The sequence below is a fragment of the Ruegeria sp. C9 genome, from assembly GCF_056537585.1.
In genome coordinates, this window is the sequence record NZ_JBQFRU010000002.1 from 1 (window position 1) to 224,724 (window position 224,724).

Sequence of the window (224,724 nt, forward strand, 5' to 3'; positions counted from 1 at the left end):
TTCCCCTTCACCTGGCTAAAAATATCTCGGGGGTCCGGGGGCAGAGCCCCCGGCCTCGATCACAATCAGTCCTTCAGACTTTCTTCGCGCAGACCATCCGCTAGCAGGTTCAAGCCAAGAACCAGCGACAGCAATGCCAGCGCGGGCGGCAGTGCGGGATGTAGATAGATCGACAGAAGCTTGCGCCCCTCGTTGATCGTCGAGCCCCAGTCCGGGCTTTCCGGTGGCAGCCCCAGCCCGAAGAAACCCAAGGTTCCAAGCAGGATGGTCGTGTAGCCGATGCGCAGGCAGAAATCGACGATCAGCGGGCCACGCGCGTTGGGCAGGATTTCCCACAGCATGATGTACCATGGACCCTCGCCGCGCGTTTGGGCCGCAGCCACATAGTCGCGAGTTTTGATGTCCAGCGCCAGTCCGCGTACGATGCGGAACACGGTCGGAGAGTTCACGAAGACCACCGAGACGAACACCACCAGAATACCGCCTGGAATATCGAACAGATCAAGGTAGGTCGGCAGACCCCAGATGCGGTAGCTGTCGGTGTTGATGATGTAGCCACCGGTCGAAATCAGCGACAGGTAGAGCCAGAGCGCAACACCCAGAACGCCGATCAACAAAGGCGTTCGAAAACTGGGACGCGTATAGAAACGCGAATTCAGCAGAACGCCGAGGAAGATGATCGGGAACACGAATAGGATCGCCGCCATATAGTTCGGCACGCCGGTCGCTACGATCTCGGGCGTGACCAAAAGGTAGAACAGCAAGATAACGGGAAAAGCCAGGATCAGGTTCGCGAGGAATGACAGGAGCGTATCCAGACGCCCGCCATAGTAGCCTGCGGGTAAACCCAGAGTGATACCGACCATGAAGGCAAACATCGTCGCCAGCGGCGCGATCTGCACGACGATCCAAGCACCTTTAACCATACGGCTAAAGACGTCGCGCGCGAGGTTATCTCCACCCAGCAAATACCAAGCGTATTGTCCATCCTCCAGATTGGGAAGCGGGGTGCCCGGCACTTTGTTCTTCATACCCGAGACCTGCGACAGGGGATCGTGGGTTACGATCAGATCGAGTGCGCCAAATATGCCGGTGAACACCCAGAACATCACAAGGCCAAAGCCGATCATACCAATGGGGCTGTCGAACAGCTTGCCATATAGGCCCAGCTTGCGCTTGAACGCAATCGACATCGCATAAAGGATGATCAGCGACAGCCAGACGGGCAGAAACTGCTGAGAGATTGCGCCGATGATGCCAGCACTGGTCCCCATCAGGATGCCAAGGACAATGTACGCCACCGCAATTCCCACACTTGCCAGAAAGCTATATCGCAGCGCCGATTGTATCAGGATTCTCAGGCCAGAGCTCGAACTGAGCGTCCCATCGGCATTCACAATCATCTGATCTTCGGGCAGCACGATACTTGCCAGCATCCAGACAACGATGGACAAAAGCATCAGTCCCAACGCAAGCATCAACAGCGGGTTCAGGAAGGCGATAGAGCCGGTCCAGGTAAGTGGTTCCATGATCTATCCCTCCTTACGAAATGCGGATGCGCGGGTTGAGGTAGACATAGCCGATATCCGAGATCAGCTGCGTCACCAGCACCACAAAGACCGACACGACCGAGATCGCCAGCAGCAGCTGTATGTCATTGTTGCCCGCCGCCTGTACAAGCGCCCAGCCAAAACCCTTGTAGTTGAACAGGGTCTCGACGATCACGACACCATTCAGCAGCCATGGGAACTGCAGCATGATGACTGTAAATGGTGCGATAAGCGCGTTGCGCAGCGCGTGTTTCATGACGATATTCGGGAATGACACGCCTTTCAGACGCGCCGTCCTGATGTATTGCGCCGTCATCACCTCGGTCATTGAGGCGCGGGTCATCCGGGCGATATAGCCCATCCCGTAAAGCGCGATGGTCAGAACTGGTAGGAAGAAGTTCTCGAACGTCGGGTTCTCCATCGCTTGCGTGGCGGTGCCTTTGAACCATTTCAACCCGACGGCGGAGGATGTGAAGATCGCTATGAAGATAACGCCCGAGACGTATTCTGGCGTCGCCGTCGTCGTGATGGCAAAGGTTGAAAGCGTCCGGTCAGTGGCCGAACCTTCCTTCATCCCGGCCAGGATGCCCAGAATGAGTGCCGAAGGGACCATCAGCAGCATCACCCAGAACATCAGCCGTCCGGTCAGTGCCAGCCGGTTGCCAACAACGGTAGAGACCTCTTCCTTGAAGACAGTTGAATATCCCCAGTACCCCTGCAGGATACCGCAGAAATTCGGAGATTCCTCGGCAGTTTTGCCTGGCAGGATACATCTACCCTGAACGGTTCCGTCCTCATTTGTGTGTCGGAACGAGGGCAGGACACCCAGCCATTCACCGTATTTGATCGGCGTGGACTGGAGGTAGCCGTTTTTCTCTAGATAGCTTTCGACCTGTTCATCAGACATCCGGAAATTGCCCTGCGTCTTCGCAAGCTTTTCCAGGTTCGGGTAGAGATTGGTAAGGAAGAAGACCAGGAATGTCAGGCACAACGCTGTCAGCAGCATAATCCCCACACGCCTTAGAATGAAAAGTCCCATGTTAGCCCCTGTTGATCGGCTGGCGTGACAGGCATTTCGCCCCACGCGTTGCTATTATTCTGGTCGCCGTATTGAGGACGAAGGGCCGCGCCAGTTCGGCGCGGCCCTTGTAGGTTTCGGCTTAGGAAGTCAGGCCGAACTTATAGAGCTGCGGCAGGTCCGCAATGTGCTTTTCGACACCGACCATATTATCGCGGTGGTGACGCATCGCGGTCCGCCAATAGGGCTGGATGACCACGCCTTCGTCGATCATGATCGCCTGCAGTTTCGCCATCACCTCGCGGCGCATATCGACATCCGCGATCGAGTTCGCCTCGGCCAGCAGCTTGTCGAACTCTTCGTTGGCAAAACCAGATTCATTCCAAGCGACACCCGACTTATACGCCAGTGCCAGAACCTGCGTGCCCAGCGGGCGGTGGTTCCAGTTGGTCGAGGAATACGGGTACTTGGTCCAGTCGTTCCAGAATGTCGAACCAGGCAGAACCGTGTGCTTTGCCTTGATGCCCGCATCGTTCAACTGAGCCACTACCGCAGCCGTGGTATTGCGACGCCAGTCATCGTCGATCGACTGCACTTCGTGTTCGAAATCGCCCATACCCGCTTCGTCCATCAGCGCCTTTGCGCCTGCCGGATCGTAAGGGATACGCGTCACAGCCGAGTCGTACTCGGGGTGCATCGGGCCGACATGACAGTTGTCGGCGGTGATGCCGTAGCCGGACATGCCAAGTTCAAGGCAGACGGCGTTGTCAACTGCCATGGCAAGGGCCTGACGGACCCTCTTGTCGCCATAGATTTTGTTGCCATCGGCGTCTTCAGCCAGCTGGTTGGGGCGAATGACAATGGTAAAGCCCGATGGGATTTCCGAGCGGACAAGGCCAATACTGTCAAAGATGTCGACAAACTCGCCAACCGATTCCCAGTTCATATCGATCTCTTCGGCCTCATAGGCGGCCAGGAAAGCAGCAGGGTCAGTGCCATAATCGATGAATTCGATCCGGTCGATATAGCCGCCTTTACCAGCTTCGTAGCCCCACCAGTCAAAGCCTTCGTTGCGGACCAGTACGCCCTTCACGCCGACCTCATGGCTTTCGGGCATCATGAAGCCCGTACCAACTGGGTTGGACAGCATATCATTTGCATCAAAGCTGCTGTGTACGATTGCACCCGGATAATCTGCCATGCCGGGGATGATCGTGATATCCGGCGCGTTGCACTTCAGCTTGACTGTATGCGAGTCGACAACGGTGATGGCGCCATCTGCGGCTTTCTGAGTGCTCTCATCCATCAGTGAGGCCATGCGCGAGGCCATCGAGTTCCCTTCCAGAGACCCGTCGCACCAACCTTCGATATTGCGAGCTACGTCTTCGGCAGTGAAATCGTCACCATTGTTCCACTTCACACCTTTGCGGACGTTCAGCGTGTATTCGGTGGCGTCATCATTGGCTTCCCAGCTTTCCAGCAGCATGGGTTTGAACGAGCCGTCATTATTGTATTCGACAAGATATTCCAGCCAGCCAGCCGTGAAGGTTGCGATCTGCGTCCAGTCATATGTGCGCGGGTCTTTCAGTGCGCGCACTTCCATTTGATAGCGGATGGTGCCGCCACGCTGAGGTTCGGCAGCGGCTGCCGGTGACTGCAGGCCAATCATGCCATATGCCGTCGGTACGGCAACGCCCAGCGCGGTTACACGGGCCAGAAATTCACGACGGCTCAGATTGCCCTCACGATATTCCTTGGCGTGCATCTCAGCCGCCCAATGCATCGGCTTTCCGTTGATTGTCTGGTTTTCCATAGATGTCTCCCTGTGACACATAATTTTTTTAGATTTCGTGTTTCTGATTGATAGAGCCGGGCACTACAGGGACCGTTTGGTCTCGGTTGGTAGGGCCACGGGCTTGGATTTACGATTTATCAACATCCCCATAGCCGCATTCGGCACCAGTTTTTTCCCTGCGTCAATGTTGGAAATCGTCATAGATGGTACAAAAACGACATCCGAGCAGAAAGTGAGGTTCGGAAAGTTTCAATGTGAAAGGAAACGAGACACGTTGTGACGGATAGATGGATACATATCTATCTCTCACCATAGTGCTGATTAAAGCGTTGTTATATTAGGCTTTATCGTCTCCGGCGACTGCAGCCTTCAACACGCAGCGTCAAGGTGATGCCAGAACTTCATGCGCGCACGGAACCATGTGCGTTGGCGCTTGGCAAACTGCCGTGTCGCGATCGTCGCTTTTTCGCGCGCCTCATCCAGTGTCATGCGGCCGTCCAGGTAGCCCATTAGCTCCGGAACGCCGATCGCTTTACAGGAGGGAAAAGAGGGGTCATAGCGATCGCGCATGGCCTCCACTTCCACTATAGCTCCTTGGTCCAACATCAGGTCGAACCGTCGGTTTATGCGATCCAGCAGCCAGTCTTTTCTGGCGTCGAAAACAATCGGCACCGTGTTTTGAATATCCAGTATCGGGGCGGGGGTGTCAGCCTGCCAATCCGAAAGGGATCGCCCGGTTGCGTTCTGAACCTCCCAGGCGCGCTGAACACGCGCGCGGTTTTGGGTGTCGATCCTCTGCAGGGTCAGACCGTCCAAACCCGCGATTAGTTCTTGCAACGGCAACTTATCCGCGTGTTCCCGGATTTCCGGCGGGGTTGCGGGGATATCGGCCATCCCCTCGGTCAGAGCTGTGAAATACAGACCGGTCCCTCCGACGATTATCGGACGAGGGCGTTGCGACAGCATCGGCGTGACCTCTCGCAGCCAATGACCAGTCGAATAGGTCTGGTCATAGGCAACATGCCCATACAGACGGTGCGGTGCGCGGGCCTCATCCTCGGGCGAGGGGCGGGCCGAGATAATACGCCAGCAGTCATAGACCTGACTGGCATCGGCGTTGACAATCACGCCTCCGAAACGCTCGGCGATCAACAGCGCCAGCGCCGATTTACCCGAGGCAGTGGGCCCGGCGATCAATACAGCTTTGTCATCGGGAATCGACGGCAATTGCGCCAAAAGCCGGTTCTCAGAGTTGTCGGCCATGACTGGTTGCCCCGTTCCTGACTATCCGCATTGAACCTGCGGAGGTTTTGCTTCATTTTGCGCCGGAAAATAACCCCGTGCCAGCCCGGAGCGCAATATGAGCCTTTCCCCTTCCGTCGAGACCACCGAGACCCCAAAAACAACATATGACCGTGTCATGTTGAAGATTTCCGGCGAGGCGCTGATGGGAGATCAGGGATTCGGACTGCATCCGCCCACCGTTCAGCGCATCGCGCAAGAGGTCAAATCGGTTCATGATCTTGGTGTTGAGATTTGCATGGTCATCGGGGGTGGCAATATCTTCCGTGGTCTGTCTGGTTCAGCGCAGGGGATGGAGCGTACGACAGCCGACTACATGGGTATGCTGGCGACTGTCATGAACGCGCTGGCGATGCAATCCGCTCTGGAGGGGGTAGGGGTCTTTACACGTGTAATTTCGGCCATTCGGATGGATGAGGTGTGCGAGCCCTACATTCGCCGCCGTGCTGTTCGTCACCTTGAGAAAAAGCGGGTTTGCATCTTTGCCGCAGGAACCGGGAACCCCTATTTCACCACCGATACCGCTGCGACTCTGCGTGCTAACGAAATGGCGTGTCAGGCGATCTTCATGGGCAAGAACGGTGTGGATGGCGTTTATGACAAAGACCCCAAGGTGCACGCGGATGCAGTGCGCTATGATCAGGTTTCTTATGACGATGTTTTGGCCAAGCGGCTGCGCGTGATGGACGCATCGGCCATTGCATTGGCGCGCGACAACAATCTGCCACTGATCGTTTTCGGTCTGGATGAACCCGGCGGGTTCCGCGGCATCCTGGCGGGTGAGGGGACTTATACCAAAGTTCAGGGCTAATGCTGATTTGAGCAACACTGAGCCGGGCATCTCTGCCCGGCATTTTCCTACCTAAAAGAAACTAAGCCCCGCGTGGGCCAATGACTTCGTCAGTGCACGCATTGCGTGGCGGCAAAAAATACCATTAACGCAATCACTTGACCCAACCTTCTACCTCTGGCTATCTGGCCGGGTCTGCTGGTGGTGATGGGGCCATCATGGGGGCTGCCGTCGATCCTTACCCGTTCCAAGGGCCTGCGGCTGGGCTGGAAGACCTGCCTTGTTTTCGGGGATGTCCGGACTTTGCGCGGGCAACAACCCGGACTGTAGTGCATGATAAGGGAGAGAGATGCGATGGGCGCTCTTGATATTGAATTCGTTCGGGCACAGTTCCCGGCCTTTTCGGAACCCAGCCTTCAGGGACAGGCCTTTTTTGAGAATGCAGGTGGATCCTATACCTGCAAACCTGTGCTTGATCGGTTGAGCCGGTTCTACACCCAGCGAAAGGTTCAGCCCTACGCGCCCTATGAGGCGAGCCGTGCGGGTGGCGTGGAAATGGACGAAGCACGAGCGCGACTTGCCGCGATATTAGGGGTGGAAACAGATGAGCTGAGCTTTGGCCCTTCGACGACGCAGAACACCTATGTACTGGCTCAGGCATTCCGGCAGTGGATGCAGCCGGGCGAAGCGATTGTCGTGACCAATCAGGACCACGAAGCAAACTCGGGGCCCTGGCGGCGATTGGCCGATGAGGGGATCGAAATTCGGGAATGGAAGATTGATCCGGAGAGTGGGTCTTTGAACCCGCAAGATTTGGAGAATTTGCTGGACGAGAAAGTGCGGCTGGTGTGCTTTCCACATTGCTCGAATGTCGTTGGGGAAATCAACCCGGTCACCGAAATCACCGCGATCGCCCATGCTGCGGGTGCTTTTGCCTGTGTCGACGGGGTTTCTTACGCACCGCACGGGTTCCCCAATGTCGGTGATCTGGGCCCTGATATCTATCTGTTTTCTGCCTACAAAACCTATGGCCCGCATCAGGGTTGCATGGTTATTCGACGAGCTCTGGGTGAATTGCTGCCCAACCAAGCGCATTATTTTAACGGCGACACTCTTTTCAAGCGGTTCACACCAGCCGGGCCTGACCATGCTCAGATCGCGGCCAGCGCAGGCATGGCGGACTATGTGGACCTGCTTTGTGCCCATCATGGAGGACCGGAAACAGGAGCTTCGGCAAGGGGGTCCTTTGTGCATGATCTGATGCGGGAACACGAGGTCGCTTTATTGCAACCTCTGCTGGACGCGGTCAAAGACCGGAACGCTCTGCGCCTGATCGGACCGTCTGATGCCAGTCGGCGCGCACCGACGGTAGCGTTAAGTCTGAATAAGAAGGCCGAGCCTGTTGCTGCCGAGCTTTCCAAACACGGTATCATGGCGGGTGGCGGTGATTTCTACGCACATCGCCCGTTGCAAGCGATGGGCGTTGACGCAGAACAAGGGGTCTTGCGCCTTAGCTTTACACACTACACCAGTCGACAGGAAATTGATCAGCTTTTGGAGGCGCTTGACTGCGTTTTGTGATCCAGTTTCTGCGGCGCTTCGTAGTTCGAAGAAAACATGGGGCGGACATGGATTTTGATCATTCTCCGATCATTTTGTGGTTCAGGCGCGATCTTCGGTTAGGAGATCATCTGGCGCTGAGCACGGCGGTGCAATCAGGTCGTCCCATCGTGCCCGTATTTGTTCTCGATCATCAGGTTCAGACTTTGGGTGCCGCGCCGAAATGGCGCCTTGGTCTGGGCCTTGACGCTTTTGCCGGCAGGCTTGAGCAGCTTGGCAGCAAGTTGATACTGCGCCAGGGTCAAGCACTGGATGTTCTTTGTGAACTGGTCAGAGAAACTGGGGCAGGCTCCGTATTCTGGACGCGGGCTTATGATCCAGAGGCGATCAACAGGGATACCCAGATCAAGGCTGCTTTGAACGAACAGGGTATCCAGGCACAGTCATTTGCTGGCCAACTTCTGTTTGAGCCTTGGACGATCGCTACCAAAACCGGCCAGCCGTTTCGGGTCTTCACTCCGATGTGGCGTTCAGTGCAGGGGCGCGAAGTCTCTTTGCCCGAGCCCGCGCCCACGCGGCTTATGACGCCGAAAACCTGGCCTGCGTCCGATCAATTGTCTGATTGGCGACTGGATCGGGATATGCAGCGCGGGGCCGCAGTGGTCCGCCCGTTTGTCCACCCGGGCGAAAATGCGGCGCTGGACCAGTTGGATGTGTTTCTAGAACGTATTGATCAGTATCGCGAACAGCGGGATCAACTGGATCAATCTGGAACCTCTGATCTTTCAGAATACCTTGCACTGGGCGAGATCGGGCCGCGTACAATCTGGCATCGGGTGCAAATCGCCGACCAAACCGGGGCGCATGGTGGTGAAGGCTATCTGCGTCAGCTTGTGTGGCGTGAGTTCGCATATCACTTAATGTACCACTGGCCGCATCTTCTGAGTGCTAATTGGAAGCCTGAATGGGACGCATTCCCTTGGAATACTGATCCCGACACGCCCGAAGTGCGCGCGTGGCGCCAGGCAAGAACCGGAATTCCGCTTGTCGATGCAGGTCTAAGACAAATGTATGTCACCGGACGCATGCACAATCGGGCTCGGATGATTGTCGCGAGTTATCTGACAAAGCATCTGATGACGCATTGGAAAATCGGCGCAGACTGGTTCGGGGATTGCCTGATCGACTGGGACCCAGCTGCAAATGCGATGGGATGGCAATGGGTGGCCGGTTGCGGCCCTGATGCCGCACCGTATTTCCGTATCTTCAATCCCGACACACAGCGCGAGCGGTTTGATCCAAACTCAGGTTTTGTGCGTCGCTGGATTGCCGAGGGCCAATCCGAGCCGCCATCGACCGCGCTAGCCTATTTTGATGCCGTGCCGCGATCATGGGGGCTTTCTCCTGACCAGATGTATTCCGCACCGGTGGTGGCGCTGAAGGAAGGCCGCGCCCGTGCGTTGGGCGCGTATAATGCCGGAAAAGACCAGTAAGGAACTGAAAACTTGCCAGAAACCGAATCCCGTCCTAGCTTTGACCCGCAACCGCAGAGGGGAGAGCGGATGTTCCTGACGAGCACCGAAGGGCAGGAAAACCTGCCGAGATATTTTACACAAGTCTTCAAGATGCTGAAGAGGATGGAGCGCGGCCGACTTGACATCGCGCTGCCCGACGGACGCATTTTCCGCGCGGATGCGCCACAACCAGGCCCCGTGGCACATGTGGACATCCACGACCCGGACGTCTTTTCCCGGCTGGTGCGCGAGGGAGAGCTGGGCTTCTCGGACGGCTACCTTGAAGGCGATTGGAGCACACCGGACCTACGCAGTTTCATGGACCTCGTGCATCTGGGAACTGAGACGGTCTACGATGATTTTACCGGACAGTTTCTTGTGCGAGCCTATGAAAGACTGCGGTTCTGGTTGCATCGTAACAACCGGTCGCAGGCGAAAAAGAACATCTCGTATCACTATGATCTCGGCAATGACTTCTATGGCCTGTGGCTAGATGACACGATGACCTATTCCAGCGCCATATTTGAAACGGGTCAGGAAAGCCTCGAAAAGGCGCAAACTGCGAAATATGCCAGCCTGGTGGATGAAATGGGGGCCAAACCGGGGGATCATATCCTTGAGATCGGGTGCGGCTGGGGTGGGTTCGCCGAATATGCCGCGAAAGAGCGTGGGTTGCGCGTCACCGGGCTGACCATTAGCCAAGAGCAGTTGAAGTTTGCTAGAGAGCGAATTGAAAAAGCAGGGCTTTCTGATCTCGTGGAGTTCAAGCTACAGGACTACCGCGATGAGCAGGGTCAATATGATGGAATTGCCTCGATCGAGATGTTCGAAGCAGTCGGTCAAAAATACTGGCCCGCATATTTCAACACGGTCCGTGATCGGTTGAAGCCGGGTGCCCATGCCACTTTGCAGATCATCACAGTCGCGGATCATCGCTGGGACATTTACAAGAACGGCGTTGATTTCATTCAGAAATACATCTTTCCCGGCGGGATGCTGCCCGCACCGTCAATCCTTAGAGATCAGATCGATCAGGCGGGGTTGACCGTTGTGCGCTCAAAAGAGTTTGGCAAAAGCTACGATCTGACCCTGCGACGCTGGTACGAGACATTCAATGCCAAGTGGGATCAGATATCGGAGATGGGGTTTGATGAGCGTTTTCGCCGCATGTGGAATTATTATTTGACCGCATGTGGCGCAGCCTTTGACACCGGTAATTGTGATGTGACACAGATCACGATAGCCAAACCCAGTTGAAGAACGGAAAAATCGAATGCCTACAGCCTCACGTCTCGTCGCCGCGTTGTGTCTGCTGGTGATCGCATTCCTTGTTTCAGGCATGATTATCGACAACGGGGAAGAGGGTAAGGACTATGGTTATTTCACTTACGTGAACATAATCCTGGGTTGGATCTGCGGCTGGGTTGTCATGGGTAAACGTGCTGGCCGTGGCTGGACCGCGGCCGTCAACAACGGTTTGACCGGTGTTGCGGCGCTGGTCTTCTGGGGGCTGTTCGTTCAGGGCACCTACGAGATGTTCAGTCAGGCGATGCGCCATCGGTTTGGTGGTCCGTTTGAGGCTCTGCTTGCCATCTTTCAGATCGGGATTGGCTATGGTGAACAGCTTCTGGCACCGGAAATCCTGCTTACGCTGGGTTTTGGTGCTGTTCTCAGCGGGATACTTACCGAAATTGCCTTTCGCCGCTGGCGTTAAATCTGATCTGCCAATTCGGGGCCTCTGCTTTGTCCAATCTGTTTTTCTATGGCACTTTGCGCCATGTCTCTTTGCTGGAACTCGTCATGGGTCGCAGCGCAGACGATTTATCGGCGATGCAGGCTGTTTTGCCCGATCACGCCGTATATGCGGTTCAAGATCAACCCTTTCCAATGATTGTCACCGAAAAGGGCAGTAAGGCCAGTGGTGTTCTGGTGCAGGGCCTAGGTGACGTCGAGCGTAGTCGATTGGCCTTCTATGAAGGCGGGTTCGAATATGAACTGCGCCCGGAGACAATTGTGACTGAGGATGGAAAAGAACATCAGGCCAAGGTGTTCTTTCCGGATACTGACATTTGGAAAAAAGGCGCACCGTGGGATCTTGAAACCTGGATCAGGGATTGGGGTGCGCTTTCGGTGTTCGCGGCAGACGAGGTGATGGCCCATTTTGGAAGAGTCGATGCCTCGGACATCGTGCGCAACTTTCCAGCTATAAGAACACGCGCCTGGGCCAGATTAGCGGCAAGACAACGTGGAACGGGGGATGAGCGGAGCGTTGCGGATGACGTGATCGTTCATGACCGCAAGCACGCTTATGTCAACTATTTTGGGATGGATGAAATTGAACTGCAGCATCGTCAGTATGACGGCGCCCTGAGCCCGGTGCTGCATCGCAGCGGGTTGATGCAAGGGTCTGCAGTGATCGTCCTGCCTTATGATCCGGTGCGCGACACGGTGTTGCTGGTAGAGCAATTTCGCGCGCCCGTGTTCTTGATCGACGACCCCGAGCCGTGGATGTGGGAGCCTGTGGCTGGCATGATCGACCCGGGCGAAACACCTCAGCAGGCGGCCACCCGCGAGGCCATGGAAGAAGCGCAGATTTCACTATACCAACTGGAATATGCAGGTGGTGCCTATTCATCCAGCGGATCGTCAACAGAATATGTTTATCTCTATGTCGGTCTTGGGGATCTGACTAGTACGGTTGAAAGCGGTGGCCTCGCTTCGGAAGGTGAGGATATCCGCAGCAGAATTCTGCCGTTTGATGAATTCATGAGCATGGTAGATGCTCATGTTTTCAAGGATCTGCCGCTTCTAACTCTTGCTTATTGGTTGGCGCGGAACCGCGATCGACTGCGCGCTAAGTGATCCCTGCTTGTGATCGCGTCAGGGCACCTGTAAATCTGCTGCAATACCATATGACAAGAGGATGCCATGCGCATTGCACGAGACCTTGCCGACGCCGTCGGTAAAACACCTTTGATCCGGCTGCGTCGCGTCAGCGAAGAAACGGGATGCGAGATCCTCGGCAAGGCCGAATTCATGAACCCGGGTCAGTCCGTCAAAGACCGTGCTGCGTTGTTTATCATCCGCGATGCGATAGCGCGCGGTGATCTGAAACCCGGCGGCACGATTGTTGAGGGCACGGCCGGGAATACCGGCATCGGTCTGGCGCTGGTTGGTGCCTCGATGGGGTTCAAGACGGTGATCGTCATTCCTGAAACCCAATCTGAAGAGAAAAAGGATATGCTCCGCCTGGCGGGGGCTCAGCTTGTGCAGGTGCCTGCGGCGCCGTACCGTAATCCCAACAACTTTGTGCACTATTCGCGCCGACTGGCCGAACAATTGGCTCAAACCGAACCAAATGGCGCGATTTGGGCCAATCAGTTCGACAATGTCGCCAACCGTCAGGCACATGTGGAAACCACTGGTCCCGAAATCTGGGAGCAGACCGGCGGTAAAGTCGATGGCTTCATCTGTGCCGTTGGATCGGGTGGTACTCTGGCCGGGGTGGCCGAAGCGTTGCAGCCCAAGGGTGTCAAGATCGGTTTGGCTGATCCGATGGGGGCGGGGCTCTATTCCTTCTACACCACTGGTGAGATCGCGATGGAGGGAGGTTCTATCGCCGAAGGTATCGGACAGGTGCGGATTACCAAGAACCTAGAAGGGTTCACACCTGACCATTCTTGGCAGATTACCGATAGCGAAGCGCTGCCCTATATCTTCGATCTGCTGCGCGAAGAGGGTCTGGTGATGGGCGGGTCAACCGCGATCAACATTGCCGGTGCTGTCCGTTTGGCGAAAGAACTGGGGCCAGGGCACACCATAGTTACGATTCTGTGTGACTACGGCACCCGCTATCAATCCAAACTGTTCAATCCTGAATTCCTGCGTGAAAAGGAACTTCCCGTGCCCGATTGGATGACCGATGCGCCGCGCAGTATTCCTGGCGTGTTTGAGGACGTGTGATGCTGCAACAGGTCCGCCTGTGTCTGGTTCTGGTGCTATTCTGCCTGATTGGGTTGGGCGGGACCGCCTCTGCCCAACTTACTGACCGGCAGAGCGAGTATTATCAGGGCTGGGTCAGCACGGCGGACCGGGCGGAATCTGTTATTCGCGCGAACCGTGCATCCAACGCAGCATTAGAGAATTTGCGTTCGGAAATAAATGAGTATCGCGAAGACTTTAACAAAGCCCGAGGTGCCAACACCGATCGTATTCAGACGCTGGAAAGCCAACTCAAGGCGCTTGGCCCAAAGCCGGCTGAAGGGGAAAGCGAGGCCGAAGACATTGCCAAGCTGCGTGCGCAACTCGAAACACAACTGAACAGTTTGCGTGTTCCCCGCATCATCTCGGAAGAGGCTTTCAGTCGCGCGAATGGGCTGATCAGCGAAATTGATCGGATCGTCCGAGACCGACAAAAGAAAGAGATGCTGAAACGCGGGCCGTCGCCGCTCAACCCCGTCTATTGGGGACCAGCTTGGGTCGACATCAAAGAGGCGACGCACAGCCTTATTAACGAAACCATCGAAAACTTGCGCTCTGATGTGGTGCGCGAACAAATCCGCGAGCGCGGTCTTGGCATTCTCGTGCTGTTGGTTGTTTCAGCAGTTCTATTGCTGTTTGGGCGCAAATGGTCCGAGAAAGGCGGCGAATATCTCCGCTCGCTAGGAGGTAGCGGCAGCGGGGTCTGGACCTTTATTGTCTCGCTGTTGCGCATTCTATTGCCTTGGTTGGGCGTGTTGGCGTTGGTCACCGCCGTCGTGCTAACTGGCGTGCTGGGCCTGCGCGGTACACTTTTGTTCCAGCAAATCCCCTATTGGGCCGCGATTATCTTCTATTTTGATTGGATCGGCCGGCAGGTCTATCTGATGGGAGCGGCGCAGAACTTCCAAAGACTGTCCGCAGGCAAAATCAGAGAATTGCGGGTTTATATAGACCTGTTGGCGGTCATGCTTATTTTGCACGAGCTGGCGCAATTGTTCGAGCAGATCGAGAATATCTCTGACGCGACCCGCGCCGTTGTTGGCTTCCCGATCGTTGTGGTGTCTGCTCTTCTTCTGCTGCGTGTGCGTCAGGTCCGCCAATCAGAGCCTCAGCAAGAACAGACGGACCAGGAAGCTACCCGCCGTGGCGCAGGGTTCAGCCAATTGGTCGAGTTCTTGCGGCGCGCCTTGTTCATGCTTGGGATTGCGACTCCGATCTTGGGGGCCTTCGGATACATTAACGCTGCCGAAGCTATCGTATTTCCTGCCATCAAAACGCTGGTTCTGATTGCAGCACTGGTGATCGTGCAGCGATTTATTGGTACGGTATATGGCTGGCTTTCAGGGCAGGGCGACGCCGCGCGCGATTCACTGTTTTCGGTTCTGGTCGGGTTCGCGCTTGCCATTCTGGCGTTGCCGATATTGGCGCTTTACTGGGGCGCGCGCCAGACGGATCTGCTTGAAGCTTGGTCGCGATTGTTGCTGGGGTTCGATATTGGCGGGGTTACGATTTCACCCAGTAACTTCCTGACGTTCGTTGCCATTTTCGCCATTGGATATACGCTGACCCGTTTGCTGCAAAGCGGGCTGCGCAATTCACTGCTGCCGAAGACCAGCATTGATCCCGGCGGGCAGAATGCCATCGTGTCGGGTACCGGATATGTCGGAATTTTTCTAGCGGCACTGATCGCTATCATGGTTGCCGGTTTTGACCTGTCCTCGCTTGCGATCGTGGCGGGTGCTTTGTCGGTCGGCATCGGTTTCGGTCTTCAGACCATTGTATCGAACTTTGTCTCAGGGATCATCCTGCTGGTTGAGCGTCCTATCTCCAAAGGTGACTGGATCGATGTGAACGGCATGATGGGATATGTGCGCGATATCTCAGTCCGGTCGACGCGGATCGAGACGTTCGACCGGACGGATGTGATCGTTCCCAACTCGGACCTGATCAGTGGGGTGGTTACGAATTACACCCGGGGCAATACGATTGGCCGAGTGATCGTGCCTGTAGGCGTCGCCTATGGTACCGATACCCGCAAGGTCGAAACTATTCTGGGCGAGATCGCAAACGGGCACCCGATGGTTCTGGCCAATCCCGCGCCCAGCGTAGTGTTCCAGGGCTTCGGTGCAGACTCGTTGGATTTCGAAATCCGCGCGATCCTGCGGGATGTGAATTGGGTGCTGTCTGTCAAATCCGACATGAACCACGAGATCAATCGCCGGTTCGTTGAGGAAGGCATCGAGATCCCGTTCGCGCAGCGTGACCTGTGGCTCCGTAACCCTGAGGTGCTGACGGGTCAGTCCGATCCGTCCAATGATGCTTCTGCCGTGGATGACGACCTATCACCCCAAGCGCCATCGACAAAACCAGTGGACATGACAGCAGACGATCTGGACGCGGCAGGGGATCAGGACGGCGAGGGCGACAACCACTGAGCGTGATGCGATCGGCATTTTCCCGCAAATGGTTATCGGACTGTTTCATTTTGATGTAGTCTGAAGTCATTTGAAGGAGGAATTTTGATGGTTACATTTTCACACAGCCTCGCGCGTATTGCCGTCTGGAATCTGGCCGGCTTCAATCCAGTAAACACAAGTATAGGCATTCCAGCCAGCAGTGACCGGGTCACCCATCAAATCGAAGGGCTGGCCCTGCTGGACGCCGAACTGATCACTCTGGTCGAGGTCAGCCCCATCGAACATATCGATCGGCTTGCCTTGGGTCTGGCCGATAAGGGGCTGGACTATCAGGTCAAGATCCTGCCGCAGCCCAACGGCAATATCCATATCGGGTTTCTGCACAAACCGGGGGTCTCGGTGACAGGTTTGCAGCTGATCGACGGCTCGGAAGGTGACGATCCCGGCGGACGTCAGGCCCTGATCGCCGATGTCGAGGTCGGCAAATTCAAGGCCAAGCTGATCGCTGTGCATCTTAAATCCGGACGAGACCGGCCCGAGCAGCAGATACGTGACAGCCAATGCAAGATCATCGGTGATAAGATCGCTGAAATCCGCTCGACCCCCGGTCTGACACAACGCACGATTCTGCTGATGGGCGACTTCAACATGATCCCCGGTCAGGACGTCAGCAATTTCCACCATCTTGGTGGGGATGACATGATGGACTTTGTTTCGTGCTGGGATCTGCAAGACCGATTCTCGCATATTCTGGATAGGGGTCGCGCCAATTTACTGGACGGTTTTGCCGTATCACGCACTTATTCCACCGATTATGTCCGCGGCAGCTTGCGACTGTTTCCAATGCACTGGACCATGAATATGGGGCGCGAGGCGTTCAAGGATGAGGTGTCGGATCATCTGCCATTTGTCGCCAGCTTTCGTATTTTCTGACCCGTCCATTTTTGCGAAAGGGGCCTTGCGCTCGGTTCAGAAATTCGCATAAGTCACCTCTACCGGAGAGGTGGCCGAGTGGTCGAAGGCGCACGCCTGGAAAGTGTGTAGGCGGGAAACCGTCTCCAGGGTTCGAATCCCTGTCTCTCCGCCATATGCCCTATTTAATCTGAGTTGCCTTGCGGTCTATGCGAGACTGTTTTGTGCACGGCTTTCAATGTGAAGTGACGTGCACAATGCACCGGATTGATGAGATTTGACTCAATCTGACAACAAGGCGATGACTTGATCGGTTTCGGGTCTTCGTCGCGATGCCACTGGCACTTGAACCGCTAGAGCACGCCCTGTCGGGCAGGATTGCGCGTGGGCCGTTACGAGTGCACCAGATTTCAATGGCTCTTCGAGTAAGCATAGGTGCCCCATTAGCACGCCAGCTGCGGCCTTGGCCTCTTCCACGGCAAGGCTGTAAAGCGAAAACTGCGGACCAGTTTTGACATCTGGGACCTCACAACCTGTGCTTCGCGACCATGTGGACCAATCGCTGCTCCACGTCTGATCGTGCAACAAGGGAGTGCCTTGAAACCCGTTGTTGCCGGTCACCGGATCCAGCAGAGCAGGCGCGCAAACCGGTTGGGTTTCATCCTCGCACAGCACAATTTGGTCAAGTGCTTCGTCCAAGGTCGCGAAGAAGATCGCCAAATCGAACATCTCACGCGACAGGCTGGGTGGTGTTTCCAGCGCCGTGACCGAAAAATTGATATGCGGAAAACACTCTCTGATCCGGCGCAATCGTTTGGGCAACCAGAGTTGGGCAACAGCAGGCAAAGCGGCGATGTGAAAATCGGCATTTGGTTTAAGGTTTCGCAAGGCCCGAGCGGCATCGCCCATCTGATCAAAGGCTGTGGTGAAGACAGCGACAAGTGATTGACCTTGGGGCGTCAGTTCAACCCCTTGCGCGTTGCGGCGAAACAGCGGCGCACCTGCCCAACCCTCCAACGCCTTTACATGCTGTGAGATCGCACCCGGAGAAACGTTCAGCTCTTCCGCCGCCGCGACAAAGCTGACATGCCGCGCCGCGGCCTCGAACGCCCTCATTGCATTCAGCGGAGGTCCCTTGGGGCGTTTGGGGGCGACACTCATCGATCTAGCCTTAGTTTTTCTACGCCAAGAAATAACAATTCTGCTTTGCGGTGTCACGCGAAAGCCGCCAAACTGCGAAAAACAGGAGGATGTCAGATGACACTTGTACAAAGAGACTGGGTGCCTGCCGCAAGCGAAACCCTGATTCAGGATATCGCGACCAAGGCCGCATCGTTGTCGTCTGGCGATTTACTGGCCCGGATCGAGAATCTGGCAGAGGAAAACCGGCGCATTCACGAAAAAGAGTGCTTCAACCTCAACCCGGCGACAAATGTCATGAACCCAAAGGCCGAGGCACTTTTGTCGTCAGGCATCGGGTCCAGACCATCGCTGGGATATCCTGGTGACAAATATGAAATGGGGTTGGAGGCGATCGAAGAGATCGAAGTCATCGCAGCAGAGTTGTGTGCCGATGTCTTCGATGCGCAATTCGCCGAGGTTCGCGTGCCTTCGGGCGCAATTGCCAACCTCTATGGTTTTATGGCGACCTGCAAACCCGGTGATGCAATAATTGCTCCGCCAGCATCGATTGGTGGCCATGTGACTCATCATTTGGCGGGGTGTGCGGGGCTGTTTGGTCTGCGCACTATTGAGGCCCCCGTCAATGCGGATGGGTATACCGTTGATCTGGACCGGTTGAGGGCATTGGCGAAGACCGAATGCCCCAAGCTAATCACGATAGGCGGCAGTCTGAACCTGTTTGAGCATCCCGTGGCCGAAGTGCGTGCCATAGCGGATGAAATCGGCGCAAAGGTCATGTTCGACGCCGCCCACCAGTGCGGCATCATCGCCGGGCGTGCGTGGTGCAACCCGCTGAAGGAGGGTGCGCATTTCATGACCATGAGTACCTACAAAAGCCTGGGCGGACCGGCCGGGGGTCTGATTGTGTCGAACGATGCAGAAATCGCCCGGTCGTTGGATGCAATTGCTTTCCCCGGTATGACAGCCAACTTTGATGCCGCAAAAACGGCTGCACTTGCCGTCACCATGCTGGATTGGAAAGAGTTCGGCTCAGCCTATGCAGATGAGATGATTGCGATGTCCAAAGCACTTGCTGCCGCGTTGGATGCGCAAGGTGTTCCGGTCTTCGCGGGTGGAGAGGGTTTCACCAATTCTCATCAATTCGCGGTACTGGCAGCGCCGTATGGTGGCGGTCAGACTGCCTCCAAACTGCTTCGTAAATCCGGGTTTCTGGCAAGTGGCATCGGATTGCCAGTTGAGCCGGTGGAAGGCGACATGAATGGCCTACGGATCGGCACGCCCGAGCTGGTCCGGTGGGGTATGACAGCAGGAGATGCAGAGCGTCTGGCAGAACTGATCCGACGTGGCTTGAGCGGTGAATCCGTTCCATCCGAGGTATCTGGATGGCGCGCTGAGTTCGACAGGCTGCATTTCGTGATTTGAACAAGCTGCGGCCAATCAGGCAAAGGCCCTGATTGGCCGCTCGTTCTGAAACGCGGTTTAACCGTTATCCGCTTCTTTCAGACCTTCGATCTGAAGGTCGAAACCTTCCTGAATGTGGCTGGTGAAAGTTTCCAGCGCTTCGGTGACATCACCCGTCGTTATCGCGTCAACGAGCGTCAGGTGGTTTCCGAGCGATTTGGAGATATCAACATTCTCAATCGCTGAAAACAGATGGAACGCCATCGCTTTGCCCCAGATCATATCGAACATATCGATCAGAAATTTGTTGCCCGCCTCAACCATGAAGGCACGGTGAATGCGCCGGTTCGCGATAAAGTAGTCTCGGGTCGTCGGCTGGCTCAGATCTTCTTCGCGACGAATGAGTTCGCGCAATCGATCCAGCACCTCTGGTTCAGCGTGTACCGCAAGTATGCGCGCGGCTTGTCCTTCGATGGCTGCACGTGCCTGGTATAGTTGCCGCACCTCGGTCTGGTCCATGCGCGCCAGTCGAAATCCGCCGCTGGCGGCCACTTCCAACACGCCTTCAGTCTCCAACCGCATGAGCGCTTCACGTACAGGCGTCCTGCTGATGTTCAACTCGGCGGCCAGCTTTTCCTGCACCAGCCGATCTTCACCGGTGATCTCGCGACTCATGATGGCTTCGACCAGTTGATCATAGACCTCGTCCGCCAGGCGTCTGCGTTGTGTTTTGATTTGTTTCAGAGCCACTCGGCGCCTCTCTTTCTGTCCTTCATGAATTCTGTATTCAATAAAACAACTGCTGCCAAGGCGAATGGGGTTGCTATTGTTCGTGTACTGTATACAGTATACAGGAAAGAATGAACAGGGAGCTCTTCATGTGTGGAATTGCTGGTAGAATACTGGCCGCGCCCGGGAAGGTTGGGGCGGATCTTGTTGACCTGATGGATGCGCAGGAACATCGAGGCGCCGACAGCACTGGCTTCGCCGTTTATGGTTTGCCACGAGAAACGGGATACGTTTTACGCGGAATGGGATTCGACAAGTCTCAACAGGATGCGGATCTCTCCGCGTTTGAAACGATATTGCGTGAACACGGAAGCAGCTTTCTGTCTGACCCCCAAATCGTAACGGACCAAAGTCGTCACTATTGCTTTCGGATGGAAATTTCAGACCCAAGGAATCTTCAAGCCTGGGTCGCGGACGCGGATGAGCTGACAGACCGCATTGAAGTTCAATCCTGCGGCCGCAGTCTTGAGATCATCAAGGATATTGGTGGCGCCGAAGCCGTGGCAGAAAAGCACGGCGTTCGCGAGATGATAGGAACACATGGGCTGGGGCATGCGCGGCTTGCGACGGAAAGTTCGGTATTGCCTAACGCATCGCATCCGTTCTGGGCGCGCCCATTTTCGGATGTCGCGATCGTACATAACGGGCAGATCACCGATTACTTTACTTGGCGCGATAAGCTGACCCGAATGGGTTATCGGTTCTTGACTGAGAATGACAGCGAGTTGATTGCCGTGTGGGTCAGCGACCAGATGAAGGCGGGCCTGACCATGGAGCAGGCGCTAAAGAAGTCCATTACCTCTATCGATGGTGTGTTTACCTACATGATCGCAACGCCAAACGGGATTGGGTTTGCCAAAGACCGATTTGCAATGAAGCCTCTGGTCGTCGTCAACCGCAATGGCGATCTGGCGGCTGCGACCGAAGAACAAGCGGTCCGCCGGGTGATGACCGAGGAATGCGATGTGATCAACTACGACGGCCCGTCGCTGACCGGTATCTGGGGCGTCGGAAACCGGAGTTTGGCGGCATGAATGAGGTGGCTGCAAAGATGGATGAGATCGTCATCGAAGTCGGCAAGCGACATATCCGCGAGGTCAATCGTGAGATAATGGAAGCCTGCACAATGGGTCGGCCGATCCGCGTGGTAGATACGCTGTCTCGTCATAATTTGGGCGTGGGTCTGCCAGACAATGTGGATATCACTTTCGAGGGGTCGGTTGGTTATTACTGCGGCGGTCTCAATACCGGGGCGAAAATCACTATCGAACGCAACTGCGGCTGGGCCGTTGGCGAAGGTATGGCCAAAGGGCACATCACTGTCGGTGGCTATGCCGGTATGTCCTGTGGTGCTGCGATGATCGGCGGCACGATCCATGTCAAAGGCGATGCGGGGCCAAGGGTGGGCGTTGCGATGAAAGGTGGAAACATCGTCGTCGAAGGAAAGATTGGCTATCAGTCCGGCTTCATGGCGCATTCCGGTCGGATCATAGCGCTTGGCGGTGCGGGTGAATCCTGTGCTGATGCGCTTTGGGAAGGCGAAGTCTGGGTAGCTGGCGAGGTCGACAGCCTGGGTGTGGATGTCGACGTGATCGAACCGACTGCTGAAGAAGTGGCCGAGGTCGATGCGATCCTCGACCCGCTCGGGCTTGTCGACAGTTCGCGAAATTGGCGCAAAATGGTTTCGGGCCAGCGTCTTTGGTATTTTGAAAGCAGGGACGCAAGCGCATGGCTCATGATCTGAGTAAACCTTACGAATATCCGTTCGACGTTGCCTCGGAAGAGGAAATCAGGTTCCGCGATGCGGGAGCGATCGACGGCCGCCCGGCTGGCGTTCCTTCGTCGTATGATGAAGGAGGTTCGACCCGCTGGACACCCGAGGCGATCTCGGAAGTTCACGCGCTGGCGCAGCTTGGGCGCTATCAGGTACGTGGATACAACACGTTCAACAAGCAATTGCCGACCTTTGATGATCTGACATTCGTTCCTGCAACGATGACCCGCCTGCCGCTGGAAGGCTATCGCGAGAATTGCGATACGACGACCGTACTGGGTGGAGGACGCGGCCTTGTGGAGCGCCCGCTTGAATTGAAGATCCCGATCTACATCGCTTCAATGTCCTTTGGTGCTTTGTCGGCATCGGCCAAGGCATCGCTGGGTTATGGGGCCTCGAAAGTAGGAACCATGACTTGCACGGGTGAGGGTGGCATGCTGGAAGAGGAGCGCGAAGCCTCCCAACGCCTGCTCTATCAGATGTCACCCGCGCGGTATGGTGTGGATCTGGATCATCTGCGCCGCGCGGATGCCTTGGAACTTGTCGTGGGGCAGGGTGCGAAACCCGGAACCGGGGGTCTGCTGCTGGGCATGAAGGTCAGCCCGCGCGTCAGCCAGATGCGAACTTTGCCCGAAGGTGTGGATCAGCGATCTACGATCCGCCATCCCGATTTTCTCGGCGCTGATGATTTGGCAGTGAAGATTGAAGAATTGCGCATCGCCACCAACTATCAGGTGCCAATCTTCATCAAGATGGGTGCGACACGTCCCCGGTTTGACGTGGCAGTTGCTGCCAAAGCGGGTGCAGATGTTGTAGTAGTTGATGGTGCCGAAGGTGGCACCGGCGCGTCTCCGGAGCTATTGCTAAACCATACCGGAATCCCAACGATGAGCGCTATTCGTGCCGCGCGTGAAGCATTGGACGAATGCGGCATGACCGGCAAAGTCTCTCTGGTCGCTGCCGGTGGCATTCGGTCCGGTGTGGACGCCGCGAAGTGTCTGGCCCTCGGTGCTGACGCTGTGATGATCGGCAACGCGGCCATGGTTGCGCTAGGATGCAACAGTCCGCGCTATCTCGAAGATTACGCGGCGTTGGGAACCTCGCCGGGCGCCTGCCACCATTGCCACACTGGTCGTTGCCCGGTTGGCATTGCGACGCAGGATGAAAGTCTCGAAGCTCGTATGAACCCTAATGCAGGGGCAGAGCGCATTGCGCGCTATCTGACGGCCATGACCATGGAGATTACAGCGCTTGCGAAAGCCTGCGGAAAGTCCTCGGTACACAATCTGGAAACCGAAGACTTGCGTGCGCTTAGCTTTCAAGCGTCAGCTTTCACTGGGGTGAAAATGGCTGGAATTGACAGGGCTTTTGACTGGTGAAAATCGCAGTTCTTGAGTTGACTAGCCACCCGCTGCCATTGTTGGAGGGAATGCCGCGGACTTCACAGCAGATTCAGGAGTGGATCGCCCCACACCTACCGGAAGCCGAGTTCGTAGTAGTCGGGGTCGTTGATGGAGAACCGCTCCCGGACGAGAGCGATTTCGACGGCGCTATAGTCGGCGGATCTGAATTTGGCGTTTATGATGACACGGATTGGATGCAGCCGCTACGTGCCTTCCTGGACCGTTGTCGAGAAATCCGAAAACCAGTCTTTGGTATCTGTTTCGGACATCAGATCATGGCTGACGTCTATGGTGGTCGGGCCGAGAAAGTCGAGGTAGGCAATGTCGTTGGCGCACGGCCCTTCAACTATGGCGGAGATAGCGTGGATGCATATGTCTGGCATCAGGATCAGGTAACAAGCATTCCGGACTCGGCTCGGGTGACCGGATCAGCGGGCCACTGTCCAGTTGGTGCACTGGATTATGATTTTCCTGCCCGCTCTGTTCAGTTTCATCCCGAATACAAGGCGCATCACTTGCGCGATCTGTTCACCAGAGGTCGAGAGGTGCTTTTGTCAGCTACGGAAGCGGATGATGGGATGTCCTCGGTCAGCGCGGCAAATGTGCCCGACGATATTGCAGCGCTTCAAGCAGTAGAGCTTTTTCGCGGTACATACGTCCCTGAGCAATAAGCCTTTGAGCGAGCGGCTCTTGATCCTAATCAAGTCCAGCCAAGCCGCACTATGTATACTGTATACGCAATCGGTTGGGAGATTTGGCAATGACGGGATACAAGGATTTCTTTGAGAGGATTGCGCGGATTGTGAATGCTCCACGCGAGGGAAGTATCAGCGATCTGGAGCTATCGGATCTCGGCCTGTCCCGCACTGATTTGGCCATGTTGCGTTCTGGCGCGCCCAACGCGCGAGAGCGTATACTCTCGATGGCTAGTCAGTTTGGCCTGAGTGAAGATGATCTTAAGGCCCATCCTGAGCTTGGCCTTGAGTTGGCGGAAAAATGTGGACATTGTCGCCAAGCAAAGACCTGCCGAGATGCAATTCGATCAGGTGTTCGCCTGCCTCAGGAAAAGTGCCCGAATTCAGGGCTCTATGCGGCGCTTTCAGAAGGTTAACGCCCGCTTGGACTTTCTTTTGGGCTCAGTTTTCTTCGACCAGTGATCTTGAAACGATCAGCCGTTCCGAAATCCTTCATTCCAACACCTGCCGCAAACTCTGCAAAAACCGGCGCGTGTTTGAACAGATGTCCCGAGCAGCCTCCGGCGAACAGCACGTATTCATGCTCGGGGTGCCAGTCGACAATAAAGTGCGTGTCAGGTGTCAGGATGATCTGGTTGAATTTGGAATCCACTATCCGCTCACCTTCAAGGCCCGGAAGACGATGACGGATGTAGCTGCGAGTGCGTCCTAGCGTTTCCTGTCGGATTAGCCTTTCGTCATTGTCCAGATCGATCTTGTCCGGGATGACGACCGCGGCTTTCACGCCTGAACCTTCGGATGAGGGTAGCCCGAATGAGCCCTGACCATGATCGATCCAGCAGGGCATCCGGCTCATATCGAACTCCTCGGACCCATCTGGCGTCGAGGTATAGAGGACATTCACACCAACCACCGTCGATATCGGCTTGATCGTCCTGGGGAACATGTCCGCCATCCAGGGGCCGGTTGAGACAATGATAAGATCAGCCTCAAGCGGCTTTCCATCCAGCATTGGGCGCTCTGATCCATCGGTGGTCACGCGACCGCGCTGTACGATCCCGCCCGCTCGACGAAACAGCTCAAGCCCGGTCAGGACGCAGCGATGCGCCATCAGCATTCCGGCTTCGGGTTCGAACAGGGCGTATTCGATGTCAGGAACGCGAAACTGCGGAAATCGCGATTCGATGTCCTGCCGCCCGAACTTGTAGTAGGGCACACCAACGCGGTCGAAGGTTTCGGCTGTGGCGTTCTCCCAGTCGCAATGACCGCCTGTTGCAAGAATCAGCGCACCGCATTCATACATCAGGTTCTGGCCGCTCTCGGCTTGCAGTTCCAGCCAGCGCAGGCGGCTTTCGCGGGCCCAACGTGTATAGAACTCATCCCGCCCGGAAATCGCACGGATGACACGGTTGTAATCCGTTGAAGATGCACGGGAATGTCCCGGTTCCCAGCGATCTATCAAAGTCACTGCCTCACCACGTCGTTGCAGTGTAAGCGCCGTCATGACGCCGACGATGCCGCCTCCGACAACGATGACCGAGTTCTTGGACATGATGCAGATTTTCCTTGTTTATCGATTGTCTTTGTGAATACTGTATACAGAATACAACAATTATAAAGCCAAAAAACAGGGAGAGCGCATCAATGAGTTCGGGATTTGATCTGCCCGAAGGCACGCACACCGTCATACTCGGTGTGGGTGACCTCAACGGCATCATGCGCGGCAAGCGCATTCCGGCCAGCCACTGGGACCACGTCTGCAAAAGCGGCAATGCGCTGTCGATTGCATTGATGGCGATCGATATGACGTGCGACGTCTGGGATACGCCTTATGTCAATTTCGACAACGGCTACCCCGATATGCACGTCTTCCCAATGACCCAGCCCGTCGCTGTGCCGTGGGAGCCAGGCGTCGCTGTTTGCTTTGGTCGGGCGGAAGGTATGGATCACAAGCCGGTTCCGATCGATCCGCGTCAGGCGTTGGTGCGTCAAGTTGAACGGGCCCGCGAAATGGGGTTCGAGGTCAATGTCGGTACTGAACTTGAATTCTATCTACTGGATCCGGAGACCGGACAGCCGCGCGATAGCGGGATCCAGGTCTACGGTCTGGGCCGTGCTGCGCGGATGGAGCACATCGTTGGGCCGATCCGCCAACAGATCAACGAGTGCGGTATTCCAATCGAGCAATCGAACCCCGAATACGCTGCGGGTCAGATTGAGGTGAATATCCGTTACGGCGAAGCGCTCGCAGCGGCAGATCGTGTCGTCTTGTTTAAGTCGCTGATCCGCCAGCTGGGCATCGCCCACGGCTATCTGGCAACCTTCATGCCAAAACCGTTCTTCGATCAGTCCGGCAACGGCTTCCACACACACTACTCTCTTTGGAAAGACGGCAAGAATGTCTTTGCCGATAACGGCAAGATAAACGATACTGGCAAATCCTTCATCGCCGGGCTGCAACAACGCATGTGCGAAACGGCAATCTGTGGCAGTGGCACCGTCAATGGTTATCGACGCCGTCAGCCTTATACTTTCTGCCCGATCAACACGAGCTGGGGTTATGACAACCGGACCGTTGGTATTCGGGTCATTGAAGGATCCGACAGCGCGGTGCGCGTAGAAAAACGTGACGCTGGTGCAGATGCCAATCCCTACCTTCTGCTGGCGGCCGAGATTGCAGCGGGGCTGGACGGGATCGAGCAGGGCCTGGCTCCGTCAGAGCCGACAACCGGCAACGGTTACGAAGAAGGGATCGGCGATCCGATCCCGACCGACTTGCCAACGGCGATCGAACTGGCGCGAGGATCCGAATGGCTTCGCGATCTCATGGGCGAAATGCTGTGGGAGCTGGTTCTGCAGCAGGCTGAGCGCGAGCTTGAATTCTTCAATCAACAGGTCACTCCGGTTGAGTTGGACCGTTACCTGAGGACCTTCTGATGCATTTGGGCAAGGTCGCCGGGACCGTCACAGCCACGGCCAAAGACGCAAAACTGGTCGGTACGAAACTGCTGGTGACGGATTTGGTCGATAGCAAAGGCAAGGTGATCGAACCGGCGCGGGTCGCCGTCGACACCTGCGGTGCCGGGGTGGGGGATACGGTTCTGCTGGTCAACGGCTCGGCGGCGCGTATGGCCGCCGGTCTGTCCACCGCGCCCGTCGATCTGGCGATCATCGCGATTGTGGATCGCGTGTCCACGACCTGAACCAAGAACACCAAACATCTAAATTTCTTTGGAGGAACTAAAAATGGCGAAACCAGTGGCGGGGCAAATGGCCCTGGGCATGATCGAAACGCGCGGACTGGTCGGCGCGATCGAAGCGGCAGATGCGATGGTCAAGGCGGCCAGCGTTTCGATTGTCGGCCAAACCAAGGCTGGCGGAGGCCTGGTCACCACCCTTGTGCGTGGTGAAGTCGGCGCAGTCAAAGCCGCCGCGGATGCAGGTGCGACAGCGGCAAATAAAGTTGGTGAAGTCGTATCCGTCCACGTGATCGCGCGCCCACATGATGAACTTGAGGCCATAATCGACAGCCTTGGTGCTGGCTCTGCGGCTTAATCCGTCTGTCTTGAGGAGACGCTATGTCAGCCGGTTTCGAGGAATTCACGCGTGCAGCGACACGTGGCTCAACCCGGGGTGCACCTGAACATCCCAAGCTCGACCGGATATCGGTGTTGGGCGGCGGGGCTGATGCACGCCTGTTGGCAGCTCTTTGCCTTGCCGAAGGGGCTGAGGTCACACTGTTTTCGGCCTATGGGGCCGAACTGTCGCTGTTGGCCCAGTCCTCGGGCATCTCGCTTCGGGGTGAGGGTCCGGTCGGGACCTATCAAGTCGATCGGGATGGGCCGTCGGTGCGCACAACTGCTGAGCTGGATGCAGCGGTGCGCGATGCACAGGTGATATTCCTGACCGGACCGCTTCACAAACAGCGCACGTATGCGATGGTGCTGGCCGATCACCTCAGCGACGGGCAAATCTTGGTCCTTGCGCCAGGACGATCTCTGGGGGCTGTGGAAACAGCCTGGTTGTTGCGTATCGGAGGCTGCGCGGCGGACGTCACGCTGGTCGAGGTTCAGGGTCTGCCATACTGGTTCCGTTCCGAGTGCGCAGCTTTGACGCTTTCGCAGGCGGCACCGATGGCTGCGGCAACCTTGCCGTGCGGTCGGGAAGAGGTTCTGGACGCCGTGTCCGCCTATTTGTCCAACGTTCAGGCGGTCGACTCGGTTTTGTCGTGCGGCTTCAACGATCTGTCGGCCGCAGTCGAGATACCTGCGCTGATCCTCGGCGGTGCCGCAATGGGGACAGGTGGTCCTGGCATTCCAATGGGTGGTGTTCCGCTTGAGGATAACCAGACCTTTGCGTCTCTGATTGGTCCGGACCAGACAGAGGTCATTCAGGGGCTTGCAGACGAACGGCGACGCATTGCTGCTGCGTTTGGAGTTCGCAACCTGCCGGAGACAGGGCAGTGGATAGCCACCTTTGCCGGCGCCGAACGTGGCTCGGGCGCGCGTCCGATCCCGGATCAGCAAACGTCGCGCAGTATGATGCGGGATGGCGTGTTGGGCTCGCTTGTACCTTTGGTCTCAGCGGGTGAGCTTGCGGGTATCCCGAGCCCGTTGACGAACAGCCTGATCGCGATGTCCGACCGAATTTTGGGGGCGGATGTGGCTGCCGCCGGACGGCGCCTCGAAGCCATAGGGGTTTCAGCGGGCGACGTTGATCAAGCGCGCCGTATCTTTGACACCATCGTCACCGGAGCTTCTTGATGGATGCAGATCTGAAATCAATCGCCGCCGCACGGCGTGCCGCAGATAGCGCTTTCGAGGCTTATCGCGCCTTTTTGGGCACTGACCCGGCGCAGGTAGACGCAATAGTCGACGCCATGGCGCGCGCCATCGAGCCCGAAGCCGAACGGCTGGGGCAAATGGCCGTCGAGGAAACCGGATATGGGAATGTGCCGGACAAGCGCGTCAAGAACCTGTTCAACGCGCTTTCAGTCGCGGATTATCTAAGAGATGTGACAACGCTGGGATTGCTTTGGCGCGATGATGCAACAAAGATCGCAGCCTTCGGTGAACCGATGGGCGTTGTGGCAGCTCTGATCCCGGTGACGAACCCCACTTCAACGATCATCTACAAAGTGCTTTCTGCGGTGAAGGCAGGCAATGCGATCGTGTGTGCGCCGCATCCGCGTGGTGTGAGTTGTGGCATCGAAACGGTGCGAATTATGGCGCGCGTGGCTGAACAAATGGGTGCGCCCAAGGGTCTAATCCAATGTCTGGATTCCGTGACAATTCAGGGCACAGCCGAGTTGATGAAACATCGCCGTACCTCGGTTGTGATGGCAACCGGTGGTCCGGCCATGGTCAAAGCGGCGTATTCCAGCGGCAAACCCACGCTCGCGGTCGGTGCGGGCAACGTGCCGTGTTACGTACACAAGTCGAAAGCACGCGATCTGGCGGAAGTCGCCGAGATGATCGTGACGTCGAAGAGCTTTGACTACGGGACCGCCTGCGTCAGTGAGCAGGCCGTCGTCGCTGATCCCGAGATCGCACGTGATTTGCGCCACGAGCTTAAATTGAAAGGTGCCTATTTCTGCACACCGGCCGAAGCGGATCGTCTTGCCGGGGTGATCTTCAAAGGCGTGCAGGCCATGGACCCTGAGAAGGTGGGGCAAAGCCCGCAGGCGCTGGCGGATGCTGCCGGTTTTTCCATCCCACCACGCACCCGGTGCCTTGTTTCGGAAGAGACAGAAGTAGGTTGGCAGCGCCCGCTGTCTGCAGAAAAGCTGAACCCCGTTCTGGCGTTCTACGCGGCGAAATCCACAGACCATGGGATCGAGCTGGCGCAATCCATCGCCAAGTTCGAAGGCTGGGGTCATTCCTCAGTCATCCATTCGGACGACCCTGAGATCGTGGCCCGTTTTGCCACCGTGCCGACGGGTCGGGTACTGGTGAATACACCGGGCATCATGGGCGGTATGGGATATTCGACTGATCTGGAACCATCCTTCATGCTGGGCACCGGGACGTGGTCAGGTTCGATCACTTCGGACAATGTGACGGCCCTGCATCTCATCAACATCAAACGGGTAGCCTATGAAAGCAGACCCTGGCGCGACATTTACGAGGAGTATGGCGCATGAGCGAGATTACCATCCGGGCGCTGATGCAGATCGACAACCTGCAACCAAAATTCGCCGCGTACAATGGCGCGACGGTGCAAGGGTCGGTGCCCTTGTCCGGGGATACGGTTTTGATCGGAGAGTTTGCGCCGGGTAACGGAGTATTCTCGCTGATCGACCGGGCGCTCAAGGCATCTTCGGTTGAGGCGACAACACAGATGGTCGAGCGCGAGTTCGGGTTCTTTATCCTGCGGTCTCCGTCGAATGCGGAGGTGTCCGCCGCGCGCGATGCGATGCTGGCCGAGCTCGGCGCAACAATGTCTGACCGGTTGAAACCGGCGATCAGTTCCACGCAGATTATCACCAGCGTCGAACCCTATCAGGCGCAACTGCTGAACAAATGGCGCAAGGGGGCTCTGATCGTTCCAGGGCAGACGCTGGGCATCGTCGAATGTGCCCCGGCTGCTTATATCTCGATTGCCGCGAATGAAGCGGAGAAGGCGGCAGAGATCGATATTGTCGAAGTGCGCGCCGTGGGGCGGTTTGGCCGCCTGTTCATCTCGGGGTCTGAAAACTCGGTCAAGACCGCCGTCGAGGCCGCAACCCGCGCGATAGAGGCGGTGGACGGGCAAGCCAACTGATGGCAGCGCCGCGCGTCATAGGTTCAGAGGCGGTCGAAGATGCCCGCCGTCGCGGTCGGATCGTGTTTGAAGTCCTGCCTGACGATATCGTGACGGCCTTGGCACGCGAAACTGCCGAGCGTGTTGGCATAAAGCTTGTCGACGGACCGCTGGAAAAGCCACAACCAACGCGTACAGACGCTGCTATTTCAATGCAGCGGGTGTTGTATCGCCGCTCGCCAAAATGGGTTGCTCCGGTGCGTGCGAAACACAAGGCTCGAAGGCTTGGCAAACTTGCCATGATCGGGGCAGGGGGCGTCGGGGGCAATGTGGCGCATCTGGCGGCGATGCAGGATATCGCGGATGAGATCGCGCTGATCGATATTGCGCCCGGAATGGCCGCTGCTACGGCGTTGGATCTGAACCACACGTCAGGCATCACCGGAGCGCGCGCCCGGTGCGTCGGCGGCGAGTCGTTAGATCTTGTAGCCGGGGCCGAAGTGATTGTGGTGACCGCAGGCCGTGCCCGGCGTCCGGGTATGAGCCGCGCGGATCTGATCGACGTGAATGCGCGCGTGATCCGCCAGGCCGCTGAGGCCCTACGCTCCGCTGCGCCTGATGCCATCGTCATCGTGGTGACCAATCCGCTTGACGAAATGACCGTAGAAATGCTGCGCGCAACCGGGTTCCCTCGTGAACGGGTGCTGGGAATGGCCGGTACGCTGGACAGCAGCCGGTTTCGCAACGCCCTTGCTATGGCTGCGGGAGTAGCGCCCGCTGATGTCGAGGCCTTCACGCTCGGAAGTCACGGGGACGAGATGGCCCCAATCCCAAGCCGGGCCAAAATTAAGGGCAGGGCATTGGATGTGTTATTATCGCCTGATCAGATTGAGGCTTGCGTTCAGGACGCCGTGACCGGCGGTGGGCAGGTAGTTGCCCTGAAGAAATCCGGTTCCGCAACCATAGCACCGGCGCACGCGTCGATCGAGTTGATCGACCATATCCGGGGCGCACGCACCGGCCCGGTTCCGGTCTCGGTCATGTTGCAGGGGGAATATGGCATCGATGGGGTTGTGCTTGGTGTTCCTGCCCATCTGGGGTCTTCCGGGTTGGTCGAAGTCGAGGAGTTGCGGCTGACCGATCAAGAACAAGCAGCCTTGCAGAAAGCGGCGGATGCCATCCGATCGAGGTTAGGCCTGTGACCCTCCGCATCTGGAAGTCAGGCGGGCGGTTCGAAGAAGTTGCGTCTTATTCCCGCGCAAAGCGCATCGGTCCCTTCGTTTGGGTCGCAGGGACCACAGCGATCGAACCCAGCGGGCGTATTCATGCGCCAGGAGATGTGGGAGCCCAGACAAAATACATTCTGTCCCGTATAGAAGAGGCGCTTAAGGCCGTCGGTGCCGAGATGCGCCATGTTGGCCGGGTCCGCGCATATCTGACCGATCTGTCGTGCGCGGGTGAATTCGCGAGCGTTCACGGAGAGGTATTTAAGGATATTGATCCTGTTCTGACAGCCGTTCAAGCGGGGCTGACGCAACCCGGATTGACGGTGGAAATAGATGTGGATGCGGTAATTCACGACGAAAACGGCGAAATCAGCGGAATCTGAACATGAGTCACCAAGAAAGGATTTGATCGAACTATCGTCTTGTGTACTGTATACAGAATACAAGAAGGGCACAATAAGACACAGGGAGCTAATGTGATGATCAAGACAGCGCTACTCAGCGGAACATGTATCGCGCTTGTGGCCTCGGCGGCCGCAGCTGAAATCAAGGTGGGCTTTATTGGATCTCTTTCCTCAGACACCGGTCTGTCGACGCTGCGTGGTGCAGAGATCGCGATTGAAGAGCTTAATGCGAATGGCGGCGTTATGGGGGAACAGATCACGCTGGTGTCCGCCGACACTGGGCAGGACCCGACCGAAGGGGTGCGGGCCTATGAATACTTGGCGGAAACCGAAGAAGTGGATTTCATCATCTCAGGCTCTATCGATGATGTTTCGCTGGGCTGGCTGCCGCGAATGCAGGAATACCGAATTCCGACGCTGGACACGTGGACGTCATATATCGGCATCATCGACATGGTGGTCGAAGATCCCGAAAGCATGGCACCATATTTCATGAACATCGCTTCAGACGAGGCTCTTGCCACGCTTTATATCAATTTCGGCGCGGATGTTCTGAAGGAAAAGATGGGTTGGGACTCCGTTGTCATTCTGGCTGAGGATACGGCATTTGGCGAAGCGATCACCGGATTGGTGACCGAGGCGCTTGCGCCGGTTGCGGGGATCGAGGTCAAGGACATCATCACCTATGACGTAGCCACCGTTGATTTCGCGCCGATTTTCAGCCGGGCGCAGGATACCGGGGCTGACTTTATCTATCAGGTCTCATCCGTAAATTCGCAGGTGGTTTCGTCGCAATATGTCAAACTGCAGGTGCCCATGGCGATGACAGGGGTGAACGTAGCCGCATTAGGTATGGAATATTGGGAAGACACCGGCGGAGCCGGTGGCGGCATCTCGACCCTGTCACCGATCCCTTCCGTGGGATTCAAGCTGGATCCGGCCAGTCAGGCCTTTGTTGATACCTATCAGGCCAAGTATGACAGCCGCCCACTGCTGCCGCATTTCAATGGTTTCAACGCCTACCACGGTCTGAAACAGGCTATGGCTGCCGCGGAAGAGGCGGGTGGCTTCGACAATGTCGAAGGCTGGGCCGACGCAATGAAGAAGCAGGATCTGGTTCTTGAGATGGATGGTCAGCTTTGGCTGCGCTACGCCTTCTGGGGCGATGATGAGGTCGAGCCTGTGACAGGCCGCACCTATCCTCACAACATTCGCTTTGATCTGTCCGAGCCGTTTGATGATGCGGCCCCGTCGATGGTCGTTGTTCAGTGGTATGAAGACGGCACTGCCGCAGTTGTGTACCCCGAGAAATACGCGACGGGCGAGTTCACGCTGCCCAGCTGGGTAAAGCCATAAACCTGCCCAAACCATAGCTCGAAACGGGTGCGCGGCAACGCGCACCCGCAGCCAAGGATCCATTTATGTTGCAGATACTGATTCAGGGGCTTTTGCTCAGCGGTCTCTACGCGCTTATAGCAATGGGGTTTACGCTGATCTTCAGCATAGGCCGCGTTCTGAATCTCGCCTATGGCGCCTATCTGATGGTCGGCGGCTACATTTACTTCTGGATATCGCAATCACTTGGAATGCCTAAGCTTATGGGGGTTGCCGTGGCCGCCGCGCTGGGTGTGCTGATGGGAGTTCTGAAGTACCGTTTGATTGTCAAAACGCTCAAAGGGGATCACGTGGCTGTCGAGATTTCGACGCTGATCCTTGCGGTCGTCATTCAGGCCGGGATCGTTTTGGTCTTTGGCGACAGCAGCAAAATCCTTTTGCCGATTGTTCCCGGGGTGATCAATGTGGCCGGGGCCTCGGTCACGTATAACATCCTGATCGCAACCCTTATTAGCTGGGCAATTCTGCTTGGGCTCTATGCCTTTGTGCGGCTCACACATACCGGACGGGCGATGCAGGCGGTGTCGATGGATGCTAAAGGCGCTGCAATTTCCGGGATCGATCCGGATCGCATCAATCTGATCACCTGGGGTATCTCTGGCGCATTGGGCGCAATCGGAGGCGTCTTCTTTGCCAGCTACACTCAGCTATCGCCATCCATGTGGGTGGCTCCGCTAATCATTTCGGTGGCTGTGGTTATCGTTGGCGGGATCGGCTCGATTCTGGGCACTTTGGTGGTGGCGCATATTGTGGGCTTCCTCGAAGTCATCGTTGTGGCGACGCTTGCACCTGAGTTGCGCGGTGTTTTCACGATGCTGTTGATCATCGGGGTGCTGGTCACGCGACCGCAGGGCCTGTTCGGCCGAGAGGAGCTGTGACGATGGGGCTACGCTGGTTTCACTTTGCACTCTGGGGTGGCTTGATCGTCGGAATGTTCCTGCTTCCGCAATTCGTCTCGAACGGGACGATGCGCACGATGATATTTGCCAACTATTTGGCCATCTTTGCCATCAGTTGGGACGTGCTGTCTGGCCGAACAGGGTATGTGAGCTTTGGTCATCCGTTCCTGATCGGTATCGGGGCCTATACCACGGCAATCCTGACCAAGCGCTTTGACGTCGCTGTCGAAATCTCGATCCCGATCGCCGTGCTTGTCACCATGATCGCGGGCCTATTGGTGCTGCTACCAGCGCTGCGTATCCGTGGAAGTTATTTTGCGCTCGTCACGCTGGCGTTCATGGAGTTGCTCTACCAACTGGTCCAGGTCATTCGCCCGGATCTGACTGGCGGAACGCGCGGCATGTCGGGCATTCAAACGCTGACACGCGGCGCGGCCAACGGGTATTACCTGTCCACGACGCTGATGCTGGCGATCGCCGTCAGCATGTGGTTGCTGATGAAGACGCGGCTTGGAACGGCCTTGTCTGCCATCGGTATGAACGAAGAAAGTGTGCGCGGTTCGGGTCTCAGTACCACACGCCTCAAGGCTTTTGCCTTTCTGACAAGTGCGATGATCGCGGGCTTGGGTGGTGCCTTCTACGTTCACTATTTGGGATCGCTCGCGCCGCGTGCGTTGTTTGATATTAACTTCCTGTTCACAATTATCGTTGCGGCACTTCTGGGCGGAACCTCGACCATCATCGGCCCCATGATCGGCGCGTTCTTCATGACATTCCTGTTGGAGTATCTGCGACCGGTCCTTCCTGGCGCCGAACGGTATTTCGTCTACGGAGCCATAGCGCTGCTCCTCTACATGTATCAGCCGAAAGGCATTGTTGAGCTGGTTCGGCGTGGTTTCAAAGGCCTGGGCAAGGGGCGGACGACATGAGCGTGGCGTTACAGGTTTCAGGTCTGGTAAAACGTTTCGGCGGATTAGTCGCGACGAATGATCTTTCGTTCTCTCTCAAAGAGGGCGAGTCGCTTGGCTTGATCGGTCCCAACGGGGCAGGCAAGACGACCGTGTTCAGCCAGATCATGGGTGAGCTGCGGCAAAACGGCGGAACGATCGAACTGTTCGGGCAGGAGATTTCGACACTGTCGACGCCACAACGCATTCGGGCCGGGGTCAGCCGAACCTATCAGATCCCGCGCCCGTTTGGTGATATGAGCGTTGCCGAAAATATCCGGGTTGGCCTAATGCCCGACAATATCTGGCAGATGATCGTTTCACCCCCGGATAAAGAACGTGAGCGAGAGCTTGCGCTCAGCGTCGGGTTTACAGAAGCGGACTTGAAACGCGCGCCGACAGAACTTGCCATGGGTGATCTGCGTAAACTTGAGATGGCGCGCACAATGGCAACTGCGCCCAAGGTGATGCTGCTGGATGAGGTGTTTGCGGGTCTCACCACAGGAGAGATCGCCCAAATCTCTGATCTCATTCAGTCGATGCGCAAAGATGGGATGACTTTTCTGATCGTCAGCCATGATTTGCCTGCGCTTGAGCCATTGGTCGACCGTGCGATCGCCATTGAACGGGGCACCATGATTGCCGAGGGCTCGTTCAGCGAAGTCATGAACGACAAGGCTGTTCAGGCCTCGTATCTGGGGGGCGCGTAATGTCGTATCTGGAAATCGAAAACCTGTCGGCATTCTATGGCAAGGCGCAAGCGCTGACCGACATCTCGATCACCGTCCAACCCGGTGAGATTGTCGCTGTGGTGGGTCCAAATGGGGCTGGAAAATCGACCTTGCTGGACAGCATCATGGGGCTAGTCAAAATCGAGGGCGATATCCGGCTCAGGGGGCACAGCCTTGCCGCTCGGACGCCTTCCGAAATTGTACGACATGGCGTGGGTTATGCTCCCGAACGCTTTAACCTGTTTCCCTATATGTCGGTGCGTGACAACCTAATGGTCGGTGCCTTCACGGCCCGCGAAGACATCCAGAGCAATCTGGCAATGGTACACAGTCTGTTCCCGCGTCTCGAAGAGAGGGAAGGGCAGGAGACCTCGACCCAGTCGGGCGGGGAACGTCAGATGGTCTCGTTCGGACGCGCGCTGATGACCAGCCCCGAGCTGTTGCTCGTCGACGAACCGACGATTGGTCTGGCCCCAAAAATCTGTCACGAAATCGCCGAGGTGGTGCGCAAGCTCAACAAGGAATACGGGCTGACGGTTGTGATCACCGAGCAAAACGCCAACTTCGCGCTTTCGCTGGCGAGCCGGATTTACGTGCTCGAGTCAGGACGCATGCAGACATCAGGCACCGTAGACGAGTTGCGGAATGATAAGCGATTGCTCGAGGCTTACTTTGGCGGTCACTAAGAGCCGCTCAAAAGCGGTAAGTCGCGCCAATCAGTGGACCGGATTGGTCGAACTTGAAATCGTTTCCGTCGATGTCGTGGTCGAATGAGATATAGCGGTATCCACCGCGGATCAGCCAACGATCATTAATCGCGTAGTCGGCTGTCAGCAGAACCTGCCATGTCTCGCTGCCACTGCGGAAGCCGCCATAGTCTACAAACCCAGTTCCTGACCATTTGTCCGAGAACTTGACGCGTGCGCGGGCCCCGATCACGGGATCGGTCCAGCTTGAATCAACCGTTGTTCGACGGCCGGGGGCCGCGCCTGGTTGCAATTCAAAGTCGGTTTCCGTGCTGAACCACCTGAATCCACCGACAATATCCACATTCGCGGTTTGATCCTCGTAGACCCTATAGCCGACATAGCCGCTGAGAAATTGCGTGGTAAAGGATGTGTCCAAGCCTGAGCTGGCAGGGCCGGGAGTGTCACTGCTGAAAGACAGATTGGTATAGTTATAGTCGGCCAACAGGGACCACCGGCCATTTGTGGCGGCAAACGCGGCCATGAAGGCAAAATCGAGATTGTCCAACGCATCGGAAAAACTCAGGGTGCCATCCAGTGTACCCATCGGTGTGCTGAGTGAGGTCTCAGTTTCCGGCATGAAAAGATAGATTGAGGCCTCATATGACCAGTCCGACTGTTGGGCCAAGGCCATTGGTGCCATCGAACCTGCCATTGCGAGGCCAAGCGCCAATCCTGTCCACTTTACTGTCACATCCATTTTCCGTCTCCCGCCAAGAACCTTGAATTGATTTCTATTGTCGCCTCATGCCAACCTAGCCAGGTGCATTGTTCGTTCTTTCATGCTGCCACGTCTTCGGATTTGCCTGCGCCGTCACCGACACGATTGATATCGGTGCTGGGAAAAAACTCGGACCAGACATGCCAGAACACGCCTGCGCGCAGGGTTTCGACCCGTTGTAGTTGGCCCTGATCAGACATTCCCCAAAAGTCACATTGGGTCACGGGGTGACCGCTGTCATTGTACCAAACGCCCAAGCTTTCAAATTTTGGATCGAGGCTGACGACGATATCCCGCCCGCCGACACGCGCGTTGACGATCCAATCGTTGTCGACAACGAAATCGTCGGTCCAGCAGGTGGCATCCTGTCCGATTGTGATCCCCCAGACATAGGTCTTGTTGGGTAATCGGTCATCCGATCGATCCATGTTGTCCATAACAGGAGCGTCCTCCTGATGCTGGCGGCCAATGCCCCAGCCGAACGTGATCTCGGTCATCATGTCCAGCAGCCGCAGCAAGGGGTTTGGGGAGGGTTTGTTCAAAAACACCTCTCCATCCGGGAAAGCCTTTTGAAATCCACGGAAAGTCATCCGATAGGTTGGCCAGGGTGTCATCTGCGCTTCGGGCCGTAGAGGGCAGGCGAGGCCGTTTGCATTTGTGTCACGATCCGCTTCGCGAAAGCCGTATATGTGCTGGATGGGCTCACCGGTGTCATTATCACGCAAGATCAGGTTGTTGCCGTGCTGGGCAAGAACCTCAAGGTTCAGTCGTTTGCCTTCGATGCTTGGCGCATAGCCCTGACCGAGATTGGCCATGGCGCAATAGGTCATCACGACGTCTTCGCCGCCCAGCCCTTTGTCGTCGCCCGCCAAATGTGGGCGCATGATTTGTGCATCAGGATGGGCGCGGGCATGGCCTTCATTTTCAATCACCATCACGGGGGCAGTCGGCCCGACATATTTGCGGGCCTCGTCGATGGGAAAATACTGCGCGTCATTTAGCTGATTCCTCAGACCTAGATGAACCCAGACATAGGGAAAGCCATAGAGAAGTAGAACAAGTAAAGCGGCAATGAGCCACAGCCAGAACGGCCCGGCTCCCAAGGCGAAATGCGCGAGCGTTGCGAGAGCAAATGCGCCCAACCCGATGGCAATCAAGCGGTATTCATTGCGGATGAAACGCACCATATTCTCGCGCTTTACCTTCAACAGCATCTGGGACACGTCGCCCAAATCACGGAAGTAGATGAACCCGATCCCAAGTGATCCGATTAAACCCAGTGCGAATAGGAGTAATCCAAGCATGTGATGATCCTAGAAACTTGAGTGAATGACGACGGCGACACCGTGCTATTGCTGCGGGGATTGGCTTTTGATCAGGAAAGCCTCGACCGCTTGTTGGGTTTCGGGGCGCAGGTTCTCGATCCCTTCATAGGGCACGCCATACGCGGGTGGCGTGTCGGGGAATTTCTCTTTGCGGGCCATGTGTCGGCCAAGGATGCGTGCGAATTCCTGCCCGCCCCAGGCGCCAACCTCGGTCGAGACTGAATATTCCTCGCGCGTGTCCCGGTAGAGATCAAAGAACTTTGCCAGAATAGCGCTTTCCCCGGCTCCCGGCAGTTTGAGCTTAAGCTGGTCCTTCACGATCGCCTCGGGTTTGTTCACCGAATAGATGATCACGTGATCTCTGCGCGCTTTGGCTTCGTCCGCAAACAATAGCGCTGCGGATTGATCGACGCCATCCACCAGACGATCTCGCGGGATGTATTGCTCGGCCCCCGCAAAACGTGAAAGCGTTGTATAAAGGTCCGAAACGTGAATGATGCTGTTCAGCAAACCATCTGCCTGAATCATCCCCGGCCAGCGAATAAAGGCGTCTACCCGAACGCCGCCCTCAGTCGTATCCCCTTTGCCACCAGCATATATCATCGGAGTATAGCCCGATTGCGGGGCGTATTTGGTAAAGTGGCCGTTGTCCCCCATAACGATGACGATGGTATTCTCGCTGACCCCCAACTCTGCCATGCTGGCGAACAAATCACCCAGCCATTGATCCAAAAGTTGCATCTTGTCGACATAGAGACCGCCATTCGCGCTTTCGGGACCAGAACGTCCGGCGCGGGTATTATCCAGAGGGATCATCGGCCAATACTGCAGGAAAAAGGGGGTATCGTCGCTGGCAAGACGTTCAAGCTCTGACAAGGTTTTGTCCTGAAAGGCCTGGTTCATCTCATCGTATTTGGCCGCATTCCAGCGCTCACCTGACTCCATCCGAATTTCGCGAATTGGACCGCCCGTTTCGCCTTCGATGACGGTCATCATCGCTGAGGCGTCCGGCCTGAACCAACCGTCCAGCGTGTATTTGTCATCATAATCTCTGATCGCGACCGAGACCTGCTCTTTGATTGCATCATCATTGAAAATCGTCAGCTGACCCTGCTGGTGAATGGCGTGTTGCGCATAGTCAAAGCCTTGGTTCATCGCCCAACTTTCCGCGATATCTCCCATGTGCCACTTGCCAACATGGCTGGTTGCGTAACCAACCTGTTTCAGCACTTCGGCCAACGTCACTTCTGCCCCCGGCAGGCCAAAGCCGGCAATATCAACGGTGGTATCACCCATTCCCATGCGTACAGGCAGCCGCCCTGTCATTTGGGCGACGCGAGTAGGGGTGCAAGAGGGTTCGGTATACATCCGAACCATGCGCATCGCGTCGTCGGAGAAATCGTTGATATTCGGCGTCGAATAACCCCGAACGGCGTTCAACTCGGGTATCCCCATGTCGCCGAATCCCAGATCATCGATCAGAACGCTGATGATGTTCGGTGGCTTACCGTTGTTGCCTTCGCGAAATGCAGCCAGGGCTTCATCCACAGCCATATCATCCTGGGCCCATTGCTCTGCGCGCTGTGCTTGCAAGATATAGAATTCGGCATCGTGTTGGATTGGGTTTTCTTGCGCGAACGTGCTGCGCGCGGCAAGGCCGACGAATAAAACCAATACCCCTGAAATCTTCATTCGATATCCCCCGATCATGTACTGGGCGGAACGCAAACACCCCTGCCGCCGATTTCACATTAAAACATTATCATATTTAAACAGGAATTTCTGTAGCCTTCACTGCTGCCAGCTGGTGAACACATCGCGAGCCAGTTCAGATTCCGGGCGCAGGTTGTCGATGCCCTCGTAGGGGATGCCGCGCCCGATTTCGGAATGCGGGTGTTTCGCGATCATCTTCTGATGGCGTTTGATCATGTCCTGAAACGACGCTCCGGCCCAAAGTGAGTAACCGACCAAAGGGTGCAGTTCGCGTGGATCACGATAGATGTTGAAGGTCGGGGCCGCCGCTCCGGGTTGGCCGGGCGCGGGCAGGTGCATTTTGAATTCCTGCTTGACCACCGAGCGCAAAACCGGGCCTTCATAGACATATACATAATCGCGGCGACCGTTGCCTTCACCGTTCAGCAGCAGGGCGGTCTGATCGACACCATCGATGATGCGGTCGCGCGGGATATGATCAGTCGCGCCTGCGATCCGAGCCATTGTGGTATAGATATCAGACACATGAAAGATATCTCCGGCGGCGCTGTCAGCCTCGATTACTCCGGGCCAGCGAATGAATGCATCCGTGCGTACGCCACCTTCCAGATGTTGGGTCTTACCGCCACGATAGATCAGTTGATTGAGCCCCGAAGTTCCTTCGTAGTGGTACATCAGTCCATTGTCGGCCATCAAAACCACAACCGTGTTGTCGGCTTCTCCGGTTTCTTCGAGCTTGACCAGCAGGTCACCGATCCAGCCATCCAGTAGTTGCAGTTTGTCAGCATGAAACCCGCCGTTGCGAGAGATTGCGTTCTCGGCATAAACGAAATTCAGCGGGTAGAGCGGCCAATATTGCAGGAAAAACGGTTCTTCCTCGGCTGCGGCACGCTCCAATTGCTCAAGAGCCTGGCGCTGATACCTCTCGTTCATGGCTTCATACTTGGCTTGGGTCCAGACCTCGCCCGGTGACATATCCACCTCTCGAGCGGTGCCGCCTGCTTCTGCCTCGACACCGGTCACCAGCCCGTAGGGTTTGAAACGCTCATCCAGCAGAAACTGATTGTTCTGCCCCTCGGGCACGTATCCAAGCATGTTATTCGCGCGCATCGCCTCGGGGGTCATGAGGCTCAGTTGAACTTGTTGATGTAGGGGGAAGGCAGCCCAGTCGAAACCTTGATTATGGGGGTAGGCCTGTTCGATATCACCTTGGTGCCATTTGCCGACATGCACGGTGTTGTAGCCAACTTCTTTCAGGATCTCGGGCAGGGTCACCTCGCTGGCTGGAAGGCCTTCGCCTACCAGAGCCACTTTGACTTCTGTCACACCGGCACGCACCGGATGTCGCCCCGTCAGCATTGCCGTGCGGGTCGGCGTGCACGAGGGTTCCGTGTACATTCGCATCAGCGACAAACCTTCGGTGGCGAACTGGTTGATGCTGGGCGTTTCGATGCCCATGACGTAGTTCATCTTGCGATCACCCATCTGACCAAAGCTGATGTCGTCGATCAGGATGTACAGGATATTGGGTGGTTTGCCCCCGTTTGCGTCGCGGATTTCGGCCAGTTTCGCGTCAATCTCAATGTCCTGGGCATCCCAGACCGCGCCGAACTGGGCACGCAGAAATTCGAACTCACCATCGTGAATAATCGGGTTCTGTTGGGCATATGCCGAACCTGCAGTGAGGATTAGCGCGGGCAAAATGTGTTTCAGGGTCATTTCAAGCCTTTCGTTTTATCCATATGCCCAAGCGTACCCGGAACGTCTGACAGCTTTGCTTCGATAGAGCTTCGCAAATCAGAAACGGTTTCCGCCAAATCCGCGAGGTACCGAGGGCGAAAGCCCGTGTCGGAAAGAGGAGACTGTGCCAGCTCGGTCATCATCTCCTGATAATCGAGGCAAATCCGGTCGAACTCACTGTCTTGGGCGCGCATGTTTCGCAGCAGAACGGAGGTTCCCGGGAATTGTGCGTCAAAGAAGTCTTCTTCGTCCATCCGCGTTGCCTTCGTGGAAATTGCTCATAAAGCATGCATTCCCTAGAATATGACTTGAACGTATTAAGCCGCATGCTACCGTAGCACCATGGGGTCAAGCCATTGTCATGAAAGGATAGTTCTTGACTGCCCAGGCGAATAACAAACAACGTGACACAGCGCTTTCTTTCTCAGATGAGGAGGTGCGAAGTGCTCTTGAGCGGGTATTGAACTCAGGTGGCTTCAAAGGATCTGCCCGAATGCGGGCCTTTCTTAGCTATGTCGTGACCGAAGCGCTTGCGGGCCGCACGGATGAGATCCGCGCCAAGACCATTGCCATGGATGTTTATGGTTACAGCGCCGACGACTTGACCAAGCGGGAAGGGGTTGTGCGCGTTGATGCGGGTCGTGTCAGGCGAAAGCTAAAAGCTTACTACGGAGGTGATGGCGAAGCTGATCCTGTAGTGATTTCACTGCCTGTCGGTAGCTATGCACCCGAATTTACGCTGGGGAGTTCGCAAGCCCAGAACCCACAGGGCATTCGGCGAAGCGCGTTGGTCATCGCGTTCTTTCTGGCTTTGATTGGCTTAGGCATCTGGATATCAGGCTATTACTCAAAGAATGAGCCTCGCAGCGCTGTGGGCCGAGGGCAAAGCGCGATTTATGACGTATCTCCCGCGCGGGTAGAAGCGATAAACCTTTGCAGTGCTGGCCGCGATGTGATGTTCCCCGTCGTTGACCTATCGCGCCTGCAACCGGCTTTGCTGATTTTTGAGACGGCGATTGAACGAGATCCACTCTTTTTCTGCGGCTATGCCGGAGCGGCACAGGTCGAGACCATGCTGGCCATTTTGTTGTTCTTTGAACCGGATGCAGAAAAGTATTTGAGGTCTGCCGATGAAAAAAGCGCCCATGCGATGGATATCGCACCTGATGAGGCCTGGGCGCTTTCGGCGCGGGCCTGGCTGGAATTTGCACTGGGCAATTACGATCGGGCATCGGCCCTGTCTCGCAGAGCCGTTGATCTGGCCCCGACCGATCCGCATGTTGCTGAGTTCGATGCGCTTATTTCACTCTATACTCTGAATTTCGAGCGGATCCTGGCGCAATCTGAATGGTATGAAGAGCTTGCGGAACGCAGCGGCGGGCTTGTCTTTGGCAATGTACTGGGGTCTGCGCATTTTCATACCGAAGACTATGCAGCGGCGATCCGAACTTACGAGGACACGATCGAGCGCGGAGGACCATTTGGGCCGATATCAGCGGCCTATCTGATGGCCGCGCATTGGAACAATGGCGAACAAGTCGAGGCACGGCGTCTCGCCAATGTTTACCAGAAAACTTGGCCTGGTTTTCCGCTGGAGGACCTGAAACGCCGCGTATTCAAAGAGTCGCAACCCGTTGATGCGCTTATTGCAGGGGTCAGGGCAGCGGGAGTCCCGTTGATCGACGGCGAGACCGCCCGCGAAAGCGATTGACTGGCAGGGTCTTATTCGTCCTGTGCGACCAGACCCAGACCGCGCAGATAGATTCCAATTCCGCTCTCCAGAAGGTCTTCAGGCGGGAAGGGGGAACTTGCGCCGGTATTGCGTGCGAAAAGTTCGACAACACCATGGCTCATGGCCCAGATATGGGCGCTGAACATCGAAGCGGGCGGACGCTTCTCCGGCGGAATATGCTGCGACAGATCGCTGGCGGCCTTTTCAAGTACGTTTTTGGCCCGGTTCGCGGCCAGCGCCAGTTCCGGTGTACGATTGATCGAAATCCCGCTTTCGAACATCGCGATATAATAGCCGGGGTGCTTGCGGGCGAAGGCAAGATAGGCGCGGCCCGTGGCCTCAAACGCCGCAAGTGCCGAGGGTTGCCCTTTGTCATAGGCAAATTGCATCAGGTCGGCGAACATCTCAAACCCCTGACGGGCAGCCTCGGCGATCAGGTCCTCACGCCCTTCGAAATGGCGATAGACGGCTGCGGGAGTGACCCCAGCAGTCTTTGCGGCCTCTGACAATGTAAAACCGGTCGGTCCCTTCTGTTCGATCAGGGACAAGGCGGCCTCCATCAAGGCTTGCTTTAGGTTTCCGTGGTGATATCCGCGTTTCGTCATCCCGGCCTCAGGCGCGTTTTATTGTATATATGCAGCGGTCAGGGCCTAATCCAGCGTAGGCTGAGCAGAGTGTTGCAATTAGCTTATGCATCCCAGATTTCCGGACCACCACTGATCTTTTCATCCGGCATGCCCACCACTTCCAGGTTTTTGCCTTCGTAGTCCAGTTGGCTTAGCACGGTGCGAATGGCTGCCAACCGGGCGCGTTTCTTGTCATCTGATCGAATGATCGTCCAAGGGCAGTTTTCGGAATGGCTTCGTGTAAGGGTTTCGGTAATCGACTGGCTGTATTCGTCCCATTTGTGTAGGCCTGCGATGTCGATCGGGCTGAGTTTCCACTGCTTCAGAGGGTCGGTTTCGCGGGCAAGAAAGCGGTTAAGCTGCTCGGCGCGCCCGACATTCAGCCAGAACTTGAAGATATGTATGCCATCATTGCTAAAACCGGTTTCCAAGGGCAGGACCTGCCTGAAAAACCGTTCACGCTCTTCCGTCGTGCAGAAGCCAAAGACATTTTCGACAACGCCCCGATTATACCAACTGCGATCAAAAAACACGATTTCACCGGCCGATGGGAGATGAGAGATATAGCGTTGGAAATACCATTGGCTGCGTTCTGCGTCCGAGGGTTTGCTGAGCGCCACGTTCCGCGCGCCCCTCGGGTTCAAATTCTCGCGGAACCGTTTGATGGTTCCGCCTTTGCCAGCGGCGTCACGGCCCTCGAACAGGATAGCGATGCGCTGGTCGTTCTCCTTGACCCATCGCTGCATCTTGACCAGCTCAATCTGCAGACCTTCCATCTGTTGATCGTATTCCTTGCCTTTAAGCTTTTTGGAGTAGGGGTAGGTCGGGTTCAGAATTTCACCCTTCTTGGCCTCTTCAATAGCCGAGCGTATGGGTCTTGGGGCGTGGTTGTGAAAATAGTTCTCGATAGTGTCCGGGTCTGATTGGGTCATGCACGCCTCGCCATAAAATCCATATCTTACTATGAATTACGGATGGACTTAACGCAAACCCGCGCGCTCGGCTGCGCGGTCGATTGCGGCGGCAACCTCTGGGGCGGCCACAACCTGCGGCATGTGTCCTATGCCGTCCAATTCGATCAGCTCAGCGCCGGGAATCTGTTCGATCAGGCGCTCGGAATGCCAGCCCAGCCCGACAGTCGTATCCGCCGTACCGTGGACAATTTCGGTTGGCACGGAGATCTCGCCATAGCGGGGTTGAAGCTCGGTGATTTCATCCAGCAGATTTGCACGCTGTTTGGCATTTGCGTGCATCGAAGACTGGCGCATGGTCAAGCCCGGCCCGAAATGCTCGGCATATCCTTCGGGGGCTTTTTGCGGTGCAAACACCTGGTCCAATGCCTTCGTAACAAACCAGTCAGGAACAAATGCGCTGACCAAAGGCAAGGCAAGGGCGTTGCCCGCTGTCGTCGCACCAATAGTGTTGAACGCGTCCAGAGGTGTTTCCCACGGGATCGCCGCCGGAGCGATCAGGACCAAAGCTGTGATGTTGTCGGGCCGGGTGACAGCCCAGGCAAGCGAAACCGAACCGCCATAGCTTTGCCCGGCGACGATCGGTTTTTCTGCGCCTAGTTTCGATGCGGCCCGTTGTAGGATTTCCGCTTGTTCGACAATGGTTTCGCCGTCGGAGTTAAAGCTATCTGAATATCCAAGACCCGGGCGGTCAAAGACGATGACGCGATAGGTCTCGGCCAGAATTGGGGCCAGCGCAAAAGTCATGTCGCGCGTGTTTCCGCTGGACCCGTGGATAAGCACCACATCCGGCCCTACGCCCATCACGACGGCATGCACAGCAACGCCATCGACATCGACGATCTGGCCTTCTGGCGGAAACGAAGCCTCGGCGCTGCTTTCACGCTGCGCGCTGCGCCATGCGGTCACAAGAGCGAGGCCCACAAGCGCAACGCTGAGTGATATCAAAAGCTTACTGGCCAATTTTACTCATATCAAACGGGGTTGTCTGGTAAATTTCATTGATCCAGTTACCATAAAGCAGATGCGCGTGACTGCGCCACCTGTTCTGAGGGTTCTGGCTTGGATCATCGTCGGGATAGTAGTTGATAGGCACATTAATCGGCGTGTTATTTGCGATGTCCCGGTCATATTCCTGTTTGAGCGTATCGCTGTCATACTCAAAGTGATTGAAGATATAGAGCGCCCGATGCACGGGATCTTCGATCAGGCAGGGGCCGACATCATCACTGCCAAGCAAAGTGATCAGATCAGGAACCGCATCGATCTCGTATTGCCGCATCTCGGTCCAGCGGCTGACGGGTATCACGCAATCATCAGAAAAACCACGCAAAAATGGAGACGCGGGTGCTAGGTTCCGGTGCCGGAAGCAGCCAAAGGCCTTCGCATCCAGCATGTGTTTTTCAACGTCGTGGAAATGGTTGATCATCGCCATACCACCCCAGCATACGCCAAATGTGGAATGCACATTGGTCTGGGTCCACTCAAACACTTCGCGGATTTCATCCCAATAGGTGACGTCAGCGAAATCCAGATGTTCGATTGGTGCACCGGTTATGATCAGGCCGTCGAACTTCTGGTCCTTCACCTCCTGAAAAGGATGGTAGAACTCGGCCATATGCTCGGCGGCGGTATTCTTTGTCTGGTGTTCCGTCATGCGGATCAGCGATAGCTCGATCTGCAGTGGGGTCGCTCCGATCAGGCGTGCGAACTGGTTTTCGGTCTGTATCTTCTTTGGCATCAGGTTCAAAAGCCCGATCCGAAGGGGGCGAATATCCTGCCGTGCGGCCTGATCATCAGCCATGACCATGACGCCCTCATTTGTCAGGACTTCAAAGGCGGGCAGGTCGGAGGGGATTTTGATCGGCATTTGGTCACGCTGTTGAAACTGCGAAGGAAGTCTGGAACTTAGGCGGGGTTGGGGCGGGTCTCAAGGGTGCGTTCGATCAACTCATCGAAATCGCCACTATCCCGCACTTTGGCGATGTCATCGGCTGCTATTGTAACACCCCAATTTCGGGCCATCGCTTCATAGCGTGGCTGCCGGTGCGCCAGCGCTTGCGCATATGTCCAGCGGATGAATGCATCCGGATCAACCTTGGTGCCGGAACACTTGTTGAGGGCGAGGTATTCGTCCCAAACCCTCTGCAGGAACTCGGCCTTATAGGACATAGGCTTTGGTGCCTTGTCGAAGCGTTTGATCAGTTCTTCAGTGTGGGCTTCATCGCCCTTGATCCAGATCATCAGGGTCTGGCGCGACAATTCGGTCAGAATGTGGTCATTTGGATTGTCAGGCTCTACCCATTCGCAGATTGACCCGCCGGTATCGCAGATAAAGTGTGGATAGCTATAAAGACGATTGGCCCGGTCTATGAAATACTTGGTATCCAACAGGGCATGGATTTCGGCCTGCCGAAACTGGTCTTGCCGCAGCTGATATTCCGAGATTTCAAGGCCGCCCAGATCGGGATTGCCCGGCTTGCCCAGATAAGTCGACACCGGGGTCAGGTTCTGAAACGTGATGTTCGACCCGATATATATTGAATCCGACAGCAAAAGCTCGCGGAGAAAGGGTACTTTCATCGCCTCAGCCTTGGCATTGTCCGCGATATGTTCGCCCATATAGCGGGTGCCGATGCGGTAATCGATTGAATAGTGGAACCAGTCCCCGGCATCTCGCAGCGTGTTTGAGACATAGGATTTTCCCAACCCGGACATACCGAAGAACAACACCTTCTTTCGCGCAGCCTGACGCCAGTCCGTTGCCGAGTTGTAGATCATAATCCGCGGTCCCTTGTTTTGCCCTAGCTAAAACGGGCCGCTGGCGGCGTCAATCGCGTCGGCGAGATCGGCTGAGGATGAGCAAGCCGATCGCCAGTACCGTAAAACCGATAAAAGCACGTGGTGGCAAAGCTTCATCGCGTACCAAAGCACCCATTAGTATTGCGATTGGCGGAATGATGAGCGTTACGAGCAGAACATTGCCGCTGCCTGCTTGTTGCAGCACCCGATAGTACAGCAAATAGGCTCCGGCTGTTGCCAGCAGGGCATAATAGGTGATTGCCAGCCAAGTTTGCAGGGGCAGGGTGAAGGTCGGAACTCCATCGACCAACAACATAACAGGCGTCATCAGGATCGCAGATCCGGTCAACATACCTGCCGCGGCGATCTGAGGGGGAAGGGCGCTCATGTGGCTACGCGCCCAGATGGCTGCAAACGCATAAGAAAGCGTCCCAGCCAGGATCGCAACCTGACCCAGGTTGCTTGGGTTTAGGTTGCTAAACTGTCTGAGGCCAATTGTGATTGAAACGCCCAGAAACCCAAGCCCTACGCCAAGGAGGCGGGTTTTAGTCAGCCTCTCGTCGCGAAAAAACAAGGCCGCTAAAAGGACGCCGAAGATCGCGGTGGCAGCGTTCAGAATCGATGTCAGCCCAGTTTCGACATAGAGCTGCCCCCAGGCCATAAGCGAGAATGGCAGGACATTGTTCAACAGCCCCATGATCAGAAAAATACCCCAGACCTTGGGATCGCTCGGGACCGGTTGGCGTTGAAAGATGATGACGATCCACAACGCCAGCGCTGCCCAAAAAACCCTGTGGAAAACTGATGTTATGACGGGAATCGTATCAAGTGCGATTCGGATCGCAAGGAATGACATTCCCCAAATGACACCAAGCAGTATCAATTCGGACCAAGTGCGAGCTGTGAGTGTTTTCTGAGAAGTCATGGCTTGTTCTGGCATCTCTCAATCAGCATATCGACCCGGAACATGCGAAAAAGCCCCACCGAGATGGCGGGGCTTAATATGCACATTTGCATCTGCTTTAGTTCAGCGCGTAAGTCACCTGAATACCAACGCTCCATGCGCTGTTGCCAGTGAACGTGGCACGGTTATCGGGGCCAGTACCGTTGGCAGTGGCATCCCCAATATCCGTATAGCGTACACCACCGGAAATCTTGGCCTTTTCAAGAGAGTAAGTGCCGCCCAGACCGATACTCCAGAACCCATCGGTCGGGCCTAGGTTCGAGACCGAGTTCCCCTGAGAGCTCTCGTAACCCAGCGTTACCGCGCCAGAGAATTCTTCGCTGAACTGATAGCCGAGACCCAGTGAGTAGGTCCATGTCGCCTCTTCGTAGTCGACCAGGTTAATACCTGTCAGACCAGTATAGACCGGCGGTGCGTACACGGTTTGCGGCCAGTCAACCCAACGGATCGAACCAAACAACAGGGTTTTTGGCGCGACACCTGTCTGGAAATCGAGATTGACCGATTGAGGCGTCACAACCTCGGTCGATGAATCAGCGCTGACGCGACCCACGACGGGTATGCCGGGTGGAACAATTCCCGTGATGGCATCGTTCGCTTCGGTCTGCGATAGATCATGTGTGATTTTCGAGTTATAGGTCAGAGCGACCCGTGCGGCGATATCTGGCCGTTCCCAAGCAACACCGACAACGTAACCGAAATCGATCTCGGCATCGGTTTCAACGCGGTATCCGCCGGACGCGAATGGTGTTGTGCTTGCACCAGCGATCGGAACTGAAACACTTGCTTTCAGACGCTGGGCGCGGAGACCACCGATAACACTGAAGCCACCATCCAATTTGTAGCGAAGCAAAGCCGTGATCGCATCGGTATCTGCTTTTGCGCGAAGCACGTCAGTTGTTGCTCCGGGAAGACCTGCCAGAGCCAAGACATTCTGCGACAAGGGATAATCCGAAGAATAGTCGATATCCGCGCCAAACGGCTCGTCATAAACCAGCGCGAAGTCGAGCTTTTCGGTCAAAGAAGTCTTGTATGCCAGATGCGGAGTGAAAAAGCTGTTCGAGACATTGCCCGAGTCAATCGTTTCCCCAAACGTCGGGCTGGTCGGGATTTGATCCTCCATCGATCCGCTTACGTCCGGCTTTGTATACCCAAGCCGAAACTGCACGACAGATCCCTCTTCGAACAGGATGTTAACACCTTGCCCACTTCGGTCTAGGCCGCCGGCCTGCGCCGCGGTTGCCCCAATGCACAACGCGCATGTGTGCAACAACACTCGTTTCATATATTCCTCCCTACACTGTCCAAATTGCCTGTTATACGCATCCTCATTGGGCGTATTCAGCCTCGTTACCGCTTTTTACTGTCTTAAACTTTAAAATTGGGTCAACCGGTGACGGAGCGTTATTCAGCAAAATAGCTCTATGCGGGTGTTGCTGAATTGTTACGGTTCTCGGACCAAACGTTCAGGAAAATCCCGGCAAAGATCACCACGGCCCCCAGAAGCGTCCAGTGATCCAGCGGCTCGTGATAAATGACCATCCCGAGGATCGCGATGGTCGGAAGGCGTGCAAAATCAAACGGCACGACCACGGTCGCAGGCGCGATGGCCAGGGCATTGGTAATACAGTAGTGGGCCAATAGGCCTGCCAAGCCGACAAGCAAAAGAAGCGGCGCAGTCGTTAAGGTTGGAAGTGTTATTTGCCCATCCAGACCTGATGCAACCAGACCCAAACCGGCCTGCATCAAAGTAAGCCAGAACATAATGCATCCGATGCTGGCTGTGCGCGTTAAGGACTTGGTCGATATTGCTGTTAACGCGAAGAAAATCGCAGATGCGGCCGCAGCAATAACGCCGGGACTAAGTGTGGCGGCCCCTGGACGGGCCACAATGAGAATCCCGGCAAATCCGATCAGGGCTGCGGTCAGACGCAAAGCGGTCAACCTCTCGTGCAGCAGCAGTGGGGATAGCAGGATCACCCAGATGGGTTGAGTGAATTCGAGTGCAAAGACCTGGGCCAACGGGATCACCGTTACTGCATAGAACCACAGGTTCTGCCCGGTGAAATGCAACACGTTCCGAATACCATGCAAACCAAGACGTTTGGTGGTTACCTGATGCCATTTGCGTGAAGCCGAGAGGACGATTGCCACCACGCAGATACCAACTAGGCTGCGATAGAACATGATCTCAAAGGTGTCGTGCGTCACGCTCAGCTCGCGGCCGGCAATGGCCATCGATGTGAATGAGGCGATCGCCCCTGTCATCCACAGCGCCGCCTTACCGATCTGCATTTTATTGCTGTTCATGAGATCTCTTACATGTGCCGTGGTGCAACGGGCTGAATAGATTGCGTTTTACCCGATGAAGCAAGGCTAAATGTAAGTCTGGCCGTCTATGATCGCTTTGGGTGAGCGGCTTAGATGATGCTAGTATTCTGACGCGAACCCGCAAATAAAAGGGGTTCTTAGCCGTTCGGCGTGCTGGCACTGATACTCAGGTGGTTGGCAGAGCTTTGCTGACCGAATCGTCGTTCAACACGTATCGAGCACCGGTATGAGGGCAGGTAACCTCACCACGACCAGTGAGAGGTAAATCCAACTGCTCGTCATACTCGCTCATCCAGCCAATCTGTTTTGCAGCGACGTCCACCATCAGTGTGTATGGCTTCACGTCAGCATTAACAACGGCACCTGCGCCGATAAACGCGTATTCCCCGATTGTGGCACCGTAAACGATCGTGCAATTGGCGCCCAGCGTGGCCCCTTTCGTTACCAGGATATTGCGGTATTCGGCCTTTCGTTCGATCAATGAACGCGGGTTGTACACATTCGTGAACACCATGCTCGGCCCACAGAATACGCCGTCTTCCAGCGTGGTGTTGTCATAGTTCAAAACGTTGTTCTGATTTTTTTGCAATCGTCGCCAATTATGACCTTGTTCCCAACGAATACATTCTGCCCAAGTGAAACATTTCGGCCCAGCTTAGCGCCGCTGCAGATGTGCACCCAATGCCAGATTCGGCAGCCATCTCCGATCTGCGCGCCTTCATCGACGATTGCCGTTTCATGTACCGAGTAGTTGCTCATCGAATTGTCCTTCTCCCGTCAAACGCGGTGCATTTCAGCACTGTCGAGGGGGAATAATCATTCCCATTCAATCGTTCCGGGAGGTTTCGAGGTGATGTCGTAAGTGCACCGGTTGATGCCCTTGACTTCGTTGATGATACGCGTGGCGGTTTCACCGAGGAATTCGTGGCTGAACGGATAGTAGTCCGCTGTCATGCCATCGACGGATGTGACCGCGCGGAGGGCGCAGGCATAATCGTATGTTCGTCCATCCCCCATTACACCGACTGTGCGCACCGGAAGAATGGCGATAAAGGCCTGCCAAATCTCATCATACAGACCATGTTTGCGAATCTGGTCGATATAGATGGCATCGGCTTCGCGCAGGATCTCAAGCTTTTCGCGAGTTATCTCACCCGGGCAGCGAATGGCAAGGCCGGGGCCGGGGAAGGGGTGGCGACCGATGAAGCTGTCGGGCAGGCCCAACTCTCGGCCCAACGCGCGGACCTCGTCCTTGAAGAGTTCACGCAGAGGCTCGACCAGCTTCAAACCCATCTTTTCAGGCAGGCCACCCACATTGTGATGCGATTTGATGGTCACAGATGGACCGCCCGAAAACGACACGGATTCAATCACATCTGGATACAGGGTGCCCTGTGCCAAGAACTCGGCGCCGTCGATTGTGTCGGCGTGTTTCTGGAACACGTCGATGAACAGCTTGCCGATAATCTTGCGCTTGGTCTCAGGATCGGATTGACCATCAAGTTCACCCAGGAACAGTTCACTTTCGTCCGCGTGGATCAACTGGATGTTGTAATTGTCGCGGAACATGCCGACGACTTCGGCAGCTTCGTTCTTGCGTAGCAGCCCATGGTCGACAAACACGCAGGTCAGCTGATCGCCAATCGCCTCATGTATCAGGATCGCCGCAACCGAGCTGTCGACACCGCCAGACAAGCCACAAATGACTTTTTTGTCCCCGACCTGTTCGCGGATCTTGCGGATCATCTCGTCCCGATAGGCCCCCATGGTCCAATCGCCCTTGAACCCTGCCAGTTTGACAAAATTCTCATAGAGCTTTGCACCCTTGGGTGTGTGATGAACCTCGGGGTGAAATTGCACCGCATAGAAATGACGCGAGGCGTCGGCCGTGATGGCATACGGCGCGTTGGGTGAAGTGCCGAACACCTCAAAACCCGGAGCGATTTCGCTTACATGATCGCCGTGGCTCATCCAGACCTGCTCGTCACCTTCGGCGAACCAGCCATCGAGGATATCAAGCCGATTATTCTGAGTAACAAATGCGCGGCCAAATTCTGCGGTGCCGTGCCCGCTTTCAACCTTGCCGCCCAGTTGATGCATCATCACCTGCTGACCATAGCAGATGCCCAGGATCGGCACGCCGTAGTCAAAAATCTCTTGCGGGGCGCGGGGTGAACCCTCGCGCGTAACACTGTCAGGGCCGCCCGAAAAAATGACGGCCTTGGGCGCCATCTCTCGCACGAAATCCATCGTGACGTTCTGGTAGGGGTGGATTTCGCAATAGACGTTCAGTTCGCGCAAGCGGCGGGCAATAAGCTGCGTCACCTGGCTGCCGAAGTCGATGATCAAAAGGCGGTCATGGCTGTCTTGGGTCATGATTGGCTATTAGGTCGCAAGCCTTGCTTGTGCAAGCGTAATGACGTCAATTCAGCGAGGAGGCTGATACATGACCACCATAAAACTCAGAACTGCCGAACGAAGCGACGCCAAGTCGATACAAGTTTGTATCGCAAGCGCTTATGCCGATGCGATGAGAGACATTGCCGATCTGCCGGATGTTACGTCTGGTATCGAGGAAGAGATCGCAGAGCATCAGGTCGTCATTGCTGAAGTGGACGGTACACTTTTTGGTGTCATCATATTTGATCAACAGGCCGAGGCTATGATGATATTCAATCTCGCCGTTTCGCCAGAGGCTCAGGGCATGGGTATTGCGCGGCAACTGCTTGCAGTTGCTGAAGCTAAGGCCGTTGAGGCCGGGCTTTCAGTCCAGCGCTTGCGGACACATCGGCTGATGCGTGCAACCCGCGAAATGTACACTCATCTGGGGTGGGTTGAGGTCGAGGTGTCAGGAAACACTGTCGTTATGCAGAAAAAGGCAAAGTAGTAACCGACAGACATATGTCGCAGCGGCCCGCGGTTCATGTCGCTTTTACCTCTAGAGCGCCGTAAACTACCTGTGGCGAAGTTTGCCGTTCATGTAACACATCTACCAAACCAACCAATCACGGGATTTACTCAATGGCAGAGGCAAACACCCGGCGCAGGGCACGGGGCGGCGGTGGTGCCGCCCGTCGTGCCGAGCGTACGGCGGTCAAGATCGAAACCGCGAAATATATCGAACGCAATATCCCCAATTTCGAGGTCCTCAACGAAGAGGCGCTGGAGATTATCGAAACCAATGCGGAAACCGTATTGGCTGAGATTGGCGTCAATTTCGTAGACAATCCGGCAGCGCTTGAGCGCTGGAAAGACGCGGGTGCAGATGTGGATGGTGAGCGCGTCCGCCTGCCGCGCGGCCTGGCACGTGAGCTGATCAAGACCGCCCCTAGCGAATTTACCCAGCACGCCCGCAATCCCGAGAAATCGGTAGTCATCGGCGGCCGCAATATGGTTCTGGCTCCGGTCTATGGTCCTCCGTTTGTACGCGATGCGCAAGGCGGACGTCGTTACGCGACAATGGACGATTTCAACAAGTTCGTGAAGCTGGCCTACATGTCCAAGTGGCTGCACCATTCGGGCGGTACGGTCTGCGAACCGACAGATATTCCGGTAAACAAGCGCCATTTGGACATGCTGATGGCGCATATGACTCTGTCCGACAAACCGTTCATGGGTTCGGTCACTGATCCCAGCCGGGCGCAGGATTCGATCGAGATGTGCGAGATCCTGTTCGGCAAAGAGTTCGTGCAGAACAACACCGTGATGACATCTTTGACCAACATCAACTCGCCGATGACCTTTGACGACGTGATGATGGGTTCTCTGGAAGTTTATGCCGCAAACAATCAGGCCTGCATTATTTCGCCGTTCATCGTGGGTGGTGCTATGGCACCGGTTTCGGTCGCGGGCACGCTGACGCAGGTTCTGGCCGAGGTCATGGCAGGTGTAGCATATAGCCAGATCATCCGTCCGGGTGCTCCTGCGATCTTTGGGGCGTTCGTATCGTCGATCGACATGAATTCAGGAGCGCCGACCTTTGGCACCCCAGAGGCTTCGCACGTCACTTATGGCGCGGGTCAGTTGGCGCGCCGACTGGGTCTACCATATCGCTCTGCGGGTTCGTTCTGTGGTTCAAAATTGCCGGATGCGCAAGCTGCGTATGAGACCGCGAATTCGTTGAACATGGGCCTTATGTCGGGTGTGAATTTCATGCTGCATTCCTGCGGTTGGCTCGAAGGCGGCTTGGTGGCGGATTTCGAGAAATTCGTCATGGATGCCGATCAGTTGGGCGTCTTGCACGGATTGGCCAAAGGTGTGGCCTATGATGAGAATGCACAGGCGATGGACGCCATCCGCGAAGTCGGTCCCGGAGGTCACTATTTGGGTTGTGCCCATACGCAAGCCAACTTCAAGGAAGCGTTCTGGAAAACCGATCTCTTGGATTATAAGCCGTTTGAGACCTGGGAAGAAGAAGGCGCCCGCGATACACGGACGCTGGCTTCGGCACGGGTTGAGCATCTGTTGGCGAACTACCAGCAGCCGCAGCTTGACCCTGATGTAAAGGCGGCGCTCGACGCATATGTTGCCGAAAAGAAAGCATCGATGCCGGACGCGTTCACCTGATTACTGATACTGCGTTGCGCGACTGGCCTGATACAGTTGCGCTTCGCCATTCAATGCAATCAGCAGATCAAGATGGCGCACCAGTGAATAGGCCGCGTCTTCTTCGATGCGTTGCGCGTTAATCTCACGTTCCAATTCCAGCAAACGGATCAACGCTGCTCCAGTGGCCGGCGTTGATCCATACCCAAGAAGCCGTTGCAGGTGGCGGTCGCGATTATAGTCCTGCGCCCCGATCTTGGCGGCACGGGCCAGTAGTCGCGGGCGGCGGAGTGTGGTGATCATGGTCATCAGGTCCTGCACGGCAGCTTTCCTTCTTTTTCAATTTCGCTGTCTGAAATGTGACACAACCTAAGCGGGTGTTGCCTTGTGCGGGATCACCCCGAACTATGGTTTCACCACTGTTTATCTTTTTGAATCAATTCTGCTCTGTGCCGTCTGTGATTAACGAACGAGTAACGAAAGCAACTCTAGTTAGATTTGGTTAACTAAGAATCCGACGGCTAAAACTGTCAGTTTGTTTTGTCGACGAGGGCGAAGAAATATGGAAAACAGCGTGGCATTCACTGTTCCGGCATGGGTTCCCGAAGGGGCGCAACGATATCTGGACCATACGGAGTCAGGGCGATCTATTCGGGATATTGCGCGGTCCGCAGGGTGCCATGCCTCGACCATTCTGCGTCAGATCCGCAGGGTTGAGATGCGCAGGGACGATCCTTTGGTGGATGCAGCTCTGCATTCTCTGGCCCAGTCACACTTTGCGCCAATGGAGCGCACAGGTTCTGCATTTGCAATCGTGACGTCTGAGGCAGGACGGCCCGAAGCCCAAGACGACGAATTCGAGCGCGAGTCGCTGCGTGTACTGAGGCGCATGTGTGAATCCGGTGCAGTGCTTGCCGTGGCCGAGGATATGGACAAAGCTGTTGTGGTTCGGGACAACGGCGAAGGCGGAACTACTAAAACAGCGGTTGTAGATTGCCGGATCGCGCAGGCTCTGGCGCTGAATGATTGGATTTCATGCGATAGTCCGGGTCGGATCTCGCGCTACCGGATTTCAACCTCGGGCAGGGCTGCACTAAGTCATTTGATTGCCGAGGCCGAAAACCGGGCGCGTACGCAGAATGAATTTGGCATGGCGGAAGCGCAGGCCGCATTCAAACCCGCAACTGCGGGTGCAAGGGCGCCATCACAGCCTCGCGTCCGTTACAGCACTGTGGAAAGCCCGCTGATCGCTTTGGCGCGCCGCCGCGACCGGGATGGCAAGCCGTTTCTGGATGAAACTCTGGTGAGCGCGGGCGAGCGCTTGCGTGAGGATTTCGAACTGGCCCAGATCGGACCTCAGGTCACACAAAATTGGGATCGCTTTCTGACAGGCGGTGGACGCGGTGACTTTGCCTCGGACAGCCAGGTGGGGCGAGGACCTTCTGGTGCCAGGGATCGTGTGGCCCGCGCGCTGTCTGACCTTGGGCCGGGTTTGAGCGACGTCGCGCTGCGCTGTTGTTGTTATCTAGAAGGGCTTGAGCTGGCTGAAAAGCGGATGGGCTGGTCTGCGCGATCAGGCAAGATCGTGCTGCGGATCGCGTTGCAAAGGCTGAAGCGCCACTACGAGGACCAGACCGAGCGGGATCGGATGATCGGCTGAACGATTCATGCAGCCATATACCGGCCTTGCGGAAATGACCCCAAATGATAGTCAGGGGTTATGAATTTCACCTTCCGCCAGCTGCAATATTTCCAGGCCGTCGCCGAACAGCGTAACTTTGGCCGTGCCGCGCAGGTCTGCCATGTGTCGCAGCCTGCGCTTTCGGTTCAAATCAAGGCACTGGAAGACTCGATCGGTGGGCCGTTGTTCGAACGGCAGGCCCGCGACATCCTGTTGACACCACTTGGTCGAGACGTTTTGGACTATGCCCAACATGTCCTGAACGCGGTCGAACGGTTGGACCGGTTTGCACGCGACCATTCGGGTGGCCATAGGTCCCTGTCGATCGGGATTATTCCTACGGTTGCACCTTATTTGCTGCCGGGGGTGTTAGCCGGGTTGCGGGCTGCGGATGTCTCGTTACGGGTTCAGATTCGTGAGGCCCGGACCGAGCGATTGCTATCCATGTTGGGCTTGGGCGAAATAGATGCCGCCGTACTGGCGCTGCCCTTGGGAAGTGGAACTTTCCACGAAGAGCCGCTTTTCGAAGATCGGTTCTTGCTGGCAGGAAGTCAGACTCGCTTGAATCGATTGACCATCAGCCCGGAAGAGTTGCGGCCTGTGGACTTGAAGACAGCGCAATTGATGCTGTTGGAAGACGGGCACTGCCTGACAGATCAGGCGCTAGAAGTTTGCGGTCAGGATCGTACCAGCGGCCAAATTAATATGGGCGCGTCCTCACTTGCCACGTTGTCGCGTTTGGTCGCCGAAGGGTTTGGCCTGACGTTGATGCCTGAACTTGCGGCGCAGGCCGAGACGGATGCAGTCCCCGGTTTGCGATTGTTGCGATTTGGTGCGCCGCAACCGGCGAGGACCATTGGCCTGGTGCGTCGCAGCTCGACCGGAGCGGAGGAGTGGTTCGATCGATTGGCGCAAGTAATCCGGCAGGTCGGTGAAGACGTGGTAGCTAAAACTCGAACCTAACGAAAAAGGCCCGCCGAAATGGTGGGCCTTTCAAAGTAGTGCATGACAGGATTATGCCAGCGCCGGTTCGCGGGCTTCGTCCAGATGCTTCATTAGGTTTTCTGGGGACGACACGCCGTAAGGGTCTTCGGGGCAGTTATCCATCAGGCCGGGCTCTTCGAACCATGCCTCCACAACGCCATCGTTGACGATGGCTGCGTAACGCCACGAGCGCATGCCAAAGCCCAGATTGTCCTTGTCGACCAGCATACCCATTTTACGCGTGAACTCACCGGACCCATCAGGAATGACCTTGACGTTTTCCAGACCCTGATCGGCGGCCCATTTGTTCATGACAAAGCTGTCGTTGACGGACATGCAGTAGATTGCATCGATGCCCTTGGCCGCAAAATCGCCGTGGCCTTTTTCGAAACCAGGCAATTGATAGGTCGAGCATGTCGGGGTGAATGCGCCGGGCAGCGAGAACAGGATAACGCGCTTGCCTGCAAAATAATCCGCAGTTGTCTTGTCTTCCCAACGGAACGGGTTGGGGCCTTCGACGGCCTCATCGCGGACACGGGTGTGGAAGGTTACGTCAGGTAGTTTTGCACCGGTTTTCATCATCAAACTCCTGTGATTCACATATGTTTGCCGCGAGAGTTAAAATGATTCTAACTCGGCTTCAATGATATATATGCTGCAAAAGCATAATATCTTTGATGGCGTTAAGGCATTATAAGTAATGCGTAAAATGATGTGCATGGTCACTTTCGCTGCACGCGCGTAGACGTGCTGCATAGCGGCTATGCGCCGCTGGTGTAACCAAATGAGTCGGTCTATGTTATGAACAAAGAAAATTGACCCAAAGTCAGGAAAGCCAGCTGTGCGTGATCTGAAAATACCCGAGCAAAGACACCCCGAAAAGGCACATCGACCTGACAATGCGGCTCCGCGCAAACCGAACTGGATTCGTGTCAAAGCGCCGGGTGGCAAGGGCTATGCCGAGACGCACAAGATCATGCGTGACAACAATCTGGTCACCGTCTGCGAAGAAGCCGGATGCCCGAATGTGGGTGAGTGCTGGAGCCAGGGTCACGCGACCATGATGATCATGGGCGAAATCTGCACGCGCGGTTGTACCTTCTGCAACATTGCGACCGGTAAGCCGGATACTCTGGATGCATTTGAACCGGGTCGCGTGGCGCATGCGGTGCAGAAGCTGGGCTTGAACCATGTGGTCATCACATCCGTGGACCGGGATGACCTGCAGGATGGAGGGGCTGACCATTTCGCCCAAACCATACGCGCAGTACGCCACCGCTCGCCCAAGACTACAATCGAGATTCTGACGCCGGATTTCCTGAAATGCGATCCCTCGGTGCTTGAGATTGTTGTCGAGGCCAAGCCAGATGTGTTCAATCACAATCTTGAAACGGTGCCGGGCCTATATCCTCAGGTGCGTCCCGGTGCGCGATATTTCCACTCATTGCGCTTACTGCAGCGGGTCAAAGAAATGGACCCGTCCATTTTCACCAAATCCGGCATAATGGTCGGACTGGGCGAGGACGAGCAGCAAGTTCGTCAGGTCATGGATGACATGCGCGCGGCGGATATCGATTTTCTGACTATCGGTCAGTATCTGCAGCCAACACCCAAGCATCATGGCATTGACCGCTTTGTTACACCCGAAGAGTTTGCGGCCTATGAAAAAGCTGCATTCGGCAAAGGTTTCCTTATGGTCTCGGCAACTCCTTTGACCCGGTCGTCTTACCACGCGGGCGATGATTTCGCCCGTTTGCGCGAAGCTCGACAAAAGAAGTTGAACCAGAGGTGAAACCCGAACTTCAATCCTGGCTTACCGAAAAGCGCCATGAACTGCATCAAGTGCCTGAGATATCGGGCGAGGAACGTGGAACCGCGACGAGTATCTCGAACTTGCTTCAGGCGTGTGATCCCGATGCGGTTCTGACAGGTATCGGTGGCCACGGTGTCGCGGCGGTTTATGATAGCGGACAGCCCGGACCAACCATCGGAATCCGATGTGAATTGGACGGTTTGCCGATTCAGGAAATCTCAAGTGCACGATACGCGTCGCAACATCCCGGAAAGGGGCATCTTTGCGGGCATGATGGCCATATGGCGATGGTGCTTGGTGTTGCCTTTGTATTGGGGGACAAGCGTCCGACCAAGGGGCGGGTGGTTCTGATTTTTCAACCCGCCGAAGAAACCGGTCAAGGTGCGATTGCCTATCGTGCTGATCCCAAGTTTGCGGATATCGCTCCGGACTATGTGTTTTCTTTGCACAATTTGCCGGGTTTGGAATTGGGCGGGGTTGAGCTTTGCTCGGGTCCGGCGAATTGCGCCTCGCGTGGGATGCGAATTGTTTTGACGGGCAAAACCTCTCACGCGGCGGCTCCTCAGGACGGTGTATCGCCAGCCGGTGCGTTGGCAGAGCTTATGCCTGCTTTGGCCATTCTGGGGCAGGGTGGGGCGCTGGATGCGGAATATGCGCTGACAACGGTAACCCATGCTAGGCTGGGTGAGGCCACTTTTGGAATCGCACCCGGTCAGGCCGAACTTTGGGTGACCCTGCGCACGGTCTCGGACAGCCGGATGGCAAGCCTGATCCGCGACGCAGAACAGCTGGTGGCTACACGTGCTCAGGCACAGGGATTAGGTGTTGAAATCACCTATGACGATGTGTTTGAGGCTTGCACAAATTCGGGTGAAGCCGTGCAGATCCTGTCAGAGGCCTGCCAAAGCCGCGACATTCCTTGCAAGCTGGTTGCGACCCCACAAAGGTTTTCGGAAGATTTCGGGCAGTTCGGAAAAGGTGCAAAAAGCGCCATGTTCTGGCTAGGCGCGGGGCGGGATCATCCGCAGCTACACAACCCCGACTATGATTTCCCGGATGCTTTGATCCCGATCGGGACAGATATTTTTCTGGCTGCTATCGAACAAACGCTCAAGGCCTGAGTTTTCTGGGCTGGCTTTCTGCCCATTCGGGCCACCACCCCATATATTCAATTCCGGCAATCATCAGGCAGATAAGGATTGCGCCAAACACCAGTTTCACGCGCCGTTCCGACGGCGGGTTTCGCCCCCATTTTGACATGCGAACAAAGTGGCGCAGACTCATCAGTCCTGATCTTCCACAAATCGAACCTTGCCGATAAACGGCAGGTTGCGATTGCGCTGCGCATAGTCGATGCCATAACCCACGACAAATTCATCAGGGATTTCAAACCCGATCCAGTCCGAGCGGAAATCAACCTCGCGCCGGCTGGGTTTGTCGAGAAGGGCGATGGATTTCAACCGATGTGGCTTGCGGGTACGGAGCAGCTTGGAGACGTGGTTCAGGGTATGGCCGGTATCCACGATATCCTCGACCACCAAAACATCGCGCCCTTCAATGGCGCCGCGTAAGTCCTTAAGAATACGAACTTCTCGACTGCTTTCCATCGAGTCACCGTAGGACGATGCCTCCAGAAAATCGACCTCGATGGGCAGGTCCAGCTCACGCACCAGATCAGCGATAAAGACGAAGCTGCCGCGCAGCAGGCCGACAACGACCAGCTTGTCAGTGCCGCCGAATTCAGCCGTTATTTCGCGGCAAAGCTCTTCGATCCGGGCAGCAATTGCCTTGGCCGAGATCATCTCATCTATCACATATGTGCGCTGGCTCATCGCTGCCCCCTTGATCTTTGGCGCGCAACATACGAAATCACGCGCCATTGTCACCAGTTAATCCCGGATATCATGCCAACCCATTCCGAGACCCGCCCGCTGCCTTACACCGCTCAGCAGATGTATGATCTGGTCGCGGATGTGGCGAAATACCCTGAATTTTTGCCTTGGTGCGCTGCGGCCCGTATCCGTCGGACCTATGCCGCTGGCGATGGCAAGGTGATGGAAGCGGATTTGGTTATTTCATTCAAGGTGTTCCGCGAACGCTTCGGCAGCCGCGTCACGCTGTTTGATGAGCTGAAACGGATCGATACCGAGTATCTGGACGGACCGTTCAAATACATGCGCTCGGATTGGGAGTTTGAAGATACGGAAGACGGCTGCAACGTCTCGTTCCACGTTGATTTCGAATTCAAGAACGCGGTTCTGCAAGGAATCATTGGCGTGGTTTTCAACGAAGCCATGCACCGTATCGTCCGAGCATTCGAACAACGTGCTGCCGTCCTGTACGGCTGAGGCTTTACGCCCGAGCGGCGCGCGCTAGACTGCGCCACATGACCGATTTGACAACTGCCCTTGCCGAGTTTGCTGCTGGTTCTGTATCGACCACGGCGCAGGCCCGTATCGTGACATCTTTATCCGCGTTGGACTGGCTTGCCGTGGGGCGGGCAGGCGCAGATGAGCCGGTTTCCCGCATCATACGTCAGATGGTTCTTTCCGAGAGCGGTGCCGCACAGGCGCGTTTGTTCGGAGGCGGTGATGCGCCGCTACGCGCAGCGGCGCTAGTGAATGGTACCATTTCTCATGCGCTTGATTATGACGACACGCATTTCGCTCATATTGGTCATCCATCGGTTGCTGTTTTTCCTGCAGCCCTTGCTCTTGCGGCGTGGGAAGACCGACCTCTGGTCGATCTGCTTGAGGCAGCGCTAGTGGGAATGGAGTTATCGATCCGCATCGGTTTGTGGCTTGGTCGTGGTCATTATCAGGCTGGTTTTCACCAAACAGCCACGGCTGGCGCGTTTGGGGCTGCGGTGGCTGCGGGTCGGATTATGGCATTTGACGTAAAGCAGATGCGTGACCTGTTGGGGCTAACCGCGACCCGGGCCTCAGGGCAGAAATCACAGTTTGGGACAATGGGTAAACCCTATAACGCTGGGCTTGCAGCCTCGAACGGTGTTGAGGCCGCCCAGTTGATCCGCAACGGCTTTCAACCCGGTGCTGACGCATTGGAAGGCCCGTTTGGGTTTGGGGCGACACATTTGGGGGCTGACGATTTAGCTGCTGCGCTTGATGGTTTGGGGGACGAGTGGCTGTTCGAAAGCATCAGCCACAAATTCCACGCTTGCTGCCATGGCCTGCACGCGGCGCTTGAGGCTGCGCGCGATCTCGACATCGCCGAGCCTGAGGTGGCCGAGATCAAGATCAAAACCCACCCCCGCTGGATGAGTGTGTGCAATCAACTGCAGCCGACCAGTGGGTTAGGAGCGAAGTTTTCCTATCGTACCGTGATCGCAATGCAGGCAATGGGCTACGATACAGCTCTGCCAGGGAGCTATTCCGACAAGATTTGTGCTGATCCAAGGCTACAATCCTTAAGGGACCGAATCACGGTCGAGGCGGATGAGAGTCTGTCTGAGACACAAGCCCATCTGTCCCTGTTACGCCGGGACGGCGCGCGCCGCGAGGCCAGCCATGATCTGCTGGCACCGATGTCTCTATCGGATCGCGAAGATCGCGTCAGGGAGAAAGCGGCGAAGCTGATCGGGGGGGATGAGGCGGACGCCATCTGGTCGATGCTGCGCACCGGCGGGCGCGCAGCGGATTTGGCTGAAAGGCTAACTGATTAAGCGACGCGCCAATGCAGTGGAAAGCCCGGATCGAATACGGTCACGGGGCCGTCGCCGCTTTCGATTTTGGCCGGATAGACGACCTCATCGCCTTTGGTCAGCGTGATGGTCTCTTCGTTCACTGGCAGGCGATAGAAGGCCGGGCCGTTGAGTGACGCGAACGCCTCTAGCTTGTCCAACGCATCTGCGTGCTCGAACATTTCGGCCAGCAGTGACATTGTATTAGTTGCAGTGAAACAGCCGGCGCAGCCACAGGCCATTTCCTTGTTTGCATCCGTGTGCGGCGCGCTGTCTGTGCCCAAGAAGAAACGCGCATCGCCCGATGTCGCGGCGGTCAGCAGTGCCAGCCGATGCTCTTCGCGTTTGGCGACCGGCAAGCAGTAATAATGCGGCTTGATACCGCCCACCAGGATGTGGTTGCGGTTGATGATCAGGTGATGCGTTGTAATCGTCGCACCCAAATCTTTATCATTCGCCTTGACGTAATCCACGCCGTTTGACGTCGTGATGTGCTCCATCACCACGCGCAGTCCGGGTGTTGCTTTGCGAATCGGATCAAGAACGCGGTCGATGAACACCGCCTCGCGATCGAATATATCGATCTCGGCATCCGTGACTTCGCCGTGCACACATAGCGGCAGACCGATCTCGGCCATCTTCTCCAGCACCGGGCGCACCTTGTCGAAATCGCGAACGCCAGAAGACGAGTTGGTTGTTGCCCCAGCCGGGTAAAGCTTGACCGCCTTGACCAATCCGCTTGCATGTGCGGCGGCCACATCCGCCGGGTCTGTGTCTTCTGTCAGGTAGAGCGTCATCAGCGGCTCAAACGTCATGTCCTCAGGCAGAGCAGCAAGGATGCGGTCCCGATAAGCTGCTGCGTCGTCACCTTTGACAACGGGCGGAACCAGATTCGGCATGATGATGGCACGGGCAAAATGGCGCGCGGTTTCAGGCAAGACGGCTTGCAGCATCGCGCCATCGCGCAGATGCAAATGCCAGTCATCGGGGCGGCGGATCGTCAGGGATTGGGTCATGGCCCCCGGCTAACACAGCCGCTTGGGTGGTGAAAGACCCTCTTGCCCTTGCCGATGAGACAGATCGCTGTAAGTCACTGACGGATGGTGGTCTTGACCTCTGGTTGTGGTCATGACCTGTTGGGGCGCAGGAAAAAGGGGAACTCATGACACAGCCAAACTCCATCGATGCCGTGCAAGAGCTTTTGGGCTCTGAGGGTTATGTCTGTGGCCGGGCTTTGGCGACGGTTGTGTTTCTTTCGCTGAAACTTGGTCGACCTCTATTTCTGGAAGGCGAGGCGGGCGTCGGCAAGACTGAGATCGCCAAGGCGCTGGCCGCAGGATTGGGGCGGCGCCTGATCAGGTTGCAGTGCTACGAAGGCCTTGATGCCTCTTCCGCTGTGTATGAGTGGAATTTCCCCGCCCAGATGGTGGCGATCCGAACCGCAGAAGCGTCGGGTGGGGCGGACCGAGGCGCGTTGCAGACCGAGCTGTTCTCGGATGATTATCTGATCGAACGCCCCTTGCTGCAGGCCATGCGTCCGGATGCTAATGGGGCACCTGTATTGCTAATTGACGAATTGGACCGGACCGACGAACCCTTTGAGGCTTTCTTGCTGGAGGCGCTCAGTGACTTTCAGGTCACGATCCCCGAGCTTGGTACTGTCAAAGCTCCAGAACCGCCCATTGTGATCGTTACCTCGAACCGCACGCGCGAAGTACATGACGCGCTGAAACGCCGCTGCCTGTATCATTGGGTTGATTACCCTGACTTTGCGCGCGAGATCGAAATCCTGCACGCCCGAGCGCCGGAAGCGGCAGAAGCGCTGAGCCGTGAGGTGGTCGCCTTTGTTCAGCGCTTGCGCACCGAGGATTTGTTCAAGAAACCGGGGGTGGCCGAGACCATCGATTGGGCGAAGTGCCTGCTGGCGCTGGACGTTATCAACCTCAGTCCCGAAGTAATCGGCGATACGTTGGGTGCCATCCTGAAATACCAGGACGACATCCAAAAGTTGCAGGGGTCCGAGGCCAAACGCATTCTGGATCAGGCCAAGGCCGACCTCGAACCGGCATGAGGCTCAATTCGCTCGCAAATATTTCGGGGTTTTGATGGCCGAACAACTCCCACTGGATATACCGGACAACCCCAAGTTGGCCCAGAACATCACCCATTTTGCGCGCGCCTTGCGCAAGGCCGGACTGCCGATAGGAACTGGGCGCGTGGTTGACGCGATCCGCGCGGTGCAGGCCGCGGGGTTTACCGAGAAACGAGATTTCTACTGGACGCTGAATGCCTGTTTCGTGAACCGGCCGGAACATCGAACGGTTTTTGCGCAAGTCTTCCGCCTCTATTGGCGCGATCCGCGGTATCTAGAACATATGATGTCCATGATGCTGCCCGCCATTCGCGGTGTTCAGGAGGAGCGCAAAGCGGATGCGGCTGAAAAGCGCGCGGCTGAGGCGTTGTTGGATGGCGTCGAACGCGACTTGCCAGAATCAACCGAGCAACAAGAGGAAAGCGAGATCGAGATCGACGCAACCCAAACCGCGTCATCCGAAGAACGCTTGCGCAACCTCGATTTCGAACAGATGAGTACATCCGAGATCGCCCAGGCCAAACGCATGCTGTCGCGCCTGAACTTACCGGTCAAACCCATTGAGTCTCGCCGAGGTCAGGCCAGTCACCTCGGTCACCGTATTGATCGCGCTCGGACACTTAGGTCAGCGATGCGTCAGGGTGGCGAACTACGCGATATCGCGCACTTGCAACCCAAACCTCGCTGGCCGAATTTGGTTGCGTTGTGCGATATCTCCGGGTCGATGAGCCAATACAGTCGGATCATTCTGCACTTTCTACACGCGGTTTCGAATGCCAAAGGCGCAGGTTGGGCCAAAGTGCACGCATTCACGTTTGGCACACGCCTGACCAACATCACCCGCCATCTGCATCAACGTGATGTCGATGCAGCGCTGGCCGCTGCTGGGGCCGAGGCGCAGGACTGGGAAGGCGGAACCCGGATCGGAGAATGCCTGCATCAGTTCAATCGCGACTGGTCGCGGCGCGTCATGGGGCAGGGGGCGGTCGTGTTGTTGATCACCGACGGGTTAGAGCGGGGTGATCCCGAGATGCTGGAAAAGGAAATCGAGCGCCTGCACCTGTCGTCGCGGCGTCTGATTTGGCTGAACCCATTGCTGCGCTGGGACGGGTTCGCACCGAAAGCTCAGGGTGTGGCGACAATGCTTCCACATGTCGACAGCTTCCGTGCCGGGCATTCGATTGCATCGCTTGAGGATTTGACCAACGTAATTTCGCAACCCGATGATCAGGGGCAGAAAGCGCGGCTGATGTCCGCGCTTTCAGACTAGCTGTTACGAAAGCTGCTCTTCATTGCACTTCCGTGCCATCTCCATGGCTTTGTAAGTGCCAGTCAGGTCAACGGTGAAGGCGAACTCTTTCTCCGGGAAAACGACCATCACCTTCTTCTTGGCAAGATCATCTGCGAACTGAGGGTCGTCTGACAGAACATACCCGCCCGAATAGCCCTTGGTGATGTTCCCCTTCATGCCGGTGGCTTCTCCGACATAAATATTGTCGCCGATAAGGATGGCAACAGCCTCTTTTTCGCCTTTCTTGATGTTGGTTTTGGCCTTGGTGAAGACACCAACATAGCCAACGCCGCGATCTTCGGTCAGGCCCATCTGCACGACGTTTTCAGCGTCATCAACCGCCTCGATCAGGCAGGATTTCTTGTCCTGATCGATGAAAACCTTCCAGCCTTCGACCTCACCGTATTTCAGAAATGTGTCGGCCCAGCCGGTGCTGGCAGTCAACAGGCCGATCGCTGCTCCGAGTGTAAGAATGCGTTTCAACTGTTTGTCTCCGCTATGAAATATGTTGGGACGATCCCGAATAGGCCCCGGAATCGCATGCAGGCTAGAATGACGCCTTCCAACATTCAACAATTTGTGAATGTGAGTTCAAAATCGGCTTGTTAGCGCCACAAGATCGACCCGCTGAGCGCTTTTCATTGCTCCAAAGCTGACTATGTTGAACCCAAGCAAGGCCGGAGGTCTAAATGGAACGATTCGATAGCAGCCCGGAAACCGCACTAAAATGGTATCGCGCCGGGAAGGGCGCGGCTTTGGCCACTGTGGTTGAGACCTGGGGCAGCGCGCCGCGCCGTGTAGGCGCGCAGTTGGTCATTGCGGGCGATGGTCGGATCGAAGGCTCGGTTTCTGGTGGTTGCGTCGAAGGTGCCGTGATCGTCGAAGCGCTGGAAGCCATAGAGGAAGGCGAGGCAAGGCTGCTCGAGTTCGGTGTAAGCGACGAGGATGCGTTTGCAGTCGGTCTGGCCTGCGGCGGTACGATCAGGGTTTTGGTTGAACCGGTCGGCAAGGTCCTGCCCGAACCAATGCTGGCCGAACTGGTCGCGGCACGGGCGCGGCGCGAACCCTTGGCCTATGAAGTCAACGTCGAGACGGGCCAGCGCGCGTTGCGCCGTAATGCCTATTCCGAACGCTTGCGTATGGACAGGTCCGGGTTCGAAGAGGATGGGCAAACCTTTGTCGCTGTCCACAACCCACCGCTACGGTTGATAGTGGTGGGAGCGGTGCACATCGCCCAAGCTCTGGTGCCGATGGCCCGGATCGCGGGCTATGACCCGGCGATTATAGATCCGCGCGAGGCCTTCGCATCGGACGCACGTTTTCCCGGAGAAACCATCCTGACGGATTGGCCGGATGAGGCTGTGTCAAAGCTGGGTCTCGACTCGCGCACGGCGCTTGTGTTGCTGACCCACGACCCCAAACTTGATGACCCCGCGCTTCAGGCCGGTTTGGCGGCCGATGTGTTCTACATCGGCGCACTCGGATCTAAGCGCACACATGCCAAACGCGTGGAGCGGATGAAGCAGGCCGGGTTCAACGATGACCAGATTTCACTGATCCACGGACCCGTTGGGCTTGATATCGGGGCGGCTGGACCGTCTGAAATAGCCGTTGCGATTCTGGCGCAAATGACTGCGGTTCTGCGAGGCAGAGCGTGAAGTTTGGTCAGGTACCCGTTTCCGACGCCAACGGCGCGATATTGGCCCATTCCGTCAAAGCGGGAAACCGCAAGCTTAGGAAAGGTATAACGCTTTCGTCCGAGCACATAGCCGAGTTGCACCAAGCCGGTCTGACCGAGGTCACAGTCGCGAGACTGGAGCAAGGTGATTGCCATGAGGACGAAGCCGCAGCGCTGCTGGCAGAAGCGCTTGCACCAAGTCCCACACAGGCAAATCTGCGTGTCACCGAAGCCTTTACAGGCCGGGTCAACCTTTTAGCAAATGGACCAGGCGTCGCCGTGCTGGATACCGATGCCTTGCAAAAGTTCAATCAGGTCAACCCGATGATCACGGTTGCGACGGTGCCGCAATATCAGCAGATGGTGGCTGGCGGTATGGTAGCGACGATCAAGGTGATTTCGTATGCCGTACCTCGATCCGACGTTGAGAGTGCGGCCCGTCATGCGCAGGACGCTATTCGGTTATCGGTGCCCAAATACGAAAATGCGGGTCTCATCGTTACCGACATTGCTGGCGGGCCATCTAATGAAAAAGGTATCGCTGCTATTCGTAGCCGGGTTGAGGCTTTGGGTATGAATCTGGCAGATGTTCAGGTGGTGCCGCATCGGATGGGCGACTTAACAGCATCGATTTCGGCCATTCGGGGTGAGATCGTCATGATCCTGACCGGATCGGCCACGTCGGATAAAGATGATGTGGCGCCTGCTTCTGTGCGGGCGGCGGGGGGTATCGTCGACCGGTTTGGAATGCCGGTCGATCCGGGGAACCTGTTGTTTTTGGGATCTTCCGGCGAGCGCCCCATCATCGGTTTGCCCGGATGCGCGCGCTCACCAGCATTGAACGGGGCGGATTGGGTCTTGTCCCGCGTTGCTTGCGGAATCGAAACGACGGGCGCGGACATCGCAGGGATGGGTGTCGGTGGGCTGCTAAAAGAAATCCCGACGCGGCCACAGCCCCGCGCTGCCAAGAGTAAATGACGCAACGGCAATTTTGCCCCGTTTGGTAGACGCATCATTGTTAGAAGGCTGATCAGCGAAACTGCGGAAAAATCAGGCAAATATTTTTGTTCTCAAACGAAATTTACCGTGTTTAACTCTGGCTTAGCAAATAAGCCAAAAAAAGGGGAGGATCTTATGACCAAGGTCTCAATGACCGTGAACGGCGTTGCCGTCAGCGGTGATGCCGAAGGGCGGACTTTATTATCCGGATTTCTACGCGACCACCTGAATTTGACAGGCACACATATTGGCTGCGACACGGCTCAATGTGGCGCGTGCGTGGTGCACGTGAATGGTGAGGCGGTCAAATCCTGCAACATGCTGGCGCTGGAAGCAGACGGCGCGGATGTGGGCACGATCGAGGGGCAGGCGGCCGAAGATGGCACGCTGAACGTGATCCAACAGGCCTTTCAGGATCATCACGGGCTGCAATGTGGATTTTGCACTCCGGGCATGGTGATGAGCGCTGCAGCATTGCTCAAGGATAACCCGCGCCCGACCGAAGGCGAAATTCGCAAGTACCTTGAGGGTAACCTATGCCGGTGCACGGGCTACCACAACATCGTCAAGGCAATCATGGCCGCATCGGGTCAAGACGTTTCCAGCATCGCCGCCGAGTGAGGCGGTTAAGAATTTTCGACGAAAATTCTTTTCCACGGAGGAGAACAAGCAATGCCCAAAGACAGTGGCATCGGAGCCAGTTCCAAGCGGCGCGAGGACGTACGCTTTCTGACCGGAGCAGGCAATTACACCGACGACATCAACGTACATGGCCAGGCCTATGTGCATTTCCTACGGTCCGACATCGCGCATGGCCGGATCACCAACATCGACACATCTGCCGCCGAGGGTATGCAGGGGGTTGTGAAGGTGTTCACCGGCAAGGACTTCGAAGGCGTGGGCGGAATGCCTTGCGGCTGGGAAGTAACCGACCGTCATGGCGCCCCGATGCAGGAACCACCGCATCCCATTCTGGCGCAAGGCAAGGTCCGACATGTAGGCGATCCCATCGCTGCCGTTGTCGCGGACAGCCTTGAACTCGCCCGCGATGCGGCGGAAGCGATTGAAGTGGATATCGAAGAACTCCCTGCCGTGCTGGATATGAAAGCCGCAGCGCAGGATGGCGCTACGCTTATCCATGAGGATCTGAAGAACAACATCTGCTATGACTGGCATCTGGGCGAAGAAGACAATGACAAGGTCAATGAGGTTTTTGCCAACGCGGCCCATGTCACCACTCTGGACCTGATCAATAACCGTCTGGTCGCAAACCCGATGGAGCCGCGCGTTGCGGTGGCCGAGTACAGCCGGGGTACGGATGAGTACACGCTTTACACCACTTCGCAGAACCCGCATGTGATCCGCTTGCTGATGTGCGCATTTGTTCTGGGCTTGCCTGAACACAAAGTGCGTGTCGTAGCGCCTGATGTTGGTGGTGGATTTGGGACGAAGATTTTCCACTACGCGGAAGAGGCGTTCTGTACATTCGCTGCCAAGGCCTGCAACCGTCCGGTCAAATGGACCGCCAGCCGGTCCGAGGCGTTTATGTCGGATGCGCAGGGTCGCGACCACGTCAGCACGATTGAGCTCGCTTTGGACGCGGACAATAACTTCACAGGCCTTCGCACCAACACCTACGCCAATCTGGGCGCGTATCTGTCGACCTTCTCAAGCTCGGTTCCGACTTGGCTGCATGGCACTCTGATGGCGGGCAACTACAAGACGCCGGTCATTCAGGTGAATGTGAAGGCAATGTTCACCAACACAGTGCCGGTGGACGCTTATCGCGGTGCGGGTCGGCCAGAGGCGACCTATCAGTTGGAGCGCGTCATCGACAAGGCAGCGCGTGAACTGGGTGTCGATCCGATCGCCCTGCGTCGCCAGAATTTCATCACCCAGTTCCCGTATGACACACCGGTGGCGCTGACCTACGACACCGGGGATTACAACGGGACGATGGATAAGCTTGAAGCTGCTGCTGATTTGGCTGGCTTTGCCGCGCGACGGGCGGAAAGCGAGGCCAATGGCAAGCTGCGTGGCCTAGGCGTCAATTGCTATATCGAGGCCTGCGGCATCGCGCCCTCGAACATCGTCGGCATGCTGGGGGCCCGGGCGGGTCTTTATGATGCTGCCACGGTGCGGGTAAACGCCACCGGTTCCATCAGTGTCATGGTTGGTGCACATAGCCACGGGCAGGGGCATGAGACTGCTTTCCCGCAGGTTGTGGCCGACATGATCGGCATCGACGAGTCGATGGTCGAGATTGTGCATGGCGACACCTCGAAGATCCCGTTCGGCATGGGCACTTATGGCTCACGCTCGCTCGCGGTCTGTGGTTCGGCCATGGTTAAGGCGACCGAAAAGGTGATCGACAAGGCCAAGAAGATCGCGGCCCACCTGCTCGAGGCGTCCGAGGCCGATATCGAGCTGAAGGACGGTCAGTTCAGCGTCGCGGGCACTGACAAGTCGGTGGCCTGGGGTGATGTGACTCTGACAGCCTATGTACCGCACAACTTCCCATTGGAGGTTGAGCCGGGGCTGGAGGAGACCGCATTTTATGACCCGGCCAACTTCACCTTCCCAGCGGGGGCATATGCCTGCGAGGTTGAGGTGGATCCCGAGACTGGACAGGTGACCATCGAAGCCTTCACCGCTGCGGATGACTTTGGCAACATCGTTAACCCGATGATTGTGGATGGTCAGGTACATGGCGGTATCGGTCAGGGTATCGGTCAGGCTTTGTTGGAAAATTGCGCCTATGACGAGAATGGCCAGTTGCTGAGCGCATCCTTCATGGATTACGCGATGCCACGCGCCGATGATCTGCCGTTCTATGCGGTCGACCATTCCAGCCAGACGCCATGCACCCACAACCCGCTGGGTGTGAAAGGCTGTGGCGAGGCTGGTGCGATTGGCTCGCCACCTGCCGTCGTTAACGCGGTTCTGGATGCGCTGAATTCGGGTGGTAAGGCTGTCGATCACATCGATATGCCGATGAGCCCGTCGCGTGTTTGGACAGCAATGCATGGTTGAGAGGTTCGGGTGCGAGGGGCCAGCCCCTCGCGCTCCCCGAGATATTTATAGCCAGATGAAGGGCGGATCCGCGCTTTTCGGAAAGGAAGAACGAAATGTACAATTTCGAGTTTGAGAAACCCTCGACCATCGCTGACGCGGTTACTGCGTTGGGAGTTGAGGATGCGCAGGCATTGGGGGGTGGGCAAACCCTGATCCCCACAATGAAGCAGCGGTTGGCCGCGCCATCCAAGCTGGTTTCGGTCAATGGAATCGCTGAATTGAAAGGGGTCTGCGTCGAGGATGATGGCTCGGTAGCGATAGGCGGTGCGACAACCCACGCAAATGTGGCCGCTGAAGCTGCTGGTAACTATCCAGCGCTGGCAGCGCTGGCCGGCCAGATCGGTGATCCTGCGGTGCGTAATCGTGGCACTATTGGCGGTTCGATTGCCAACAATGATCCAGCGGCCTGTTATCCGGCGGGAGTGCTGGGTTCAGGCGCGACCATTGTCACCAATAATCGCCAGATAGCGGCGGATGACTTCTTTCAGGGCATGTTTACGACAGCTCTGGAAGAGGGCGAGATTATCACTTCGGTGCGTTTCCCCGTGCCTCAGGCGGCAAGTTATCAGAAGTTTTTGCAGCCCGCGTCTCGGTTTGCGTTGGTCGGGGTATATCTTGCCCGGTTTGCCGATGGCGTTCGGGTTGCAGTAACCGGTGCAAGCGAGGACGGAGTTTTCCGCTGGGCGGAGGCTGAGGAGGCCCTGAACAAAGAGTTCCGCGCGGACGCTTTGATGGGGCTGCACATCAATCCGATGAACATGATTGGTGATCTGCACGGGAGCAAAACGTATCGGGCGCATCTGGTCACTGTTATGACGAAACGGGCTGTCGAAGCTTGCAGCTGATCTGATTGTTGATCAGCTGCGAGAGCCTCGGTGAAAGCCGGGGCTCTTTATTCTTTCCGAACTCTTGGGGGCTTGGCGGGGCGCCAGTAGGCGCCGGTGTCTTCTCTGGCTGTCTGATAGCGTTCCACGCGGTCACGCGCGGCTGATCCCCCTGCGGCAAAGAGATGACCCAGCAGGCATTCAAGCACTGCCATCGCTCCGGAGAAGCTGGAAAAGTGATGTTGCGCGCGGGTACTTACAGGCAGCACGATGTCAGGGTCAACACCAGGGGCGATGACGTCGCTATCCGACAATAGCACGATGCGCATGCCGCGTTTACGCGCAAAACGCATGGATTGTATAGTGTCAGAGGAATAGGGGTGAACGGTAATAGCGAAAAGGCAGTCCGCCTCATCGGCCTCGAGCAAATCATCGATGGCTGATCCCATATGTCGCGGGATAAGCTGAAATCCTGGGTGTGCCATCCGACCCGCATAGTGGAGATAATAGGCCAAAGCATAGCTGGCCCGGGTCGCGGTTATGAAACAGCGATTAGCTGCAATCATGTACTCTGTGACCTGTTGCATCAAATCAGGATCGGCCAGTCGCAGGGAGCGGGCTACGACGTTCAGTTCGTTTTGCGCAAACCCAGCTTGCGCAGCGCTGAATTGGTCCCCCGATTTCATGTGATCCAGCCAGCCCTGACCCAGCCGATCTTCTCGGTCTGTGACAAGGGTTTGGCGAAAGGGGTGTCTGAACGCATCAAAACTGTCGAACCCCATACGTTGTGCCAACCGAACCAGAACGTTTGAACTGACACCGATTTTCTCGGCGGTTAGTCGAACTGGGTCGAGCCCGAAATCGCCGGGATGGTCGATGATGTATTTCGCTGCGGCTTGCATTTGCTGAGGCAAGGTGTCGATTTCGTGCCGAAGCTGCTCGGTCAGTTGGGATGAGGTGTGTTGCATCCGATAAGAAAAACAGATGTTATGAAGAATGCAAATTGAAAACGTTGGCAGGTTGTCTAATTCGGGATCGTGCAAAACAGGTGACGGAATGTCAGAGACTGGTTCGAGGATGGCGGGAAGGCCATATGTGTTGGTGGCTCCGAACGGGGCGCGGCGGGGGCATGGGGATCATCCTGCGCTGCCGATCACAACGGACGAAATCGTCAAAGCTGCGAAGACGTGCAATCGGGCAGGTGCGCAAGGCCTACACCTGCATGTTCGTGATCAGGCGGGTCAGCATTCGCTTGATGCGGGTTTGTATTGTGAAACCATTGCTGAACTGCGTGCTGCGGCCCCTGATATGGACATCCAGATTACGACAGAAGCTGCTGGCGTTTTCGGCGTTCAAGCACAACTTGCTTGTTTGCAAAATGTGCGCCCGGACTGGGCTTCGATTTCGGTGCGCGAGATTGCACGGTCGCCCGAACTTGCGCCAAAGGTCTACGCTCTGTGCGCGGAACAAGGGACTCGTGTTCAGCATATCCTCTATGATGTCGCTGACGTTGAGTTACTGACCCATTGGCAGGCTGGGGGGGTGGTAAAATCGGATCAGGTCGACCGTCTGCTTGTCCTTGGTCGCTATGCCACGGCGCAGGAATCAAACCCGAATGATCTGGATGTGTTTCCGCACAGCGCTGATCCATGGATGGTCTGTGCCTTTGGAGGGCAGGAGCATGCGTGCCTGCAAAAGGCCGCGCAGTTGGGTGGCGATGTGCGCGTGGGTTTCGAAAACAGCCTTGCAGGTCCGGATGGCCAGGCTTGGGTAGACAATGCTGCATCAGTCGCGGCGCTCATTAATCTTCTGAAAAGGACTTCGACATGAGTCACGTATTTCCACGTCACACCAAATCGGAACTGCCTGAGGCCGCTGGTGGTGACGGCTGTTATCTGATCGATTCAACCGGCCGTCGTTATTTGGATTGCGGGGATGCTGCCGTTTCATGCCTCGGCCATTCCAACGCCGCTGTGGTCAAAGCGGTGCAGGATCAGGTGGCGCAGATTGCGTTTGCGCATACGGGCTTTATGACATCGGCACCGGCCGAGGCACTGGCCGATCTGCTGATTAAACACGCCCCCGGCGAACTGGACCGGGTCTACTTTGTCTCGGGCGGGTCAGAGGCGACCGAGGCTGCTATCAAACTGGCGCGGCAGTATTATCTGGAAACCGGCCAGCCTGAACGCCGTCATGTCATAGCGCGCCGACAAAGCTATCACGGCAACACTTTGGGTGCACTTTCGGCGGGTGGCAATGAATGGCGGCGGGCGCAGTTTGCACCGATGCTGATCGAGATGACACATATCGCTCCTTGCTATGAGTACGCCGAAAAGCCTGAGGATGAGAGCAGTTTTGAATATGGTCAGCGCGTTGCGAATGAGCTGGAGGCAGAAATCCTGCGCCTTGGGCCTGAAACGGTCATGGCTTTCATGGCAGAGCCGGTGGTTGGTGCGACGCTTGGGGCTGTTCCGGCAGTCGAGGGGTACTACAAGCGAATCCGTGAAATTTGCGATCAACACGGCGTTCTTCTGATCCTCGACGAAGTAATGTGCGGCATGGGGCGTACCGGGCATTTGTTTGCCTGTGATCATGACGATGTCACGCCGGATATTCTTTGTATCGCCAAAGGGTTGGGGGCTGGGTATCAGCCTATCGGAGCGATGCTGTGTTCGGGTCGAATCTATGATGCGATCCGGGATGGATCGGGCTTCTTCCAGCATGGCCACACCTATATCGGTCATCCGGTTGCGACTGCGGCTGCGCTTGCCGTTGTACAGGAACTTACTTCTCGTGACCTGCCAGCGCGGGCCGGCGTAATGGGGGGCAAATTGCAGAGCATGTTGGAAAACAAGTTTGGCCAACACCCGAATGTCGGGGACATACGGGGCCGCGGCTTATTCCGAGGAATTGAGTTGGTCGAGGATCGGGATACGAAAACTCCGTTTGATCCGTCGCGCGGCCTAGCGGCCAAGATCAAGAAGGCCGCCATGGCCGAGGGATTGATCTGTTACCCGATGTCGGGAACGCGTGATGGACGCAACGGAGATCATATCCTCCTAGCACCGCCCTTTGTCATCGAAGATGACCAACTGGTCGAGCTTGTAGACAAGCTGGATCGGGCGATATCCGCGGTGATCTGATTTAGGCGAGAAGCCAGAAAACAAAGAAGCCCCTCCGATTTCGGAGGGGCTTTTGTCATTCTACAAAAAAGAAAACCTATTTCTGTGGCAGCGGGCCAATCATCATGATCATCTGACGGCCTTCCATCTTGGGCATGTTCTCGATCTTGCCCAGATCCTTGACGTCTTCGGCCACACGTTCCAGCAGCTCACGCCCCAGGTTCTGGTGCGCCATCTCGCGGCCCCGGAAACGCAGGGTGACTTTGACCTTGTCGCCGTTCTCAAGAAACTTGAACACGTTGCGCATCTTGACGTCATAGTCATGCGTGTCGGTGTTGGGCCGGAACTTGACCTCTTTCACCTCGATGATCTTTTGCTTCTTGCGGGCTTCGCTTTCGCGTTTCTGCTGTTCGTACTTGAACTTGCCGAAATCCATGATTTTGCAGACCGGCGGGTTCGCGTTGGGCGAAATCTCAACCAGATCGAGGCCGACATCGGCGGCCATCTGCATGGCCTTTGCGGGATGAACCACCCCGACATTTTCACCTTCGGCGCCAATCAGGCGAATTTCGGGAGCACGGATCTTGTCATTGACGCGCGGGCCGGTATCTCGCTGTGGCGGCGCGTTGTGAGGTCTGCGGGCTATGGGTTCATTCCTTTGATGATTGCAGAATTTCGAGCCCGGAATTTAGACCGGGCTGAGAGGTGTTTCAAGCGGCATAAATTGCAAGCCGCATGAATTTTCCATGAATTTCGTGAGTTTTTGCCGGTTTAGGGTGTCGATAACTCCACCGGCAAACCCCATTAGCCCACAAATGCCTTTTCAATCACGAATTCCTTGGGTTCGGAATTGGCGCCTTCTCGCAGGCCGAACTCTTCCAGAATTGCTTTGATGTCATGGTTGAAGGCAAGGCTGCCACAAACCATCGCGCGATCAGTGTCTGGCTTGATACCACCTTCGATGCCCAGATCGGCAAATACGGTGCCGTCTTTTAACAGCTCGGTTATACGGCCCATCTTTGGGCTCTCTTCCCGCGTGGTGGTGGGATAATAGCGGATCTTGTCGGCGAAACCGTCACCAATCAGTTCGGCCAGCAACTCGTCCTGTTTGACGCCCTCGATCAACTCGCGACCGTAATCCAGTTCAGCTACGTCGCGGCAGGTATGGGTGATGATAACCTCGTCATAATCCTCATAGGTCTGCGGTTCACGCAGCAGCGACGCGAAGGGCGCAAAGCCTGTGCCGGTGGCGAAGAACCAGATGCGCTTGCCGGGCAGCAATGCGTCATGCACCAGTGTGCCAACGGGTTTAGGCCGAAGGATGATCTGATCACCAGGCTGGATGTGCTGCAGTTTTGAGGTCAGCGGGCCATCCTGCACTTTGATCGAGTAGAATTCCAGTTCCTCATCCCATGAAGGCGAGGCGATGGAATAGGCGCGCAGCAGCGGTTTGCCGTTGTCGCCCAGCAGGCCGATCATCACGAACTCACCCGAGCGGAAACGAAGCGATGCAGGGCGCGACACCTTGAAAGAGAACAGGCGGTCGGTCCAATGTTTGACCTCGGTCACAGTCTGGGCGTCGGGCAGGACGGGGGCCTTAACGGCGGTTGCTTCACTCACGGATTTCATCTCTGTCATCATTTCACTGCCGGTCTGCTAAACCGGTATCTCCGTTTAATCTTTGATCCAAGTCAGGAAAAGGGGCAGATTGCCCCTTTCGTATCACAGGTTGGCGATGGCGGGTTAGCCGCGCAGGCGGGCCTGGTAGTTGTTGTCCTGCCAATTGGCACGGGCCAGCCACTGATCTTCGGGCTGCCGGTTCGCCAAGGTGTCATCAATTTCGACTTCGTCAAAGCCGCTACGACGCGCCATGGCGTATTGGTCTGCAAGAACATGGCCTTTTGCCCGCAGGCGACCTGTATAACCTTTCAGACGCAGAACGCGCGCGATCGTAAAGCCGCGCCCATCCGCTGAGGATGGAAAGTCCACGCGCACCATCTGGGCGCTGCCCAGCCGGTCAAACAGTTCATCGGGGTCAGTGTCCGAGGCGATATCCAGTGCAACCACGTCATTCGCTGCATCGTCCAGCGTGACATAGCCATCGGTCCAATCATCGGGGGCAAAGCCCTCGTCGTTTACGATTACGTTCATGTTTTCTCTCCGATGCGCACCATTTTTCCATCAACAAAATGGATGCCGCATTCTTCCTTGTTCTGATCGCGCCAGCGCCCGGCGCGGGGGTCTTCGCCTTCTTTGACCGGCGAAGTGCAGGGCGCACAGCCGATCGAGGGGTATCCTTTGGCCACCAGCGGATGCCGGGGCAGGTTGTTTTCTTCCATATAGGCGCGCACATCGTTGGGCGCCCAGTGGGCCAAGGGGTTGACCTTGATCCGGCCGGTTCCGTCCTCGACCTCGAAAAAGTCCAGCGCGGCACGGGTGCCGGACTGAAACCGTTTGCGCCCGGTGATCCAGCCACAATACCCGGTCAGAGCTTTCTGCAGCGGGAAGGTCTTGCGCAGGTTACAGCAGGCATCGGTGTCACGCAGACGCAACGCGCCATAAGGATCGTCGCGCTGAACATCTTCATCCTCGGCGCGGATGATCTGCACATTGCGCAGGCCCAGACGCTCGCTGACCTCCTGCTGGTATTCCAGCGTTTCGGCAAACAGCATCTGGGTGTCCACGAACAGTACTGGGGTCATCTTGTCGACCACTGCAGCCATATGCAGCAACACCACCGATTCCGCGCCAAAGCTGGAGACCAGAGCAAGCTCCTCGATCTCGTCCAATGCGCCATGCATCACATCATGGGCACTGTGGTGGCGGAAGCGGGCGTTCAGCGCCTCGACCTTTTCGGTCAGTTCGGCGCGGTCAGCCCCCAGTTCCGTTTGGATCAGGTCAAGCGGCATTGGCCTGTGCCTCGGGGTAAAGCGCCGCTTTGAACGGTGCCATGCCAACGCGGCGATAGGTCTGCAAGAAGGTCTCTTCAGCGCTGTCGCGCTGCTCCAGATATGTGTCGACGATGCGCTCGACCGCCGGAACGATCTCGTCATAGGCGAAGCCCGGGCCAGTACGATCACCGATGGCGGCGGATTCGGTACCGTCACCACCCAAAGTGATCTGGTAGTTTTCGACGCCAGCGCGGTCCAGGCCAAGAATGCCGATGTGACCCACATGGTGGTGACCACAGGCGTTGATGCAGCCCGAGATCTTGATCTTCAGGTGGCCGATATCATGCTCCAGTTTCAGGTCTTCGAACCGGGTCGCGATTTCCTGCGCCACGGGGATCGAACGTGCCGTCGCCAGTGCGCAGTAATCCATACCGGGGCAGGCGATAATGTCGCTGATCAAGCCGATGTTGGCGGTCGCCAACTCGTATTCTTTCAGCGTCGCGTGGATCGCGGGCAGGTCGGATTTGTGGACATGCGGCAGGATTACGTTCTGCTCGTGGCTGATACGCAGTTCGTCATAGGCAAACTCTTCGGCCAGATCAGCCATTACGCGCATCTGCTCGGCAGTCGCATCGCCCGGCGTCTGGCCGTGCTTCTTGATCGAGATCGTGACGATCGCGTGGTCCGCGTTCTTGTGCGGCGCGATGTTGGTGTCGACCCACGAACGGAAGACCGGATCGTTGGTGTAGGCACTCTCGAACGAGGCAACCGAACCATCACGGAAGGCTGGAGGCGCAAAGTGGCCTTTGATTTTGTCCAGCAGGTTCATATCCGCGCCTTTGAATTGCGGGCGAACCTTCAAAAAGCGTTCGTTCACTTTGGCACGGATGGCGTCGATACCATGCTCGTGCACGGTGATCTTGATACGTGCCTTGTACTTGTTGTCGCGACGGCCGATCTGGTTCCACACGGAAACGGTGGCCTCAAGATAGGCCAGCAGGTCGTCAAAGGTGACGAATTCCGATAGCTGTTTGCCGATCATGGGCGTACGGCCCAGACCACCGCCAACGATGACGCGGGCACCCAGAACGCCATCACGCTCAACCAATTGCAGACCGATGTCATGCGCCTTGATCACGGCGCGGTCATTCTCGCTGCCGGTGATGGCGATCTTGAATTTGCGGGGCATGAACTGGAATTCAGGGTGGTCGGTCGACCACTGGCGCAGCAGTTCGGCATAGGGGCGCGGATCAGCGACCTCATCCGCGGCGGCACCGGCGAAATGATCGGCGGTCACGTTGCGGATGGTGTTACCCGAGGTCTGGATGGCGTGCATGCCAACCTCGGCCAGTGCGTCCAGCATATCCGGCACGTCGTTCAGTTTCGGCCAGTTGTACTGAATGTTCTGACGGGTGGTAAAATGGCCGTAACCTTTGTCCCATTTCTCGGCCAGCAAAGCGAGCTGACGCATCTGAGCACTGGACAGCGTGCCATATGGAATAGCGACCCGCAGCATATAAGCGTGCAATTGCAGATACAGACCATTCATCAGGCGCAGTGGCTTGAATTCGTCTTCAGTCAGCGAACCGTCAATGCGACGCTCAACCTGCGCACGGAACTGCGCGTTGCGTTCTGCCAAAAATGCTGTGTCGAACTCGGAGTAGCGATACATGTTTAGCTGTCCTTAGTTGCAGCCCCGAACCCGGGGCCTTGAAGGGGAGAGAGAATGGCCTGAGATCAGGCCCGAGGCTGCGGGGAGGTTTCCTGTTTGCCGTGGGCATAGTTGGACGGACCAGTCCGGCGGAAATCCTCCCGAAAATGGGTGGGTTCGGGGCCGTTTTCTCCGGCCACCGCGTCGGCAAGATAGGCGCCGACGATCTTGTTGGCCTGACGCGCGGCATCCAGCAGACGAACCTGCGCGTGAGCTTCGTCCGTGATCAGTTCGGCATCGGACAACTCGCGCGACCATCGGTCATCTTCGGTCTGGTAAATCACATCACCTTCCAACAAGTCGTTGGCGGTGACGACTTTGGGGGTAAAAGCGCGGGCCATCAGGCAAGCTCCTTATTGAAAACCGAGACTTTGTGCGGGTATTGCGCAACTCGGGCGACGCCGGGTTTGTGAATGCGCATATTTGTTTGTTTGACCTGCATCGGATCATCTCGTGACTGAATTGACTTGTGTGCCAATATAGGAAATATTCCCGCCAAATCGCCATATGCGTGAAGAAATAAGAACAGATGTTCTATCTGCGGCGAGTGGAAGAAGATTTGTTCTGAATTGGAAGGGAAATTGGAATGTCGGTGCGAATAGACGACACGGATCGGAAAATTCTAGCCGAGCTGCAACGGGATGCCAGCCAGTCGCTTGACGAAATCGCAGCCCGTGTAGGGAGCTCCAAGACGCCGGTTTGGAATCGCATTCGCAAGCTGAAGGGGGCAGGGGTCATTGGCCAGCAGACCGTATTGCTGGATGCCGAAGCGTTGGGCTTTGAGGCCACATTCTTTGTGCTGATCCGTACGTCGGAACATGAGGCTGAGTGGCAGCAGAAGTTCCTGAAAGCGTTGCGCGATCGTCCAGAGGTTCAGGAAGCGCACCGTTTGGCTGGAGACATCGATTACATTCTGAAAGTGCGCGTCAAGAACGCGCGTGCGTATGATGCGTTTTATCAGGCGTTGATTTCAGAGGTACGGGTGCACAACGTCACAGCCTTGCTTTCGATGGAAGAGATCAAATCGACCACAATGCTGCCATTGAAGTCAGTCGGATAGTTTGAAGCGTGAATGGGGGCGCCGCCCCCGCCGCCCGAAGGCGACTCCCCCAAGATATTTATGGCCAGATGAAGAACGGATCCGGGTTTCTTGACAGGATATTAAGTCAGACCGTTACCATGAGTTTGGTCAGCCCGTGGAAATGGTAGCTGTCCGAATACTGCGGCTCTGCCGTCAGCTTTAGCTTTGGGCATTGCTGGAACAGGATGGGCAGGGCGATCCGCATCTCAAGCCGGGCCAGCGGAGCGCCCACACAGAAGTGAAGGCCACCACCAAAGCTAGTATTGGCGCTTACATCTCGCATCGGGTCGAATGTATCGGATTGGGACCAAGCAGCAGGGTCGCGATTGGCTGCGCCCAGAAGCAAGGCAACTTCGTCACCACGCGCAAAGCGGTGACCGAAGAGTTCAATATCTTCATAGGCATAGCGTCTGAACATGTGCAGTGGTGGATCGAAACGCAGGATTTCCTCGACTGCGCCGTCGATGGTGCCGGGCGTCAGGACATACTGCTGTGTACCCGTCGTCAACATAGTCTTCACGCCATTGCCGATGGCGTGCACGGTGGCTTCGTGACCGGCGTTCAGCAACAAAATGCAGGTCGTGATCAGTTCGTCGCGCGAGAGTTTTTCACCATCTTCCTCTGCCGCGATCAACCGGGTGATCAGATCGTCACGCGGGTCAGTGCGGCGTTTTTCGATGTATTCTTCGAGATAGGTGGTAAAGGCTTGTGTGGCACGGACGGCTTCGTCTTCGGTCTGGCGCGTCCGGTTTGCCTGATACATGGCCACCATGGCGTGCGACCACTGCAACAGTTGCGGTGCCATGTCTTCCGGCACACCAAGCAGACGGCAGATCGTGATCACGGGGACCTGGGTGCAATAGGCCTCCAGCAGATCGAAGGGGCCAGCGGGGAACTGCTTGATCAAATCGTGGCACAACTGTTCAGTGGACCCCTCAAGCGCCGTGATCGCGCGAGAGGTAAACGCCCGCAGTACCAGAGAACGCAATCGAGTATGACGCGGGGGTTCAAGCTCTAACATCGAATGGGATTCGACTTCTAGCCAGGGTGCAAGATGGTCTGGGCCGGGTTTTGCAAGTTCCGCCGGGATTTCACGCCCGAAGCGCCGATCGCGCAGCAGAATTTGCACCGCTTTGTGCGAGACAGCCGCGACAAGGCCGTAGTCTTTCCAGTAGAACAGATCGCCCGACTGACGTGCGCTGTCATAAAAGGGGTATGGGTTTTGCACGAATGCCGGGTCGGTCGGGGATTGGGTCAGCGTCTTCATGCGGTGCAGACTTGCCATGGCGGCTGCTGAATGCAAGACCCTAGATATGCAACGTTTTTGGATCATAGCCGGTTTCTTATGCGCGGTCGGATTGCTGTCAGCGGCGGTCTGGACTTATGGCTATCGTCAGGCCCTGTCGCAACTGAGCGAGAAGGCCGAGGCCGATTTAGAACTGGCCGCCGACCGTCTGAGCACTCAAATGCAGGTCTATCAGGAAGTGGCCGCCTTGATGGCGGACCATCCTGCTTTGCAGGAGCTAGAAACATCAGAACAGCAACGGGCCGCCCGAAAGGTGCTGCTGGATGTGGCAGACAAAACCGCTGCCGTTAACGTTATGTACCTGAATCCGGAGGGTCAGGTTCTGGTCGCGGCCCAACCGGTGACGCAGCGCGATATGTCCGCACATCCGGCCTTCGAGCGCGCCATGCAGGGGGCCCTGGGCAGCGCACATGGGGTCGAAGACGCAAGCAGTGACCGCATTTATTCATACGCGGCCCCATCATTCGGGGATTTGGGCCAAATAGAAGGCGCGTTGATGGTTCTGGCCGATGTGCAGGATGTGGAACAAACATGGCGCGGCAGTACCGATGCGGTGTTTTTCGTTGATACGGATGGGGTTGTCTTTATCTCGAACCGATCGGATCTGCTACTATGGCGCCGCGGGCAAGGGCAGCAAGGGCTGATGTCACCAGAAGGTGAGAATGTCGATTTCGCCTCAACCCGGATTGCGGGATATGAAGTGTGGAAGCTCAATTGGGGTCGCTATCTGCCCCGTCGCGCCCTGCATCTGACGCTCGATCTTCCGGTGATTGCGATGACCGCAGAGATGCTGGTTGATGTCGCCCCGGCGCGCCGGTTGGCGGGGTTGCAGGCGGCGGCGGTTGCGGCGATCTGTTTCGCCTTTGGTGCTTTGTTGTTTCTGGCCTCGGAACGCCGTCGGACACTTGCAGAGGCAAATACCGTGCTGGAAAGCCGGGTCGCGCAACGTACGCGCGCCTTGACGGCGGCTAATAGCGCTTTGCGCCACGAAGTTGCCGAGCGGCAGGAGGCGGAGGCCGCGCTCAAACAAGCGCAGGCCGATTTGGTTCAGGCTGGTAAGTTGAGCGCTTTGGGCAAGATGTCGGCTGGCATCAGTCATGAATTGAACCAGCCCTTGATGGCGATTCAGCAGTTCGCCGACAACGGGTCCGCCTTTCTTGAGCGCGGCAAGGGCCAGAGAGCTGGCGAAAATCTGGGCCGTATTTCCGATATGGCCGCACGCATGGCGCGGATCATCAAGAACCTGCGGGCCTTTGCGAGAAATGAAAGCGAACCAATGGGGCGCGTTGATCTGGTCCAGGTTCTGAACACTGCCACAGAATTGACCGAGGCGCGCCTGCGCGATGAGAACGTCGCGTTGGAGTGGGTGCCGCCAAAAACTGCGGTCTATGCTTGGGGTGGAGAGGTGCGTCTGGTGCAGGTGTTTGTCAACCTAATCAATAATGCAGCGGATGCGATGGTCGATCGACCGACGCGCAGGATATTGGTCACTCTGTCAGGGGGGAAGCCTATTCGCGTGTCGGTGCGGGATACCGGACCCGGCATCGAGGACCCCGACCGCGTGTTTGAGCCGTTCTACACCACAAAAACAGTTGGGACGTCCGAGGGGATGGGTCTGGGGCTGTCGATATCCTACGGTCTGGTTCAGAGCTTCGGGGGGGATATTCGCGGTGCCAACACGGACGAGGGTGCTGAATTCACGGTTGAACTGGAACCCTTTGAAGAAGATGAGGCAGCATGATCCGCAAAGTGCTTTTGGTCGATGATGATGCCGCCGTACGTGAGGCCTTGGCGCAAACCCTCGAATTGGCCGAGTATGAACCGGTCACCGCGGGATCTTTCGTGGCCGCAAAGGATCATATTCATCGTGACTTCGGCGGTGTGATCATCTCGGATATTCGCATGCCGGGGCGGGATGGGTTTCATCTGCTCGCATACGCGCGCGAGGTTGATCCTGAGCTTCCGGTGGTATTGCTGACAGGTGAAGGCGATATCCCGATGGCGGTACAGGCCATGGGGCAGGGAGCATTTGATTTTCTGGAAAAGCCCTGTGCAGCAGCGGACTTATTGGTGGTACTCGAGCGAGCCTTCGCAGCGCGCGCAGAAATTCTGCAGGAACGCGAGCAACGGCGCGAACTTGAGCGTGGCGATCCCGCAGCACGCATGCTGTTTGGGTTGTCAGATCAAGCCGAGGCCTTGCGTGAGCGAGTGCGGAGCGTAGCGCCAACACGGGCCGAGGTACTGGTTACCGGGCCAGCGGGTAGCGGAGTTTCAAAGGTCGCTGAAGTTGTCCATCTGATGTCTCCGGTTGGACAGGGGCCATTTGTCAAACGCCCTGCCTCAGGCCTGAACCCGGATGATTTGTTGCGTGTCTGCAAGGACGCGGCAGGCGGATCGCTGTATCTGGATGAGGTCTCGGCGATGTCGGATGCCACGCAATACGCCGCGCTGGAACTGATCGAACAAGGGACGGAAGCCAGAATCATCGCGGGGGCAACGGCCGATTTGTCGGACCTTACCGCACAGGGAAGGTTCAATGCCGATCTGTTCTATAGGTTGGATGTCATGCAGGTGCGAATCCCGGCCCTGTCAGAACGGCCCGAGGATATCCCCGTCATCTTTCGCCGCTATGTGGCGCAGGCCGCTGAGCAGGCCGGGATTGCGGAACCTGAAGTGACACCCGAGCATCTGGCCTCGTTAATGGCGCAGGATTGGCCGGGCAATGCCCGATCGTTGATGTCGGCGGCAATGCGGTTTGTGTTGGGGATGCCGGATGAGGTTGCACAGGCCGCTGATCTGGGATTGAGCGAGCAATTGGCGCGTGTTGAGAGGTCTTTGCTGATTGCAGCCCTTGGGCGCCACAATGGCAAGGCTGCGGATGCCGCCAAAGCACTGAAGCTGCCGCGCAAAACTTTTTATGACAAGCTGACCCGCTACCACATCAGGCCAGAAGACTATCGTCGTTAGCAAAACACTTCCGCTGGGGCGGGCTGCGGCTGCGCTGCGGCTTAAACGAGCGATTCGCTCGCATCGATTCGGATATTGTGCGGAAATTCGCACAAGGTGCTGACTGCCTGTGCGAAAAATCGCACAGCGTAGTTCTGCCGAAACACCAGATTTATAACGAACATCATTTAACCGTAAGAAATTATTTGGAAAAAACAGATTTCAGCAACATCTAAACAAAATGTTGAGAGTGAGGAGCCGATTCGGTTCACTCCGCAACATACGGCGCTGATTAGGCGCTCGATGGAAGTTTTAGGGAAGTCTGGGAGGATAAGACTGATGAAATTCCTGACAACGGCAGCAACTGCAATCGCACTGTCCGTGACAGCGACCGCTGGTGTAGCAGCTTGCGATGATGGCGAGATCGTCGTGAAGTTTGCGCATGTGACCAATACGGATAAACACCCCAAGGGCATCGCCGCTTCGCTGCTTGAGCAGCGCGTCAATGACGAGATGAACGGCGTGATGTGCATGGAGGTTTATCCGAACTCCACTCTTTACAACGATGACAAGGTTCTTGAAGCGATGCTGCAGGGCGATGTGCAGTTGGCGGCGCCCTCGCTGTCGAAGTTTGAGAAGTTTACAAAGCAATTCCGCCTGTTCGATCTGCCGTTCATGTTCAAGAACATCGATGCTGTGGATGCGTTCCAAGCCTCGGCTGATGGTCAGGCGATGAAAGACAGCATGCAGCGCCGCGGCCTTCAAGGGCTGGCATTCTGGCACAATGGCATGAAGCAGATGTCTGCGAACAAGCCGTTGGAAGATCCTTCGGATGCGAACGGCCTGAAGTTCCGCGTTCAATCTTCGGACGTATTGGTTGCCCAGATGGAGGCTATTGGTGGCAGCCCTCAGAAGATGGCGTTCTCAGAAGTGTACGGTGCTCTGCAACAGGGCGTTGTTGACGGGCAGGAAAACACCTGGTCGAACATCTACGGCAAGAAGTTCTTCGAGGTGCAGGACGGCATCACAGAAACGAACCACGGTATCATCGATTATTTGGTTGTAACCTCAGTTGACTGGCTGGACAGCCTAGAGCCTGAAGTTCGCGATCAATTCCTGACGATTCTCGCCGAAGTGACCGAGACTCGCAACAAGGAGGCCTTTTCCGTAAACGAAGCTGCCAAGGCTTCGATCACTGACGCAGGGGGCATCATCCGGGAACTGAACCCCGAGCAGCGCCAGGCCTGGGTCGATGCGATGAAGCCAGTCTGGGATAAATTTGCCGGTGACGTTGGTCAGGACAAGATCGACGCCGCACAGGCGATCAACGCCGGGTTCTGATACCGGTTCAAGCCACGCGTCCGGGGACTGGGGAGTTATGGACGCATAGGCTGGGCGGGCCTTAGTGGCCCGCCACACTCCCACCACTCTCATCAAAAAAATGCGGGGACAGAGAGATGTCTGGTGCGAAACCTGGCCAAGGCGGGCTGGTCGACCATATCGAAGAAACCATGATTGCGTGCCTGTTGGGTCTGATGACAATTGTCACCTTCGCCAATGTGATCGCGCGGTTTGTATTCAATTCTAACATTCTTTGGGCGCTGGAACTGACAGTATTCACCTTCGGTTGGTTGGTGCTGCTGGGTGCGTCTTATGCAGTGAAAAAGCATGCACATCTGGGTGTTGATGCGATCCTGAACATGCTGGCCCCCGCGCCACGCCGGGTTTTGGCGCTGATAGCCGTGGCTTGCTGTCTGGTGTTTTCTCTGCTCCTGCTCAAGGGTTCGTATGACTACTGGGCAGTGTTTGCCGATCTGCCGCCCACCTCGGGTCGCTGGTTTCCGACCGGCTTTGACATGAGTGCGCGCAGCCAGAGCTTCTATGAAGTTGATGATATCCCGATGGTCGCGCCGCTGCGGTTTCTGGAAGATATGATCAACTATGGCGAGTATTACGAGAAACTGCCCAAGGTCGTTCCGTATTTCGTTCTGCCTCTTTCGATGTTGCTGCTGGTGATCCGTTTTGCACAGGTCGCAGTACAGATTTGGCGCGGTGAAACTGATCGCCTCGTAGCTAGCCACGAGGTTGAGGACGAGATCGAAGAAGTCCGCGCCCAGCAGGGGGAGCATGACTGATGGACGTCGTACTACTTTTCTCGATGGTCATTGGCCTATTGTTGATCGGAGTTCCGATTGCGGTGGCACTTGGTCTCAGCTCGACCCTCTTCCTGCTGATCTATTCCGACAGCTCATTGGCTTCGGTCGCTGGCACGCTGTTCGAGGCATTTGAGGGGCATTTCACCCTCTTGGCTATCCCGTTTTTCATTCTCGCGTCATCTTTCATGACCACAGGTGGAGTGGCGCGGCGGATCATCCGGTTCTCGATCGCTTGTGTAGGGCACTTGCCCGGAGGTCTGGCAATTGCTGGCGTCTTCGCTTGTATGTTGTTTGCGGCCTTGTCGGGTTCGTCTCCGGCGACAGTTGTCGCAATCGGGTCGATCGTCATCGCTGGCATGCGTCAGGTGGGCTATTCCAAGGAATTCGCCGCCGGTGTGATCTGTAACGCAGGGACACTGGGCATTCTGATTCCGCCATCAATCGTGATGGTGGTCTATGCGGCAGCCGTGGAGGTTTCGGTCGGGCGGATGTTCCTTGCAGGCGTTATTCCGGGTTTGATGGCCGGTCTGATGCTGATGATCACCATTTACGTCATGGCCAAGGTCAAGAACCTTCCCAAAGGCGATTGGAAAGGTTGGGGCGAAGTCTTCACCTCGGCGCGCGAGGCCGGTTGGGGTCTGTTCCTGATCGTCATCATCCTCGGCGGTATCTACGGAGGTATCTTTACCCCGACCGAGGCCGCGGCTGTTGCTGCCGTCTATGCGTTCCTGATCGCAAGTTTTGTCTACAAGGATATGGGTCCGCTCAGCACCGAAGGGGATGCGCAGAACATCTCGCTGCTCAAGAAACCCTATGCGTTGATCACGGCCTTTGTGCACCCCGACACCAAGCATACGCTGTTCGAGGCCGGCAAGCTAACCGTTACGCTGCTTTTTGTGATCGCCAACGCGCTGATCCTGAAACATGTGCTGACGGATGAGCAGGTGCCTCAGCATATCGCAAGCGCCATGCTATCGGCGGGTCTGGGGCCAGTAACTTTCCTGATTGTGGTCAACGTGATCCTGCTGATCGGTGGCCAGTTCATGGAGCCCTCAGGTCTGCTGGTCATTGTGGCCCCGCTGGTCTTCCCGATTGCCATCGAGCTGGGCATCGATCCTATCCATCTGGGCATCATCATGGTGGTGAACATGGAGATCGGGATGATCACTCCTCCGGTCGGGTTGAACTTGTTCGTAACCTCGGGCGTAGCGGGTATGCCGATGATGAGTGTTGTGAAGGCAGCGTTGCCGTTCTTGGCCGTGCTGTTCGTCTTCCTCATCATGGTTACGTATATCCCGTGGATTTCGACATTCCTGCCCAACACATTCATGGGGCCTGAGATCATAACCAACTAGATCGGTTACACCGAACATATGAACCGGGCGGTGTAATCAGCCCGGTTTTTTTGTCTTGAAACTGATGCCCAAGCGCATATCTGAAGGTCAGAGGACGACCTCACCATCATGGACGATTATTCGGGACGACCCGATCTCGGAAAGTGAGGTGTTCTTATGCCCTGGATATTACTGTTGTTTGCTGGCCTGCTCGAAATCGTCTGGGCCGTCGCGATGAAGCAGACCGCTGGTTTCACGCGGCTGTGGCCGACGGCGATCATGGGTGTTGCGATGATCGGGTCATTTGGCCTGCTTGCAATGGCCATGCGGGATCTGCCGCTTGGTACCGCCTATACGATCTGGACCGGGATCGGCGCAGTAGGGGCGTTCACTGTTGGCGTCCTTTTCCTGGGCGAAGCGCTGACGCCCATGCGGATCGGCGCTGCGGTTCTAATCGTGACGGGTTTGGTCATCATGAAACTGGCCTAAGCGTTGACCGCCAGATTGGTGTCGGGCAGCTTTGCGAAACAACTCCGAACAAAGGACACCTGCATATGCTGACCGACACCGATGCACGCTTGCTGCGCGTTGCCTATGATGAGGCGAAAGCTGGATTTGACGAAGGAGGCTGCCCAATCGGTTCAGTGCTTGCGCGGGGTGGTGAGGTCGTTGCGCAAGGGCGTAATCAGCGTGTCCAACTGGGCGACCCGATTGCCCATGGGGAAATGGATGCGCTGCGCAAGGCAGGGCGGCAGAAGACCTATCGCGATACTGTGCTCTATACCTCGCTGTCGCCTTGCATGATGTGTTCTGGCACGATCGTACAGTTCGGTATCCCGCGTGTTGTGATCGGAGACACCGTGAATTTTGGCGGCAATGAGGACTTCCTGCGCGATCGCGGTGTAGAGGTCATCATCGCAGATGACCCGGACTGCATTACATTGATGAAGCGTTTTATCGAAGAGAAGCCCGCGCTTTGGGCCGAAGATATTGCCGAATGAGGTTGGCGATCAGGCGCGTTCAAGCGCCTGAATGATGCCCGAGAAATCATTTGCTTTCAGACTGGCGCCACCCACCAACGCTCCGTCAACATTTGAAACGCCAAAAATCTCGGCAGCATTACCGGGTTTGACCGATCCGCCATACAGCAGGCGGACTGACCGGCCGACACCTTCGCCAAATCGGCGTTCCAGACGTGCGCGTATGAAATCGTGCACTTCTCCGATCTCTTCCAAAGTTGGAACCTTGCCGGTGCCGATGGCCCAGATCGGCTCATATGCGACAATCAGGTTCTCGCCTGTCGCTTGATCCGGGATCGAACCCGACATCTGTCCACCGATGATATCCAGAGTATTTGCTGCTTCGCGCTGCTCAAGGCTTTCACCGACGCAGATGATCGTCTTCAGGCCTGCATCCATGGCGGTGCGGGCTTTGGCACGGATGTCTTCGTTCTGCTCAGCATGATCTTCACGGCGCTCGGAATGGCCAAGGATCACTGCGCTTGCCCCTGCATCCAACAGCATCTCGGCACTCAGATCCCCGGTATGCGCACCCGAGAGCGCCGCGTGGCAGTCTTGGCCACCAACGGTAATGCCCGAACCTTCAACCGTATTTGCCGCGCGATGAAGCAAAGTGGCTGGTGGGCATATCAGGATTTCTACCGCAGAAGATGGGTGCGAGGCTTTCAACGCTTCCAACTCGCTCAGCGCAACGCCAGTTCCGTTCATTTTCCAGTTGCCTGCCGCCAACTTACGCCGCATCGCGATCCCTCCGGTTTTCTGCTTTGAATCCTCGGATATCACCCGCAGGCGGGGCTGACAATTCCGGTTGCATAGCGCTACGTGTCGGGACACATTGCGCGCGTTGTTGCGGAGGATGGCATGATAGACGATCTCGATCTCGCCAAATTGGATCTGCGTGATCCAGCTGAGATGGAAAAGCTGAGACATGCTGTTCGCCAGATCGGATTTCTAACAATCTCCAATTCCGGCCTCGATGCCGCCCGTGTGCAGCTGGTGATTGACGCGTATCGCGATTTTTTTCGTCAACCCGATGAGATCAAGCAGAGCGTCGATATGGCAGCTACGGGTGCCAACCGCGGTTGGGGTGCGCCGCGTTCCGAACAGGTGGATCTCAGGGCGAACCCGGATTTCAAAGAAGTCTTTGATAGCGGTTTTGAACTGCCAGCCGATGATCCCTATGCGGGGCGGGGATTAAGTGTGTATGCCCCAAATCTCTGGCCAGACGGGGCTGACGCCTTTCGGAGAACGATCCAGAGTTACTATTCAGACGCCTGCTCAGTTGCCATTCGCGTTTTGCGCGCGATTGCGATTGCCATCGGTAGGGATGCAAACAGTTTTGATGCCGCCTTTGATACACCAATGGCGCTGCTGCGCGGTAACTTCTATCCGCAACGCCCTGATTGGGCGGGAGAAAAGGACTTTGGTATCGGCGCGCATACGGATTATGGCTGCCTGACTTTGCTGGCCACGGACGGCACTCCGGGTCTGGAAGTTCGTATGCCTGATGGCGATTGGCAAGCTGTAAACGCCACGCCGGGACAATTCATAATCAATTTCGGGGAGATGCTGGAGTTTTGGACGGCAGGAGAAGTCAAAGCGACCGAGCATAGGGTCAAAGGCAGCGTGAACGAGAGGATCTCGGTTCCGTTGTTCTTTAATCCTTCTTACGACACAAATGTTGCGCCGCTGGGTTCATGCGCCACGATCCGCGCCGGAGAGCACCTGACGCGGCGATTTAATGAGACCTACGTCCACCTAAAAGCTGCGAGTTAGCGTTGTTCAGCCAAGGTTTCGTCGAACTTGATCGATTCTCCGCATCCGCATGCATCGACTACATTCGGGTTTCGGAACTTGAAACCGGCCTCAAGCAGTGAAACCTCGTAGTCGATCTCGGTTCCGAACAGGAACATCTGCGCCATCGGGGCGATCATTACACGCGCGCCATCCTGCTCGACCACTTCGTCGTTCGGGTCGGCATCATCGACGTAGTCCATGGTGTATTCCATCCCCGCACAGCCGCCTTTCTTGACGCCAATGCGCAATCCGGTGTGACCGCCGGATTTCATAAGCCGAACAATCTGTTCAGCAGCTTTAGGTGTCATGGTCACGGCTTGTTTGCCGGGAATGCCAAACATGGTGGGCTCCGTTATCGCGCGTTATCTCTAATCTAAGGCCGACACGCGCCAGGCTCAAGAGAGAGCCTGTTCAAATACACGCTCCGAGCAGGGTTGTCACGATGGTGCGCAAAGCTTTAGCGTATCTGAAGTAAAGGACAGGCATTCCAGAGAGGGTTGGATCGATGAGAGCGCAGAACTGGGCAGGAGCAGCCATTTTCACATCTATGTTGCTGGCGTCCGCGTCTGCGGCATTTGCGATAGATGACACAAAACGGCACCCGGTCAACTGTGCTACCGCACCCGGTGATCTGCGCGCAATCGCAGCTGAAAAGAAACATGCCGAGGACCAGCAGGCTGAAAGCGTGTTCTCGATCCTCCCTGCCGGTGCCTTGCTGGGTCTCGTTACAGGAACCGAGAGCAAGCACCTGAAGATGCTGTCAGGCGACTATATAAAAGAGCTGGACGCGCGCGCTGCTGAAATCAAATCGACCTGTAACATAGAATAATCAAACAAAAAGGGCCGCTCTCGGGCAAGAGCGGCCCGGAATGGGCCCATTGAATGGGGGATGGCTATGGTCAGAGGCCCATGCAATTCACGAAGTATGTCAATTTAGCGGGGCAATCGGATAAGACGCCCGCGACTCAACATCCTGCGCCAGCACGTCCAGCAGATCGAAAAAAGTATACTTAATCACTGGGTCGGTACCTGAGGTCCTTGTGACCCAGCATTGTGACAACATGAAAACGGTTAAGTAACACGCAGTACACCGTTTTGTAACATCGCCATGTTTTTTGTGAGTAAATCGGGAGTTACATGAAACCCAGCTCAAGCCGGGCTTCATCTGACATCATTTCCATGCCCCAAGGTGGCTCCCAAGTCAGTTCGACGTCGACCTCTTTGACGCCAGCAACGGGTTCGATTGCTTCCACGATCCAACCGGGCATTTCGCCTGCGACAGGACAACCTGGCGCAGTGAGGGTCATGATCACCTTGACCGCGTTTTCTCCGGTGATGTCGATCGTATAGATCAGACCGAGATCGTAGATATTGACCGGTATTTCTGGGTCAAACACCGTCCGGCAAGCTTCGACCACGGGTTCGTAGAGCGGGTGATCGATGGTCGAGGGAGCGATCAGAGGGCTGCCTTCGAACTGTTCACTGGGGTGGGTCATTGATGCCTCGGGTCTGTTACCTGAGAAATTATATAGGGAAAGTGCCGGGCAGCGTCCAGAGGTGCCGTGGCGCCTGATCAGGGCGCCACGACAGATCAGTCGTTGATGTCGTGCTTGAAGGTTTTGACTTGGCCGTGCGGCAAGGCAAACATACGGCGCAGAACCAGCCATGCGACCAGTGACAGAACAGCAAATATCAACAGCAGAACGGGCAGGGATGGCGTGAGGCCAGGGATCAGCAGAACCACTCCGGTAATGGCTGCACCGATGGCAAAACCCAGGAAAATGAAGCCGGGCAGCGCGACCTCAAGGATGCCCAGAGCAAGCGCTCCGGCCAACCAAATCCACCACGTCAGCCAGAAAGGATCGGCCATCATTTTCCTCCTTTAAGCATGTTAAAGGCATTGCCGAAGGCTTCAAGTGCGTTTGCAGGCACAACGATGGTCTGCGAGCCGGTGCCGTTGCCTAGGGCGTTCAGCGATTCCACCTGTTTCAACGCAACCTGATACTGTGCCGCTTCCAGCCCGTTGTCTTGAATGGCCTTTGCTACGACCTGAGTCGCATAAGCTTCGGCCTCAGCCGAGATTCGGCGGGCCTTGGCGGTCTGCTCTGCCGCATAAAGTTCGGCATCTGCTTGCAGCTCAACGGCACGCTTTTGGCCCTCGGCCTCGGTCACCTGCGCGCGGCGGGCACGTTCGGCGTTCAATTGCTGCAACATCGCGTCACGAGTGGCCTGATCGAGGTTCACGTCCAGAATCTCGGCGCGGGTTACTTCGATCCCCCAATCGTCAACAGCGGTTTCGACACTTTCCTGAATACGTTCAATCAGTTGCGCCCGGTTCGATTGCACTTCATCCAGGTCCATCTTACCGATCTCGGCGCGGACGATACCGGCTACAGTCGTTGCAATCGCACCGTCGACATCGCGGATGCGATAGACCGTCTTTTCCGGCTCGAGAATGCGGTAGAACACCGAGGTATCGATCTGCACCAGAACATTGTCCTTGGTAATTGCGTCTTGCGTTGCGTTTGGCAACTGACGCTCAAGGATGGATATCTTGTGGCGGGCAACATCTAGAAAAGGAACGATAAAATTGATCCCGGGCCCAAGAACCGAATGCAGGCGGCCAAACCGTTCAACCACGTATTTCTCGGATTGAGGCACGATCTTGATGCCTTTGAATATGACAATGGCAATAAGCGCCGCCGCCAGCAGGTAGATAATGTTCGAAGTGATCAGTCCGATAATCTGGTCTTCTGTCATACTGTCCTCATTTATTGTGTACTATGGTATACATATGGGGATTGAGTCGCTCAATTTCAACTCTGGTATGGATTGTGCTGGCCGGAATGCAAATCGGTGAAAACGTTCATACCGGCCAGAAATTCCCTTTTGTGGCAGCTTTGCATCCCGCTGGTGTTTGCGTTATCGGACGAGGATGAAACTGATTATCGATACAGACCCCGGCATCGACGACGCAATGGCCATTGCCTATGCCGCCGCTGCGTCCGAAATTGACCTTGTTGGTCTGACCACCGTGTTCGGCAACACCCATGTGCATCAATCCAGCCGCAATGCGCGGTTTCTGGTGGACAAACTAGGGCTGGGCATTCCCGTGGCCCAAGGCGCGCCATTCGCTTTGGGAGAGACCACGCATTCACCTTCGGAACATGTGCACGGCCCCGAAGGCTTTGGTGACCTGACCCAGATTGATGAGATAGGCGAAAACCACGCCCTGTCCGCCGCAGAGTTTCTTGTCGACATGGCGCGCAGCCATCGCGGAGAGCTGGTCGTATGCGCGGTTGGGCCATTGACCAATATCGCTGATGCCATGCGATTGGACCCTGAGTTTGCAGAGAATCTTGGCAAGCTCGTCATCATGGGCGGGGCCGTGTACTGCCCGGGCAACATCACCGAACATGCCGAGGCGAATATCTATCACGATGCCAAAGCTGCAGACCAAGTCTTTGCCGCGCCGCCGCCTACGATTCTGGTGGGATTGGATGTGACTCTGAAAACGCTCTACCAGACCGCTGATTTTGAGGCGCTCGCTGAACGTTCCCCTGACATGGGTGGTTTTCTGCGTGATATCTCGCGCTTCTATTTAAAGTTCTACAAAGAGATCGGTGGGCTTGAAGGGTGCGGACTGCATGACTCGACTGCCGTTATCGCCTGCACCCATGAACCGATGTTCGAAATGGTCGAAACGGGTTTGCAGGTGGCGTTGGACGGGGCTGAAATCGGTGCGACTCGTCCTGACCCTGCACGGCCACCAGTGCGAGTGTGCCGGGATGTCGATGGGGCAGGGGTGGTGCGCCTGTTTACGGACCGTGTAGCCTCGCTGCCCTGACGGGTTGCAATGCCCTTGCAGATCGGGCAAAGCCTGCCCGGTTCAGCGATCCAAGGCGTTACCATGACCCAGCGATTTTCTTTCGACCTGAAAGCCACCGATGGCAAGGCCCGCACAGGCGTGATCAACACGCCGCGCGGTGAGGTGCGGACGCCGGCGTTCATGCCTGTGGGCACAGCCGCGACCGTCAAGGCGATGATGCCGGAAAGTGTGCGCGCCACGGGTGCCGATATTCTGTTGGGCAACACCTATCATCTGATGCTGCGCCCCACGGCCGAGCGGATTGATCGTTTGGGAGGCCTGCACAAATTCATGAACTGGGACCGCCCCATCCTGACGGATTCGGGCGGGTTTCAAGTGATGTCGCTGGCGGGTTTGCGTAAACTGACTGAGAAGGGCGTGACCTTTAAATCTCACGTCGATGGCTCGAAGCACGAATTGACGCCGGAACGGTCGATGGAAATCCAACGCCTTTTGGGCTCGGACATCGTCATGTGCTTTGATGAATGCCCTGCGCTGCCCGCCGATCGCGACCGTATCGCCGAGTCCATGCGCCTTTCGATGCGGTGGGCCGCGCGGTCGCGCGAAGCGTTTGGAGACCGCCCCGGACATGCCCTGTTTGGGATCATGCAGGGCGGGCTGGAACAAGATCTTCGGGAAGAAAGTGCCGAGGCACTTAAGCAGGTCGGTTTTGAAGGCTACGCCGTCGGCGGCCTTGCCGTGGGTGAGGGGCAGGAGGCCATGTTCAGCTGCCTTGACTATGCGCCTGACTTCTTGCCCCAGGATAAACCGCGTTATCTGATGGGCGTAGGCAAGCCTGATGATATCGTAGGTGCCGTTGCACGCGGGATAGATATGATGGATTGCGTTCTACCTTCGCGGTCGGGTCGCACCGGGCAGGTGTTCACGCGTTACGGTGTGGTCAATATCAAGAACGCCCGCCATGCTGACGACCCACGCCCGCTGGATGAGAACTGCACATGCCCCGCGTGTTCAAGTTATTCTCGGGCCTACTTGCATCACGTGTTCCGCTCGAATGAGATGATCTCGGGCATGCTGCTGACTTGGCACAATCTGCATTACTTTCAGGAAATCATGCAGGGAATGCGGGACGCGATTTCACAGGGCACATTCGCAGAGTGGCAATCGCAATTCCACGCGCTTCGGGAGCAAGGCGATATTGAACCGCTGTAGATTGTGGCCATTGCGGTGACAAACGTGGTATTTTTTGCTATACTGTTCGCGCATTATTTACCATTTTCATTTGTTTTGTTCAGGAGGATTCAATGCCTCGCTTTATTGTTTCTCTCGCAATCGTTCTTTGCGCATCGACATCTCTTGCGGATGTCTGGACCTTCGAAACCCCGTCCGAGAATATTCAGTGCGTGGTCGGGCAGGGGGCAAGTGTTTCGGACCTGTCTTGCATCATTATCGAGCGCAGCGGCGCACCGGCATTGCCGCGCCCGGCGGATTGCCAGTCGGATTGGGGACATGCTTTTTTCATGACCAATACGGGCGCCGTCCGCATGCTGTGCCAACCAGTCAGCCATAACCGGGACGGATTTGACCGTGCAGACTACGGCGTAACCGGAGAGTTTGGCGGGTTCGTTTGCCATTCCTCGAAAAAGGGCTTGGAATGTAGAAACGAAGTCGGTCATGGCTTCTTTTTGTCCCGAGCTAAGCAAAGGGTGTTCTGATCCACACTGGATGATTTGTTGCCCGTTTTAATGCTGGGTTCGCTAAAATCGGTGGATATGTCTGTCGGATGCCTTGAAGTCCCCAAATCATCGGGTCATGCTGCATCACGACAAACGACGATGAGGTTGAAATGGGGGAACAGGTGCCCCACCTTTATCGTCCAAGACAGGAGATGGCCAAAGGTTGCCTGAATCAGGGACCAGCGCCGTCTTGCCAATGATAAGGATAGAGCATGCAAGAGCCTCTGAATTCCTCATACCCCGTCCTTCCGCTGCGCGATATCGTGGTCTTCCCACATATGATCGTGCCGCTGTTCGTGGGCCGTGACAAATCGGTCCGCGCCCTGGAAGAGGTGATGCAGGATGACAAGCAAATTCTGTTGTCCAGCCAGATTGATCCTGGTGAGGATGATCCTGAAATCGACGGTATCTACCGCTCGGGCGTTCTGGCCAACGTGCTGCAACTGCTGAAACTGCCCGATGGCACCGTGAAGGTGCTTGTCGAGGGGCAGGCGCGGGTGCAGATCACAGAGTTCCTTGAAAACGATCAGTTTTTCGAAGCGCGCGCCGAGTATCTGACCGAGATTCCGGGCGATGTCACCACGACCGAAGCGCTGTTGCGCACCGTCGCGGACGAGTTTGAGCGCTATGCAAAAGTGCGCAAGAATATCCCCGAAGAGGCGCTGGCCGCCGTCGGTGAAACCACCGAGCCTGCAAAGTTGGCCGACCTTGTGTCAGGTCATCTGGGCATCGAGGTTGAACAGAAACAGGAACTGCTTGAGACGCTCTCGGTGAGCGAGCGGCTTGAGAAGGTCTATGGCCTGATGCAGGGCGAAATGTCTGTCCTGCAGGTCGAGAAAAAGATCAAAACCCGCGTCAAATCCCAGATGGAGAAAACGCAGCGCGAGTACTATCTGAATGAGCAGATGAAGGCCATTCAGAAGGAACTTGGCGATGGCGAGGACGGCAGCAACGAAGTTGCCGAACTCGAAGCCAAGATCAACGAGACCAAGCTGTCGAAAGAGGCGCGCGAGAAGGCCGAGGGTGAGCTGAAAAAGCTCAAAAACATGTCGCCCATGTCGGCCGAAGCCACTGTTGTGCGCAACTATCTCGACTGGATTCTGGCGCTGCCTTGGGGCACCAAATCCCGCGTCAAAAAGGATCTGGGTCGCGCGCAGGACATTCTGGACGCCGATCACTATGGGCTTGAGAAGGTCAAAGAGCGGATCGTTGAATATCTGGCGGTACAGCAACGTTCGAAAAAGCTGAAAGGCCCGATCCTGTGCCTTGTTGGCCCTCCGGGTGTTGGTAAGACCTCGCTGGGTAAGTCGGTTGCCAAAGCCACGGGGCGAGAGTTTATTCGCATCTCGCTGGGTGGCGTGCGCGACGAATCCGAGATTCGTGGCCACCGTCGGACTTATATCGGGTCGATGCCCGGCAAGATCATTCAGGCGCTGAAGAAGGCGAAAACCACAAACCCTCTCATCCTGCTCGATGAAATCGACAAGATGGGGCAGGATTTCCGTGGCGATCCAGCCTCGGCGATGCTGGAGGTGTTGGACCCGGAACAGAACAACACGTTCATGGATCATTATCTTGAGGTCGAATATGACCTGTCCAACGTGATGTTCCTGACCACGTCTAACAGCTACAACATGCCTGGGCCTCTGCTAGACCGGATGGAGATCATCCCGCTGGCCGGTTACACCGAAGAGGAAAAGAGCGAGATCGCCAAGCAGCACCTGATCGACAAACAGGTCAAAAACCATGGTCTGAAAGCCAAGGAGTTTGAGCTGACCGATGAGGCGCTACAATCGATCATCCGCACGTATACCCGCGAGGCGGGTGTGCGGAACCTCGAACGCGAAATCGCCAAAGTGGCGCGGAAATCGTTGACCAAGATCATCAAGAAAGAGGCGGAGACCGTAAAGGTGACGCCCGACAATCTGGATGATTTTCTTGGAGTGCCCAAGTTCCGTTATGGCTTGGCTGAACAGGACGATCAGGTTGGTGTAGTCACTGGCTTGGCCTGGACTTCGGTCGGTGGTGATCTGCTGCATATCGAGGCTCTGAAACTGCCCGGCAAAGGGCGGATGAAGACCACTGGTAAGCTGGGCGATGTGATGAAGGAATCGATCGACGCGGCGTCGTCTTACGTCCGATCAATTTCGCCTCAGATCGGGGTTAAACCGCCGCAGTTCGACAAAATCGATATCCACGTGCACGTGCCCGATGGTGCGACGCCAAAGGATGGTCCGTCTGCGGGCTTGGCTATGGTGACCTCGATTGTTTCGGTCCTGACCGGTATTCCTGTGCGCAAGGACATCGCCATGACCGGCGAGGTTTCGCTGCGCGGCAACGCGATGCCGATTGGCGGGCTGAAAGAAAAACTGCTGGCTGCCCTGCGTGGCGGGATCAAGACTGTCCTCATTCCCGAAGAGAATGAGAAGGATCTGGCGGATATCCCCGACAACGTGAAAGAAGGGCTGGAGATCATCGCGGTCAAACACGTCTCGGAGGTACTGGAGCAAGCGTTGATACGTAAGCCCGAGTCAATTGAGTGGGATGAGGCCGCTGAAGAGGCCGCTGCCGCTGCCGCCAAGGCGGCCGAAGGGGCAGGACCGTCGGCAACAGCCCACTAAGCCTGAAACAGATTAATTAGAAAGGCGGGGTCATTCCCCGCCTTTTTTTTGTTCAAAGTCCAATGACAGGTTTGGCCGGGTCCAGCACCTCTTCGTTTTCGATGTAAGCCTGGAATTTTTTGTCTGACAGCGCCGAGCGTACGGCGAGCGCAAAAATCACTGCCGAAAATGCCGCACACAGCACAATGTCCCAACCAAACGGGATCTGCTTTTGCGCGCCTTCTCCAAACTGACCCATGTAGGAGATCAGCCCCAAACCACAGAAATAGGGCATCAGCCAAAGCGCCTCGGTCGCGTCCATTTCATCGAGCCGATTGTGAAAGCGGATCAGCAGCAGCGCCATGCCGATGAGCAGGGCAATTCCCAGCCTCCAGACCGTGTCCCACCCGCTCCAGTAGACGATCAGGGTTGAGATCGCGAAGGCCGTGAGCCCGACAAGTTTGACGGCGGGAATACGGATTGAGCGCGGGCGGTCAGGCATCAGATCGCGTAAACACACCACGGCGATTGGGCCGACCGCGAATGAAAGCACAATGGCGGCCCCGTTCAGGGCGATTACGGTTGCGAACGGGACCGTCAGTAAAAACAGAGTGCCAATCAGAAAGTTGAGAGCCAAGGCCCAAAGCGGTACTCCGAACGATGACAAGATCTGCAAACGTTTCGGCAGGAACCCGTTTTGCGACAGGGCCAGAGCGATACGGGCGTTCGATCCTGTTGCAACCAACCCATTGCCAAACGGGCCGATGACCGACCCGACGTTCAGCAAGCTGAGGAACCACAATATTCCGACAGACATTATGACGCCATCCAAAGGACCTTGCCCACCGAAGCTGAGACTCGCCCAACCATCGCGGATCATCATGGGATCAAGCGCGCCGATAAAGGCCACCTGTAATCCAAGGTAGATCAAGGCACATAGTACAATGGACAGAACCAGAGCGGCCGGGATGTCGAATTTTGGGTTTCGAACTTCTCCTGCCATATCAACAACATGCCGGAAACCTATAAAGGAAAAGATCACCCCACCGGTTGATACTGCGGCCATGATGCCTTTCAGGCCGTAGGGGGCGAAACCGTCAGGGGCGGAGAAATTCTGCACGTCAAAGCGGGTCGCGATCAACAACACGGACAATACTATCGGAATGGCAATCTTGGCCCAGGTCAGCGTTGCATTTACCTGTGCAAAAAATTTTACGCCCAGTGCGTTCACAGCGACGAACAGCAACATGAATAGCAAGGCGACCGAAACACCAGCGCCGGTCAGTTCGCCGGTATCTGCGGCGTGGAGCCATGACGCGTAGGGCGCGAGGTATTTAAGCATGGCTTCAACTTCGATCGGAGCGGTGGTGTTGTAGCCAATCCAGGCCGTCCATCCCATCGCCATCGACACGATGTTGCCGTGTGAGAACTGAGGGACGCGTGCGATTCCTCCTGGGATAGGTAACATCGCTGAAATCTCGGCGAATGTTATTGCCAGTATGAACATCGCAACGGCGCCAATAATCCAAGAAAGAACCGCGGCGGGGCCTGCGTGTTGCACGGCGAGTAGGGGGCCGAAAAGCCAGCCTGACCCAATGATTCCTCCAACCGAAATGAAGGTCAGGCCGACCAGGCCAATTTCCCGCTTCAGTTTCGCCATGTTATTTCTCGCCCAAAGAGGGGTGCCTTATTGGTGGCTATGACATCAGGATAAGCAGGCCACGGGAAACATGGCAAGTGCCACATATCATGCAGAAAATTCGTGAAAACGAGGTCTGCCCGATTCATCTTCTAAATCCTGCTGGGCGTGTTCTTCGAAACGCGATCGCCGGCAATAGGTATTTGAAGTGGAATCGACTCGGAACATGAGGCACGCTGGTCGTCTGTGCCAAGGTAGGAGAACCCAGGATGCCTCTGTACAATGATATGTTCGAGCTTTCGGTCGAAGATATGGATATAATCGAAGAGGCCATGCGTCATGCCATAGCTTCCAGATCGAATGTCCCTGTTGACGAGAGGGTAGAAGAAAGGGAAACCCGTGAAGACTTTGTGCGCAAGGCACACGACCTTCTGGGGCGTCTGCATGACCAAAAGGTTTTTTATCGTCCTAAATCCGGCGTGTATGTCGGAGGATGACAGCATTGTGCTCGCAGCGTTGAACTAAATGGTTCCAAAACGCTTCAACTATGTCGCATAAGCATTTGAATAATATGGTGGGTGATAAGAGATTTGAACTCCTGACATCTTCGATGTGAACGAAGCGCTCTACCACTGAGCTAATCACCCATAGCGGCGTTTGATACAGCGGCTTGTGTTTCGCCGCAAGTTCAAAGCGTTCAAATTGCAGCGCGTCAGACGAAATCCGGTTTTCACACATTGCCCGCCAAGTCGGATAGATCGGAAAAAATCAGGTTCGAGCAAAAAACTTGAAAACGCCGCTTGACGATGCCGGGGTGTAGCCATAATACACCCCAACGTTCAGAGATGAACGGGCAGTGGGCGGTTGTAGCTCAGTTGGTTAGAGTACCGGCCTGTCACGCCGGGGGTCGCGGGTTCGAGCCCCGTCAACCGCGCCATCGCTGCCAGCCTTTGATCCGGGCAAACGGATCGCACATAGACCCTAAATGCGCGGTTGTAGCTCAGTTGGTTAGAGTACCGGCCTGTCACGCCGGGGGTCGCGGGTTCGAGCCCCGTCAACCGCGCCATTTCCTTCGATTTAGAAAGTCATACGCCCTTGTGGGCGTTTTTTTGTGCCGACATCTTACTGATCTTATGGTTTATTGCCTGCAAAACATCAGGGGCAAGCAGTGACCAGTCTAAATCGAGTCATCATGGCACGGCGCAGCCGGCAGTGGGTCCGCGGCCTGAAGCCGGAAACACTTGATGTCATTGAGATTTCTGGTTCGTGGGGTAAGCAATTTGGATTTTGCAGCTATGAACAGATTTGGCATAAGCAACATGATATCTGCACCGGACCCGTTCTGAACAAACAACAGCAGGTGCGAAAGGTCGATCTGGTTTTGGCCAATCAGGTGTGGGAGCACTTGGATCGCCCGGTTGAAGCCACGCTGAACGTGCTAGAGATGCTAAGACCCGGAGGGTATTTCTGGCTGGCCGTCCCGTTCTTCATTCCGTTTCACGCCGCTCCGCATGACTGTTCGCGCTGGTCTGCGCGCGGATTGAAAAACCTGCTCACTGAGTGTGGGTTCGACCCGGATCTCATCCGGGCCGAACAGTGGGGCAATCGGCATGCCGCTTTGCGCAATCTCGAACTTGAATGGCCTCCTGTTTATGACCCTGAGACAGACAATTTGGAGAACGATCCCGATTTTCCAATCTGCGCATGGGCTCTGGCTAAGAAAACCAGTGCTTAAACCGAGTGTCGAAAAATCGCCTGTTCTTACTTTGTTCTAATTTTTTGGTTGGAGACTCAGCCGCTCTCGCCTATCTCTGAGTGACGTTGGTTGTTGGGGGCCTGAATGGCTGAGCTGAAGAATATCGAGGTGCGCGGTGCGCGCGAGCATAACCTCAAGAGCATTGATGTCGACATCCCACGGGATCAGCTGGTGGTGATCACTGGCCTGTCGGGCTCGGGTAAGTCTTCTTTGGCATTTGATACGATCTATGCCGAAGGGCAGCGCCGCTATGTCGAAAGCCTGTCGGCCTATGCGCGCCAGTTCCTCGATATGATGGAGAAGCCCGATGTGGATCACATTAGCGGACTAAGCCCCGCGATTTCGATCGAGCAGAAGACGACCTCAAAAAACCCGCGTTCGACCGTGGGCACCGTAACCGAGATCTACGACTATCTGCGCTTGCTCTTTGCCCGTGCTGGTACGCCTTACAGCCCGGCCACAGGATTGCCGATTGAGGCACAGCAGGTGCAGGACATGGTCGACCGGATCATGACGATGGAGGAGGGCACGCGCGGCTATCTGCTGGCCCCCATCGTTCGTGATCGGAAGGGTGAATATCGGAAAGAGTTCCTTGAGCTGCGCAAGCAGGGTTTTCAACGCGTCAAAGTAGATGGTGAGTTCTATGAATTGGATGAGCCGCCGACACTGGACAAGAAGTTCCGCCACGATATCGACGTCGTTGTCGATCGTCTGGTGGTACGAGAAGGCATGGAAACACGCCTGGCCGACAGCCTAAGGACCGCACTGGATCTGGCGGACGGGATCGCAATCCTCGAAACCGCACCGAAAGAGGGCGACCCCGAACGCGTCACATTCAGTGAGAATTTTGCCTGCCCGGTCAGCGGGTTCACCATCCCCGAGATCGAGCCGCGCCTGTTCTCATTCAACGCGCCCTTTGGGGCTTGCCCCGATTGCGACGGGCTTGGGGTCGAACTGTTCTTTGATGAACGTCTGGTCGTGCCGGACCAGACATTGAAACTCTATGACGGGGCGCTTGCGCCCTGGCGAAAGGGTAAATCACCCTATTTTCTGCAAACGATCGAAGCTATCGCGCGACATTACGAGTTTGACAAGAACACTCCCTGGAAGGACTTGCCCAAGAAAGTCCAGCAGGTGTTTCTGCGCGGGTCTGGTGATGAAGAGATCCAGTTCCGTTATGATGAAGGTGGCCGCGTCTATCAGGTTACCCGAAGCTTTGAAGGCGTCATCCCCAACATGGAGCGCCGCTATCGCGAGACTGACAGCGCCTGGATTCGCGAAGAATTCGAACGCTATCAAAACAACCGACCCTGCGGCACGTGCGAAGGGTATCGGCTGCGTGCTGAGGCGCTGGCCGTCAAAATTGCGGGTTTGCACGTTGGACAGGTCGTTGAAATGTCGATCCGCGAGGCGCTGGCCTGGGTCGAGGATGCCCCAAATCATTTGAGCGCACAAAAGAACGAGATCGCGCGCGCAATTCTCAAGGAGATTCGCGAGCGGTTGGGTTTTTTGAATAATGTTGGATTAGAGTATCTTACGATGTCTCGTTCAAGTGGTACCCTGTCCGGAGGTGAAAGTCAGCGTATCCGTCTGGCGAGCCAGATCGGCTCGGGCCTGACCGGGGTATTGTATGTGCTCGACGAGCCATCGATTGGTCTGCACCAACGCGACAATGATCGTCTGCTGGGTACGCTTAAGAATTTGCGTGACCAGGGCAACACGGTCATCGTCGTTGAACATGACGAAGAGGCCATTCGCGAGGCGGATTATGTGTTTGATATCGGTCCCGGTGCAGGAGTGCATGGGGGACAGGTGGTCAGCCACGGTACGCCCGAGCATATCGCCGGCGATGCGGCCTCGATCACCGGTCAATATCTTTCGGGCACACGCGAGATCCCGGTGCCGGTTGAGCGGCGAAAGGGTAAGAAGCAGAAAGTGACCGTTGTTAAGGCGACGGGAAACAACCTCAAGAACGTTACGGCCGAATTTCCGCTGGGAAAATTTGTTTGTGTGACCGGTGTGTCTGGCGGTGGAAAATCGACGCTGACGATTGAGACTTTGTTCAAAACCGCCTCGATGCGGTTGAACGGCGCTCGCCAGACACCGGCGCCCTGTGAAACGATCAAAGGGCTAGAGCATCTGGACAAGGTGATCGACATAGATCAGCGACCCATTGGCCGGACTCCACGTTCAAATCCAGCGACTTACACCGGGGCTTTCACCCCGATCCGAGACTGGTTTGCCGGGTTGCCAGAAGCCAAAGCGCGTGGATACAAGCCCGGGCGGTTCAGCTTTAACGTCAAAGGCGGCCGGTGCGAAGCGTGTCAGGGTGATGGCGTCATCAAGATCGAGATGCACTTTCTGCCTGATGTTTATGTCACCTGCGAAACCTGCAAAGGCGCGCGATACAACCGTGAGACGCTTGAGATCAAGTTCAAGGGTAAGTCCATCGCGGATGTACTTGATATGACAGTGGAAGATGCGCAGGAATTCTTTAAAGCGGTGCCATCGATCCGCGACAAGATGGATGCCTTGGCTCGTGTTGGGCTCGGCTACATCAAAGTTGGTCAACAGGCGACCACGCTCTCCGGTGGTGAGGCGCAGCGTGTAAAGCTCTCTAAAGAACTGAGCAAGCGATCAACGGGTCGAACGCTGTATATTCTGGACGAACCCACAACGGGTCTGCATTTCGAGGACGTGCGTAAGCTGTTGGAAGTCCTGCATGAACTGGTCGACCAAGGAAATACTGTTGTTGTTATCGAACATAATCTCGATGTCGTAAAAACCGCCGACTGGATAATCGACATTGGCCCGGAAGGTGGCGATGGCGGAGGTCAGATTGTGGCTGAGGGTACGCCCGAAGACGTCGCTGAATGTGAGCGTAGCCACACTGGGCGTTATCTGAAGCCAATGCTGGATGGGCAAGCCGTAGCTGCCGAATAGGAACAGAGCGAGAGAAGAAAATGCTGCGAATTTTCTTCTCTGTTGCTTCGTAGAGCGCTGCGTTCTGAGGTTGTTCAGTCTCTGGACCGCTTCTCAAATCGCGGTAACATTGCGCTGAAATCGCGACCCAAGCCATCTTCTTGTTCGACAAACTGTTCATATAGCTTTGTCGCAACCTGTCCCATGGGCGTATCAGCGTCCGCACTCTTGGCTGCCTGTTGGCTGAGACGTAGGTCTTTCAACATCAGCTCGGCGGCGAAACCAGGGGTATAGTTATTGTCGGATGGGCTTTCGGGTCCAACGCCGGGGGCAGGGCAATAGGCGTTCATTGTCCAGCTGTACCCTGAGGACGTGCTGACGACATCGAACATCTTTTGTCGATCCAATCCCAATTTATCAGCAAGCGCAAATGCCTCGCAGGTCGCGATCATCGTCACGCCGAGAATCATGTTGTTGCAGATTTTGGCGGCCTGACCCGCGCCAGCTTCACCGCAGTGAACCGCTTTTTGCCCCATGATTTCAAATAACGGAGCCGCCTTGGCAAAAGCTGCGTCAGATCCACCGGCCATAAAGGTCAAAGTGCCTGCAGCGGCCCCACCAATCCCGCCGGATACAGGTGCATCGACTGATAGCAGACCAGCCTGAGCAGCTTGCTGCGCCACTGCGCGGGCGCTGTCGACATCGACCGTAGAGCAGTCAATCAGAACCGCGCCGTCTTGCATTTCAGGGACAACTTCATCGGCCACAGCGCGCAGAATTTGCCCGTTGGGAAGCATGGTGATAACCACGTCGGCTTCCGCAGCTGCGGCAGCGCCGGAAGGCGCCATGGCCACGCCTTCAACGGCGACATCAACTTGATCAAATCCGATCACGTCATGACCCGCGCGCGCCAGATTGGCCGCCATCGGGCCGCCCATGTTGCCAAGCCCTATGAATGCGATTTTCATCCCTTACTCCTCTGAAAAGCTTAGTGCATCCGCACCGAGCGGTTGCAGCATCTTGGACACCGCGACTGCAGGCACATCCAAATCAGGAAACTGCCATTTCGGGTTGCGATCCTTGTCGATGATCTGGGCGCGAATGCCTTCCAGAAAATCGCCATGCTCCATTGCGCGATAAGTAAACCGGTACTCCAGATCCAGCGCTTTTTGCAATGTCAGGCCGGTTCCGCGCAGCCGATGCAACATCTCGACAGCACAAGCCATGGAGATAGGAGAGTTTCGCTGCAGGGTGCCGAGAATTTTCGTCGAAAATTCTGTGTCATCGTTGCGCAAGCTGTTCAGGATATCGCTAAGGCTTTCTCCGCTGAATAGCCTGTCGATCTCGCCCTGCATTTCAGCCAAGGGGCTATCCGGTGCGGGCACTGCATGCTCATCCACCAGTTCCGCCCGTCCAGAGGCTTCCAACTGGTCTATCAGCCCCGCCCAATGCTCTTGGGGAATGAAATGGTCGGCAAACCCGGCATAGATCGCATCTCCGGGCCCCATGCGGTGGCCGGTGGTGCCCAGATACTCGCCCAATCGCCCCGGCGCCAGCGCCAACATCAGCGATCCGCCCACATCAGGAACCAGCCCGATTGAGCATTCCGGCATCGCGATCTTTGAGCTTTCTCCAACCACTCGATGGCTGCCATGGCACCCGATGCCAACCCCGCCACCCATGGTGAAACCTTGCAGGAAGCTGATCACTGGTTTTGAGTACTCAAAAATCAAGGCATTCAGGCGGTATTCGTCGCGCCAAAACGTTTGGCCATAAGCATAGTCCGCCTTGGTGCCGGTCGCATAAAGCTCGGCAATATCTCCGCCAGCGCAAAAGGCTTTGTCGCCTTCGGCATCGAGAATGATCAGATCGACTTGATCATCCTCACGCCAGTTGCGCAGAGCGGTATCAATGGCCATGCACATCTCATAGCTAAGGGCGTTCAGGGCGTGTGGTCGTGTCAGCGTGATGCGCCCGGCACGGCCTGTGGTGCGAATGTCGATATCGGACATCAAAGACCTCAGCGATTGGAGAGCATCTGGCGTGCAACGATCACGCGCATGATCTCGTTCGTGCCTTCCAAAATTTGATGCACACGCAGATCCCGCACCAGTTTCTCGATGCCATAATCAGCCAAATAACCATATCCGCCGTGCAATTGCAGACACTGATCCACAACCTTCGATCCGGTTTCTGTTACGAATTTCTTGGCCATCGCACAGAATTTTGTGGCGTCCGGTGCGCCCTGATCAAGTTTCCACGCTGCCTGACGCAAGAATGTGCGCGCCGCCTGTAGCTCAATCTCCATATCTGCCAGTCGGAACTGCAGCGCTTGAAACTGATCGATCGATTGTCCAAAGGCCTTGCGCTCGGACATATACTGCAACGTCATGTCCAGACCGTTCTGAGCTGCCCCCAGCGAGCAGGACGCTATGTTCAGGCGGCCACCGTCCAGCCCCATCATCGCGTATTTGAAACCGTCGCCTTCAGCCCCGACCAGATTGCTGGACGGAATTTTGCAATCGTCAAACTGAACTTGCGCGGTTGGCTGGCTTTTCCAACCCATTTTCTGCTCCAGACCACCAAAGCTCAGGCCGGGTGTGCCGTCTTCGACATATACCGTCGAGATCCCCTTGGGACCGTCCTGACCCGTACGCACCATGCAGACGTAAGCATCCGAATAGCCGCCGCCGGAAATGAACGCTTTTGTACCATTCAGTGTGTAGCCTTCATTGGTCCGTTCAGCGCGCGTTTTCAATGCTGCGGCGTCTGATCCCGATCCGGGTTCCGTCAGGCAGTAGCTGAGGACGGTTTTGAGGCTGAGGATACTTGGCATAATGCGGGACTTCAGATCGTCACTGCAAAAGCTGTCCAGCATTTTGGCGCACATGTTGTGAATCGACAGGAACGCCGCGACCGAGGGACAGGCCATCGATAGCGCTTCGAACACCAGTGTCGCATCCAATCGCGTCAAACCCGAACCGCCAGCCTCTTCCGAGACATAAAGTCCACCAAATCCTAGTTCGCCGATTTTGGGCCAAAGCTCTTTGGGGATGGTTCCGTCTGCTTCCCACTGACGCGCGAAGGGGGCGATGTGGTCTTGGCCAAAGGCGTAGGCCATGTCGAAAATGGCCGTTTGTTCTTCGGTCAGCGCGAAATCCATGACGTGTGCTTCCTGATGGCTATAGAATTGAACGAGCGTTTTATTCTTCAATCCTTACAGAAATTTTTCAATGACGGCAAACCCGGCGATTTAGGGGATTTCTGGACGGTGAGGTATACTGCGGGAATTCTGCTTTCTTGATCATTACGGAGTATTCTTATGTCGTCACACAAGCTTGCTGTTATCGCGATTCACGGCATGGGCAGCCAGTACAATCCTCAGAACCAGCCCCCATCCACGACCCCAACGTTTTCCAAAGGGCTGAAACGACGCGTTTCGAACCAGGTCGGCGCGGATATGGATGATGTGATCTGGCACGAGGTGGTATGGGCACAGATCCTGCAAGGGCGGCAGAAGGCATATCTGCGCAAGGTCAACCGCAGCCTTGGATACGACAAGCTGCGCGAGTTTGTAGTGTGCAATCTGTCGGATGCGGCTTCCTACCGACCAACTCCGGATGATGGCGATAAGATCTATGAGGCGATCCACAAGAAAATCGAGAATGTGATGGGGGTCGTCAAATACCAGGTCGGACCACAGGGGCCTGTACTGATCCTGGCGCATTCGCTGGGTGGGCACATAATGTCGAACTATATTTATGACATGCAAAGACATCTGCGCCAGGGTGGTTCACCGGTTCACCCGACAGATGTTGAAAACATGAAAACCGTTGCTGGCCTCGTGACGTTTGGGTGCAATATTCCGATTTTTCTGTTCGCATATCCCGAGAATGAGATTTTTCCGATCATGGCCCCGAACCGCGCGCTGCCGCCTGCGTTGCAGTTTTCGACCTGGTGGCGAAACTACTATGACAAGCATGATGTTTTGGGTTTTCCTTTGGGCAAAAGCGCGCCAAGCTATGAACAGCTCGCTCAAAGTGGGGCCTTGAAGGATAAGCCGATCAATGCGGGCAAAATCTTTACGTCGTGGAACCCGCTTTCGCATAACGGATACTGGACGGATCGCGATTTGTATGAACCTGTAGCGGACCGGATCAAAGAGATTTTGGCGGCGGTTTGACTTTATAGGTCGGCGTGAAATTCCTCGATCAGGTGCTTGACCACCGCCATGCCCGGATCATCCCCGCGCGCCAAAGCTTCAGCGTAAACACGGCGTTGGCGGGTGGCGGAGGTGCCATTTTCTGCGATCTGCCGAAGGCGGGCGAGTTCGGTCATGGTGCCCAATGCCTCGGTGTCTTCGGCCAACATGCCCATCAGCTCTCCGATCAGTTCAGCCATTGGCTTGATTGAGCGATCTCCGAAATCGATCAGACCTTCGCCCACGCCGTAGCGCTGCGCGCGCCAACGGTTTTCGCCGATCAGAAACTTATCGTATTGTCGCCAACGAAGATTGCGGTCTTTCAGGCGACACAGCATCCGGGTCAGTGCCTGCACTAGCGCTGCAAGCGAAAGCGTATGTTCAAGCCTTGGCTGTACGTCCATGATGCGTGTTTCTAGGGTGGGGAACCGGTGAGATGGACGTAGGTCCCACCAGATCTTCGAGGTGTCCTCGATCACGCCGAGTTCGACCAGCACGCCGGTGGTGCGTTCGTATTCGCCCCAACTGCCGAACACCGGGGGCAGACCGGTCCGGGGCAGATTGTCGAACACGGTGAGCCTATAGGAGGAAAGCCCGGTATCTTCGCCGTTCCAATAAGGAGACGAGGTCGACAACGCCAGCAGATGGGGCAGAAAGTAAGAAAGCTGGGGTACCAGGTCGGCGCGCAAGGCTTGATCTTCGACGCCCACATGCACATGCATTCCGCAGATCAGCATCCGCCGCGCCACGCCGCCCAAAGCATGCTGCAGGGCGTCATAGCGTTCTTTCCGTGTATGGTGCTGGTCTTTCCAGTTCGCAAACGGGTGGCAAGAGACCGCGATCGGAGCCAAATTATACTCGGCTGCACGTTTTGAAACACAAGAACGCAGGCGCTTTAGATCTTCGCGCGCCGATCTGATCGTAGCATGTGGGCGGGTCCCGACTTCGATCTGGCACTGCAGAAATTCCGGGCTGACCTGGCCTTCGAAATCTGCCTGACAAGCTTCCATCAATGCTGCGGGCGCCTCGGCGAGCTGCAGACTGTCTTGATCGACCAGCAGGTATTCCTCTTCAATACCGATCGTGAATTCCTGCTGCATGGCGGCCCTCGTTGGTCAATTCACATCAGTGAATACGGAAATTAGCGTTTTGCCAAGGGTTTGGCCTGTCGGTTCTTGCGGAAGTCCTGCGTGCACAGGTAAAGAGCGGGCGCAACGTAATGTGGAGCCGTCTTCGTGAAACCCAGAAAATTTCCGCAGATCAATGCAGCCCTAGATGAGTTGGGCGTCAAGCTGATCGACAAGGTTACGGAACAGGATGAACGGGCGCGGCTGGAAGCGTTCGAACGGGCAGGGGGATTGACCAGGCCCGCTTATGCCCTGTCGCCGGGAATGGACGGATTCGATATCGCGCAACTGATCAAAGAGTATACGCGCCATGCCGATGAGCTTGCTGCGTTGAAGGACCCGGCGCGAAACCAAACCGGTTATTACACCGGCAACGGATATTACGATAGCCCGGATGCGGATGCGCTTTACCTGATGATCCGCCGCTTTCAGCCCAAGCGCGTGATCGAGGTCGGCTGCGGAAACTCTACCCGCGTGACGCGGCAGGCGATCATAGATGGTGGTTTGGATACGACGATCACGGCAATTGATCCGTACCCGCGCGCAGATATCGCCCATGTCGTCGATCAGTTTGAGCAGAAGCGACTGGAAGAAGTAAATCCCGCGCTGTTCGATCAGCTTGAGGCTGGGGATGTTCTGTTCATCGATTCAAGCCATGTGGTTCGGATGAGCAACGATGTCGCCCATCTATTCTGTCGGATCATTCCGGCGCTGAAACCCGGCGTTGTCATTCATGTCCACGATGTTTTTCTGCCTTATGAATATCCCAAACGGTTCTTCTATGACTGCCCAGGATGGGGTGAGCAGTACATGTTGCACGCCTTGCTGCAATCCGGTTTCTATTCAATGCTTTGGCCCGGATATTACCTGCAGCAGGATCGCCCCGACGCCGTCGCAGCGCTGCCGTTTCTAGAAGAGGGCCGTGCGCAGAGCATCTGGGTTCAGCTCAAAGAAAATTGATTTCTGTGTGATCCGGTTCGAACCCAGGCCCGTAACCCTTTCCATAACAAGCTGGAGAGGAGTTAACAGCCATGTTCCGCCGCACATTCATGGGCGCTGCTGCCGCATTTGCACTTGCACTGCCCGTCAAGGCACAGGCCGCTGATATCGTAGATACCGCAGTTGCTGCCGGGTCTTTCAACACCCTGGTTGCTGCCGTTCAGGCCGCGGGCCTGGTCGATACGCTGAAAGGCGATGGGCCCTTCACCGTCTTTGCACCCACGGATGAAGCTTTTGCAGCTCTGCCTGAAGGCACTGTTGAAACCCTACTTCTGCCAGAAAACAAGGACCAGTTGGTGTCGATCCTGACCTACCATGTCGTGCCAGCCAAAGTGATGTCCGGCGACATTGCAGGAAAGCGCGCGAAGGTTTTGACCGTGCAAGGCGACCGACTAAGCGTGAACGCAAAAAATGGCGTGAAAGTTAATGGTGCCAAAGTTGTGCAGGCCGACATCGAAGCCAGCAACGGCGTCATTCACGTTGTCGACGAAGTGATCATTCCCGAATAAATCTACCACCTTCACGAAAACAAAAGCCCCGTTCCTGATGGACGGGGCTTTTTTGTGTTTCGTGTATAAACTCGCCGTTTAGACCAAACGTACCTGAGTACCGACCTTTACCAGCGGATACAGCTCTTCAACGTGCTGGTTATAAAGACCGATACAGCCGGACGAGCTCTGACGTCCAATCTTGCGGGTATCATAGGTGCCGTGAACCAGGTAGGCAGGCCAGCCAAGATACATAGCGCGAGTTCCCAATGGGTTTCCAGGTTCACCACCCTCCATGCGAATTGGCAACGAGGGATCGCGCTCGCGCATTGATGGGGTTGGTGTCCAGCTTGGGTTCTCCGCCTTGCGTGTGACTTTGGTATAGCCGCGCTTGGTCAGCTCTTCGCTCATCGGGACAGAACTGGGGTACAGCTTGTAGGTTCCATCCGGCCCCCAGTAATGAACAGCCCGGCTGGTGATATCGGCCAACAATGCGCCGACGCCCAACTCGTCAAAGTGATCCTGCCAATTCTGTTGCGAGAACGATGAAACGTTACGACGTACTGGAATCTGCGTGCTGATTGCTTCCTCGGTCTGTGGGAAAGCATCAGTGCTTTGAGCACGCACGATAGCAGGGGCCGCAATCAGCGATGCAGCGCCCAAAAGGGCGTGACGACGGGTAAAACGATTTTGGGACAAGGTTGCCTCCAGGGAGTTATGAGCTGTTCGGATAGTTGAATTACCGATAAAATATTAGTGAATGCCTGCTTTTTCCAGAGGGCGACCTCTGAATTTCTTGTGAGGTACGCGATCAGGCAGCAACTGGCGCATGCACGAAAAAACCCGACCCATGTAGGGCCGGGTTTCCTGATTTGTAAGCTGAATGATCAGTCCATCGCTTTGAAGTTGAACTCGCCACCTTCCTTGATGCCCGACGGCCAGCGCGATGTCACTGTTTTGGTGCGGGTGTAGAACTTGAAGCTGTCTGGACCGTGCTGGTTCAGGTCGCCGAACATCGATTTCTTCCAGCCGCCAAAAGTGTGGTAGGCCAGCGGAACCGGGATCGGAACGTTGATGCCGACCATGCCGATGTTCACACGGCTGGCAAAGTCGCGCGCCGTATCACCGTCGCGGGTGAAGATCGCAGTGCCGTTGCCGTATTCATGATCCATCGCCAGTTTCAGCGCCTCTTCATAAGAACCCGCGCGGACAGTCGACAGGACCGGGCCAAAGATCTCTTGCTTGTAGATATCCATGTCGGGAGTGACGTTGTCGAACAGGTGCGGGCCGACAAAGAAGCCATCCTCATAGCCCTGCAGGCTGAAGTCGCGGTTGTCGACAACCAGCTTCGCGCCCTGCTCAACGCCCGAGTTGATCAGGCCAAGGATACGCTCTTTCGCGGCAGCAGTAACAACCGGACCCATGTCTACGTCGTCGCCCGCTGTGTAGGGGCCGACTTTCAGCTTCTCCACGCGAGGGATCAGTTTTTCGATCAGTGCGTCTGCGGTTTCTTCGCCCACAGGCACGGCCACCGAGATTGCCATGCAGCGTTCGCCAGCCGCGCCGAAACCTGCACCGACCAGCGCATCAGCAGCCTGATCCAGATCGGCGTCAGGCATAACGATCATGTGGTTCTTAGCGCCACCGAAACACTGCGCGCGTTTGCCGTTGGCGGTTGCACGAGCATAGATGTACTGCGCGATCGGGGTTGAACCCACGAATGACACGCCCTGAATGATTTCGCTGTCCAGCAGGGTGTCCACGGCCTCTTTGTCACCGTTTACGACTTGGAACACGCCCTTGGGCAGACCAGCTTCGACAAACAGCTCTGCCAGCATCAATGGAACAGAGGGGTCGCGCTCGGACGGCTTTAGAACAACTGCGTTGCCGCAGGCCAGTGCCGGGCCAACGTGCCACAGTGGCATCATTGCGGGGAAGTTGAATGGCATGATCGAAGCGACCACGCCCAGCGGCTGACGCATTGAATACATATCGATGCCCGGGCCCGCGCTGTCGGTGAACTCACCTTTCAGCATCTGGGGCGCGCCGATGCAGTATTCTATCACTTCCAGACCACGCTGCAGATCACCCTTGGCGTCCGGGATGGTTTTACCGTGCTCGCGGCTGAGAGCCTCGGCCAGCTTGTCCATGTTGCGGTTCATCAAGCCAACCATCGCCATCATAACGCGCGCGCGCTTCTGCGGGTTGGTTGCGCCCCAAGCGACCTGAGCTGCTGCAGCGTCTTCGATCGCAGCGGTGGTCTCGGCGACACTGGCCATCGGGCATTGGTACTGCACTTCACCCGTTGCTGGGTTGAATACATTGTCAAAGCGGCCAGATGTGCCAGCGACATTTTCGCCGTTGATGAAATGGGTCAGGTTCTGCATTGCAAACTCCTCCGGATTAAGTTGCGCGAAGAATAGACTTGCGAAAATCACCTGAACAGAGGCAATATTTCAAATCAGTTTTGCAAAAATGCAAAGGGTAGAACATGACGCCGAATTGGGATGATTTGCGGGTTTTCCTGGCGGTCGCGCGCGATGAAAGCCTTTCGGGTGCGGGGCGGGTTCTCAAGATCGACCCGGCGACTGTCGGGCGCAGAATCGCGCGGCTCGAAGCGGCATTGGACGCGGTGTTGTTCACGAAATCACAGCAGGGCTATGTGTTGACGACTGCAGGACAACGCCTGATGGAGCATGGGCTGCAGGCGGAAGAAGCTATGCGCGCAGCGACTGGTGTCATGTCAGGCTCTGCCAAATCGCTAAGCGGTCAGATCCGAATTGGTGCCCCGGATGGTAGTGCCAATTACCTGTTGCCACAGGTCTGCGCCAAGATCAGCGATGCCAATCCTGATCTCGACATTCAGATCCTGGCGTTGCCGCGCATCATCAACCTATCCCGGCGAGAGGCCGACATGGCGGTAACAGTCAGTGCGCCCACCGCAGGGAAACTGCTGGTGCAGAAGATATCCGACTATCGGCTGCATATGGTCGCAACGAAGGAATACCTGAGTCGTCACGCCGAAATTCGATCCATCGAGGATCTAAAAGGGCATCGGATGATAGGCTATATTCCGGACATGATTTTCGACCGCGAGCTGGACTATCTCAACGACATCGGTGTTGAACGTGTCGCGCTTGCATCAAACTCTGTTTCCGTTCAGCTGCGACAAGTTTCGCTGGGAACAGGGGTCTGCGTGGCACATGATTTCACATTGCCGTTCCATCGGGGATTGCAGAAAATCCTGACGGATCAGGTCAGTCTGACCCGGGGGTTCTATCTGGTCCGCCATCAGGGCGATCAGCGCAATGAGCGGTTGAACCGCTTTGCCGAGGCGTTGACGCGCGGAATACGGGACGAAGTAGCGCGGCTTGAGCGCGAAGCTTCACCTTGACACATTCACACATTCCGGCAACGCTTTGGAAAACAGTACGTAATTCCGGAGGTTTTCGCTTATGCTTGTACAGGCCATTCTCAAATCCAAGGCCAGCGGCGGTGTGGAGACGGTCGAGCCAACGGCATCCGTTTCTCAGGCTGCCGAGATTCTTGCGGAAAAGCGGATTGGTACTGTGGTCATTTCCGAGGATGGGGGGCAGACGGCAGCGGGCATTTTATCCGAACGAGACATTGTTCGCGAGTTGGCTGCCAGCGGCAGCGGATGCTTGGATAAACCCGTTAGCAACTATATGACCAAGCAACTTGTGACCGCCAGCCAGCAGGATACTGTTGAGTCTATCCTGTCCCAGATGACCGAAGGACGATTTCGCCACATGCCTGTATTGGAAGATGGCAAACTGGTCGGCATCGTTACGCTGGGTGATGCGGTCAAGGCGCAACTTGCTGAACTTGCTATGGAAAAAGACGCGCTTGAGGGCATGATCATGGGGCATTGAACGCGGGGGCTGTTTCAGCCTCTTGCACCTGCGGCAAAGTTATGTTTGCTTGCGCAGAAATATTGTTGCGCTGGAGAGCCCAATGCGGGTTGGATTATATCCCGGTACTTTCGACCCTATCACCATGGGTCATATAGACATTATTCGCCGCGCGGCTGCGCTGGTGGATAAGCTCGTCATTGGTGTTGCTATCAACCGGGACAAGGGCCCGCTGTTTTCTTTGGAAGAACGTGTCGCGATGATCGAGGCCGAATGCGCCCATCTAACCGAGCAGACCGGCACCGAGATTGTCGCGCATCCGTTTGAAAACCTGCTGATCGATTGCGCCCGCGATGTAGGCGCTCAGATCATCGTGCGCGGACTGCGTGCGGTTGCGGATTTCGAGTATGAATTCCAGATGGTTGGGATGAACCGAGCGTTGGACGACTCGATTGAGACCGTGTTCTTGATGGCAGAGGCACGGCATCAAGCCATTGCGTCGAAACTGGTCAAAGAAATCGCCAGATTGAACGGGGACGTGTCAAAATTCGTCACGCCCCGCGTCAATTCCGCCTTGAAAGAGCGGTTAGGATAGCGCGCCCATCGCGGCGGCTGTGTCCAGCATCCGGTTCGAGAAGCCCCATTCGTTGTCGTACCATGCAAGCACACGAACCAATGTGCCGTCAGTTACTTTGGTTTCAGCCAGTGAAACCGTCGAGCTATGCGAGTCGTGGTTGAAATCGATCGAGATCAAGGGGCGATTCTCGGCCGCCAGCACGCCGGGGATTTTGGCGGCGGCTTCTACAAAGAGGGCATTGACCTCTTCTTCGGACGTCGGTCGCGAAACCTCAGCAACCAGATCAACGACTGAGACATTGGGCGTTGGGACACGAATTGCTTGCCCGGTCAACTTACCAGCAAGCTGCGGCAGAACCAGACCAACAGCCGATGCCGCGCCAGTTGTCGTCGGAATCATCGACAGTGCTGCTGCGCGCGACAGGTAGGGGTCTTTACCCGCTGTGTCGTGAACCGGTTGGCTGGCCGTGTATGCATGAACTGTGGTCATGTTGCCGTGTTTGATTCCCAGTCCTGCGTCCAAAGCCGCCGCGACCGGCGACAGGCAGTTGGTGGTGCACGAGGCATTGGAAACAACGATATCGTCGGCAGTTAGCTCATGATCGTTTACGCCGAACACGACTGTCTTCACGCCGCCGTCGCCACGGGCAGGGGCCGAGATCAATACTTTCTTTGATCCGTTTTTCAGGTGCCGCTCAGCTGCTTCACGGGTCCGGAAAACACCGGTGCATTCCAGAACCACATCCACATCAGACCAGTCCAGTGCTTCGGGATCACGCTCGCTGGTCAGCCGGATGGGCCCAGCACCCACATCCAGACCTGCATCAGTCAGAGTTACGGGTTTGGAATAGCGTCCATGCACACTGTCGAACTCGAACAGATGTGCGTTCATTTCGGGCTTTGCCAGATCGTTGATTGCGATGATTTCAACATCAGTACGTCCGGATTCCATGACGGCCCGAAGAACGCCGCGCCCGATCCGTCCAAATCCATTGATTGCCAGCTTGAGTGTCATAATGCGCTCCGTCAGAACATGGTCCATAGATGGTTAGCGCTAACAAAGCCAGATTGGCGCGAAAGTCAAGAAAAACCTCTGTCAGCGCCAGAAGGCGAGCCAATCCAGGAAATCGTAGAGCTTCTTGCCCAGGAACAGCAGGTGTTCGGTGCCGAATAGTGCCACGTCCAGCATCAGACCGCCCAGAATTAGGATTCCAAGCCAGATGGCGATTTGATTTGTCATTTCTGCGCCCTGAACGTAAATGCCCGCTCAGATAACCTGAGCGGGCATAAAGGTACAAGCGATGTGCGAAGGGTCAGTTAAGGCGGCCCATCGCGACGGCGACATCCGCCATACGCACCGAGAATCCCCATTCGTTGTCATACCATGCCAATACGCGCACCATTCGGTTGTCGACAACTCGGGTCTGATCCGGCGCAAAGATCGAGCTTTCTTCGGTGTGGTTGAAATCGGTCGAAACCAGCGGCGCGGGCTCATACCCTAGAACGCGCTGCATCGGGCCTTTCGCTGCCTCTTCGACGATGGCGTTGACCTCTTCGACAGTGACGTCGCGCGAGGCGCGGAATGATAGATCAACGGCCGAGACGTTTGGAGTGGGCACGCGGATCGCCGAGCCGTCCAGACGCCCTTTGAGATTCGGCAGAACCTCACCCAGCGCGGCTGCAGCCCCGGTCGAAGTCGGGATCATCGACATGGCGGCAGCGCGGGCGCGATACAGATCGCTGTGGCGACGGTCCAGCGTCGGTTGGTCGCCGGTATAGGCGTGAATCGTGGTCATGATGCCATGCTCGATGCCGATACCTTCGTCCAGAACCTTGGCAAGCGGAGCAAGGCAGTTGGTGGTGCAAGAACCGTTCGACACCATATTGTCGTTTGCGGTCAGGCTGTTGTGGTTCACACCAAATACGATGGTCTTGTCGACATTTTTGCCAGGAGCCGATAGCAGAACCTTACCAGCGCCGCGCTCAAGATGGGTTTTGGCTTTCAGGCCGTCGTTGAATTTACCGGTGCATTCCAGAACGACATCGCAGCCTTCCCAGTCCAGCTCGTTCATATCGTAGGTCGAGAACATCTCCATCGGGCCGCGACCCAGATCCATGGTGTTGCCTTCGACCGAGACGTCGCGTGGGAAACGTCCATGGATGCTGTCGTATTTCAACAGATGCGCCGAGGTTTCCAGCGGGCCGGTGGCGTTGACCTTGATCACTTCGATGTCGTTGCGCGCCGATGCGGCGATGTGCGACAGAGTACAGCGGCCGATGCGGCCAAAACCATTGATACCGACCTTGATGGTCATCCGACGTCTCCAAAAATGCGCTTGCGTTGCAGGCCATATAGCCGCGAATATTGAATCTCAAAAGGGCAAAAATGGCATATTTTTAAGGTGTTAGCGCAAACCTGCGCCGATTGCGCTAACGCTTGCGCTAGCCGTTGGATCAGGTAGGGTCCGATCGAACAGATGAATGGAAAGGAAGCGCGATGAGTGGTCTGTTGGCCCTGTTGGACGACGTGGCGGGCATTGCAAAGGTTGCGGCGGCCTCGGTGGACGATGTGGTGGCCGCTGCCGGCAAGGCTGGGGCTAAGACTGCGGGTGTGATCATTGACGATGCGGCCGTGACGCCCAAATACGTTCAGGGTTTTGCCCCGGCGCGGGAACTGCCGATCATCTGGCGCATCGCGCGCGGATCGATTTTCAACAAGATCATTCTGTTGTTGCCAGTGGCATTGCTACTCGCCAATTTTGCGCCTTGGTTGATCACACCGCTGCTTATGCTCGGTGGTTCATATCTGTGTTTCGAGGGGGCCGAGAAGATTTTTCACGTCCTGTTTCCACATGGGAGCCATGCGATAGACGAAGATATGAAAAATCCTGATCCTGGCCATCTGGAAGAAAAGAAGGTGAAGGGTGCGATCAAGACTGACTTTATTCTTTCTGCTGAAATCATGACCATCGCTTTGGCGGCCATTGAAGCGCCGAATGTGTGGATGCAAGCCGCGACGCTGGCCGTGGTGGGCGTTGGGGTCACCGTCGCCGTTTATGGCTCGGTCGCTCTGATCGTGAAAATGGATGATGTCGGCCTGTATTTGGCGCAAAACGCGCCGACGCCGATAGGGCGCGGAACGGGAAGGGGCCTCGTCAAAGCGATGCCCGTTGTTATGAAAGTTCTGTCTATCGTTGGTACTGCTGCGATGCTGTGGGTCGGCGGGTCGATCATGATCCACGGTATGGAGGTCCTGGGCTTTGGCTGGCTGGGCCATCACATTTACGACTGGGCAAATGCTGCGAGTCATGCTGTGTCTGAACAATGGGCAGGCGCGGTAAAGTGGATCGCGAAGGCGACGATGGATGGTGTATTCGGTCTGGCCTATGGGCTGGCGCTGATACCGGTGGCAACCAAGCTGCTGTCCCCCGCGATCAGCGCGATTTCGGGATCTGCGAATAAACACTGAAATCAGGATCATGTGACGTGAGGTTTCATCTGGCACAACGGTAAGAGCGGGGTAAGTTCCAATCGAAGCATATCCGGTGTGAGATCGATGACTAAACTCAGCCTTTCCCAAGTCCTTGCCAGTTCAGATCGGTTGAACGGGATGCTGCAGTTTCCGGTGCCGCCAAACTGGATGCAAGGCCGCACAACATATGGCGGCTTTTCGTCTGCCTTGCTGCTGGCTGCTACGAGAAATGCGGTCGATGTTCTGCCTCCATTACGCTCGGCCCTGATCAATTTTACCGCGCCCATCGGTTCACCTCCGCTGATCGAAACCGAGGTGCTTCGCAATGGGCGGAATGTCACGACGATCAATACACGAGCAAGGATTGAGGGGAATACAGCCGCACTTGGGACATTTACGTTTGGCAAGGCACAGGACAGCCATGTGGCGTTCGAACATCCGGCTAAGGCAGAGATACAGCCAGAGATCACAGAACACTATTTCCCGCCAGATTTGCCAAAACTTCCCATCGCATTTCTTGAGAACTTCGACGTTCGGTTGATCGACGGGGCGCGGCCATTTGCTGGTGCAGAGCGTGGCTATGTGAAGGTTTGGGCGCGCCATAATGATGCCGATATGCGCGATAGGATCGAAGGGTTGATCGCAATTGCGGACCTGTTGCCACCGGCCATATTCCCGACATTGAAGAAGCCGGGAAACAACTCATCAATGAACTGGATTTTCAACGTGCTATCCGAAGATATTCATACTCGCGATGGATGGTGGTTGATGGAACATCAATTGACAGCTGGACATGACGGCTACAGCTCTCAGGTCATGCGGATGTGGAACACCGATGGTGATCTAATTGTCGATGGTATGCAGTCAGTAATAATTTTCGTCTAACAAAAAAGGCCCCGGTTTTAACCGAGGCCTTCTGACTCATTTGGGTAGGTTCAACCCAGCAGTTCTTTGACCTTGGCGACTGTTGCCTCGGTCGTGATGCCAAAATGCTTGTAGAGCTCTCCGGCGGGTGCCGACGCACCAAAGCTGGACATGCCGATGAACCCGGCTTTGGCCTCGCGACCACGCTCGCCCAGAAGCCAATGGTCCCAGCCTCCGGCGCGAACCGCAGCCTCGATACCGACGCGGACGGCTCCCGCAGGTAGTACGCGCTTGCGGTAGGCTTCGTCTTGTTCGGCAAACAGCTCCATACAGGGCATGGAAACGACCCGAGTGCCGATGCCTTCGGCCTCAAGTATTGCTTTAGCTTCCATCGCCAGCGAAACCTCGGAACCTGTGGCAATCAGAATCGCCTGACGCTTGTTTTCTGCGTCAGCCAATACATAAGCGCCTTGTGCGGTTAGGTTTTTGGCTTTGTGCTGGGTCCGAACAGTTGGCACGCCTTGACGGGTCAGCGACAGGACTGAGGGGCTATCCTTGAAGGTCAGCGCCAATTCCCAGGCTTCGGCGGTCTCAATCGTATCGGCTGGGCGGAACACATAAGTGTTCGGCGTCGCGCGTGAGATCGCCAGATGTTCCACCGGCTGGTGCGTCGGACCGTCTTCGCCCAGACCAATCGAGTCGTGGGTCATCACGAAGACCGTCGGGATCTTCATAAGTGCAGCCAAACGCATCGAGGGCCGCGCATAGTCTGTGAAGGCCATGAACGTACCGCCATACGGGCGAATGCCACCATGCAGCGCCATACCGTTCATAGCAGCGGCCATACCGTGTTCACGAATGCCGTAATGGATATACCGACCCTTGCGGTTTTCCGGCAGGAACACGCCCATATCGGCCGATTTGGTGTTGTTCGATCCAGTCAGGTCAGCCGAACCACCAATGGTTTCCGGCATGATCGGGTTAACGACATTCAACACCTTCTCGGACGAGGCGCGTGTGGCCAGCTTTGGCTGGTCTTCCGACATCTGTTTCTTGAACGACCGGATGGCGCCGGCCAGCTTCTTTGGTGCCTCAAACGCATAGGCGCGGTTGAATTCGGCTTGTTTACGTTCGGAGACTTGCGCAAAACGCTCCTCCCACGCTGCGCGCTCGGCTTTGCCACGTGCACCAATGGCCTCCCAAGCGGCTTTGACCTCAGCAGGGATGACGAACGCATCATGCGGCCAGTCATATGCTTCTTTGGCGGCGTTCAACTGATCCTGATCGGTCAGTGCGCCATGGCCTTTTGAAGTGTCCTGCGCCGCGTGACCCAGTGCAATGTGACTTTCACAAGCAATCATCGTCGGTTTGTTCGACTTCTTCGCCTGCACGATGGCCGCATCGATGGCCTTGGGGTCGTGGCCGTCAATCTCAAGCACATGCCAGCCCGAGGCTGCAAAACGGCGCACCTGATCGGTGCGGTCGGCGATGTCGACTGTGCCGTCGATGGTGATGTTGTTGTTATCCCAGAAGACGATCAGCTTGCTCAACTCGTGGCGACCGGCCAAAGTGATCGCTTCTTGGCTGACGCCTTCCATCAGGCAGCCGTCGCCCGCAATCACGAAGGTATAGTGATCAACGATCTTCTTGCCATAATGCGCACGCTGAATTTCTTCGGCCATCGCAAAGCCAACGGCATTCGAAATGCCCTGACCCAAAGGTCCGGTAGTGGTTTCGACACCATCGATCAGGAAGTTTTCAGGGTGCCCGGCAGTTTTGGCGCCCAATTGACGGAAGTTCTTGATCTCTTCCAGCGTAACATCGCCATGACCGGTGAGATACAGCAGCGAATAGACCAGCATCGAACCGTGACCCGCCGATAGGATGAACCGATCGCGGTCCGGCCAGTTCGGGGCAGTGGCGTCGAATTTGAGGTGCTTTCCGAACAATACGGTCGCAACATCGGCCATGCCCATCGGCATACCGGAATGGCCGGAATTGGCGGCGGCGACAGCGTCGAGGGTCAGGGTGCGGATGGCCGCAGCCTTGTCCCAGTGTTCGGGGTTGGCATTGCGCAGCGCAGTCAGGTCCACGGGCGTAGTTCCTTTGGTTTACGGGCAGATGGGCGCTGAATACCATCCGATTGTCAAAGTGCAAGCAGAACCGCGTGGCACGCCGAATTGGCGCTTCAAGAGCGGTGTGCAAGTGGTTGAAACCAAACAGTGGGTATTTTCTGTCGCATTCCGTTAGACTAGGGCTGAGCGCCGCCGCTTTTGATTCGGGTAGGCGAATATCAGAACGAACCTTGATAAAGAGGTGACACAGGCATGAGTCAGATCGAAGAACTACAACGCCGTATTATCACCGCGATGGAGCGGATCGGTAATGGTGTCGAGGCCTTGCACGATGCTGGATCCGCAGCCGGTGATGACACGTCGCTGCGAACGGCGCTTGAAGAAGAGCGGGTGGCCAATGCCCAGCTTGAGGAACGGCTGAAAACGATCAAAGAGAGGCACGCGCAAGAGATTGACGCGCTGCGTGCGCAACCGGCACCGAGTTCGGAAGTGGATGCGCTGCGTGCGCAATTAGCCGAGGCGATTTCTCAGCTCGCCACGGTTGAGGCTGCGCGGGCCGAGTTGGCGGATGCCAAGGCTGCGCTTGAAAACACGGACGAAGTCGAGGGCTTGAAGGCAGAGATTGAGACTCTGCGATCACATCAGGGCGCTGCAGAAGAGGCGAATACGTTGCGCGCGCAGGTCGAGCAACTGACCCCAATCGCGGATCGCGCGGAAGAGATGGAGGCCGAACTGGCCCGTCTGCGGGCTGAACTGGTCGATAGCGAGCGGTTAACCGAACTCAATGCCGAGCTTGAGATGCTGCGCGCGGAACGGGCTAGCCATGGTGCCGCGATGTCCCGGTTGGATGATGATTTGCAACGGCTTCGCAATGCAAACGATCAGCTCCGGAGCGCTGTCGATGAATTACGCGCCGCCGCAGAGGACGGTGTCACGGATGCTGACATGCTGAACCGGGCCACGACAGCCGAATTAGAAGCCATACGTGCCGCGCGCGCGTCGGACGCAGCCGAAGCGCATGCGGTCCTGGCTCGGCTTGAGCCATTGCTAAGTCATGCCAATCTGGCCGAGGGAGAGGTGGAATAATGCCCGAAGTAACCATTCATATCGGTGGCCGCGGCTTTGATGTCTCGTGCCAGGACGGTGAAGAACCGTTTCTGCAAGCGGCAGCCAGACTGCTGGATGATGAGGCTCAGGTTTTGTCGGACCAGATCGGACGTATGCCGGAATCGCGGATGCTGCTGATGGCGGGACTCATGTTGGCAGACAAGGCAGCCGCGCATGAAGATCGCATGAAACTGGCCGAGGCCAAGCTGGTTGAATTGGAGACCGAATTGAAGCGGCTCCGCAGCCAACCGCAGCCGGAACCTGAACGGATCGAGGTCGCGGTAGTGCCGCCATCTGTCACGGATACGCTGGCTGAAATGGCGGCGCGCGCCGAAGCCCTGGCGGCAGTCATTGAAGAAAGGACGGCCTAATGCCGATCGCCCGAATGGCCTTTTGCGCGGCCGTCGTCTCGCTGACTGGCACGATGGCAAAGGCCGATATCGACATTCTGTCCGTGACGTTTACCTGTGAAAACAACACGCAAGTGCCGGTGTCCTACTTTAACGCCTCAAATGGCGATGGGGCGGCTGCGATGATGATCGATGATCAGTTGATCCCCATGAAACAGGTTCCAAGCGGTTCGGGCATCCGGTATGAATCCGTCGAAGGGGCAGGGACATACACCCTGCGCTCCAAGGGGTGGGATGCCACGATCAGCCATCAGGCCGAAGGCGACACAGCCCCGGAACTCGTATTGTTCAAGGACTGTAGCAGCCGATAGCTTACGCGTTTGCTTCGCGGATTTTGTCCGCAGCGTCTTTGTTGTAGCCCACACTGTTTTCATCGAACAGTGTGTCTAGCTCGCCCGACAGCGTCATTTCAGTGATAATGTCGCAACCGCCGACAAACTCGCCTTTGACATAAAGCTGAGGCACGGTTGGCCAGTCGGAGTAGTCCTTGATGCCCTGGCGCACAGCTTCGTCAGCCAGAACGTTTACGTCGGTGTATTCGACGCCCATGTAATTCAGAACACCGGCCACCCGGGATGAGAACCCGCACTGCGGCATCTCTTTGGTGCCTTTCATGTAAAGCACCACATCGTTGGCTTTGACGGTTTCGTCGATCTGGGTCTTAACGTCGCTCATCTTGCTTTTCCTTTTCATCCGCTTGCGCGGCGGTCGTTCGGTTATCGGGCAGTTCAGGTGCCCATCCTTCTTCTTCAAGCCGCCGGTGTTCTGCTTGTGCAAGCGTCACCGGATCAAGCCCGTATCGTTCAATTCCCCCAACCTTGCTAAGCGTATCGGGGTCAGGGCGCATATCCGACAGTTTTCGTTTTCTGTTGCGTTTGACATAGGCTTCGATGAGGGCGGCGACAACTATCAATGCACCAAGAAGAGATATCCAGAAGGGCCAGCCACTCATGTTTTCAAAGCCACTTAGGCGCTTTTTTGAAAGTAGTGCTGTGTCATTCAGGTACCTTCGTCGTCAACGCCAGCGCGTGCAATTCCCCATCAGATCCATCCATCTTGCCTTTCAGCGCGGCGTAAACCGCACGCTGTTGCTGAACGCGGTTTTTGCCGCGAAAGCTTTCGTCCACGACCATGGCGGACATGTGCACGCCATCGCTGCCACCAACCTGAATTTCCGCATTGGGAAAGCTTTCGCGCAGCAGGGTTTCAATCTCGTGGGCGCTCATCGGCATGTAGGTTCACTCCTGTAGGTCTTTCCCAAGATGTAGAGTGATGGGAGCGGGCGTGCAAGATGTCGAGCATTTTTCAGATACGCGAATCCCGCGCCTATGGAAGACGCGGGAATTCTGGAATTCGGAAGAGACGATTTATCAGGCGACCGCGGCGGCAAAGCTCTGGCGGAAGGTCTCGGTCAGTTCTGCCAAAGGAGCTTCGGAATTGCCGATCTTCACGCTGTCACCGGTAAATCGACCAACCGAGACCAGCGGGACACCAGCCTGACCGGCAGCGATCATCAGCGCCTCGGCTTGATCGAAGTTGCATGCCACAAGATAACGGGCCTGGTCTTCGCCGAATAGGAACTCGGATGATGCATCATCCAGGCAAACGCCGACACCTGCAGCTTCAGCAAGTTCAAACGCAGCCAGTGCAAGGCCGCCATCGCTAAGATCAGTACATGCTTTGATCATCTCGCGATTGGCACGGATGAATTCCCCGTTGCGCGCCTCTGCAGCCAAATCAACATGCGGCGCGTCTCCGTCCTCGCGGTTGAATACCTCGGCCAGCAGGGCGGACTGACCCATATGGCCGTTGGTTTCGCCGATGACCAGCGCAACATGGCCATCCCGAACTTCGTTTCCGATTATCTCGTCGCTATGAGCAAGAAGACCAACCGCGCCGATGGTGGGGGTTGGCAGGATCGCCTGGCCGTCAGTCTCGTTATAAAGCGAGACGTTGCCCGACACGATGGGCATATCCAGCGCACCAACGGCGGCACCGATACCTTGGATCGCGCCGACGAACTGACCCATGATCTCGGGCTTTTCGGGGTTCCCGAAGTTCAGGTTGTCTGTGGTGGCAAGTGGTTTGGCCCCCACGGCGGTCAGGTTGCGATAGGCCTCGGCCACCGCTTGTTTGCCGCCTTCCACCGGATTTGCACGGACATAGCGTGGGGTTACGTCGCTGGTAAAGGCTAGCACCTTGTCGGTGCCATGTACGCGGACCATGCCAGCGCCCAGACCCGGCGTGCGAGTTGAATCCGCCATGACCATGGTGTCGTATTGCTCATAGACCCATTGTTTGCCTGCGTAATTGGGTGAAGAGAGCAGGGCGCGCAGACCGTCGATCGGATCGATCTGTGGTACGTCTTCCAGTGGCGCGGACTCAGGGGTCGGTTCCCACGGGCGGTCGTATTCAGGCGCGGTCGAGGACAGTTTAGACAGGACCAGATCGGCTTTGATCTCACCATTGTGCATGATCAGGAAACGGTCTTCGGCAATGGTTTCGCCTACGATGGCAAAATCGAGGTCCCATTTTTCGAACACGGCGCGGGCCTCGGCCTCAAGCTCAGGTTTGAGGACCATCAGCATCCGTTCCTGAGATTCCGACAGCATCATTTCATAGGCTGTCATGTTCTCTTCGCGCTGCGGGACATTCTCGAGGTCCAAACGCACACCCAGACCACCTTTGTCGCCCATCTCTACAGCCGAGCAGGTCAAGCCCGCTGCGCCCATGTCCTGGATCGAGATCACGGCACCGGTCTGCATCAGTTCCAGCGTTGCTTCCATCAGGCGCTTTTCGGTGAAGGGGTCGCCGACCTGAACGGTGGGGCGTTTTTCTTCGATGGTGTCATCGAATTCGGCCGATGCCATGGTTGCTCCGCCCACACCGTCACGACCGGTTTTTGCGCCCAGATAGACGACGGGCATCCCAACGCCCGAAGCGGCCGAGTAGAAAATCTTGTCACTGTCAGCCAAACCAGCGGCAAACGCGTTCACAAGGCAGTTGCCGTTATAGGCCGGGTGGAACCGAACTTCGCCACCCACGCAAGGCACACCGAAGCAGTTGCCGTAGCCGCCAATCCCCTCGACCACTCCGTTCACCAATTGGCGCGTCTTATGGTGGCCCGGCTCGCCAAAGGACAGTGCGTTCATCGAGGCGATGGGCCGTGCGCCCATGGTGAAAACATCCCGCAGGATGCCGCCCACGCCGGTCGCCGCGCCCTGATAAGGTTCGATATACGAAGGGTGGTTGTGGCTTTCCATCTTGAACACCACGGCCTGACCGTCGCCGATATCGACGACACCCGCATTCTCGCCTGGGCCGCAGATAACCTGAGGGCCAGAGGTCGGAAGGGTGCGCAACCATTTCTTGGATGACTTATAAGAACAATGCTCGTTCCACATCGCTGAAAAGATGCCAAGCTCGGTAAAGGTCGGCTCACGCCCGATGATCTCAAGGATCATGTCGTATTCCTCGGGCTTGAGCCCATGTGCGGCAATCAGATCGGGTGTGATGGCGGGCTCTTGCATCTTCTGTCCTGTGTCCAAGTGGGCCGAGATTGCGGGCCTTTTAGGGCAATGGGCCGCTTGAGGAAAGAGCCAAACCCGCACAGGGGTCATCGGGCAATAAAAAACGGAACCGGCTATAAGACCGGTTCCGATTTGAGAGGCGTGCTGATTTGGTTCAGCCAGCGGCTGAAACGTGTCGAAGCCTAAGTGTCAGGCGGGGTTTTGCCCTTTGTTGACCGCATCTGCGGCGGCTGCGCCGGCGGCAGCTTTTTGTTCTTCAGTTATGTTCTCAGCCTCATCCAACCCCGGGATGGCGACGCGCACCTCGCGGCGGGCGAAGTCGATACCATTTGCGTTGAATTCGGCCTTCACACGGTTAAAGATTTCCTTACGCAGTGTGAATTGCTTACCGGGCTTGGCCATGAACTTGCCTCGGATGATCATACCGACATCGTCGAAGTCGAACACACCCTGAGATTTGAAGGGCTGCAGGAAGCCATCTTTGTGAACCTCGTCCTGCATCATCTCGGCACCGATCTTCTTAAAGATCTTCTTGACCTTGTTGGGGTCGGTGTCGAACGGCACAGTAAATTTCAACTTCATGATCACCCAGTCACGGCTGAAGTTGGTGAGCTTTTGAATCTCGCCATAAGGTATAGTGTGCACCGGACCACGATGGTGGCGAAGCTGCATTGAGCGGATCGAAATTTTCTCGACCGTTCCCATGGTCCCGCCGACATCTACATATTCGCCAACGCGGAAGGCGTCATCGATCAGGAAGAAGATGCCGCCAACGATATCGGCCACCAGTTTCTGCGCACCAAAGCCGATGGCCAGACCCAAAACACCAGCACCAGCCAGCAGCGGCGTGATGTTGATGCCCAAGGCGCTCAGGGCTAGTAGGCCGAAGATCACCGAGATGGTGACTTGTGCGGTAATCCGCAACAAGGGCAGGACGGTCGCCAGACGCGAACCACCTGCGCCGCCACCTTCTCCGCCGGCTTCTTCATCCAGCTCCTCGGCCGCTGTCTGTTCCTTGGCCAGACGACGGTTAATCCATAGCGAGACGATCTCGTTCAGGATGTAGCCGACAGCGATGATCAGCAGGAACTCGATGATTGCGCCGCCAACTTCGGCACCGATACCTGCGGACGCAACATGGCGCAGATCAAGCTGCCAAACACGGGAAATCATGAAGACGACGAAGAGGCCAGCAATCACCCGACCGATGCGAATATAGCTGCGCTTGGCCGATCGATAGGCGCGTTCTGCTAATGGCCCTTCGCCCGACATTGGCGGCTGCAGGTGACGCACCAAACCACGTATCAATGTATCAAGTGCAGGTGCAATCAACAGCCAGAACATGGTTGTGAAATGCGCTCCACCGGACAACACGCGGATCAGCGCCGGGTTGCGTTGTGCCACCAGGAATTCGACCAGCAGCCAAATCACGACAGAAACGCCGATTGCAAAATACGGGTAATACCGCGCGACTTCTTCGTCGAACTTGGTGTGGTCCGGGTCGGTACCCAGCATCATCTGTGACAAACCTTCGCGCGCTGTCCAGGCGATTATGCCAATATAGACGTGGATTGCTGCGTTCAGCCAGAAACCGATGCGCGTCTGATCGCCGGTAACCCCGTTCAGCGCATTGAACCTTAGTACGAACAAGGTAAAGCCGATCAGGATCAGCAGACCGATCAGGTTGCGATGCAGGTATTTTGCCCAGTGGTCGTCAATGTTTACCAATCGGAATTGTGGCTTTTGCGGCGCAAGAACAAAGCGCGAGACTGCTGCCCCCAGACGCGGCACCCAGATTAGGTAGAATACAAATGGGGCTGCATAGATGATCTGCTCGGGGCTCAGCAATCCTCGGCCAATCGCCCGAATGACGACGTAGAATACGATAAGCCCTGCAATTTCGCGGCAAAATCGGCGGAACAGGTAGTTCACAGCGCCTCTGAGATCAGCGTCACCCGAGGGCTCGGTTGCCTCATGCCAGCGGCGGGTCAGGAAAATGAATAGCTTCTCAGCAATGAAGCCGACTATCAGGACCGAGAGCACCAGCCCCATTAGCGTCAGAACACCAGCGCCCCCCAATTTGTCAGAGAAATTGCTAAATGCAGTGATTTGCGCACTGATGATATTGGGAACTGTGGTCAGAACATGTGTCCAGGATGCGACCATTTCTGCCCAGATCTCATTGAGCTCGGTCAGCGGGTCTTCCTGACCTTCCTTTTCCGCCGCTTGCTTTTCGGCAACAGCGTCAAGGCGTTCCAGAAGGATTGCCCGTACCTGGTCGTCAGACATGCGCGCAACCAGATCATCAACCTGTTCTGGCGTCAGATCTTCGGGAATTTCAACTGTAGCGGTTGTGCTTGTGTCTTGTGCATGAAGTGGCACGGCCAGGAACAAGACTGAAATCATCGCCAACAATAGGCGGAATGAGTGGAACATGAATTAGCCCTCGAACACGAAATTTAGGTGTTTTTTCGGGATCATAGGCCTACGCGTTGGATTTTCCCAGTGCTTTCCACTGAATTGCATCAGTCTGGCGAAAAAAAAGGCCGAGCACTAAGCTCGGCCGTAGTCCAACAGGGAGGTATGAAGATGATGAGCGTTTCAGCATCACCGCCTTCATGTGCTCATTTAGGGATCAGTTTATTAACGATCAAGGTCTATTAGCAGACCCCGGCGTCATGCCCGCTATGCTCTGAGTGCATGGCTATAGCTTGCCCAATTGCCTCAGCTGTTTGCGATGGGCGATTATCTCATCCTGCACAAAGTCCCGAAATGCCGCTATCCGTTTGGAATGACGCAATTCTTCGGGGTAGGCGAGGTAAACCGGGACATCAGCACTTTCGATGTCTGACATGACGGGGACCAGGTCCGGGAAGTCCTCGGTCACATAATCAGGAAGTACTCCGATACCCAGATCATGCAGCACGCCCTGAAGAACGCCGAAATAGTTGTTCACGGTCAGCAACGAGCCGGGATTGTATGTCATAAGGTGACGCACCATCGACGCGCTTGCCCCAACCTGAGGGGCTGCGGGCGTTTGGCAGATCAATCGGTGCTTGGAAATGTCTTCCAGCGTTTCAGGCGCCCCACCATGAGCATCCAAGTAGCTGCGCGTTGCATAGAGCAGCATCTGCACAGTCATCAGACGTTTGCGCACGAGATCGGCCTGGCTGGGCTCTTTCATGCGGATGGCCACATCGGCTTCACGCATTGGCAGATCCAACACCCGCTCTTCAAGCATGAGGTCGATATTGAGGTCGGGATACTGTTCATAGAGCTTTGGTAGGCGCGGGGCGAGCCACAGCGTGCCGAACCCGAAGGTGGTGGTCACCCTCAGTACGCCAAAGACCTCATCTTCACTATCCCGGATACGCGCTGCAGCGGCATCCAGACGTTTCAGCATGGCCGTCGTGGCATCGAACAGCAATTCGCCTTGTTCTGTCAGAATCAGACCGCGTGCATGGCGGTGGAACAAAGTTGCATCGAGTGATTCTTCAAGCGCGCGGATCTGACGGCTCACCGCGGATTGAGATAAATTGAGCTTGTCTCCCGCGTGTGTGAGGCTGCCAGCGTCTGCAACCGCGTGAAATATTCTGAGCTTGTCCCAATCCATCGCCGCAACTTTCGTTATCCTCGCGCAGCCCTATATGAAACAGGTAACAAATTCCACAATGAAACCCGGAAATCGTTACGGAATAGAGTAAAATCACTATGCAGGTCAGTATTTATGACCTAATATGCACGAGAATAAAGCACACTAATCCGACGAGGGGAGACGTCAGATGAGTCAGCCGAAAATTTCACTCAACGACCGGTTCGACCTGTCCAAAAGCCCGGTTCTTCTGAACGGCACGCAGGCACTGGTGCGTTTGATGCTGATGCAAAAAGTACGAGACACTGCGGCGGGATTGAACACAGCAGGTCTGGTCACAGGCTATCGGGGGTCTCCGCTTGGGGCTGTAGACCTTCAGATGTCTCGTGCAGAAAAGCAACTTGCCGAAAAGGATGTCACCTTTCAATTCGGATTGAACGAAGATCTGGCCGCAACCGCATTATGGGGCAGCCAACAGGCGGGGCTGCGTGGCGACGGAAAATTCGATGGTGTTTTTGGACTCTGGTATGGCAAGGGGCCGGGCGTAGATCGATCCGGTGATGTGATGCGCCATGCCAATATGGCGGGCACGGCGCAACATGGCGGTGTATTGATGGCCATGGGCGATGATCACACGGGTGAAAGCTCGACCGTTTTACATCAGTCGGAATGGTCACTGGTGGACATGTATATGCCCGTGGTCAGCCCGGCAGGTGTGCAAGAAATTCTGGACTATGGCATCTATGGATTTGCGCTCAGCCGGTTCGCCGGGGTCTGGGTCGGGCTGAAAACGATGAAAGACACGATCGAAGTGACTTCCGTCGTAGATGGCCGCCCTGACCGAATGCAGCTGGTCACCCCTCAATTCGATATGCCAGAGGGTGGGCTGAATATTCGGCTGGGTGATACGCCGCATCTGCAGGAAGCGCGCGTAATCGACCACAAGCGCTTTGCGGCAGAGGTCTTTTCGCACGCCAACAAGCTAGACAAAAGGGTCTGGGGAAAACCGGGCGCCAAGATTGGGTTTGTGGCGGCGGGTAAGAACTGGCTTGATCTGACTCATGCCATGTCGCTGCTGAACATCAACGCGGATGAGGCCGAACGGCTAGGCATTACCACCTATAAGATCGGTCAGACTTTCCCTTTGGATATGAAGGGCTTCCACGATTGGGCTGAGGGGCTGGATCTGATCGTGATCGTCGAGGAAAAGCGCAAGCTGATCGAAGTTCAGGTCAAAGAAGCGATCTTTGACGACCGTCGTGGGCGCCGTGTTTATGGCTGGTACAAAGGCGGCGCGGGGACGCTGCACCGCGAAGAACTGTTCCCGACCCGAGGGGCGCTTGACCCGATCATGATTGCCGAGAAGCTGGGTGAGATCCTAATCGAAGAGGGGCGCGATACAGATGGCGTTCGTGCCGGACTGGAGGCGCTGTCCGAAGCGCGCCGGGCTGACAATGCGCAGGAAATCGCGGCGCGTTTACCATACTTTTGTTCTGGATGTCCGCATAACAGTTCAACCAAGCTGCCTGATGGCAGCCGAGCCTATGCCGGGATTGGCTGTCACTACATGGTGCAGTGGATGGATCGCGAAACCACCGGTTTCACCCAGATGGGCGGTGAAGGCGCAAACTGGATCGGCGAGGCTCCGTTTTCGACCACACAACATGTTTTCCAAAACCTCGGCGATGGCACCTATAACCATTCCGGCGTGCAGGCGATCCGGGCGGCACTGGCTGCGGGCACAAATATCACCTTTAAGATCCTCTATAACGACGCCGTTGCGATGACTGGAGGTCAGGAGAACGAAGGTGGGCTAAGTGCCGAACGCATCGTCGCCGAGGTCCGCGCAATGGGTGTCAGCAACGTCGCTGTCGTTTACGACGAAAAAGAAGATGTGAATTTTGGTGCGTTGCCTTCGGGCGTTGAGACGTTCGAGCGTTCAAAACTGATGCAGGTTCAGGAAAGATTCCGCGAAATCGAGGGTGTATCGGTCATTGTTTATATTCAGACTTGCGCAGCTGAAAAGCGCAGGAGACGGAAGCGCGGCACGTTCCCCGACCCCGATAAGCGAGTGTTCATAAATACCGATATCTGTGAGGGTTGCGGAGATTGCGGCGTTCAGTCGAACTGTGTTTCCATCGTACCGAAAGAGACCGAACTTGGCCGCAAGCGTGCGATTGATCAGTCAAGCTGCAACAAGGATTTTTCCTGCTTGAATGGGTTCTGCCCGTCTTTTGTAACCGTTGAAGGGGCGAAAATCCGCAAAGAGGCGACGACCGACCTCGACTTGCCCGACCTACCGGACCCCGTTTTGCCACAGATTAACGGCACCCATAATGTCGTGATCACCGGCGTTGGTGGCACAGGCGTTGTCACCATCGGGGCGGTTCTGGCGCAAGCCGCACAAATCGACGGCAAGGGTGCCGGTATGATGGAAATGGCCGGCCTCGCACAGAAGGGCGGCGCTGTACATATCCATTGCCGTCTGGCCAACCGGCCCGATGATATCAGCGCGATTCGTGTTGCCACTGGCGAGGCGCATGCGCTGATTGGCGGTGATCTGGTGGTATCGGCCGGAGCCAAGACGCTTGGCCTCACGCAAACTGGCCAGACCGGCGCCGTTGTGAACAGTCATGAGATTATCACCGGTGACTTCACGCGCGATACAGAATTCACAATCCCCAGCGATCAATTGCAGCTTGCGCTGCAGGCGCGGTTGAAAGATGGGGTGGCCCTTTTCGATGCCACCGATCTGGCGCGAGCCGTGATGGGCGACTCGATCTATTCCAATATGATGGTCTTTGGCGCGGTCTGGCAGCGTGGTCTGCTACCGATCAGTCACCAAGCGATAATGGGTGCTATTGAGTTGAACGGCGCGGCGGTCGAGCGCAACAAACGCGCCTTTGAAGTTGGTCGCTGGGCGGTGACCCACCCCGACGACGTGACCAATATTTTGCGCCCCAACGTAGCAGAGTTACCAAAGACCCTCGATCAAGTGATCGATTTCCGCGCTGCGCACCTGATCGACTATCAGAACAAGCGGTTGGCGAAACGTTATCGCAAGCTGGTCGACAGCGTCGAAGATCAACACGTTCGTGAGGCTATTGCCAAAGGCTACCATAAGCTTTTGTCATATAAGGATGAATATGAAGTCGCCCGATTGCTGCTCGACAGTCGCCAGAAGGCGGAGGCCGAGTTTGATGGTAACTTTAAGATGACCTTCCATCTTGCGCCGCCAACCCTGGGGACGAAGGGCGACAATGGACGCCCGGCCAAGAAAGCGTTCGGAGAGTGGTTTCTTGGTCCGTTGAAGGTTCTAGCCAAGCTGAAAGGTTTGCGCGGCACTCCGCTGGATATCTTTGGCTACACGACAGAGCGCAAAATGGAGCGTGCTCTGATCCGCCAGTATGAAAAGGACATGAAAGAGGTTTTGCCCAGCCTGACACCCGAAACCAGTGATGCGATCGCGGCCCTTGCGGCTCTGCCATTGGACATTCGCGGTTTCGGTCCGGTTTTGGTCGCGAATGAAGCCAAGGCTGCGAAACTTCGCGAGGAATTGTTGGCTGTTATTCGCGATGGCGGGCCTCAGATGAAAGCTGCGGCAGAGTGAGGCTTTACAAGCTTGTCATCAAACCTATGCAAACTGGCTACCCGGCCTTATCTAAGCGGCAGCAAACCGGAGTAGCCAATGCCCTCGCGCCATCACGTCGCTCGTGACATCTCTTACGCCCATTCCGCAGAAACGCGGAGCGGGCGTATAGTGATCAAGCTGATGGAAAACACGACCGGTCGTCTGCGTCTTATCCGCCGCGCTGACGGGTATGAGCAGGAGGTCGCACAGGGGCGTGATTTTTGGTCCGTAATGGTGGATCGATATGGGCTGACATTAGACGTGGTTGGCGGTGCGTTGTCGAACATCCCAAAAGATGGGCCATTGATCCTGATTGCGAACCATCCTTATGGCATTCTAGACGGGCTAATGATGGGACACATCCTGTCTCAGACTCGGACAGACTTTCGCATTCTCGCCAATCATGTTTTTCGCAAAGCTGAAGACCTGAGCAGCATCGTGATGCCAATTTCGTTTGATGCCACAAAAGATGCGATGAAGCTGAATCTTGCGACCCGCAAAACCGCTCTGAACTACCTAAGCGATGGTGGTGCAATCGGGATCTTCCCGGGTGGCACAGTCAGCACTGCGGCCAAGCCATTTTCTCATCCGATGGATCCGGGCTGGCGCGGATTTACAGCGCGGATGGTTGCCAAATCCAATGCGACCGTTGTGCCGGTTTTCTTCGATGGTCACACCTCGCGTTTGTTCCAGATTGCCAGCCATCTGCACAACACTCTGCGGATGGGGTTGCTGATCAAAGAGTTCAAGAAACGTGTCGATACCCCCGTCCGCGTAGTTTTAGGAGACCCCATTGGGCGCGACATTCTGGACCCGCTGGGCAAGGATACGCGCAAGATGATGGATTTCCTGCGCAAAGCCACGTATGAGCTGTCTCCAGAGCCATTGAAGTCTTATGACTATGGCTATGAATTCGAGGAACGGCATCGCGCCTGAAGGGGCAAATGGCAGTAGGTATCTTTGATTCCGGATTGGGTGGTTTGACCGTCCTGAACGCCGCGCAGAAACGTCTGCCCGACGTTGATTTTCTTTATTTCGCGGACAGCGCGCATGCGCCTTATGGTGTGCGCGATGCCGAGGATATCTTTAACCTGACACGAAACGCTGTGCAGGACCTTTGGGATCGCGGCTGCAATCTGGTGATTCTGGCCTGCAATACCGCAAGCGCCGCCGCCCTGCGTCGGATGCAAGAAGCGGGCGTGCCAGAAGGAAAGCGTGTACTGGGCGTATTTGTGCCTTTGATTGAGGCGCTGACTGAACGGCAATGGGGCGACAACTCTCCGCCGCGTGAGGTTCAGGTGCAGCATGTTGCGCTGTTTGCGACGCCCGCGACAGTGTCGAGCCGTGCGTTTCAGCGGGAGCTGGCGTTTCGGGCGATCGGGGTTGATGTCGAGGCGCAAGCCTGCGGCGGGGTTGTGGACGCCATCGAAGAGGGCGACATGATCTTGGCCGAGGCTTTGGTACGCAGCCATGTGGATGCGCTGAAGCGCAAGATGCCAGAACCGCAAGCAGCCATTCTGGGCTGTACGCATTACCCGTTGATGGCAGAGACGTTTCAGCAGGCGCTCGGACCGGATGTGAAAGTCTATAGCCAGGGTGATCTGGTTGCGGAAAGCCTTGCAGACTACTTGCAACGGCATCCGAATATGCTGGGTGAGGGCACCGATGGCTTCCTGACAACGGGTAAGCCGGGCGTTGTCACGGATCGCGCGACTCAGTTCCTCCGACGACAAATCACCTTTGAAGCCGCCTGACCTAGGTCAAGGACGGCGCTTTTCCGATTCCGTAATTCGTTGACCGTCACAGCGGCGGTCACCCCATGTGACACATGAATGAAAGAGGTCTGACATGACCCACAAAATCGCAATTCTTGGCGCTTCTGGTTACACCGGCGCGGAACTCGTGCGGCTGATCGCCGGGCATCCGAATATGGAAATCAAAGCGCTGGCCGCCGAGCGGAAGGCTGGACAGACAATGGCGCAGGTATTTCCGCATCTGCGCCATATGGATTTGCCGGTGCTTTGCAAGATTTCCGAGATCGACTTTAACCAAATCGACCTGTGTTTCTGCGCTTTGCCGCACAAGACCAGTCAGGAAGTCATTCGTGAACTGCCCAACACCTTGAAAATTGTTGACCTGTCGGCAGATTTCCGGCTTCGCGATGGCGACGAATACGAGAAGTGGTATGGTAATTCACATGCCGCGCTTGGGCATCAGGAAGAGGCGGTTTATGGTCTGACCGAGTTCTACCGTGACGAAATCCGCGGCGCTCGGCTGGTTGCCGGGACCGGATGCAATGCCGCGACGGGCCAGTATGTGCTGCGCCCGCTGATTTCGGCGGGTGTGATTGATCTGGATGACATTATTCTGGACCTGAAATGCGCGGTCTCGGGCGCAGGTCGGGCGCTGAAAGAGAATCTATTGCACGCAGAACTCAGTGAAGGGGCTAACGCATATGCCGTTGGCGGGACGCACCGGCATCTGGGCGAGTTTGATCAGGAGTTTTCGGAACTGGCTGGACGGACGGTGCATGTGCAGTTCACACCGCACCTGATCCCGGCCAACCGGGGTATTCTGGCCACAACCTATGTAAAGGGCGACCCGCAGAGCGTGTATGAGACACTTCAATCGGCCTATGAAGCCGAGCCCTTCATTGAGATGCTGCCATTTGGCGAGACGCCCTCGACCCACCATGTGCGGGGGTCGAACTTCTGCCATATCGGTGTCGTTGGAGATCGGATCGAACGCCGTGCAATCGTGGTGGCAGCATTGGATAACCTGACAAAAGGTAGCAGTGGGCAAGCCTTGCAGAACGCCAACCTGATGTTAGGTGAGGATGAAACCCTGGGTCTGATGATGGCCCCCTTGTTCCCGTGAGGACGGTATGAAAACGCTTAAGAAACGTCGTCGTGTACAAGTCATTCTAGTGGCTGTTGCGGCCCTGATACTGGCGACGGGTCTGATCGGATATGCGATGCGTGATGGCATCAACTTCTTCCGCTCACCCAGTCAGGTGATTGCAGAACCGCCGAAACCGACCGAGGTGTTCCGTATAGGTGGATTGGTCGAAGAAGGTTCGATCATTCGCGGGCAGGGTGAGACTGTGCATTTCGTCGTGACCGACGGCGGTGAAAGCGTAAAGGTCGCTTTTACCGGTGTTCTGCCTGATTTGTTCTCGGAAAATCAGGGTATGGTGGGCACCGGAAGTTATGTGAACGGAGTCTTTGAAGCCACTGAAATCCTTGCGAAACATGATGAAACCTACATGCCCAAAGAGGTTGTGGACGCATTAAAAGAGCAAGGCGTTTATCAGGAATCAGGCGATAGCTGAATGCAGCATCGCTGAATGCCATCGGCGCTAAAATTTCTAAACAGAAGAAGCGGGGCGTTGCGTGCGAGAGGTAGGCAGCGCCCTTTGTTTTGCAGTGGTGTTAACGAAATTGTCCGACCGTTTACCAAAGTTTGGCAGAGGGGGCGGCAATGCGGACAGTGCGGCAGATTGCAAAAGGGATCGTGGCGCGGGAAGGTGGTTTTGTGGATGACCCCGATGATCCCGGCGGTGCCACGAAATACGGGGTGACGATCCATACCATGCGCAGATTGGGTCTCGATCTGGACCGAGATGGTTCGGTGACGCAACAAGACGTGCGCATGCTTAGCAAAGCGCAGGCCGTCGATATTTTTCTGGAACACTATTTTGAGAAACCACGCCTTCAGGTGCTGCCGGAAGCCGTACAGGCATCCGTGTTCGACATGTACGTCAATGCAGGAGCTCAAGCGGTGGAAATCCTGCAGAACCTGCTGCGGCAGATGGAGTATGACATTACGGTTGACGGGGTCATCGGCCCTCAGACTGCGCAGGCGAGCCGCGAGGCGGCTAGTCCAAAGCCTCTGGTGTTTCGCGATGCCTATGGGGTCGCAAGACGAAACTATTACTTCCGTTTAGCAGACCGGCGGATGGCTCTTCGTAAATATGCCAGAACACGCGCGGGCGGCAAAGGCGGATGGATCAAGCGTGCCGAAGAGTTTTTATCGCCCAAGTATCATCTGAGCGAGGACGCGTTTCAGAAAAGGGTTTCAGGATGGGTTTGATCTCGGGTTTGTTGGCGCTCTTGTTTGGCGGAGGTCGCAATGTGGTTCGCGAAACTGCGGAAGTGTTTCGCGAAAATGTAGAAAGCGGTGCCGAGCGTTCTGTCGAACTGCGCGGTGCGGCCATGGCGCAATTCGGCACTGAATTCCAAGCTCCAAGCAAAACCAGGTTTGATCGATTCATGGATGGGCTGAATCGCCTTCCGCGACCGGCGCTGGCTTTGGGAACATTGGGTTTGTTTCTGGCCGCCATGATCGATCCGTTGTGGTTCGCAGCACGAATGCAGGGAATTGCGCTGGTGCCAGAGCCACTGTGGTGGCTGTTAGGGGTGATCGTGTCGTTTTACTTTGGCGCGCGGCATCAGATCAAAGCGCAGGATTTTCAAAGAGAAATTAGCGCGACAATGCTGAGGGCGCCTGAGGTGATCGCCAATCTTGAAACGATCCGCGGGTTGCGCGATGACAGTCCGGGTGTCGCCGATACTGGCTCGGACGCATCGTTGGCCGAAGCAGTCAACCAGCCGGATTCGAACCCTGCATTGGAGGACTGGAAGCGGCTACGAAAGACCTGAGGCGCGACATTATGTGCGGTGATCCGAGGCGAATGTGAATGGCACTTGCACCGGTGCCGCAGTATAAGCAGGCCATGATTACAGAACTCGGCCATTTCGCACTTATCTTAGCCTTCCTCGTTGCCATCGTCCAAACTGTGGTGCCGTTGATCGGGGCTGCCAACCGTTGGAACGGGTGGATGGTTTTCGCTGAACCGGCCGCCATCACGCAGTTCATTTTGGCCGCCTTTTCCTTTGGTGCGCTGGTCTGGGCGTTTACCACGTCTGACTTCTCGTTGCGGATCGTGGTCGAGAATAGCCATTCGGCAAAACCGATGCTCTACAAGATCACCGGGACCTGGGGAAACCATGAAGGTTCGATGCTGTTATGGGTCCTGATTGTAGCGATATTCGGCGCGATGGCCGCCATATTCGGCGCTGGCTTGCCTCCGACCTTAAAGGCGCGGGTGCTGGCCGTTCAGGCCGCGATCGGAGTGGCTTTCTATGCCTTTATCCTCTTCACATCGAACCCGTTTGACCGACTGCCTGTTCCTCCGTTCGATGGACGGGACCTGAACCCGCTGCTGCAGGACCCCGGTTTGGCCTTCCATCCGCCATTCCTGTATCTCGGCTATGTCGGCCTCAGCATGGCGTTCAGTTTTGCCGTTGCTGCATTGATCGAGGGCCGGGTGGACGCGGCTTGGGGGCGTTGGGTTCGGCCTTGGACATTGGCGGCTTGGGTCTTCCTTACGATCGGTATCGCGCTTGGATCCTGGTGGGCCTACTACGAATTGGGCTGGGGCGGGTTCTGGTTCTGGGATCCTGTTGAGAACGCCAGCTTTATGCCTTGGCTACTGGCGGCCGCTCTATTGCATTCCTCCATCGTGGTGGAAAAACGCGAGGCGTTGAAAAGCTGGACGATCTTGCTTGCGATCATCGCGTTTGGGTTTTCTCTGATCGGTACCTTTATCGTGAGATCGGGGCTGCTGACTTCGGTCCATGCTTTTGCCAATGATCCTGAGCGCGGCGTATTTATCCTGTTCATCCTGATCATCTTTACCGGCGGTGCGTTGACCCTGTTTGCTGCACGCGCGCAGGCGATGGAGGCGAAGGGTGTCTTCGGAATGGTCAGCCGCGAAAGTGCATTGGTTCTGAACAACATCTTGTTGGCAGTTAGCTGCTTTGTCGTGTTTTTTGGCACAATGTGGCCAATGGTGGCCGAGATGGCGTTCGATAGAAAACTCTCGGTGGGCGCACCGTTCTTCAATGCGGCATTTACCCCATTCATGGTCGCTCTCGGAATCGTTCTTCCCGTCGGCGCAATGCTGCCGTGGAAGCGGGGCAAGCTAAGCCGGGCGGCATGGTCTTTGCGCTATGCATTTGTACTGGCGGTCACGATCTCGATACTGGTCTGGGTGATGCAGACCGGACGCAGCGCATTGGGACCCGTGGGCTTGTTCCTGGGGGCGTGGATCACCTTCGGCGCCATCGTCGATCTTTGGAGCCGCACTGGCCGCAAAGGCAGTTTTGGACGCCTGTTTCGACTGCCCGGCGCAGACTGGGGTAAGGCGGTGGCCCATAGTGGTTTGGGCGTCACCATGTTTGCCATCGCAGGCCTAACCGCTTGGGAAGTCGAGGATATTCGTGTCGCTCAACCGGGTCAGCCTTTTGAAGTGGGGCAGTTTACGTTGACGTTGCAAGATGTGCGTCAGGTACAGGGGCCGAACTATTTCTCAACCATGGCGGATGTGCTTGTTGAGAAGGACGGGCGCTATATCGCGACTCTTAACCCGGAAAAGCGCGACTACCCTGTGGCACGGATGCCGACAACTGAGGCTGCGATCGACTACCGCTTTCTGCGCGATCTATATGTTGTGATCGGGGATCAACAAGCTGATGGCGGCTGGGTGATGCGAACCTATATCAAACCTCTGGCCAACTGGATTTGGGGCGGATGTATCCTCATGGCTCTGGGCGGTGTGCTCAGCCTGTCGGATCGCCGTTTCCGTGTTGCAGCCGGTGCACGGAAAACGCCTGCAAGCGGGGTTCCTGCCGAATGAAGCGCCTGCTTGTTATCCTTCTGCTGATTGCATCCCCCATCATGGCTATTCAGCCGGATGAAGTGCTTGACGACCCGGCGCTCGAGACACGAGCACGGGATATCAGTACCGGTCTGCGCTGCTTGGTGTGCCGGAACGAAAGCATTGACGAAAGCAATGCTGAACTTGCGCGTGATCTGCGTATCTTGGTGCGAGAACGTCTGGTTGCGGGGGATACTGATCAAGAAGTTGTGGACTTCATCGTTGATCGCTATGGCGAATATGTGCTGCTGAAACCTACCGCGACCGGCGCCAATCTGTTGTTATGGCTGTCGGCTCCTGTCATGCTGCTGATAGCGGCCGGCATGGGGTGGAACTTTTTGCGCAAGCGTGCGCAGCATCAGGAAGTAGCGCATTCAGAAGGCCTTAGTGAGGAAGAACAAGAGCGTCTGCGCCGAATTCTGGAAGACTGACGCGCGGTTCTTCTTTTCCTTTTTCCGCATTTGCGTCAGTGTTTTGCAGAACGCTGCGCAGCTGAGGTTTTGCATGGAATACGAAGCGGTCCTTCTGGACATTACTGATAATTTGGCGGTTTTGACATTGAACCGGCCGGATAAGATGAATGCGTTGACGACGCAGATGCGGGCCGAGATCACCTACGCAATGAAAGATGCCGCGCAACACGCTCGCGCGATCGTCTTGACCGGTGCTGGACCTGCCTTTTGTTCAGGTCAGGATTTGGGTGACGCGTCGAGCACAGGAAAGATCGACCTCGAACGCGCGCTTCGCGACGAATATGAACCGATGCTTGAGGCGGTCTATGATTGCCCCGTGCCAACAATAGCGGCTGTTAATGGGCCTGCGGCGGGGGCGGGGGCCAACCTGGCGCTTTGTGCCGATGTGGTGATAGCAACCGAGAGTGCCTATTTTCTGCAAGCTTTCGCTCGGATCGGTCTGCTGCCTGATGCAGGCGGCACCTGGTTCATGCCGCGTCAGATGGGGTTTGCCAAAGCGATGGGTGCAGCGTTGTTTGCAGACAAGATCAGCGCGCGCCAGGCGGATGAATGGGGATTGATCTGGGAAGCGGTTGCGGATGATGAGTTCGACGCTCATTGGCGCAAGAGAGCTGCGTATTTGGCGAATGGTCCAACCTCCGGGTTTCGCGCGATCAAACAAGCGATCCGGGGAACTTACGATAGAACATTACCTCAGCAACTTGCAGCCGAAGCCCACCTGCAGGGCGAATGCGGACGTACCCGAGACTTTGCCGAAGGCGTCGTAGCCTTTCTGGAAAAGCGCCCTGCGAAATTCGAAGGGCGCTGATCATTCAATCAGGCCCGGCGGCGGCGACGAGTGCGCCGTTCGGGAACGGCCTCGTCCCCAGTGCCATCTGAGGCTGAGGTAAACGGACCAAGTGCCGATACGATCTGATCCAGGGTCGGGCGTTCGCCGCGCGGACCGTTATCTAACGCCTCGCGCATTTTGCGCAAATGCGCAGGCATAGTGCCACAGCAACCGCCAATGATCGTTGCACCTGCGTCGCGCGCCATGGCGGCGTACTGGCCCATCAGTTCAGGCGTTCCGTCATAATGGATATGACCGTCCACATATTTCGGGATCCCTGCGTTGCCCTTGGAAATCAGTGGACGTTCGTTTCCTTGGGCAGCGAACCCAAGCACCGTCCGCAGTATATCCGAGGCACCAGTGCCGCAATTCGCCCCGAACGCAACCGGAGGATTGGGCAGAGTTTCCACGATCATTGCCAGATCAGAAGATGTAACACCCATCATTGTGCGGCCAGCCGTGTCAAAACTCATGGTGCCGCACCACGGCATATCTGCCAGAGCGAACGCTTCTGCCGCAGCCCGGAATTCTTCCGGCGCGCTTATGGTCTCAAGCCACAGAACATCTGCGCCTCCAGCCTTTAGCGCCGCAGCCTGTTCATGAAACATCTCGACGGCTTCGGCGTGTGAAAGGCTGCCGACAGGTTCCATAATCTCGCCGGTCGGGCCAACAGAGCCGGCCACGATGATCGGGCGACCTGCCTTGTCAGCGACTTCGCGACCCAGTTCAGCGCCAATACGGTTCAGCTCGGCCACGCGGTTCTGGGCGTCGTGTAACTTCAAACGCGCGGCTGTTCCACCAAATGTGTTTGTCAAAAACAGATCACTGCCGGCATCGACCGAGCCCTGATACAGAGCACGAATCTTGTCAGGCGCATCGACGTTCCACAATTCCGGCGCATCGCCTGATTGCAGGCCCATGTTGAACAGGTTCGTCCCGGTTGCGCCATCCGCCAGAATGACGTCAACGGTTTCCAGAAGGTTGCTGAGCGCGTTTGTCATTGGAGTATTCCAAAATTGGGGCCACAGCCCGTCAAAATATGAGACGCCCCGTGTCTCATGACCGGGGCGTCAAATCAAATTCATAAAACTCATGAAGATCATGAGTTTTGCAGCTCAGGCATCAGGACTCGGCTTCTGCCATCACCTGCTCTTTGGCTTCGACCAGAAGTTCGACCATCTTCTCGCGGATTTTAGCCTCATCCGCGAGGTCACCGAGGTATCCTTTGACCGCCTCGACAACATCGTCTTCGCTGACATTTTGCAGGTCGGTGTGGACCAATTCCTGCCCGTATTTTCGCGCCTGTTCCACAGTCTCGCCTTTCAGCGCCGAGGCCCATACAGCCATAAATCGGTTGCGGCGCATCCGGGCGATGAACTGCATCTTTTCGTCATGAGCGAATTTGTTTTCAAACGCGGCTTCACGTTCGTCGAATGTGGTCATTGGTTGGGGACCTCTTGGGTTAGATGTTCTTTTCTGATGATATGACTATACGACGCCCTGTGCGCAAGGTATTTGCGCTGCGTCAAAGCCTCTCGGGGTTGCGAACTTGCGGGAAAGCGGGGCTTGCACTATGAGGGCGCCAACGTGAAGGGACTCATTCCCTTTCCCCAGACTGGAAAGGTCGCTCATGGCGCGTCGCAAGAAGATTTACGAAGGTAAAGCCAAGATCCTGTATGAAGGTCCCGAGCCGGGCACCATCGTGCAGTACTTCAAGGATGACGCCACAGCTTTCAACGCCGAGAAGAAAGACGTGATCGATGGAAAGGGCGTTCTGAACAACCGGTTGAGCGAATTCTTCATGACCGGTCTGGCCCAGATCGGAGTTCCGACGCATTTCATTCGCCGTCTGAACATGCGGGAACAACTTGTGCGGAATTGTGAGATCATTCCACTGGAAGTGATCGTCCGCAACTATGCCGCCGGATCGATGTCCAAACGCCTCGGTATCGCCGAGGGTACTCAACTGCCGCGCCCGATTGTTGAATACTGCTACAAGGACGATGCGCTGGGTGATCCGTTGGTGACCGAAGAGCACATTGCGGCATTCGGCTGGGCGAGCCAGCAGGATATGGACGATATCCTGAGCCTTGCACTGCGCGTTAATGATTTCATGAGCGGCGTGATGCTGGCGGTTGGTATTCGTCTGGTCGATTTCAAAATCGAGATCGGGCGCGTGTTCGAAGGCGATTTCCAACGACTGATCATTGCGGACGAAATCAGCCCCGATAGCTGCCGTCTATGGGATATCGAAACCGGTCAGAAGCTGGACAAAGATGTGTTCCGCCGTGATCTGGGTAGTTTGACTGATGCGTATTCTGAGGTCGCCCGCCGCCTTGGTGTTCTGCCCAAGAGCAATGTCACAAAACCAACGCTGATCAACTGATCCTGTCTCATATCGACAGGGTTGTCCGACAAGCCCAAGCGGGGTATCCCGCGCCCAACGAAACGGATCGATGCGCGGTCCATCAGTGGAGTTCTCGAAAATGAAAGCACGTGTGCATGTGATGCTCAAGAACGGGGTTCTGGACCCTCAGGGCGAGGCTGTGCGTCACGCATTGGGTGCGATGGGCTTTGATCAGGTCGAAGGTGTCCGTCAGGGCAAGGTGATCGATCTAGAACTGGCCGACGGCTCGACCGAAGCGGACGTAACCAAGATGTGCGAAAAGCTGTTGGCCAATACGGTCATCGAACGCTTTGAGATCGAACTGCTCTAAGTTTTTCTGACCTAGGAGGGTCCGCCATGCGCGCAGCCGTCATCGTTTTCCCCGGTTCCAATTGCGATCGTGATCTTGCCGTCGCCTTCGAGCAGGCCGGTTTTTCCGTCGATATGGTCTGGCACAAGGATGCCGCGCTGCCCGAGGGTATAGATATCGTCGGTGTGCCGGGTGGGTTTTCTTACGGTGACTATCTGCGCTGCGGCGCGATTGCGGCCCAGTCGCCCATTTGCAAAGCGCTGGCCGCGCATACCGAGCGTGGTGGCTATGCCGTCGGTATCTGCAACGGTTTTCAGGTTCTGACCGAAACCGGAATTCTGCCTGGCGCGCTGTTGCGCAACGCCGGTCTGAAATACATCTGCAAAACGATCGGACTGAAGGTCGAAACCAGCGATAGCGCCTTTACTGAAGGGTACAATGCCGGGGATGTGATCGATATCCCGATTGCGCATCACGATGGCAATTATTTCGCAGACGATGAGACCTTGGCCGAGTTGAAAGATCAGGATCGCATTGCGTTCACATATGCCGAGAATCCCAATGGTTCGCGCGACGATATTGCAGGGATTTTATCGCACAACCGGCGCGTGTTAGGTATGATGCCCCACCCAGAACGGGCGGCGGATTCAGGCCACGGAGGCACCGACGGGACGGCGCTCTTCCGCGCATTGGCCGGGGTGCTGACGCCCGCGTGACTTGAGGTCATCAGTCGGGACGCGTAGCGTCAGTACATGAGCGCGGAAGATCAAGCAGACAGCAAAGGGTTTCTGAACCGGTTTCGCGGCGCGCCTATGGGCTGGCGGCTGCGTCTTGCCGTGTTTTTGTTGCTGCTTGCTACTGTCGCCACAGTGTGGATCACCAACAGTCTGCTAACCAGTCGCTTCACCGAATCGACCAGAAACCGCGCCGAACTGCGGTTAGCCTTGTATTCCGGCAACCTGCTGAGTGAGTTGCGACGAAACGCCATAGTGCCGCAGTTGCTTGCCCGTGACCCCACCCTGATTTCGGCCCTGCAATCCAGCGATTACACGCTGTCGAGCCAGCGCCTGATCTCTTTCGTTGAAGAAATCGGGGCGGCCTCGCTGGTTTTGCTGGATGGGGATGGCCTGACACGTGCTGCAACCGACCGGAACCGGTTGCAGGAAAGCCACCGGAACTCGCCTTACTTCATCGATGCTATCCGGTCGAATGCCACTATATTCTCGGTTATTCCACGTGAATCCGGCGGTTACAGCTTTGTCTACTCGCGGCGAATCGAGGCGAATGCAGAGATCCTTGGCGTGATCGTTGTCGAAGTTGATTTGCAGAAATTTGAACGCGCCTGGGCAGGTATTTCTGATGCGGTGATGGTCACTGACAGTACTGGTACGATCATCCTCTCGACCGAGCCTCAGTGGCGTGGTCTGGATGAAAGCGGTGCCATGCTGCGCCAACCCCCTCAGAACGCGATCCAGCGCGCAATCCGGGCCACAACCGATTGGAGCGCTTTGCCCCCCGATGCCTATCTTCAGGGCGAGGCTGTGATGCGGATGGAGACCCGCATTCCGTTCCGGGGCTGGCAAATGACCTCGTTCACCACCTATTCGTCGATCCGCGAGCGGGTGAACAGCGTTCTGGCGCTTGAGATCATGGCCTTTGCGATTCTTCTAGCACTGACCTTCTATGCGCTCAGCCGCAGAGCGACGTTGCGCATGACCTTGTTCCAGCGCGAGTCGGCGGAGCTTCGCGCATTGAACGTAAGGCTGCAGCGGGAAATCGCTGAGCGTGAACGTGTTGAAAAGACGCTGGAAGTTGCCGAACAAACCCTTGCCCAGAGCTCAAAACTGGCAGCACTTGGAGAGATGTCTGCGGCAGTCAGTCACGAGTTAAATCAACCTCTGGCTGCGATGAAAACTTATCTGGCCGGCGCGCGTCTGCTTTTGCGTCGAAACCGGCCCGAAGAGGCGTTGGCCAGCTTTGGGCGGATCGACGGATTGATCGAGCGGATGGGAGCGATCACGCGCCAACTCAAATCCTATGCGCGCAAAGGTGCAGATGCGTTTTCGCCAGTAAATCTTGGCGAAGCGCTGGCGTCGTCCCTGTCGATGATGGAACCGCAGCTGCGTCAGCGGCATGTGAAGATAACCCAGATTTTGCCCGAAGAACCTGTTATAGTGATGGGTGATCGGATGCGGATCGAACAGGTTATGGTCAATCTCTTGCGCAATGCGCTGGATGCGACCAAGTCTGTGGATGAGCCGGATGTCGAGATCATTCTCGCTGCAGGTGAAACTGCGGTACTGACCGTGCGGGACAATGGCCACGGGATCGAGGATATCGAAAACCTGTTCGAGCCGTTTTATACGACCAAACGCCCGGGGGACGGCGTTGGTCTGGGGCTTGCCATCTCGTCCGGGATCGTGAACGACCATGGCGGACGGCTGACCGCGCGCAACGGCCAACAGGGTGGCGCGGTGTTTGAGATGCAATTGCCCATATTGGGAAGCGACGGCCTTGAGGCCGCGGAATAGAGGAAGTGACTATGGCACAGGCCATGAAAATCGCCATCGTGGATGATGAACAGGACATGCGCCAGTCGATCAGCCAGTGGCTGGCTTTGTCGGGGTACGACACCGAAACCTTTTCAAGCGCCGAGGATGCGCTCAAGGTCTTGGGGCCAGAATATCCCGGGATCGTGATCTCTGACATCAAGATGCCTGGAATGGATGGCATTCAACTGCTGAAAAAGCTGATGGGGGCCGATAGCACGCTTCCGGTGATCATGATCACGGGACATGGCGACGTGCCAATGGCCGTAGAGGCGATGCGTGTCGGGGCGTTCGATTTCCTTGAAAAGCCGTTTAACCCCGATCGCATGTCCGAACTGGCCAAACGCGCCAGCAATGCACGACGCCTGACGCTGGACAATCGGGCCCTGCGGCGTGAGCTGTCTGGCGGTACGCAGATTATGAACAAGCTGATCGGTGCCAGCCCCGTCATGGAGCGGTTGCGTGAAGATATTCTGGATCTAGGGCAGGCGGATGGTCATGTCCTGATCGATGGGGAAACCGGAACCGGAAAGACTTTGGTGGCGCATGCATTGCACGCGGTTGGTAGCCGGGCGGGTAAGAAATTCGTCCTGGTTTCTTGCGCAGCACTTGAGGAAGAAGCGCTGTCGAAACGCCTGTTTGGCCCGATGCTCCCCGAAGACACGCAGTTGCCCGCCATCGAAGAGGCCCGCGGCGGTACGCTGGTTCTTGAGGATGTCGAAGCGCTGAGCGACACGCTGCAGGCCCGTCTGCTGAGCGTTATGAACGAGCAGGGTACCCCTGCGGAAACGCGGATCGTAGCGATTTCGAACCTGCAGGAAGCGGGCAAAACCTCAGAAGATGTATTGCGTCCCGATCTGTTCTATCGGTTGGCGGCGCTGCGCATCACCATGCCTCCGCTGCGACAGCGGGGTGAGGACATCCTGACGCTGTTCACCCGTCTGAGCGAACAGTTCGCAGAGGAATATGGCTGCGACGCGCCTCAGGTCAGTGCGCAGGAAGCGGCTCAGCTGCTTCAGGCCCCGTGGCCCGGGAATGTGAGGCAGTTGATCAACATTGCTGAGCGTGCGGTGCTACAGTCGCGGCGCGGGTCGGGGACAATTGCTTCGCTGCTGATGTCGGATCACGAAGAGATGCAGCCAGTGATGACAACTGAAGGCAAGCCGCTGAAGGAATATGTTGAAGCCTTCGAGCGGATGCTGATCGACAATACGATGCGCCGTCACAAGGGATCGATCGCCTCGGTGATGGAAGAACTCTGCCTGCCACGCCGGACACTGAACGAAAAGATGGCGAAGTACGGGTTGCAGCGTTCGGACTACCTGTGAAGGTGGAGGAGGGGGCTGGCCCCTCTTGAGCCTGCGGTTCAATTCAACCCCTGGATATTTCTGAACAGATGAAGGGACTCTTCGGCGCGTTCTTGGGTCGCGATGCAGTTTGCCCATTGTCTTTTCCACAGGACTGCTTTTATTGTGATCGAACGGGCCGGGTATTTTGTGCCTGCAAGCCCCGTGTTTTGAGTTTCGCTGCTGAGCTGATGGTGAGGATAGATCCCGCGCGGCGCGGCAGACCGATTATGCCCCAATGGGGCAGATGAACGCCTGAACCCGTCTATGCGGGTGAAAGGAATAAATGGGCAGGCCGCATATAGACGCGCCTGTCGGAGAAGAACCGCGATGACGCGCGCGCAACGATTGAGTATACGGGCAGGGGGCCAAAGCGCCAGACCCTGCCGCGCGCCGTCCGATATCGCCCGTACAAGACACCTCCCCAAAAGCGCCTGTCCGCCTGGACGGGTCAGGACAACGCGTTTGGCGCGGTGCACCAAGGACACATGGCTAAGAAAATGCTTATCGATGCCACCCACGCGGAGGAAACCCGCGTTGTGGTGGTCGACGGAAACAAGGTTGAGGAATTTGACTTTGAATCCGAAAACAAACGCCAGCTTGCTGGCAACATCTATCTTGCAAAAGTAACACGGGTTGAGCCGTCGCTGCAGGCGGCATTTGTGGACTACGGCGGGAACCGGCACGGGTTTCTGGCGTTTTCCGAAATACATCCCGACTACTACCAGATCCCCGTCGCTGACCGCGAGGCGCTGATGGAGGAAGAGCGCGCCTATGCTGAGGCGATGAAGGCGCGGGATGAGGCCGAGGAAACAAAGCCCAAGAAGCGCCGGTCGCGTTCGCGCTCGAAGGCCGCTGACGTCAAGACGGACGATCCGGTTGAGACGCTGGAGGTTTCCTCAGAGCCGACCGGAATGGAAACCATCGATCTGGATGACGGTGAAGAGACGGAGGTGCCCGAAGGGACGTCTCCGATGGAAATCGTTGCCGAGACGCCGGTGGAAGAGCCTGAGGATGCCGCCGAGCCTGTTGCTGAAGAAGCTCCGACCGAAGAAGCCAAGTCCGAAGATCTAGATCAGCAGGCGGAAGCGCGAGAAGAGACTGCTGAAGTAGCGGAAGACGCGCCTGTCGAAGCAACTGATACCGACCAAGAAGAACCTTCGGATGAGGTCGAAGCCAAGTCTGACGAAGAAGATGCGGAAGCTTCTGGCGATGAGCCCGAGGCGGATGGCGAGACAGAAAGCAAAAGCGCTGACGCGGCTTCGAAAGACGATACCATCGAGTCGGTGGCGGACGAAGACGATAGCGAGGATATCCGTCCTCCGCGCAAGCCACGCCCGCGCCGCTACAAGATTCAGGAAGTTATCAAGGTGCGTCAGGTCCTGCTGGTGCAGGTGGTCAAGGAAGAGCGCGGCAACAAGGGTGCGGCACTTACCACGTATCTGTCTTTGGCGGGTCGGTACTGCGTACTGATGCCCAATACCGCAAGGGGCGGCGGAATTAGCCGCAAGATCACCAATGCCGCTGACCGGAAGAAACTGAAAGACATTGCCGCTGAAATCGACGTGCCCACGGGCGCGGGTCTGATCGTTCGTACGGCGGGTGCCAAGCGGACAAAATCAGAGATCAAGCGCGACTATGAATACCTGCAACGACTGTGGGAGCAGATCCGCGAGCTGACGTTGCAATCCATTGCGCCTGCGAAAATTTATGAAGAAGGCGACCTAATCAAACGCTCGATCCGCGACTTGTATAATCGCGACATCGATGAGGTTCTGGTTGAAGGCGAGGGCGGGTATCGCATCGCCAAAGACTTCATGAAGATGATCATGCCGTCGCACGCCAAGAACGTGAAGCGATACGAAGACGCGCTGCCGCTATTCGCGCGATATCAGGTGGAAAGCTATCTGGCCGGGATGTTCAACCCGACGGTTCAGCTGAAATCCGGTGGCTATATCGTGATCGGGGTGACCGAAGCGCTGGTGGCGATCGATGTGAACTCGGGTCGGGCGACCAAAGAAGGTTCGATCGAGGAAACCGCGTTGAAGACCAATCTGGAGGCCGCCGAAGAAGTGGCGCGCCAATTGCGTCTGCGCGATCTGGCCGGTCTGATCGTGATCGATTTCATCGATATGGACGAGCGCAAAAATAACTCGGCCGTTGAGAAACGACTGAAAGACAAGCTGAAAACGGATCGTGCCCGTATTCAGGTGGGCCGGATTTCGGGCTTTGGACTGCTCGAAATGAGCCGTCAGCGTCTGCGTCCTGGAATGCTCGAGGCGACGACCCAGCCATGCCCGTCTTGCCATGGTACCGGCCTGATCCGATCGGACGACAATATGGCACTGTCAATCCTTCGCCAGATTGAAGAGGAAGGCACTCGCTGCCGTTCGCGTGAGGTATTGGTGCGTTGCCCGGTTAGCATCGCCAACTTCCTGATGAACCAGAAACGCGAACATATCGCGCAGATCGAAGCGCGGTATGGTTTGTCGGTTCGGATCGAAGGGGACGTTCATTTGGTCAGCCCCGACTTCTCGATGGAGAAGTTCAAGACCGCTAGCCGCGTTGTTCCTGAAGCAACTGCGCCGGTGGTTTCGGTTGATGCGTCGCTGATGGATATGGTCGACGCCACGGATGAGGACGAAACCGAAGAAGAAACTGCGGTTCAGAGCGAGGAAGAGACCAAGCCCAAGCGTAAACGGCGTCGGCGCCGGCGCAAGAAGAGTTCGGGCAATGGTGACGCGCCGGATGGCAATGCGGACGAGTCTGACGCAGACAGTGTAACCGACTCGAGCAACGAAGCTGAGAGCGTCGATACCAAGCAGACCGAGGCTGAGCCTGTTGCTGAGGAAGATGCTGAGAAAGCGGCCAAACCGAAAAAGCGCCGGGCACCGCGCCGACGCAAAAAGGATACTGAGGCCACAGTCGAAGCAAGCGAAACGCAGACCGAAGCGGATAATGCGAACTCCGATCCGCAGAAAGAGCCGGTCAATGCTGAGGCCGCCGAGGCTGAACAGCAAGAGCCAGCCGATGAGTCTGAAAGCATCGAACCAGCCGCTGAGCCAGATAGTGCTGATGCACCATCAGAGCTTGAGATCGCCGAAGCAACGTCGGCTTCTGAAGTCGCCAAAGAAGTGCCAGAGGAACCTGCTGAAGCGCCTGAACTGGTTGCCGAAGAAGCCGAAGAATCGACCGTGGCAGCAGAACCCGAAGTCATTGAGGCTGCCACCCCAGAGCCGGTCTTGGAGGCAGTGGCAGACGAACCCGAACCCGCGCCGGCCAAGCCAAAGCGCCGAGGGTGGTGGTCATTGGGACAGTAAGAAAAAGGCGGGCCAACTGGCCCGCCTTTTTTCATTAGCGTGCGTTCCAAAGAAACCTCAGGCCGATTTTTGGATCACATATATCTGATGACCATCCACTGTGTCTTGCGAGACAAGTGTGTGGCCAGATTCGGTGCAGAAATGCGGTACGTCGATAATCGCGGCTGGATCATCGGCCAGCACGCGCAGCATACCCCCCGCAGGCAAGGATTTCAGGCGCTTCCGAGCCTTCAAAACAGGCAGGGGGCACAACAATCCCAACGCATCCAGTGTTTCAATCTCATTGGTCATGGGGCTGAGATATTTCTAACGAGCCATACTGTCCAGCGCGCAACCACGAGGATGTGACCGAATGGCCTCGTGACGAAACCCGCGCGATAACTTATGTGCTGAGTCATGTTCGGAATTGAGATCATAGACGCGGGCCTTCTGCCTGCCATGTTTATCGCCATGCTGGGCGGGTTGATAAGTTTTCTGTCTCCCTGCGTGCTGCCGATTGTGCCACCGTACCTCGCGTATATGAGCGGTGTGACTATCAACGAGATGCAGGATGAGGCGCGCGCGCGGCGCAAGGCGACCCTGGCGGCACTGTTTTTTGTTTTGGGTCTATCGACAGTGTTCCTGCTGCTAGGCTTCACAGCCTCGGTCTTTGGGGCGTTTGTCCTTCAGAACCAGGTGCTTTTCGCCAAACTCTCGGGTGCTGTCGTCATTGTCTTTGGCCTGCACTTTCTGAACGTGTTCCGTATTCCTTTGTTGGATCGTGAGGCACGCGTTGATACGGGTGACTCCAGCGGATCTGTGTTCGGGGCATATATTTTGGGACTGGCCTTCGCCTTCGGTTGGACGCCGTGCATCGGCCCACAATTAGGTGCAATCTTGTCGCTGGCCGCCTCCGAAGCATCAGTCACGCGTGGCACCGTATTGCTCGGCGTATATGCGGCAGGCCTTGGCATTCCATTCTTGCTGGCTGCGATGTTCCTGAACCGCTCGATGGCGGTTATGAACCGCATCAAACCGCATATGGGCACAATCGAGAAGGTGATGGGCGGGCTGCTGCTGTTTGTTGGCATCATGCTTGTCACCGGTTTGTTCACCGAATTCAGCTGGTGGCTGCTGGAAACATTCCCGGCATTGGCAAACCTCGGTTAACCCTCTGGCATTAAACGCGGATGGATAGACGCCAGGTCTTACCTTGGCGTCAACGCTGCGCTAATCTTTGGCGCAGAGGGCCGGGTAATGAGCAGTCAGCAATCCAAACCGCAGGTGCGCAAACGCCGGGTGTTTTACATTCCCGGCTACGACCCGATTCATCCGCGCCGATATCGAGAGCTCTACCGCAAAGAGGGGCACGCCCAGGCTGAGATATCGGGATACCAGATCGATATTAGCGCTAGGGCGGGCGAAGGTCCCTACGGCTGGCAGGTGACTTCTCAGCAGGACGGCAGTCCTGTTGATGCAGATGTTCAGGTTCTGGTCTGGTCCGATATCGTGCGTGACAGCATGGCTCAATCGATTCCGGCAACCTATCTGCAACTGGCGAGAACCGCCTGGATATATATCTCGACCGGTACGCTTTGGCGGCTGATGCAGCTGCGCAAGGGGCCCGTAATTGCGGCGCTATACCCGGTGGCAATGCTGCTGCTGCAGCTTTTGGCATCGTTGTTTATTGCTTGGGGTTTAGTCGCTGTATTGAAACCACTCGTTGGGTGGTGGTCTTTGGTACCTGCTGCCGGGGTAATCTATGCTCTGATGCAATGGTTCCGAAAGATCGATAATCGACTGTTCGCTTATTACCTCATGCATGACTATGCCCACTCGGCGAAGCTATACGGCGCGTACTCGCAAGATCTGCAATCGAGGCTGCGGGAGTTTTCTGACCTGATCACCGAGACGCTGGACACAGACACCGATGAGGTGCTGGTCGTAGGTCACAGCTCTGGCGCCCATCTTGGTGTGTCAGTGTTGGCAGATGTTTTACGACGACGGGGCGGTGTACAGGATAAGCCAGTCTTATCCTTTCTGACCTTGGGGCAGGTGGTGCCAATGGTTTCGTTTCTACCGCAGGCACACACGCTTCGCGCTGATCTTAAATATCTGTCCGAACGCGCGGATATGACTTGGATCGATGTCTCTGCACCAGGGGATGGCTGCGCGTTTGCGTTGTGCGATCCGGTCGCGGTCAGCGGCGTCGCTGGCCCCAAAAAATGCGGGCCGCTGGTTCTTTCTGCGGCCTTCACCCAAACACTGTCCCCTGCGCGATGGCAGCAATTGCGTTGGCGCTTTTTTCGCCTGCACTTTCAATATCTTTGTGCGTTCGATCAACCTGGACTTTATGACTATTTCCGCATCACCGCAGGTCCTGAAACATTGAAACAGCGGTTTGAAAGGCGCGCCCCATCACGATCGCGCATTGAGCGGGCTGTTTCGAAATACATCGCGGTGGAAGCATGACGCCCCCAAAGCCCGAAACACGACCAGATAAGGTCTCGTTGTGGCGGTATCTACGTCTGTTTCGGCAAGACTTGCTGTCTGCTCAGCCCCAGCGTCTATATCGAGCGTGGATGGCTGAATTCCGAACGCCGTTCTTTCGCTCGTATATGGTCAACCAACCCGATCTGATCCGCGCAGTTCTGAAAGAGCGCCCGGATGCGTTTCCAAAATCAAATCGCATCAGCGAAGGCTTACGCCCCTTATTGGGCCGGTCCGTGTTCCTGACCAATGGCAAAGTCTGGAAACGGCAGCGCAGGATCATTGATCCCGCCTTTGAAGGCGGACGTTTGAAAGACACGTTTCCCGCAATGTTAAATGCGGCGCAGGCTTGTGCGGATCGGCTTTCAGGTAGGGTCGGGCAGAAGGTGGAATGTGAAGAAATCACAAGCCATGTCGCGGCGGATGTGATTTTCCGCACCCTGTTTTCGGTTCCTATCGAACATGAGGTTGCCGCGCAGGTCTTCGATAAATTCAGAATCTATCAGCGCGAACAGCCCTTGCTGAACCTGGCCGCCTTCTTGCCCGTTCCAAGCTGGATGCCCCGTTTTCATTCTCGCAAAACCCGCCAATCCGCCAGCGAGTTTCGGGATCTGATCAGCCGATTGACGGATGCACGCGCTATAGCAATCGAAAACGGATCGGCCCCCGATGATCTGGCCACCAAGATCATGACGACAACAGATCCGGAAACTGGAGACCGGTTTGATGCGCAGGAAATGGTCGATCAGGTCGCCATCTTCTTTTTGGCGGGGCATGAAACCAGCGCGTCTGCACTGGCTTGGACGCTCTATCTGATAGCGATGTATCCGGACTGGCAGGAAAAGCTGGCTGAGGAAGCGAAAGCTCTGGACATGCCCGAGTTTTCAACCATGTCCCAACTAAAACTTAGCCGCGATGTGTTTCGTGAAGCTTTGCGCCTGTATCCACCAGTTCCAATGATGGTGCGCGAGGCGACATGTCCTGAACGCTTCCGTGATCGGGGTATTTCGCAGGGTTCTCAGATCGTTGTAAGCCCCTGGCACTTACATCGGCACGAAAGGCTTTGGGACCGGCCGGACGATTTCGACCCCACGCGATGGACGACGGAAAACGGAAAGAAATGCCAGCGCGAGGCCTATATTCCCTTTTCGGCTGGCCCCCGGGTCTGCACGGGCGCAGGGTTCGCGATGGTAGAAGGTCCTTTGATCTTATCGATGCTCTTGCGTCGTTACCGATTCGAAACAATACCAGACGAAACGCCGGTACCGGTCGCGCATTTGACCGTTAGATCGAAAGACGGAATTTGGTTGCGCTTGGTTGAGCGCTAACAAACTACCATCGCTCTTCGGCATGCTGTATGCGGATTGAAAATGCGGAATCATATTGAACGGGATTGAGTTATGTCGAAAGCAGAACAGCGCGCGCAGATGTCCGAAGGCGCAGGATTTATCGCAGCACTGGACCAAAGCGGCGGTTCAACCCCCAAAGCGCTGGCTTTGTATGGTGTTGAAGCATCGGATTACGGATCAGACGAAGAGATGTTCGGCGAGATTCAGAAGATGCGCGCTCGGATCATTCTGGCTGACGATTTCACCAAGGATAAAGTGATTGGTGCGATCCTGTTCGAACGGACCTTGGGCGAAGAAATCGACGGCAAGAAGGTCGCGGATTACCTGTGGTCCGAAAAAGGTATCGTGCCATTTCTGAAAATCGACAAAGGACTTGAGGATGAGGCAAACGGTGTTCAGATGATGAAGCCGATCCCGGGTCTGGCTGAGACGTTGTCCAAAGCAGATGGTGTTTTTGGCACCAAGGAACGTTCCGTTATCCACGAAGCCAACGCGCAGGGCATTGCCGACGTTGTCGCGCAGCAGTTCCAGGTCGCACGCGTGGTCACTGATGCGGGAATGGTCCCAATTGTCGAGCCTGAGGTAAACATCCACTCGGAAACCAAGGCCGAGGCTGAGGACATTCTGAAATCAGAAATTCTGAAGAACCTGGATCAATTGGTCGAGGGTCAGGAAGTGATGCTGAAGCTGACGATCCCCAGCCAGGCCAACCTGTATGATGAGGTGGCTGATCACCCGCGCGTCCTGCGTGTTGTGGCGCTGTCCGGCGGATACTCGACCGAGCAGGCCTGCGACCTGCTTGGCCAAAACAGCAAAATGATCGCCTCATTCTCGCGCGCACTGACCGAGGGATTGTCAAAGCAGCAATCTGATGCGGATTTCAACGCGGCACTCGGCGGCAATATCGACAATATCTACCGCGCTTCGATCTGATCGCGGGGGGAATCTATTCGGGTTTGATGAAATCGCGGCGCATCTGCGCCGCTTTTTCGTGCATGGCGCATCCAATGGCGTGATCGTTGATCAGCCCCATGGCCTGCATGAATGCAAACACGGTCGTCGGACCGACGAATTTCCAGCCGCGTTTTTTCAGGTCTTTTGACATCGCAATGGATTCTGCCGAGGTGGATGCGCTTTGCGGGGCGGGTGGCGTCTCGGGCTCGTACCTCCAGACATAAGCTGCCAATGATCCCTCGGTTGCGATAAGGTCCTGCACACGGCGGGCGTTGTTGATCACGGCTTCGATCTTGCCGCGGTGACGCACGATGCCTTTGTCGTCCAGAAGTCGATTGATATCGGCATCAGAAAACTCAGCTATCTTATTGAAATCGAATTTATAAAACGCTGCCCTGAAATTCTCGCGTTTTGACAGAATGGTGCGCCAACTCAAGCCTGACTGAAAGCTCTCGAGGCACAGTTTCTCAAACAGTCGTCTGTCATCGGAAACCGGATATCCCCATTCGTTATCATGATAGTCAAAGAATTCGGGGGCGGCCTTGCACCACGAACACCGAGGTTTTCCATCTGGGCCCGTTGCCAAATCGTTCATGAATGTACCCTTTTTGTTCTCCGCAAGGATAAGCGACGCGATTGTTTGAAATCAAGTACTCAATCGGTTTGTCGATACCAATTCAGAATGAAGACACGAATGGCCGAAGCCAGTCCGGTTTCCGGGTCGCGCTCTGCATCAATATTTGCCGCCAGGACATTGATTGGGATATCTTTTTCCCGCGCGATATCACGGAAGGCTTGCCAGAACTCATCCTCAAGCGAAACGGATGTTCGATGACCTTGCAAGGTCAGGGAGCGTTTGACAGGACGTCCACTCATTCGTCGACCTTGTGACCGTCAAGATCCCGGCGCTGCCGGTCTTGCTGCAGCTTTACAACGGTCCTGTCGGCTTTGGATTGCCCGTGTTTCGCAGCGTTTGCATCCGCGCGGGCCTTTTTTTCAGCCCGCGCTTTTTCTTTTCGAAACCGGTTCAGGTTAACCGGTTTACCCATCAGTCCTTGGGTCCAATCATATGCTCGGGCCGTACAACCGCATCAAACGTAGCCTCGTCCACAAAGCCCAACGCAATGGCTTCTTCCTTAAGTGTTGTGCCGTTCTTGTGCGCTGTTTTGGCGACGGTCGTGGCGTTGTCATACCCGATTGTCGGTGCCAGAGCAGTCACCAGCATCAGGGATTCCTTCATCAGCTTGTCGATGCGTGGCTCGTTGGCTTTGATGCCCAACAGCATTCGCTCGGTAAAGCTGTCGGTTGCATCGCCGAGCAGCTGGATCGACTGCAGCAGGTTATAGGACATCATCGGGTTGTAGACGTTCAACTGGAAATGGCCCTGCGAGCCTGCAAACTTCATTGCTGCGTCGTTGCCCATCACATGCGCGGCCACCTGAGTCAGCGCCTCGGCCTGTGTCGGGTTCACCTTGCCTGGCATGATGGACGAACCGGGCTCGTTTTCGGGCAGGATAAGCTCACCCAATCCTGAGCGGGGCCCCGAACCCAACAGACGGATATCGTTGGCAATCTTATAGCAGGAACCGGCAATCGTGGCCAAAGCGCCCGACAAAAAGACCATGGCATCATGTGCGGCCAGAGCTTCGAATTTGTTCGGCGCGGTCACAAAGGGCAGGCCGGTGATATCGGCCATATTCTTGGCGACAGCCTCATCCCAGCCGCCATGCGTGTTCAAACCGGTACCCACAGCAGTACCGCCTTGAGCCAGTTCATAGATACCGGGCATTGCAGCTTCTACACGCGCAATGCCCTGACGAATTTGATGCGCATACCCGCCGAATTCCTGTTCCAACGTCAACGGCGTGGCATCCTGCGTATGGGTGCGGCCGATCTTGATGATACCGGCAAACTCTTTTGCCTTGGCATCCAGCGCCGAGGCGAACTTCTCAAGCCCGGGCATCAACACATCGCGCACACTCATCGCTGTGGCGATGTGCATCGCGGTGGGGAAAGTATCGTTCGAGGATTGACCCATATTGCAGTGATCATTCGGGTGAACGGGATCTTTCGAGCCAATCTCGCCACCCATAATCTCAATCGCGCGGTTCGCAATGACCTCGTTCGAGTTCATATTGGATTGCGTGCCCGAGCCGGTTTGCCATACGACCAGAGGAAAGTTGTCGTCAAACTTGCCTTCGAACACTTCACCGGCCGCTTGTATGATCGCGTCGGCGATCTTGGCGTCCAGCTTGCCGATGGCTTTGTTTTCAATTGCACAGGCCTTTTTGATCACACCCAACGCGCGCACGATGGCGACGGGCTGCTTTTCCCAGCCGATGGGGAAGTTCATGATCGAACGCTGCGTTTGCGCGCCCCAGTACTTATCGGCAGGCACCTCAAGCGGGCCAAAGCTGTCGGATTCAGTGCGGGTTTGAGACATCGGTCGCTCCGGTCTGGTATGCAGTCGTATGCCGTTTACCCGCAGCAAGGCTGTGGCGCAATCGGCCAGTTGAGCGCACCTTAAACTTGGGCCGCGCAAAGGTATAGACGCAGCACAGCTACAAATAATTTCTGTTAGCGAAAACAGTGCCATTGTACGTCGGCGGGCTAAAGTTAAGATGGGACAATAACCCTGACGGAGGCAACCATGCGCGTGTCACTTCTCAAAAGCCCTTTGTATACGCTTGCGTTATTGTTTGCCGCGAGTTTTTGGCTGGCAGTATTTGTGCAACACGCTCAGGCGACGGGAATCGAGCCGTTCGTGGGCGACTATACCGGTTCAGCCGACGTTGTTGATGCGGATGGTACGGCGACCCCTCGGGATATGAGCGTTTCGATTCAGGAAATTAAAGGGGGCTTCAACGTGAGTTGGACCACCACGACTTACAAAGCCGACGGTCGCATCAAGGATGAGAAATACTCGGTTGATTTTCAAAGCTCGGATCGGCCCGATGTTTATTCTGCGGCCATGAAGCGAAATGTGTTTGGTCATGAGGTGCCGCTTGACCCGATGAAAGGGGAACCCTTTGTTTGGGGGCGGATCGAAGGAGATACTCTGACGGTGTTTTCGTTGTTCATAGCCGAAAACGGTGGCTATGAGCTTCAGCAATTTGACCGGACACTAGCTGATGGCGGGCTCGACCTGTCATTTTCCCGGTTTCGTGATGGGGTTAAGTCGCGCTCGGTCGAGACATTCCTTCAAAAAGAATAAACCCCGCATCAAGCGGGGTTTTCTGGGTCATTTCCGGAAGCTGTCCAGCGAGACCACATCCGCATCATGCTGAGGTTCCGTCTCTTCGGCCTCAAGCTCAATCGGGGCCTCTTCCGTCACATGGATCTCTTCGTCCTCGTCTTCCGGGCTTTCAAAGCGCAAGCCAAACTCAACCGAAGGATCCACGAAGGTTTTGATCGCCAGATAGGGGATGTAAAGCGGTTCCGGCGCATCCCCGAAATTCAGCGTAATCGAAAAGCCATCGTCACCGACTTCGAGGTTTTCAAACCAGTGCTGCATGACAATCGTCATCTCGCCTGGATAGCGCTCACGCAGCCAATCGGCCAACTCAACGCCCTCATGCCGTGTATCAAAAGTGATAAAGAAATGATGCGAACCGGGCAGGCCGATTTCGGACACGTCGGTCAGGACGGTCTTGATCAGGCCTCGCATGGCCGTGTGCATCAGATTCCCGTAGTCGATGTCTTGCGACATGGTTGATCCTCGAAAGTGGTTAATCCCAGCATAGTTCATTCGGACGGAAACGAAAGGCTGTGCTGGGCTGTATTGATTACAAAATCTGCATGCCTAGTCCGGCCAGAACCATGATACCAAGTGTGGTTGCTAAACCGGATTTCATACGAAAAATCAACAGGCCAGCCAGAACGGTCAGCACAAGTGCGCTGAATTCAAGCGACGAAGGGTCGGGTAGGGGGAGAGAAACTGGTCCCCAATGCCACCCCGGAATTGAGGTGAACAAGACGTTTAGCCCGAACCACACGGAGAGGTTGAGAATCACTCCGACGACCGCAGCTGTGATTCCGTGCATCGCGGCCCCAAGACGCGGACGCTCGGCGATTCTGTCCAGATGCGGGGCTGCAAGAAAAATCCACAGAAAACACGGTGCAAACGTCGCCCATAAAGCGACAATGCCCGCCGCAAACGCTAGCGAGGCGCCTCCGGCAATCTGACCGCTAAGCATGGCCACAAATTGAGTCACCAGAATCAGCGGCCCAGGCGTGGTTTCGGCTAGACCTAGCGCGTCGATCATCTGGTCCGTGCTGATCCATTGGTAGGTTTCGACCACGGTCTGGGTCATATAGGCCAGCACCGCATAGGCACCGCCAAAAGTTACAACCGCAAGGCGGGCAAAGAACCAGCCCAGATCGCTGAGCAGTTCCTGACCGCTCAAAGACAGAACAAACAACGGCCCCAGCCAAAGAATAAGCCAGAAAACCGCTGTGCGAACAGGATTGGCAAGTGTTGGGCTGGTTTGAACGGCAACGGGCTTGTCGTCTTTCGAAGTCACGAATCCCCAAACGGCAGCGCACAGTATGATTAGCGGGAAGGGCAGGTTGAAGACAAAGATCCCCAAAAAGGCTAGGCCCGCGATAACCCGGTGCTCGACGTCTGTAAGCGCTTTCCTCGATAGGTTCCGTAATGCTTGCAGGACGATGATGATCACCGTGGCCTTGATGCCCAAGAATCCGGCTTGAACCAAAGGCAATGTACCATAGGCCGCATAAAGCAATACCAGCAGCGCGATCACCAGAGCACCTGGCAGTACAAACAAACAGCCCGCGATTAACCCTCCGGCCACGCCGCGCAGCCGCCAACCTGCATAAGTGGCAAGCTGCATGGCCTCGGGACCTGGCAACAGCATGCATAAGGAAAGCGCGCGCAGATAGGTCTGTTCGTCCAACCAGGGGCGCTTTTCGACCAGCTCCTGATGCATCAGTGAAATTTGGGCGGCGGGGCCGCCGAAGGACAGCAGCCCGATGCGCCCAAACACCCTGATCAACTCTTGATATGAAGGGGTCATTTGCCGTGACCCGCGGGCCAGTCATGCGTCTCGCTAGAGCCATCGCGCGCCCAGCGATAGAGTGCATCATAGATGTGCATTCCAGCCTGCAATTGTTGTTGGTCATCCCGATACTGGCGCGACAAGCCGACCGAAAGGGCCAGCAACCCGGCGGCCTCAGGCGCCAGATCGTGCCTGTTTGTATCGGCGGCACGTATGATCGTGGCCATGCGGTCCAGAGGCTCAGATCGAAGCTTGAAGTCATCCAGCATCGTGTCAAAGGTGCAATTGTCGCCGCGATGGCTCCAATCAGTTCCTTCAACATCAAAGGGTGTGGCGCCGAAGTGCTCGGCAACCCCCTGAATTTCATCCGGTGCTACAAACAGGAACCGAGCGCGCCTGTCGACAAACCTGCGGATCAGCCAGGGGCACGCGATGCGATCAATCTTGGGGCGGCGCCGCGTCACCCAGACCGTGTTGCCTTTTGCAACTGCAGGAAGGGCAGGCACAGGCACGACCATTGCGCCCGGCATAGCGCGCCAGGCGAACATTCCACCTTCCAGAAATTCTGCCACCACCCCTTCAGCCTGCAGCCATGAAACAACGCCCTGACTCAGCTTTTTGCCCTTCTGGCAAATTACTACGCAAGAATGATCGCCGGTATGATTTCTTATGCCATCAACATTTTGATATGGCATTCGGAATGCGCCGGGTATGAGGGAGGGATCATCGTCGAAATCCCCATCTGTGCGCACATCAAACAGGATAGGAGCCTGAGGCGTACCGATCAGGCGCAAGAGTTGTCGGGGTGTAATTGCATTGGGGGCAGCCATTGCATGTTTCCTTATTGCTTTGGATACATGCGAACTTGGGCTGCCGCCTCACGGGGTGTTCGCAAGCTTACCCCTTGATCCTCTGCTAGCGTGCAAATGCGAGATGGGTCAAGCTTGCGGTCAAGTTTATCAGGCCCAGTCCAACCTTTGCCCGGTCATGCAAACCGGAAGAGTATCCTGTGGGAACTGCCCCAGTTGTTCAAAAAGTGTAATGAAATCAAACTGATTATAGGCCTCGACCATCTTGTCCCCTTTGAAGCGCGCCATGACTTGTCCGGTAACTTCAAGCGGGGCACCGTTATCGGCCCGGAAGGTGCGGACATGCAGAATACCCGAGACCCAATCACCATTTTCGATGATCTTCGGCAGTTCGACTGTGATCTCGCCCAGAACATGACGAAACGCCATGACCAGATCGCGAAAGTCGTCCGCCCCAACCTGCATTTCGGGTATCAACCCTTCGGCCATCGTATCCGGGGCAAAAAACTGATCGATTGCATCGGTATTGCCTTGTTCCCAGACCTCTGAATACCACGCCCTAAGCCTGTCAGAATTCGTCATCTCAGCCCTCCTGTCGCTTGTTCAGGAAGATGGATCAGAGAAATGAATAAACCCTGAATCCCAGGTGAGTTATGGGCATGGAGCAGACATAATCGGTAAAATGCAGGTTTCTGTTGCCAGGTACCTGCGAACCCCGCCTTACGCGGCTAGGCGCAAGGGCTTAAGTTTCGGTCTTGCTACTGCTTACGCAGCAACTGCAACCGGAGCACGATTGTCGTTTGCAATTGTACTAGTTTCGCCGGTAACGGTGGCAGACAGCCGAGACAAAGCTAACCCCTTTAGACGTTCGTCGATCCTATTTCGGCCCCATGATCCTCAAACGAAGGATGTTGGTGGAGCCGCCGGGTACCGCCCCCGGGTCCGATCCGCTTATTACGAGCGCGTTTATGTCCATAGTCCCGAAGGACCCCTCATATATAGGTTAGGACGTGGTCGGATGCAAACCCGGAATGCTAAGGTTGACTTATATCAAATTCAATAAGTTAAGCAGCTCTGTTCATGTTGGCAAGAATAAGCCAAAGGGCCAGAACAAGCTCGATTCCACCAAAAGTCAGCGCCTTGACGAACGGGGGATTATCCAGCGCCAAAGACACAAACCGACCCAACGCCGCCCCTGCATAAACAACGCCCAGCATGGCATATGCCATCGGTGTGTTGAGCCAGAGAACCACGGCACCTGTCACCACGAACAACCCGCCAACCGAGGCTCGCATCTCACTAAGTCCCATGGTGCTTTTGGTGGGGGCTAGGTCCAGCGCGTTGGCTGTGTAGGCCGGGGCCAGAAATCCGAACAAACCAAAGCCGATGGTCAGCAAGGCGGCAATCACGTTAAGGGCTGTGATCATGGACTTTTTCCCTTTCTGCTCTGCCCGCAGAGTCTAGCGCAGCACTATGTAAAGAAAAGCATCTAAATCGCTGACCACAAACCTATAACTCCGACCGCGATCAGGCTGAGAGCCCAGACAAGTTCCAGATTGAACCAACTGCGTGACAGAAATTGAAGGCCCAGCCAGCGATAGACGGCGAAGGCCAGAATGCCCCCGCCAAGGATCATGGCGGCTGTGTGAAGTGCAGCGACCGTCAGTACGAGCAGGCCATTGCTCGCCATGATCTGAGAGACTGCGATCTGGCCCGTTTCCAACTCGTCTGATCCACACAATCCAAGATAAATCGGAACCAGCATCAACGCCGCGCCGTGTGCCAGCGCAACGAGGAACGACCAAAGTGCCAATTTGCTTGGCGGTACGCGCGACAACATCCGGGGATGCCGGCGTGTTATGGCGATGTAAACACCCATTGTGATCACAATCAGCGCAGCACCGATACGAATTTCGCGTTGATATTCAACCAGAACTGCCATCATAGCAAATGGCAGTAGGACCCCCAGCATGGCGACGAAATGACCACCAGCCAGGGCGGTCAATGCGCGCCACAAAGCTGATGGCCGTTGTTCCATCAGCGCCGAAGATACCGCAAGCGGCCAGCCCATTCCGGGATTCAGGCCATGATATGCGCCGCTAAGCACAACGGCCAGCCAGAGACCAGCCGTTGATGTCATCAGAGTTTCCAACTCAGACCGATGGGTAGCAGAAACTATCGGTAGAACAGTCTCCACCCTCAAGCCGGATTTGGTGGGCCCGATATCCGTCGGGGAAGTCGACCCAGAACTTCGGATCCAATGTCAGACCCCCTTTTTCGCCAACATCCGCCTTGACCATCGCAGCCCCACGTTCACCGGGATAGAACTGATCATCCCAAGTGGAATAAAGCGAATTGGTCCAATATACCCGCTTTCCGTCGCGGCTGATTTCAACCATCTGCGGCCCGTAACCAAAGTCTTGCTCGTTGGGATGTTTTGTTTTCTTGACGATCCCCCCGATCTCGACTTTGCCCGCAAGGGTCGGGTTCATCGGATCAGAGACATCGTATTGATGCATCTCACCCGTGCCCCAACAGGCCACATAAAGGTATTTATCGTCTAAGCTGAGATCGATATCCGTGACCAGTGGCGGAACGGCAGAGAAGCCTTTCAGCAATTCAGGCAAGTCATCAGGATCAGCGGGCTGCGGATCGATCGTGATGGTCTTCTTGGCCTCGAACGTTCCATCATCATTACGCCACCAAGTAAAGATCGCGCCCTGCAGGTTGGTCGTGTCAACCACCACACCACAGAACCCATATTGTTTGACCGGATCGTGAGCGGGCCGGATTTCCAGGGCCATCTGGTGATTTTCACCCAGATCAATGGTCTGAATATTGGTCCGGCTGCGTAGGTTCCAGAAATGGATGCTGTGCCCGTATTTGTTCGAAAGCAGATCCTCGGCCACGATGCCATTTTCGAATTGCGGAGGCAGCCCCCATTCCGAACTGACCATATAGTCACGTGGCAGGTTCCACCAGAAATCGTAGTGTTTGTCTTGGATACCTCGCTCGATCTCGTAGCGCCCAATGATCTCGAAGCTCTCGCAATCCATGATGAAAATGCCCGGTGGGCCGTCCGTGCCGTCTTCGCCACCGCCTCCAAGCGTGCTCACGTAGATCCCCTCCGGTCCGCAATGGATCGTGTGCGGGCGGGAATATCCAGTTTTTGCAAAGACTTCTTCGGGTTCGATGATCTTGTGTATCTTGGCCTCAAGCGGGTTCTTTACGTCGATAATGTAGATCCGGCTGGATCGTATACCAGGAACAATGAGGTAGCGGCGTTCCAGAAACGCATGACCACTAAGCGGTGACAGCGCAGAGGAACAAGCGTTCCACCCGAAATGGTGAAACTCATCGCCTTTTTCTGGCATGATCACCTGATGAACAATTTTTCCGTAATCATCCGAAGTCGGATCCACGTTCACGACGGCCAAACCGTCTGGTTGGGAAAAATCAGGGCTTAGCATCAACGTGAATGCAAGCGTCTCAGTGGGGCCCTCCATCGCCAGTTTGGCTGATGGGTAAAAGGTTGGGTCCGGTCTTTGGTTCATAACGTCCTCCCGTAAGTCATTGATCTTCAATTCATGTTGGAAGTTCCGGTCTTAACGCCGGATGTCATGCTGCCTGCTCGGGCACCTCGCCGTCCTTCGTTCCTTTTTGCCTGTGGTCAGGCGGGTTTGCGTCGTCTTTCGGCCACGTCCTGCGCCAGTTGCCGTGTGTAGGCCTCAAGTTTGATCAATGCTGCATCGACCGAGCCGGCATCACGCGCTTCTAGTGCGTCTGTGATGTCACTGTGGAGGGCGATGATCTCTTCGCGGGATCGGGCCGTGAACGTAATCATGTTCATCAGAGGTTGCATAGCCTCGACCGCGCCGGCCAATTGGTAGGACAGAACGGGGTTGCCCGCGCCATCCACAAGCGCGCGATGAAAGGCGACGTCGGACGCGCAGAAAGCCTCATCTGTGAGACCTGGTTGCGCCTGACGAAAAATCTCGGCCCGCATGGTGGCAAGTTGATCCGCGGTACGACGTTGTGCCGACAAAGCAGCGCATGCACGTTCGAGCGCATAACGCGCTTCGCATGCGGTGTCGAAACTGACTGCGTTCATCGACAGCAGCAGTGTCGAGGTTGTGACTTGTTGGGAATAGGCGTCCTCAAAACTCAGTCGGTTCACAAACGCACCACCCGATGCCCCGCGTTGCGTGCGGATAAGGGACTGCGCTGCCAGACGTTTCAATGCTTCGCGAACCGTAGGCCGTGATACTTTGAACTGATCGGCCAACTCAGATTCTGAGGGCAGACGCTCATCTACGATCAGCCGACCCGAGATAATTGCGTCCCGGATCGCCTGAGCAATTTGAGCGGACAGATCTGCAGTACTCTGAGGGTCGATTTTCATGGTTGTTTTCGGCGATGCGTAATTTTTATTTGTCTGACATTTAAAAGTCTGACATTTGAAAAGCAAGAGAGTTGAGTCGGGAGGAGCAAGTGAGTCGCTCAATTTTCCGCAGCGCGCTTTGGTTGGGCTTCTACATCACGATCCTTTGGTCGTGGTGGATGATGGTCTCGATGAGCCGCGATATGGACGTGGACTGGATCGGTCGACCCGGACCGATGGGTCAGGCGATGGCGGCCATGGATCCGCGTATGGACATGTATATGCCCATGGCCGAGTTCGGCCCACTTTTCTGGATGTGGGCGATCATGATGGCGGCCATGATGCTGCCGACTTTGGTGCCCACGTTGCGCAGTTATGATGATCTGATCCGCAGCGCGAACGGTACGCGGGCAGGGTGGCTGGGCGTTCTATCCGGATACTTCATAGTTTGGGTGGGCTTTGCTGCGCTGATCACTGGCCTGCAATTGGCGCTGCTGTTTGGCGGAGCGGTTGATATGTTGGGAATCGCTAAATCGCCATATCTGGCCGCCGGCCTGTTGATCACCGTGGGTGCCTTTCAGTTTTCTCGGGCGAAAGAAGTCTGCCACGGTGTTTGCCATGCACCGATGACGTATTTTCTGGGCCACTGGAAAACCGGATTCGGCGGCGGTGTACGCATGGGCGTCGGACTGGGTGCGTTCTGTGTCGGTTGCTGCTGGGGCTTCATGGCGTTGGGCTTTGTCGGCGGCGTCATGAGCCTGCTCTGGATGGGGCTGGCGACCCTGTTCATGGTATTGGAAAAACTTCCCCAGATCGGGCACGCCGTGACCCGTCCTATGGGATTCGTCTTGATTGCGGGTGGTTTTGCCCTGCTCGCTCATCACATTGTTTACGGAGGATAAGTCGATGGCTAAAAACAGAAAACCGGATGCAGACAAGCTGCCGGTCAGTCAAAGAATTGACAGCCGGATGCCAAATCCCAAGCGGCGTGAGATGAGCCCGACCGATTGGGCGGTTAAGGGTGAACTGATCCTGAACTGTTCATGTGACGTATTCTGCCCATGCGTGGTTTCGCTGGGTGCACACCCTCCGACCGAAGGGCATTGCCACGCGTGGATGGGTATCGCGATCGACGAAGGCCACTACGAAGGCGAAGATTTGTCCGGACTGAATGTGGGCCTGTTGGTTGATATCCCCGGACGCATGGGCGAAGGCCAGTGGAAAGTCGCGGCTTATGTGGATGAACGTGCCAGCGGCAAGGCTTATAATGGACTGTTGCAGATATTCAGCGGTCAGGCAGGTGGCACAACCGGGCTGTTCACTATGTTGGTCAGCGAGATCATAGGGGCTGAACGTGCACCGGTTCAGATCGAAAGGGACGGCACCAAACGCCGGATCATGATAGGGCGCAAGATTCAGGGTGAGATCGAAATGCTTGCTGGCAAAGACCCAGAGCACCCAGTGATGGTTTCAAATTCGAAATACTGGATGGGGCCGGACATCATTGTAGCAAAAGGCACGAAATCCAAGGTGCGCGACTATGGTCGCGTATGGGACTTCGGCGGCAAGTCAGCCGAGATCTGCCCGATTGACTGGCACGGGCCTAAGTAATGATAACCGGTGCCTATGCCCGTGAAATGGCGCGATATAACCACTGGCAAAACAACCAGTTAAAGAGCTTTCTCAAAGCTCTTTCAGACGAAGAATTGACACGGGATCGCGGCGCTTTTTTCGGGTCGATCATGGGAACTGCCAATCATCTGCTTTGGGGGGATTGGATCTGGATTTCCCGGTTTGACAAAGGACCGGGGCCAGGTGGCGGCATTCCTGAGAGTGTCTCGATCTGCCCTGGCATGGCCGACTGGCTGCCGCTGCGCGATACGATTGACGCCCGTATTGCCAGATGGGCCAATACGTTGGGGGATGATGTCCTGAGCGGTTCGTTCACGTGGTACTCGGCTGCAAAAGAGAACGACGTAACAAAGCCTTACTGGCAATGCGTCATTCATATGTTCAATCATCAGACACATCATCGCGGACAATTGCACCAAATGCTGACCGAGGCTGGTTCGCAGGCACCTGTCAGCGATCTTGTCTTTCTGCCAGAGGATTTCTGACATGGCAGTCATCTCACCGAACCGGCGCGTGCGCAAAACCCCATTCACTCCGGGCGTCGAGGCCGAAGGCGTCAAAGGGTATACCGTTTATAATCACATGCTGCTTGCGACGGTTTTTGAAAGCATCGAGGCTGATGCGGCGCATCTGAAACAGCATGTTCAGGTCTGGGATGTCTCGTGTGAGCGGCAGGTACAGATCAAAGGTCCGGATGCGTTGCGGCTGATGAAGATGCTCAGCCCGCGCGATATGGACAAAATGCAGGCGAACCAGTGCTATTATGTGCCGATAGTAGATCACAATGGCGGCATGCTGAATGATCCTGTTGCGATCAAACTGGCGGATGATCACTATTGGTTGTCGGTTGCCGATGGTGACCTTTGGCAGTTTGCTCTGGGAATCGTGATTGCGCTGGGGCTGGATGTCGATATTTCTGAGCCGGATGTGTCGCCCTTGGCGGTACAAGGCCCCAAGGCGGACGAGCTGATGACGCGCGTCTTTGGTGATGAAGTCAGGGATATAAAGTTCTTTCGATATAAACGGTTGGCGTTTGAAGATACATCATTCGTCGTCGCCCGGTCTGGCTGGTCAAAACAAGGCGGGTTCGAGATATACGTCGAAGGGACGGATTATGGCATGCCACTATGGGACACGCTGTTTTCCAATGGCCGCGATCTGAACGTGCGGGCAGGTTGCCCGAACGGGATTGAGCGTGTTGAAAGCGGTCTGTTGAGTTTCGGGTCGGACATGCGGCGCGAGAATACGCCCTATGAATGCGGGCTAGCACGGTTCTGCAATTCTCCGCTGGATTATATCGGCAAAGCCGCTTTGGCGGATCAGGCGAAAAACGGTCCGCCCCGGCAGATCCGTCCGCTTGTCATTGAAGGTGAGATCGGACCGTGCACCGAATCTTGGCCGCTGATGGCCGGGGGCCGGCAGGTCGGGCAGGTGGCTTCGGCTGCGTATTCACCCGAGTTTGGAGTGAATGTAGCCATTGGAATGGTCGACCGGTCCCATTGGGCGCCAGGTACGCGGATTGAATTGATGACCGAACATGGAATGCGATGGGCCGAGGTGCAGGAAAAATTCTGGCGCTAAGCCCTTGTTTCAGGAACACAGCCGATTGAGGCAATAGAAGGAGTAAGTTCATGTTTAATGCACTTGTCGTTGAAAAAGATGAAGAAAGTGGCCTCGCAAGCGCTTCGGTGAAGCAGATTTCTCTGGATACGCTGCCGGATGGAGAAGTGACGATCGCCGTTGAATATTCAACGGTGAACTACAAGGACGGTCTGTGCATGTCGCCCAAAGGCGGTGGTCTGGTGCGTAGCTATCCTCATATTCCGGGCATCGATTATGCGGGCACGGTCGAGCAGTCCTCGGATGCACGCTACAAACCTGGCGACAAGGTCGTGCTGACGGGCTGGCGCGTAGGTGAAGCGCATTGGGGCGGCTATTCACAAAAAGCAAACGCGCGGGCAGATTGGCTGGTGCCGTTGCCGGATGGGTTGGATACACGGCAGGCGATGGCAGTTGGCACTGCCGGGTTCACCGCTATGCTGGCCGTCATGGCGCTGGAGGATCAAGGTTTGCAGCCGGGTCATGGCCCGGTGTTGGTCACAGGTGCCGCAGGAGGTGTCGGCTCGGTCGCGACGGCCATTTTGGCCCATCTGGGCTATGAGGTTGCAGCTGTGACCGGGCGTCCTGAAACCGAAGAATACCTGAAATCACTGGGTGCAACCACAATTGTCCCGCGTGACGAGTTGAACGAGACCACCAAGCGTCCGCTGGAAAGTGAAACTTGGTCCGGATGTGTTGATGCGGTGGGCGGAGCGATGCTTGCCCGCGTGCTGGGGCAGATGAAGTATGGGGCCTCGGTCGCTGCGGTTGGCCTTGCCGGTGGTGCGGCGCTGCCCGCAACCGTGATCCCATTCCTGCTGCGCGGTGTAAATCTGTTGGGCATCGACAGCGTGATGCAGCCATATGACAACCGGGTCCGTGCCTGGACGCGTATCGCAACCGATCTGCCTATGGATAAGCTTGAGGCGATGGTCCATTCAGCAACCCTTTCTGATCTGCCCCAGTTGGGAGCGGACATCCTGCAAGGTCAGGTAAAAGGGCGCGTCGTGGTAAACGTGAACGCTTGATAGACAAAACAGACAACGGATCGGCCGGAGCATGCATCCGGCCGACCCAATTGTCGGGAATGAGGCCGAAATGCCGGAAACAGTTCTGGCCATTGCCACATTTCGTGACCATGATTGCTATACATCCCATTTGTGATGGCTTAAGACCCATCCGAACATCACCTGAAGACGGGGAGTGAGCAGCATGTCTGATGATTTCGAACTCGATACCGATGATCTGAAACGCCGTATGGACGGTGCCATGGCCAACCTCAGAACCGAATTCGCTTCGCTGCGGACCGGTCGTGCATCGGCTTCAATGCTTGAGCCCGTCATGGTCGATGCTTACGGCGCGATGACTCCGATCAATCAGGTTGGTACCGTGAACGTCCCTGAACCGCGCATGGTAACCGTGAATGTTTGGGACAAGGGCCTCGTCGGCAAAGTTGAAAAGGCCATTCGGGAAAGCGGTTTGGGTATTAACCCGCAACTGAATGGTACCATCATCATGCTGCCGATTCCCGAACTGAACGAAGAACGCCGTCGCGAGCTCGGCAAGGTCGCGGGTCAATATGCAGAAAGCGCACGGGTTTCGATCAGGAATGTGCGCCGTGATGGCATGGACCAGATCAAAAAGGCCAAGGCAGACGGCATGTCCGAGGACGATCAGAAATTCTGGGAAACCGAGGTTCAGGAGCTGACGGATACCATGATCAAATCCGTCGATGATGCGCTCGAGACCAAACAAGCCGAGATCATGCAGGTCTGAGCCTCGGATATGCCAAAGGATCCCGATACCTCTCCGATTGCAGGGCCGCGCCACGTTGCTATCATCATGGACGGCAACGGTCGCTGGGCACAGTCACGCGGGCGGCCTCGATTGTTTGGCCATCATGCAGGTGCGCGCCGCGTCCGTGAGGTGGTCGAGGCCTGCCCGGGTTTAGGGATCAAGTATCTGACAGTATTTGCGTTTTCGACTGAAAACTGGAAACGCACTCAGGTCGAAGTTGCAGGCCTGATGAGCTTGTTCCGCCGTTACATCGTCAAAGAGACCAAGACCTTGAAAGATAACGGCATTCGGGTCCGTTTCATTGGGGATAGAGTTCGGCTGGATGCCAAGTTGACCGAGCTGATGGATACGCTTGAACGCGAAACACAGAACAATGACCTGGTTCATCTAACCGTTGCCTTGAACTATGGCGGTCGTGACGAGGTGGCGCGCGCGACCAGACGTTTGGCACGTGACGTTGCCGATGGCATTCTGCGCCCCGAGGACGTGGACGAGGAAACTCTGCCCAAATATCTGGACACGCGCGTTCTGCCTGACCCCGATTTGGTGATCCGTACCAGTGGTGAAGCGCGGATTTCTAATTTCCTGCTGTGGCAGTCTGCCTATTCCGAGTACGAATTCATCGATACTCTGTGGCCTGATTTCACCGCTGCAGAACTGGAACGGCTGTGCCGCAACTATGGATCGCGTGAACGGCGGTTTGGAGCGGTCCCGGCATGAGTGATGGCCGATGGTCTGATCTGACTGCCCGGGTTTTGTCGGCTTCGGTTCTTGTGACTATTGCGGCAGTCGAAGTTTGGCTAGGCGGCCTGTGGTTTGAGATATTTATCGGCACCGTCTGCGGTCTGATGATATGGGAACTGATCCGGATGATCGACCCAGAACGTCAGGGTGTCGCGATTCAGCTGGCGATACTGACCGGGTTCGCCGTGGTCCTAAGCTATCATCTACCACCGCTATACAAGCTTCCATGTTTGGTGGCCCCGGCATTGGTAGGAGCAGGACAGATCAACCGTGCGCGCGGGATATACGTCCTGTTTGCCCTTTGGATCGCGATGTCGGGGCTGGGATTCATATCGATCCGAGAAAACCTGGGATTTGGATGGATGGTTTGGCTGATCCTTGTGGTCGTGGCCACGGATGTCGCCGGGTATTTTGTGGGCAAAACGCTTGGCGGACCTAAGTTTTGGCCCAGAGTTAGCCCCAAGAAGACATGGTCCGGTACGGTTGGAGGCTGGGTTGCCGCCGCGCTGGTCGGAACAGTTTTTGCGCACTATGCCGGTTTCGGCATTGCTTTTATCGTTGTCTCGGTTCTTGCCTCTATGGCCAGCCAGATCGGTGATATTGTTGAAAGCGCGACAAAACGTGGCTTTGGCGTTAAGGACAGCTCAAACCTTATACCCGGGCATGGCGGGTTTCTGGATCGGTTTGATGGGATGATGGGCGCGTCAGTCTTTGTGTTGCTCGCAGGGCTGTTTTACGCGCCCGGAGGTATGTGATGCGAAGGGTATCCATATTTGGTGCGACTGGTTCCATTGGCCAGAATACGATTGATCTGATCGCAAGAAATCCGAATGCCTATGACGTGGTCGCGTTGACCGGTGGACGCAACGTCGCGCAGCTTGCACGCGATGCGGTGCGCCTGGATGCAGACGTGGCGGTGACTGCGTTTGATGACAAACTCGATGATCTGCGTGACGCATTGGCCGGCAGCAGAGTGCGAGCGGCTGCGGGGCAGGCCGCTCTGATCGAGGCCGGGGCGCGACCGGCGGATTGGGTGATGTCTGCAATTGTCGGTTCCGCAGGATTGGCTCCGGGGATCGAAGCATTGAAACAAGGGGCGACACTCGCGCTTGCCAACAAGGAAACGCTGGTTTGTGCCGGGCCGCTGGTTCTGGAAACGGCTCGGGCGCATGGCGCCACGCTATTACCCGTGGATAGCGAACATTCGGCAGTTTTTCAGGCGCTTGTGGGCGAGGATATGACAAGCGTTGAACGGATCATTATCACCGCAAGCGGTGGAGCGTTCCGGGATTGGCCGCTCGGCGATCTGGCAAAGGCGACTGTTGAACAGGCATCGAGTCATCCGAACTGGAACATGGGACAGCGGATTACGATCGACAGCGCATCTATGTTCAACAAGGCATTGGAAGTTATAGAAACCAAAGAATATTTTGGCGTTAATCCATCGAATATCGAAGTCCTCGTGCACCCCGAATCCATCGTTCACGCACTGGTCGGATTTCAGGACGGCGCCTTGATGGCGCATCTGGGTGCTCCGGATATGCGCCATGCCATCGGGTACGCGCTGCATTGGCCCGAACGGCGCGATTTACCTGTTGCGCGTCTGGATCTCGCGCAACTGGGTCAGTTGCGATTTCATGCACCGGATGAAGCGCGTTACCCGGCTTTGCGTCTTGCCCGCGAAGTGATGCAGCGCGGCGGCTTGTCCGGTGCGATCTTCAACGCCGCCAAAGAGCGCGCATTGGACCACTTTATAGAAAACCGGATACGTTTTTTGGATATGGCAGACACGGTGTCGGCCGTGTTGGAGCGCTTTGAGGCCTCAGACAGCCTGATTGATGCACCATTGACCCTTGATAATGTACAGCAAACGGACCATCTCGCACGTCAGTGGGTCGATGAAACCGTATTGGAACGAGCAGGATAGAACTTTTGGACATACTCTCTTTGATCCCGCAATTTGGCAATCTGCTCTACACGATAATAGCCTTCGTTATTGCGCTTTCAGTGATTGTCGCGGTGCACGAATACGGCCACTACATCGTTGGTCGGTGGTCTGGCATTCATGCCGAAGTGTTCTCGATCGGTTTCGGCCCGGTTCTATGGAGCCGCGTAGACAAGCGCGGCACTCGCTGGCAGGTCGCGCTGCTGCCATTTGGCGGTTATGTCAAATTCCTGGGGGATGCCAATGCCGCGTCCGGCAAAGACGTAGACGCGATGAGTGAGATCTCTGCACAAAGCCCGGAAGAGCTGCGCCGCACCATGCACGGCGCCCCGCTTTGGGCGCGTGCGGCTACTGTTGCGGCAGGGCCGGTCTTTAATTTCGTGATGTCGATATTGGTGTTTGGCCTGATTTTCTGGTCGCAGGGTGTATCCCGTGAACCTTTGACTGTCGGCGCACTGCAGCCGTTGCCTGGTACAATTCAGGGTTTGCAGGAGGGCGATGAGATTATTGCCATCGCAGGCATTCCAACACCGGATTTCGATGACGCAAGCAACTGGTCCGATTTCATCAATTCGCTGCCTGTAGAACCAGAGCTGGACTATACGGTTATCCGAGATGGAGAGACCACTGATGTCGTGGCACCTTGGCTCTTTCCACCGCTAATCCAACAGGTTACGCCGCGCAGTGCAGCGATGGACATACAGTTGCAGCAAGGCGACGTAATCACGGCGGTAGACGGTGATCCGATCTTTGCGTTCGAGCAGCTTAAAGAACATGTCGAAGGATCGAACGGGCGCGTATTGCTGCTGGATGTATGGCGCGACGGGGCGGATTTAGAATTTGCACTTGCGCCCCGACGCACCGACGAGCCGACGTCCGATGGTGGTTTCATCACCCATTGGCGCATCGGTATCGTCGGCGGCATGATGATCGATCCCGAAACCGTTCCAGCGGGCATTTGGGATTCGATCGAAGGTGGCGTGGTCCAAACCGGGCGCATCATCGAAGGCTCACTGTCGGGAATGTGGCACATGATCACCGGAGCGATCAGCACCTGCAACATTTCCGGGCCGATCGGTATTGCCGAAACCTCGGGTGCTATGGCCAGCCAGGGGGCTCAGAACTTCATCTTCTTTATCGCCGTATTGTCAACGGCGGTCGGGTTGCTGAACCTGTTCCCGATCCCAGCCTTGGATGGGGGGCATTTGCTATTCTACGCTTATGAAGCTGTGTCTGGTAGACCACCCAGTGATAAAGCGCTGAGGGTACTGATGGGGGTCGGTGTCACACTGATCCTGTCATTGATGCTTTTCTCGGTCAGTAATGATCTGTTCTGCTGATTAAGGCGATCTTGGCACCGTTCCGACGCAAAATTGCCGCAATTCAAGCCTATCTTATTGGGGTGCATCGATAAGTGTAGGCTTGAGTTCAATGACCAAGGCGTTTCAAAAATCCTATCAGAGTGTCAGCGTCCTGTTCCAGTTGAACTGGGATATGCTGCTCAGCTTTGCCGTGACCGCACTGGCCCTAGCTGTTGGTGGTTATCTGCTCGGTTTGTGATTCTCCTGAACATGTCTGACTTACGTGCAACGGCCTTATGGGCCGTTTTTGCTTTTTCGTCTTTTGACATGGCCCCACAATCGGGCTACTCAGCAGCTAAAGGCTGAAAATTCTGGGTAGTGATAAAAATGACTGACAGCAGGCGCACGGGCACATACTGCGGCTCGCGGGGGCGGAAAAGCAACATTTTGTGGCAGGCACTAACGTTCTTTTTCCTTTTTGCTACACCGGGTTTACTGGTTCTGACGCAGCCCGCACAGGCGCAATCTTACACCATCAACAGCTTCGAAGTTGAGGGCAATCGACGGATCGAGACTTCGACGATTATCGCCCGCACCGGAATCGAACCGGGGCAGACTGTTACGGCAGGACAATTGAATGATGCCTTCCAGCGTTTGCTTGACAGTGGTGTTTTTGAAACAGTCGAACTTACACCGCGTGGCAGTACGTTGGTCATTGCGGTCGAGGAATACCCGACCATCAACCAGATCAGCATCGAGGGCAATCGCCGCGTAAAAGATGATCTCCTGCTCGAAGCGATATCGTCCCAAACCCGCCGCGTATTCACGCCTCAACAGGCCGAAGCGGACGCCGACCTGATTGCCGAAGTATATTCGGCGCAGGGCCGCGTATCCGCGACGGTTATCCCGCGCATCATTCGTCGCAGCGATAACCGTGTCGATCTGGTGTTCGAAGTCGCCGAAGGAACGACAATCGAGGTCGAGCGCGTCAGTTTTGTAGGAAACCGCGCGTTTTCGGACCGTCGCCTGCGCCGCGTGCTTGAAACAAAGCAGGCGAACATTCTGCGGACCTTCCTTCGCGGCGACACCTTCATTGCCGACAGAATCGAATTCGACAAACAGGTGATCCGTGATTTCTACCTGTCACGCGGTTATATCGATTTTCGCGTCAATAGTGCCAATGTCGAATTCACCCGCGAACGGGATGCATTCTTTCTGGTTATGAACGTCACAGAAGGACAGCGGTTCTCGTTCGGTCAGATTACGACCGTCAGTGAGATCCCGGGTGTGGACCCAGCGCCTTATCAGGCGGCTCTGAAAGTCAAACCAGGTGTAATTTACTCTCCGACGGTGCTTGAGAACTCGATCGCGCGGATGGAGCGTCTGGGGCTGAAAAACGGCGTTGATTTCCTGCGGGTCGAGCCCCGGGTAACGCGTAATCCCCGCGATCTGACGTTGGATGTCCAGTTCGTGCTAACCCGTGGCCCGCGTATCTTTGTGGAACGCATCGATATCGAGGGGAACACAACCACGCTAGACCGTGTGATCCGCCGTCAATTCGATACCGTTGAAGGCGACCCCTTCAATCCCCGTGAAATCCGCCAGAGCGCCGAACGTATTCGCGCCTTGGGTTTCTTCTCGGTCGCTGATGTGGAAACCCGCGAGGGATCGTCGCCAAGCCAGGTTATCGTGGACGTGGATGTCGAAGAACAACCAACCGGTTCGTTGAGCCTGGGTGGTAGCTACTCGGTCTCGGACGGTTTCGGGATCGCAATCGGATTGAATGAATCGAACTTCCTCGGCCGTGGGCAAAACCTGGGTATCACGTTGTCGACAGCTCAGGATTCTGAGCAGTACGTTATCAACTTTACCGAGCCTTATCTGCTGGGCCGTAAGCTACGCTTTGATCTTGGGCTTGGTCTGGCCAGCACCAATTCGAGCTTTGCCAGCTACGACACAAAAACAGTGTTCTTCCGCCCACAGCTGAGCTACGCGATTGGTGAATTGTCGGCGTTGCGTCTTCGCTATGGTTGGGATCGCAGCGAAATGACCCAGCAGAGCAATGAGCGGAACGGCGCTGTCATCTCATCAGAGATCGATCAGGGGAAACGAACCAGCAGTTCTCTGGGTGTGTCCTACGTATACGATAGCCGTATTGGTGGCCTGAACCCCACAGCGGGCGTCTTGTTCGAAGTCGGCGTGGATGCTGCTGGTCTTGGCGGGGACAATGAATTTTTCAAAACCACGGCACGGGCGATAGCCCAGAAACGCGTCCTCAACGAAGAAGTCGTATTGCGCGCGACGCTTGAACTGGGTGCGCTGAACTGGACCGGGGACGATTTCAGCCGCACGCTCGACCGGTTTGTTCTAGGTCCCAGCACATTCCGCGGGTTTGAGCCTGCTGGTATCGGGCCGCGTGACCTTTCGAACGGGCAGGATGATGCCATCGGCGGCAACTACTACTGGGTTGCTCGTTTCGAATCGGACTTCCCGCTGGGGCTGCCCGAAGAACTGGGGCTGCGTGGCGGCGTCTTCTACGATGTTGGCAACCTCTACAATCTCAACAACGTCAACACCGCTGGCGCTGATATTGTTGGTGAAAGCGGTTCGATCCGGCATGTTGTAGGGGTATCCGTACTGTGGGAAACACCGTTTGGTCCGCTTCGCTTCAACTTCTCGCAAGCCCTCAAGAAAGAGGACTTCGATAAAGAGCAAAGCTTTGACCTGACCGTTCAAGCCAGGTTCTGATCGCGAATGATCACCGAAGTTAAGAACATCCTGCAGGGCCCGCTAAGGGCCCTGTGCGTTTTGGTACTGCTAGCTGTAGCAATGCCGCTGGGTGCGCAGCAATTGGGCGTGCCACAAACAGACGTTCTGACAATCTCCAGTGAGCGTTTGTTTGCAGATTCCGCCTTTGGGCAGCGCGTCTTTCGCGAGATTGAAGCCGAAAGCACCCTTTTGGCTGAAGAAAACGAACGGATTGTGGCGCAGTTGAGCAAGGAAGAAAAAGATTTGACCGAAAAGAGGTCAGATCTTTCGGGGGACGAGTTTCGCCCGCTTGCCGAAGCTTTTGACGAGAAAGTTCAATCACACCGTGACGGCCAGCGCGCCAAACTGGACGCATTAGCGCGGCGCGGCGAAGAGGCGCGTGGTCAGTTTTTTGAAATGGCGCAACCGGTGCTGATCGAATTGCTGCGCGAATTTGGCGCCTCGATTGTGATCGAGCGGTCCAATGTGGTTCTAAGCACGGACGCCTCAGATATTACCAACGCTGCGATCGCCAGGATCGATGCCGCAATCGGCGACGGCGCTACACTTGAAAACAATAACAACGAATAGGCTGGCTTGCCCTTGGGTACGGGTATTGCTAACCACGCTTGAAAGAGACATCCAGAACAGGACATCCGCACCATGACCACGGAAACCAAGAGCGCCGACATTCAGCTGATTCAGCGTATATTGCCGCATCGCTATCCGTTTTTGCTGGTCGACAAGGTTGTGGATATCGATGGCTATCAATCAGCGGTGGGCATCAAGAATGTTACAATGAATGAGCCGCACTTTCAGGGCCATTTCCCCGGAACTCCGATCATGCCTGGCGTGACCATTGTCGAGGCGATGGCGCAGACTGCAGGGGTTATGCTGGGTGTCGGCATGGATGTAATCGACAGCGAGTTGCTGATCTATTTCATGAATATCGACAAATGCAAATTCCGCCGCAAGGTCGTACCTGGCGATGTTCTCGAAATGCATGTCGAAACTGTACGCGGTAAGAAAGGTGGCAAGATCTTCAAGTTCAGCGGCCGCGCGACAGTCGAGGGCGAGGTTGCTGCCGAAGCTGAATTTTCGGCCTATGTCGACTGGGACATGGAAAAAACAACATGAGCGGTATTCATCCCAGCGCCATTATCGAAGACGGTGCGCAGATCGGGCAGGGTTGTACGATTGGTCCATTCTGCCATATCGGTCCGCAGGTCCGTCTGGGCGATCGGGTCGAACTGAAATCCCATGTCGTAGTCACCGGCGATACGTCAATTGGTGATGACACAGTGATTTTCAGCTTTGCTGTTGTCGGGGAAATTCCGCAAGACAAGAAATTCGGTGGTGAGAACACACGCCTTGAAATCGGTGAACGCAATCGCATTCGCGAGCATGTGACCATCAACACCGGCACGGATGGCGGCGGTGGTATCACCCGGATTGGCGATGACTGCTTACTGATGGCCGGTGTCCACGTGGCGCATGATGTACAAATCGGCAACCGGGTCATTCTGGTGAATCACGCTGGCGCGGCTGGTCACTGTATTATCGAGGATGACGTCATCGTTGGCGGAATTTCGGGCTTACATCAGTTCGTGCGCGTAGGTCGCGGTGCCATCATTGGCGCGCTTACGATGGTCCCGAATGATGTGATCCCATATGGGCTTGTTCAGGCGCCTCGGGGCGAGCTGGATGGCTTGAATCTGGTCGGTTTGAAACGGCGTGGTGTAACGCGTGAGGATATCTCGGCATTGCGCGCGGCCTTCAAGGAACTGTCAGAAGGAGACGGCACCTTCATGGATCGCGCCACCCGGCTGGGCGAGGATGCAGACAACGAATATGTGCGCCAGATCGTCGAATTTGTGACGGGGCAAACAGACCGTTCGTTCCTGACCCCGAGGAAGTAGGCCAATGCTGGCATTGATCGCAGGAACTGGCGCTTTACCAGACGAGGTGGTCAATTGTCTGCCAAACCGCCCGCTGATCTGCGCTCTGGAAGGGTTTGAGCCCGATACACTGACCACCGACTTGGTTTTTCCATTGGAGCAACTGGGTAGCTTCGTCGCCGATCTCAAAGCCCGCGGCGTGACCGAGATTTGCATGGCAGGGGCAGTGCGTCGTCCGACTGTCAATCCAGCTCGCATTGATGCGGCGACGATGCCGCTGGTGCCGATCCTGCAAAAGGCCATCATGGCCGGTGACGACGGCGCATTGCGCGCGGTCATTGGTATATTTGAGGATGCCGGTTTGACGGTCCGTGCGGCGCATGAGATCGCACCGGATTTGCTGCCGCCTCTTGGCTCATTGACCGAAGCCCAACCTTCTGAAGCTGATCACGCCGACGCAGATCGAGCGGCAGGAATCCTGCGCAACATGGGGACGGCGGATATCGGTCAGGCTTGCGTAGTACTGAAATCCCAAGCGTTGGCGATCGAGGGCATCTATGGCACCGCATGGATGCTGCAATCCTTGACTCAGCGCCCCGACGCGGGCGGTGGCATTCTGTACAAGGGTCCAAAACCAGATCAGGATCGCCGCGCAGATATGCCTGCCATCGGACCCGACACCGTTTCGGGGGCTGTCGCGGCGGGCCTGTCGGGCATTGTCATCGAAAAGGGCGGCGTCATTGTTTTGCAGCGCGACCGCGTGATTGATGAATGCAATCGCCTTGGTTTGTTTCTTTATGTCCGCGAGCGCACGGTCTGATGCGCGTATTTCTGGTCGCCGGTGAACCCTCGGGCGACCGTTTGGGGGCCGCGTTGATGGAAGGTCTGCGTACCCTTTTGCCAGAGGTGCAGTTTGATGGGGTTGGCGGGCCGCTAATGCAGGCGCAGGGGCTGACCAGCCGATTTCCCATGTCCGAACTCAGCATTATGGGGTTGGTCGAGGTTCTGCCCAAGTTCTTTCACCTAAAACGCCGTATCGCTGAGACTGCTCAGGCAGTTCTAGACACGAAGCCTGATGTACTGATCACTATCGACAGCCCGGATTTCTCGTTGCGTGTGGCTAAGCTGGTAAAGGCCTCCAGCGAGATTCGCACGGTCCACTACGTTGCCCCCAGCGTCTGGGCCTGGAGACCGGGGCGCGCAGACAAGATGGCGAAAGTAATCGATCACGTCCTTGCGCTGTTACCCTTTGAACCGCCTTATATGGAGCGGGCAGGGATGGAGTGTGACTTTGTCGGCCATCCGGTTGTGAACGAACCCATTGCGTCCGATCAGGATATCCAGCGATTCCGCGCGGCTCACCATCTGGGCGACGCGCCCATCGTGCTGGCATTGCCCGGCTCCCGACGGGGTGAGGTCGAGCGGCTGGCTCCGATCTTTGGCGCTGCTTTGCAGGAATTTCTGAGAGACCGTCCCGGTATGCGCGTGGTCGTGCCCGCAGTTGCACATATGGTTGATGCGGTCGCCGAACAGGTTCGGAACTGGCCGGGGAATCCGATAGTTGTTGATCCGCAGGAATTGCCCTCGGACGACGCGCAAGCGCAGAAACGGGCAGCGTTTGCCGCAGCTGATCTTGCATTGGCTGCATCCGGCACGGTCTCATTGGAACTGGCCGCGCAGGCAACACCGATGGTGATCGCCTATAACCTCAACTGGCTGACCACGCTGATCGCAAAACGAATGGTTAAGCTGGACACCGTCACACTGGTCAATCTGGTCTCGGAGACACACGCAGTACCCGAATGTCTGCTGGATGAATGCCAACCGGACAAGATCGCTTCGGCGTTGGAACAGGTGGCCGCCACCCCCAACGCCCAACATCAAGCCATGGCGACGACGATGGAGCGTCTTGGTCGCGGTGGCGAAGCACCGGGTTTGCGTGCGGCAAGGGCCGTTTTGGACAGAATGAAATCGTGATGCTGGATCACACGATCTTCGCTGCTTCGGCCTTCATGGCGCAGGTTTTGACCAATCTCGACAACCTCGCAGCGCTTGTTGCGCTGATGATGGTGTCTGGCCCGCGCCGGACCGTTGCGGGCTTCCTGCTGGCGCAGATGTTAATCATCGCGGCCGCCTTATTGTTGGCCTTGGGTGTCGATGATGTTGTGCCACATTGGGCTGGATATCTGGGCGTGATACCACTTGGCCTCGGGCTAATCGGAGTTGTCCGCCAGTTCCGGGGATCGGAGACCGAGGAGGCCCCTCAAATATCCACGGGTGCTTCGACATTCGTCACCATGCTGCTGTTCATAAGCCTGTCGATGGACACGTTCGCTGTGCTTGCGCCGCTATTGGCAGACTCGGCCCCCAGCTATCGGATTGCGGGTGTCACCGGCGCGGTGGCAGCAGCGCTGACGCTGACCATGCTGGGGCTTTGGGGTGCACAATCCCCGATCATGACCGGCGGTTTCGCACGTCGGCTTGAGAAACTGGTGCCTTATGTAATGATTTGTGCCGGGATCTATATCCTCAGCAACTCGTGGACTGACGCGATTTAGTAACCGCGCCAGATCCAGCCGCCGCCAAAGATACGGCTGCCATCGGTTTCGTAGAACACACAAGCCTGACCCGGAGAGATACCTTCTTCGGGCGTCAGCAATTCAACCTCGGCTGTTGTTTCCGAAAGGGGGCGAATAATCGCCTCACGCGGGGGGCGGGTCGAGCGGACTTTGACCGAAACATGCCATTCGTTCTTTGACGTGAACGGTTCGTCACCCAGCCAATTGATCTCGCGCACGGGAACGGTTCTTGTGGCCAACATCTCTTTGGGGCCGACAACAACCTGTTTCTTGTCCACATCCAGCTTGACCACATACAAAGGTTCGCTGAGACCACCGATACCGAGCCCACGACGCTGACCGATCGTATAGTGAATCACCCCGTTATGCTGCGCCAGAACGCGGCCATCGGCGTGTACGATCTCACCGGGTTCTGCGGCTCCGGGGCGCAGTTTTTCGATCACGCTGGCATAGTTTCCGTTGGGCACAAAACAGATGTCCTGGCTGTCCGGCTTGTCTGCCACCGCCAGCCCGTATTGCGCGGCCATTTCGCGCGTGGCGTCCTTGGAGGGCAGGTGGCCTAGCGGGAAACGCAGGAAATCCAACTGTTCCGGTGTGGTCGAAAATAGGAAATAGGACTGATCGCGATTTGCATCCTCAGCACTATGCAATTCGGCCCCGTTTGCGCCCATCTTGCGCTGAATATAATGGCCCGTGGCCATGCAGTCGGCCTCAAGGTCCTTGGCGGTCTCAAGCAAGTCCTTGAACTTCACCCGTTCATTGCAACGGATGCAGGGCACCGGAGTCGCGCCGGCAAGATAGCTGTCGGCGAATTCGTCGATTACAGCGTCCTTGAAGATATTTTCATAGTCCAAGACGTAGTGAGGGAACCCGCGTTCTTCCGCCACGCGACGCGCATCGTGGATGTCGATCCCTGCACAGCACGCGCCTTTCTTGGCCAACGCCGCACCGTGATCGTAAAGCTGCAGAGTAACACCTACGACATCATAGCCTTGATCAGCGAGATGGGCCGCCACAACAGAGCTGTCCACACCGCCGGACATGGCCACGACAACCCGCGTTTCCGAGGGTGGTTTGGCAAAGCCAAGCGAGTTCAGCGGGGTCTCGGTATCGAGGGCCATAGGCGGTTCCTGTCCGGGTTAAGAAAGACCGGCAGAATATAAGAAAATTCTAGACACTCTCAAGGGGCGGTTTCACGCCCTTTTAAATAGGCTGGGTGCAGCTTTGTCGCAGCAGCAGAAGGTATGAGAGATGTATTTGCACAAAGTGGAAGGTCCAAGGTCGGTCACCCTGCCGGACGGGAGCGTGCTGACACGCGCCGATTTGCCTCCTGCGGATACGCGGCGCTGGGTGGCGTCGCGCAAGGTGATCGTCGTGCGCGGTGTACTTTATGGGTTGATTTCATTGTCTGAAGCCAAAAAGCGCTATGGCATCAGCGATGAAGAGTTCAACTCGTGGGTCTCAGCAGTTGCTGAACACGGGATCGATGCGTTGAAGGTGACGGCCTTAAAAAAATATCGACAACTTAAAGGTGAAAGTGAATAAGTGATTCAACGGTAACGTCAGATTAACCATTTTTATTCAGGCTCAAATCAGTTGAAGAATTTGACCTAAACTGGAGCAGTGAACATGCGCATACTTCTTGTCGAGGATGATCCAACCACGTCCAAAAGCATCGAACTGATGCTGACACACGCCAATCTCAACGTGTATGCGACGGACCTTGGCGAAGAAGGCATCGATCTGGCCAAGCTATATGATTACGACCTCATCCTGTTGGACTTGAATCTGCCGGATATGAACGGCCATGAAGTATTGCGCCAACTGCGCATAGCACGGGTAGAGACACCGATCCTGATTCTGTCGGGCGCTGATGACACCGAAAGCAAGATCAAGGGATTCGGATTTGGAGCAGACGATTATCTGACCAAGCCTTTCCATCGCGAAGAGCTGGTGGCGCGCATTCATGCGATTATCCGCCGCTCTAAGGGGCATTCTCAATCCGTGATTCACACCGGGCAGGTCGCCGTAAATCTGGATGCCAAAACCGTAGAGGTGAACGGAAAAACCGTACACCTGACAGGCAAGGAATATCAGATGCTGGAACTTCTGAGCCTGCGGAAAGGAACAACACTGACCAAAGAAATGTTCCTGAACCATCTCTACGGCGGCATGGATGAGCCCGAGCTCAAGATTATCGACGTCTTCATCTGCAAGTTACGCAAGAAACTCAGCAATGCGACCGGTGGTGAGAATTATATCGAGACGGTCTGGGGCCGTGGATATGTCCTGCGTGATCCGCAAGCCAACAACATGGGTGAAACCCGCATGGCCGTGGGCGCCTAATCTGATCTGATTGCTACCGTCAATGGTCCGGGGCGGTAAATCCACTCGCGTGTCAGCACAACACTGGACCTGACCATGGCCTCGTCCTATCACTGGTTTTCAAGACGATGTGACAGGGCGGGGCCATGAGCGATACCACAGCAATCGCAGATCTGACAGAAGATGAAGCACGGGAAGAATTGGCCCGGCTCGCCAAGGAATTGCTGCGGGCAAACCAGCTTTATCACACTGAAGATGCTCCAGAAATTTCGGATGCCGACTATGATGCTCTCAAGCGTCGCAATGCCGAGATCGAGGCGCGTTTCCCCGAACTGAAACGCTCCGACAGCCCTACTGAACGAGTGGGTGCACGCGTTTCAGACGGGTTTGCAAAAGTGACCCACGCCGTGCGTATGATGTCACTGGGCAATGCGTTTGATGACACGGATGTTGCCGATTTTGACCGCTCGATCCGCAAATATCTGGGACTGGGAGATGAGGCACCGCTCGCCTATACAGCTGAGCCCAAAATCGACGGCCTGTCATTATCCCTGCGGTATGAGCAGGGTGAACTGATGCAGGCTGCAACACGTGGTGATGGTGAGACCGGTGAAAACGTTACCGCAAATGCGCGTACGCTTTCCGATATTCCACACCGAATTGAGGGTGCACCAGACGTTCTCGAGGTCCGCGGCGAGGTATACATGTCTCACCATGATTTCGAGGCTTTGAACGCACGTCAGGTCGAAACAGGTGGAAAGACCTTTGCAAATCCGCGCAACGCTGCGGCTGGTTCGCTCCGTCAACTGGATTCCGAAATAACACGATCTCGCCCGCTGAAATTCTTTGCCTACGCCTGGGGTGAACTGTCTGCACCGCTGGCTGAGACTCAGTTGGGCGCAATTGATCACCTCAAAACCTTGGGGTTCAAGGTCAATGCGCTGACAAGGCGTTGCTCAACGACTAATGAGATGTTGGAACATTACCGTCAGATTGAAGCTCAGCGCGCGACCTTGGGCTATGACATTGATGGGGTCGTATACAAGGTCGATGATCTGAGTCTGCAGGCCCGGCTGGGTTTCCGATCTACCACGCCCCGCTGGGCGATTGCGCACAAGTTTCCCGCCGAACTGGCTTGGACGCGGCTTGAAGCCATCGACATTCAGGTGGGTCGTACGGGCGCGCTTAGCCCGGTAGCGCGCCTGCATCCGGTAACCGTTGGCGGGGTAGTTGTTTCGAACGCAACCCTACACAATGAAGATTATATTGCAGGGCGGGACGCCAAAGGCGGAGTCATTCGTGAGGGCAAGGATATTCGCGTTGGAGATTGGGTTCAGGTCTATCGGGCCGGGGATGTGATCCCGAAAATCTCGGATGTTGATCTGTCGAAACGACCCGATGATGCGCGGCCCTTCGCTTTCCCGACGAAATGCCCGGAATGTGACAGCGACGCGATCCGGGAAGAGGGGGATGCGGTCCGCCGCTGCACAGGGGGGCTGATATGTCCCGCTCAGGCGGTTGAAAAACTCAAACATTTCGTATCGCGCAAGGCGTTCGATATCGAAGGGCTTGGCGCAAAACAAATCGAGATGTTTTATGGCGATCCTCTTCTGCCAATAAACACACCCGCTGATATATTTACGTTGAAAGATCGCGACACCGAAAACCTGGCCCGGTTGAAAAACCGCGACGGCTGGGGCGAGACATCGGCAAGCAACCTGTTTTCAGCGATCGATGACAAGCGAACCATACCGTTTGCCCGTCTGTTGTTCGCTCTGGGGATTCGTCATGTGGGCGAAGTTGGTGCACGAGATTTGGCGTTGTTTTATCGGGAATGGGATGTAATGGCGGCCTCCATTGATACGGCCCGGCCTGCCGCGCTTGCGCAGCGTGCAGCCGATGAAGCGGAAGACGCCGAGAGAATCGCGGCTACTGCAGAAGCGAGACGCGCGAAAGTTAAAGAAGTTCGGGATGCGGCTTTCGTGCGAATGGATGTTTCGACAGATGCCGCCAGCGCCTGGGCAGATCTGATTGGTATCGACGGAATCGGCGCCACGCTCGGGTTGTCACTATCTGATGCGTTTGCCAATTCGGAGGAACGCCAAGCATTTGATGATCTGCGTAAACATCTGACGGTTGTTCCACCAGAGGCTCCTGCGTCAGACAGTCCGGTCGCAGGAAAAACCGTCGTGTTTACAGGAACGCTTGAAAAGATGACACGCGCCGAGGCCAAGGCCCGCGCCGAAGCGTTAGGGGCCAAAGTGTCCGGCTCAGTCAGCCAGAAAACCGATTTGCTGGTCGCGGGTCCGGGCGCAGGGTCCAAGGCGAAAAAAGCGGCTGATCTGGGCATCGAAACCTTGGATGAAGATAGCTGGCTTCAACTGATTGGCGATCTATGAGCGGTAGGCCTGAACAGCTCTTTCCGCTGTTTGCGGGTCTTGAAACACTAGATGGTGTGGGGCCGAAGACCGCGCAGCTTTTGGGCCAATTGGGGATCGATTCACCGCGCGATGTATTGTTTTCACTACCTTATGCGGTGATTGACCGGCGGCGACGCGATACGATTCAGGGCGCCGACCTTCCGACGACTCTGACTGTTGAGGTGACAATCGGCGCGCATCGAGCACCGCGGAACAAAGGGGGCGCATATCGCATTCATGTTGAAGACAGTCAGGCGGATTTCCAACTGGTGTTTTTTCATGCCCGAGGGGACTATCTGAAGAAGCTGTTGCCGGAGGGCGCACGCCGGGTGGTATCGGGAAAGCTTGAGCTGTTCGATGGCATGGCTCAGATGGTACACCCCGATCATATGGTCGCGCCTGAAAACGCAGGCGAATTGCCCGAGTTTGAGCCGGTTTATCATCTGACGCAGGGTGTGACGCAAAAAACTGCCTATAAAGCTGCTCAAAGTGCGTTGGCGCGAGTACCTGCATTGGCCGAATGGGCCGACCCCGCTCAGGTGGCACAACAGAATTGGCCAGATTGGACAACAGCAATTCACGCTGCGCATCACCCGCATGGGGCGGACGACGTAGCACCTTTTGCGCCTGCGCGGGAACGTCTGGCTTACGATGAGCTGCTCGCACATCAACTGACGCTGGCCCTGGCACGACAGCGTGAGCGTAAAGCGCGGGGGATCATCAGTCTCGGCACCGGCGTGTTGCAATCCAAGGTGCTGGCAAGCCTTCCATATCGACCGACCGGAGCGCAGACACGCGCGATCGAGGAAATCTCGGCAGATATGGCCGCTGAGACGCGGATGAACCGGTTGCTTCAGGGCGATGTGGGGGCAGGAAAGACTCTGGTAGCATTTGTTTCGCTACTTATAGCCGTCGAAGCTGGCGGGCAGGGGGTAATGATGGCCCCTACCGAAATCCTTGCCCGGCAGCATCTTGAAGGGCTGCGTCCATTGGCAGAAGAAGCCGGAGTTGTACTGGAAATCCTGACCGGGCGCGACAAGGGGGCTGAGCGTCGAGCGAAGCTGGCTGCGCTGAAGCAGGGAGATATTCAGATATTGGTCGGTACCCACGCGGTGTTTCAGGACGATGTTGAATTCAAAGCCCTAAGGCTGGCCATCGTTGATGAGCAGCACCGTTTTGGCGTCCGCCAACGCATGGAGCTGTCCGAAAAGGGCCAACGCGCTGATGTGCTGGTGATGACCGCTACGCCCATCCCGCGCAGTTTGGCGCTTGCGCAGTACGGCGATATGGACGTCTCGGTGCTGGATGAAAAGCCGCCGGGTCGTAAACCGATCAAGACCGCAGTCGTCAGCACGCAACGCATGGACGAAGTTGTGGCCCATCTGCGCGGTGCGATTGATGCAGGCAAACAATGCTATTGGGTGTGCCCATTAGTCGATGAATCCGAGGTCTCGGACCTGACTGCGGCTGAGGAGCGTTTCAAAAGGTTGCGCGCGATCTTGGGGGACGATGTGGTGGGCCTGGTACACGGCCAAATGCCGCCCGCCGATAAAGACGCGGCAATGGCGGCGTTTCAGAGTGGTAAGACCAAAGTCCTTGTCGCTACTACGGTGATCGAGGTTGGGGTGAACGTGCCGAACGCCACGATCATGGTGATTGAGCGGGCAGAGATTTTTGGTCTGGCGCAGTTGCATCAGCTTAGGGGCCGAGTTGGACGTGGTGAAGATGCCTCAACCTGTTTGTTGATGTATCAGACACCGCTTAGCGAGGGTGGTCGCAAACGGCTGGAGGTACTCCGAGAAACTGAAGACGGCTTCCGCATTGCCGAGACCGATCTGCAGATGCGCGGTGCGGGTGACTTGATCGGAACCGCACAATCTGGCCTGCCAAAGTTCCGGATAGCTGATCTTGAAAGGCAAGCTGGGCTGATGGCGGTGGCGCAATCAGATGCGCGCGCTTTGCTGTCCGCAGACCCCAAATTGACCTCGGATCGGGGGCAGGCTGCGCGTGTTCTTCTGTGGCTTATGAAGCAGGATCAGGCGATCCGTTTGATATCAGTGGGTTAGACCGAAAATCCCACTAAGTTCACAAATGTTCTCAAAAAGTTCTTTACCGACTCGTTAAAATATGAGAACAAAAGGTCAACAAAGGATTAAACCTGACCGGAGGTGAGACCATGCTGAGCCAGATCAAAACTGCCTTTACCCGTTCACAATCCACGATTTTGCAGGATGCAGCGGGCGCGGTTTCACTGGTTGTGATGCTGGTGGTTGCCCTTCACCTGCCAACCGGGTTCTGAGCCTTTCTGCCTGCGATCTCGTGCCGATCACACCGCGCTTGTCTCCCCGTCATAGTCAAGGGTGACCTGCCTGTCCCATTTCCCTTGAAGGGGCCTGCCTCGGCCCCGTGCGGTGATCCGGACCCTACATGAGAAACGCATGACTTGCCGCCGCCCTTTCCGCCCGGAAGGTGCGGCGGTTCTTTTTACAGCTGTCCGGTTTTGATGATTTCGATCGTGGCGGATAGAACTGAATTTACGGCGACGGATGCAAGGATCATCCCCATCACGCGGCTGATGATCGCCGCGCCGGAATGCCCGATCAACCGGATGATCGGCTCGGCCAGCAGCATCAGCACAAACGCTATGGCAATAACGACCAACATAACCAGTGCAGTGATGCTCTGATCGGCGACGCTGTATCGGTTGTTGTCCGTTAGAACCACTATCGCCAGCATCGCGCCCGGTGACGCAAGCGAAGGGACGGCCAAAGGGAATATGGCCGGATTGGTCTTGTGCATTTTGTCGTCCAAGTCTTCTTCGGCCTGGCGCTGCTCGATCACCTGTTTGCTTTCGCCAAAGATCATGGTCAGAGCGAAGAGAAACAGAATAATTCCGCCTGCAACCTGAAACGAGTTTAGGCCGATATCCAAAGCCTCGATCACAAGTTGCCCGAAGATCAGAAAGAACAGCAGAATGCCTGCGCTGACCAACGCGGCCAGTAAAGCAGTTTTACGACGCGCACCCGTCGCGATCCCAGCAGTGACAGCGATAAAGACGGGGATGGTGCCGATCGGGTCGATCACGACCCAGAGCGTCACAAAATGTTCCAGCAAATTGTTCACGTTAGCCCCCCCAATCATTGGGGGCACCCTATACGGCTTTGTATGGAAAAGCCAATCAGGCGCAGTTGGCTTGTTCGGCCTGCTCCATCGCCTCGGCGGTCGCGTCAAGCGCCAGCAGGATTGACGCGTGGCGGTTCTTGTAGTCCCGCGCGGGCATCAGAACTTCGAGCCCGTCAAAGGGCGCCTCGGGGGCAGGGCCGTCTTTCTTCAGCATTGCGGAAAGCTGATCACGTGCGGTTTCGACCTGCGACCGCGTCGCCCCGATCACGGCGCTGCCTACGACCGAAGCCGAGGCCTGACCCAACGCACAGGCCTTGACGTCTTGCCCAAAGTCCACGATCCGCCCATCTTCAAGCTTGACGTCTACAGTCACGGTCGATCCACACAAAGGGGCTCGTTTCTTTACCGTCGCATCGGGATTATCCAAGCGATCCAGATGCGGAATATCCGCAGCTAGCGCCAAGATGCGTCCGGAATAGAGCTTGATCAGATCGGTTTCGCCGCTCATGGCTTTCCCTCGTTGTCCATTCCCCATACATAATGGCGGGATTCTGGGATGCAAAAGGTTTTTGCGATGGCTGACGCAGTCTTGTTCGATCCGTCGACACTGAAATTCAACGAGGCGGGTTTGATCCCCGCGATCGCACAGGACGAAGCGACGGGCGAGGTTCTGATGATGGCCTGGATGAATGTCCAATCCATCGAGCGCACGTTGGGAACCGGACGGGTTACGTATTGGTCGCGGTCGCGACAGGCGTTCTGGATCAAGGGCGAAAGTTCAGGCCACTTTCAGGCCCTGGTGGATTTTCGCGTCGATTGCGACAGGGATTGCCTGCTGATTGTGGTGAACCAAACGGGGCCAGCCTGTCACACCAATCGGCGAAGTTGTTTCTACACGGCCGTCCGCGATGGGACCGAAGTCGAGCTCATGAAGCCGATGGAATAGTGGGGCCTCTGATGGTGGTCAGGTCAAATGCCCACCATCTCTCTGATTTCAGCAGGAGATGCTCCTTGTTCGCGATAAAGCGAGATGGCGCGTGCGTCGTCACGTTTTGCGAGGCGTTTGCCGTTGTTGTCCCGGATCAGACGGTGATGATGATAAACAGGTGTCGGCAACCCAAGCAGCCCTTGTAAAAGGACATGTATCTGCGTGGCATCGAACAAATCCTCGCCCCGGACCACATGGGAGATGTTCTGATCCGCATCATCAACCACGACGGACAGGTGATACGAACTGCCCATATTGCGCCGAACGAGAATGATATCGCCAACCGCGTTCAGGAGGTTGTGCGCATCAAGCTCATGCGTTCCCAAATACTTCGTACCAGTTTCACAAAATCCACGAAGTTCGGATGCCTTGATTGCCTTGTACATGTTCAGGCGCAGAACATCCCCAGCTGAAGCATCCGACAAAGGGCGTTCGCGGCACGTGCCTGGATAGATGCGCCCGTCAGGTCCGAACTGGGGTACACCTTCCTGCGGAGCACCGGCCGCAGATTCGATATCGGCACGATTGCAGCTGCAAGGGTAGACAAGGCCCATGTTTTTCAGAATTTCCAATGCCTCTCTGTATCGCGGCAGCCTGTCCGACTGGCGCATCGCCGGGTGCGGCCAGCGCAGTCCAAGCCAGTGCAGGTCGTCGTAGATCTGGGTTTCCCAATGGGACCTGGATCGCGATTGATCAATATCTTCGATCCGTAAAAGAAATGATCCACCCGCAGCCCGTGCCTGATCAAACGCAAGAAGCGCGGAATAGGCATGCCCCAAATGCAGCGGACCTGTTGGCGATGGCGCAAAACGCGTTGTGAATATCACGTTTTTTCAACAACATAAACGTCTGATTTCATGTCCATACCCGGTAGATGCGGACCGTATTCGCGGAATAACAGCCTTGCGTGACCCATGTCCAGCCAGTCGTTCAGCCGCCCGGTGTAAGTGCGGTCAGCCAAAGTGTGATCGTTGAAGGAAAACGCCAGATATCCGCCACGTGGCAGCGCGTTCATAAGTAGATCAAAGGTTTCAGGCGGCGCGGCACCAACGCCGATGACGCCAATGCATGTTATGGCTGAGTAAGCCTCGGCCTCAATGGGGTTGGGATCAGTAACTTCGAAGTTTATCAAGTTGCGATAAACCCCCTTGGCAGCGGCACCTTCCAGCATCTTTGGTGTTGGATCCATCCCATCGATGACACGAAAACCCGCCTTGCGAAGTGCCAAACCCGACAACCCGGTACCGCATCCGTAGTCCAGCACCGGCACATCAGCATCTGAGACAAAGGATTTCAATGCTGCCGCAACACGGTCCGGGGTGACATATCCGTGCTCACCGACCTCATCATCGTATGAGGCCGCCCATTTCTGGTAGTGATCGTGCGTTTCCTGGGCAGAATTCAGATTGTATGTGTCTTTCAGAAACTTATCGCTCATACCTTACATGTTAGGCGCAGGCTGGGGGCGACGTCCAGTCAACACTGCTTTACCCAATCGCTCCAGACTTCCTTGGCGCGATCGGTATAGGCCTTGTAGCGGTCCTTGCGGCCTCGGCGCCCCCCCTTCAGGCCGTCGACCGGGCGAAACAGACCGAAATTCACGTTCATCGGCTGGAAGGTCTTGGCTTCGGCGCCGCCCGTGATGTGGTGGATCAATGCGCCCATCGCACTGTCTTGCGGTACGTCGGGAAGGGATCGGCCTAGTATTTCGGCAGCGGCCAAACGGCCTGCCAAAAGGCCCATCGCTGCGCTTTCCACATAGCCTTCCACCCCCGTGATTTGCCCCGTAAAACGAATATTTGGCCTAGACTTGAGCCGCATCTGCGCGTCCAGCAAAGTCGGAGAGTTGATGAAAGTATTGCGGTGAATGCCACCCAATCGCGCAAAGCTGGCATTTTCCAGACCCGGTATCATACGAAATACCTCGGTTTGCGCACCGTATTTCATCTTGGTTTGGAAACCGACGATGTTGAACAACGTGCCCAAGGCATTGTCGCGCCGCAATTGGACGACGGCATAAGGTTTTACGTCCGGTTGATGCGGATTTGTCAGGCCAACAGGTTTCATCGGGCCATGGCGTAAAGTTTCACGACCGCGCTCGGCCATAACCTCGATCGGCAGACAGCCGTCGAAATAACCAGCGGTCTCTCCCTCGTGGAATTCGGTCTTATCTGCAGCCAGCAGCGCATCAATGAAGGCTTCGTGCTGATCACGATCCATCGGACAGTTGAGGTAGGCGGTACGCTCTTCCTCAGTCTCGCCCTTATCGTAGCGTGACTGCATCCAGGCTTTGCTCATATCAATGGTGTCTGCATAGACGATGGGGGCAATCGCGTCGAAAAAGGCCAGCGCCTCGGCGCCAGTTTCTAGGCGAATGGCTTCCCCCAATGCGGGCGAGGTCAACGGCCCGGTTGCAAAGATCCACTTTCCGTCTTGGGGTAGACTGGTAACTTCTTCCGCTGAGACCGAGACCCGTGGATGGGCCTTCAGCTTGGCAGTTACGGCTTCGGCAAAAGGATCACGGTCAACCGCAAGCGCGCCACCCGCAGGCAGGCGATGGCTATCTGCGGTCGTCATGATCAACCCGTTTGCCGCGCGCATTTCCCAATGCAGCAAGCCGACTGCGTTCTGTTCATCATCATCCGATCGGAATGAGTTCGAACACACCATCTCGGCCAGATTGCCGGTCTGGTGTGCAAACGTGCCCACATTAGGACGCATTTCGTGGATCACGACATCCACGCCCATTTCCGCTGCCTGCCAGGCGGCCTCGGACCCGGCCATGCCGCCGCCCACGATATGCAATGTCTCTGTCATGTGCTGCCAAATAGGGCAGAGCAGCGCCATGCGCAATGCGCAGTAATCGCTTTAGTTCTGAAGAGGATTCTTGGGGTCGCCGCTGCGGGAATGTCAACGCCGGTGAGAGAAACCAGCTTGGAGGGACCTTCCGCCCACGGCGACCCAAAAGTATGGTCAGGCCTTGGCCTTGACCCAGCTTTGCCACAGTGTCGCCCTTTTGAAAAGTGAAAAAATGCGAACAGTCGGCAAAAATGTATTAAATAATTGCGTTACTGGTGCCAATCAGGCGGGCGCTTTTCGATAAAGGCACTAATTCCTTCCTCAGTATTCCGGTCCATCATATTCTGTGCCATTACCTCGGCGGTATAATCGTATGCCTTATCAGTCCGCATTGTAATCTGTTGATAAAAAGCGGTTTTACCGATCTTCACCGCACTGCTGAGCTTGCCTGCCAACTTCTCGGCCAACGCATTGGTTTCATCTTCCAACAAGTTCTCGGGAACCGCTCGATTGATCAGACCCAGCTCAGCCGCGCGTTCGGCGGTGATAAAATCACCGGTCGTGAGCATTTCAAACGCCTGTTTCCGCGGTATATTCCGGCTGAGAGCCACCATCGGAGTGGAGCAGAACAAGCCGATATTGACACCATTTACGCCGAACCGTGTGCCCTCGGCCGCGATTGCCAGGTCACAGGTTGCTACAAGCTGACACCCTGCGGCAGTGGCGATCCCGTGCGCTTGGGCGATCACGGGTTGGGGCAGGGACTGAATGGACATCATCATCTTGGCACATCGGTCGAACAGATCCTGAAAATAGGAAAGCCCACCATCGGGTGCCTGCCGCCCCTGGGTCATCTGTTTCAGATCGTGCCCCGCGCAAAAGGCTTTCCCCGCACCGAAAAGAACAACAACACGAATCGACTTGTCTTCGCGCAGCGCATCGAACTCTGCCTGCAGTGCCGCCAGCATTTCATCGCTGAGGGCGTTCAACCGCTCAGGCGCGTTCATTCGAAGCCTTGCAATCGCACCTGTGTCGTTACGTTCCAGAATTGCCATCTTGCCCTCCCGCTGGCGTTCAGGCCAACTCTAGGCGGGCAGAGCGACGAGGGGAAGCATGTCATTAGCACTGAATAAACAAGAATTGACGGAATACCTGGCGCAGGTGTTTCCACAGGTTCATAACGACTTTGTCGTCGAGGATCTGACAGAAGCCAACATCACCATGCGCCTGAGGGTCGAAGACCGTCACCTGCGCCCCGGAGGCACAGTATCTGGTCCATCCATGTTCGGGCTGGCCGATGTCAGTGTATATGCAATGGTTTTGGCGCGGAAAGGTCGGCAATCTCTGGCTGTCACGACCAACAGTTCTCTGGATTTCTTGCACAAGCCCGAAGGCGGGGCGGACCTGATTGCTGAGTGTAGGTTGTTGAAATTAGGTCGAACACTGGCTGTCGGGGATGTGCTGATTTACTCGGAAGGCTCTGACAAGCCCGTCGCGCGGGCCAGCATGACCTATTCGCTTCCTCCAGAAGGCTCAGCCGCTGCTGCCTTTGGGTAAAAAAGGCCGGGGATAAACCCCGGCCAGGAAGAGGTCCCTTAGATGGGACTGGGGATAATCTATTTCATCCAGAAATAGCGGCTGACTTCTGCATCTGCCCGATGGCGGGTCAGCCCGACATCGCGGAGCAGCCTGTCATCCAGCTTACCTAAGTTTACCCGGCTGCGGCGGCGTTGTTCCCATTGTGTGACCGACGCCGCAAACCGCACGGCCAGCGCGGCGATCAGCGGCAGCCGGGGGCTGTCGTTCAGCAGCAAGAGGGCGGGGTTGTGCATTGCGCGTGTCATCTTGGGTATCCTTTCAAATTGTATTGACACAAAGTAAAAATGTTCGGTACACTACTTTGATACATTCAGCATTGTGTCGAAATCAAAGGAAGAATTGTAATGGATACAATTTGGCCAGAGGCGTTACCGAAATCCAAAGGTCCAAAATATACTCTGGTCGCTGACACGATCCGAAAAGCGATAGAAAACAAAACACTGGAGGTTGGAAAGAAACTACCTCCGGTGCGGGAACTGGCGTATCGATTAAAGATTACACCAGGCACAGTCGCGCGCGCCTATACGATCCTGACCGATGAAGGTTTGCTACAAGCCGAGGTCGGGCGTGGTACATTTGTAGCCCCGCCGAGATCGCCCATTCTGGACGATGTCTGGTCGCGGCAGTTACATCTGAGGGACGACAAATATGAATCCAACGTCAGTCTGTTCAGCCCACGCTTGCCAGATGTGGGGCAGGTGACATTAATCCGCGAATGCCTTGAAAAGGTTGCAAAAGGCGATCCGCGGATGTTTATGAACTATCCGACCCGAGATGCCTACCTACCCGTGCGCCAGGTTGTGGCCGACTGGTTGTCAGATCTTCCTCTGGGCTCATTGAATGCAGATGACATTGTACTGACACATGGTGGGCAAAGTGGCATTTGCGTTGTGTTCCAGACCGTTCTGAAAGATCCGAAACCCATCGTGTTGGTTGAGGACTTGTCTTATGCCGGGTTCAGACGGGCAGGTGAGTTGATGCGCGCCGAGGTTGTCGGGGTAAAAATGGACAAATGGGGCATAAGCCCCGATGCGCTGGACCACATCCTCAGGCAGACGAAGGCGCAGGCGATCTGCGTCTCACCCGAAGTGCAGAACCCAACGGGCGGGCATTCACCGTTGGAACGGCGCAAAGAAGTTGTCGAGATTGCGCGAAAGCATGAATTACAGATCATTGAAGACGATTGCTATCGCATGGGCGAGGCCCGCGCGCCCAGCTATCGTGCTTTGGCACCCGAACGGGGCTGGCATGTTTCGTCAATTTCGAAAACTCTCACACCAGCATTACGGGTAGGTTTCGCCATCGCACCGAAAGAGCAGAGCGTCGATCTGCGGCGTTCTGCAGAATACGGGTATTTCGGGCTCGCCCAGCCTTTGGCTGAGTTGACGCGGTTGCTGTTGGGACATCCAGAGGCGAGGCAACTTGCAAAAAACGTCCGTACCAAGATGGGCGAATATGTACGTGTGGCGGTAAACGCCCTGGGTGGCTTCGATCTAAACTGGGATTCGGAGATTCCCTTCGTCTGGCTTCATCTGCCTTCCGGTTGGCGGTCCGCTGCGTTCAGCCGTGCGGCCGAGCGGGAAGGTATTCAGCTGCGATCGGCCGATGAATTCGCGCTGCGGGATGGTCGCGCGCCAAATGCCGTTCGTATAGCGGTGAATGGGCATGTCTCGCTTGAGAAGTTCGAAGATGCCATGCTGCGTCTGCGCGCGCTGCTCGATAACCCACCCGAACAAATAAGCGTGTAGCCGCTATTGCACTGGGGCAGGGTCACCGAAAAAGCCCGACAAATGAGAAATCTTACCATCGGCATCGAGACGAATGAAATCATGTCCGGCCACCATAATGGAACCATCGGGAGCAACCATATGCCAGGTGAAGTGGACCACATCATGGTGTGAATTCGGCTCACTGGTCAGCTCAACGCGGCCCTTTGTATCACTCAGAACTGCTCCGATATGGGCATTGAGTTGATCTCTGCCGGAAACTTCTGCAGTTGGATCGACGTAACGACCAGTTTGTGCAAAACACTGCTCAAGAAGGCTCAGTCGCCTTTCGGGATCGGTCGACTGCCATGCCGCACCATAGGCAGCGATAACCTGTTCCAATTCTTGCATAGCCACCTCCGACATTGGATGATCTTGGTTGAGTCTAGCTTAACTAAGCTACGCAAAATTGGATATGCCGAAGAAATTTTGGGGTAAAATAATACCTATTTTATAAGTTATTGTTATTGATAGATATATTATACTTTGCCTGTATTGACCTGCATAACTAGTAGGTCTAAACCCCCTCCATCGAATTCGGGCCGCTCCGCCAAGGGGCGGTCTTTCACATCAAACAGGACTATCCTGCCATGAAAACCTTTTCTGCAACACCTGCAGACATCGACAAGAAATGGATCCTGATCGACGCCGAGGGCGTTGTTCTGGGCCGTCTTGCCTCGATCGTCGCCATGCGCCTGCGTGGCAAGCACAAAGCGTCGTTCACACCCAACATGGACATGGGCGACAATGTCATCGTGATCAACGCTGACAAAATCCAGATGACCGGCAAGAAGCGCGAAGAGAACTTCTACTGGCACACTGGCCACCCGGGCGGCATCAAGTCGCGCACCAAGCAGCAGATCCTTGAGGGTGCGCACCCCGAGCGCGTCGTGACCCAAGCGGTCAAGCGCATGCTGCCGGGCAACCGTCTGGCGCGTCAGCAGATGACCAACCTGCGCGTTTATGCTGGTGCCGAGCATCCTCATGAGGCGCAAGCGCCCGAAGTTCTGGACGTAAAGTCCATGAACAAGAAAAACACCCGGAGCTAATGACCGATGGCTGATCAGATCAATACTCTCGAAGAGCTGAGCGCCGTCGCAGGCGTTGAAACCGTGGCCGAAGAAGTTATCGTACGTGAACCCGTACGTGACGAGCTGGGTCGTTCCTACGCCACCGGCAAGCGTAAAGACGCTGTTGCCCGCGTCTGGATCAAGCCGGGTTCCGGCAAGGTCACCGTAAACGGCAAGGATCAGGACAAGTATTTTGCGCGTCCCGTTCTGCAGCTGATCCTGCGCCAGCCGTTCCAGGTTGCGGGTGTGGAAGGTGAGTTCGACGTTGTTGCAACCGTCAAAGGCGGTGGCCTGACCGGTCAGGCCGGTGCGGTCAAGCACGGCATCTCGAAAGCGCTGCAACTGTACGATCCCAACCTGCGTGGCGCTCTGAAAGCCGCTGGCTTCCTGACCCGCGACAGCCGCGTTGTGGAACGTAAGAAATACGGTAAGCGCAAAGCGCGTCGTTCGTTCCAGTTCTCGAAGCGTTAATCGCTACGGATACCGAATTGGAAAGGGCTCGCAACTGCGAGCCCTTTTTTCTTGGTCGGTTTATTCTTCGTAAACCAGTTTCCACGCACCATTTTCGACGACGCTGACAAATACAGTGTCAGCACCCTGATGGTCATCGGGCCCATATGTGATCTGGTTGCCGACCAACTCATCCATGTAATCCAGAGATTCCATCGCGGCAATGAAGCTATCATGCGTCAGATCAGGACCTGCAGCTTCAAGCGCTTTGACCATCATCTCGGCCGCTGAATAGCCCAGCATTGAAAATCCGACCGGGTCTTCGCCCGTAGCCTCTTTGTATTCAGCAATAAATGCTGCCGGGGCAGGCTCTTCGGCGCGCGCCCAGAGATCCAGCCACGAGGCCGCCGCATAGAAACCGTCGGTCACACCACCGGGCACCTGTGCGACCACGGTTAGGAAGCTGGCCGAGGTGCCGAGAAACTTCATGTCGGTCAGGCCCATTTTCTTGGCCGTTCCAACAACAGTGATTGCCTGACGCACGCCGAGCGCCATCGTGACGATGTCACAACCTTCTTCTTTAAGCTTGCTCAAGGACCCCACGAAATCCGTCTCGTCCGGTTTGTGGGTGGTCTCAGCGCCGAAAGTGATGCCAGCCTCTTCGGCTCCCGCTTTGCTGCCTTCCAGAATTTCCTCACCGAAATCAGTAGGCAGGTACATGGTGCAAACGGTTTGCGATCCAAATTCACCGTTCAGATACTTCACCCCAATCCGAGCTTGATCGTAATAGGTCGAGAATGAGGTGAACTTGTTCTTCATCGGCTCTTGCAGCATTTGCCGCGCGGCGGTCAGAGGGGCGACGTTGGGAATACCTTTCGGATCCAGCAGCTTGAACCCAGCAACATTCATCGGCGTACCCAGCGACTGCAACATCGCGAAAACCTTGTCACGGTTCAGCAGCTTGTTATAGCCCTGCATCGCGCGTGGCATCTGATAGCCGTTATCCTCGACGACAAAGCGGATCTTGCGGCCATGCACGCCACCCTCGGCGTTGACGCGATCAAAGACCACATTTGCGCCTTTGGTGGCCGGAACGCCCACGGCAGCGAAGATGCCGCTGAGGTCGTTGACTGAGCCAATGACGATCTCGTCATCTGTCACGCCTTGTGTTTGCGCCCAGCTGATCGTGGCGGATGCAGTCAATGCCGTCGCTGCCGCAAGGCCCTTAAATAAGTGTTTCATACTTCTCCTCCCTGTTGGGTCGCCCCTTAACTAATTGTACATATCTTCAATGAGATGTGCGTGTTTCTTTTCCACCAGACCACGTTTGAGTTTCATCGTCGCCGTCAGCTCCTCATCTTCGGCAGTGAGCAAAACGTCGATCAGCCGGAAATCCTTGATCTGTTCGACCCGCGCAAAGTCCTTATTGACCGCTGCGATTTCATTGCCGATCAGCTCCGTCACTTCGGACGCAGCACAAAGGGAAGAAAAGTTCGAGAAGGGGATCTTGCGCTCTTGTGCGAATTTTTCAACGTTTTCCTGATCGATCATGATTAGCGCCGTCAGGTACTTGCGCCGATCCCCGATGATCACCGCGTCCGAGATATACTGGCTGAACTTCAACCCGCTCTCGATCTCTGCGGGCGTGACGTTCTTACCGCCCGCAGTAATGATGATGTCCTTGAGGCGCCCTGTGATGGTGACAAAGCCTTCCTCGTCGATATGCCCCATATCCCCAGTGCGCAGCCAACCGTCGCAGGTGAAGCTTTCGGCTGTTTTGGCATTGTTGCGCCAGTAGCCCTGAAAGACGTTCAGGCCTTTGACCTGAATTTCTCCGTCTTCCGCGATGCGCAGGTCGTTGCCAGGAACAGGTTTTCCAATGGTGCCGATCTTGTTGGCCTCAAGCGTGTTCAGCGCTGCTATGCCGGCGGTTTCAGTCATACCGAAGCCCTCGACAATGGGCACACCAATTGCCCAATACCACCTGAGCAAATCGGGAGAGATCGGCGCTGCACCAGAGCCGCCTCGGCGGAGACGATCTAAGCCCAGCATCCGGCGCAGGTTACGCAGAACAAGCCGATCCCAAAGCCAGAACTGCATAGCGATCGGTGCTGGAACAGGTTTGCCTGCAAGGATAAATACAGCCCGCGCCATTCCAGACTTAAGCGCCTGTGCAAAGGCGAAACGCCCTGTGGGCGTTGCTTCTTTCGCCATGAACATGACCTGCGAGTAGATCTTCTCCCACACGCGCGGGACGGCAGTGAAGGTGGCAGGAGAGACCTCTTGCAGGTTGGAGAACACTGTCTCGGGGCTTTCAGCGAAATTCACAGTAGTCTTCATTGCAAGCGGGTAGTAGATCGACACGTCGCGTTCGAGGATATGACAGAGCGGCAAAAAACATAGCTGTTCGTCGGTTGATTGGGAGGGCAGGGAATGCGCCCCTGCCTCTATCGCGGCCATAATGTTCTCATGGCTCAGCATGGCGCCTTTGGGATTACCGGTGGTACCTGAAGTATATATGAGCAGGGCGGTGTCTTGTGACGTGGTTTCAGCGATTTCTGCTTCGAATGCGTCGGGTTCATCGACCTCAGCCTGCTGCCCCAGAGCATACAAGTCCTCGATCATCATGCAACGCGGATGATCCAGGTCGTGCAGGCCTTCATCCTCAAGGATAATGACCCTGAGCAGATCGGGCAGATCCGCCTCGACTTCGAGGAACTTGTCCAACTGCTCTTCATCTTCAACGAACAGAAACCGGCTGCCACTGTCATTGATCAGGTATTTTAACTGGCTGGCCGAATCTGTGGTGTAGACGCCCGAAGCAATCCCTCCGACACACTGGATGCCCATGTCGAACCACGCCCATTCCTTGCGGTCTTCGGACAGGATCGAGACAACCTCGCCACGTTGCAGACCCAGCTTGCGCAGGGCCAGCCCGATCCATTTGGCGTGTTGCCAGTAGTCGGCCCATGAGTAGGATTTCCAGATGCCGAAGTCCTTCTCGCGATGCGCCGTACGCTGTCCCAGTTCGGCACAGCGTTTCTGGAATAACTCGCATATCGTGACACAGCCATCGACTCGCAGGGGTCTCTGACCAGGCGTAGCGTTGAACTGCACACCGTTGATACTGGTCTGAGGGGGCAGGGGGCTTGCGTCCATCCAGCTCACCTCCACGTCTTTTTGCGTTTCCAGCGGCGGTTTTCTCGCGCGCCTTCTTCCTGAACGCCCAGATAGAAGTTCTGAATGTCCTCGGATTGCAGCAAGGTTTCAGCCGCACCATCCATAACGATCCGTCCGATTTCCATTACATAGCCATGATGGGCGAGTTCCAGTGCCGCGTTGGCGTTCTGCTCGACCAGCATCATTGTCATGCTCTGTTCGTCATTCAGGCGTTTGAGAATGCCAAAAATCTCTTGCACCAGCAGCGGCGATAGGCCCAGCGAGGGCTCATCCAGCAGCATGATACGCGGGTTAGCCATCAGGCCGCGCCCAATCGCCAGCATCTGCTGTTGCCCGCCGGACAGAGTGCCAGCCTCTTGATTGCGGCGGTCTTTCAACACAGGAAAGTAGGAAAACACCAGATCGCGGTCATGATCGATCTGTCCTTTATCCGAAAGGGTATAAGCCCCAAGGTTCAGGTTCTCGTCGACGGTCAAAAGTGGAAAGACCTCGCGTCCCTCGGGCACATGGACGATGCCTTTTTGCACGACCTTGTGAGGTTCCGATCCCTGTATTTGCTGACCGTCAAATGTGATTGAACCTTTTTCGGGATCCATCACGCCTGAGATTGTTTTCATCAGCGTTGTCTTGCCCGCGCCATTTGCGCCCAGGATTGAAACGACCTGCCCTCGATGCACGTCCAATGACACGCCACGAATGGCCATGATCGGGCCATAAAAGCTTTCAACATTGCGAATGCTAAGGATCGGTTGGTTCATGAAGCTTTGCCCAAATAGGCCTCTACCACAGCAGGATGAGATTGAACTTCGGCTGGGGTTCCAAGGGCAAGATTCGCTCCGTCGGCCATGGCAAGAACCCGGTCGGACACGCCCGAGACCAGACCCATATCGTGCTCTACCATAAGCACGGTAATGCCCATCTGACGCCGGATGTCATCGATCCACCAACGCATATCGGTGGTCTCTTCCACCGATAGGCCCGAGGCGGGTTCATCCAACAGCAGGAGTTTTGGATCGGTGGCCAACGCTCGGGCGACTTCGACCACCTTACGCACGCCATAGGGGAGGCCCGAGATCATCTTGTCACGAAAGGCCTGGAGGTCGAGGAAGTCGATGATCTCTTCAACCTTTTCTCGGTTCTCGATCTCCTGCCTGCGAGCTGAGGGCGAGAACAGAATTTCCGAGATCAGATTGGTTTTGCGGTGCCGGTGGCGCCCGACCAGGAGGTTCTGCAAAACGGTCGCATGTTCGAACAGTTCAATGTTCTGGAATGTCCGCGCGACGCCATAGGCCGCGACACCCGAGGGCTTGATACGCAGCAGATCATGCCCGTCAAAGTGGATCGCCCCTGCATAAGGATCATAGAAGCGCGAAATCAGGTTGAAGACCGTTGATTTGCCGGCGCCGTTGGGACCGACGATGGCGAACACCTCACCTTCTTGCACGTTGAAGGACAGATCATCCACAGCAGTCAGACCGCCGAATTTCAGGGTAACGTTTTCAAACTCCAGCAAGCTCATCTCAGACGCTCCGTCTTGAGATAGGACTTTTGTCTTTTGAACATGTCCTTGCGGTAGAAGGGGAACAGTTCGAACCACGTCCGGATTTTTAGCCATCGACCATACAAACCCATCGGTTCGAACAGGATGAAAGCGATCAGGATCATGCCAAAGATGCCGAATTCGAGCCCCGGAATGGCGACCGTATTGCCGCCAAACAGGGCTGCCGCGTATTCCTTTGAAATCGACAGAAACTGCGGCAGGAAACCGATCACGATTGCGCCCAAAAACGCGCCATGTATCGAACCCAGACCTCCGATAACGATCATCATCAGCAATTGGATGGAAATTACGACACTGAAGGTCTCGTTATTGAACGCCCCAGAGAACATACCCATCAATGCGCCTGCTAATCCGGTGACCGCGCAGGAGAGGGCGAAAGAGATCGTCTTGGTGCGCGCGATATCCACACCCATCGCCTGCGCTGAGACCTCAGAGTCTCGTACGGCGATGAAGCTGCGGCCCAAGGGCGCGCGCAATAGGTTGATATAGCCCAGTGTCACGATAACGGCGACGGCCAGCACCAGCCAGAAAAACGGGGCCGGGGTGGCCCAACGATCGACCAGATATCCGAAGATTTCGACACCACCCAGATATTTACCCGCGACGCCTCCGGTGACGGGTTCGGCCAGAACGATGATGTCGTCCATGAGCACAGAAAGAGCCAGGGTGAAGATCGCAAGATAGATGCCATGCAGGCGCAGGGCAGGAATAGCGACGGTTGCTCCGACGATGCCGGTCAACAGACCCGCCAGAGGGAAAGCGATGAGGAATGGTACTCCTGCCTCGATCAGGATGACATTGGCATAGCACCCAACGGCCAGAAAGGCGGCATGGCCAAGGCTGGCCTGCCCGGTGTGGCCGGTTAGGATCATCAAGCCCAAACCCGCGATGGCCCAGATCAGAACATTGGTCAGTTCGCCAAGATAAAAGTCATCCAACCACCACGGCGCAGCGGTTACGACCGCCAACAGGATCAGATAGAGGCTGAGCTGATAGCCATCCTTCCAAGGGCGAATGTCCTGCATATAGTTTGTTTTGAAAACAATCCGCATGCGATCAGACCTTCTTGACCCGCACCTGGCTGAACAGCCCATGCGGTCGAAAGATCAGAACTGCCAGCAACAGCGCATAAGGCGCGATCTGACTGTACCCGGCTGCGATATAGCGGCTGGCAAAGGGCTCGATTACGCCGACGATTAGCCCGCCGGCCAAAGCGCCGGGCAGGCTGCCGAATCCGCCTATCACAGCTGCTGCAAATGCCTTGATTCCCAGAAGCCCAGTTGTGGGATCGACCGAGCCTTTGGCCGCGAACAAAATTCCGGCAATCCCAGCGACAACTCCGGCCAATGCCCAGATTAAGCCCTGAACCCGCTTGACCGGGATCCCCATGTAATATGCCGCCAACTGGTTTTGAGACGCACCTTGCATGGCAAGCCCCAGCTTGGTCTTGCTGAAGAACACATAAAGACCCCAGGTCAGTAGGACGGTGACAACAATCACGGCCACGTCCTCCATCCCCAGCACAAGACCACCGAACCGGATTTCCTTACCAGCCAATGGGTTCTGCAGCGTTTGCGGCTCGTGCCCCCAGATCAGACCAGCTGCAAACCTGATCACAAAGCCCAAGGCGATGGTTAGGATCACCACGGCAGTCTGACTTTCGCCAAAGACGCGGCGGATGATCAGCCGATCGATCAGATACCCAAGTGCGCCCATAATCCCCAGTGAAATCGGTAGCGCCAGCCAGAAGGGCAACCCCATATATTCCGTATTCGTAAGGCCAATGGTGACAAACGCACCCAGCATCATGAAATCGCCCTGCGCAAAATTCACTGCCTCGGTGGCTTTGTAAATCAGTACAAAGCCAAGGGCGATCAGGCCGTAGACACAACCATTCGCCAGCCCGCTAATCAGCAGCTGTGCGTTATCCAATCTCACCCTCCCTAAGCCGGTTAAGTCCGGCGCTTTGTTCTACTATGGAGTGATTATCACCTTCCCGTCACTCTTTTTCAGAGCATCCGCCAGATTTGGCAGCACTTCTCGTAGCGAAAGCCGTGCGGAAACATCTGTGCGCCAGCGCCCATCTGCAAATCGCGCCTGCACTTCGCTGACAACTCGCATTTGATCAGCCGGGGGGGTGTCCATCATCCAGCGGGTCAGCCAGAAACCCTCGATCCGTTTGCTCATGAAGATCAACTGGCCCATCTGAGTCAACTTCGGCATTTCCGAACTGAGTTTCCCATAGCAAACCCACCGCGCGCCATTGGGCATCGCGCAGAACACCTGCTCTGACAGTTGGTCGGAAACCGCGTCGAGAAAAACACGAGGTTTCAGATCTGCACTGATCGTGGCAAACCGCGTCGGCGCATCCGTATCGCTAGTCACGACCACCTCTGCCGCACCCAGGCCTTTTAACATCTCGACCGTTTCGGCGCGCCGCACCAGAGCGATCGGTTTCAACCCAAGATCCCGTCCAAGGCTGCACATCAGCTTCCCAAGCTGGCTGGTGGCGGCAGAGACCACAAAAGCCTCGCCCTCAGCCCGTGCGATATCCACCATCGCCATTGCGGTTAGCGGGTTTACGATCTGCGCCGCCCCGTCTTCATCCGAGATTTCGGGGCGCAAGGGGATACACATCTGGGCCTGCGTCACAACATATTCGGCCCAAGCACCAGAGCCTGCTGCCACAAAGGCCACGCGCTGATCCAGCAGTGCGTCAGCCCCGGTACCGGTGGCAACAACATCTCCGCACCCCTCGAACCCTGCTGCGGCGCCTTTGACCCGCGGCTGACCATATTCCCCTTTGATGAAATGAATATCTGACGGGTTCACCGAGGCTGTGCGCAGTTTGATCAAAACCTGTCCCGCCTTGGGCACAGGCAAAGGCAGCTCGGCCTCCGCTAACCAGTCCGAGGCATTCTCCAGCGTCGGTCCCGTGGCTGTGCCGGAATATCCGTCCTGCGTCTGAACAACGGCAAACATGGTGTCGGGCAGGGTGGTCATCGTTCGATCCTTCTTTGATGCGAGTTCAGCACGAGGCCTTCGTCGTCACAATGTAACACACTGATAAAAGGTTTTATTTTTTAAAAACAATCTCAAGAAAGCAATCAAACACGGTGAGCTATGTCAATTGGGTAATGCCGTAATGTGACGCAAATTAAGTCGCATCCCGACCGGGTGAACCAGCCCTCTTGGGGCTAGTTCTGGAATTGATCACTGCTGCGTCATCAGATTGCGCAGATCCTGTATCTTCGCGACAACCAGCTCAGGCGACGCTTTGATCTCGTCGAGGATCTTCATAACCTGTGTTTTGATGTCCTGAGACAAGGCGCTTTCCTGAACCGACGTGACGATTGCGTCATAGTCGAAATTCTGCGCGGTCAGCATGCCGTCCTGAACCCACGAGTTGAACAGTTCCTGCCCCTGACCGGCAAGCGCTGCGACCTGATCGCCAGCTGCTGAGGCTGCATCATTGGCCTGCTCGGTCAAAGATGTAGCAGCGTCGCTGGCCTGTTCCGATACGGAAGATGCAGCTTCCGAGGCCTGATCCGCAATCGAGGACGCAGCCTCGGATGCTTGTTCAGTCGCCGCCTCAACGGCATCAGCAGCGCCCTCTTGTATTGCCGAGGCTGCTTCACCAACCGCCTCTGAGGCATCTTCAGCCGCCGATTGCAACTGCTCGGCAGGGGTTGGTTCAGGTTTTGTGGCGAAATAGTAAGCGCCTCCGCCGATAACGGCGATGGCTACGATAAGTAAAAGACGCGACATTGGATGTCTCCTTCAAATGATGTGTCGCTCAGATGGGGTTAAGGTACGTTAAAGCAAAGGGGAAAACACGTGAGTTTGCAGCATATTGCGGGTTTGAGCCACACTGCGCTGATTGACACTGCAGGCAGTGGCAACATCATGCCATCCATTGCAGGAATCGCAACACAAGCAAAGAAACAGCCTTGAAGGATGAATTGATTTATGGCGGAGAGACAGGGATTCGAACCCTGGGTGGGCTTGCACCCACAACGGTTTTCGAGACCGCCCCGTTCGACCACTCCGGCACCTCTCCGCGGGGGTCTGTGAGGGGGGGATTTAGTGGTGAACGGGCAGGGGTGCAAGCAGAAAGTTCCGGATTTTGACGATAGTGGGATTTTCCATTGCCAGAGGTAAGAAAACACCTAGGCTGATATGTATGACTTACTTTATACGCCAGTTCGCAATCAGCCTCATCCTTCCAATTTTCTCGCTTGGTGTCATGGCCTCGCCATCTCAGGCCGCCAGTCAGGATCAGATTGAGGCGTTTCTGACCACGACAGGGTTTGACGTTGCCTTGGAAAGCATAGCGCAGGCCTCTGCTTCGGCCCCGCAGATGCTGGGTATCGACCCTGACGGCTTCGGATCGGATTGGGCGCGTCTGACCGAAGAGGTGTTTGATACCGCTTTGATGCACGAAACGGCCGTCTCTATCCTTGAACAGACGCTTAGCGAAGAGGCGCTGGTCCACGCGGTCTCGTTTTATGCCTCGGAGTTGGGGCAAAGACTGGTCGTTGCTGAAAACGCCGCTCATATGGATGACGATGATGATGCCAAACAACTGGCCGGGCAGGAAATCGTCTCGAAGTTGATAAAAGAAGGCTCATCGCGCGTTGAAAGCCTGAAGCGCATGAACCGTGCGGTGGACGCCAGCGGAACCTCGCTGCGCGCGCTGCAAGAGATTCAGGTGCGGTTTTTACTGGCCGCAAGTGCGTCTGGCATTATCGACATGCAACTGAGCGGAGATGAACTGCGCGCGATGATCCAACGCAATGAAGGTGAGTTGCGTCGATCTCTGCAACTGTCAGCTTTGGCAGGGGCGGCTTACACCTACCAGGATTTCTCGGATGAGGATGTCGACGCCTATGTTGACGCTCTGGAACAGCCTCTGATGCAGGAGGTCTATGAGCTGTTGAATGCGATCCAATATGAAATCATGGCGATGCGGTTCGAAGTATTGGCCGCCCGCATGGCCGAATTGCGCCCGGCGCAGGATATCTGATGCGAGTTTTAGCTACGGCACTCTGTTTGACGATCTGGGCGCTGCCTCTGACCGCAAGCGAACGTGCTGAAAGACTGATGCAGGCGATGCATATTTTGGATTTTATGAAAATTCTTAGTGAAGAAGGCGTGGCGCAAGGGCATGCAATCAACGAGTCGATGCTGGGCAGCTCAGGAGGAGCCTATTTTTTGGCGCAAGTTGAGGATTTGTACGATCCGAGCACGATGCACCAACAACTTTCGCTGTCGGTTGGCGAGATGATGTCCGATGTGCAGCTAGAACAAGCTTCGATCTTTTTTGAAAGCGAACTGGGGCAAAGCATCGTTTCTCTGGAAAACTCGGCGCGCCGGGCCATTGCAGATGACGCGATCGAAGAGATGGCACGCAGCGCTTACGAACAGGCTGATCGCGAGGGCATGTTTTTTCGTCTTGTCGATGAATATGTGCAGGTCAACGACCTGATCGAGAAAAATGTGCAAGGCACCATCAGCGCCGATTATAGTTTTTACCAAGGACTTGCCTCTGGGCAAAGTGCCCTGTTCGACGATGCATCCGTGTTGCAGGAACTGCTATCTCAGCATGAGAACACCAGGGCGGAGACAACTGAATGGATGTACTCGTTCCTTTTATTGGCCTATCAGCCGTTGAACGAGTCTCAGATGCGAGAGAACATCGCCTTTTCCCGCACCGATGCGGGTCGGGCCTTAAATTCCGCCTTGTTCATGGGTTTTGATGAAATGCTAAACGGCATCTCTTACCAGCTTGGTCAAACCGTCGCGCAAGCCATGAAAGCGTCGGATCTCTGAGCCGCAGATTTTTGGTTGACTTTCTTCATGAATGCTTCGATAAGCGCGCATCCCGGCCGGCTTTCCGCGCCGGGTATCGTTATTCTTTGACCTGATGGCATGTGCCAAAGGTCATTCACACAGCCCGAAAAGGGCGCGCTGTTCGAGGTGGCGAAAGCCAGTAACACCCAATCGGGGACCACAGAACGCGGTTAGACAAAGGAAAGACGCATGTTTGCGGTCCTCAAGACTGGCGGCAAGCAGTACAAGGTTCAGGCGGGCGATGTGCTCCGTGTTGAAAAGCTGGCTGCCGACGCAGGTGAAAAAGTTCAATTCAACGATGTTCTGATGCTGGGCGGCGACGCACCGGTTGTTGGTGCACCTTTCGTTGAAGGGGCAGGCGTACAGGCCGAAGTGATCGAACAGATCAAAGGTGACAAGGTCATCAAGTTCGTCAAGCGCCGTCGTAAGCACAGCTCGAAGCGTACCGTTGGTCACCGTCAGAAACTGACTCTGGTCAAAATCACCGACATCCTGTCGTCGGGCGCTGACAAGTCGGGCATCAAAGCTGCAACCGGTTCGGCACCGGCTGGCGAAGCTGCTCCGGTAGCGAAAAAGCCTGCCAAGAAAGCTGAAGCCAAAGCAGAGGCACCCGCCGCAGCTGCTGCCGCTGACGATCTGACAGCTCTTAATGGTGTCGGCCCTGCCGCTGCCAAAAAGCTGGTTGAAGCTGGTATCGAAAGCTTTGCCGCTCTGGCCGCCTTGTCGGACGAGCAGATTGCTGCTATCGACACCATCAAAGTGAAACCCGAATGGGTTGAGCAAGCCAAAGAGCTGGCTCAGGGCTAAGGAGAGAGAGAATGGCACATAAGAAAGCTGGCGGTTCCTCCCGTAACGGTCGCGACTCAGCTGGTCGTCGCCTTGGCGTGAAACTGTATGGTGGCCAGGCCGCCATCGCAGGCAACATCATCGTGCGTCAGCGCGGCACCAAGTTCTGGCCGGGCGAAGGCGTAGGCATGGGCAAAGACCATACCATCTTTGCAACTGTCGATGGCGCCGTGAAGTTCCATAAGGGACTTAAAAACCGCACCTTTATTTCGGTCCTGCCAGTGGCGGAGGCCGCAGAGTAAGCCGAAACCCAGAAGGTTTAAGAAAAATTCATGGGGGACCGGCACAAAGTGCCGGTCCCTTTTTCGTTTTAACGCAGTCGTGATCACCAGAACCGATGACAGTCGCAACCACCAGTTTCCTGATTTTTGCCGCTTCGCAGGTCGGCACGCCGGGACCGGCCAATATGGTCCTGCTGGGAACAGGTGCGCGTTATGGCTTTCGGTCGGCTCTACCCTTTGTGGGCGGGGTCATTCTGGGCAAACAGCTGATCATCTGGCCGGTTGGTTTTGGCCTGATGCAACTGGCCGATCAGGTGCCGTTGGTGTTCGAGACACTCAAATATGCTTCTGCTGCATATATTTGCTGGCTCGCGTGGAAAATTGCCAATCTGCGGCTTTCCCGAGGTCAATCGGATAAGCAAGTGCCCGGTTTTCTGGCGGGGTTAATAGTGCATCCGCTTAACCCTAAGGCTTGGGCAATGATTATCGCAGGTTTCACCGGGTTTGTGGCAACAGGAACACCCAGTTTTGAGGCGACCCTCACGATCGCTCTCTGTTTGTTAATCTGCCAGATCGTATTGCACCCGATCTGGACATTTGCAGGAGATCGGATCGCCCATGCGGTTGAAGGTCGGCCTGCAGAAAAATATCTGATGTGGACGTTAGCCAGTTTGACAGTTGCGTCCGTACTTTTTGTGTTGTTCGGAGGAGGAACGCACTCATGAAGATTGAGGCAATAATAAATCAGCCGGTCATTGAAACCGAGCGGTTCGACCTTCGCCCTCTGCGTCGGTCGGATTTGGGTCTCATTGAGCATTACGCAGGCGATGAGCGTGTGGCGCGCATGACGACATCGATCCCGCATCCATTGCCACCCGGCTCGATTGAGGCGTTTGTGATGCGCGCGATGGCCGAAGACCGGGACGAGGATGTCTGGGCAATGGATGCCACAAAGGATGGTGGCCCGGAGCTGATCGGACTGATTTCATTGACTCGGCTGGATCGCAACCAGTCCGAGGTCGGCTATTGGGTCGCCCCGGTGTATTGGAACACCGGCATTGCATCGCTGGCCGTTGAAACGCTGGTCAACGCCAATCCGCTGGAAAACGCGACCATGTTCGCCAGCGTGTTCCAGGACAACCCGGCCTCGGCCCGGGTTCTGACCCATTGCGGATTCCAGTATCTTGGCGATGCGGAAACCTATTCGGTGGCGCGCGATGCGAATGTGCCCACCTGGACCTATACAAAGAAACTCTGACTTGTGGCCGATGGGGCCTTTGCAGTAGGGGACAGCTATGAAATTTCTCGATCTTGCAAAGGTCTACATCCGGTCCGGGGCCGGAGGTGGCGGCTGCGTCAGCTTTAGACGTGAAAAGTACATCGAATACGGCGGACCCGATGGTGGGGACGGCGGTAAGGGTGGGTCTGTTTGGGCCGAGGTTGTGGACGGGCTGAACACCCTGATCGACTTTCGCTATCAACAGCATTTCTTCGCCAAGAACGGCCAACCCGGTCGCGGTCAGCAACGCACCGGTAAGGATGGTGACGACATCATCCTGCGCGTTCCCGTCGGAACCGAGATTCTGGACGAAGACGAAGAGACCGTGATTTGTGACCTGACCGAGGTTGGTCAGAGATTTTTGCTGGCAAAAGGCGGCAACGGCGGCTTTGGCAACCTGCATTTCAAATCCGCGACCAATCAGGCCCCGCGCCGCGCCAATCCGGGGCAGGCGGGGATCGACCGCACCATCTGGCTGCGGCTGAAGCTGATTGCGGATGTGGGTCTTTTGGGCATGCCCAACGCCGGGAAATCAACTTTCTTGGCTGCCACATCCAATGCACGGCCCAAAATCGCCGACTATCCCTTTACTACGCTGCACCCCAATCTGGGCGTTGTCGGTGTCGATAACGTGGAGTTCGTCGTTGCCGACATTCCAGGTCTGATCGAAGGCGCACATGAGGGGCGTGGAATCGGTGACCGGTTTCTTGGCCACGTAGAACGCTGCGCGGTACTGTTGCATCTGGTCGACGGCACCTCGGAAACTGTGGTCGAAGACTATCGCACAATCATCACCGAGCTTGAGGCCTATGGCGGAGAGCTGGCGGATAAGCCGCGTATCACCGTATTGAACAAGATCGACGCTCTGGACGATGAGGAACGCGAACTGATCAAGGCCGAACTGGAAGATGCCGTTCGCGGCCCGGTCATGACCATGTCAGGCGTTGCGCATTTGGGCGTGACCGAGGTGCTGCGGTCCTTGCGGGCTCAGATCGATGAAAACCGCCTGCGCCAGAAACCCGCCGAGGAGGCCACGCCTTGGCAACCCTGACCCATGCCCGCCGCCTGGTGGTCAAGATCGGATCGGCCTTGTTGGTCGACCGGGATACGGGATTGCTCAGGTCGGATTGGCTGAAATCGCTGGCGCAGGACGTGGCTTGGCTGAAAGGGCAGGGGACAGATGTTGTTCTGGTCTCGTCCGGGTCAATCGCGTTGGGTCGAGGTGTACTTGGCCTGCCGATGCAGAATCTGCCGCTGGAACAGTCACAGGCCGCTGCGGCGGTTGGACAAATCCGGCTGGCCCGTGCGTATGAAGAAGCGTTGACGCCGCATGAGATCAAAACCGCTCAGGTGCTGGTCACGTTGGAAGACAGCGCGGATCGGCGGCGTTATCTGAATTCCCGTGCAACGCTGGAAACGCTGCTGAGCCTGGGTGTTGTTCCGATTGTCAACGAAAACGATACAGTCGCCACGGATGAGATACGGTATGGCGACAATGACCGGCTGGCAGCGCAAATCGCCGTGACCATCGGCGCGGATCAGTTGATCCTGCTTTCAGATGTCGACGGGTTCTATTCGGGCAATCCCAACGAGGACACGACAGCCACTCGATATGACGTGATCAAACAGATCACGCCCGAGATCGAGGCCATGGCAGGTGACGCGGGATCGGGGCTGTCAAAGGGCGGCATGAAGACCAAGCTGTTGGCTGCCAAGATGGCAACCGCTGCTGGCTGCGATATGGCGATAACTGAAGGATCACCCCTGAACCCGCTGAAAACGCTTGGAAATGGAGCGAGCTGCACTTGGTTCACGGCCACGCTCGATCCGCATGCAGCCCGGAAACGCTGGATTTCGGCGATGAAACCGCGCGGAGAGATCGTGATCGATGACGGCGCGGCAAGGGCGCTTTCCAATGGCAAAAGCCTGTTGCCCGCTGGCATTGTCGAGGTCACGGGTGATTTCGGTCGCGGCGATCCCGTCGCTGTTCTGGATGCGCAGGCGCGGAGGCTGGCACAGGGGCTAAGTCGCTATACCGCGCAAGAGGCGGATGCGATCAAAGGACGTAAATCGTCTGAAATCGAGGCGACGCTAGGCTATCCAGGCCGCGCGGCCCTGATCCACCGGGACGATCTGGCGCTATGAGGGCGTGATTTGATAAACTGAGACCGAAAGGCGCATGAGATGAAGGATTTCGACAACATTCCCGCAATGATGGCCGACCTTGGTGCGCGCGCCAAAGCAGCCTCGCAAGAGCTTGCCTTTGCCACCGCCGAACGCAAGCACGCCGCGCTGATCGTAGCCGCAGACGCCGTTTGGCACAAACGTGCCGACATTATCGAAGCGAACAAGAAGGATTTGGAGTTCGGGCGAGAAAAGGGTTTGAGCCCCGCGATGATGGACCGCTTGATGCTGGATGAAGCACGCGTTCAGGGCATGGTTGACGGGCTGCGCACCGTCGCCGATCAGACCGATCCTGTGGGTGAGGTGTTGGCCGAATGGGACATGGCCTCGGGCCTCAACATTCAGCGTGTGCGCACGCCTTTGGGTGTGATCGGCGTGATCTACGAAAGCCGTCCCAACGTGACGGCGGATGCGGGTGCATTGTGCCTGAAATCCGGAAACGCCGTGATCTTGCGAGGCGGGTCTGAGAGTTTTCATTCGTCAACCGCGATCCACGCCTGTCTGGTTGAGGGGCTAGCAGCTGCTAGCTTGCCCGAAGACGCCATTCAACTGGTGCCGACTCGCGACCGGGCTGCGGTGCAAGAGCTTTTGACCATGACTGATTATGTCGACGTCATCGTTCCCCGAGGTGGCAAAGGATTGGTGGGTCTTGTGCAACGCGAGGCGCGCGTGCCCGTCTTTGCGCATCTCGAAGGCATCGTTCATATTTATGTTGATAAAGCCGCCGATCCCCAGAAGACGCTGGATGTTGTGTTGAATGCCAAAACTCGGCGCACCGGTATCTGTGGCGCGGCAGAATGCTTGCTGATCCATCAAGACGTTGCAGAAACACTGGGCCGTGATCTAATCGCTGCTCTTCAAGCTGCGGGTGTTGAAGTGCATGCCGAAGGCGTTTTGGCCAATGAGAACACCATTCCTGCGTCGGATGATGACTGGGGCAAAGAGTACCTAGATAGTATCATCGCTGCACGGCCCGTCGCAGATATCGACGCCGCGATTGCGCATATCCGGCAGTTTGGCTCAAGCCACACCGATTGTATCATTACCGAGGATTCCGTGGCCACCGAGCACTTTTTCGAACGGCTTGACAGCGCAATCCTGATGCATAACGCCTCGACCCAATTCGCGGACGGCGGTGAGTTTGGCATGGGTGCTGAGATTGGTATCGCCACCGGCAAGATGCACGCGCGCGGTCCTGTCGGTGCCGCTCAGTTGACCAGTTTTAAGTATCTGGTACGCGGAAACGGGACCACGCGGCACTAAAACCGCAGTGTCACCTGGGTTGCGGTCGTTTCTACCGTGATTCTGCGACCCATCGTCGAGGCTGTATCCGGCAGCAGGGTAAATTGAACCTGCGCCGGGCTTAGTTTTTCGGTAAATCGCCCCGAGCCAATCCCTTTCCACAGTCCCGTATTGAGGTTCAGCTTGTCAGCAACGCCAGTCACCGTCCATGCGTCGCCCTGAGTTTCGATTTCCACTTCGCCGCCGAAGGGCATCGCACTTTCACAGCACATCACAGCCAGAAACGCGAGTTTAACCTGATTGCGCGGGACAGGTTCGGTCAGGTTCCAACTGATCCTCAGACGCCCGGCCTTTTCCACATCTTTAAGAAGCTCGACCACTTCGGTGCGACCCAATGGCTGATCGCTTGCTGATCCAAAGGCAACGCGGAAAAACCGGATGCGGGCGCCTGCACTGCCAACGCTGCCTGAAATCAGCTCCATTTCAGGGCCTTGGACTGCGCCAACCATCTCCAACAGCTCAAGCCCGTTGGTAATTGCCCCAATGGGGCTGATCAGATCATGACAGATCCGAGAGCCGATCAATTCGGCCAGGTTGACGTCTGACGCGCCCATGCGTACCTCCTGCTGCATCTGCCGCAGGACCCGGAGCCCAACATGACAGATTTGAATGCTATTCTTGCACCAGGCATGTATGTCCGCCACCCCGATTTCCCCGATTGGGGTGTTGGACAGGTGCAGTCCAATATCGGAGGCAAGATCACCGTTAACTTCCGCGAGCAGGGGAAAGTGGTGATCGACGGGACACGATTAGCCCTGATGCCAGTCTTTGATCCGTGAAACTGGTTTAGGAAAGGTTAACAACTTGCGCGAAAACCACGCTTGTTGCCTTTCTCTGGGCAAACGCGTTATCAGCGCGCAACCACAAACAGCGGACCAATTATTGATGCCGGACAAAGGCCCCTCATTCACCGTCAAACTTGCCGAAACCGAGGCTGAATTACATGCAGCTCAGCGTCTGCGGTATGACGTCTTTGTGCGTGAGTTGGGCGGCGGCGGTGAGATGGTCGATCACGAAGCCGGGCTCGAGAAAGACCGGTTTGATCCATTTTTTGACCATATGCTGGTCTATGATGATTCAACGAACGAAGTTGTCGGCGTCTACCGTTTGCTACCCGGTGAGCGGGCTGCTGAGTTGGGGCAGTTCTATTCCGAGGATGAATATGATCTAACGGTGCTCAAACAGAGCGGTCGCAAACTGTTGGAACTTGGGCGATCTTGCCTGCATCCAGACTATCGCGGCGGTACGGCGATGTACCACCTGTGGAGCGGGCTGGCGGCCTATGTGAACAAACGCGAAATCGAAGTGCTGTTCGGCGTGGCAAGTTTTCATGGAAACGATGTGCAAAAGTTGGCACAACCGCTGTCGATGCTGCATCACAATCATCTTGCTCCGCCGGATTTGCGGGTACGGGCACAGCCGGATGTTTTTCAATCCATGGATCTCTTGCCATCCGATGAGTTGGACCGGCGCTCGGCCATGATACAAGTACCGTCGCTGATTAAGGCCTATTTGCGCCTAGGCGGGTTCGTGGGCGAGGGGGCATTCATCGATAATGCCTTCAACACCACAGATGTTTGCCTGATCCTCGACACCGCCCGCATGAACGAACGTCAACGGCGCATTTACAGCGGAGCGTGACCAGGTGAGCGACCTATCTTGGCAAAGCGATGAAGCGCCTGATCCGATCAAGCTTGGTTTTCTCGGTTGGGTTCTGGTGATTCTACGCGGTGTCCCGTTGGCCATTCTGGTCTTTGGGGGTCTGATCATTCTGCTGACCGTACGCCTTTTCGAACGCCCGCTCTTCGGCGTCCGGCGGCCAATCACGCCGTTCATCGCGCAATTTGTGTGTCGCAACGCTTTCAGAATCCTCGGGATTGGATTTCGCACCTCGGGCGTGTTGATGCGGGAACGTGGGGCTGTGGTCGCCAACCACACTTCGTGGTTGGATATATTTGCCCTAAACGCCCGCAAACGCGTTTACTTCGTCTCTAAGGCTGAAGTGGCGAATTGGCCGGGGATTGGATGGCTTGCACGCGCGACAGGCACGGTCTTTATCGAACGCAATCCCAAGAAAGCGCGAGAGCAAACCAGAATTTTTGAAGACCGGCTGAAAGCCGGGCATAAGCTTCTGTTCTTCCCTGAAGGCACCTCAACCGATGGTTTGCGTGTTTTACCTTTTAAAACAACACTTTTCGCTGCATTCTTTACTGATGAACTGCGCGAGTTCATGTATGTCCAACCCGTCTCAGTGGTCTTCCATGCGCCCAAGGGTCAACCCGATCGGTTCTACGGCTGGTGGGGAGACATGGATTTTGGTCCGCACTTGCTGAAGACCCTCAGCGCGCGCAAACAGGGCTGGGTCGAGTTGATCTACCATTCGCCAGCCAAAGTCAGCGATTTTAAGAACCGAAAGGCGCTGGCAGCCCACTGTGAACAGGCCGTACGCCATGCGCACGAGTTGGCTCGGCTTGAAAAATAAGGGCGATTGGCCCTTGCACTACTTCAAAACCTGCCTTATACGCGCGCCATTCAAACCCGCAGGCGGGGTTTGGGCTATTTGAGGGAGACATCCTTATCTGGCCCGCCGGTTGGAGCATCCGCTTCTTTCACCCCCGCCGAGGCGTAAACCGGAAAAGGAAAGTAAAGCATGGCTCTTCCCGAGTTCACCATGCGTCAGCTGCTGGAAGCTGGCGTTCACTTTGGTCACCAGACACAGCGTTGGAATCCCCGCATGGGTCCGTTCATCTACGGCTCGCGCAATGGTATCCACATCATGGACCTGACCCAGACTGTTCCGATGCTGGATCAGGCGCTGCAGGCCGTTCGTGACACCGTCGCTAAAGGTGGCCGCGTTCTGTTCGTTGGTACCAAGCGTCAGGCAGCTCAGCCGATCGCAGATGCCGCTGAAAAGTCGGCTCAGTACTACATGAACCACCGCTGGCTAGGCGGCACGCTGACCAACTGGAAAACCGTTTCCCAGTCGATTAACCGTCTGAACCAGATCGACGAAGCGATGGAATCGGGCGCCGAAGGCCTGACCAAGAAAGAGCGTTTGGGCATGGAGCGTGACCAGCAGAAGCTGCAGGCTTCGTTGGGCGGTATCCGCGAGATGGGCGGCGTTCCTGATCTGCTGTTCGTCATCGACGTCAAGAAAGAAGCACTGGCCATCGCCGAAGCCAACAAGCTGGGTATCCCGGTTGTGGCTGTTGTCGACACCAACTGCTCGCCCGATGGCGTAGACTACATCATCCCCGGCAACGATGACGCAGCCCGTGCAATCGCGCTGTACTGCGATCTGGCCGCACGTGCCGCTCTGGACGGCATGACCGCTCAGATGGGTGCCGCTGGCGTTGATCTGGGTGCGTTCGAAGAAGCGCCAGTTGAAGAAGTGGTTGCCGAAGAAGCACCCACTGAAGAAGCCGCGCCGGAAGCCAAAGCCGAAGCGTAAGCTGCCCGTCACGTAAATGACATATGGGGCAGGGTAGACCTGCCCCAATTCCGTTTGAATTGAGGAGAGCCAAAAGATGGCAATCACAGCAGCAATGGTAAAAGAACTGCGCGACTCGACCGGCGCAGGCATGATGGACGCAAAAAAAGCGCTGACCGAAACCGGCGGCAACATGGACGAAGCCGTTGACTGGCTGCGCACCAAAGGCCTGGCCAAGGCGGCCAAGAAATCGGGCCGTACTGCAGCCGAAGGTCTGGTTGCTGTTCACGTCAACGGCGGCAACGGTGTTGCAGTCGAAGTGAACTCGGAAACCGACTTCGTTGCGAAAAACAGCGAATTCCAAGAGATGGTCGGCAAGATCACCTACGCAGCCGAAGGTGTTGATGACGTCGACGCGCTGCTGGCTGCCGATCTGGGCGGCAAGTCTGTTGCAGATACTCTGACCGACAAGATCGCCACCATTGGTGAAAACATGTCGGTCCGCCGCATGTCGAAACTGTCGGGCGATACTGTCGTTTCCTACGTTCACAACGCGGCGACAACCGGCATGGGCAAAATCGGCGTTCTGGTCGCTCTGTCCGGCGGTGATGAAGGCTTCGGCAAGCAGGTTGCAATGCACAT

Annotated in this window: 227 protein-coding genes, 5 tRNA genes, 1 other RNA gene and 1 pseudogene (1 of these 234 only partly in view); 140 read left to right on the forward strand and 94 right to left on the reverse strand. The window is 56.1% G+C overall.

The features are described 5' to 3' along the window. Window positions 1-65: 65 nt before the first annotated feature. From ACR0NE_RS04130 to miaA, 4 genes are all read right to left on the reverse strand, one after another. Entirely contained in the window at window positions 66-1,529 is a 1,464-nt protein-coding gene (locus tag ACR0NE_RS04130) for an ABC transporter permease subunit (RefSeq protein WP_170393300.1), read from the reverse strand. Between the two features lie 13 nt (window positions 1,530-1,542). Next, the gene (locus tag ACR0NE_RS04135) at window positions 1,543-2,589 is read right to left on the reverse strand and encodes an ABC transporter permease (protein ID WP_170393299.1); all 1,047 of its coding nucleotides are present in this window, start codon (window positions 2,587-2,589) and stop codon (window positions 1,543-1,545) included. Between the two features lie 121 nt (window positions 2,590-2,710). After that, complete coding sequence (locus ACR0NE_RS04140) at window positions 2,711-4,381, reverse strand: ABC transporter substrate-binding protein (protein ID WP_170393298.1); 1,671 nt, start codon at window positions 4,379-4,381, stop codon at window positions 2,711-2,713. A gap of 351 nt (window positions 4,382-4,732) precedes the next feature. Then, a complete protein-coding gene (miaA, locus tag ACR0NE_RS04145) occupies window positions 4,733-5,626 on the reverse strand; it encodes a tRNA (adenosine(37)-N6)-dimethylallyltransferase MiaA (protein WP_170595829.1) in 894 nt (297 codons plus the stop codon). A 97-nt stretch (window positions 5,627-5,723) separates the two neighbouring features. Here miaA and pyrH point away from each other — a divergent pair, with 97 nt between their 5' ends. The 10 genes from pyrH to ACR0NE_RS04195 all read left to right on the forward strand — a co-directional run bounded on the left by pyrH (window position 5,724) and on the right by ACR0NE_RS04195 (window position 17,014). Further along, complete coding sequence (pyrH, locus tag ACR0NE_RS04150; RefSeq protein WP_170393296.1) at window positions 5,724-6,476, forward strand: UMP kinase; 753 nt, start codon at window positions 5,724-5,726, stop codon at window positions 6,474-6,476. Between the two features lie 333 nt (window positions 6,477-6,809). Next, on the forward strand, window positions 6,810-8,036 hold the full coding sequence (locus tag ACR0NE_RS04155; protein ID WP_170595827.1) for an aminotransferase class V-fold PLP-dependent enzyme: 1,227 nt from the start codon (window positions 6,810-6,812) through the stop codon (window positions 8,034-8,036). Between the two features lie 47 nt (window positions 8,037-8,083). Further along, window positions 8,084-9,508 (forward strand): cryptochrome/photolyase family protein, encoded by a 1,425-nt coding sequence (locus tag ACR0NE_RS04160; protein ID WP_170595825.1) that lies wholly within the window; start codon window positions 8,084-8,086, stop codon window positions 9,506-9,508. Window positions 9,509-9,577: 69 nt separating this feature from the next. After that, window positions 9,578-10,786 carry an SAM-dependent methyltransferase gene (locus ACR0NE_RS04165; RefSeq protein ID WP_170393292.1) on the forward strand — a complete coding sequence of 403 codons (1,209 nt, stop codon included), beginning with the start codon at window positions 9,578-9,580 and terminating at the stop codon, window positions 10,784-10,786. Between the two features lie 16 nt (window positions 10,787-10,802). Beyond that, window positions 10,803-11,243, forward strand: a complete 441-nt coding sequence (locus tag ACR0NE_RS04170) for a TrgA family protein (protein ID WP_170405320.1) — start codon at window positions 10,803-10,805, stop codon at window positions 11,241-11,243. A 29-nt stretch (window positions 11,244-11,272) separates the two neighbouring features. Continuing rightward, window positions 11,273-12,391: an NUDIX domain-containing protein gene (locus tag ACR0NE_RS04175; protein ID WP_170595822.1), complete on the forward strand. Its 1,119-nt coding sequence runs from the start codon at window positions 11,273-11,275 to the stop codon at window positions 12,389-12,391. A gap of 66 nt (window positions 12,392-12,457) precedes the next feature. Then, window positions 12,458-13,492 carry a cysteine synthase A gene (locus ACR0NE_RS04180; RefSeq protein ID WP_170393289.1) on the forward strand — a complete coding sequence of 345 codons (1,035 nt, stop codon included), beginning with the start codon at window positions 12,458-12,460 and terminating at the stop codon, window positions 13,490-13,492. Beyond that, window positions 13,492-15,945 (forward strand): DUF3772 domain-containing protein, encoded by a 2,454-nt coding sequence (locus tag ACR0NE_RS04185; protein WP_170510731.1) that lies wholly within the window; start codon window positions 13,492-13,494, stop codon window positions 15,943-15,945. Before ACR0NE_RS04180 ends, ACR0NE_RS04185 begins: the two co-directional genes overlap by 1 nt. Window positions 15,946-16,032: 87 nt before the next feature. Next, window positions 16,033-16,860, forward strand: coding sequence for an exonuclease/endonuclease/phosphatase family protein (locus tag ACR0NE_RS04190; protein WP_170595820.1), 828 nt, complete (start codon window positions 16,033-16,035; stop codon window positions 16,858-16,860). Window positions 16,861-16,924: 64 nt separating this feature from the next. Further along, a tRNA-Ser gene (locus ACR0NE_RS04195) sits at window positions 16,925-17,014 on the forward strand. 107 nt (window positions 17,015-17,121) lie between these two features. Here the strand turns inward: ACR0NE_RS04195 and ACR0NE_RS04200 are convergent. Further along, complete coding sequence (locus ACR0NE_RS04200) at window positions 17,122-18,000, reverse strand: LysR family transcriptional regulator (protein ID WP_170595818.1); 879 nt, start codon at window positions 17,998-18,000, stop codon at window positions 17,122-17,124. 96 nt (window positions 18,001-18,096) lie between these two features. On the opposite strand from ACR0NE_RS04200, the gene ACR0NE_RS04205 reads away from it, so the two are divergent. After that, the gene (locus ACR0NE_RS04205; RefSeq protein ID WP_170595816.1) at window positions 18,097-19,404 is read left to right on the forward strand and encodes an aminotransferase class I/II-fold pyridoxal phosphate-dependent enzyme; all 1,308 of its coding nucleotides are present in this window, start codon (window positions 18,097-18,099) and stop codon (window positions 19,402-19,404) included. A gap of 57 nt (window positions 19,405-19,461) precedes the next feature. Here ACR0NE_RS04205 and ACR0NE_RS04210 read toward each other — a convergent pair whose 3' ends face one another. Continuing rightward, on the reverse strand, window positions 19,462-20,133 hold the full coding sequence (locus ACR0NE_RS04210; protein ID WP_170595814.1) for a GntR family transcriptional regulator: 672 nt from the start codon (window positions 20,131-20,133) through the stop codon (window positions 19,462-19,464). 128 nt (window positions 20,134-20,261) lie between these two features. On the opposite strand from ACR0NE_RS04210, the gene ACR0NE_RS04215 reads away from it, so the two are divergent. The 5 genes from ACR0NE_RS04215 (at window position 20,262) to ACR0NE_RS04235 (ending at window position 24,460) form a co-directional block, all read left to right on the forward strand. Further along, a complete protein-coding gene (locus ACR0NE_RS04215; protein ID WP_170595812.1) occupies window positions 20,262-21,206 on the forward strand; it encodes a class II glutamine amidotransferase domain-containing protein in 945 nt (314 codons plus the stop codon). Next, window positions 21,203-21,916 (forward strand): GltB/FmdC/FwdC-like GXGXG domain-containing protein, encoded by a 714-nt coding sequence (locus ACR0NE_RS04220; RefSeq protein WP_170405341.1) that lies wholly within the window; start codon window positions 21,203-21,205, stop codon window positions 21,914-21,916. Before ACR0NE_RS04215 ends, ACR0NE_RS04220 begins: the two co-directional genes overlap by 4 nt. Further along, the gene (locus ACR0NE_RS04225; RefSeq protein WP_170393281.1) at window positions 21,901-23,325 is read left to right on the forward strand and encodes an FMN-binding glutamate synthase family protein; all 1,425 of its coding nucleotides are present in this window, start codon (window positions 21,901-21,903) and stop codon (window positions 23,323-23,325) included. Before ACR0NE_RS04220 ends, ACR0NE_RS04225 begins: the two co-directional genes overlap by 16 nt. 50 nt (window positions 23,326-23,375) lie before the next feature. After that, complete coding sequence (locus tag ACR0NE_RS04230; protein WP_170405343.1) at window positions 23,376-24,020, forward strand: type 1 glutamine amidotransferase; 645 nt, start codon at window positions 23,376-23,378, stop codon at window positions 24,018-24,020. Window positions 24,021-24,109: 89 nt separating this feature from the next. Continuing rightward, entirely contained in the window at window positions 24,110-24,460 is a 351-nt protein-coding gene (locus tag ACR0NE_RS04235; protein ID WP_170405345.1) for a hypothetical protein, read from the forward strand. Here ACR0NE_RS04235 and ACR0NE_RS04240 read toward each other — a convergent pair. Beyond that, window positions 24,457-25,596 carry an FAD-dependent oxidoreductase gene (locus tag ACR0NE_RS04240; RefSeq protein ID WP_170595810.1) on the reverse strand — a complete coding sequence of 380 codons (1,140 nt, stop codon included), beginning with the start codon at window positions 25,594-25,596 and terminating at the stop codon, window positions 24,457-24,459. The two genes, ACR0NE_RS04235 and ACR0NE_RS04240, sit on opposite strands and share 4 nt — an antisense overlap. 92 nt (window positions 25,597-25,688) lie before the next feature. On the opposite strand from ACR0NE_RS04240, the gene ACR0NE_RS04245 reads away from it, so the two are divergent. The 13 genes from ACR0NE_RS04245 to ACR0NE_RS04305 all read left to right on the forward strand — a co-directional run bounded on the left by ACR0NE_RS04245 (window position 25,689) and on the right by ACR0NE_RS04305 (window position 37,073). After that, window positions 25,689-26,981, forward strand: coding sequence for a glutamine synthetase family protein (locus tag ACR0NE_RS04245; RefSeq protein WP_170405351.1), 1,293 nt, complete (start codon window positions 25,689-25,691; stop codon window positions 26,979-26,981). Further along, the gene (locus ACR0NE_RS04250) at window positions 26,981-27,247 is read left to right on the forward strand and encodes a EutN/CcmL family microcompartment protein (RefSeq protein WP_170393276.1); all 267 of its coding nucleotides are present in this window, start codon (window positions 26,981-26,983) and stop codon (window positions 27,245-27,247) included. Before ACR0NE_RS04245 ends, ACR0NE_RS04250 begins: the two co-directional genes overlap by 1 nt. Before the next feature lie 43 nt (window positions 27,248-27,290). After that, entirely contained in the window at window positions 27,291-27,599 is a 309-nt protein-coding gene (locus ACR0NE_RS04255; RefSeq protein ID WP_170393275.1) for a BMC domain-containing protein, read from the forward strand. Between the two features lie 23 nt (window positions 27,600-27,622). Then, window positions 27,623-28,807 carry a hypothetical protein gene (locus ACR0NE_RS04260; RefSeq protein WP_170595808.1) on the forward strand — a complete coding sequence of 395 codons (1,185 nt, stop codon included), beginning with the start codon at window positions 27,623-27,625 and terminating at the stop codon, window positions 28,805-28,807. Further along, on the forward strand, window positions 28,807-30,186 hold the full coding sequence (locus ACR0NE_RS04265; protein ID WP_170465420.1) for an aldehyde dehydrogenase family protein: 1,380 nt from the start codon (window positions 28,807-28,809) through the stop codon (window positions 30,184-30,186). The genes ACR0NE_RS04260 and ACR0NE_RS04265 overlap by 1 nt, the downstream gene beginning before the upstream one ends. Continuing rightward, window positions 30,183-30,806 carry a BMC domain-containing protein gene (locus ACR0NE_RS04270; RefSeq protein ID WP_170393272.1) on the forward strand — a complete coding sequence of 208 codons (624 nt, stop codon included), beginning with the start codon at window positions 30,183-30,185 and terminating at the stop codon, window positions 30,804-30,806. Before ACR0NE_RS04265 ends, ACR0NE_RS04270 begins: the two co-directional genes overlap by 4 nt. Beyond that, a complete protein-coding gene (locus tag ACR0NE_RS04275) occupies window positions 30,806-31,987 on the forward strand; it encodes a malate dehydrogenase (protein ID WP_170595806.1) in 1,182 nt (393 codons plus the stop codon). Before ACR0NE_RS04270 ends, ACR0NE_RS04275 begins: the two co-directional genes overlap by 1 nt. Then, complete coding sequence (locus ACR0NE_RS04280; protein WP_170510692.1) at window positions 31,984-32,394, forward strand: Rid family hydrolase; 411 nt, start codon at window positions 31,984-31,986, stop codon at window positions 32,392-32,394. The genes ACR0NE_RS04275 and ACR0NE_RS04280 overlap by 4 nt, the downstream gene beginning before the upstream one ends. 96 nt (window positions 32,395-32,490) lie before the next feature. Next, complete coding sequence (locus ACR0NE_RS04285; protein WP_170510280.1) at window positions 32,491-33,771, forward strand: ABC transporter substrate-binding protein; 1,281 nt, start codon at window positions 32,491-32,493, stop codon at window positions 33,769-33,771. Between the two features lie 65 nt (window positions 33,772-33,836). After that, on the forward strand, window positions 33,837-34,688 hold the full coding sequence (locus ACR0NE_RS04290) for a branched-chain amino acid ABC transporter permease (protein WP_170510277.1): 852 nt from the start codon (window positions 33,837-33,839) through the stop codon (window positions 34,686-34,688). A 2-nt stretch (window positions 34,689-34,690) separates the two neighbouring features. Then, on the forward strand, window positions 34,691-35,638 hold the full coding sequence (locus tag ACR0NE_RS04295; RefSeq protein ID WP_170393268.1) for a branched-chain amino acid ABC transporter permease: 948 nt from the start codon (window positions 34,691-34,693) through the stop codon (window positions 35,636-35,638). Next, window positions 35,635-36,366, forward strand: a complete 732-nt coding sequence (locus ACR0NE_RS04300; protein WP_170393267.1) for an ABC transporter ATP-binding protein — start codon at window positions 35,635-35,637, stop codon at window positions 36,364-36,366. The genes ACR0NE_RS04295 and ACR0NE_RS04300 overlap by 4 nt, the downstream gene beginning before the upstream one ends. Next, window positions 36,366-37,073, forward strand: a complete 708-nt coding sequence (locus ACR0NE_RS04305) for an ABC transporter ATP-binding protein (protein WP_170595804.1) — start codon at window positions 36,366-36,368, stop codon at window positions 37,071-37,073. The genes ACR0NE_RS04300 and ACR0NE_RS04305 overlap by 1 nt, the downstream gene beginning before the upstream one ends. Window positions 37,074-37,080: 7 nt before the next feature. On the opposite strand, the gene ACR0NE_RS04310 is transcribed toward ACR0NE_RS04305, so the two are convergent. The 5 genes from ACR0NE_RS04310 to ACR0NE_RS04330 all read right to left on the reverse strand — a co-directional run bounded on the left by ACR0NE_RS04310 (window position 37,081) and on the right by ACR0NE_RS04330 (window position 42,886). Further along, window positions 37,081-37,833: an outer membrane protein gene (locus ACR0NE_RS04310; RefSeq protein ID WP_255612112.1), complete on the reverse strand. Its 753-nt coding sequence runs from the start codon at window positions 37,831-37,833 to the stop codon at window positions 37,081-37,083. Between the two features lie 80 nt (window positions 37,834-37,913). Beyond that, complete coding sequence (locus ACR0NE_RS04315; protein WP_170595803.1) at window positions 37,914-39,158, reverse strand: DUF3179 domain-containing (seleno)protein; 1,245 nt, start codon at window positions 39,156-39,158, stop codon at window positions 37,914-37,916. A gap of 45 nt (window positions 39,159-39,203) precedes the next feature. After that, window positions 39,204-40,871, reverse strand: a complete 1,668-nt coding sequence (locus ACR0NE_RS04320; protein ID WP_170421294.1) for a sulfatase-like hydrolase/transferase — start codon at window positions 40,869-40,871, stop codon at window positions 39,204-39,206. Window positions 40,872-40,970: 99 nt separating this feature from the next. Beyond that, window positions 40,971-42,611: a sulfatase-like hydrolase/transferase gene (locus ACR0NE_RS04325; RefSeq protein ID WP_170595801.1), complete on the reverse strand. Its 1,641-nt coding sequence runs from the start codon at window positions 42,609-42,611 to the stop codon at window positions 40,971-40,973. Next, window positions 42,608-42,886, reverse strand: coding sequence for a hypothetical protein (locus ACR0NE_RS04330; protein WP_170595799.1), 279 nt, complete (start codon window positions 42,884-42,886; stop codon window positions 42,608-42,610). Before ACR0NE_RS04330 ends, ACR0NE_RS04325 begins: the two co-directional genes overlap by 4 nt. A 239-nt stretch (window positions 42,887-43,125) precedes the next feature. On the opposite strand from ACR0NE_RS04330, the gene ACR0NE_RS04335 reads away from it, so the two are divergent. Next, window positions 43,126-44,343, forward strand: a complete 1,218-nt coding sequence (locus ACR0NE_RS04335) for a tetratricopeptide repeat protein (RefSeq protein WP_480459370.1) — start codon at window positions 43,126-43,128, stop codon at window positions 44,341-44,343. 11 nt (window positions 44,344-44,354) lie between these two features. On the opposite strand, the gene ACR0NE_RS04340 is transcribed toward ACR0NE_RS04335, so the two are convergent. From ACR0NE_RS04340 to guaA, 11 genes are all read right to left on the reverse strand, one after another. Next, window positions 44,355-44,969: a TetR/AcrR family transcriptional regulator gene (locus ACR0NE_RS04340; protein ID WP_170393260.1), complete on the reverse strand. Its 615-nt coding sequence runs from the start codon at window positions 44,967-44,969 to the stop codon at window positions 44,355-44,357. An 83-nt stretch (window positions 44,970-45,052) separates the two neighbouring features. Continuing rightward, window positions 45,053-45,922 carry a polyphosphate kinase 2 gene (ppk2, locus tag ACR0NE_RS04345; RefSeq protein ID WP_170595796.1) on the reverse strand — a complete coding sequence of 290 codons (870 nt, stop codon included), beginning with the start codon at window positions 45,920-45,922 and terminating at the stop codon, window positions 45,053-45,055. Window positions 45,923-45,970: 48 nt separating this feature from the next. After that, window positions 45,971-46,924: an alpha/beta fold hydrolase gene (locus ACR0NE_RS04350; protein ID WP_170510670.1), complete on the reverse strand. Its 954-nt coding sequence runs from the start codon at window positions 46,922-46,924 to the stop codon at window positions 45,971-45,973. Next, the gene (gene metA, locus ACR0NE_RS04355; RefSeq protein WP_170393257.1) at window positions 46,914-47,831 is read right to left on the reverse strand and encodes a homoserine O-acetyltransferase MetA; all 918 of its coding nucleotides are present in this window, start codon (window positions 47,829-47,831) and stop codon (window positions 46,914-46,916) included. Before metA ends, ACR0NE_RS04350 begins: the two co-directional genes overlap by 11 nt. 38 nt (window positions 47,832-47,869) lie before the next feature. Beyond that, window positions 47,870-48,742, reverse strand: coding sequence for an ATPase (locus ACR0NE_RS04360; protein WP_170562988.1), 873 nt, complete (start codon window positions 48,740-48,742; stop codon window positions 47,870-47,872). Window positions 48,743-48,791: 49 nt separating this feature from the next. Next, window positions 48,792-49,703 carry a DMT family transporter gene (locus ACR0NE_RS04365; protein WP_480459369.1) on the reverse strand — a complete coding sequence of 304 codons (912 nt, stop codon included), beginning with the start codon at window positions 49,701-49,703 and terminating at the stop codon, window positions 48,792-48,794. A gap of 82 nt (window positions 49,704-49,785) precedes the next feature. Next, window positions 49,786-51,012: an OmpP1/FadL family transporter gene (locus tag ACR0NE_RS04370; protein ID WP_170393255.1), complete on the reverse strand. Its 1,227-nt coding sequence runs from the start codon at window positions 51,010-51,012 to the stop codon at window positions 49,786-49,788. A gap of 137 nt (window positions 51,013-51,149) precedes the next feature. Then, window positions 51,150-52,037, reverse strand: coding sequence for a DMT family transporter (locus ACR0NE_RS04375; protein WP_170421307.1), 888 nt, complete (start codon window positions 52,035-52,037; stop codon window positions 51,150-51,152). 187 nt (window positions 52,038-52,224) lie between these two features. Then, window positions 52,225-52,623 (reverse strand): acyltransferase, encoded by a 399-nt coding sequence (locus tag ACR0NE_RS04380; protein WP_480459368.1) that lies wholly within the window; start codon window positions 52,621-52,623, stop codon window positions 52,225-52,227. Then, window positions 52,620-52,817 (reverse strand): hypothetical protein, encoded by a 198-nt coding sequence (locus ACR0NE_RS04385; protein WP_480459367.1) that lies wholly within the window; start codon window positions 52,815-52,817, stop codon window positions 52,620-52,622. Before ACR0NE_RS04385 ends, ACR0NE_RS04380 begins: the two co-directional genes overlap by 4 nt. A 57-nt stretch (window positions 52,818-52,874) precedes the next feature. Next, the gene (guaA, locus tag ACR0NE_RS04390; protein WP_170595793.1) at window positions 52,875-54,434 is read right to left on the reverse strand and encodes a glutamine-hydrolyzing GMP synthase; all 1,560 of its coding nucleotides are present in this window, start codon (window positions 54,432-54,434) and stop codon (window positions 52,875-52,877) included. A 70-nt stretch (window positions 54,435-54,504) separates the two neighbouring features. Between guaA and ACR0NE_RS04395 the strand changes: the two genes are divergently transcribed. Continuing rightward, window positions 54,505-54,945: a GNAT family N-acetyltransferase gene (locus tag ACR0NE_RS04395; RefSeq protein WP_170595791.1), complete on the forward strand. Its 441-nt coding sequence runs from the start codon at window positions 54,505-54,507 to the stop codon at window positions 54,943-54,945. A 134-nt stretch (window positions 54,946-55,079) separates the two neighbouring features. Then, window positions 55,080-56,624 carry a trimethylamine methyltransferase family protein gene (locus ACR0NE_RS04400; protein WP_170393250.1) on the forward strand — a complete coding sequence of 515 codons (1,545 nt, stop codon included), beginning with the start codon at window positions 55,080-55,082 and terminating at the stop codon, window positions 56,622-56,624. On the opposite strand, the gene ACR0NE_RS04405 is transcribed toward ACR0NE_RS04400, so the two are convergent. Next, the gene (locus tag ACR0NE_RS04405) at window positions 56,625-56,924 is read right to left on the reverse strand and encodes a DUF6477 family protein (RefSeq protein ID WP_170510243.1); all 300 of its coding nucleotides are present in this window, start codon (window positions 56,922-56,924) and stop codon (window positions 56,625-56,627) included. 241 nt (window positions 56,925-57,165) lie between these two features. Here ACR0NE_RS04405 and ACR0NE_RS04410 point away from each other — a divergent pair, with 241 nt between their 5' ends. Continuing rightward, window positions 57,166-58,263 (forward strand): DUF6456 domain-containing protein, encoded by a 1,098-nt coding sequence (locus tag ACR0NE_RS04410; protein WP_170595789.1) that lies wholly within the window; start codon window positions 57,166-57,168, stop codon window positions 58,261-58,263. A gap of 60 nt (window positions 58,264-58,323) precedes the next feature. Continuing rightward, the gene (locus ACR0NE_RS04415; protein WP_170595787.1) at window positions 58,324-59,247 is read left to right on the forward strand and encodes a hydrogen peroxide-inducible genes activator; all 924 of its coding nucleotides are present in this window, start codon (window positions 58,324-58,326) and stop codon (window positions 59,245-59,247) included. 51 nt (window positions 59,248-59,298) lie between these two features. On the opposite strand, the gene ACR0NE_RS04420 is transcribed toward ACR0NE_RS04415, so the two are convergent. Next, window positions 59,299-59,847, reverse strand: coding sequence for a peroxiredoxin (locus ACR0NE_RS04420; RefSeq protein ID WP_170393246.1), 549 nt, complete (start codon window positions 59,845-59,847; stop codon window positions 59,299-59,301). 262 nt (window positions 59,848-60,109) lie between these two features. Between ACR0NE_RS04420 and lipA the strand changes: the two genes are divergently transcribed. Both lipA and ACR0NE_RS04430 read left to right on the forward strand, forming a co-directional pair. Next, on the forward strand, window positions 60,110-61,060 hold the full coding sequence (gene lipA / locus ACR0NE_RS04425; protein WP_170421324.1) for a lipoyl synthase: 951 nt from the start codon (window positions 60,110-60,112) through the stop codon (window positions 61,058-61,060). Continuing rightward, window positions 61,057-62,202: an amidohydrolase gene (locus ACR0NE_RS04430; RefSeq protein WP_170595785.1), complete on the forward strand. Its 1,146-nt coding sequence runs from the start codon at window positions 61,057-61,059 to the stop codon at window positions 62,200-62,202. Before lipA ends, ACR0NE_RS04430 begins: the two co-directional genes overlap by 4 nt. A 162-nt stretch (window positions 62,203-62,364) precedes the next feature. On the opposite strand, the gene hpt is transcribed toward ACR0NE_RS04430, so the two are convergent. Then, window positions 62,365-62,913: a hypoxanthine phosphoribosyltransferase gene (gene hpt / locus ACR0NE_RS04435; RefSeq protein WP_170595783.1), complete on the reverse strand. Its 549-nt coding sequence runs from the start codon at window positions 62,911-62,913 to the stop codon at window positions 62,365-62,367. A 72-nt stretch (window positions 62,914-62,985) separates the two neighbouring features. On the opposite strand from hpt, the gene ACR0NE_RS04440 reads away from it, so the two are divergent. After that, a complete protein-coding gene (locus ACR0NE_RS04440) occupies window positions 62,986-63,429 on the forward strand; it encodes a type II toxin-antitoxin system RatA family toxin (protein ID WP_170393242.1) in 444 nt (147 codons plus the stop codon). A gap of 38 nt (window positions 63,430-63,467) precedes the next feature. Then, complete coding sequence (locus ACR0NE_RS04445; protein WP_170393241.1) at window positions 63,468-64,763, forward strand: MmgE/PrpD family protein; 1,296 nt, start codon at window positions 63,468-63,470, stop codon at window positions 64,761-64,763. Here ACR0NE_RS04445 and pyrC read toward each other — a convergent pair. Then, on the reverse strand, window positions 64,760-65,797 hold the full coding sequence (gene pyrC / locus ACR0NE_RS04450) for a dihydroorotase (protein WP_170595781.1): 1,038 nt from the start codon (window positions 65,795-65,797) through the stop codon (window positions 64,760-64,762). The genes ACR0NE_RS04445 and pyrC overlap by 4 nt on opposite strands. A gap of 146 nt (window positions 65,798-65,943) precedes the next feature. Here pyrC and ACR0NE_RS04455 point away from each other — a divergent pair, with 146 nt between their 5' ends. Both ACR0NE_RS04455 and ACR0NE_RS04460 read left to right on the forward strand, forming a co-directional pair. Continuing rightward, window positions 65,944-66,852 (forward strand): AAA family ATPase, encoded by a 909-nt coding sequence (locus tag ACR0NE_RS04455; RefSeq protein WP_170421335.1) that lies wholly within the window; start codon window positions 65,944-65,946, stop codon window positions 66,850-66,852. Window positions 66,853-66,886: 34 nt separating this feature from the next. After that, a complete protein-coding gene (locus ACR0NE_RS04460) occupies window positions 66,887-68,143 on the forward strand; it encodes a vWA domain-containing protein (protein WP_170595779.1) in 1,257 nt (418 codons plus the stop codon). A gap of 3 nt (window positions 68,144-68,146) precedes the next feature. Here ACR0NE_RS04460 and ACR0NE_RS04465 read toward each other — a convergent pair whose 3' ends face one another. After that, window positions 68,147-68,647, reverse strand: a complete 501-nt coding sequence (locus tag ACR0NE_RS04465) for a hypothetical protein (RefSeq protein ID WP_170510628.1) — start codon at window positions 68,645-68,647, stop codon at window positions 68,147-68,149. Window positions 68,648-68,853: 206 nt separating this feature from the next. Between ACR0NE_RS04465 and ACR0NE_RS04470 the strand changes: the two genes are divergently transcribed. From ACR0NE_RS04470 to ACR0NE_RS04490, 5 genes are all read left to right on the forward strand, one after another. Next, complete coding sequence (locus ACR0NE_RS04470) at window positions 68,854-69,822, forward strand: XdhC family protein (protein ID WP_170421340.1); 969 nt, start codon at window positions 68,854-68,856, stop codon at window positions 69,820-69,822. After that, window positions 69,819-70,820 carry a molybdopterin-binding protein gene (locus tag ACR0NE_RS04475; protein ID WP_170595777.1) on the forward strand — a complete coding sequence of 334 codons (1,002 nt, stop codon included), beginning with the start codon at window positions 69,819-69,821 and terminating at the stop codon, window positions 70,818-70,820. Before ACR0NE_RS04470 ends, ACR0NE_RS04475 begins: the two co-directional genes overlap by 4 nt. A 156-nt stretch (window positions 70,821-70,976) precedes the next feature. Next, window positions 70,977-71,462, forward strand: coding sequence for a (2Fe-2S)-binding protein (locus ACR0NE_RS04480; protein WP_170595775.1), 486 nt, complete (start codon window positions 70,977-70,979; stop codon window positions 71,460-71,462). Between the two features lie 51 nt (window positions 71,463-71,513). After that, complete coding sequence (locus ACR0NE_RS04485; RefSeq protein WP_170405437.1) at window positions 71,514-73,874, forward strand: xanthine dehydrogenase family protein molybdopterin-binding subunit; 2,361 nt, start codon at window positions 71,514-71,516, stop codon at window positions 73,872-73,874. 95 nt (window positions 73,875-73,969) lie between these two features. Then, window positions 73,970-74,761, forward strand: coding sequence for an FAD binding domain-containing protein (locus ACR0NE_RS04490; RefSeq protein ID WP_170595773.1), 792 nt, complete (start codon window positions 73,970-73,972; stop codon window positions 74,759-74,761). Window positions 74,762-74,808: 47 nt separating this feature from the next. On the opposite strand, the gene ACR0NE_RS04495 is transcribed toward ACR0NE_RS04490, so the two are convergent. Next, on the reverse strand, window positions 74,809-75,708 hold the full coding sequence (locus ACR0NE_RS04495; RefSeq protein ID WP_170595771.1) for a MurR/RpiR family transcriptional regulator: 900 nt from the start codon (window positions 75,706-75,708) through the stop codon (window positions 74,809-74,811). A gap of 88 nt (window positions 75,709-75,796) precedes the next feature. Between ACR0NE_RS04495 and ACR0NE_RS04500 the strand changes: the two genes are divergently transcribed. Both ACR0NE_RS04500 and ACR0NE_RS04505 read left to right on the forward strand, forming a co-directional pair. Continuing rightward, entirely contained in the window at window positions 75,797-76,570 is a 774-nt protein-coding gene (locus ACR0NE_RS04500) for a beta-keto acid cleavage family enzyme (protein ID WP_170595769.1), read from the forward strand. Further along, window positions 76,567-77,883 (forward strand): aspartate aminotransferase family protein, encoded by a 1,317-nt coding sequence (locus tag ACR0NE_RS04505; RefSeq protein WP_170595768.1) that lies wholly within the window; start codon window positions 76,567-76,569, stop codon window positions 77,881-77,883. The genes ACR0NE_RS04500 and ACR0NE_RS04505 overlap by 4 nt, the downstream gene beginning before the upstream one ends. Before the next feature lie 76 nt (window positions 77,884-77,959). Here ACR0NE_RS04505 and infC read toward each other — a convergent pair whose 3' ends face one another. The 6 genes from infC to ACR0NE_RS04535 all read right to left on the reverse strand — a co-directional run bounded on the left by infC (window position 77,960) and on the right by ACR0NE_RS04535 (window position 82,805). After that, window positions 77,960-78,550 (reverse strand): translation initiation factor IF-3, encoded by a 591-nt coding sequence (gene infC, locus ACR0NE_RS04510; protein ID WP_310793657.1) that lies wholly within the window; start codon window positions 78,548-78,550, stop codon window positions 77,960-77,962. Between the two features lie 116 nt (window positions 78,551-78,666). After that, the gene (locus ACR0NE_RS04515) at window positions 78,667-79,500 is read right to left on the reverse strand and encodes a ferredoxin--NADP reductase (RefSeq protein WP_170595767.1); all 834 of its coding nucleotides are present in this window, start codon (window positions 79,498-79,500) and stop codon (window positions 78,667-78,669) included. A 105-nt stretch (window positions 79,501-79,605) separates the two neighbouring features. Continuing rightward, window positions 79,606-80,013: a DUF934 domain-containing protein gene (locus ACR0NE_RS04520; protein WP_170393227.1), complete on the reverse strand. Its 408-nt coding sequence runs from the start codon at window positions 80,011-80,013 to the stop codon at window positions 79,606-79,608. Next, entirely contained in the window at window positions 80,010-80,771 is a 762-nt protein-coding gene (locus ACR0NE_RS04525; RefSeq protein ID WP_170595766.1) for a phosphoadenylyl-sulfate reductase, read from the reverse strand. The genes ACR0NE_RS04520 and ACR0NE_RS04525 overlap by 4 nt, the downstream gene beginning before the upstream one ends. Then, the gene (locus ACR0NE_RS04530; RefSeq protein WP_170595764.1) at window positions 80,761-82,425 is read right to left on the reverse strand and encodes a nitrite/sulfite reductase; all 1,665 of its coding nucleotides are present in this window, start codon (window positions 82,423-82,425) and stop codon (window positions 80,761-80,763) included. The genes ACR0NE_RS04525 and ACR0NE_RS04530 overlap by 11 nt, the downstream gene beginning before the upstream one ends. A gap of 65 nt (window positions 82,426-82,490) precedes the next feature. After that, complete coding sequence (locus ACR0NE_RS04535; protein ID WP_170393224.1) at window positions 82,491-82,805, reverse strand: DUF2849 domain-containing protein; 315 nt, start codon at window positions 82,803-82,805, stop codon at window positions 82,491-82,493. 245 nt (window positions 82,806-83,050) lie between these two features. Here ACR0NE_RS04535 and ACR0NE_RS04540 point away from each other — a divergent pair, with 245 nt between their 5' ends. Next, complete coding sequence (locus ACR0NE_RS04540) at window positions 83,051-83,524, forward strand: Lrp/AsnC family transcriptional regulator (protein WP_010439761.1); 474 nt, start codon at window positions 83,051-83,053, stop codon at window positions 83,522-83,524. A 106-nt stretch (window positions 83,525-83,630) separates the two neighbouring features. Here ACR0NE_RS04540 and ACR0NE_RS04545 read toward each other — a convergent pair whose 3' ends face one another. Next, window positions 83,631-84,812 (reverse strand): cytochrome P450, encoded by a 1,182-nt coding sequence (locus tag ACR0NE_RS04545; RefSeq protein WP_170563490.1) that lies wholly within the window; start codon window positions 84,810-84,812, stop codon window positions 83,631-83,633. A gap of 46 nt (window positions 84,813-84,858) precedes the next feature. On the opposite strand from ACR0NE_RS04545, the gene ACR0NE_RS04550 reads away from it, so the two are divergent. The 7 genes from ACR0NE_RS04550 to ACR0NE_RS04580 all read left to right on the forward strand — a co-directional run bounded on the left by ACR0NE_RS04550 (window position 84,859) and on the right by ACR0NE_RS04580 (window position 92,288). Further along, window positions 84,859-86,592 (forward strand): ATP-binding protein, encoded by a 1,734-nt coding sequence (locus ACR0NE_RS04550; protein ID WP_170595762.1) that lies wholly within the window; start codon window positions 84,859-84,861, stop codon window positions 86,590-86,592. Further along, complete coding sequence (locus ACR0NE_RS04555; protein WP_170595759.1) at window positions 86,589-87,818, forward strand: sigma-54-dependent transcriptional regulator; 1,230 nt, start codon at window positions 86,589-86,591, stop codon at window positions 87,816-87,818. Before ACR0NE_RS04550 ends, ACR0NE_RS04555 begins: the two co-directional genes overlap by 4 nt. A gap of 318 nt (window positions 87,819-88,136) precedes the next feature. Continuing rightward, window positions 88,137-89,138 (forward strand): DctP family TRAP transporter solute-binding subunit, encoded by a 1,002-nt coding sequence (locus ACR0NE_RS04560; protein WP_480438504.1) that lies wholly within the window; start codon window positions 88,137-88,139, stop codon window positions 89,136-89,138. Between the two features lie 116 nt (window positions 89,139-89,254). Then, a complete protein-coding gene (locus tag ACR0NE_RS04565; protein WP_170393219.1) occupies window positions 89,255-89,932 on the forward strand; it encodes a TRAP transporter small permease in 678 nt (225 codons plus the stop codon). Continuing rightward, window positions 89,932-91,308, forward strand: a complete 1,377-nt coding sequence (locus ACR0NE_RS04570; RefSeq protein ID WP_170393218.1) for a TRAP transporter large permease — start codon at window positions 89,932-89,934, stop codon at window positions 91,306-91,308. The genes ACR0NE_RS04565 and ACR0NE_RS04570 overlap by 1 nt, the downstream gene beginning before the upstream one ends. Window positions 91,309-91,464: 156 nt before the next feature. Beyond that, window positions 91,465-91,776 carry a DMT family transporter gene (locus ACR0NE_RS04575; protein ID WP_170595757.1) on the forward strand — a complete coding sequence of 104 codons (312 nt, stop codon included), beginning with the start codon at window positions 91,465-91,467 and terminating at the stop codon, window positions 91,774-91,776. Window positions 91,777-91,841: 65 nt separating this feature from the next. Then, window positions 91,842-92,288 (forward strand): nucleoside deaminase, encoded by a 447-nt coding sequence (locus ACR0NE_RS04580; RefSeq protein ID WP_170510588.1) that lies wholly within the window; start codon window positions 91,842-91,844, stop codon window positions 92,286-92,288. Window positions 92,289-92,297: 9 nt separating this feature from the next. Here the strand turns inward: ACR0NE_RS04580 and tpiA are convergent, their stop codons facing one another. After that, on the reverse strand, window positions 92,298-93,047 hold the full coding sequence (tpiA, locus tag ACR0NE_RS04585) for a triose-phosphate isomerase (RefSeq protein ID WP_170595755.1): 750 nt from the start codon (window positions 93,045-93,047) through the stop codon (window positions 92,298-92,300). 171 nt (window positions 93,048-93,218) lie between these two features. On the opposite strand from tpiA, the gene ACR0NE_RS04590 reads away from it, so the two are divergent. Further along, a complete protein-coding gene (locus ACR0NE_RS04590) occupies window positions 93,219-94,082 on the forward strand; it encodes an isopenicillin N synthase family dioxygenase (RefSeq protein ID WP_480459364.1) in 864 nt (287 codons plus the stop codon). Here ACR0NE_RS04590 and ACR0NE_RS04595 read toward each other — a convergent pair. Further along, window positions 94,079-94,444 carry a HesB/IscA family protein gene (locus tag ACR0NE_RS04595; protein ID WP_170465407.1) on the reverse strand — a complete coding sequence of 122 codons (366 nt, stop codon included), beginning with the start codon at window positions 94,442-94,444 and terminating at the stop codon, window positions 94,079-94,081. The two genes, ACR0NE_RS04590 and ACR0NE_RS04595, sit on opposite strands and share 4 nt — an antisense overlap. 164 nt (window positions 94,445-94,608) lie before the next feature. On the opposite strand from ACR0NE_RS04595, the gene ACR0NE_RS04600 reads away from it, so the two are divergent. Beyond that, the gene (locus ACR0NE_RS04600) at window positions 94,609-94,932 is read left to right on the forward strand and encodes a hypothetical protein (protein ID WP_170405485.1); all 324 of its coding nucleotides are present in this window, start codon (window positions 94,609-94,611) and stop codon (window positions 94,930-94,932) included. Between the two features lie 304 nt (window positions 94,933-95,236). Here ACR0NE_RS04600 and ACR0NE_RS04605 read toward each other — a convergent pair whose 3' ends face one another. From ACR0NE_RS04605 to ACR0NE_RS04615, 3 genes are all read right to left on the reverse strand, one after another. After that, window positions 95,237-95,599 carry an SUF system Fe-S cluster assembly protein gene (locus ACR0NE_RS04605; RefSeq protein ID WP_170393211.1) on the reverse strand — a complete coding sequence of 121 codons (363 nt, stop codon included), beginning with the start codon at window positions 95,597-95,599 and terminating at the stop codon, window positions 95,237-95,239. Window positions 95,600-95,694: 95 nt separating this feature from the next. Next, window positions 95,695-95,973, reverse strand: coding sequence for an NfeD family protein (locus ACR0NE_RS04610; RefSeq protein ID WP_170405488.1), 279 nt, complete (start codon window positions 95,971-95,973; stop codon window positions 95,695-95,697). After that, on the reverse strand, window positions 95,973-96,863 hold the full coding sequence (locus ACR0NE_RS04615) for an SPFH domain-containing protein (protein WP_170584233.1): 891 nt from the start codon (window positions 96,861-96,863) through the stop codon (window positions 95,973-95,975). The genes ACR0NE_RS04610 and ACR0NE_RS04615 overlap by 1 nt, the downstream gene beginning before the upstream one ends. A 175-nt stretch (window positions 96,864-97,038) precedes the next feature. Here ACR0NE_RS04615 and ACR0NE_RS04620 point away from each other — a divergent pair, with 175 nt between their 5' ends. The 4 genes from ACR0NE_RS04620 to lon all read left to right on the forward strand — a co-directional run bounded on the left by ACR0NE_RS04620 (window position 97,039) and on the right by lon (window position 102,289). Beyond that, window positions 97,039-97,950, forward strand: a complete 912-nt coding sequence (locus ACR0NE_RS04620) for a nucleoside hydrolase (RefSeq protein WP_170595751.1) — start codon at window positions 97,039-97,041, stop codon at window positions 97,948-97,950. Window positions 97,951-98,013: 63 nt separating this feature from the next. After that, window positions 98,014-99,144: a tRNA guanosine(34) transglycosylase Tgt gene (tgt, locus tag ACR0NE_RS04625; protein ID WP_170596111.1), complete on the forward strand. Its 1,131-nt coding sequence runs from the start codon at window positions 98,014-98,016 to the stop codon at window positions 99,142-99,144. A 92-nt stretch (window positions 99,145-99,236) separates the two neighbouring features. Beyond that, window positions 99,237-99,647 (forward strand): DUF6636 domain-containing protein, encoded by a 411-nt coding sequence (locus tag ACR0NE_RS04630; RefSeq protein WP_170595749.1) that lies wholly within the window; start codon window positions 99,237-99,239, stop codon window positions 99,645-99,647. A 233-nt stretch (window positions 99,648-99,880) separates the two neighbouring features. Then, window positions 99,881-102,289 (forward strand): endopeptidase La, encoded by a 2,409-nt coding sequence (gene lon, locus ACR0NE_RS04635; protein WP_170595747.1) that lies wholly within the window; start codon window positions 99,881-99,883, stop codon window positions 102,287-102,289. A 52-nt stretch (window positions 102,290-102,341) separates the two neighbouring features. Here lon and ACR0NE_RS04640 read toward each other — a convergent pair whose 3' ends face one another. After that, a complete protein-coding gene (locus tag ACR0NE_RS04640; protein ID WP_170595745.1) occupies window positions 102,342-103,928 on the reverse strand; it encodes an APC family permease in 1,587 nt (528 codons plus the stop codon). A 248-nt stretch (window positions 103,929-104,176) separates the two neighbouring features. Between ACR0NE_RS04640 and ACR0NE_RS04645 the strand changes: the two genes are divergently transcribed. Further along, window positions 104,177-104,404, forward strand: coding sequence for a hypothetical protein (locus tag ACR0NE_RS04645; RefSeq protein ID WP_170405503.1), 228 nt, complete (start codon window positions 104,177-104,179; stop codon window positions 104,402-104,404). Between the two features lie 75 nt (window positions 104,405-104,479). On the opposite strand, the gene ACR0NE_RS04650 is transcribed toward ACR0NE_RS04645, so the two are convergent. Beyond that, window positions 104,480-104,554: transfer RNA gene (locus tag ACR0NE_RS04650), tRNA-Val, on the reverse strand. 213 nt (window positions 104,555-104,767) lie between these two features. Between ACR0NE_RS04650 and ACR0NE_RS04655 the strand changes: the two genes are divergently transcribed. The 4 genes from ACR0NE_RS04655 (at window position 104,768) to uvrA (ending at window position 108,606) form a co-directional block, all read left to right on the forward strand. Further along, a tRNA-Asp gene (locus tag ACR0NE_RS04655) sits at window positions 104,768-104,844 on the forward strand. A 52-nt stretch (window positions 104,845-104,896) separates the two neighbouring features. Continuing rightward, a tRNA-Asp gene (locus tag ACR0NE_RS04660) sits at window positions 104,897-104,973 on the forward strand. A 126-nt stretch (window positions 104,974-105,099) separates the two neighbouring features. Continuing rightward, window positions 105,100-105,642, forward strand: coding sequence for a methyltransferase domain-containing protein (locus tag ACR0NE_RS04665; protein ID WP_480459362.1), 543 nt, complete (start codon window positions 105,100-105,102; stop codon window positions 105,640-105,642). Between the two features lie 105 nt (window positions 105,643-105,747). Then, on the forward strand, window positions 105,748-108,606 hold the full coding sequence (uvrA, locus tag ACR0NE_RS04670; protein ID WP_170595743.1) for an excinuclease ABC subunit UvrA: 2,859 nt from the start codon (window positions 105,748-105,750) through the stop codon (window positions 108,604-108,606). Window positions 108,607-108,680: 74 nt separating this feature from the next. On the opposite strand, the gene mmsB is transcribed toward uvrA, so the two are convergent. The 3 genes from mmsB to ACR0NE_RS04685 are packed head-to-tail and all read right to left on the reverse strand — an operon-like array spanning window position 108,681 to window position 111,748. Next, window positions 108,681-109,553 carry a 3-hydroxyisobutyrate dehydrogenase gene (gene mmsB, locus ACR0NE_RS04675; RefSeq protein ID WP_170595741.1) on the reverse strand — a complete coding sequence of 291 codons (873 nt, stop codon included), beginning with the start codon at window positions 109,551-109,553 and terminating at the stop codon, window positions 108,681-108,683. A gap of 3 nt (window positions 109,554-109,556) precedes the next feature. Next, window positions 109,557-110,597 (reverse strand): enoyl-CoA hydratase/isomerase family protein, encoded by a 1,041-nt coding sequence (locus tag ACR0NE_RS04680; protein ID WP_170595738.1) that lies wholly within the window; start codon window positions 110,595-110,597, stop codon window positions 109,557-109,559. A gap of 8 nt (window positions 110,598-110,605) precedes the next feature. Beyond that, window positions 110,606-111,748 (reverse strand): acyl-CoA dehydrogenase family protein, encoded by a 1,143-nt coding sequence (locus ACR0NE_RS04685; protein WP_170595736.1) that lies wholly within the window; start codon window positions 111,746-111,748, stop codon window positions 110,606-110,608. 159 nt (window positions 111,749-111,907) lie between these two features. On the opposite strand from ACR0NE_RS04685, the gene ACR0NE_RS04690 reads away from it, so the two are divergent. Beyond that, complete coding sequence (locus ACR0NE_RS04690) at window positions 111,908-112,768, forward strand: hypothetical protein (RefSeq protein ID WP_170510124.1); 861 nt, start codon at window positions 111,908-111,910, stop codon at window positions 112,766-112,768. A 2-nt stretch (window positions 112,769-112,770) separates the two neighbouring features. Here the strand turns inward: ACR0NE_RS04690 and ACR0NE_RS04695 are convergent, their stop codons facing one another. Further along, a complete protein-coding gene (locus tag ACR0NE_RS04695; RefSeq protein WP_170510546.1) occupies window positions 112,771-113,886 on the reverse strand; it encodes a carboxylate-amine ligase in 1,116 nt (371 codons plus the stop codon). Window positions 113,887-114,021: 135 nt separating this feature from the next. On the opposite strand from ACR0NE_RS04695, the gene ACR0NE_RS04700 reads away from it, so the two are divergent. Further along, the gene (locus tag ACR0NE_RS04700; protein WP_170595734.1) at window positions 114,022-114,873 is read left to right on the forward strand and encodes a class I SAM-dependent methyltransferase; all 852 of its coding nucleotides are present in this window, start codon (window positions 114,022-114,024) and stop codon (window positions 114,871-114,873) included. Window positions 114,874-114,944: 71 nt separating this feature from the next. Then, the gene (locus tag ACR0NE_RS04705) at window positions 114,945-115,421 is read left to right on the forward strand and encodes a fasciclin domain-containing protein (RefSeq protein ID WP_170393195.1); all 477 of its coding nucleotides are present in this window, start codon (window positions 114,945-114,947) and stop codon (window positions 115,419-115,421) included. 78 nt (window positions 115,422-115,499) lie between these two features. On the opposite strand, the gene ACR0NE_RS04710 is transcribed toward ACR0NE_RS04705, so the two are convergent. Further along, window positions 115,500-116,099, reverse strand: coding sequence for a L,D-transpeptidase (locus tag ACR0NE_RS04710; RefSeq protein ID WP_170595732.1), 600 nt, complete (start codon window positions 116,097-116,099; stop codon window positions 115,500-115,502). Between the two features lie 188 nt (window positions 116,100-116,287). Next, window positions 116,288-117,787: a CoA-acylating methylmalonate-semialdehyde dehydrogenase gene (locus tag ACR0NE_RS04715; RefSeq protein ID WP_170393193.1), complete on the reverse strand. Its 1,500-nt coding sequence runs from the start codon at window positions 117,785-117,787 to the stop codon at window positions 116,288-116,290. Window positions 117,788-117,891: 104 nt separating this feature from the next. On the opposite strand from ACR0NE_RS04715, the gene ACR0NE_RS04720 reads away from it, so the two are divergent. The 3 genes from ACR0NE_RS04720 to coaD all read left to right on the forward strand — a co-directional run bounded on the left by ACR0NE_RS04720 (window position 117,892) and on the right by coaD (window position 119,867). After that, a complete protein-coding gene (locus ACR0NE_RS04720) occupies window positions 117,892-118,794 on the forward strand; it encodes a LysR family transcriptional regulator (protein ID WP_170405527.1) in 903 nt (300 codons plus the stop codon). Window positions 118,795-118,855: 61 nt separating this feature from the next. Further along, window positions 118,856-119,293, forward strand: coding sequence for a CBS domain-containing protein (locus tag ACR0NE_RS04725; RefSeq protein WP_170405529.1), 438 nt, complete (start codon window positions 118,856-118,858; stop codon window positions 119,291-119,293). A gap of 82 nt (window positions 119,294-119,375) precedes the next feature. Next, window positions 119,376-119,867 carry a pantetheine-phosphate adenylyltransferase gene (coaD, locus tag ACR0NE_RS04730; protein WP_170393190.1) on the forward strand — a complete coding sequence of 164 codons (492 nt, stop codon included), beginning with the start codon at window positions 119,376-119,378 and terminating at the stop codon, window positions 119,865-119,867. On the opposite strand, the gene gap (ACR0NE_RS04735) is transcribed toward coaD, so the two are convergent. The 3 genes from gap (ACR0NE_RS04735) to gap (ACR0NE_RS04745) all read right to left on the reverse strand — a co-directional run bounded on the left by gap (ACR0NE_RS04735) (window position 119,859) and on the right by gap (ACR0NE_RS04745) (window position 122,163). Further along, window positions 119,859-120,863 carry a type I glyceraldehyde-3-phosphate dehydrogenase gene (gap, locus tag ACR0NE_RS04735; RefSeq protein ID WP_170510534.1) on the reverse strand — a complete coding sequence of 335 codons (1,005 nt, stop codon included), beginning with the start codon at window positions 120,861-120,863 and terminating at the stop codon, window positions 119,859-119,861. The genes coaD and gap (ACR0NE_RS04735) overlap by 9 nt on opposite strands. An 81-nt stretch (window positions 120,864-120,944) precedes the next feature. Continuing rightward, the gene (locus ACR0NE_RS04740) at window positions 120,945-121,088 is read right to left on the reverse strand and encodes a hypothetical protein (RefSeq protein ID WP_010439846.1); all 144 of its coding nucleotides are present in this window, start codon (window positions 121,086-121,088) and stop codon (window positions 120,945-120,947) included. A gap of 73 nt (window positions 121,089-121,161) precedes the next feature. After that, window positions 121,162-122,163: a type I glyceraldehyde-3-phosphate dehydrogenase gene (gap, locus tag ACR0NE_RS04745; protein WP_170393188.1), complete on the reverse strand. Its 1,002-nt coding sequence runs from the start codon at window positions 122,161-122,163 to the stop codon at window positions 121,162-121,164. 182 nt (window positions 122,164-122,345) lie between these two features. Here gap (ACR0NE_RS04745) and ACR0NE_RS04750 point away from each other — a divergent pair, with 182 nt between their 5' ends. Together ACR0NE_RS04750 and ACR0NE_RS04755 are read left to right on the forward strand one after the other, a co-directional pair. After that, window positions 122,346-123,317, forward strand: a complete 972-nt coding sequence (locus ACR0NE_RS04750; protein ID WP_170393187.1) for a DUF808 domain-containing protein — start codon at window positions 122,346-122,348, stop codon at window positions 123,315-123,317. Between the two features lie 87 nt (window positions 123,318-123,404). Continuing rightward, entirely contained in the window at window positions 123,405-124,205 is an 801-nt protein-coding gene (locus ACR0NE_RS04755) for a thioesterase family protein (protein WP_170595730.1), read from the forward strand. Between the two features lie 50 nt (window positions 124,206-124,255). On the opposite strand, the gene tkt is transcribed toward ACR0NE_RS04755, so the two are convergent. Next, window positions 124,256-126,277: a transketolase gene (gene tkt, locus ACR0NE_RS04760; RefSeq protein WP_170595728.1), complete on the reverse strand. Its 2,022-nt coding sequence runs from the start codon at window positions 126,275-126,277 to the stop codon at window positions 124,256-124,258. Window positions 126,278-126,511: 234 nt separating this feature from the next. On the opposite strand from tkt, the gene ACR0NE_RS04765 reads away from it, so the two are divergent. From ACR0NE_RS04765 to ACR0NE_RS04775, 3 genes are read left to right on the forward strand one after another with little or no spacing between them, the layout of a single operon-like run. Then, complete coding sequence (locus ACR0NE_RS04765) at window positions 126,512-127,345, forward strand: coiled-coil domain-containing protein (RefSeq protein WP_170595726.1); 834 nt, start codon at window positions 126,512-126,514, stop codon at window positions 127,343-127,345. Continuing rightward, the gene (locus tag ACR0NE_RS04770) at window positions 127,345-127,737 is read left to right on the forward strand and encodes a cell division protein ZapA (protein ID WP_170393183.1); all 393 of its coding nucleotides are present in this window, start codon (window positions 127,345-127,347) and stop codon (window positions 127,735-127,737) included. The genes ACR0NE_RS04765 and ACR0NE_RS04770 overlap by 1 nt, the downstream gene beginning before the upstream one ends. After that, complete coding sequence (locus ACR0NE_RS04775) at window positions 127,737-128,087, forward strand: MliC family protein (RefSeq protein ID WP_170595724.1); 351 nt, start codon at window positions 127,737-127,739, stop codon at window positions 128,085-128,087. Before ACR0NE_RS04770 ends, ACR0NE_RS04775 begins: the two co-directional genes overlap by 1 nt. A 1-nt stretch (window position 128,088) precedes the next feature. Here the strand turns inward: ACR0NE_RS04775 and grxD are convergent, their stop codons facing one another. From grxD to ACR0NE_RS04805, 6 genes are all read right to left on the reverse strand, one after another. After that, on the reverse strand, window positions 128,089-128,451 hold the full coding sequence (grxD, locus tag ACR0NE_RS04780; RefSeq protein ID WP_170393181.1) for a Grx4 family monothiol glutaredoxin: 363 nt from the start codon (window positions 128,449-128,451) through the stop codon (window positions 128,089-128,091). Beyond that, on the reverse strand, window positions 128,438-128,728 hold the full coding sequence (locus ACR0NE_RS04785; RefSeq protein ID WP_170393180.1) for a hypothetical protein: 291 nt from the start codon (window positions 128,726-128,728) through the stop codon (window positions 128,438-128,440). The genes grxD and ACR0NE_RS04785 overlap by 14 nt, the downstream gene beginning before the upstream one ends. Window positions 128,729-128,771: 43 nt before the next feature. After that, on the reverse strand, window positions 128,772-129,008 hold the full coding sequence (locus ACR0NE_RS04790) for a BolA/IbaG family iron-sulfur metabolism protein (RefSeq protein WP_170393179.1): 237 nt from the start codon (window positions 129,006-129,008) through the stop codon (window positions 128,772-128,774). A 138-nt stretch (window positions 129,009-129,146) separates the two neighbouring features. Further along, window positions 129,147-131,306 carry a phosphoribosylformylglycinamidine synthase subunit PurL gene (purL, locus tag ACR0NE_RS04795; protein WP_170393178.1) on the reverse strand — a complete coding sequence of 720 codons (2,160 nt, stop codon included), beginning with the start codon at window positions 131,304-131,306 and terminating at the stop codon, window positions 129,147-129,149. A gap of 189 nt (window positions 131,307-131,495) precedes the next feature. Further along, window positions 131,496-133,742 carry a mechanosensitive ion channel family protein gene (locus ACR0NE_RS04800; RefSeq protein WP_170393177.1) on the reverse strand — a complete coding sequence of 749 codons (2,247 nt, stop codon included), beginning with the start codon at window positions 133,740-133,742 and terminating at the stop codon, window positions 131,496-131,498. A 268-nt stretch (window positions 133,743-134,010) separates the two neighbouring features. Then, window positions 134,011-134,919 (reverse strand): LysR family transcriptional regulator, encoded by a 909-nt coding sequence (locus ACR0NE_RS04805; RefSeq protein WP_170393176.1) that lies wholly within the window; start codon window positions 134,917-134,919, stop codon window positions 134,011-134,013. Window positions 134,920-135,088: 169 nt separating this feature from the next. On the opposite strand from ACR0NE_RS04805, the gene ACR0NE_RS04810 reads away from it, so the two are divergent. From ACR0NE_RS04810 to ACR0NE_RS04855, 10 genes are all read left to right on the forward strand, one after another. After that, window positions 135,089-138,508 carry an indolepyruvate ferredoxin oxidoreductase family protein gene (locus ACR0NE_RS04810; protein WP_170595722.1) on the forward strand — a complete coding sequence of 1,140 codons (3,420 nt, stop codon included), beginning with the start codon at window positions 135,089-135,091 and terminating at the stop codon, window positions 138,506-138,508. Between the two features lie 78 nt (window positions 138,509-138,586). Beyond that, complete coding sequence (locus tag ACR0NE_RS04815) at window positions 138,587-139,465, forward strand: lysophospholipid acyltransferase family protein (RefSeq protein WP_170595720.1); 879 nt, start codon at window positions 138,587-138,589, stop codon at window positions 139,463-139,465. Window positions 139,466-139,473: 8 nt separating this feature from the next. Next, entirely contained in the window at window positions 139,474-140,283 is an 810-nt protein-coding gene (gene murI / locus ACR0NE_RS04820) for a glutamate racemase (protein WP_170405556.1), read from the forward strand. A 94-nt stretch (window positions 140,284-140,377) separates the two neighbouring features. Further along, window positions 140,378-141,406 (forward strand): N-acetyl-gamma-glutamyl-phosphate reductase, encoded by a 1,029-nt coding sequence (gene argC, locus ACR0NE_RS04825; RefSeq protein WP_170405559.1) that lies wholly within the window; start codon window positions 140,378-140,380, stop codon window positions 141,404-141,406. A 7-nt stretch (window positions 141,407-141,413) separates the two neighbouring features. After that, window positions 141,414-141,860 (forward strand): cytochrome c maturation protein CcmE, encoded by a 447-nt coding sequence (ccmE, locus tag ACR0NE_RS04830; protein ID WP_170405562.1) that lies wholly within the window; start codon window positions 141,414-141,416, stop codon window positions 141,858-141,860. A 149-nt stretch (window positions 141,861-142,009) separates the two neighbouring features. Beyond that, complete coding sequence (locus ACR0NE_RS04835; protein WP_170595717.1) at window positions 142,010-142,621, forward strand: holin-associated N-acetylmuramidase; 612 nt, start codon at window positions 142,010-142,012, stop codon at window positions 142,619-142,621. Beyond that, the gene (locus ACR0NE_RS04840) at window positions 142,612-143,190 is read left to right on the forward strand and encodes a holin family protein (protein ID WP_170595715.1); all 579 of its coding nucleotides are present in this window, start codon (window positions 142,612-142,614) and stop codon (window positions 143,188-143,190) included. The genes ACR0NE_RS04835 and ACR0NE_RS04840 overlap by 10 nt, the downstream gene beginning before the upstream one ends. A gap of 74 nt (window positions 143,191-143,264) precedes the next feature. Next, on the forward strand, window positions 143,265-145,229 hold the full coding sequence (locus ACR0NE_RS04845; protein WP_170596108.1) for a heme lyase CcmF/NrfE family subunit: 1,965 nt from the start codon (window positions 143,265-143,267) through the stop codon (window positions 145,227-145,229). Beyond that, window positions 145,226-145,681, forward strand: a complete 456-nt coding sequence (locus ACR0NE_RS04850; RefSeq protein WP_170405571.1) for a cytochrome c-type biogenesis protein — start codon at window positions 145,226-145,228, stop codon at window positions 145,679-145,681. The genes ACR0NE_RS04845 and ACR0NE_RS04850 overlap by 4 nt, the downstream gene beginning before the upstream one ends. A gap of 73 nt (window positions 145,682-145,754) precedes the next feature. Further along, window positions 145,755-146,531 carry an enoyl-CoA hydratase-related protein gene (locus tag ACR0NE_RS04855; protein WP_170393167.1) on the forward strand — a complete coding sequence of 259 codons (777 nt, stop codon included), beginning with the start codon at window positions 145,755-145,757 and terminating at the stop codon, window positions 146,529-146,531. Window positions 146,532-146,539: 8 nt separating this feature from the next. On the opposite strand, the gene bmt is transcribed toward ACR0NE_RS04855, so the two are convergent. Together bmt and ACR0NE_RS04865 are read right to left on the reverse strand one after the other, a co-directional pair. Then, a complete protein-coding gene (gene bmt, locus ACR0NE_RS04860; RefSeq protein WP_170595713.1) occupies window positions 146,540-147,553 on the reverse strand; it encodes a betaine--homocysteine S-methyltransferase in 1,014 nt (337 codons plus the stop codon). A gap of 121 nt (window positions 147,554-147,674) precedes the next feature. Continuing rightward, on the reverse strand, window positions 147,675-147,995 hold the full coding sequence (locus tag ACR0NE_RS04865) for a DUF1476 domain-containing protein (protein WP_170393165.1): 321 nt from the start codon (window positions 147,993-147,995) through the stop codon (window positions 147,675-147,677). Between the two features lie 187 nt (window positions 147,996-148,182). On the opposite strand from ACR0NE_RS04865, the gene purC reads away from it, so the two are divergent. The 6 genes from purC (at window position 148,183) to ACR0NE_RS04895 (ending at window position 156,463) form a co-directional block, all read left to right on the forward strand. Further along, window positions 148,183-148,938, forward strand: a complete 756-nt coding sequence (gene purC / locus ACR0NE_RS04870) for a phosphoribosylaminoimidazolesuccinocarboxamide synthase (protein ID WP_170393164.1) — start codon at window positions 148,183-148,185, stop codon at window positions 148,936-148,938. A gap of 100 nt (window positions 148,939-149,038) precedes the next feature. Further along, window positions 149,039-149,269 carry a phosphoribosylformylglycinamidine synthase subunit PurS gene (gene purS / locus ACR0NE_RS04875; RefSeq protein WP_170405579.1) on the forward strand — a complete coding sequence of 77 codons (231 nt, stop codon included), beginning with the start codon at window positions 149,039-149,041 and terminating at the stop codon, window positions 149,267-149,269. 26 nt (window positions 149,270-149,295) lie between these two features. Next, on the forward strand, window positions 149,296-149,964 hold the full coding sequence (gene purQ / locus ACR0NE_RS04880; RefSeq protein ID WP_170393163.1) for a phosphoribosylformylglycinamidine synthase subunit PurQ: 669 nt from the start codon (window positions 149,296-149,298) through the stop codon (window positions 149,962-149,964). Between the two features lie 36 nt (window positions 149,965-150,000). Further along, on the forward strand, window positions 150,001-151,779 hold the full coding sequence (locus ACR0NE_RS04885; RefSeq protein ID WP_370644429.1) for a sensor histidine kinase: 1,779 nt from the start codon (window positions 150,001-150,003) through the stop codon (window positions 151,777-151,779). Between the two features lie 11 nt (window positions 151,780-151,790). Then, entirely contained in the window at window positions 151,791-153,125 is a 1,335-nt protein-coding gene (locus ACR0NE_RS04890) for a sigma-54-dependent transcriptional regulator (RefSeq protein ID WP_170393162.1), read from the forward strand. A gap of 506 nt (window positions 153,126-153,631) precedes the next feature. Further along, window positions 153,632-156,463: an Rne/Rng family ribonuclease gene (locus ACR0NE_RS04895; protein WP_170595710.1), complete on the forward strand. Its 2,832-nt coding sequence runs from the start codon at window positions 153,632-153,634 to the stop codon at window positions 156,461-156,463. Window positions 156,464-156,520: 57 nt separating this feature from the next. Here the strand turns inward: ACR0NE_RS04895 and ACR0NE_RS04900 are convergent, their stop codons facing one another. Further along, a complete protein-coding gene (locus ACR0NE_RS04900) occupies window positions 156,521-156,754 on the reverse strand; it encodes a sulfurtransferase TusA family protein (RefSeq protein WP_170393161.1) in 234 nt (77 codons plus the stop codon). A 105-nt stretch (window positions 156,755-156,859) separates the two neighbouring features. Between ACR0NE_RS04900 and ACR0NE_RS04905 the strand changes: the two genes are divergently transcribed. The 4 genes from ACR0NE_RS04905 to ACR0NE_RS04920 all read left to right on the forward strand — a co-directional run bounded on the left by ACR0NE_RS04905 (window position 156,860) and on the right by ACR0NE_RS04920 (window position 161,214). Then, a complete protein-coding gene (locus ACR0NE_RS04905) occupies window positions 156,860-157,612 on the forward strand; it encodes a cytochrome c biogenesis CcdA family protein (RefSeq protein WP_170393160.1) in 753 nt (250 codons plus the stop codon). A gap of 87 nt (window positions 157,613-157,699) precedes the next feature. Continuing rightward, window positions 157,700-158,914: a hypothetical protein gene (locus ACR0NE_RS04910; protein WP_170595708.1), complete on the forward strand. Its 1,215-nt coding sequence runs from the start codon at window positions 157,700-157,702 to the stop codon at window positions 158,912-158,914. Further along, window positions 158,911-160,260: a cytochrome P450 gene (locus tag ACR0NE_RS04915; protein ID WP_170595705.1), complete on the forward strand. Its 1,350-nt coding sequence runs from the start codon at window positions 158,911-158,913 to the stop codon at window positions 160,258-160,260. The genes ACR0NE_RS04910 and ACR0NE_RS04915 overlap by 4 nt, the downstream gene beginning before the upstream one ends. A 72-nt stretch (window positions 160,261-160,332) precedes the next feature. Next, the gene (locus tag ACR0NE_RS04920) at window positions 160,333-161,214 is read left to right on the forward strand and encodes a fructose bisphosphate aldolase (RefSeq protein WP_170595703.1); all 882 of its coding nucleotides are present in this window, start codon (window positions 160,333-160,335) and stop codon (window positions 161,212-161,214) included. 13 nt (window positions 161,215-161,227) lie between these two features. On the opposite strand, the gene ACR0NE_RS04925 is transcribed toward ACR0NE_RS04920, so the two are convergent. The 4 genes from ACR0NE_RS04925 to fumC are packed head-to-tail and all read right to left on the reverse strand — an operon-like array spanning window position 161,228 to window position 163,678. Further along, complete coding sequence (locus ACR0NE_RS04925; RefSeq protein WP_170595701.1) at window positions 161,228-161,830, reverse strand: DNA-3-methyladenine glycosylase I; 603 nt, start codon at window positions 161,828-161,830, stop codon at window positions 161,228-161,230. Window positions 161,831-161,889: 59 nt separating this feature from the next. Then, window positions 161,890-162,111, reverse strand: a complete 222-nt coding sequence (locus ACR0NE_RS04930; RefSeq protein ID WP_170393155.1) for a ribbon-helix-helix domain-containing protein — start codon at window positions 162,109-162,111, stop codon at window positions 161,890-161,892. Further along, entirely contained in the window at window positions 162,108-162,284 is a 177-nt protein-coding gene (locus ACR0NE_RS04935; protein ID WP_170393154.1) for a DUF4169 family protein, read from the reverse strand. Before ACR0NE_RS04935 ends, ACR0NE_RS04930 begins: the two co-directional genes overlap by 4 nt. Further along, window positions 162,284-163,678 carry a class II fumarate hydratase gene (fumC, locus tag ACR0NE_RS04940; RefSeq protein WP_170595699.1) on the reverse strand — a complete coding sequence of 465 codons (1,395 nt, stop codon included), beginning with the start codon at window positions 163,676-163,678 and terminating at the stop codon, window positions 162,284-162,286. Before fumC ends, ACR0NE_RS04935 begins: the two co-directional genes overlap by 1 nt. 207 nt (window positions 163,679-163,885) lie before the next feature. On the opposite strand from fumC, the gene ACR0NE_RS04945 reads away from it, so the two are divergent. Further along, window positions 163,886-164,449, forward strand: coding sequence for a hypothetical protein (locus tag ACR0NE_RS04945; protein ID WP_170421470.1), 564 nt, complete (start codon window positions 163,886-163,888; stop codon window positions 164,447-164,449). Between the two features lie 27 nt (window positions 164,450-164,476). Here ACR0NE_RS04945 and ACR0NE_RS04950 read toward each other — a convergent pair whose 3' ends face one another. The 9 genes from ACR0NE_RS04950 to ACR0NE_RS04990 form a co-directional block, all read right to left on the reverse strand. After that, window positions 164,477-164,944, reverse strand: coding sequence for a ClpXP protease specificity-enhancing factor SspB (locus ACR0NE_RS04950; protein ID WP_170595697.1), 468 nt, complete (start codon window positions 164,942-164,944; stop codon window positions 164,477-164,479). A gap of 76 nt (window positions 164,945-165,020) precedes the next feature. Continuing rightward, window positions 165,021-166,271 (reverse strand): chromate efflux transporter, encoded by a 1,251-nt coding sequence (gene chrA, locus ACR0NE_RS04955; RefSeq protein ID WP_170595695.1) that lies wholly within the window; start codon window positions 166,269-166,271, stop codon window positions 165,021-165,023. Continuing rightward, on the reverse strand, window positions 166,268-167,083 hold the full coding sequence (locus ACR0NE_RS04960; protein WP_170595693.1) for a sulfurtransferase/chromate resistance protein: 816 nt from the start codon (window positions 167,081-167,083) through the stop codon (window positions 166,268-166,270). Before ACR0NE_RS04960 ends, chrA begins: the two co-directional genes overlap by 4 nt. Window positions 167,084-167,212: 129 nt before the next feature. Beyond that, window positions 167,213-167,644: an ester cyclase gene (locus ACR0NE_RS04965; RefSeq protein WP_170393148.1), complete on the reverse strand. Its 432-nt coding sequence runs from the start codon at window positions 167,642-167,644 to the stop codon at window positions 167,213-167,215. Window positions 167,645-167,743: 99 nt separating this feature from the next. Further along, window positions 167,744-168,090, reverse strand: a transfer-messenger RNA (tmRNA) gene (gene ssrA / locus ACR0NE_RS04970). A gap of 36 nt (window positions 168,091-168,126) precedes the next feature. Then, window positions 168,127-168,489, reverse strand: coding sequence for a DUF4345 family protein (locus ACR0NE_RS04975; protein ID WP_170393147.1), 363 nt, complete (start codon window positions 168,487-168,489; stop codon window positions 168,127-168,129). Window positions 168,490-168,551: 62 nt separating this feature from the next. Then, window positions 168,552-169,202 (reverse strand): hypothetical protein, encoded by a 651-nt coding sequence (locus tag ACR0NE_RS04980; protein WP_170421484.1) that lies wholly within the window; start codon window positions 169,200-169,202, stop codon window positions 168,552-168,554. Between the two features lie 13 nt (window positions 169,203-169,215). Next, window positions 169,216-170,616, reverse strand: a complete 1,401-nt coding sequence (locus ACR0NE_RS04985; RefSeq protein WP_170595691.1) for a selenium-binding protein SBP56-related protein — start codon at window positions 170,614-170,616, stop codon at window positions 169,216-169,218. Window positions 170,617-170,732: 116 nt separating this feature from the next. Further along, entirely contained in the window at window positions 170,733-171,464 is a 732-nt protein-coding gene (locus ACR0NE_RS04990) for a GntR family transcriptional regulator (RefSeq protein WP_170421487.1), read from the reverse strand. Between the two features lie 89 nt (window positions 171,465-171,553). Between ACR0NE_RS04990 and ACR0NE_RS04995 the strand changes: the two genes are divergently transcribed. From ACR0NE_RS04995 to ACR0NE_RS05080, 18 genes are all read left to right on the forward strand, one after another. Next, window positions 171,554-172,345: a DUF2182 domain-containing protein gene (locus ACR0NE_RS04995; protein WP_170595689.1), complete on the forward strand. Its 792-nt coding sequence runs from the start codon at window positions 171,554-171,556 to the stop codon at window positions 172,343-172,345. Window positions 172,346-172,349: 4 nt separating this feature from the next. Beyond that, window positions 172,350-173,054: a DUF1326 domain-containing protein gene (locus ACR0NE_RS05000; RefSeq protein WP_170393142.1), complete on the forward strand. Its 705-nt coding sequence runs from the start codon at window positions 172,350-172,352 to the stop codon at window positions 173,052-173,054. Continuing rightward, window positions 173,054-173,560: a DinB family protein gene (locus ACR0NE_RS05005; RefSeq protein ID WP_170595687.1), complete on the forward strand. Its 507-nt coding sequence runs from the start codon at window positions 173,054-173,056 to the stop codon at window positions 173,558-173,560. Before ACR0NE_RS05000 ends, ACR0NE_RS05005 begins: the two co-directional genes overlap by 1 nt. A gap of 1 nt (window position 173,561) precedes the next feature. Further along, window positions 173,562-174,656 carry a dimethylsulfoniopropionate demethylase gene (locus ACR0NE_RS05010; RefSeq protein WP_170595685.1) on the forward strand — a complete coding sequence of 365 codons (1,095 nt, stop codon included), beginning with the start codon at window positions 173,562-173,564 and terminating at the stop codon, window positions 174,654-174,656. A 50-nt stretch (window positions 174,657-174,706) separates the two neighbouring features. Next, window positions 174,707-175,702, forward strand: a complete 996-nt coding sequence (gene acuI / locus ACR0NE_RS05015) for an acryloyl-CoA reductase (RefSeq protein WP_170393139.1) — start codon at window positions 174,707-174,709, stop codon at window positions 175,700-175,702. Window positions 175,703-175,886: 184 nt separating this feature from the next. Beyond that, entirely contained in the window at window positions 175,887-176,450 is a 564-nt protein-coding gene (gene frr, locus ACR0NE_RS05020) for a ribosome recycling factor (protein WP_170393138.1), read from the forward strand. A gap of 9 nt (window positions 176,451-176,459) precedes the next feature. After that, window positions 176,460-177,191, forward strand: coding sequence for an isoprenyl transferase (locus ACR0NE_RS05025; protein WP_170421502.1), 732 nt, complete (start codon window positions 176,460-176,462; stop codon window positions 177,189-177,191). Beyond that, entirely contained in the window at window positions 177,188-177,970 is a 783-nt protein-coding gene (locus tag ACR0NE_RS05030) for a phosphatidate cytidylyltransferase (RefSeq protein WP_170393136.1), read from the forward strand. Before ACR0NE_RS05025 ends, ACR0NE_RS05030 begins: the two co-directional genes overlap by 4 nt. Then, a complete protein-coding gene (gene dxr / locus ACR0NE_RS05035; RefSeq protein WP_170405627.1) occupies window positions 177,970-179,142 on the forward strand; it encodes a 1-deoxy-D-xylulose-5-phosphate reductoisomerase in 1,173 nt (390 codons plus the stop codon). The genes ACR0NE_RS05030 and dxr overlap by 1 nt, the downstream gene beginning before the upstream one ends. 5 nt (window positions 179,143-179,147) lie before the next feature. Beyond that, window positions 179,148-180,500, forward strand: a complete 1,353-nt coding sequence (rseP, locus tag ACR0NE_RS05040; RefSeq protein ID WP_170595683.1) for an RIP metalloprotease RseP — start codon at window positions 179,148-179,150, stop codon at window positions 180,498-180,500. Between the two features lie 91 nt (window positions 180,501-180,591). Further along, window positions 180,592-180,720: a hypothetical protein gene (locus ACR0NE_RS05045; RefSeq protein ID WP_255612105.1), complete on the forward strand. Its 129-nt coding sequence runs from the start codon at window positions 180,592-180,594 to the stop codon at window positions 180,718-180,720. Between the two features lie 128 nt (window positions 180,721-180,848). Next, on the forward strand, window positions 180,849-183,209 hold the full coding sequence (bamA, locus tag ACR0NE_RS05050; RefSeq protein WP_170393133.1) for an outer membrane protein assembly factor BamA: 2,361 nt from the start codon (window positions 180,849-180,851) through the stop codon (window positions 183,207-183,209). A 6-nt stretch (window positions 183,210-183,215) separates the two neighbouring features. Next, the gene (locus tag ACR0NE_RS05055; protein WP_170595681.1) at window positions 183,216-183,800 is read left to right on the forward strand and encodes an OmpH family outer membrane protein; all 585 of its coding nucleotides are present in this window, start codon (window positions 183,216-183,218) and stop codon (window positions 183,798-183,800) included. Window positions 183,801-183,872: 72 nt separating this feature from the next. Then, complete coding sequence (gene fabZ, locus ACR0NE_RS05060; RefSeq protein WP_170393131.1) at window positions 183,873-184,346, forward strand: 3-hydroxyacyl-ACP dehydratase FabZ; 474 nt, start codon at window positions 183,873-183,875, stop codon at window positions 184,344-184,346. Next, the gene (gene lpxA / locus ACR0NE_RS05065; RefSeq protein ID WP_170405636.1) at window positions 184,343-185,128 is read left to right on the forward strand and encodes an acyl-ACP--UDP-N-acetylglucosamine O-acyltransferase; all 786 of its coding nucleotides are present in this window, start codon (window positions 184,343-184,345) and stop codon (window positions 185,126-185,128) included. Before fabZ ends, lpxA begins: the two co-directional genes overlap by 4 nt. Before the next feature lie 4 nt (window positions 185,129-185,132). Then, entirely contained in the window at window positions 185,133-185,927 is a 795-nt protein-coding gene (locus ACR0NE_RS05070) for a UDP-2,3-diacylglucosamine diphosphatase LpxI domain-containing protein (protein ID WP_170595679.1), read from the forward strand. Next, entirely contained in the window at window positions 185,927-187,084 is a 1,158-nt protein-coding gene (lpxB, locus tag ACR0NE_RS05075; RefSeq protein WP_170595677.1) for a lipid-A-disaccharide synthase, read from the forward strand. Before ACR0NE_RS05070 ends, lpxB begins: the two co-directional genes overlap by 1 nt. After that, entirely contained in the window at window positions 187,084-187,665 is a 582-nt protein-coding gene (locus ACR0NE_RS05080; protein WP_170595675.1) for a cadmium resistance transporter, read from the forward strand. The genes lpxB and ACR0NE_RS05080 overlap by 1 nt, the downstream gene beginning before the upstream one ends. On the opposite strand, the gene mnmA is transcribed toward ACR0NE_RS05080, so the two are convergent. Continuing rightward, the gene (gene mnmA, locus ACR0NE_RS05085; protein WP_170595674.1) at window positions 187,662-188,807 is read right to left on the reverse strand and encodes a tRNA 2-thiouridine(34) synthase MnmA; all 1,146 of its coding nucleotides are present in this window, start codon (window positions 188,805-188,807) and stop codon (window positions 187,662-187,664) included. The two genes, ACR0NE_RS05080 and mnmA, sit on opposite strands and share 4 nt — an antisense overlap. 130 nt (window positions 188,808-188,937) lie before the next feature. On the opposite strand from mnmA, the gene sciP reads away from it, so the two are divergent. The 5 genes from sciP to ACR0NE_RS05110 all read left to right on the forward strand — a co-directional run bounded on the left by sciP (window position 188,938) and on the right by ACR0NE_RS05110 (window position 194,730). Beyond that, a complete protein-coding gene (gene sciP / locus ACR0NE_RS05090) occupies window positions 188,938-189,231 on the forward strand; it encodes a CtrA inhibitor SciP (protein WP_170393125.1) in 294 nt (97 codons plus the stop codon). An 84-nt stretch (window positions 189,232-189,315) separates the two neighbouring features. Then, a complete protein-coding gene (gene ctrA / locus ACR0NE_RS05095) occupies window positions 189,316-190,032 on the forward strand; it encodes a response regulator transcription factor CtrA (RefSeq protein ID WP_170393124.1) in 717 nt (238 codons plus the stop codon). 125 nt (window positions 190,033-190,157) lie between these two features. Then, entirely contained in the window at window positions 190,158-192,410 is a 2,253-nt protein-coding gene (gene ligA, locus ACR0NE_RS05100) for an NAD-dependent DNA ligase LigA (RefSeq protein WP_170595671.1), read from the forward strand. After that, window positions 192,407-194,497 carry an ATP-dependent DNA helicase RecG gene (gene recG / locus ACR0NE_RS05105; protein WP_170595669.1) on the forward strand — a complete coding sequence of 697 codons (2,091 nt, stop codon included), beginning with the start codon at window positions 192,407-192,409 and terminating at the stop codon, window positions 194,495-194,497. Before ligA ends, recG begins: the two co-directional genes overlap by 4 nt. Window positions 194,498-194,607: 110 nt before the next feature. Beyond that, on the forward strand, window positions 194,608-194,730 hold the full coding sequence (locus tag ACR0NE_RS05110; protein WP_255612104.1) for a hypothetical protein: 123 nt from the start codon (window positions 194,608-194,610) through the stop codon (window positions 194,728-194,730). 185 nt (window positions 194,731-194,915) lie between these two features. Here the strand turns inward: ACR0NE_RS05110 and ACR0NE_RS05115 are convergent, their stop codons facing one another. Both ACR0NE_RS05115 and ACR0NE_RS05120 read right to left on the reverse strand, forming a co-directional pair. Then, window positions 194,916-195,554, reverse strand: a complete 639-nt coding sequence (locus ACR0NE_RS05115) for a MarC family protein (protein ID WP_170393121.1) — start codon at window positions 195,552-195,554, stop codon at window positions 194,916-194,918. A 55-nt stretch (window positions 195,555-195,609) separates the two neighbouring features. Then, window positions 195,610-196,062: an iron-sulfur cluster assembly scaffold protein gene (locus ACR0NE_RS05120; protein ID WP_170405662.1), complete on the reverse strand. Its 453-nt coding sequence runs from the start codon at window positions 196,060-196,062 to the stop codon at window positions 195,610-195,612. A 48-nt stretch (window positions 196,063-196,110) separates the two neighbouring features. Between ACR0NE_RS05120 and hisI the strand changes: the two genes are divergently transcribed. After that, a complete protein-coding gene (gene hisI, locus ACR0NE_RS05125) occupies window positions 196,111-196,500 on the forward strand; it encodes a phosphoribosyl-AMP cyclohydrolase (protein WP_170405665.1) in 390 nt (129 codons plus the stop codon). A 23-nt stretch (window positions 196,501-196,523) separates the two neighbouring features. Here the strand turns inward: hisI and gluQRS are convergent, their stop codons facing one another. The 4 genes and pseudogenes from gluQRS to ACR0NE_RS05145 form a co-directional block, all read right to left on the reverse strand. After that, window positions 196,524-197,369, reverse strand: coding sequence for a tRNA glutamyl-Q(34) synthetase GluQRS (gene gluQRS / locus ACR0NE_RS05130; RefSeq protein WP_170595667.1), 846 nt, complete (start codon window positions 197,367-197,369; stop codon window positions 196,524-196,526). Beyond that, complete coding sequence (locus ACR0NE_RS05135) at window positions 197,366-197,980, reverse strand: class I SAM-dependent methyltransferase (RefSeq protein ID WP_170595665.1); 615 nt, start codon at window positions 197,978-197,980, stop codon at window positions 197,366-197,368. Before ACR0NE_RS05135 ends, gluQRS begins: the two co-directional genes overlap by 4 nt. 38 nt (window positions 197,981-198,018) lie before the next feature. Then, window positions 198,019-199,359 carry a methylenetetrahydrofolate--tRNA-(uracil(54)-C(5))-methyltransferase (FADH(2)-oxidizing) TrmFO gene (gene trmFO, locus ACR0NE_RS05140; protein ID WP_170595663.1) on the reverse strand — a complete coding sequence of 447 codons (1,341 nt, stop codon included), beginning with the start codon at window positions 199,357-199,359 and terminating at the stop codon, window positions 198,019-198,021. 251 nt (window positions 199,360-199,610) lie between these two features. Then, window positions 199,611-200,405: pseudogene (locus ACR0NE_RS05145) on the reverse strand (enoyl-CoA hydratase); the annotation flags it as partial. 49 nt (window positions 200,406-200,454) lie between these two features. Between ACR0NE_RS05145 and ACR0NE_RS05150 the strand changes: the two are divergent. Beyond that, complete coding sequence (locus ACR0NE_RS05150) at window positions 200,455-200,898, forward strand: PaaI family thioesterase (RefSeq protein WP_170595659.1); 444 nt, start codon at window positions 200,455-200,457, stop codon at window positions 200,896-200,898. A 59-nt stretch (window positions 200,899-200,957) separates the two neighbouring features. Here ACR0NE_RS05150 and ACR0NE_RS05155 read toward each other — a convergent pair whose 3' ends face one another. Then, window positions 200,958-201,185 carry a YjiS-like domain-containing protein gene (locus tag ACR0NE_RS05155; protein ID WP_170393113.1) on the reverse strand — a complete coding sequence of 76 codons (228 nt, stop codon included), beginning with the start codon at window positions 201,183-201,185 and terminating at the stop codon, window positions 200,958-200,960. A gap of 99 nt (window positions 201,186-201,284) precedes the next feature. Between ACR0NE_RS05155 and ACR0NE_RS05160 the strand changes: the two genes are divergently transcribed. Further along, window positions 201,285-202,688, forward strand: coding sequence for an aminotransferase-like domain-containing protein (locus ACR0NE_RS05160; protein ID WP_170595657.1), 1,404 nt, complete (start codon window positions 201,285-201,287; stop codon window positions 202,686-202,688). Between the two features lie 3 nt (window positions 202,689-202,691). Here ACR0NE_RS05160 and ACR0NE_RS05165 read toward each other — a convergent pair whose 3' ends face one another. Further along, entirely contained in the window at window positions 202,692-203,057 is a 366-nt protein-coding gene (locus tag ACR0NE_RS05165; protein ID WP_170595655.1) for a nuclear transport factor 2 family protein, read from the reverse strand. A 239-nt stretch (window positions 203,058-203,296) separates the two neighbouring features. On the opposite strand from ACR0NE_RS05165, the gene rplM reads away from it, so the two are divergent. Beyond that, window positions 203,297-203,755: a 50S ribosomal protein L13 gene (rplM, locus tag ACR0NE_RS05170; protein ID WP_039536983.1), complete on the forward strand. Its 459-nt coding sequence runs from the start codon at window positions 203,297-203,299 to the stop codon at window positions 203,753-203,755. 6 nt (window positions 203,756-203,761) lie between these two features. Beyond that, complete coding sequence (gene rpsI / locus ACR0NE_RS05175; RefSeq protein ID WP_010440030.1) at window positions 203,762-204,247, forward strand: 30S ribosomal protein S9; 486 nt, start codon at window positions 203,762-203,764, stop codon at window positions 204,245-204,247. A 60-nt stretch (window positions 204,248-204,307) separates the two neighbouring features. Here the strand turns inward: rpsI and ACR0NE_RS05180 are convergent, their stop codons facing one another. The 9 genes from ACR0NE_RS05180 to ACR0NE_RS05220 form a co-directional block, all read right to left on the reverse strand. Beyond that, window positions 204,308-205,468 carry an ABC transporter substrate-binding protein gene (locus tag ACR0NE_RS05180; protein WP_170595653.1) on the reverse strand — a complete coding sequence of 387 codons (1,161 nt, stop codon included), beginning with the start codon at window positions 205,466-205,468 and terminating at the stop codon, window positions 204,308-204,310. Between the two features lie 30 nt (window positions 205,469-205,498). Beyond that, window positions 205,499-207,385: an AMP-dependent synthetase/ligase gene (locus tag ACR0NE_RS05185; protein ID WP_170595651.1), complete on the reverse strand. Its 1,887-nt coding sequence runs from the start codon at window positions 207,383-207,385 to the stop codon at window positions 205,499-205,501. Between the two features lie 5 nt (window positions 207,386-207,390). Continuing rightward, complete coding sequence (locus tag ACR0NE_RS05190; protein WP_170405694.1) at window positions 207,391-208,164, reverse strand: ABC transporter ATP-binding protein; 774 nt, start codon at window positions 208,162-208,164, stop codon at window positions 207,391-207,393. Next, on the reverse strand, window positions 208,161-208,925 hold the full coding sequence (locus tag ACR0NE_RS05195) for an ABC transporter ATP-binding protein (RefSeq protein WP_170595649.1): 765 nt from the start codon (window positions 208,923-208,925) through the stop codon (window positions 208,161-208,163). The genes ACR0NE_RS05190 and ACR0NE_RS05195 overlap by 4 nt, the downstream gene beginning before the upstream one ends. Beyond that, window positions 208,922-210,019, reverse strand: coding sequence for a branched-chain amino acid ABC transporter permease (locus ACR0NE_RS05200; protein ID WP_170595647.1), 1,098 nt, complete (start codon window positions 210,017-210,019; stop codon window positions 208,922-208,924). Before ACR0NE_RS05200 ends, ACR0NE_RS05195 begins: the two co-directional genes overlap by 4 nt. A 4-nt stretch (window positions 210,020-210,023) precedes the next feature. Further along, window positions 210,024-210,899, reverse strand: coding sequence for a branched-chain amino acid ABC transporter permease (locus ACR0NE_RS05205; protein ID WP_170393104.1), 876 nt, complete (start codon window positions 210,897-210,899; stop codon window positions 210,024-210,026). A 42-nt stretch (window positions 210,900-210,941) separates the two neighbouring features. Beyond that, window positions 210,942-211,970, reverse strand: coding sequence for an alcohol dehydrogenase catalytic domain-containing protein (locus ACR0NE_RS05210; protein WP_170595645.1), 1,029 nt, complete (start codon window positions 211,968-211,970; stop codon window positions 210,942-210,944). Window positions 211,971-212,180: 210 nt separating this feature from the next. Beyond that, window positions 212,181-212,735, reverse strand: coding sequence for a hypothetical protein (locus ACR0NE_RS05215; protein WP_170393102.1), 555 nt, complete (start codon window positions 212,733-212,735; stop codon window positions 212,181-212,183). A 202-nt stretch (window positions 212,736-212,937) separates the two neighbouring features. After that, window positions 212,938-213,027: transfer RNA gene (locus tag ACR0NE_RS05220), tRNA-Ser, on the reverse strand. A gap of 123 nt (window positions 213,028-213,150) precedes the next feature. Here ACR0NE_RS05220 and ACR0NE_RS05225 point away from each other — a divergent pair. The 9 genes from ACR0NE_RS05225 (at window position 213,151) to ACR0NE_RS05265 (ending at window position 220,613) form a co-directional block, all read left to right on the forward strand. Then, window positions 213,151-213,993: a DUF2059 domain-containing protein gene (locus ACR0NE_RS05225; RefSeq protein ID WP_170421599.1), complete on the forward strand. Its 843-nt coding sequence runs from the start codon at window positions 213,151-213,153 to the stop codon at window positions 213,991-213,993. Then, complete coding sequence (locus ACR0NE_RS05230) at window positions 213,993-214,799, forward strand: DUF2059 domain-containing protein (RefSeq protein ID WP_170595642.1); 807 nt, start codon at window positions 213,993-213,995, stop codon at window positions 214,797-214,799. The genes ACR0NE_RS05225 and ACR0NE_RS05230 overlap by 1 nt, the downstream gene beginning before the upstream one ends. Window positions 214,800-215,009: 210 nt before the next feature. Continuing rightward, window positions 215,010-215,627 (forward strand): 50S ribosomal protein L21, encoded by a 618-nt coding sequence (locus ACR0NE_RS05235; protein ID WP_170421606.1) that lies wholly within the window; start codon window positions 215,010-215,012, stop codon window positions 215,625-215,627. Window positions 215,628-215,638: 11 nt separating this feature from the next. Next, window positions 215,639-215,908: a 50S ribosomal protein L27 gene (gene rpmA / locus ACR0NE_RS05240; RefSeq protein ID WP_010440093.1), complete on the forward strand. Its 270-nt coding sequence runs from the start codon at window positions 215,639-215,641 to the stop codon at window positions 215,906-215,908. 95 nt (window positions 215,909-216,003) lie between these two features. Then, a complete protein-coding gene (locus ACR0NE_RS05245) occupies window positions 216,004-216,612 on the forward strand; it encodes a LysE family translocator (protein WP_170595640.1) in 609 nt (202 codons plus the stop codon). Then, on the forward strand, window positions 216,609-217,145 hold the full coding sequence (locus ACR0NE_RS05250; protein ID WP_170393085.1) for a GNAT family N-acetyltransferase: 537 nt from the start codon (window positions 216,609-216,611) through the stop codon (window positions 217,143-217,145). Before ACR0NE_RS05245 ends, ACR0NE_RS05250 begins: the two co-directional genes overlap by 4 nt. Window positions 217,146-217,182: 37 nt before the next feature. After that, entirely contained in the window at window positions 217,183-218,217 is a 1,035-nt protein-coding gene (gene obgE, locus ACR0NE_RS05255; protein ID WP_170595639.1) for a GTPase ObgE, read from the forward strand. Next, the gene (gene proB / locus ACR0NE_RS05260) at window positions 218,205-219,311 is read left to right on the forward strand and encodes a glutamate 5-kinase (RefSeq protein ID WP_170595637.1); all 1,107 of its coding nucleotides are present in this window, start codon (window positions 218,205-218,207) and stop codon (window positions 219,309-219,311) included. The genes obgE and proB overlap by 13 nt, the downstream gene beginning before the upstream one ends. Before the next feature lie 39 nt (window positions 219,312-219,350). Further along, complete coding sequence (locus ACR0NE_RS05265) at window positions 219,351-220,613, forward strand: glutamate-5-semialdehyde dehydrogenase (RefSeq protein ID WP_170595635.1); 1,263 nt, start codon at window positions 219,351-219,353, stop codon at window positions 220,611-220,613. Here the strand turns inward: ACR0NE_RS05265 and ACR0NE_RS05270 are convergent. Further along, a complete protein-coding gene (locus ACR0NE_RS05270; RefSeq protein ID WP_170595633.1) occupies window positions 220,610-221,206 on the reverse strand; it encodes a histidine phosphotransferase family protein in 597 nt (198 codons plus the stop codon). The genes ACR0NE_RS05265 and ACR0NE_RS05270 overlap by 4 nt on opposite strands. Window positions 221,207-221,248: 42 nt before the next feature. Between ACR0NE_RS05270 and ACR0NE_RS05275 the strand changes: the two genes are divergently transcribed. The 5 genes from ACR0NE_RS05275 to tsf form a co-directional block, all read left to right on the forward strand. Then, a complete protein-coding gene (locus tag ACR0NE_RS05275; protein WP_170595631.1) occupies window positions 221,249-221,431 on the forward strand; it encodes a DUF3553 domain-containing protein in 183 nt (60 codons plus the stop codon). Between the two features lie 106 nt (window positions 221,432-221,537). Then, the gene (gene olsB / locus ACR0NE_RS05280) at window positions 221,538-222,293 is read left to right on the forward strand and encodes an L-ornithine N(alpha)-acyltransferase (RefSeq protein WP_170595629.1); all 756 of its coding nucleotides are present in this window, start codon (window positions 221,538-221,540) and stop codon (window positions 222,291-222,293) included. Between the two features lie 4 nt (window positions 222,294-222,297). Next, window positions 222,298-223,134: a lyso-ornithine lipid O-acyltransferase gene (olsA, locus tag ACR0NE_RS05285; RefSeq protein ID WP_170595627.1), complete on the forward strand. Its 837-nt coding sequence runs from the start codon at window positions 222,298-222,300 to the stop codon at window positions 223,132-223,134. 168 nt (window positions 223,135-223,302) lie between these two features. Beyond that, window positions 223,303-224,103: a 30S ribosomal protein S2 gene (rpsB, locus tag ACR0NE_RS05290; protein WP_170595625.1), complete on the forward strand. Its 801-nt coding sequence runs from the start codon at window positions 223,303-223,305 to the stop codon at window positions 224,101-224,103. A gap of 76 nt (window positions 224,104-224,179) precedes the next feature. Beyond that, window positions 224,180-224,724, forward strand: the 5' portion of a protein-coding gene (tsf, locus tag ACR0NE_RS05295) for a translation elongation factor Ts (protein ID WP_170509912.1). The gene runs 331 nt beyond the window's last position; only the first 545 of its 876 coding nucleotides appear in the window; it begins with the start codon at window positions 224,180-224,182; its stop codon lies beyond the right edge, outside the window.

Excerpts from the sequence above, each read along its gene's own strand:
- ACR0NE_RS04725 (WP_170405529.1), top strand. The coding sequence starts at position 118,856 with ATGCTTGTACAGGCCATTCTCAAATCCAAGGCCAGCGGCGGTGTGGAG.
- ACR0NE_RS04715 (WP_170393193.1), bottom strand. The coding sequence starts at position 117,787 with ATGCAGAACCTGACCCATTTCATCAACGGCGAAAATGTCGCTGGCACA.
- ACR0NE_RS04255 (WP_170393275.1), top strand. The coding sequence starts at position 27,291 with ATGGCGAAACCAGTGGCGGGGCAAATGGCCCTGGGCATGATCGAAACG.
- ACR0NE_RS04985 (WP_170595691.1), bottom strand. The coding sequence starts at position 170,616 with ATGAACCAAAGACCGGACCCAACCTTTTACCCATCAGCCAAACTGGCG.
- ACR0NE_RS05265 (WP_170595635.1), top strand. The coding sequence starts at position 219,351 with ATGAAGGATTTCGACAACATTCCCGCAATGATGGCCGACCTTGGTGCG.
- ACR0NE_RS04230 (WP_170405343.1), top strand. The coding sequence starts at position 23,376 with ATGCCGCGGACTTCACAGCAGATTCAGGAGTGGATCGCCCCACACCTA.
- metA (WP_170393257.1), bottom strand. The coding sequence starts at position 47,831 with ATGCCGATCAAAATCCCCTCCGACCTGCCCGCCTTTGAAGTCCTGACA.
- ACR0NE_RS05235 (WP_170421606.1), top strand. The coding sequence starts at position 215,010 with ATGTTTGCGGTCCTCAAGACTGGCGGCAAGCAGTACAAGGTTCAGGCG.
- lpxB (WP_170595677.1), top strand. The coding sequence starts at position 185,927 with ATGCGCGTATTTCTGGTCGCCGGTGAACCCTCGGGCGACCGTTTGGGG.
- ACR0NE_RS04360 (WP_170562988.1), bottom strand. The coding sequence starts at position 48,742 with ATGATCTACAACTCGGCAACGGACTGGCGTCAGGCTGCGCGAAAGAAG.
- ACR0NE_RS04945 (WP_170421470.1), top strand. The coding sequence starts at position 163,886 with ATGCGCGTGTCACTTCTCAAAAGCCCTTTGTATACGCTTGCGTTATTG.
- ACR0NE_RS04130 (WP_170393300.1), bottom strand. The coding sequence starts at position 1,529 with ATGGAACCACTTACCTGGACCGGCTCTATCGCCTTCCTGAACCCGCTG.
- ACR0NE_RS04215 (WP_170595812.1), top strand. The coding sequence starts at position 20,262 with ATGTGTGGAATTGCTGGTAGAATACTGGCCGCGCCCGGGAAGGTTGGG.
- trmFO (WP_170595663.1), bottom strand. The coding sequence starts at position 199,359 with ATGACAGAGACATTGCATATCGTGGGCGGCGGCATGGCCGGGTCCGAG.
- ACR0NE_RS04370 (WP_170393255.1), bottom strand. The coding sequence starts at position 51,012 with ATGAAACGAGTGTTGTTGCACACATGCGCGTTGTGCATTGGGGCAACC.
- ACR0NE_RS04575 (WP_170595757.1), top strand. The coding sequence starts at position 91,465 with ATGCCCTGGATATTACTGTTGTTTGCTGGCCTGCTCGAAATCGTCTGG.
- frr (WP_170393138.1), top strand. The coding sequence starts at position 175,887 with ATGTCTGATGATTTCGAACTCGATACCGATGATCTGAAACGCCGTATG.
- ACR0NE_RS04220 (WP_170405341.1), top strand. The coding sequence starts at position 21,203 with ATGAATGAGGTGGCTGCAAAGATGGATGAGATCGTCATCGAAGTCGGC.
- obgE (WP_170595639.1), top strand. The coding sequence starts at position 217,183 with ATGAAATTTCTCGATCTTGCAAAGGTCTACATCCGGTCCGGGGCCGGA.
- ACR0NE_RS04480 (WP_170595775.1), top strand. The coding sequence starts at position 70,977 with ATGACCAAGGTCTCAATGACCGTGAACGGCGTTGCCGTCAGCGGTGAT.
- ACR0NE_RS04520 (WP_170393227.1), bottom strand. The coding sequence starts at position 80,013 with ATGAACGTAATCGTAAACGACGAGGGCTTTGCCCCCGATGATTGGACC.
- ACR0NE_RS04665 (WP_480459362.1), top strand. The coding sequence starts at position 105,100 with ATGGCACGGCGCAGCCGGCAGTGGGTCCGCGGCCTGAAGCCGGAAACA.
- ACR0NE_RS04155 (WP_170595827.1), top strand. The coding sequence starts at position 6,810 with ATGGGCGCTCTTGATATTGAATTCGTTCGGGCACAGTTCCCGGCCTTT.
- ACR0NE_RS04640 (WP_170595745.1), bottom strand. The coding sequence starts at position 103,928 with ATGGCGAAACTGAAGCGGGAAATTGGCCTGGTCGGCCTGACCTTCATT.
- ACR0NE_RS05275 (WP_170595631.1), top strand. The coding sequence starts at position 221,249 with ATGACAGATTTGAATGCTATTCTTGCACCAGGCATGTATGTCCGCCAC.
- ACR0NE_RS05200 (WP_170595647.1), bottom strand. The coding sequence starts at position 210,019 with ATGCGGATTGTTTTCAAAACAAACTATATGCAGGACATTCGCCCTTGG.
- ACR0NE_RS04810 (WP_170595722.1), top strand. The coding sequence starts at position 135,089 with ATGAGTCAGCCGAAAATTTCACTCAACGACCGGTTCGACCTGTCCAAA.
- ACR0NE_RS04385 (WP_480459367.1), bottom strand. The coding sequence starts at position 52,817 with ATGAGCAACTACTCGGTACATGAAACGGCAATCGTCGATGAAGGCGCG.
- ACR0NE_RS04135 (WP_170393299.1), bottom strand. The coding sequence starts at position 2,589 with ATGGGACTTTTCATTCTAAGGCGTGTGGGGATTATGCTGCTGACAGCG.
- ACR0NE_RS04850 (WP_170405571.1), top strand. The coding sequence starts at position 145,226 with ATGAAGCGCCTGCTTGTTATCCTTCTGCTGATTGCATCCCCCATCATG.
- ACR0NE_RS04895 (WP_170595710.1), top strand. The coding sequence starts at position 153,632 with ATGGCTAAGAAAATGCTTATCGATGCCACCCACGCGGAGGAAACCCGC.
- ACR0NE_RS05225 (WP_170421599.1), top strand. The coding sequence starts at position 213,151 with ATGACTTACTTTATACGCCAGTTCGCAATCAGCCTCATCCTTCCAATT.
- ACR0NE_RS04580 (WP_170510588.1), top strand. The coding sequence starts at position 91,842 with ATGCTGACCGACACCGATGCACGCTTGCTGCGCGTTGCCTATGATGAG.
- ACR0NE_RS04270 (WP_170393272.1), top strand. The coding sequence starts at position 30,183 with ATGAGCGAGATTACCATCCGGGCGCTGATGCAGATCGACAACCTGCAA.
- ACR0NE_RS04920 (WP_170595703.1), top strand. The coding sequence starts at position 160,333 with ATGTCGAAAGCAGAACAGCGCGCGCAGATGTCCGAAGGCGCAGGATTT.
- ACR0NE_RS04770 (WP_170393183.1), top strand. The coding sequence starts at position 127,345 with ATGCCCGAAGTAACCATTCATATCGGTGGCCGCGGCTTTGATGTCTCG.
- ACR0NE_RS04525 (WP_170595766.1), bottom strand. The coding sequence starts at position 80,771 with ATGCCGCTTGACCTGATCCAAACGGAACTGGGGGCTGACCGCGCCGAA.
- murI (WP_170405556.1), top strand. The coding sequence starts at position 139,474 with ATGGCAGTAGGTATCTTTGATTCCGGATTGGGTGGTTTGACCGTCCTG.
- ACR0NE_RS05045 (WP_255612105.1), top strand. The coding sequence starts at position 180,592 with ATGACCAAGGCGTTTCAAAAATCCTATCAGAGTGTCAGCGTCCTGTTC.
- ACR0NE_RS04835 (WP_170595717.1), top strand. The coding sequence starts at position 142,010 with ATGCGGACAGTGCGGCAGATTGCAAAAGGGATCGTGGCGCGGGAAGGT.
- ACR0NE_RS04140 (WP_170393298.1), bottom strand. The coding sequence starts at position 4,381 with ATGGAAAACCAGACAATCAACGGAAAGCCGATGCATTGGGCGGCTGAG.
- ACR0NE_RS05230 (WP_170595642.1), top strand. The coding sequence starts at position 213,993 with ATGCGAGTTTTAGCTACGGCACTCTGTTTGACGATCTGGGCGCTGCCT.
- ACR0NE_RS04855 (WP_170393167.1), top strand. The coding sequence starts at position 145,755 with ATGGAATACGAAGCGGTCCTTCTGGACATTACTGATAATTTGGCGGTT.
- ACR0NE_RS04455 (WP_170421335.1), top strand. The coding sequence starts at position 65,944 with ATGACACAGCCAAACTCCATCGATGCCGTGCAAGAGCTTTTGGGCTCT.
- ACR0NE_RS05165 (WP_170595655.1), bottom strand. The coding sequence starts at position 203,057 with ATGCAAGAATTGGAACAGGTTATCGCTGCCTATGGTGCGGCATGGCAG.
- ACR0NE_RS04935 (WP_170393154.1), bottom strand. The coding sequence starts at position 162,284 with ATGGGTAAACCGGTTAACCTGAACCGGTTTCGAAAAGAAAAAGCGCGG.
- ACR0NE_RS04260 (WP_170595808.1), top strand. The coding sequence starts at position 27,623 with ATGTCAGCCGGTTTCGAGGAATTCACGCGTGCAGCGACACGTGGCTCA.
- ACR0NE_RS04555 (WP_170595759.1), top strand. The coding sequence starts at position 86,589 with ATGATCCGCAAAGTGCTTTTGGTCGATGATGATGCCGCCGTACGTGAG.
- sciP (WP_170393125.1), top strand. The coding sequence starts at position 188,938 with ATGTATTTGCACAAAGTGGAAGGTCCAAGGTCGGTCACCCTGCCGGAC.
- dxr (WP_170405627.1), top strand. The coding sequence starts at position 177,970 with ATGCGAAGGGTATCCATATTTGGTGCGACTGGTTCCATTGGCCAGAAT.
- ACR0NE_RS04550 (WP_170595762.1), top strand. The coding sequence starts at position 84,859 with ATGCAACGTTTTTGGATCATAGCCGGTTTCTTATGCGCGGTCGGATTG.
- tgt (WP_170596111.1), top strand. The coding sequence starts at position 98,014 with ATGACCCAGCGATTTTCTTTCGACCTGAAAGCCACCGATGGCAAGGCC.
- ACR0NE_RS05210 (WP_170595645.1), bottom strand. The coding sequence starts at position 211,970 with ATGACCACCCTGCCCGACACCATGTTTGCCGTTGTTCAGACGCAGGAC.
- ACR0NE_RS04885 (WP_370644429.1), top strand. The coding sequence starts at position 150,001 with ATGAGCGCGGAAGATCAAGCAGACAGCAAAGGGTTTCTGAACCGGTTT.
- ACR0NE_RS04740 (WP_010439846.1), bottom strand. The coding sequence starts at position 121,088 with ATGACAAATCAAATCGCCATCTGGCTTGGAATCCTAATTCTGGGCGGT.
- guaA (WP_170595793.1), bottom strand. The coding sequence starts at position 54,434 with ATGACCCAAGACAGCCATGACCGCCTTTTGATCATCGACTTCGGCAGC.
- rpsI (WP_010440030.1), top strand. The coding sequence starts at position 203,762 with ATGGCTGATCAGATCAATACTCTCGAAGAGCTGAGCGCCGTCGCAGGC.
- bamA (WP_170393133.1), top strand. The coding sequence starts at position 180,849 with ATGACTGACAGCAGGCGCACGGGCACATACTGCGGCTCGCGGGGGCGG.
- purC (WP_170393164.1), top strand. The coding sequence starts at position 148,183 with ATGGCGCGTCGCAAGAAGATTTACGAAGGTAAAGCCAAGATCCTGTAT.
- miaA (WP_170595829.1), bottom strand. The coding sequence starts at position 5,626 with ATGGCCGACAACTCTGAGAACCGGCTTTTGGCGCAATTGCCGTCGATT.
- ACR0NE_RS04620 (WP_170595751.1), top strand. The coding sequence starts at position 97,039 with ATGAAACTGATTATCGATACAGACCCCGGCATCGACGACGCAATGGCC.
- ACR0NE_RS04600 (WP_170405485.1), top strand. The coding sequence starts at position 94,609 with ATGAGAGCGCAGAACTGGGCAGGAGCAGCCATTTTCACATCTATGTTG.
- ACR0NE_RS04365 (WP_480459369.1), bottom strand. The coding sequence starts at position 49,703 with ATGCCAGAACAAGCCATGACTTCTCAGAAAACACTCACAGCTCGCACT.
- ACR0NE_RS04540 (WP_010439761.1), top strand. The coding sequence starts at position 83,051 with ATGTCGGTGCGAATAGACGACACGGATCGGAAAATTCTAGCCGAGCTG.
- ACR0NE_RS05155 (WP_170393113.1), bottom strand. The coding sequence starts at position 201,185 with ATGACACGCGCAATGCACAACCCCGCCCTCTTGCTGCTGAACGACAGC.
- ACR0NE_RS04395 (WP_170595791.1), top strand. The coding sequence starts at position 54,505 with ATGACCACCATAAAACTCAGAACTGCCGAACGAAGCGACGCCAAGTCG.
- ACR0NE_RS04305 (WP_170595804.1), top strand. The coding sequence starts at position 36,366 with ATGTCGTATCTGGAAATCGAAAACCTGTCGGCATTCTATGGCAAGGCG.
- ACR0NE_RS04615 (WP_170584233.1), bottom strand. The coding sequence starts at position 96,863 with ATGACAGAAGACCAGATTATCGGACTGATCACTTCGAACATTATCTAC.
- ACR0NE_RS04315 (WP_170595803.1), bottom strand. The coding sequence starts at position 39,158 with ATGCTTGGATTACTCCTATTCGCACTGGGTTTAATCGGATCACTTGGG.
- chrA (WP_170595695.1), bottom strand. The coding sequence starts at position 166,271 with ATGACCCCTTCATATCAAGAGTTGATCAGGGTGTTTGGGCGCATCGGG.
- rpsB (WP_170595625.1), top strand. The coding sequence starts at position 223,303 with ATGGCTCTTCCCGAGTTCACCATGCGTCAGCTGCTGGAAGCTGGCGTT.
- ACR0NE_RS04950 (WP_170595697.1), bottom strand. The coding sequence starts at position 164,944 with ATGTCGCAAGACATCGACTACGGGAATCTGATGCACACGGCCATGCGA.
- ACR0NE_RS04495 (WP_170595771.1), bottom strand. The coding sequence starts at position 75,708 with ATGCAACACACCTCATCCCAACTGACCGAGCAGCTTCGGCACGAAATC.
- ACR0NE_RS04910 (WP_170595708.1), top strand. The coding sequence starts at position 157,700 with ATGAGCAGTCAGCAATCCAAACCGCAGGTGCGCAAACGCCGGGTGTTT.
- ctrA (WP_170393124.1), top strand. The coding sequence starts at position 189,316 with ATGCGCATACTTCTTGTCGAGGATGATCCAACCACGTCCAAAAGCATC.
- ACR0NE_RS04335 (WP_480459370.1), top strand. The coding sequence starts at position 43,126 with ATGCGGGCCTTTCTTAGCTATGTCGTGACCGAAGCGCTTGCGGGCCGC.
- ACR0NE_RS05250 (WP_170393085.1), top strand. The coding sequence starts at position 216,609 with ATGAAGATTGAGGCAATAATAAATCAGCCGGTCATTGAAACCGAGCGG.
- pyrC (WP_170595781.1), bottom strand. The coding sequence starts at position 65,797 with ATGACCCAATCCCTGACGATCCGCCGCCCCGATGACTGGCATTTGCAT.
- purL (WP_170393178.1), bottom strand. The coding sequence starts at position 131,306 with ATGCAAGAGCCCGCCATCACACCCGATCTGATTGCCGCACATGGGCTC.
- acuI (WP_170393139.1), top strand. The coding sequence starts at position 174,707 with ATGTTTAATGCACTTGTCGTTGAAAAAGATGAAGAAAGTGGCCTCGCA.
- ACR0NE_RS04610 (WP_170405488.1), bottom strand. The coding sequence starts at position 95,973 with ATGGCCGATCCTTTCTGGCTGACGTGGTGGATTTGGTTGGCCGGAGCG.
- ACR0NE_RS05270 (WP_170595633.1), bottom strand. The coding sequence starts at position 221,206 with ATGGGCGCGTCAGACGTCAACCTGGCCGAATTGATCGGCTCTCGGATC.
- ACR0NE_RS04235 (WP_170405345.1), top strand. The coding sequence starts at position 24,110 with ATGACGGGATACAAGGATTTCTTTGAGAGGATTGCGCGGATTGTGAAT.
- ACR0NE_RS04505 (WP_170595768.1), top strand. The coding sequence starts at position 76,567 with ATGAGTCACGTATTTCCACGTCACACCAAATCGGAACTGCCTGAGGCC.
- ACR0NE_RS04545 (WP_170563490.1), bottom strand. The coding sequence starts at position 84,812 with ATGAAGACGCTGACCCAATCCCCGACCGACCCGGCATTCGTGCAAAAC.
- ACR0NE_RS04290 (WP_170510277.1), top strand. The coding sequence starts at position 33,837 with ATGTTGCAGATACTGATTCAGGGGCTTTTGCTCAGCGGTCTCTACGCG.
- ACR0NE_RS04160 (WP_170595825.1), top strand. The coding sequence starts at position 8,084 with ATGGATTTTGATCATTCTCCGATCATTTTGTGGTTCAGGCGCGATCTT.
- ACR0NE_RS04805 (WP_170393176.1), bottom strand. The coding sequence starts at position 134,919 with ATGGATTGGGACAAGCTCAGAATATTTCACGCGGTTGCAGACGCTGGC.
- ACR0NE_RS04645 (WP_170405503.1), top strand. The coding sequence starts at position 104,177 with ATGCCTCTGTACAATGATATGTTCGAGCTTTCGGTCGAAGATATGGAT.
- ACR0NE_RS05185 (WP_170595651.1), bottom strand. The coding sequence starts at position 207,385 with ATGGACGCAAGCCCCCTGCCCCCTCAGACCAGTATCAACGGTGTGCAG.
- ACR0NE_RS04190 (WP_170595820.1), top strand. The coding sequence starts at position 16,033 with ATGGTTACATTTTCACACAGCCTCGCGCGTATTGCCGTCTGGAATCTG.
- ACR0NE_RS04250 (WP_170393276.1), top strand. The coding sequence starts at position 26,981 with ATGCATTTGGGCAAGGTCGCCGGGACCGTCACAGCCACGGCCAAAGAC.
- ACR0NE_RS04440 (WP_170393242.1), top strand. The coding sequence starts at position 62,986 with ATGCCAACCCATTCCGAGACCCGCCCGCTGCCTTACACCGCTCAGCAG.
- fabZ (WP_170393131.1), top strand. The coding sequence starts at position 183,873 with ATGACCACGGAAACCAAGAGCGCCGACATTCAGCTGATTCAGCGTATA.
- tpiA (WP_170595755.1), bottom strand. The coding sequence starts at position 93,047 with ATGCGGCGTAAGTTGGCGGCAGGCAACTGGAAAATGAACGGAACTGGC.
- ACR0NE_RS04845 (WP_170596108.1), top strand. The coding sequence starts at position 143,265 with ATGATTACAGAACTCGGCCATTTCGCACTTATCTTAGCCTTCCTCGTT.
- ACR0NE_RS04240 (WP_170595810.1), bottom strand. The coding sequence starts at position 25,596 with ATGTCCAAGAACTCGGTCATCGTTGTCGGAGGCGGCATCGTCGGCGTC.
- uvrA (WP_170595743.1), top strand. The coding sequence starts at position 105,748 with ATGGCTGAGCTGAAGAATATCGAGGTGCGCGGTGCGCGCGAGCATAAC.
- ACR0NE_RS04890 (WP_170393162.1), top strand. The coding sequence starts at position 151,791 with ATGGCACAGGCCATGAAAATCGCCATCGTGGATGATGAACAGGACATG.
- lon (WP_170595747.1), top strand. The coding sequence starts at position 99,881 with ATGCAAGAGCCTCTGAATTCCTCATACCCCGTCCTTCCGCTGCGCGAT.
- ligA (WP_170595671.1), top strand. The coding sequence starts at position 190,158 with ATGAGCGATACCACAGCAATCGCAGATCTGACAGAAGATGAAGCACGG.
- ACR0NE_RS04245 (WP_170405351.1), top strand. The coding sequence starts at position 25,689 with ATGAGTTCGGGATTTGATCTGCCCGAAGGCACGCACACCGTCATACTC.
- ACR0NE_RS04490 (WP_170595773.1), top strand. The coding sequence starts at position 73,970 with ATGTACAATTTCGAGTTTGAGAAACCCTCGACCATCGCTGACGCGGTT.
- purS (WP_170405579.1), top strand. The coding sequence starts at position 149,039 with ATGAAAGCACGTGTGCATGTGATGCTCAAGAACGGGGTTCTGGACCCT.
- ACR0NE_RS05055 (WP_170595681.1), top strand. The coding sequence starts at position 183,216 with ATGATCACCGAAGTTAAGAACATCCTGCAGGGCCCGCTAAGGGCCCTG.
- pyrH (WP_170393296.1), top strand. The coding sequence starts at position 5,724 with ATGAGCCTTTCCCCTTCCGTCGAGACCACCGAGACCCCAAAAACAACA.
- ACR0NE_RS04180 (WP_170393289.1), top strand. The coding sequence starts at position 12,458 with ATGCGCATTGCACGAGACCTTGCCGACGCCGTCGGTAAAACACCTTTG.
- ACR0NE_RS04790 (WP_170393179.1), bottom strand. The coding sequence starts at position 129,008 with ATGCCGATGAGCGCCCACGAGATTGAAACCCTGCTGCGCGAAAGCTTT.
- fumC (WP_170595699.1), bottom strand. The coding sequence starts at position 163,678 with ATGTCTCAAACCCGCACTGAATCCGACAGCTTTGGCCCGCTTGAGGTG.
- purQ (WP_170393163.1), top strand. The coding sequence starts at position 149,296 with ATGCGCGCAGCCGTCATCGTTTTCCCCGGTTCCAATTGCGATCGTGAT.
- ACR0NE_RS04205 (WP_170595816.1), top strand. The coding sequence starts at position 18,097 with ATGACACTTGTACAAAGAGACTGGGTGCCTGCCGCAAGCGAAACCCTG.
- ACR0NE_RS04185 (WP_170510731.1), top strand. The coding sequence starts at position 13,492 with ATGCTGCAACAGGTCCGCCTGTGTCTGGTTCTGGTGCTATTCTGCCTG.
- ACR0NE_RS04840 (WP_170595715.1), top strand. The coding sequence starts at position 142,612 with ATGGGTTTGATCTCGGGTTTGTTGGCGCTCTTGTTTGGCGGAGGTCGC.
- ACR0NE_RS05180 (WP_170595653.1), bottom strand. The coding sequence starts at position 205,468 with ATGAAACACTTATTTAAGGGCCTTGCGGCAGCGACGGCATTGACTGCA.
- coaD (WP_170393190.1), top strand. The coding sequence starts at position 119,376 with ATGCGGGTTGGATTATATCCCGGTACTTTCGACCCTATCACCATGGGT.
- ACR0NE_RS05030 (WP_170393136.1), top strand. The coding sequence starts at position 177,188 with ATGAGTGATGGCCGATGGTCTGATCTGACTGCCCGGGTTTTGTCGGCT.
- ACR0NE_RS05195 (WP_170595649.1), bottom strand. The coding sequence starts at position 208,925 with ATGAGCTTGCTGGAGTTTGAAAACGTTACCCTGAAATTCGGCGGTCTG.
- ACR0NE_RS05245 (WP_170595640.1), top strand. The coding sequence starts at position 216,004 with ATGACAGTCGCAACCACCAGTTTCCTGATTTTTGCCGCTTCGCAGGTC.
- ACR0NE_RS04200 (WP_170595818.1), bottom strand. The coding sequence starts at position 18,000 with ATGAGTGTCGCCCCCAAACGCCCCAAGGGACCTCCGCTGAATGCAATG.
- ACR0NE_RS04590 (WP_480459364.1), top strand. The coding sequence starts at position 93,219 with ATGGAAAAGCTGAGACATGCTGTTCGCCAGATCGGATTTCTAACAATC.
- ACR0NE_RS05120 (WP_170405662.1), bottom strand. The coding sequence starts at position 196,062 with ATGAGCGGCGAAACCGATCTGATCAAGCTCTATTCCGGACGCATCTTG.
- ACR0NE_RS04265 (WP_170465420.1), top strand. The coding sequence starts at position 28,807 with ATGGATGCAGATCTGAAATCAATCGCCGCCGCACGGCGTGCCGCAGAT.
- ACR0NE_RS04975 (WP_170393147.1), bottom strand. The coding sequence starts at position 168,489 with ATGATCACAGCCCTTAACGTGATTGCCGCCTTGCTGACCATCGGCTTT.
- hpt (WP_170595783.1), bottom strand. The coding sequence starts at position 62,913 with ATGAGCCAGCGCACATATGTGATAGATGAGATGATCTCGGCCAAGGCA.
- ACR0NE_RS05000 (WP_170393142.1), top strand. The coding sequence starts at position 172,350 with ATGGCTAAAAACAGAAAACCGGATGCAGACAAGCTGCCGGTCAGTCAA.
- ACR0NE_RS04980 (WP_170421484.1), bottom strand. The coding sequence starts at position 169,202 with ATGACATCAACGGCTGGTCTCTGGCTGGCCGTTGTGCTTAGCGGCGCA.
- ACR0NE_RS04605 (WP_170393211.1), bottom strand. The coding sequence starts at position 95,599 with ATGACCCACCCCAGTGAACAGTTCGAAGGCAGCCCTCTGATCGCTCCC.
- ACR0NE_RS04285 (WP_170510280.1), top strand. The coding sequence starts at position 32,491 with ATGATCAAGACAGCGCTACTCAGCGGAACATGTATCGCGCTTGTGGCC.
- ACR0NE_RS04500 (WP_170595769.1), top strand. The coding sequence starts at position 75,797 with ATGTCAGAGACTGGTTCGAGGATGGCGGGAAGGCCATATGTGTTGGTG.
- ACR0NE_RS04990 (WP_170421487.1), bottom strand. The coding sequence starts at position 171,464 with ATGAAAATCGACCCTCAGAGTACTGCAGATCTGTCCGCTCAAATTGCT.
- rpmA (WP_010440093.1), top strand. The coding sequence starts at position 215,639 with ATGGCACATAAGAAAGCTGGCGGTTCCTCCCGTAACGGTCGCGACTCA.
- gap (WP_170510534.1), bottom strand. The coding sequence starts at position 120,863 with ATGACACTCAAGCTGGCAATCAATGGATTTGGACGGATCGGGCGCGGC.
- argC (WP_170405559.1), top strand. The coding sequence starts at position 140,378 with ATGACCCACAAAATCGCAATTCTTGGCGCTTCTGGTTACACCGGCGCG.
- ACR0NE_RS04415 (WP_170595787.1), top strand. The coding sequence starts at position 58,324 with ATGAATTTCACCTTCCGCCAGCTGCAATATTTCCAGGCCGTCGCCGAA.
- ACR0NE_RS04695 (WP_170510546.1), bottom strand. The coding sequence starts at position 113,886 with ATGCAGCAGGAATTCACGATCGGTATTGAAGAGGAATACCTGCTGGTC.
- ACR0NE_RS05150 (WP_170595659.1), top strand. The coding sequence starts at position 200,455 with ATGTCATTAGCACTGAATAAACAAGAATTGACGGAATACCTGGCGCAG.
- ACR0NE_RS04705 (WP_170393195.1), top strand. The coding sequence starts at position 114,945 with ATGTTCCGCCGCACATTCATGGGCGCTGCTGCCGCATTTGCACTTGCA.
- recG (WP_170595669.1), top strand. The coding sequence starts at position 192,407 with ATGAGCGGTAGGCCTGAACAGCTCTTTCCGCTGTTTGCGGGTCTTGAA.
- ACR0NE_RS04330 (WP_170595799.1), bottom strand. The coding sequence starts at position 42,886 with ATGGACGAAGAAGACTTCTTTGACGCACAATTCCCGGGAACCTCCGTT.
- ACR0NE_RS04595 (WP_170465407.1), bottom strand. The coding sequence starts at position 94,444 with ATGTTTGGCATTCCCGGCAAACAAGCCGTGACCATGACACCTAAAGCT.
- ACR0NE_RS04535 (WP_170393224.1), bottom strand. The coding sequence starts at position 82,805 with ATGGCCCGCGCTTTTACCCCCAAAGTCGTCACCGCCAACGACTTGTTG.
- rplM (WP_039536983.1), top strand. The coding sequence starts at position 203,297 with ATGAAAACCTTTTCTGCAACACCTGCAGACATCGACAAGAAATGGATC.
- grxD (WP_170393181.1), bottom strand. The coding sequence starts at position 128,451 with ATGAGCGACGTTAAGACCCAGATCGACGAAACCGTCAAAGCCAACGAT.
- ACR0NE_RS04680 (WP_170595738.1), bottom strand. The coding sequence starts at position 110,597 with ATGTCCGATATCGACATTCGCACCACAGGCCGTGCCGGGCGCATCACG.
- ACR0NE_RS04755 (WP_170595730.1), top strand. The coding sequence starts at position 123,405 with ATGACTAAACTCAGCCTTTCCCAAGTCCTTGCCAGTTCAGATCGGTTG.
- ACR0NE_RS04445 (WP_170393241.1), top strand. The coding sequence starts at position 63,468 with ATGACCGATTTGACAACTGCCCTTGCCGAGTTTGCTGCTGGTTCTGTA.
- ACR0NE_RS04420 (WP_170393246.1), bottom strand. The coding sequence starts at position 59,847 with ATGAAAACCGGTGCAAAACTACCTGACGTAACCTTCCACACCCGTGTC.
- ACR0NE_RS04965 (WP_170393148.1), bottom strand. The coding sequence starts at position 167,644 with ATGACGAATTCTGACAGGCTTAGGGCGTGGTATTCAGAGGTCTGGGAA.
- gap (WP_170393188.1), bottom strand. The coding sequence starts at position 122,163 with ATGACCATCAAGGTCGGTATCAATGGTTTTGGCCGCATCGGCCGCTGT.
- mnmA (WP_170595674.1), bottom strand. The coding sequence starts at position 188,807 with ATGGCCCTCGATACCGAGACCCCGCTGAACTCGCTTGGCTTTGCCAAA.
- ACR0NE_RS04960 (WP_170595693.1), bottom strand. The coding sequence starts at position 167,083 with ATGGCTGCCCCCAATGCAATTACACCCCGACAACTCTTGCGCCTGATC.
- ACR0NE_RS05160 (WP_170595657.1), top strand. The coding sequence starts at position 201,285 with ATGGATACAATTTGGCCAGAGGCGTTACCGAAATCCAAAGGTCCAAAA.
- lpxA (WP_170405636.1), top strand. The coding sequence starts at position 184,343 with ATGAGCGGTATTCATCCCAGCGCCATTATCGAAGACGGTGCGCAGATC.
- ACR0NE_RS04460 (WP_170595779.1), top strand. The coding sequence starts at position 66,887 with ATGGCCGAACAACTCCCACTGGATATACCGGACAACCCCAAGTTGGCC.
- ACR0NE_RS04295 (WP_170393268.1), top strand. The coding sequence starts at position 34,691 with ATGGGGCTACGCTGGTTTCACTTTGCACTCTGGGGTGGCTTGATCGTC.
- ACR0NE_RS04325 (WP_170595801.1), bottom strand. The coding sequence starts at position 42,611 with ATGACCCTGAAACACATTTTGCCCGCGCTAATCCTCACTGCAGGTTCG.
- bmt (WP_170595713.1), bottom strand. The coding sequence starts at position 147,553 with ATGACAAACGCGCTCAGCAACCTTCTGGAAACCGTTGACGTCATTCTG.
- ACR0NE_RS04225 (WP_170393281.1), top strand. The coding sequence starts at position 21,901 with ATGGCTCATGATCTGAGTAAACCTTACGAATATCCGTTCGACGTTGCC.
- ACR0NE_RS04485 (WP_170405437.1), top strand. The coding sequence starts at position 71,514 with ATGCCCAAAGACAGTGGCATCGGAGCCAGTTCCAAGCGGCGCGAGGAC.
- ACR0NE_RS04915 (WP_170595705.1), top strand. The coding sequence starts at position 158,911 with ATGACGCCCCCAAAGCCCGAAACACGACCAGATAAGGTCTCGTTGTGG.
- ACR0NE_RS04565 (WP_170393219.1), top strand. The coding sequence starts at position 89,255 with ATGTCTGGTGCGAAACCTGGCCAAGGCGGGCTGGTCGACCATATCGAA.
- ACR0NE_RS04900 (WP_170393161.1), bottom strand. The coding sequence starts at position 156,754 with ATGACCAATGAGATTGAAACACTGGATGCGTTGGGATTGTTGTGCCCC.
- ACR0NE_RS04165 (WP_170393292.1), top strand. The coding sequence starts at position 9,578 with ATGTTCCTGACGAGCACCGAAGGGCAGGAAAACCTGCCGAGATATTTT.
- ACR0NE_RS04925 (WP_170595701.1), bottom strand. The coding sequence starts at position 161,830 with ATGAACGATTTGGCAACGGGCCCAGATGGAAAACCTCGGTGTTCGTGG.
- ACR0NE_RS04815 (WP_170595720.1), top strand. The coding sequence starts at position 138,587 with ATGCCCTCGCGCCATCACGTCGCTCGTGACATCTCTTACGCCCATTCC.
- ACR0NE_RS05110 (WP_255612104.1), top strand. The coding sequence starts at position 194,608 with ATGCTGAGCCAGATCAAAACTGCCTTTACCCGTTCACAATCCACGATT.
- ACR0NE_RS04320 (WP_170421294.1), bottom strand. The coding sequence starts at position 40,871 with ATGAAGATTTCAGGGGTATTGGTTTTATTCGTCGGCCTTGCCGCGCGC.
- ACR0NE_RS04515 (WP_170595767.1), bottom strand. The coding sequence starts at position 79,500 with ATGACAGAGATGAAATCCGTGAGTGAAGCAACCGCCGTTAAGGCCCCC.
- ACR0NE_RS04765 (WP_170595726.1), top strand. The coding sequence starts at position 126,512 with ATGAGTCAGATCGAAGAACTACAACGCCGTATTATCACCGCGATGGAG.
- ACR0NE_RS04570 (WP_170393218.1), top strand. The coding sequence starts at position 89,932 with ATGGACGTCGTACTACTTTTCTCGATGGTCATTGGCCTATTGTTGATC.
- ACR0NE_RS04340 (WP_170393260.1), bottom strand. The coding sequence starts at position 44,969 with ATGACGAAACGCGGATATCACCACGGAAACCTAAAGCAAGCCTTGATG.
- ACR0NE_RS04375 (WP_170421307.1), bottom strand. The coding sequence starts at position 52,037 with ATGAACAGCAATAAAATGCAGATCGGTAAGGCGGCGCTGTGGATGACA.
- ACR0NE_RS05070 (WP_170595679.1), top strand. The coding sequence starts at position 185,133 with ATGCTGGCATTGATCGCAGGAACTGGCGCTTTACCAGACGAGGTGGTC.
- ACR0NE_RS05005 (WP_170595687.1), top strand. The coding sequence starts at position 173,054 with ATGATAACCGGTGCCTATGCCCGTGAAATGGCGCGATATAACCACTGG.
- ACR0NE_RS04410 (WP_170595789.1), top strand. The coding sequence starts at position 57,166 with ATGGAAAACAGCGTGGCATTCACTGTTCCGGCATGGGTTCCCGAAGGG.
- ccmE (WP_170405562.1), top strand. The coding sequence starts at position 141,414 with ATGAAAACGCTTAAGAAACGTCGTCGTGTACAAGTCATTCTAGTGGCT.
- ACR0NE_RS04775 (WP_170595724.1), top strand. The coding sequence starts at position 127,737 with ATGCCGATCGCCCGAATGGCCTTTTGCGCGGCCGTCGTCTCGCTGACT.
- ACR0NE_RS05190 (WP_170405694.1), bottom strand. The coding sequence starts at position 208,164 with ATGAACCAACCGATCCTTAGCATTCGCAATGTTGAAAGCTTTTATGGC.
- ACR0NE_RS05080 (WP_170595675.1), top strand. The coding sequence starts at position 187,084 with ATGCTGGATCACACGATCTTCGCTGCTTCGGCCTTCATGGCGCAGGTT.
- ACR0NE_RS04275 (WP_170595806.1), top strand. The coding sequence starts at position 30,806 with ATGGCAGCGCCGCGCGTCATAGGTTCAGAGGCGGTCGAAGATGCCCGC.
- ACR0NE_RS05025 (WP_170421502.1), top strand. The coding sequence starts at position 176,460 with ATGCCAAAGGATCCCGATACCTCTCCGATTGCAGGGCCGCGCCACGTT.
- ACR0NE_RS04300 (WP_170393267.1), top strand. The coding sequence starts at position 35,635 with ATGAGCGTGGCGTTACAGGTTTCAGGTCTGGTAAAACGTTTCGGCGGA.
- ACR0NE_RS04865 (WP_170393165.1), bottom strand. The coding sequence starts at position 147,995 with ATGACCACATTCGACGAACGTGAAGCCGCGTTTGAAAACAAATTCGCT.
- ACR0NE_RS04720 (WP_170405527.1), top strand. The coding sequence starts at position 117,892 with ATGACGCCGAATTGGGATGATTTGCGGGTTTTCCTGGCGGTCGCGCGC.
- ACR0NE_RS04800 (WP_170393177.1), bottom strand. The coding sequence starts at position 133,742 with ATGTTCCACTCATTCCGCCTATTGTTGGCGATGATTTCAGTCTTGTTC.
- ACR0NE_RS04470 (WP_170421340.1), top strand. The coding sequence starts at position 68,854 with ATGGAACGATTCGATAGCAGCCCGGAAACCGCACTAAAATGGTATCGC.
- hisI (WP_170405665.1), top strand. The coding sequence starts at position 196,111 with ATGCAAAAGGTTTTTGCGATGGCTGACGCAGTCTTGTTCGATCCGTCG.
- ACR0NE_RS04170 (WP_170405320.1), top strand. The coding sequence starts at position 10,803 with ATGCCTACAGCCTCACGTCTCGTCGCCGCGTTGTGTCTGCTGGTGATC.
- olsB (WP_170595629.1), top strand. The coding sequence starts at position 221,538 with ATGCCGGACAAAGGCCCCTCATTCACCGTCAAACTTGCCGAAACCGAG.
- ACR0NE_RS04310 (WP_255612112.1), bottom strand. The coding sequence starts at position 37,833 with ATGGATGTGACAGTAAAGTGGACAGGATTGGCGCTTGGCCTCGCAATG.
- ACR0NE_RS04400 (WP_170393250.1), top strand. The coding sequence starts at position 55,080 with ATGGCAGAGGCAAACACCCGGCGCAGGGCACGGGGCGGCGGTGGTGCC.
- ACR0NE_RS04560 (WP_480438504.1), top strand. The coding sequence starts at position 88,137 with ATGAAATTCCTGACAACGGCAGCAACTGCAATCGCACTGTCCGTGACA.
- ACR0NE_RS05135 (WP_170595665.1), bottom strand. The coding sequence starts at position 197,980 with ATGAGCGATAAGTTTCTGAAAGACACATACAATCTGAATTCTGCCCAG.
- ACR0NE_RS04630 (WP_170595749.1), top strand. The coding sequence starts at position 99,237 with ATGCCTCGCTTTATTGTTTCTCTCGCAATCGTTCTTTGCGCATCGACA.
- ACR0NE_RS05215 (WP_170393102.1), bottom strand. The coding sequence starts at position 212,735 with ATGTCGCGTCTTTTACTTATCGTAGCCATCGCCGTTATCGGCGGAGGC.
- ACR0NE_RS04685 (WP_170595736.1), bottom strand. The coding sequence starts at position 111,748 with ATGGATTTCGCGCTGACCGAAGAACAAACGGCCATTTTCGACATGGCC.
- ACR0NE_RS04905 (WP_170393160.1), top strand. The coding sequence starts at position 156,860 with ATGTTCGGAATTGAGATCATAGACGCGGGCCTTCTGCCTGCCATGTTT.
- ACR0NE_RS05010 (WP_170595685.1), top strand. The coding sequence starts at position 173,562 with ATGGCAGTCATCTCACCGAACCGGCGCGTGCGCAAAACCCCATTCACT.
- ACR0NE_RS04530 (WP_170595764.1), bottom strand. The coding sequence starts at position 82,425 with ATGTATCGCTACTCCGAGTTCGACACAGCATTTTTGGCAGAACGCAAC.
- ACR0NE_RS04750 (WP_170393187.1), top strand. The coding sequence starts at position 122,346 with ATGAGTGGTCTGTTGGCCCTGTTGGACGACGTGGCGGGCATTGCAAAG.
- ACR0NE_RS04785 (WP_170393180.1), bottom strand. The coding sequence starts at position 128,728 with ATGAGTGGCTGGCCCTTCTGGATATCTCTTCTTGGTGCATTGATAGTT.
- mmsB (WP_170595741.1), bottom strand. The coding sequence starts at position 109,553 with ATGAAAATCGCATTCATAGGGCTTGGCAACATGGGCGGCCCGATGGCG.
- ACR0NE_RS04930 (WP_170393155.1), bottom strand. The coding sequence starts at position 162,111 with ATGAGTGGACGTCCTGTCAAACGCTCCCTGACCTTGCAAGGTCATCGA.
- ppk2 (WP_170595796.1), bottom strand. The coding sequence starts at position 45,922 with ATGACCCAATCAGACCCGGACACTATCGAGAACTATTTTCACAACCAC.
- ACR0NE_RS04690 (WP_170510124.1), top strand. The coding sequence starts at position 111,908 with ATGTCGTCACACAAGCTTGCTGTTATCGCGATTCACGGCATGGGCAGC.